The sequence below is a fragment of the Staphylococcus sp. GDX8P114P-2 genome (genome assembly GCF_017892945.1).
Classification (GTDB): domain Bacteria; phylum Bacillota; class Bacilli; order Staphylococcales; family Staphylococcaceae; genus Staphylococcus; species Staphylococcus arlettae.
On record NZ_JAESMB010000016.1, the window covers coordinates 173,015 to 377,496 of the forward strand.

Annotated in this window: 194 protein-coding genes, 1 other RNA gene and 2 riboswitches (1 of these 197 cut by a window edge); of the genes, 93 read left to right on the forward strand and 102 right to left on the reverse strand. The window is 32.7% G+C overall.

All coding sequences use genetic code 11. The annotated features are described in order from the left end of the window. From KA845_RS09425 to hfq, 16 genes are all read left to right on the forward strand, one after another. Positions 1-304, forward strand: partial view of a 2-oxoacid:ferredoxin oxidoreductase subunit beta gene (locus KA845_RS09425; protein WP_002511015.1) — the 3' portion only. 563 nt of this gene lie to the left of the window's left edge; only the last 304 of its 867 coding nucleotides appear in the window; its start codon lies beyond the left edge, outside the window; it ends in the stop codon at positions 302-304. A 228-nt stretch (positions 305-532) separates the two neighbouring features. Then, positions 533-1,153, forward strand: coding sequence for a poly-gamma-glutamate hydrolase family protein (locus tag KA845_RS09430; protein ID WP_002511016.1), 621 nt, complete (start codon positions 533-535; stop codon positions 1,151-1,153). A gap of 54 nt (positions 1,154-1,207) precedes the next feature. After that, on the forward strand, positions 1,208-1,831 hold the full coding sequence (locus KA845_RS09435) for a poly-gamma-glutamate hydrolase family protein (RefSeq protein ID WP_210128005.1): 624 nt from the start codon (positions 1,208-1,210) through the stop codon (positions 1,829-1,831). A gap of 150 nt (positions 1,832-1,981) precedes the next feature. Next, positions 1,982-2,278, forward strand: a complete 297-nt coding sequence (locus KA845_RS09440; RefSeq protein WP_002511018.1) for a thiamine-binding protein — start codon at positions 1,982-1,984, stop codon at positions 2,276-2,278. A gap of 349 nt (positions 2,279-2,627) precedes the next feature. Further along, positions 2,628-4,181 carry a tRNA (N6-isopentenyl adenosine(37)-C2)-methylthiotransferase MiaB gene (gene miaB / locus KA845_RS09445; protein ID WP_210128007.1) on the forward strand — a complete coding sequence of 518 codons (1,554 nt, stop codon included), beginning with the start codon at positions 2,628-2,630 and terminating at the stop codon, positions 4,179-4,181. Continuing rightward, positions 4,181-4,549, forward strand: a complete 369-nt coding sequence (locus tag KA845_RS09450) for a YlbF family regulator (protein WP_021458841.1) — start codon at positions 4,181-4,183, stop codon at positions 4,547-4,549. Before miaB ends, KA845_RS09450 begins: the two co-directional genes overlap by 1 nt. A gap of 30 nt (positions 4,550-4,579) precedes the next feature. Beyond that, complete coding sequence (thiW, locus tag KA845_RS09455; RefSeq protein WP_002511022.1) at positions 4,580-5,068, forward strand: energy coupling factor transporter S component ThiW; 489 nt, start codon at positions 4,580-4,582, stop codon at positions 5,066-5,068. Between the two features lie 281 nt (positions 5,069-5,349). Then, a complete protein-coding gene (gene mutS / locus KA845_RS09460; protein ID WP_210128009.1) occupies positions 5,350-7,959 on the forward strand; it encodes a DNA mismatch repair protein MutS in 2,610 nt (869 codons plus the stop codon). A gap of 10 nt (positions 7,960-7,969) precedes the next feature. Then, a complete protein-coding gene (gene mutL, locus KA845_RS09465) occupies positions 7,970-9,919 on the forward strand; it encodes a DNA mismatch repair endonuclease MutL (RefSeq protein WP_210128011.1) in 1,950 nt (649 codons plus the stop codon). A gap of 12 nt (positions 9,920-9,931) precedes the next feature. After that, positions 9,932-10,465 carry a glycerol-3-phosphate responsive antiterminator gene (locus KA845_RS09470; protein ID WP_002511025.1) on the forward strand — a complete coding sequence of 178 codons (534 nt, stop codon included), beginning with the start codon at positions 9,932-9,934 and terminating at the stop codon, positions 10,463-10,465. A 913-nt stretch (positions 10,466-11,378) separates the two neighbouring features. Continuing rightward, positions 11,379-12,197, forward strand: coding sequence for an MIP/aquaporin family protein (locus tag KA845_RS09475; protein ID WP_002511026.1), 819 nt, complete (start codon positions 11,379-11,381; stop codon positions 12,195-12,197). Between the two features lie 133 nt (positions 12,198-12,330). Further along, a complete protein-coding gene (gene glpK, locus KA845_RS09480) occupies positions 12,331-13,833 on the forward strand; it encodes a glycerol kinase GlpK (protein ID WP_021458838.1) in 1,503 nt (500 codons plus the stop codon). 143 nt (positions 13,834-13,976) lie between these two features. Then, the gene (locus KA845_RS09485; protein WP_021458837.1) at positions 13,977-15,650 is read left to right on the forward strand and encodes a glycerol-3-phosphate dehydrogenase/oxidase; all 1,674 of its coding nucleotides are present in this window, start codon (positions 13,977-13,979) and stop codon (positions 15,648-15,650) included. 280 nt (positions 15,651-15,930) lie between these two features. Continuing rightward, entirely contained in the window at positions 15,931-16,854 is a 924-nt protein-coding gene (locus tag KA845_RS09490) for an alpha/beta hydrolase (RefSeq protein ID WP_103387939.1), read from the forward strand. A gap of 24 nt (positions 16,855-16,878) precedes the next feature. Then, positions 16,879-17,826 (forward strand): tRNA (adenosine(37)-N6)-dimethylallyltransferase MiaA, encoded by a 948-nt coding sequence (gene miaA, locus KA845_RS09495; protein WP_002511029.1) that lies wholly within the window; start codon positions 16,879-16,881, stop codon positions 17,824-17,826. Position 17,827: 1 nt separating this feature from the next. Further along, positions 17,828-18,037 carry an RNA chaperone Hfq gene (hfq, locus tag KA845_RS09500; RefSeq protein ID WP_002511030.1) on the forward strand — a complete coding sequence of 70 codons (210 nt, stop codon included), beginning with the start codon at positions 17,828-17,830 and terminating at the stop codon, positions 18,035-18,037. Positions 18,038-18,134: 97 nt separating this feature from the next. Here the strand turns inward: hfq and KA845_RS09505 are convergent, their stop codons facing one another. Then, positions 18,135-18,611: a glutathione peroxidase gene (locus KA845_RS09505; RefSeq protein WP_031266487.1), complete on the reverse strand. Its 477-nt coding sequence runs from the start codon at positions 18,609-18,611 to the stop codon at positions 18,135-18,137. Positions 18,612-18,717: 106 nt separating this feature from the next. Between KA845_RS09505 and hflX the strand changes: the two genes are divergently transcribed. From hflX to KA845_RS09530, 5 genes are all read left to right on the forward strand, one after another. Beyond that, on the forward strand, positions 18,718-19,953 hold the full coding sequence (hflX, locus tag KA845_RS09510) for a GTPase HflX (RefSeq protein WP_210128013.1): 1,236 nt from the start codon (positions 18,718-18,720) through the stop codon (positions 19,951-19,953). 18 nt (positions 19,954-19,971) lie between these two features. After that, on the forward strand, positions 19,972-21,210 hold the full coding sequence (locus KA845_RS09515) for a methionine gamma-lyase family protein (protein WP_103387938.1): 1,239 nt from the start codon (positions 19,972-19,974) through the stop codon (positions 21,208-21,210). A 237-nt stretch (positions 21,211-21,447) separates the two neighbouring features. Then, complete coding sequence (locus tag KA845_RS09520) at positions 21,448-21,816, forward strand: MerR family transcriptional regulator (RefSeq protein WP_002511034.1); 369 nt, start codon at positions 21,448-21,450, stop codon at positions 21,814-21,816. Between the two features lie 19 nt (positions 21,817-21,835). Beyond that, on the forward strand, positions 21,836-23,176 hold the full coding sequence (gene glnA / locus KA845_RS09525; RefSeq protein ID WP_002511035.1) for a type I glutamate--ammonia ligase: 1,341 nt from the start codon (positions 21,836-21,838) through the stop codon (positions 23,174-23,176). 428 nt (positions 23,177-23,604) lie between these two features. Next, the gene (locus tag KA845_RS09530) at positions 23,605-23,922 is read left to right on the forward strand and encodes a hypothetical protein (protein WP_107373442.1); all 318 of its coding nucleotides are present in this window, start codon (positions 23,605-23,607) and stop codon (positions 23,920-23,922) included. A gap of 211 nt (positions 23,923-24,133) precedes the next feature. On the opposite strand, the gene KA845_RS09535 is transcribed toward KA845_RS09530, so the two are convergent. Continuing rightward, positions 24,134-24,556 (reverse strand): hypothetical protein, encoded by a 423-nt coding sequence (locus KA845_RS09535; RefSeq protein ID WP_167867909.1) that lies wholly within the window; start codon positions 24,554-24,556, stop codon positions 24,134-24,136. A 234-nt stretch (positions 24,557-24,790) separates the two neighbouring features. On the opposite strand from KA845_RS09535, the gene KA845_RS09540 reads away from it, so the two are divergent. Then, positions 24,791-25,354: a GNAT family N-acetyltransferase gene (locus tag KA845_RS09540; protein WP_103387936.1), complete on the forward strand. Its 564-nt coding sequence runs from the start codon at positions 24,791-24,793 to the stop codon at positions 25,352-25,354. A 626-nt stretch (positions 25,355-25,980) separates the two neighbouring features. Continuing rightward, complete coding sequence (locus KA845_RS09545; RefSeq protein WP_103387935.1) at positions 25,981-26,178, forward strand: hypothetical protein; 198 nt, start codon at positions 25,981-25,983, stop codon at positions 26,176-26,178. A gap of 111 nt (positions 26,179-26,289) precedes the next feature. On the opposite strand, the gene KA845_RS09550 is transcribed toward KA845_RS09545, so the two are convergent. Both KA845_RS09550 and KA845_RS09555 read right to left on the reverse strand, forming a co-directional pair. Then, a complete protein-coding gene (locus tag KA845_RS09550) occupies positions 26,290-26,451 on the reverse strand; it encodes a hypothetical protein (protein WP_021458834.1) in 162 nt (53 codons plus the stop codon). Between the two features lie 169 nt (positions 26,452-26,620). Further along, positions 26,621-26,806 carry a hypothetical protein gene (locus KA845_RS09555; protein WP_103387934.1) on the reverse strand — a complete coding sequence of 62 codons (186 nt, stop codon included), beginning with the start codon at positions 26,804-26,806 and terminating at the stop codon, positions 26,621-26,623. Between the two features lie 191 nt (positions 26,807-26,997). Between KA845_RS09555 and nucI the strand changes: the two genes are divergently transcribed. Beyond that, positions 26,998-27,528: a thermonuclease NucI gene (gene nucI, locus KA845_RS09560; RefSeq protein ID WP_107373444.1), complete on the forward strand. Its 531-nt coding sequence runs from the start codon at positions 26,998-27,000 to the stop codon at positions 27,526-27,528. A 118-nt stretch (positions 27,529-27,646) separates the two neighbouring features. On the opposite strand, the gene glcP is transcribed toward nucI, so the two are convergent. Together glcP and KA845_RS09570 are read right to left on the reverse strand one after the other, a co-directional pair. Continuing rightward, positions 27,647-28,990: a glucose transporter GlcP gene (gene glcP, locus KA845_RS09565; RefSeq protein ID WP_021458833.1), complete on the reverse strand. Its 1,344-nt coding sequence runs from the start codon at positions 28,988-28,990 to the stop codon at positions 27,647-27,649. A 251-nt stretch (positions 28,991-29,241) separates the two neighbouring features. After that, the gene (locus KA845_RS09570; RefSeq protein ID WP_103387931.1) at positions 29,242-30,108 is read right to left on the reverse strand and encodes an NERD domain-containing protein; all 867 of its coding nucleotides are present in this window, start codon (positions 30,106-30,108) and stop codon (positions 29,242-29,244) included. A gap of 271 nt (positions 30,109-30,379) precedes the next feature. Here KA845_RS09570 and KA845_RS09575 point away from each other — a divergent pair, with 271 nt between their 5' ends. Further along, positions 30,380-30,832: a sugar phosphate isomerase family gene (locus KA845_RS09575; protein ID WP_103387930.1), complete on the forward strand. Its 453-nt coding sequence runs from the start codon at positions 30,380-30,382 to the stop codon at positions 30,830-30,832. 107 nt (positions 30,833-30,939) lie between these two features. Then, entirely contained in the window at positions 30,940-31,533 is a 594-nt protein-coding gene (locus KA845_RS09580) for a hypothetical protein (RefSeq protein ID WP_002511048.1), read from the forward strand. A 63-nt stretch (positions 31,534-31,596) separates the two neighbouring features. On the opposite strand, the gene KA845_RS09585 is transcribed toward KA845_RS09580, so the two are convergent. Next, the gene (locus KA845_RS09585) at positions 31,597-32,964 is read right to left on the reverse strand and encodes an aspartate kinase (RefSeq protein WP_103387929.1); all 1,368 of its coding nucleotides are present in this window, start codon (positions 32,962-32,964) and stop codon (positions 31,597-31,599) included. A gap of 188 nt (positions 32,965-33,152) precedes the next feature. On the opposite strand from KA845_RS09585, the gene KA845_RS09590 reads away from it, so the two are divergent. From KA845_RS09590 to KA845_RS09605, 4 genes are read left to right on the forward strand one after another with little or no spacing between them, the layout of a single operon-like run. Further along, a complete protein-coding gene (locus KA845_RS09590) occupies positions 33,153-34,442 on the forward strand; it encodes a homoserine dehydrogenase (RefSeq protein WP_107373449.1) in 1,290 nt (429 codons plus the stop codon). Next, positions 34,442-35,503, forward strand: coding sequence for a threonine synthase (thrC, locus tag KA845_RS09595; protein WP_103387927.1), 1,062 nt, complete (start codon positions 34,442-34,444; stop codon positions 35,501-35,503). Before KA845_RS09590 ends, thrC begins: the two co-directional genes overlap by 1 nt. Position 35,504: 1 nt before the next feature. Further along, positions 35,505-36,422 (forward strand): homoserine kinase, encoded by a 918-nt coding sequence (gene thrB / locus KA845_RS09600; protein WP_002511052.1) that lies wholly within the window; start codon positions 35,505-35,507, stop codon positions 36,420-36,422. A 52-nt stretch (positions 36,423-36,474) separates the two neighbouring features. Continuing rightward, positions 36,475-37,278 (forward strand): Cof-type HAD-IIB family hydrolase, encoded by an 804-nt coding sequence (locus KA845_RS09605; RefSeq protein WP_021458830.1) that lies wholly within the window; start codon positions 36,475-36,477, stop codon positions 37,276-37,278. A 289-nt stretch (positions 37,279-37,567) separates the two neighbouring features. Here KA845_RS09605 and KA845_RS09610 read toward each other — a convergent pair whose 3' ends face one another. Both KA845_RS09610 and KA845_RS09615 read right to left on the reverse strand, forming a co-directional pair. Next, entirely contained in the window at positions 37,568-37,882 is a 315-nt protein-coding gene (locus KA845_RS09610) for a hypothetical protein (RefSeq protein ID WP_002511054.1), read from the reverse strand. Between the two features lie 165 nt (positions 37,883-38,047). Beyond that, complete coding sequence (locus KA845_RS09615) at positions 38,048-39,490, reverse strand: amino acid permease (protein ID WP_002511055.1); 1,443 nt, start codon at positions 39,488-39,490, stop codon at positions 38,048-38,050. A 222-nt stretch (positions 39,491-39,712) separates the two neighbouring features. On the opposite strand from KA845_RS09615, the gene KA845_RS09620 reads away from it, so the two are divergent. Beyond that, positions 39,713-41,200 carry a catalase gene (locus KA845_RS09620; RefSeq protein WP_021458829.1) on the forward strand — a complete coding sequence of 496 codons (1,488 nt, stop codon included), beginning with the start codon at positions 39,713-39,715 and terminating at the stop codon, positions 41,198-41,200. A 176-nt stretch (positions 41,201-41,376) separates the two neighbouring features. Here the strand turns inward: KA845_RS09620 and rpmG are convergent, their stop codons facing one another. After that, positions 41,377-41,526, reverse strand: a complete 150-nt coding sequence (gene rpmG, locus KA845_RS09625) for a 50S ribosomal protein L33 (protein WP_002511057.1) — start codon at positions 41,524-41,526, stop codon at positions 41,377-41,379. 321 nt (positions 41,527-41,847) lie between these two features. Between rpmG and rpsN the strand changes: the two genes are divergently transcribed. From rpsN to KA845_RS09640, 3 genes are all read left to right on the forward strand, one after another. Then, a complete protein-coding gene (rpsN, locus tag KA845_RS09630; protein ID WP_002511058.1) occupies positions 41,848-42,117 on the forward strand; it encodes a 30S ribosomal protein S14 in 270 nt (89 codons plus the stop codon). A 184-nt stretch (positions 42,118-42,301) separates the two neighbouring features. Next, on the forward strand, positions 42,302-43,279 hold the full coding sequence (gene guaC, locus KA845_RS09635; protein ID WP_002511059.1) for a GMP reductase: 978 nt from the start codon (positions 42,302-42,304) through the stop codon (positions 43,277-43,279). Between the two features lie 9 nt (positions 43,280-43,288). After that, a complete protein-coding gene (locus KA845_RS09640; protein ID WP_107373451.1) occupies positions 43,289-44,311 on the forward strand; it encodes a CAP domain-containing protein in 1,023 nt (340 codons plus the stop codon). A 234-nt stretch (positions 44,312-44,545) separates the two neighbouring features. On the opposite strand, the gene lexA is transcribed toward KA845_RS09640, so the two are convergent. Then, positions 44,546-45,169, reverse strand: coding sequence for a transcriptional repressor LexA (lexA, locus tag KA845_RS09645; protein ID WP_002511061.1), 624 nt, complete (start codon positions 45,167-45,169; stop codon positions 44,546-44,548). A 141-nt stretch (positions 45,170-45,310) separates the two neighbouring features. Between lexA and sosA the strand changes: the two genes are divergently transcribed. The 8 genes from sosA (at position 45,311) to sbcC (ending at position 54,046) form a co-directional block, all read left to right on the forward strand. Next, entirely contained in the window at positions 45,311-45,544 is a 234-nt protein-coding gene (sosA, locus tag KA845_RS09650; protein WP_002511062.1) for a DNA damage-induced cell division inhibitor SosA, read from the forward strand. Between the two features lie 85 nt (positions 45,545-45,629). Continuing rightward, entirely contained in the window at positions 45,630-45,875 is a 246-nt protein-coding gene (locus KA845_RS09655) for a DUF896 domain-containing protein (RefSeq protein ID WP_002511063.1), read from the forward strand. An 80-nt stretch (positions 45,876-45,955) separates the two neighbouring features. Then, the gene (gene tkt, locus KA845_RS09660) at positions 45,956-47,944 is read left to right on the forward strand and encodes a transketolase (protein WP_021458825.1); all 1,989 of its coding nucleotides are present in this window, start codon (positions 45,956-45,958) and stop codon (positions 47,942-47,944) included. A 336-nt stretch (positions 47,945-48,280) separates the two neighbouring features. Then, positions 48,281-48,520 (forward strand): YneF family protein, encoded by a 240-nt coding sequence (locus KA845_RS09665; RefSeq protein WP_172606416.1) that lies wholly within the window; start codon positions 48,281-48,283, stop codon positions 48,518-48,520. Between the two features lie 233 nt (positions 48,521-48,753). After that, positions 48,754-48,927 (forward strand): hypothetical protein, encoded by a 174-nt coding sequence (locus KA845_RS09670; protein ID WP_002511073.1) that lies wholly within the window; start codon positions 48,754-48,756, stop codon positions 48,925-48,927. A gap of 208 nt (positions 48,928-49,135) precedes the next feature. After that, positions 49,136-49,600, forward strand: a complete 465-nt coding sequence (locus KA845_RS09675; RefSeq protein ID WP_002511074.1) for a CcdC family protein — start codon at positions 49,136-49,138, stop codon at positions 49,598-49,600. Between the two features lie 285 nt (positions 49,601-49,885). Next, on the forward strand, positions 49,886-51,013 hold the full coding sequence (gene sbcD / locus KA845_RS09680) for an exonuclease subunit SbcD (protein WP_103387923.1): 1,128 nt from the start codon (positions 49,886-49,888) through the stop codon (positions 51,011-51,013). A 3-nt stretch (positions 51,014-51,016) separates the two neighbouring features. Beyond that, complete coding sequence (sbcC, locus tag KA845_RS09685; protein WP_107373453.1) at positions 51,017-54,046, forward strand: exonuclease subunit SbcC; 3,030 nt, start codon at positions 51,017-51,019, stop codon at positions 54,044-54,046. Positions 54,047-54,321: 275 nt separating this feature from the next. Here the strand turns inward: sbcC and mscL are convergent, their stop codons facing one another. Next, positions 54,322-54,672 (reverse strand): large conductance mechanosensitive channel protein MscL, encoded by a 351-nt coding sequence (mscL, locus tag KA845_RS09690; protein WP_103387921.1) that lies wholly within the window; start codon positions 54,670-54,672, stop codon positions 54,322-54,324. Positions 54,673-54,910: 238 nt separating this feature from the next. Between mscL and KA845_RS09695 the strand changes: the two genes are divergently transcribed. The 3 genes from KA845_RS09695 to menI all read left to right on the forward strand — a co-directional run bounded on the left by KA845_RS09695 (position 54,911) and on the right by menI (position 60,046). After that, complete coding sequence (locus KA845_RS09695) at positions 54,911-56,545, forward strand: BCCT family transporter (RefSeq protein ID WP_103387920.1); 1,635 nt, start codon at positions 54,911-54,913, stop codon at positions 56,543-56,545. 245 nt (positions 56,546-56,790) lie between these two features. Further along, positions 56,791-59,493 carry an aconitate hydratase AcnA gene (gene acnA / locus KA845_RS09700; RefSeq protein ID WP_002511080.1) on the forward strand — a complete coding sequence of 901 codons (2,703 nt, stop codon included), beginning with the start codon at positions 56,791-56,793 and terminating at the stop codon, positions 59,491-59,493. 100 nt (positions 59,494-59,593) lie between these two features. Then, positions 59,594-60,046 carry a 1,4-dihydroxy-2-naphthoyl-CoA hydrolase MenI gene (menI, locus tag KA845_RS09705; protein WP_021458823.1) on the forward strand — a complete coding sequence of 151 codons (453 nt, stop codon included), beginning with the start codon at positions 59,594-59,596 and terminating at the stop codon, positions 60,044-60,046. Positions 60,047-60,181: 135 nt separating this feature from the next. Here menI and KA845_RS09710 read toward each other — a convergent pair whose 3' ends face one another. Both KA845_RS09710 and plsY read right to left on the reverse strand, forming a co-directional pair. Beyond that, positions 60,182-60,478, reverse strand: coding sequence for a HesB/YadR/YfhF family protein (locus KA845_RS09710; protein WP_002511082.1), 297 nt, complete (start codon positions 60,476-60,478; stop codon positions 60,182-60,184). A 338-nt stretch (positions 60,479-60,816) separates the two neighbouring features. Then, positions 60,817-61,425, reverse strand: coding sequence for a glycerol-3-phosphate 1-O-acyltransferase PlsY (gene plsY, locus KA845_RS09715; RefSeq protein WP_103388015.1), 609 nt, complete (start codon positions 61,423-61,425; stop codon positions 60,817-60,819). Positions 61,426-61,627: 202 nt separating this feature from the next. On the opposite strand from plsY, the gene parE reads away from it, so the two are divergent. The 7 genes from parE to mprF all read left to right on the forward strand — a co-directional run bounded on the left by parE (position 61,628) and on the right by mprF (position 74,767). Next, positions 61,628-63,622, forward strand: coding sequence for a DNA topoisomerase IV subunit B (gene parE / locus KA845_RS09720; RefSeq protein WP_103387919.1), 1,995 nt, complete (start codon positions 61,628-61,630; stop codon positions 63,620-63,622). Beyond that, positions 63,619-66,021: a DNA topoisomerase IV subunit A gene (parC, locus tag KA845_RS09725; protein ID WP_204171476.1), complete on the forward strand. Its 2,403-nt coding sequence runs from the start codon at positions 63,619-63,621 to the stop codon at positions 66,019-66,021. The genes parE and parC overlap by 4 nt, the downstream gene beginning before the upstream one ends. A 183-nt stretch (positions 66,022-66,204) precedes the next feature. Beyond that, positions 66,205-67,665: a glutamine transporter AlsT gene (alsT, locus tag KA845_RS09730; RefSeq protein ID WP_103387918.1), complete on the forward strand. Its 1,461-nt coding sequence runs from the start codon at positions 66,205-66,207 to the stop codon at positions 67,663-67,665. A gap of 216 nt (positions 67,666-67,881) precedes the next feature. Beyond that, positions 67,882-68,727, forward strand: a complete 846-nt coding sequence (gene glcT, locus KA845_RS09735; protein ID WP_002511087.1) for a glucose PTS transporter transcription antiterminator GlcT — start codon at positions 67,882-67,884, stop codon at positions 68,725-68,727. A 245-nt stretch (positions 68,728-68,972) separates the two neighbouring features. Next, positions 68,973-70,079, forward strand: a complete 1,107-nt coding sequence (locus KA845_RS09740; RefSeq protein ID WP_103388014.1) for an acyltransferase family protein — start codon at positions 68,973-68,975, stop codon at positions 70,077-70,079. A gap of 257 nt (positions 70,080-70,336) precedes the next feature. Then, a complete protein-coding gene (locus tag KA845_RS09745) occupies positions 70,337-71,569 on the forward strand; it encodes an AI-2E family transporter (RefSeq protein WP_103387917.1) in 1,233 nt (410 codons plus the stop codon). A gap of 678 nt (positions 71,570-72,247) precedes the next feature. Further along, a complete protein-coding gene (gene mprF, locus KA845_RS09750) occupies positions 72,248-74,767 on the forward strand; it encodes a bifunctional lysylphosphatidylglycerol flippase/synthetase MprF (RefSeq protein ID WP_210128015.1) in 2,520 nt (839 codons plus the stop codon). 380 nt (positions 74,768-75,147) lie between these two features. On the opposite strand, the gene msrA (KA845_RS09755) is transcribed toward mprF, so the two are convergent. Further along, entirely contained in the window at positions 75,148-75,651 is a 504-nt protein-coding gene (msrA, locus tag KA845_RS09755; RefSeq protein ID WP_002511091.1) for a peptide-methionine (S)-S-oxide reductase MsrA, read from the reverse strand. A 140-nt stretch (positions 75,652-75,791) separates the two neighbouring features. On the opposite strand from msrA (KA845_RS09755), the gene KA845_RS09760 reads away from it, so the two are divergent. Next, complete coding sequence (locus KA845_RS09760; protein ID WP_002511092.1) at positions 75,792-76,775, forward strand: LCP family protein; 984 nt, start codon at positions 75,792-75,794, stop codon at positions 76,773-76,775. 428 nt (positions 76,776-77,203) lie between these two features. Here KA845_RS09760 and KA845_RS09765 read toward each other — a convergent pair whose 3' ends face one another. Both KA845_RS09765 and KA845_RS09770 read right to left on the reverse strand, forming a co-directional pair. Then, positions 77,204-77,389, reverse strand: a complete 186-nt coding sequence (locus tag KA845_RS09765; protein ID WP_002511093.1) for a 2-hydroxymuconate tautomerase — start codon at positions 77,387-77,389, stop codon at positions 77,204-77,206. A gap of 200 nt (positions 77,390-77,589) precedes the next feature. After that, positions 77,590-78,048, reverse strand: coding sequence for a GNAT family N-acetyltransferase (locus KA845_RS09770; RefSeq protein ID WP_002511094.1), 459 nt, complete (start codon positions 78,046-78,048; stop codon positions 77,590-77,592). A 193-nt stretch (positions 78,049-78,241) separates the two neighbouring features. Between KA845_RS09770 and KA845_RS09775 the strand changes: the two genes are divergently transcribed. Further along, complete coding sequence (locus KA845_RS09775) at positions 78,242-79,504, forward strand: Y-family DNA polymerase (RefSeq protein ID WP_002511095.1); 1,263 nt, start codon at positions 78,242-78,244, stop codon at positions 79,502-79,504. Positions 79,505-79,665: 161 nt separating this feature from the next. On the opposite strand, the gene KA845_RS09780 is transcribed toward KA845_RS09775, so the two are convergent. Next, entirely contained in the window at positions 79,666-80,757 is a 1,092-nt protein-coding gene (locus tag KA845_RS09780; RefSeq protein ID WP_107373458.1) for a prephenate dehydrogenase, read from the reverse strand. An 801-nt stretch (positions 80,758-81,558) separates the two neighbouring features. Here KA845_RS09780 and KA845_RS09785 point away from each other — a divergent pair. From KA845_RS09785 to KA845_RS09835, 11 genes are all read left to right on the forward strand, one after another. Further along, on the forward strand, positions 81,559-82,965 hold the full coding sequence (locus tag KA845_RS09785) for an anthranilate synthase component I (protein ID WP_002511097.1): 1,407 nt from the start codon (positions 81,559-81,561) through the stop codon (positions 82,963-82,965). Then, positions 82,962-83,576 carry an anthranilate synthase component II gene (locus KA845_RS09790; RefSeq protein ID WP_021458817.1) on the forward strand — a complete coding sequence of 205 codons (615 nt, stop codon included), beginning with the start codon at positions 82,962-82,964 and terminating at the stop codon, positions 83,574-83,576. The genes KA845_RS09785 and KA845_RS09790 overlap by 4 nt, the downstream gene beginning before the upstream one ends. Next, the gene (gene trpD, locus KA845_RS09795) at positions 83,527-84,540 is read left to right on the forward strand and encodes an anthranilate phosphoribosyltransferase (RefSeq protein ID WP_002511099.1); all 1,014 of its coding nucleotides are present in this window, start codon (positions 83,527-83,529) and stop codon (positions 84,538-84,540) included. Before KA845_RS09790 ends, trpD begins: the two co-directional genes overlap by 50 nt. After that, a complete protein-coding gene (trpC, locus tag KA845_RS09800) occupies positions 84,524-85,306 on the forward strand; it encodes an indole-3-glycerol phosphate synthase TrpC (RefSeq protein ID WP_002511100.1) in 783 nt (260 codons plus the stop codon). Before trpD ends, trpC begins: the two co-directional genes overlap by 17 nt. Beyond that, positions 85,303-85,935 (forward strand): phosphoribosylanthranilate isomerase, encoded by a 633-nt coding sequence (locus KA845_RS09805; RefSeq protein WP_002511101.1) that lies wholly within the window; start codon positions 85,303-85,305, stop codon positions 85,933-85,935. Before trpC ends, KA845_RS09805 begins: the two co-directional genes overlap by 4 nt. Next, a complete protein-coding gene (gene trpB / locus KA845_RS09810; RefSeq protein ID WP_021458816.1) occupies positions 85,928-87,136 on the forward strand; it encodes a tryptophan synthase subunit beta in 1,209 nt (402 codons plus the stop codon). The genes KA845_RS09805 and trpB overlap by 8 nt, the downstream gene beginning before the upstream one ends. Then, positions 87,136-87,864, forward strand: a complete 729-nt coding sequence (trpA, locus tag KA845_RS09815) for a tryptophan synthase subunit alpha (RefSeq protein ID WP_002511103.1) — start codon at positions 87,136-87,138, stop codon at positions 87,862-87,864. Before trpB ends, trpA begins: the two co-directional genes overlap by 1 nt. Positions 87,865-87,954: 90 nt before the next feature. Continuing rightward, on the forward strand, positions 87,955-88,617 hold the full coding sequence (locus KA845_RS09820; protein WP_021458815.1) for a type 1 glutamine amidotransferase domain-containing protein: 663 nt from the start codon (positions 87,955-87,957) through the stop codon (positions 88,615-88,617). A 279-nt stretch (positions 88,618-88,896) separates the two neighbouring features. Beyond that, a complete protein-coding gene (locus KA845_RS09825) occupies positions 88,897-90,165 on the forward strand; it encodes an aminoacyltransferase (RefSeq protein WP_002511105.1) in 1,269 nt (422 codons plus the stop codon). Positions 90,166-90,185: 20 nt separating this feature from the next. After that, on the forward strand, positions 90,186-91,445 hold the full coding sequence (locus tag KA845_RS09830) for an aminoacyltransferase (protein WP_002511106.1): 1,260 nt from the start codon (positions 90,186-90,188) through the stop codon (positions 91,443-91,445). 1,174 nt (positions 91,446-92,619) lie between these two features. Continuing rightward, positions 92,620-93,627: a siderophore ABC transporter substrate-binding protein gene (locus KA845_RS09835; RefSeq protein ID WP_210128017.1), complete on the forward strand. Its 1,008-nt coding sequence runs from the start codon at positions 92,620-92,622 to the stop codon at positions 93,625-93,627. 48 nt (positions 93,628-93,675) lie between these two features. Here KA845_RS09835 and KA845_RS09840 read toward each other — a convergent pair whose 3' ends face one another. Next, the gene (locus KA845_RS09840; protein WP_002511108.1) at positions 93,676-94,029 is read right to left on the reverse strand and encodes a hypothetical protein; all 354 of its coding nucleotides are present in this window, start codon (positions 94,027-94,029) and stop codon (positions 93,676-93,678) included. A gap of 186 nt (positions 94,030-94,215) precedes the next feature. Between KA845_RS09840 and pepF the strand changes: the two genes are divergently transcribed. Continuing rightward, positions 94,216-96,021 carry an oligoendopeptidase F gene (gene pepF, locus KA845_RS09845; protein WP_107387330.1) on the forward strand — a complete coding sequence of 602 codons (1,806 nt, stop codon included), beginning with the start codon at positions 94,216-94,218 and terminating at the stop codon, positions 96,019-96,021. Between the two features lie 33 nt (positions 96,022-96,054). Here pepF and phoU read toward each other — a convergent pair whose 3' ends face one another. From phoU to cvfB, 6 genes are all read right to left on the reverse strand, one after another. Continuing rightward, entirely contained in the window at positions 96,055-96,705 is a 651-nt protein-coding gene (gene phoU, locus KA845_RS09850) for a phosphate signaling complex protein PhoU (protein ID WP_002511110.1), read from the reverse strand. A gap of 6 nt (positions 96,706-96,711) precedes the next feature. Then, complete coding sequence (pstB, locus tag KA845_RS09855; RefSeq protein ID WP_107373465.1) at positions 96,712-97,596, reverse strand: phosphate ABC transporter ATP-binding protein PstB; 885 nt, start codon at positions 97,594-97,596, stop codon at positions 96,712-96,714. Between the two features lie 84 nt (positions 97,597-97,680). Then, positions 97,681-98,625 (reverse strand): phosphate ABC transporter permease PstA, encoded by a 945-nt coding sequence (gene pstA / locus KA845_RS09860; protein WP_103387910.1) that lies wholly within the window; start codon positions 98,623-98,625, stop codon positions 97,681-97,683. A 1-nt stretch (position 98,626) separates the two neighbouring features. Further along, complete coding sequence (pstC, locus tag KA845_RS09865; protein WP_002511111.1) at positions 98,627-99,556, reverse strand: phosphate ABC transporter permease subunit PstC; 930 nt, start codon at positions 99,554-99,556, stop codon at positions 98,627-98,629. Positions 99,557-99,744: 188 nt separating this feature from the next. Continuing rightward, complete coding sequence (locus tag KA845_RS09870) at positions 99,745-100,707, reverse strand: PstS family phosphate ABC transporter substrate-binding protein (protein ID WP_103387909.1); 963 nt, start codon at positions 100,705-100,707, stop codon at positions 99,745-99,747. Positions 100,708-101,336: 629 nt separating this feature from the next. Continuing rightward, positions 101,337-102,236, reverse strand: coding sequence for an RNA-binding virulence regulatory protein CvfB (gene cvfB, locus KA845_RS09875; protein WP_021458810.1), 900 nt, complete (start codon positions 102,234-102,236; stop codon positions 101,337-101,339). A 143-nt stretch (positions 102,237-102,379) separates the two neighbouring features. Between cvfB and KA845_RS09880 the strand changes: the two genes are divergently transcribed. The 10 genes from KA845_RS09880 (at position 102,380) to lysA (ending at position 113,609) form a co-directional block, all read left to right on the forward strand. Continuing rightward, positions 102,380-103,984, forward strand: a complete 1,605-nt coding sequence (locus tag KA845_RS09880) for an ABC-F family ATP-binding cassette domain-containing protein (RefSeq protein ID WP_151508038.1) — start codon at positions 102,380-102,382, stop codon at positions 103,982-103,984. A 128-nt stretch (positions 103,985-104,112) separates the two neighbouring features. Beyond that, positions 104,113-104,943 carry an aldo/keto reductase gene (locus KA845_RS09885; protein ID WP_021458809.1) on the forward strand — a complete coding sequence of 277 codons (831 nt, stop codon included), beginning with the start codon at positions 104,113-104,115 and terminating at the stop codon, positions 104,941-104,943. Positions 104,944-105,086: 143 nt separating this feature from the next. Beyond that, positions 105,087-105,265, forward strand: a riboswitch (Lysine riboswitch). Positions 105,266-105,355: 90 nt separating this feature from the next. Then, entirely contained in the window at positions 105,356-106,558 is a 1,203-nt protein-coding gene (locus tag KA845_RS09890) for an aspartate kinase (RefSeq protein WP_103387907.1), read from the forward strand. Between the two features lie 39 nt (positions 106,559-106,597). Next, the gene (locus KA845_RS09895; protein WP_103387906.1) at positions 106,598-107,587 is read left to right on the forward strand and encodes an aspartate-semialdehyde dehydrogenase; all 990 of its coding nucleotides are present in this window, start codon (positions 106,598-106,600) and stop codon (positions 107,585-107,587) included. A gap of 1 nt (position 107,588) precedes the next feature. Beyond that, the gene (gene dapA / locus KA845_RS09900) at positions 107,589-108,476 is read left to right on the forward strand and encodes a 4-hydroxy-tetrahydrodipicolinate synthase (protein ID WP_103387905.1); all 888 of its coding nucleotides are present in this window, start codon (positions 107,589-107,591) and stop codon (positions 108,474-108,476) included. Further along, positions 108,473-109,195, forward strand: a complete 723-nt coding sequence (gene dapB / locus KA845_RS09905; RefSeq protein ID WP_103387904.1) for a 4-hydroxy-tetrahydrodipicolinate reductase — start codon at positions 108,473-108,475, stop codon at positions 109,193-109,195. Before dapA ends, dapB begins: the two co-directional genes overlap by 4 nt. A 21-nt stretch (positions 109,196-109,216) precedes the next feature. Further along, positions 109,217-109,936 (forward strand): 2,3,4,5-tetrahydropyridine-2,6-dicarboxylate N-acetyltransferase, encoded by a 720-nt coding sequence (gene dapD, locus KA845_RS09910; RefSeq protein WP_103387903.1) that lies wholly within the window; start codon positions 109,217-109,219, stop codon positions 109,934-109,936. 177 nt (positions 109,937-110,113) lie between these two features. Then, positions 110,114-111,271: a M20 metallopeptidase family protein gene (locus KA845_RS09915; RefSeq protein ID WP_021458803.1), complete on the forward strand. Its 1,158-nt coding sequence runs from the start codon at positions 110,114-110,116 to the stop codon at positions 111,269-111,271. Beyond that, positions 111,268-112,341, forward strand: a complete 1,074-nt coding sequence (locus KA845_RS09920; protein WP_021458802.1) for an alanine racemase — start codon at positions 111,268-111,270, stop codon at positions 112,339-112,341. Before KA845_RS09915 ends, KA845_RS09920 begins: the two co-directional genes overlap by 4 nt. Before the next feature lie 2 nt (positions 112,342-112,343). Next, positions 112,344-113,609: a diaminopimelate decarboxylase gene (gene lysA, locus KA845_RS09925; RefSeq protein WP_021458801.1), complete on the forward strand. Its 1,266-nt coding sequence runs from the start codon at positions 112,344-112,346 to the stop codon at positions 113,607-113,609. 107 nt (positions 113,610-113,716) lie between these two features. Here the strand turns inward: lysA and cspA are convergent, their stop codons facing one another. Both cspA and msaA read right to left on the reverse strand, forming a co-directional pair. Further along, positions 113,717-113,917 (reverse strand): cold shock protein CspA, encoded by a 201-nt coding sequence (gene cspA / locus KA845_RS09930; protein WP_001831260.1) that lies wholly within the window; start codon positions 113,915-113,917, stop codon positions 113,717-113,719. A 179-nt stretch (positions 113,918-114,096) separates the two neighbouring features. Beyond that, the gene (gene msaA, locus KA845_RS09935) at positions 114,097-114,405 is read right to left on the reverse strand and encodes a regulatory protein MsaA (protein ID WP_002511118.1); all 309 of its coding nucleotides are present in this window, start codon (positions 114,403-114,405) and stop codon (positions 114,097-114,099) included. A gap of 262 nt (positions 114,406-114,667) precedes the next feature. Here msaA and KA845_RS09940 point away from each other — a divergent pair, with 262 nt between their 5' ends. From KA845_RS09940 to KA845_RS09950, 3 genes are read left to right on the forward strand one after another with little or no spacing between them, the layout of a single operon-like run. After that, the gene (locus KA845_RS09940) at positions 114,668-114,937 is read left to right on the forward strand and encodes an acylphosphatase (RefSeq protein WP_002511123.1); all 270 of its coding nucleotides are present in this window, start codon (positions 114,668-114,670) and stop codon (positions 114,935-114,937) included. Between the two features lie 18 nt (positions 114,938-114,955). Then, positions 114,956-115,576, forward strand: coding sequence for a 5-bromo-4-chloroindolyl phosphate hydrolysis family protein (locus KA845_RS09945; RefSeq protein ID WP_002511124.1), 621 nt, complete (start codon positions 114,956-114,958; stop codon positions 115,574-115,576). Between the two features lie 37 nt (positions 115,577-115,613). Continuing rightward, on the forward strand, positions 115,614-116,750 hold the full coding sequence (locus tag KA845_RS09950) for a toxic anion resistance protein (protein WP_002511125.1): 1,137 nt from the start codon (positions 115,614-115,616) through the stop codon (positions 116,748-116,750). An 89-nt stretch (positions 116,751-116,839) separates the two neighbouring features. Here the strand turns inward: KA845_RS09950 and brnQ3 are convergent, their stop codons facing one another. From brnQ3 to KA845_RS09975, 5 genes are all read right to left on the reverse strand, one after another. After that, positions 116,840-118,183 (reverse strand): branched-chain amino acid-like transporter carrier protein BrnQ3, encoded by a 1,344-nt coding sequence (brnQ3, locus tag KA845_RS09955; protein ID WP_002511126.1) that lies wholly within the window; start codon positions 118,181-118,183, stop codon positions 116,840-116,842. Positions 118,184-118,295: 112 nt separating this feature from the next. Then, entirely contained in the window at positions 118,296-120,188 is a 1,893-nt protein-coding gene (locus tag KA845_RS09960) for a vWA domain-containing protein (protein ID WP_103387902.1), read from the reverse strand. Between the two features lie 13 nt (positions 120,189-120,201). Next, complete coding sequence (locus KA845_RS09965) at positions 120,202-120,993, reverse strand: ATP-binding protein (RefSeq protein ID WP_210128019.1); 792 nt, start codon at positions 120,991-120,993, stop codon at positions 120,202-120,204. A gap of 128 nt (positions 120,994-121,121) precedes the next feature. After that, the gene (locus tag KA845_RS09970; RefSeq protein WP_021458799.1) at positions 121,122-121,325 is read right to left on the reverse strand and encodes a DUF6501 family protein; all 204 of its coding nucleotides are present in this window, start codon (positions 121,323-121,325) and stop codon (positions 121,122-121,124) included. Between the two features lie 18 nt (positions 121,326-121,343). Then, positions 121,344-122,156 (reverse strand): VOC family protein, encoded by an 813-nt coding sequence (locus KA845_RS09975; RefSeq protein ID WP_021458798.1) that lies wholly within the window; start codon positions 122,154-122,156, stop codon positions 121,344-121,346. Between the two features lie 187 nt (positions 122,157-122,343). Here KA845_RS09975 and KA845_RS09980 point away from each other — a divergent pair, with 187 nt between their 5' ends. Next, positions 122,344-122,541, forward strand: coding sequence for a hypothetical protein (locus KA845_RS09980; RefSeq protein ID WP_002511131.1), 198 nt, complete (start codon positions 122,344-122,346; stop codon positions 122,539-122,541). Between the two features lie 72 nt (positions 122,542-122,613). Here KA845_RS09980 and KA845_RS09985 read toward each other — a convergent pair whose 3' ends face one another. Then, a complete protein-coding gene (locus KA845_RS09985; protein ID WP_103387901.1) occupies positions 122,614-123,186 on the reverse strand; it encodes a dihydrofolate reductase family protein in 573 nt (190 codons plus the stop codon). A gap of 237 nt (positions 123,187-123,423) precedes the next feature. Between KA845_RS09985 and KA845_RS09990 the strand changes: the two genes are divergently transcribed. Together KA845_RS09990 and KA845_RS09995 are read left to right on the forward strand one after the other, a co-directional pair. After that, positions 123,424-123,663 (forward strand): hypothetical protein, encoded by a 240-nt coding sequence (locus KA845_RS09990; RefSeq protein ID WP_376786197.1) that lies wholly within the window; start codon positions 123,424-123,426, stop codon positions 123,661-123,663. 276 nt (positions 123,664-123,939) lie between these two features. Further along, the gene (locus tag KA845_RS09995) at positions 123,940-124,488 is read left to right on the forward strand and encodes a helix-turn-helix domain-containing protein (protein WP_002511134.1); all 549 of its coding nucleotides are present in this window, start codon (positions 123,940-123,942) and stop codon (positions 124,486-124,488) included. Between the two features lie 96 nt (positions 124,489-124,584). Here KA845_RS09995 and KA845_RS10000 read toward each other — a convergent pair whose 3' ends face one another. From KA845_RS10000 to KA845_RS10090, 19 genes are all read right to left on the reverse strand, one after another. Beyond that, positions 124,585-124,779, reverse strand: a complete 195-nt coding sequence (locus tag KA845_RS10000; protein WP_103387900.1) for a hypothetical protein — start codon at positions 124,777-124,779, stop codon at positions 124,585-124,587. Between the two features lie 405 nt (positions 124,780-125,184). Then, entirely contained in the window at positions 125,185-126,459 is a 1,275-nt protein-coding gene (gene odhB / locus KA845_RS10005) for a 2-oxoglutarate dehydrogenase complex dihydrolipoyllysine-residue succinyltransferase (protein ID WP_002511136.1), read from the reverse strand. Between the two features lie 13 nt (positions 126,460-126,472). Further along, positions 126,473-129,274: a 2-oxoglutarate dehydrogenase E1 component gene (locus tag KA845_RS10010; protein ID WP_210128021.1), complete on the reverse strand. Its 2,802-nt coding sequence runs from the start codon at positions 129,272-129,274 to the stop codon at positions 126,473-126,475. Between the two features lie 255 nt (positions 129,275-129,529). Beyond that, positions 129,530-130,885 carry a HAMP domain-containing sensor histidine kinase gene (locus tag KA845_RS10015; RefSeq protein WP_002511138.1) on the reverse strand — a complete coding sequence of 452 codons (1,356 nt, stop codon included), beginning with the start codon at positions 130,883-130,885 and terminating at the stop codon, positions 129,530-129,532. Next, positions 130,882-131,544, reverse strand: a complete 663-nt coding sequence (locus KA845_RS10020) for a response regulator transcription factor (protein ID WP_002511139.1) — start codon at positions 131,542-131,544, stop codon at positions 130,882-130,884. Before KA845_RS10020 ends, KA845_RS10015 begins: the two co-directional genes overlap by 4 nt. A 380-nt stretch (positions 131,545-131,924) precedes the next feature. Further along, positions 131,925-132,539: a phosphatase PAP2 family protein gene (locus tag KA845_RS10025; RefSeq protein ID WP_002511140.1), complete on the reverse strand. Its 615-nt coding sequence runs from the start codon at positions 132,537-132,539 to the stop codon at positions 131,925-131,927. Between the two features lie 18 nt (positions 132,540-132,557). After that, on the reverse strand, positions 132,558-133,631 hold the full coding sequence (locus KA845_RS10030; protein WP_002511141.1) for an undecaprenyldiphospho-muramoylpentapeptide beta-N-acetylglucosaminyltransferase: 1,074 nt from the start codon (positions 133,629-133,631) through the stop codon (positions 132,558-132,560). Positions 133,632-133,645: 14 nt separating this feature from the next. Continuing rightward, positions 133,646-134,155 carry a GNAT family N-acetyltransferase gene (locus tag KA845_RS10035; RefSeq protein WP_103387898.1) on the reverse strand — a complete coding sequence of 170 codons (510 nt, stop codon included), beginning with the start codon at positions 134,153-134,155 and terminating at the stop codon, positions 133,646-133,648. Positions 134,156-134,171: 16 nt separating this feature from the next. Continuing rightward, positions 134,172-135,635: a S41 family peptidase gene (locus KA845_RS10040; protein ID WP_210128023.1), complete on the reverse strand. Its 1,464-nt coding sequence runs from the start codon at positions 135,633-135,635 to the stop codon at positions 134,172-134,174. Between the two features lie 129 nt (positions 135,636-135,764). After that, the gene (locus KA845_RS10045) at positions 135,765-135,986 is read right to left on the reverse strand and encodes a YozE family protein (RefSeq protein ID WP_002511144.1); all 222 of its coding nucleotides are present in this window, start codon (positions 135,984-135,986) and stop codon (positions 135,765-135,767) included. Next, positions 135,986-136,486, reverse strand: coding sequence for a PTS sugar transporter subunit IIA (locus KA845_RS10050; RefSeq protein ID WP_002511145.1), 501 nt, complete (start codon positions 136,484-136,486; stop codon positions 135,986-135,988). The genes KA845_RS10045 and KA845_RS10050 overlap by 1 nt, the downstream gene beginning before the upstream one ends. Before the next feature lie 14 nt (positions 136,487-136,500). Beyond that, positions 136,501-136,929 carry a peptide-methionine (R)-S-oxide reductase MsrB gene (msrB, locus tag KA845_RS10055; RefSeq protein WP_002511146.1) on the reverse strand — a complete coding sequence of 143 codons (429 nt, stop codon included), beginning with the start codon at positions 136,927-136,929 and terminating at the stop codon, positions 136,501-136,503. After that, entirely contained in the window at positions 136,922-137,449 is a 528-nt protein-coding gene (gene msrA / locus KA845_RS10060) for a peptide-methionine (S)-S-oxide reductase MsrA (protein ID WP_103387897.1), read from the reverse strand. The genes msrB and msrA (KA845_RS10060) overlap by 8 nt, the downstream gene beginning before the upstream one ends. A gap of 117 nt (positions 137,450-137,566) precedes the next feature. Next, positions 137,567-138,406 carry a DegV family protein gene (locus KA845_RS10065; protein ID WP_002511148.1) on the reverse strand — a complete coding sequence of 280 codons (840 nt, stop codon included), beginning with the start codon at positions 138,404-138,406 and terminating at the stop codon, positions 137,567-137,569. Continuing rightward, on the reverse strand, positions 138,381-138,899 hold the full coding sequence (locus tag KA845_RS10070; protein ID WP_002511149.1) for a dihydrofolate reductase: 519 nt from the start codon (positions 138,897-138,899) through the stop codon (positions 138,381-138,383). Before KA845_RS10070 ends, KA845_RS10065 begins: the two co-directional genes overlap by 26 nt. 98 nt (positions 138,900-138,997) lie before the next feature. Continuing rightward, on the reverse strand, positions 138,998-139,954 hold the full coding sequence (locus KA845_RS10075; protein WP_002511150.1) for a thymidylate synthase: 957 nt from the start codon (positions 139,952-139,954) through the stop codon (positions 138,998-139,000). A 158-nt stretch (positions 139,955-140,112) separates the two neighbouring features. Next, positions 140,113-140,547, reverse strand: coding sequence for a bacilliredoxin BrxA (brxA, locus tag KA845_RS10080; RefSeq protein WP_002511151.1), 435 nt, complete (start codon positions 140,545-140,547; stop codon positions 140,113-140,115). Between the two features lie 57 nt (positions 140,548-140,604). Next, a complete protein-coding gene (locus KA845_RS10085; protein WP_103387896.1) occupies positions 140,605-141,720 on the reverse strand; it encodes a conserved virulence factor C family protein in 1,116 nt (371 codons plus the stop codon). Positions 141,721-141,731: 11 nt separating this feature from the next. After that, entirely contained in the window at positions 141,732-141,926 is a 195-nt protein-coding gene (locus KA845_RS10090; protein ID WP_021458790.1) for a zinc-finger domain-containing protein, read from the reverse strand. A 366-nt stretch (positions 141,927-142,292) separates the two neighbouring features. Here KA845_RS10090 and KA845_RS10095 point away from each other — a divergent pair, with 366 nt between their 5' ends. Further along, positions 142,293-142,997, forward strand: coding sequence for a queuosine precursor transporter (locus KA845_RS10095; RefSeq protein WP_021458789.1), 705 nt, complete (start codon positions 142,293-142,295; stop codon positions 142,995-142,997). 33 nt (positions 142,998-143,030) lie between these two features. Here KA845_RS10095 and KA845_RS10100 read toward each other — a convergent pair whose 3' ends face one another. Continuing rightward, positions 143,031-143,594 carry an RBBP9/YdeN family alpha/beta hydrolase gene (locus KA845_RS10100; protein WP_021458788.1) on the reverse strand — a complete coding sequence of 188 codons (564 nt, stop codon included), beginning with the start codon at positions 143,592-143,594 and terminating at the stop codon, positions 143,031-143,033. Between the two features lie 354 nt (positions 143,595-143,948). On the opposite strand from KA845_RS10100, the gene KA845_RS10105 reads away from it, so the two are divergent. Next, positions 143,949-144,365, forward strand: a complete 417-nt coding sequence (locus KA845_RS10105; protein WP_103387895.1) for a ribonuclease HI family protein — start codon at positions 143,949-143,951, stop codon at positions 144,363-144,365. A gap of 18 nt (positions 144,366-144,383) precedes the next feature. On the opposite strand, the gene KA845_RS10110 is transcribed toward KA845_RS10105, so the two are convergent. The 9 genes from KA845_RS10110 to KA845_RS10150 form a co-directional block, all read right to left on the reverse strand. Next, a complete protein-coding gene (locus KA845_RS10110) occupies positions 144,384-145,265 on the reverse strand; it encodes a 5'-3' exonuclease (protein ID WP_021458786.1) in 882 nt (293 codons plus the stop codon). Between the two features lie 17 nt (positions 145,266-145,282). Further along, positions 145,283-148,729: a dynamin family protein gene (locus KA845_RS10115; RefSeq protein WP_103387894.1), complete on the reverse strand. Its 3,447-nt coding sequence runs from the start codon at positions 148,727-148,729 to the stop codon at positions 145,283-145,285. 192 nt (positions 148,730-148,921) lie between these two features. Further along, positions 148,922-149,557, reverse strand: coding sequence for an NAD(P)H-binding protein (locus KA845_RS10120; protein WP_021458784.1), 636 nt, complete (start codon positions 149,555-149,557; stop codon positions 148,922-148,924). Between the two features lie 311 nt (positions 149,558-149,868). Then, a complete protein-coding gene (gene rarD, locus KA845_RS10125) occupies positions 149,869-150,774 on the reverse strand; it encodes an EamA family transporter RarD (RefSeq protein WP_210128025.1) in 906 nt (301 codons plus the stop codon). Positions 150,775-150,801: 27 nt separating this feature from the next. After that, positions 150,802-151,938, reverse strand: a complete 1,137-nt coding sequence (locus tag KA845_RS10130; RefSeq protein ID WP_021458782.1) for a THUMP domain-containing class I SAM-dependent RNA methyltransferase — start codon at positions 151,936-151,938, stop codon at positions 150,802-150,804. Positions 151,939-152,081: 143 nt separating this feature from the next. Next, an RNA gene (gene rnpB / locus KA845_RS10135) (RNase P RNA component class B) lies at positions 152,082-152,464 on the reverse strand. 114 nt (positions 152,465-152,578) lie between these two features. Beyond that, positions 152,579-152,914 (reverse strand): cell division regulator GpsB, encoded by a 336-nt coding sequence (gpsB, locus tag KA845_RS10140; RefSeq protein ID WP_002511162.1) that lies wholly within the window; start codon positions 152,912-152,914, stop codon positions 152,579-152,581. Positions 152,915-152,927: 13 nt separating this feature from the next. Beyond that, positions 152,928-153,494: an SLOG family protein gene (locus KA845_RS10145; RefSeq protein ID WP_021458781.1), complete on the reverse strand. Its 567-nt coding sequence runs from the start codon at positions 153,492-153,494 to the stop codon at positions 152,928-152,930. Further along, complete coding sequence (locus tag KA845_RS10150) at positions 153,491-153,826, reverse strand: DUF1798 family protein (RefSeq protein ID WP_002511164.1); 336 nt, start codon at positions 153,824-153,826, stop codon at positions 153,491-153,493. The genes KA845_RS10145 and KA845_RS10150 overlap by 4 nt, the downstream gene beginning before the upstream one ends. A 253-nt stretch (positions 153,827-154,079) precedes the next feature. On the opposite strand from KA845_RS10150, the gene recU reads away from it, so the two are divergent. Together recU and KA845_RS10160 are read left to right on the forward strand one after the other, a co-directional pair. Then, positions 154,080-154,706 (forward strand): Holliday junction resolvase RecU, encoded by a 627-nt coding sequence (gene recU / locus KA845_RS10155; protein WP_002511165.1) that lies wholly within the window; start codon positions 154,080-154,082, stop codon positions 154,704-154,706. Then, entirely contained in the window at positions 154,703-156,949 is a 2,247-nt protein-coding gene (locus KA845_RS10160; protein WP_103387892.1) for a transglycosylase domain-containing protein, read from the forward strand. Before recU ends, KA845_RS10160 begins: the two co-directional genes overlap by 4 nt. Positions 156,950-156,978: 29 nt before the next feature. On the opposite strand, the gene KA845_RS10165 is transcribed toward KA845_RS10160, so the two are convergent. The 25 genes from KA845_RS10165 to cmk form a co-directional block, all read right to left on the reverse strand. Next, on the reverse strand, positions 156,979-157,314 hold the full coding sequence (locus tag KA845_RS10165; protein ID WP_002511167.1) for a YpoC family protein: 336 nt from the start codon (positions 157,312-157,314) through the stop codon (positions 156,979-156,981). A 3-nt stretch (positions 157,315-157,317) separates the two neighbouring features. Continuing rightward, entirely contained in the window at positions 157,318-157,977 is a 660-nt protein-coding gene (nth, locus tag KA845_RS10170; protein WP_021458777.1) for an endonuclease III, read from the reverse strand. Next, a complete protein-coding gene (locus tag KA845_RS10175) occupies positions 157,967-158,653 on the reverse strand; it encodes a DnaD domain-containing protein (protein ID WP_021458776.1) in 687 nt (228 codons plus the stop codon). The genes nth and KA845_RS10175 overlap by 11 nt, the downstream gene beginning before the upstream one ends. 87 nt (positions 158,654-158,740) lie before the next feature. Then, on the reverse strand, positions 158,741-160,033 hold the full coding sequence (gene asnS / locus KA845_RS10180) for an asparagine--tRNA ligase (protein ID WP_103387891.1): 1,293 nt from the start codon (positions 160,031-160,033) through the stop codon (positions 158,741-158,743). Positions 160,034-160,128: 95 nt separating this feature from the next. Further along, on the reverse strand, positions 160,129-162,813 hold the full coding sequence (locus KA845_RS10185) for a helicase C-terminal domain-containing protein (protein WP_002511171.1): 2,685 nt from the start codon (positions 162,811-162,813) through the stop codon (positions 160,129-160,131). A 24-nt stretch (positions 162,814-162,837) separates the two neighbouring features. After that, positions 162,838-163,809, reverse strand: coding sequence for a biotin--[acetyl-CoA-carboxylase] ligase (locus tag KA845_RS10190; protein ID WP_021458774.1), 972 nt, complete (start codon positions 163,807-163,809; stop codon positions 162,838-162,840). Further along, a complete protein-coding gene (locus KA845_RS10195) occupies positions 163,802-164,998 on the reverse strand; it encodes a CCA tRNA nucleotidyltransferase (RefSeq protein ID WP_002511173.1) in 1,197 nt (398 codons plus the stop codon). The genes KA845_RS10190 and KA845_RS10195 overlap by 8 nt, the downstream gene beginning before the upstream one ends. Then, positions 164,991-166,121, reverse strand: a complete 1,131-nt coding sequence (gene bshA / locus KA845_RS10200) for an N-acetyl-alpha-D-glucosaminyl L-malate synthase BshA (protein WP_002511174.1) — start codon at positions 166,119-166,121, stop codon at positions 164,991-164,993. The genes KA845_RS10195 and bshA overlap by 8 nt, the downstream gene beginning before the upstream one ends. A 21-nt stretch (positions 166,122-166,142) precedes the next feature. Further along, positions 166,143-166,454 (reverse strand): nucleotide pyrophosphohydrolase, encoded by a 312-nt coding sequence (locus KA845_RS10205; RefSeq protein ID WP_002511175.1) that lies wholly within the window; start codon positions 166,452-166,454, stop codon positions 166,143-166,145. Between the two features lie 165 nt (positions 166,455-166,619). Beyond that, complete coding sequence (locus KA845_RS10210; RefSeq protein WP_002511176.1) at positions 166,620-167,315, reverse strand: zinc metallopeptidase; 696 nt, start codon at positions 167,313-167,315, stop codon at positions 166,620-166,622. Between the two features lie 38 nt (positions 167,316-167,353). Then, positions 167,354-167,950 carry a DUF1405 domain-containing protein gene (locus KA845_RS10215; RefSeq protein WP_210128027.1) on the reverse strand — a complete coding sequence of 199 codons (597 nt, stop codon included), beginning with the start codon at positions 167,948-167,950 and terminating at the stop codon, positions 167,354-167,356. Positions 167,951-167,954: 4 nt separating this feature from the next. Next, positions 167,955-168,515, reverse strand: coding sequence for a YpiB family protein (locus KA845_RS10220; protein WP_210128028.1), 561 nt, complete (start codon positions 168,513-168,515; stop codon positions 167,955-167,957). Between the two features lie 14 nt (positions 168,516-168,529). Then, positions 168,530-169,771 carry a tetratricopeptide repeat protein gene (locus tag KA845_RS10225; protein ID WP_210128030.1) on the reverse strand — a complete coding sequence of 414 codons (1,242 nt, stop codon included), beginning with the start codon at positions 169,769-169,771 and terminating at the stop codon, positions 168,530-168,532. 5 nt (positions 169,772-169,776) lie between these two features. Then, positions 169,777-171,075 (reverse strand): 3-phosphoshikimate 1-carboxyvinyltransferase, encoded by a 1,299-nt coding sequence (aroA, locus tag KA845_RS10230; protein ID WP_210128032.1) that lies wholly within the window; start codon positions 171,073-171,075, stop codon positions 169,777-169,779. A 9-nt stretch (positions 171,076-171,084) separates the two neighbouring features. Next, positions 171,085-172,152 (reverse strand): 3-dehydroquinate synthase, encoded by a 1,068-nt coding sequence (gene aroB, locus KA845_RS10235; protein WP_210128034.1) that lies wholly within the window; start codon positions 172,150-172,152, stop codon positions 171,085-171,087. Positions 172,153-172,213: 61 nt separating this feature from the next. After that, positions 172,214-173,380 carry a chorismate synthase gene (gene aroC / locus KA845_RS10240; protein ID WP_002511181.1) on the reverse strand — a complete coding sequence of 389 codons (1,167 nt, stop codon included), beginning with the start codon at positions 173,378-173,380 and terminating at the stop codon, positions 172,214-172,216. Between the two features lie 231 nt (positions 173,381-173,611). Continuing rightward, complete coding sequence (gene ndk, locus KA845_RS10245; protein WP_210128036.1) at positions 173,612-174,061, reverse strand: nucleoside-diphosphate kinase; 450 nt, start codon at positions 174,059-174,061, stop codon at positions 173,612-173,614. A 137-nt stretch (positions 174,062-174,198) separates the two neighbouring features. After that, positions 174,199-175,152 carry a polyprenyl synthetase family protein gene (locus tag KA845_RS10250; RefSeq protein ID WP_210128038.1) on the reverse strand — a complete coding sequence of 318 codons (954 nt, stop codon included), beginning with the start codon at positions 175,150-175,152 and terminating at the stop codon, positions 174,199-174,201. A gap of 25 nt (positions 175,153-175,177) precedes the next feature. Beyond that, positions 175,178-175,879 carry a demethylmenaquinone methyltransferase gene (locus KA845_RS10255; RefSeq protein ID WP_002511184.1) on the reverse strand — a complete coding sequence of 234 codons (702 nt, stop codon included), beginning with the start codon at positions 175,877-175,879 and terminating at the stop codon, positions 175,178-175,180. Then, positions 175,876-176,454, reverse strand: coding sequence for a heptaprenyl diphosphate synthase component 1 (locus KA845_RS10260; protein WP_021458769.1), 579 nt, complete (start codon positions 176,452-176,454; stop codon positions 175,876-175,878). Before KA845_RS10260 ends, KA845_RS10255 begins: the two co-directional genes overlap by 4 nt. Before the next feature lie 293 nt (positions 176,455-176,747). After that, on the reverse strand, positions 176,748-177,020 hold the full coding sequence (locus KA845_RS10265; protein ID WP_002483248.1) for an HU family DNA-binding protein: 273 nt from the start codon (positions 177,018-177,020) through the stop codon (positions 176,748-176,750). Positions 177,021-177,189: 169 nt separating this feature from the next. Beyond that, positions 177,190-178,188 carry an NAD(P)H-dependent glycerol-3-phosphate dehydrogenase gene (locus KA845_RS10270; protein ID WP_002511186.1) on the reverse strand — a complete coding sequence of 333 codons (999 nt, stop codon included), beginning with the start codon at positions 178,186-178,188 and terminating at the stop codon, positions 177,190-177,192. Between the two features lie 17 nt (positions 178,189-178,205). Beyond that, positions 178,206-179,516: a ribosome biogenesis GTPase Der gene (der, locus tag KA845_RS10275; RefSeq protein ID WP_002511187.1), complete on the reverse strand. Its 1,311-nt coding sequence runs from the start codon at positions 179,514-179,516 to the stop codon at positions 178,206-178,208. A gap of 267 nt (positions 179,517-179,783) precedes the next feature. Further along, a complete protein-coding gene (gene rpsA, locus KA845_RS10280; protein ID WP_002511188.1) occupies positions 179,784-180,965 on the reverse strand; it encodes a 30S ribosomal protein S1 in 1,182 nt (393 codons plus the stop codon). Positions 180,966-181,268: 303 nt separating this feature from the next. Further along, complete coding sequence (gene cmk / locus KA845_RS10285) at positions 181,269-181,928, reverse strand: (d)CMP kinase (protein WP_021458768.1); 660 nt, start codon at positions 181,926-181,928, stop codon at positions 181,269-181,271. 79 nt (positions 181,929-182,007) lie between these two features. On the opposite strand from cmk, the gene KA845_RS10290 reads away from it, so the two are divergent. After that, entirely contained in the window at positions 182,008-182,982 is a 975-nt protein-coding gene (locus tag KA845_RS10290; RefSeq protein WP_103387885.1) for an asparaginase, read from the forward strand. A 42-nt stretch (positions 182,983-183,024) separates the two neighbouring features. Here KA845_RS10290 and ypdA read toward each other — a convergent pair whose 3' ends face one another. The 4 genes from ypdA to KA845_RS10310 all read right to left on the reverse strand — a co-directional run bounded on the left by ypdA (position 183,025) and on the right by KA845_RS10310 (position 188,231). Continuing rightward, positions 183,025-184,011, reverse strand: coding sequence for a bacillithiol disulfide reductase YpdA (ypdA, locus tag KA845_RS10295; protein WP_167867890.1), 987 nt, complete (start codon positions 184,009-184,011; stop codon positions 183,025-183,027). 160 nt (positions 184,012-184,171) lie between these two features. Beyond that, positions 184,172-185,761, reverse strand: coding sequence for an elastin-binding protein EbpS (gene ebpS / locus KA845_RS10300; RefSeq protein WP_210128040.1), 1,590 nt, complete (start codon positions 185,759-185,761; stop codon positions 184,172-184,174). Between the two features lie 141 nt (positions 185,762-185,902). Beyond that, positions 185,903-187,282, reverse strand: coding sequence for a RecQ family ATP-dependent DNA helicase (locus KA845_RS10305; protein WP_210124488.1), 1,380 nt, complete (start codon positions 187,280-187,282; stop codon positions 185,903-185,905). Then, positions 187,272-188,231, reverse strand: coding sequence for a helix-turn-helix domain-containing protein (locus KA845_RS10310; RefSeq protein ID WP_103387883.1), 960 nt, complete (start codon positions 188,229-188,231; stop codon positions 187,272-187,274). Before KA845_RS10310 ends, KA845_RS10305 begins: the two co-directional genes overlap by 11 nt. Before the next feature lie 109 nt (positions 188,232-188,340). Between KA845_RS10310 and KA845_RS10315 the strand changes: the two genes are divergently transcribed. After that, positions 188,341-188,589, forward strand: a complete 249-nt coding sequence (locus tag KA845_RS10315) for a ferredoxin (RefSeq protein ID WP_021458763.1) — start codon at positions 188,341-188,343, stop codon at positions 188,587-188,589. Between the two features lie 391 nt (positions 188,590-188,980). Here KA845_RS10315 and KA845_RS10320 read toward each other — a convergent pair whose 3' ends face one another. From KA845_RS10320 to KA845_RS10345, 6 genes are all read right to left on the reverse strand, one after another. After that, positions 188,981-189,526: an ECF transporter S component gene (locus KA845_RS10320; protein WP_210128042.1), complete on the reverse strand. Its 546-nt coding sequence runs from the start codon at positions 189,524-189,526 to the stop codon at positions 188,981-188,983. Between the two features lie 70 nt (positions 189,527-189,596). Then, a riboswitch (FMN riboswitch) is annotated at positions 189,597-189,733 on the reverse strand. 78 nt (positions 189,734-189,811) lie between these two features. Beyond that, positions 189,812-191,560, reverse strand: a complete 1,749-nt coding sequence (locus KA845_RS10325) for an ATP-binding protein (RefSeq protein ID WP_210128044.1) — start codon at positions 191,558-191,560, stop codon at positions 189,812-189,814. Beyond that, positions 191,544-192,269, reverse strand: a complete 726-nt coding sequence (locus tag KA845_RS10330; RefSeq protein WP_021458761.1) for a response regulator — start codon at positions 192,267-192,269, stop codon at positions 191,544-191,546. The genes KA845_RS10325 and KA845_RS10330 overlap by 17 nt, the downstream gene beginning before the upstream one ends. A 139-nt stretch (positions 192,270-192,408) precedes the next feature. Then, complete coding sequence (locus KA845_RS10335) at positions 192,409-193,143, reverse strand: pseudouridine synthase (RefSeq protein WP_103387879.1); 735 nt, start codon at positions 193,141-193,143, stop codon at positions 192,409-192,411. Next, complete coding sequence (scpB, locus tag KA845_RS10340; protein WP_103387878.1) at positions 193,136-193,684, reverse strand: SMC-Scp complex subunit ScpB; 549 nt, start codon at positions 193,682-193,684, stop codon at positions 193,136-193,138. Before scpB ends, KA845_RS10335 begins: the two co-directional genes overlap by 8 nt. Continuing rightward, positions 193,668-194,402, reverse strand: coding sequence for a segregation and condensation protein A (locus KA845_RS10345; protein ID WP_002511202.1), 735 nt, complete (start codon positions 194,400-194,402; stop codon positions 193,668-193,670). The genes scpB and KA845_RS10345 overlap by 17 nt, the downstream gene beginning before the upstream one ends. A 92-nt stretch (positions 194,403-194,494) precedes the next feature. Between KA845_RS10345 and KA845_RS10350 the strand changes: the two genes are divergently transcribed. Then, positions 194,495-195,004: a DUF309 domain-containing protein gene (locus KA845_RS10350; RefSeq protein ID WP_021458758.1), complete on the forward strand. Its 510-nt coding sequence runs from the start codon at positions 194,495-194,497 to the stop codon at positions 195,002-195,004. Positions 195,005-195,047: 43 nt separating this feature from the next. Here the strand turns inward: KA845_RS10350 and xerD are convergent, their stop codons facing one another. The 3 genes from xerD to KA845_RS10365 form a co-directional block, all read right to left on the reverse strand. Further along, positions 195,048-195,935 carry a site-specific tyrosine recombinase XerD gene (xerD, locus tag KA845_RS10355; RefSeq protein ID WP_103387876.1) on the reverse strand — a complete coding sequence of 296 codons (888 nt, stop codon included), beginning with the start codon at positions 195,933-195,935 and terminating at the stop codon, positions 195,048-195,050. A gap of 31 nt (positions 195,936-195,966) precedes the next feature. After that, positions 195,967-196,413: a ferric iron uptake transcriptional regulator gene (gene fur, locus KA845_RS10360; RefSeq protein ID WP_002511205.1), complete on the reverse strand. Its 447-nt coding sequence runs from the start codon at positions 196,411-196,413 to the stop codon at positions 195,967-195,969. Positions 196,414-196,516: 103 nt separating this feature from the next. After that, positions 196,517-197,059 carry an NUDIX hydrolase gene (locus tag KA845_RS10365; RefSeq protein ID WP_002511206.1) on the reverse strand — a complete coding sequence of 181 codons (543 nt, stop codon included), beginning with the start codon at positions 197,057-197,059 and terminating at the stop codon, positions 196,517-196,519. A 182-nt stretch (positions 197,060-197,241) separates the two neighbouring features. On the opposite strand from KA845_RS10365, the gene KA845_RS10370 reads away from it, so the two are divergent. Continuing rightward, a complete protein-coding gene (locus KA845_RS10370; RefSeq protein WP_002511207.1) occupies positions 197,242-198,156 on the forward strand; it encodes an aldo/keto reductase in 915 nt (304 codons plus the stop codon). Positions 198,157-198,245: 89 nt separating this feature from the next. Here KA845_RS10370 and KA845_RS10375 read toward each other — a convergent pair whose 3' ends face one another. After that, on the reverse strand, positions 198,246-199,004 hold the full coding sequence (locus tag KA845_RS10375; protein WP_021458756.1) for an SDR family NAD(P)-dependent oxidoreductase: 759 nt from the start codon (positions 199,002-199,004) through the stop codon (positions 198,246-198,248). A gap of 138 nt (positions 199,005-199,142) precedes the next feature. Here KA845_RS10375 and proC point away from each other — a divergent pair, with 138 nt between their 5' ends. Then, positions 199,143-199,961, forward strand: coding sequence for a pyrroline-5-carboxylate reductase (proC, locus tag KA845_RS10380; RefSeq protein ID WP_002511209.1), 819 nt, complete (start codon positions 199,143-199,145; stop codon positions 199,959-199,961). A gap of 398 nt (positions 199,962-200,359) precedes the next feature. Here proC and rnz read toward each other — a convergent pair whose 3' ends face one another. Then, the gene (gene rnz, locus KA845_RS10385) at positions 200,360-201,280 is read right to left on the reverse strand and encodes a ribonuclease Z (protein ID WP_002511210.1); all 921 of its coding nucleotides are present in this window, start codon (positions 201,278-201,280) and stop codon (positions 200,360-200,362) included. A 152-nt stretch (positions 201,281-201,432) separates the two neighbouring features. On the opposite strand from rnz, the gene zwf reads away from it, so the two are divergent. Both zwf and KA845_RS10395 read left to right on the forward strand, forming a co-directional pair. Further along, entirely contained in the window at positions 201,433-202,917 is a 1,485-nt protein-coding gene (gene zwf, locus KA845_RS10390) for a glucose-6-phosphate dehydrogenase (protein WP_002511211.1), read from the forward strand. A gap of 282 nt (positions 202,918-203,199) precedes the next feature. Then, a complete protein-coding gene (locus KA845_RS10395) occupies positions 203,200-204,057 on the forward strand; it encodes an effector binding domain-containing protein (RefSeq protein WP_002511212.1) in 858 nt (285 codons plus the stop codon). The last annotated feature ends 425 nt before the right edge of the window (positions 204,058-204,482 follow it).

Below are 204,482 nucleotides of genomic sequence, written 5' to 3' on the forward strand. Positions count from 1 at the left end.
TGGATTTTCTTTTGTCAATGTGTTTTCTCCATGTGTGACATATAATAAAGTTAATACGTATGACTGGTTTAAAGAAAATTTAACGAGCATAGAAGATATCGAAGATTATGATGCTACAGATAAGCAAAATGCAATGCGTAATATTTTAGCTTACGAATCTTTAGTTAAAGGAATCGTATATCAAGATAGTGAAACACCTTCTTATGAATCGCAAATTGACGAGCTAGGTGAGACGTCACTAGCTAAAAAAGATATTCACATTGATGAAACACAATTCAATGAATTAATTGAGCAATTTGTCTAAGAATAATAATTGATGAATTTTACTATTTAAAAATGCCCAAGTAAATTTGTGTATAATATCGCTACTAAAGATAAATGAATAGTGATGACATGAATTAAAATATTACTAATATAGGAACGACCTATGAAATCAACGCGATTAAATTGATTTTGTAGTTGCGTTCCTTCTTTTTAATGTGAAATAAATTTCGTATAATCAAATAAACATTACATATAAGGAGCACAAGTTATGGTAGATAAATATACATCAATGACTGAACTATTTCAGCAAACAAGTGCTCAAGAAGATTGGGAAATTGAGACTATAAATAGAGACAGTCACGTACTTGTAGCTGCTATACACGGTGGTGCAATTGAAAGAGGAACGAGCGAAATTGCACAATTGATTGCACAACTAGGTGGTTATGATTATTATAGTTTTAATGCTATACGCCCTAATAAAAACCATGAACTACACGTGACTGCGAATCATTTTGATGATCCATTATTACTATCTATGGTGAGAGAAAAGGAGCATGCTTTATCCATTCATGGGTGTATGGGTGACAAACCAGAAATATATATTGGCGGTAAAGATAGCACTTATATTGAGCGAATTAAATCTAAATTAACGGCTCAGGGTGTGGTTGTTAAAGATGCGCCATCGCCAATAGCGGGAAAGCATGCTGATAACTTTGTTAATCAAAGTAAACGCCAGCAAGGGATCCAATTGGAATTAACTGTTGCATTTAGAAAAGCATTGTTTAAGAATCGTCAGTTTAAAGAGCAAGATAGAGTGAATAAAGATAACTGGGCACCGTTTATGTATCAAATCGCACAGGCACTAGTTGAAGTTTATCAATATGAATAAAGCAATATATCGATTGTGTTAATTCGGTCTATTATTGCTAAGGGGGTATCTTTAATGGATACATTTCGCACAATGACTGAATTAGAAAATGCAACTACTAAAAATAAGGATTGGGACATCATAACACGTGATGTGAAATCAGCGGTGTTAATTGCAGCTATTCACGGTGGCGGTATCGAACCGGGAACTACAGAAGTATGTGATTTAATTGCAGAAAAAGGACATTATAGTTTTTGTACTTTTAAAGGATTACGACGACAAAAAAATGTCGAATTACATGTCACCTCTCGCCATTACGATCAATCCACTATGCAAGTTATGGTATCGAAAGTGTATCAAGCAGTAGCAATTCATGGTTGTATAGGTGATGAATCAATTGTGTATATTGGTGGTAAAGACAAATCACTTATGGCTTCAATTGAGCAGTTGTTAACTAAAGCTAACTTTAAAGTAGCTAAAGCGCCTGACCATCTATCGGGTAAACATGATGATAATATTATTAATTACACACAGCAAAATGCTGGAGTGCAATTAGAATTAACTACAGCATTAAGACAAAGTTTTTTTAAAGATTATAAGTTTAATAGAAAACATCGTGAAAGTAGAGATAATTGGAATCACCATATGTATGCATTTGCAGATGCTATCATCAAAGCTATTGAAACCAGTAATAAATAATATTAGTGTAAAATGAAATATTTATGTCAATATAGAACTGTAAGTAAGCATAGTACGGCTTGCTAAAATAAAGGAGTTTTGCGCTATTACTCAATCTGCTTATTTGGTACACTGGAGAAGAATATTACTGTTTTGAGAGGGGTTAATGATATGGATGATACGTTAATGAGTGTTCAAATTATACCAAAAACGCCAAATGGAGAAGATGTTATCCCATATGTTGATGAAGCAATAAAAGTCATAGACGATTCAGGACTTGATTATAGAGTTGGACCACTTGATACGACAGTGCAAGGGGATATGAATGAATGCTTAATATTATTGCAAAAACTGAATGATCGTATGGTAGAATTAGAAGTTCCTAGTATTATAAGTCAAGTGAAATTTTATCATGCACCAGAGGGCATTACGATTGAGACGTTAACAGGAAAATATGATGAAGTTTAAACAGCAAGTAAAGATAAGCATTTTACTTTAGTGAGTAATAGACAAATACGCGCAGTGTACAATTAATGTATAAATGAGTAGCTGATAATTCATTTTGCATAAGTGGACGACATTTAATATAATAAAAGAATGATTAAGGGCATGTATAAAGTGTATTGAGTTTTAACGTTAATGAAGTGCGCTAATTGTAACAAATGTGGGCGTAGACTACTTTTAGGCACAAGTCAATATGTGAAATTATAATTAACTATATTATAAACGATTTAGGTGTTATAACGGTGTTATAGCACCTAGTAATATTTCACTAAACAAACTCATAAACACTTTGGCTACAGAAAGGGTTTTTTAAGTGAATGAAGAGCAAAGAAAGCAATCATCTATAAACATTTTAGATGAGCGCGATAAGAAAGCAGAGAAAGAAACGAAAGATTATAGTAAATATTTTGAACATGTTTATCAGCCACCAAGTTTAAAAGAAGCTAAAAAACGTGGTAAGCAATCAGTACAATATAACGACGATTTTAAAATTGAAGAAAAATATAGAAATATGGGGTTAGGACGTACCTTTTTAATCAAAACATATGGTTGTCAGATGAATGCACACGATACAGAAGTTATGGCTGGAATTTTAAGTGCCTTAGGTTATCAAGCAACAGATGATATCAATACAGCTGATGTTATATTAATAAATACTTGTGCGATACGTGAAAATGCGGAAAATAAAGTATTTAGTGAAATAGGTAACCTTAAACATTTAAAACGAGAACGCCCAGATGCCTTAATAGGTGTATGTGGCTGTATGTCTCAAGAGGAATCTGTAGTAAATAAAATTTTAAAATCTTATCAAAATGTTGATATGATTTTTGGCACACATAATATTCATCGTTTACCTGCCATTTTAGAAGAGGCATATTTATCAAAAGCTATGGTTGTTGAAGTGTGGTCAAAAGAAGGCGATGTAGTAGAAAACTTGCCTAAAGTACGTGCAGGTAATATTAAAGCTTGGGTTAATATTATGTATGGATGTGATAAATTCTGTACTTACTGTATTGTACCTTTTACTCGTGGTAAAGAACGCAGTAGACGACCAGAAGATATAATTGAAGAAGTGAGAGGCTTAGCTAGAGAAGGCTATCAAGAAATCACATTATTAGGTCAAAATGTTAACTCTTATGGCAAAGATATCGAAGGAATTGACTATGGTCTTGGAGATTTATTAGAAGATATTTCTAAAATTGATATACCTCGTGTCCGATTTACGACTAGTCACCCATGGGATTTTACAGATCGCATGATTGATATTATTGCTAAAGGTGGAAATATTGTTCCACATATTCATTTACCAGTACAATCTGGTAATGATGCAGTATTGAAAATAATGGGACGTAAATATACACGCGAAAGCTATCTAGAATTAGTGAATAAAATTAAAACAGCGATTCCAGATATCGCTTTAACAACAGATATTATTGTAGGTTATCCGAATGAAACTGAAGCACAATTCAAAGAAACATTGTCGTTATATGATGAAGTTGAATTTGAACATGCTTATACGTATATATACTCTCAAAGAGATGGTACTCCGGCAGCTAAAATGAAAGATAATGTACCACAAGATGTGAAAAAAGCACGTTTACAAGCATTGAATAAAAAAGTGTCATATTACTCAGAACGTGCTATGAGTAAATACGAAGGTGAAATAGTTCAAGTATTATGCGAAGGTACAAGTAAAAGAGATGATACTGTTTTATCAGGTTATACTGATAAAAACAAATTAGTTAACTTTAAAGCACCCAAATCAATGATTGGTAAAATTGTAGATGTAAAAATTGACGAAGCGAAACAATACTCATTGAATGGTACGTTTGTACAACAAACTCAAAAAACAGTGGTGATGCCATAGTGTATAATAAAGAGCAAATATTAACCGAAACGGATTTCATTGTCCAACAAATTCAAGATTTAGACACAGTTAAAGACTATCAACAGGTGGAACGCCAAATTCATCAAAATGATCAAATCGAATCAAAAATGCAAGAATTAAAGAAAAACCAAAAGCAATCAGTGAATTTGCATAACTATGGTAAAATGAATGCATTAAAACAATCTGAAGATAAAATTAGTGACATTGAATCAATTATTAATACTATGCCGATAGTTGAAGAATTTCGTTCATTGCAATATGATGCAAATGATTTATTGCAAATGATGATTAGCACGATGGAAGATGAGTTGAACCAATTAAATGATTCAACTAACAACCAAAAGTAATAAGTAACATCATGGAAAGGGTGAACACAGTTGAATACAAAAAAATTAACTATTACAGCAATGTTGATTGCCATCAATGTTGTGCTAAGTAGTGTAATAATTATCCCGTTAGGGCCAGTGAAAGCTGCACCAATACAACATTTAATTAATGTATTATGTGCTGTTTTCGTTGGACCATGGTTTGGCCTAGCTCAGGCAGTTATTTCATCTACTTTACGTATGATTTTTGGTACAGGCAGTGTGTTTGCTTTTCCAGGTAGTATGATTGGTGTCTTATTAGCTAGTGTATTTTACATTTACCGTAAACATATCTTTATGTCAGCTATTGGTGAAGTAATAGGTACAGGAATTATCGGTAGTTTAATATGTATCCCACTTGCTTGGATTGTAGGTTTACAACATTTTGCTATTAAACCCTTAATGATTGCTTTTATTGTATCAAGTATGATTGGTGCCATAATTAGTTATATCATTTTAATGATGTTGAAGAAAAAAGGAATTTTACAACGATTTTTATAGAACATGAAACTAAACGGAGTTCATATACATATATTGGAATCACACTTTAAATTTAATGTATTGAAAGTGTAATCAATGTATGTCGTGTGACCTTCGTTTTTTTCATATTTTAGTAATTTAACTTAGGTGAACACGGTTTTGTTAAAATGGGCTTGCTTGTTTATTTATGTTAAAATTTAAGAGTTAAATATTAAAAGGTGTGGCTACAATTCCACTTAACATATAAAATACGTGATAAATGTAAACATAGAAGACTGAATAAAGGATTGTGAAAAAATAACATGGCTAATGAAACTCCAATGATGCAACAATATTTGAAAATTAAAGCGCAATATCAAGATTGTCTATTATTTTTTAGACTAGGTGATTTTTATGAAATGTTTTTTGAAGATGCAAAAGAAGCATCTCGTGTATTGGAAATTACATTAACTAAACGTGACGCCAAAAAAGAAAATCCGATACCTATGTGTGGTGTGCCTTATCATTCTGCCGATAGTTATATTGAAACATTAATTAATAATGGCTATAAAGTGGCGATTTGTGAACAAATGGAAGATGCTAAATTGACCAAAGGTATGGTAAAAAGAGAAGTTGTCAGAGTAGTGACTCCAGGTACAGTAATGGAGCACGGTGGTGTGGATGACACTCAAAATAATTATATACTAAGTTTTATTGAAGATGAAACGAATTTTGCACTTAGTTATTGTGATGTTTCAACAGGTGAACTAAAAGTTACACATTTTACAGATGAAGCGACATTAATCAATGAAATTACGACAGTTAATCCTAATGAAATAGTAGTTCATAAGCCAATAAGTGATAGTTTAAAAAGACAAATTAGCTTAACTACGGAAACAATTACAGTCGTAGATACAATTACTGATATGATGTATAACGTAAATCAATTGCAACATCACACTATGTATTATACAACGCAGTTGTTACTAGACTACATCCGTCATACACAAAAAAGAGACTTATCTCATATTGAGACAGTAGTAACTTATGAAGCTATTAACTTTATGAAAATGGATTTTTACGCGAAGCGAAATTTAGAATTAACTGAAAGTATTAGATTAAAATCTAAAAAAGGTACGTTACTCTGGCTTATGGATGAAACGAAAACACCTATGGGTGCGAGACGATTAAAGCAATGGATAGATAGACCGTTAATAAATCATCAACAAATAGAACAACGTTTAAACACTGTTGAACAGTTCTTAAGTCATTTTATCGAACGAGATACACTGCGTGGCTATTTAAACCAAGTGTACGATATCGAACGTTTAGTTGGACGTGTAAGCTATGGCAATGTCAATGCGAGAGATTTGATTCAATTGAAGCATTCGATTATGGAAATTCCGAATATAAAAACGTTATTGAACTCTTTTGATAATCAAATGAGTGAACAATTTCTCAAATTAGAACCATTAGATGATTTGTTACAGTTGTTAGAACAAAGTCTATTAGATGAACCACCTATTTCAGTTAAAGATGGTGGGTTATTTAAACAAGGATTCAACTCACAATTAGATGAATATTTAGAAGCCTCTCAAAATGGTAAAACATGGTTAGCAGAGCTTCAAGCTAAAGAACGACAACGCACAGGAATTAAGTCACTGAAAATTAGTTATAATAAAGTGTTTGGCTATTACATTGAGATTACACGTGCTAATTTACAAGGCTTTGATCCTGAACAGTATGGATACAATAGAAAACAAACGCTTTCCAATGCAGAACGCTTTATCACTGATGAATTAAAAGAAAAAGAAGATATTATTTTAGGTGCGGAAGATAAAGCTGTTGACTTGGAATATGAATTATTTACGCAGATTCGTGAACATGTAAAATCTTACACTGCGCAACTGCAACAACAAGCTAAAATTATTTCAGAACTAGATTGTTTACAAAGCTTTGCAGAAATTGCACAAAAATACAATTATGTCCGTCCTACTTTTAGTGAAGATAAAACTTTGCAACTTAATGATTCTAGACATCCTGTCGTGGAACGTGTAATGGATTATAATGATTATGTACCTAATGATTGTACATTAGATCGAGATACATTTATTTATTTAATTACAGGCCCTAACATGTCAGGTAAATCTACGTATATGCGTCAAGTAGCAATAATTAGTATCATGGCTCAAATGGGAGCTTATGTGCCGTGTAGTAGTGCTGTGTTACCGATATTTGATCAAATTTTTACACGTATTGGTGCCGCAGATGATTTAGTATCCGGTAAGAGTACATTTATGGTGGAGATGTTAGAAGCACAAAAAGCGTTAGCAAATGCAACAGCAGATAGCTTAATTATTTTTGATGAAATAGGTCGAGGTACTTCCACATATGATGGTCTTGCATTAGCGCAATCTATGATAGAGTATGTGGCGCATACTTCTCATGCTAAAACATTATTTTCAACGCATTATCATGAATTAACTACATTAGATCAAACATTAAAATGTTTAAAAAATGTGCATGTAGCTGCAAATGAATATAATGGTGAATTAATCTTCTTGCACAAAGTAAAAGATGGTGCAGTTGATGATAGTTACGGCATACAAGTAGCACAATTAGCCCATTTACCTGAAGCGGTTATAGAACGTGCTCAAGTTATATTAAATGCTTTTGAACAACATGATACAGTAACAGGACCAACTATCGCTTACGATAATGCAGCAGCAACGACAACTGATGAAAATAATGTTACTGATGATAGTCATAACTCAGATCGAGATGATCAGTTTGAACAAGCTACTTTTGATTTATTTGATGTACCACAAACAGAAAGTGAAGTAGAAATAGCCATTAAACAGTTGAATTTATCTAATATGACACCTATTGATGCATTGGTTAAGTTGAATGAATTACAAAATCAATTGAAATAGAGGTGGAAAGATGGGAAAAATAAAAGAGTTACAAACCTCTTTAGCAAATAAAATTGCTGCGGGTGAGGTAGTAGAACGACCAGGTTCAGTAGTGAAAGAATTGTTAGAAAATGCGATAGATGCGCAAGCAACAGAAATAAATATTGCAGTTGAACAATCTGGCGTATCTTCTATCAGAGTGGTTGATAACGGAATGGGAATTAGTGAAGATGATTTAGCTTTAGTCTTTCATAGACACGCTACGAGTAAACTAGATGACGATGATGATTTATTTCATATTAGAACATTAGGTTTTCGTGGGGAAGCATTAGCTAGTATTTCATCCGTTGCAAAAGTGACTTTGAAAAGTTGTACAGATAATCTTGAAGGTCATGAAGTTTATGTTGAAAATGGTGCGATTTTACAACAAAAACCTGCAAAAGCAAAACAAGGTACAGATATATTGGTGGAAAGCTTATTTTATAATACGCCAGCTAGACTAAAGTACATTAAAAGTCTATATACAGAATTAGGTAAAATAACAGATATCGTTAATAGAATGGCTATGAGTCATCCTAATATTCGATTTACTTTGACTGCTGATGGCAAAGAAATTATTAAGACAAATGGCTCTGGTCGTACGAACGAAGTAATGGCTGAAATCTACGGTATGAAAGTAGCAAAAGATTTGGTACATATACAAGGAGATACTAGTGACTATCATTTAGAAGGGTTTGTCGCTAAACCAGAACATTCTCGTAGTAATAAGCATTATATTTCAATATTTATTAACGGACGTTATATACGCAATTTTGTGTTAAATAAAGCAATTTTAGAAGGCTATCATACATTATTAACTATTGGTCGTTATCCTATTTGTTATTTAAATATTGAAATGGACCCAATATTAGTAGATGTTAATGTTCATCCGACAAAATTAGAAGTTAGATTATCAAAAGAAGAACAACTGTATAAATTAATTGTCGAAAAAATAAGAGAAGCATTTCACGATAAAATCCTTATCCCACATAATGATTTGGATAAAGTAAATAAAAAAAATAAAGTGCTTGACCAATTTGAACAGCAAAAAATTGACTTTGAACAACGTCAACAGTACAACGATCATCAAGCATCTACTGAGGCAACGTCAAACTATCCGTCATCTAATGAACCATCGAGCCAAGTAAAAGATCAATCAGAATCGGGTTACACTAATCAGTCTTCCTCAACATCGATTCCAGATACAGCGCAACAAGAGGAGACTGACGCAGATTATAAGGCAAAACAACGCGAGGTACTATCTAACTTAACAGATGAGGATGATGTACCAATTGTTAACGTTGACAATGAAGTTACAGCATCTGATATTAAAGACCAACGTTCACAAACACCATCACGTCGAGTACCCTATATGGAAATTGTAGGTCAAGTGCACGGTACGTATATTATCGCTCAAAATGAAGATGGTATGTATATGATCGATCAACATGCTGCTCAAGAAAGAATTAAGTATGAATACTTTAGGGAAAAAATAGGTCATGTATCGAATGAAGTTCAAAATTTATTAATTCCTTTAACTTTTCATTTTTCTAAGGATGAATTAATGATTATAGAGCAATATAAAGAAGAATTAGCTAAAGTTGGTGTTCAACTTGAACCATTCGGTGGACATGATTATATTGTTGATAGTTATCCAGTGTGGTTTCCAAAATTAGAAGCAGAAGAAATCATTAAAGATATGATAGAATATGTGTTGGAACATAAAAAAGTAAATATTAATAAAATTAGAGAAGAAGCAGCCATTATGATGAGTTGCAAAAAATCTATTAAAGCCAATCATTTTTTAAAACATAATGAGATGGCAGATTTAGTCGACCAATTACGTGATGCAGAAGATCCTTTTACGTGTCCACATGGACGTCCCATTATCATTAACTTTTCGAATTATGAATTAGAACGATTATTTAAACGTATTATGTAGGAGGAGAGACAAATGAAGCCACATATACTACCTGCAATCCGCACAATGAAAGATTTAGAAAAACTTATTGAGACAGATTATAATGAATGTGTGTTGTTAGACACACATGTAGGACACGTAAAAAGTATTATGGACTTGTTAAATAAACATCAAATGAAAACATTTATTCATATTGATTTAATAAAAGGTATGAGTCATGATGAATTCGCATGTGAATATATTATTCAAAACTACCAACCTGCTGGAATTATCTCCACAAAAACAAAAGTAATAAAAAAAGCCAAGGCATTAAATACAACAACAGTGCTAAGAGTATTTATTATTGATAGCCATGCTTTAACGCGTAGCATAGAATTAATTAAACGTGTCGAACCAGATTTTGTTGAAGTATTGCCAGGAATAGCTAGCAAAGCAATTCGAGCTATAGATGAAGAAACTGACACAAAAGTAATTGCTGGGGGATTAATTAAAGAAGTATCTGAAGTAGAACAAGCAGTAAGTAATGGTGCGAAATATATTACAACAAGTGATCGCGATTTATGGTGATAGAAAAATTGACTACCGTTTAAATTTTAAAACAGTAGTTTCAGACTGTCGATAAAGTTTCCAACTTTGTTGGCAGTTTTTTTATGCACGCTTTCCGCGGGCCCTGCCTTAGCCTGTAGTCTTCAGCTAGCGCTATTCCCGCAGGAGTCGGCATAAATCACTGCCGATACTATTTATTTAATTCATAGTCCATTTGGTATCACAAAAATAATAGCTAAAGTGGATTACCATGCAGGCATCAGTTATATTTTTTAGATAAAACATCACATTTAGGAACTGTTCAGTAACAAACGATACACGGTGTTGTCACAATACAGATTTCTGTCACACTCCGCAGCCTGTCGACAAAGTCACAGACTTTGTGGGCAGTTTTTTTATGCACGCTTTCCGCGGGCCCTGCCTCAGCTTGTAGTCTTCGGCGAGTGCTATTCCCGCAGGAGTCGGCATAAATTACTGCCAATCTATAAAAATGACTTTAGCAGAATTAATACTTAAGATCTGTTTACTGACAAAAAACAAGATGTTATAGATAAAGTTTCCATAGATATCACGCTTATGTGTGCTGACATAAATCTTCAAAACGTAATGTGGTTAGTAAAAGGTTGTGTAATGATCTGAAAGGCTATTATTTGAAAAACTTTTTAAATAAAAATAAAAAAATCTTCAGTGACTATAGCTTGTATAATCACCAAAACTGGACTTCTTAAGATACGTATTTTATTTAGAATGATTTAATTGTGACAAATTTTTTAACGATAATATTGACAACGCTTACAAACAAAGTGTAAAATGAGGGCAAGTTAATATTAGAACAGAGATGGGAGATTTCTACGATTTATTAAACCGGTGGTTCGAAGCGTTCAACTGGCTATAATTTGTAGGAGTCTCTTTATCTTTATTAGGAGGAATCTCTATGAGTGTATATTTTGCAGAGTTTTTGGGGACTTTGATTCTTGTTCTTTTTGGTGGTGGCGTCTGTGCTAACGTCAACTTAAAAAGAACTGGTGGTTCTGGAGCAGATTGGATTGTTATTGCTGCTGGATGGGGATTAGCAGTTACATTTGGTGTTTACGCGGTTGGTAATATTTCTGGAGCACATATCAATCCTGCGGTTACAATAGCTATGGCTATGGATGGTGCAGTGACTTGGGGAGTAGTACCTGGTTATATCATCTGTCAAATTCTAGGTGGTATTGTCGGTGGTGCAATTGTATGGTTAATGTATTTACCACATTGGAAAGCAACTGAAGATCAAGGCGCAAAATTAGGTGTGTTTTCAACGGCACCAGCAATTAAAAACTATTTCGCTAACTTTTTAAGTGAAATTATTGGTACTACAGCATTGACGTTAGGTTTGTTATTTATTGGTATGAATAAAATAGCTGATGGTTTAAATCCACTTATCGTAGGTGGCTTAATCATTGCTATAGGGCTAAGTTTAGGTGGACCAACAGGTTATGCAATTAACCCTGCTCGTGATTTAGGTCCTAGAATTGCACATGCAATTTTACCTATTTTTGGTAAAGGTACTTCGAATTGGGGTTACGCAATTGTTCCCGTATTAGGACCGATTGCAGGAGGAATGTTAGGTGCAGTAATTTATAGATTGTTCTACAAAGGCGCATTTGATATCATGTCTATTGTTACAATTGTAGTGGTCATCATTACACTTGTTATTGGCGTATTATTAAATAAAGCCGATAAAACTGGAGAAGTTGAAGCAGTTAAATAACAAATAAACATAGTCATTGAACAATAGTTTATTTATAATTTTGCAGGGTACAGGATTATAATTGAAAACTAAGCATACTTGAGATGTTAATTGTTCTAAGTATAATCAACCGAGAGAAAGGGAGTTAATTAATATGGAAAAATATATTTTGTCAATAGACCAAGGAACAACAAGTTCACGTGCAATATTATTCAACAAAGATGGAGAGATTGATGGTGTTGCTCAAAGAGAATTTAAACAATTCTTTCCTAAATCAGGTTGGGTAGAGCATGATGCGAATGAAATTTGGACATCTGTATTAGCAGTTATTGCAGAAGTATTAAATGAAAAAAATGTTAGTGCTGAACAAATTGCAGGCATCGGAATTACTAACCAACGTGAAACTACAGTAGTATGGGATAAAAAATCTGGTCGTCCAGTTTACCATGCTATCGTTTGGCAATCTCGTCAAACTCAAGGAATTTGTCAAGAGTTGAAAGAACAAGGACTTGAAGAAAAATTCCGTGAAAAAACAGGACTATTGTTAGACCCATATTTTGCTGGAACAAAAGTAAAATGGATTTTAGATAACGTCGATGGGGCGAGAGAGCAAGCAGACAATGGAGATTTATTATTTGGTACTATTGATTCATGGCTAGTTTGGAAGTTATCTGGTGGACAAGCACATATTACAGATTACTCAAATGCAAGTAGAACTTTAGTATACAATATTCATGAATTACAATGGGATAAAGAATTGTTAGATATACTTAATATACCTGAAAGCATGTTGCCTGAAGTTAAAGAATCAAGTGAAGTTTATGGTAATACTATTGATTATCATTTCTTTGGTCAAGAAGTACCAATTGCAGGTATTGCAGGTGACCAACAAGCAGCGTTATTCGGTCAAGCATGCTTCAACCGTGGTGATGTTAAAAACACATATGGCACTGGTGGATTTATGTTAATGAACACTGGTGAAGAAGCAGTAAAATCTAAAAGTGGTTTGTTGACTACAATTGCATATGGACTTGATGGTAAAGTACATTATGCACTTGAAGGTTCGATTTTCGTTTCAGGATCTGCAATACAATGGTTAAGAGATGGTTTACGTATGATAAATTCAGCGCCACAATCTGAAAACTATGCTGAACGTGTAGAATCTACAGAAGGTGTTTATGTCGTACCTGCTTTTGTAGGACTAGGCACACCATACTGGGATGCTGAAGCAAGAGGAGCAATCTTTGGTTTAACACGTGGTACTGAAAAAGAACACTTTATTAGAGCTACATTGGAATCATTATGTTATCAAACACGTGATGTATTAGAAGCTATGGAAAAAGATTCTGATATTAAAGTAAATAACTTACGTGTTGACGGTGGCGCAGTTAAAAACAACTTCATTATGCAATTCCAATCAGATTTGTTACACGTTGAAGTAGAGAGACCAGAAATAAATGAAACAACAGCATTAGGTGCAGCATACTTAGCCGGTTTAGCGGTTGGTTTCTGGGAAAGTAAAGATGAAATCGCTAATCGTTGGAAATTAGAAAAATCATTTAATCCAGAAATGGAAGAAGCTGAAAGTACTAAATTGTACAAAGGTTGGAAAAAAGCTGTTGAAGCAACACAAGTTTTTAAGTTAGATGAAGAGTAAAAAATATTGGACTTAAAATAATTAACTATGCTACAATTAGGGTAAGTTAATAATACAAGTGAGAAGTAGAGACTCTGTTCGTACAAAATTATATGTATAGGATAGGTCTCTACTTTTTTAATTTTATAGGAGGCGCTCGGATTATGACTTTATCAACACTTAAAAGAGAGCAAATTAAAAAGGATTTAAAAGATAACTCATTTGACGTTGTTATCATCGGTGGTGGAATAACTGGTGCTGGTATAGCGTTAGATGCTAGTGAAAGAGGTATGAAAGTCGCATTAGTTGAAATGCAAGACTTTGCTCAAGGTACAAGTTCTCGTTCCACTAAATTAGTACATGGTGGATTACGTTATTTAAAACAACTACAAGTAGGTGTAGTAGCGGAAACAGGTCGTGAACGTGCCATTGTATACGAAAATGGTCCACATGTAACTACGCCTGAAAGAATGTTATTGCCAATGCATAAAGGTGGAAGTATGGGTAAATTCACTACTTCTATTGGATTAACTATGTATGATAGATTAGCTGGTGTTAAACGTTCAGAACGCAAAAAAATGTTGAACAAAAAAGAAACATTGGCCAAAGAACCATTAGTTAAACAAGCTGGATTAAAAGGTGGCGGTTCTTATGTTGAGTATCGTACGGATGATGCACGTTTAACAATCGAAGTAATGAAACGTGCTGAAGAAAAAGGTGCGACAATTATTAACCACAGTAAATCAATGCATTTCACATATGATAATAATGAAAAAGTGAATGGTATTAATGTAGAAGACCAAATCTCTGGTGAAACTTATACAATTGGTGCTAAAAAAGTTATCAATGCAAGTGGTCCATGGGTAGATGAAGTACGTAGTGGTGACTATGCACGTAATAATAAACAATTACGTTTAACAAAAGGTGTCCACATTGTTATCGATCAATCTAAATTCCCATTAGGTCAAGCAGTATACTTTGATACTGAAAAAGATGGTCGTATGATTTTTGCAATTCCACGTGAAGGCAAAGCGTATGTTGGTACAACAGATACGTTTTATGACAACGACAAAACATCACCTTTAGCAACACAAGAAGATAGAGATTATTTAATAGATGCAATTAATTATATGTTCCCTGATGTTCAAGTTGAAGATAGCGATATTGAATCATCATGGGCAGGTGTTAGACCACTTATTTTAGAAGAAGGTAAAGATCCTTCAGAAATTTCTCGTAAAGACGAAGTATGGGAAGGTAAATCAGGCTTATTAACTATCGCAGGTGGTAAATTAACTGGATACCGTCATATGGCATTAGAAATTGTTGATTTATTAGCAAAACGTCTAAAAGAAGAATATAAATTAAAATTCAAACCATGTGAAACAAAACATTTACCAATTTCAGGCGGTGACGTTGGTGGTAGTCAAAACTTCGACAATTATATTGAAGAAAAAGTGAAAGACGCTAAAGCTTATCAAATTGATGAACCATTAGCACGTCATATTGTATCTAAATATGGTTCAAATGCAGAAGAACTATTCAAAATTGCACAAACAGCTCAATATCAAGATACAGGTTTACCTTTAGATATATATACTGAACTTATTTATTCAATTCAAAATGAAATGGTATATCGTCCAACAGATTTCTTTATTCGTCGTACAGGTAAATTATACTTCAAAATTGATGACGTCTTAAATTACAAAGAACAAGTTATCGATGTTATGTCTGAATTACTTGGTTATAGTGATGTACAAAAAGAACTTTATAAACAAGAATTAGAAACTGCAATAAATGAAGCACAAACAGGCAATAATCAACCAGCAGTTAAAGAATAATTAAACAATGCATAAATGTTAATTAGCTATAAGCTAATTGATTAATAACAAATAAATAGCCATATATGAGGCGAGTAGATGAAATCAACTATTGATTTCACTCTCGTCTTTTTTATATTGATAAATCATAATTGTGTTTCATAACAGACTATAAATAATGATTAAATGATTAGGGTATAGATATTTAATAGCAAGTTAAAGATGTTATACTTATATATGAATACAAGCTGAACACATATTATATCAACAAACTATAAGTCACAAATGGAGGGCTAAAACCATGGGTCAAAAAGAATTAAATATCACAGTTGCAGATGGCACAATGATACCAGTAAAACTTGATAAAGCTAAAAAAACTACTATTGGTGTCATACATATATTTCACGGTATGGCTGAACATATGGATAGATATGATGCGTTGGTAATGTCGTTAAACCAACAAGGTTACGATGTAATACGTCATAATCATAGGGGACACGGACCAACATGTAATCAAGAAGATAGAGGTCATATAGATAGCTTTGAACAAGTAGCAGATGATGCGTTTGAAATAGCGCAAACATTATGTACAAACCATGAAGGATTACCTTATATTGTTATAGGCCATTCTATGGGTTCTATTATTGCACGTTTATTTGTCACGAAATATCCTGATGCTGCAAATGGTTTGATTCTAAGTGGTACAGGTTATTTTTCAAAAATTGCAGGTTACTCAATTGCAACATTGTTGAAGATAATCACGTTGATATTTGGTAAAAGCAAGAGATTGAAGTGGGTAAATAATCTAATGTATAAAACACTGAATAAAAAAATCAATAATCCTAAAACGACTAGTGATTGGATATCTTCAGATGAACAATATGTCAAAAATTTTATTGACGACGAATATACGGGCTTTCTCGTATCTAACCAATTGATCTATGAAACAGTCAGATACATTAATAAATTAAATAGACAAAAATATATACGTAAAATGCATAGGGCAATGCCGATTTTGATGATTTCCGGTAAAGATGACCCATTAGGTAACTATGGTAAAGGTATTCATCGTCTTGGTAAGATCTTCAAACAAGGTCATATAAACCATGTGACCATTCAAATATATAAAAATAAAAGACATGAAATATTATTTGAGCGTGAGCATGAAATAATTTGGCAACATATGTATGATTGGATTCAAAAACAGATTTTAACAGCAAAATGATATAGGAAAAGTGAGTGATTTGAAGTGCAACAAGATAAACCATTTATCATAGTTATAGTGGGACCAACGGGTGTAGGTAAAACAGAACTTAGTATAAAGTTAGCGAAAGAAATTAATGGGGAAGTTATTAGTGGTGATTCCATGCAAGTTTATAAAGGTATGGATATCGGCACTGCAAAAATATCAGTTCCAGAAATGGAAGGTATAACACATCATATGCTTGATATACTAATGCCTGATGAGACTTTTTCTGCATATGATTTTAAAACACGCGCACAACAATTGATATCTGAAATTACTGCTCGTGGAAACGTACCTATTATTGTAGGCGGTACAGGTCTTTATATACAATCGTTAATTTATGATTATGCTTTTCAAGATGAGACGATAACAGAAACAAAAGCAAATGAAGTTGAGCAGCGATTGACGGAGTTGGAAGCACTAAATAATCATGATTTACATGAGTATTTAAAAAGTTTTGATCCAGCATCAGCTGAAGCAATACATCCCAATAATAGAAAAAGAGTAGTGCGTGCAATTCAATATTATTTAAAAACCGAAAAACTTTTAAGTGAACGTAAGAAAGTTCAACAATTTACAGAAAATTATGATACATTATTATTAGGGATGGAAATGACGCGTGAAACATTATATGAAAGAATAAATAAAAGAGTTGATATAATGTTGCGTGATGGATTATTAGAAGAAGTTCAACAACTTGTAGACAAAGGTTATGAAGAATGTCAAAGTATGCAAGCAATTGGTTATAAAGAAATAATCCCAGTTGTTAAAGGTTCTGTATCACTTGAGGAAGGTACGGAGAAATTAAAACAGCATTCCCGCAATTACGCCAAGCGTCAAATGACATGGTTTAAGAACAAAATGAATGTGCATTGGTTAGATAAAGAGAAACAATCACTTTTTTCAATCTTTGATGAAATTTCCGTCTTAATACAGAAAAGGAGAAGGTAATATGCATGCAAAGGAAAACAACCAAGATCAATTACTAAATCAATTTAAAACTGAAAAGACAGATATTATTGTTTTTCTAGTTAATGGTTTTCAAATGAAAGGTCAAATTGAAAACTTTGATGAAAGTAGTGTGACTTTATTTTCCCAAAACAAGCAGCATCTCATTTATAAACATGCCATCAGCACGTTTACAATCGATGATGGGGAATAATATAAAACATTAAAATTATAAAAGGTTGCAATATAACTAAGACACTTTTTACGACTAAGTCGAGACGAAGGGGTTCAGTTATATTGCAACCTTATTTTTATAGTAATGTTTCGATATCTTGCTTAAATTGATTTGGTTTTTTCTGTGGAGAAAAACGATTGATTACATTTCCTTCACGATCAACTAAAAATTTAGTAAAGTTCCATTTGATTTTTTCGTTAAAAAAGCCATTTTGTGCTTCCGTTAAAAATTTATACAATGGATGTTGATTTTCCCCTTTGACATCAATTTTTTCATGAATAGGGAAAGTTACTCCGTAATTAATCTTGCAGTTTTGTGTAGCTTCTTCACCAGTTCCAGGTTCTTGCCCGCCGAATTGATTACAAGGGAAACCAAGTATTACGAAGCCTTGATCCTTATATTCTTCATATAGTGCTTGTAAATCTTCGAATTGTGGAGTGAAGCCACATTCACTTGCTGTATTAACAATTAACATAACTTGGCCTTTATATTTATCCAAAGTGTAACTGCTACCATCAGGCATTTGTACGTTTATATCATAAATGTTCATTATGCTTTCACCTCTTTATATTACTAACTTAACATACTTTACTACTGTAGTCTTTAGATATACACTATGGTAAAATAGCTTAGAAAACTTTAAAGAGAGGTGGCATGTTATGAGCCAAGCTAAAAGCTATACGACGAAGAAACAATTAGAAACGGCGGTATTAGTTGGCGTACATGCTGATGATGAACTACATTTTGATTTCACTTCTACAATGGAAGAATTAGAGTCTTTATCAACGACTTGTAAATTAGATGTGAAAAGTCAATTTACTCAAAACCGTAATCACTTTGATAATAAATATTATGTTGGAAAAGGTAAATTGGAAGAAATAAAAAATTATGTTGAGCATTTTGAAATAGATGTAGTAGTCACAAATGATGAATTAACTACGGCTCAATCTAAATCTTTAAATGGTCAACTGAACGTTAAAGTAATTGATAGAACTCAATTGATTTTAGAAATCTTTGCGTTACGTGCTCGCAGTAAAGAAGGTAAATTACAAGTTGAATTTGCGCAACTTGATTATTTACTACCAAGACTACAAGGACATGGTCGTAGTTTATCTAGATTAGGTGGAGGCATTGGTACACGTGGTCCAGGTGAAACAAAATTAGAAATGGATCGCCGTCACATTCGTACACGTATGAATGAGATCAAACATCAACTATCCACTGTAGTAGAGCATCGAGAGCGTTATCGTCAGCAAAGGGGAAAAAACAATGTATTCCAAGTCGCTTTAATTGGTTATACAAATGCAGGAAAATCATCGTGGTTTAATGCGTTAGTAAATGAAGAGACTTATGAACAAGATTTATTATTTGCTACGTTAGATCCTAAAACACGCCAGTTACAAATTAATAACGGATTTAATTTGATTATTTCTGATACTGTAGGCTTTATACAAAAACTTCCTACGACTTTAATTGCTGCCTTTAAATCAACGTTAGAAGAAGCGAAAGATGCTGATTTATTACTACATGTTGTAGACAGTAGTCATCCTGAATATAAAACGCAATATGATACCGTTAATCGTATCATTGGAGATTTAGATATGGGTCAAATTCCGCAAGCGATTCTTTTTAATAAGAAAGATTTGCATAGTGGTGAAATACCAACGTCTAGTCATCCTAATGTCTTTGTATCTAGCAAGCAACAAGACGATATTGAAAAAGTAAAATCATTGTTACAACAGCAAATTAAAAAAATATTGACGTATTACGAAGAAACAGTAAATAGTGCAGATGCAGATCATTTATATTATCTGAAACAGCATACATTGGTTACTGAATTAACATTTGATGAAACTGAAGAAGTATATAAAGTTCAAGGTTATAGAAAAGAATAGAGAAAGAAGTTATGAAAAATGGAATATATTACGCAACTGATAGAAGAAGTCGAAAGTACATTAACGCCTTATTTTAAATCAATTGATGACACTGCTTATATTAATCAAGCAAAGGTGTTAGATGCTTTTCATGCAGTGAAAGTTTCTGAAAGTGATTTACAAGGAACTACTGGATATGGATATGATGATTTTGGTCGTGACCATTTAGAAGAGATTTATGCACAAGTGTTTCAAGCAGAGGAAGCACTCGTTCGACCGCAAATAATTTCCGGTACACATGCCATCACTCTTGCATTGCAGAGTACTTTAAAGCATGGTGATGAATTGATGTATATTACAGGTGCACCATACGATACATTGCTCGAAGTTATTGGAGTGAATGGTAATGGTATCGAAAGTTTAAAGGAACATGGAGTAACCTATAATGAAGTACCATTAACAGATGGTGCAATAGATATTGAGAAAGTACTGACAGCCGTAACACCTGCAACAAAAGTAATAGCTATACAACGCTCGCGAGGTTATGACCAACGACCATCGATAAATTTAGCGCAAATCGAACAGGCTATTTCTGAAATTAAAAAGCATTATCCTGAAATTATTGTATTTGTCGATAATTGTTATGGTGAATTTGTAGAAGAGAGAGAACCTATTGAATGTGGTGCTGATATCATTGCAGGCTCGTTAATTAAAAATCCCGGTGGAGGTCTAGCTAAAATTGGCGGATATATTGCGGGTCGCTCTGATTTAATTCAACGATGCGGTTATCGTTTAACAGCGCCTGGTATCGGTAAAGAAGCTGGAGCATCATTGAATAGTTTACATGAAATGTATCAAGGATTCTTTTTAGCACCTCACGTAGTCAGTCAAAGTTTAAAAGGTGCGTTATTTACAAGTTTATTATTGGCAAAAGTTAATATGCAGACTTCGCCAGCATTCGATGAACATCGTACTGATTTAATACAGACAGTATCCTTTAAAGATAAAGCGCAAATGATTCGTTTTTGCCAAAGCATCCAACATGCCTCACCTATTAATGCTCATTTCAGTCCAGAGCCGGCTTATATGCCTGGTTACGAAGATGATGTGATTATGGCTGCTGGTACGTTTGTACAGGGATCTTCTATTGAGCTATCAGCAGATGGTCCAATACGTCCACCATATGAAGCATATATACAAGGTGGCTTGACTTATGAACATGTTAAATTAGCAGTAACACGAGCAGTAGAACAATTACAACAAGACAACTTATTGTGATATTAAGTAATAATTTAGTTTGTTTAGTTTTTTTCTTCGTTAAGAAGGAAAAATTAAACAAACTTTTTTTATAAAATTAGCTATATTTTTGAATAATCTGAAAATTTTAGTGCGTTTATAGCTCTCAAGGCTTGGTATCATAGGATTTAAATTTCATGTCAGAAAACCTAACATATTTTTGAAATACGAGTTAGTCTATGCTAAATTATTAATAAGTTCAAAAATAGAGGTGAGGGAATGAAGTCAAATGATGCATTGAGACGTAATATGGCTGTCTTCTCTATGAGTGTAGTAAGTAAGTTAAGTGAGTTGTCTCCAAGACAAATTCGCTATTACGAAACACATGAACTTATAAAACCGACTAGAACTGATGGAAATAAAAGATTATTTTCATTAAATGATCTGGAACAATTATTAGAAATTAAAAACTTAATTGAAAAAGGTTTCAACATCAAAGGAATTAAACAAATTTTTAATGATGACCAAAATCATTTATCACAGGATGAACAAGAAATTCGAAAACAAATGATTGTAGATACTACCCAGAAACCACAACGAGAAACGATTCCGATTAATCGTGGAGATTTATCACGCTTTATCAAATAAAACACTGGAGGATTTTACGATGCCAAAACGTACATTTACAAAGGAAGACATTCATAAGTTTGCAAAAGAAGAAAATGTTAGATACTTAAGATTACAATTCACAGATATTCTTGGAACAATTAAAAATGTTGAAGTACCTGTAAGTCAATTAGAAAAAGTTTTAGATAACCAAATGATGTTTGATGGTTCATCAATTGAAGGATTCGTTCGTATTGAGGAATCAGATATGTACTTACATCCTGATTTAGATACTTGGGTAATTTTCCCATGGACAGCAGGACAAGGAAAAGTTGCACGTTTAATTTGTGATATTTATAAAACAGATGGTACACCATTCGAAGGGGATCCACGTGCAAACTTGAAACGCGTATTAAACGAAATGAAAGATTTAGGCTTTACTGATTTGAATTTAGGGCCAGAACCAGAATTCTTCTTATTTAAATTAGATGAAAAAGGCGAACCAACATTAGAATTAAATGACAATGGTGGATATTTCGATTTAGCACCTACAGATTTAGGTGAAAACTGTCGTCGTGACATCGTATTAGAACTTGAAGATATGGGCTTTGATATCGAAGCAAGTCACCATGAAGTAGCGCCTGGACAACATGAAATTGATTTCAAATACGCTGATGCAGTTACTGCATGTGACAATATCCAAACATTTAAATTAGTTGTTAAAACAATTGCACGTCAACATAATTTACATGCTACATTTATGCCAAAACCTTTATTTGGTGTTAACGGTAGTGGAATGCACTTTAACGTATCATTATTTAAAGGTAAAGAAAATGCATTCTTCGATCCTGAAAGTGACATGCAATTGACTAAAGATGCATATCATTTTATTGCAGGTAACTTGAAAAATGCTCGTGGTTTTACAGCAGTATGTAACCCATTAGTGAATTCATACAAACGATTAGTTCCTGGTTATGAAGCACCATGTTACATCGCTTGGAGTGGTAAAAACCGTTCACCATTAATCCGTGTACCATCTTCACGTGGATTGTCTACACGTGTTGAGATTCGTTCAGTAGACCCTGCTGCAAATCCATATATGGCATTAGCTGCTATACTTGAAGCAGGTTTAGATGGCATTAAAAATAAATTAGAAGTTCCTGAACCAGTTAATCAAAATATTTATGAAATGAACCGTGAAGAACGTGAAGCGGTTGGTATCCAAGATCTACCATCAACTTTATATACAGCAATTAAAGCAATGCGTGAAAACCCAACAATTAAAAAAGCAATGGGTAATCATATCTATAATCAATTTATTAACTCAAAATCCATTGAATGGGATTATTACAGATCTCAAGTATCAGAATGGGAAAGAGAACAATACATGAAACAATACTAGGTGCTAATCAAGAGGGGAAACACTTGATACAAAAGCAACCCGAGTCATTCTTTAAGAATGATTTCGGGTTGTTTTTTTGCCCCAATTAATTTTTAAGAGTCATTTGGCTGCAAATTGGGTGCAAACTTTTTAAAAAATCTCTTTTTCTTGTATGAATTTTTGAAAATCAACTTTAGCTGTTATTGTTCAAATAGATATTAAATATATGAACAGTAGCACAAATTTTACTAAATGAAAGTTTATTATTATCAATTTAGCTTGCTTATTTACTGTGCATATTAAAGCAAATATATTAAGTGTATGGAAGTTTCAAATTTAATCCACTTATTAAATTTCCTATAATAAATCTATTTTTATATATTGGAGTTAAAGTAAGTAAAATAAATTTGAGATGAGCATTCAATTAACACAAGAAAGCGAAGATCTATATGCAGAATAACTTAATAAATAGCATTATAAAGTCATATATGGATGAATGTAATATAAAATTTGAACATAAGGTTAATTTTCAAATAGAAGAAGGAAACATAATATATGAAGTTTTGAATAGAAATATCTCAGGTTTTTCTAAAAAAACAGTTATAACTTTAGAAATAATAATGAATCTTTTTGGTACTGTAGGAGTTAAGTTTAGACAGCAGACAAATTATGTTTTAAATTCGGATAATATCGATAATATTTTATTGATAATCTCTACTGTAGAATTTAATAAGTTAGAGCAACATTTCAAAGAACTATTTGAGTAAATAAAAGGCTATGCACCTCAAAATAAGCTGCTGGTGCATAGCCACATCGAAATAATTTAGAATGATGTTCCTACAGAAGGTAATACACGATATGATCTTCCATTAAGTGCTTTGGCAGTGCCTGATAATTTTGCATAGCCACCTTTATTTCTTTTCATATATACGACACCACTAGTGGATGAAGCAATAGCGCCCGTTCCTATTGCGTTAACTACTCTTTTTTTACCAGAATAATATTTACTTTACCAGAAAATAAATATGGAAATGCCGTTCGTGGTCGCACCATCCAATATAAACTACGTCCATTATTACCAGCGTTTATTTTAGCAACGCCAGCAGGACCATTTACAGTAGTACGTGATTGATAAAAATTATCGGATCCTTGTGTAACTGTATTATCGGATTTAGAAATTAAATTTGCTATTTCTTCATTATTAAACGAAATAACTAACACTTCATTATCTTCATATGTAATATCCCCTATTTTTTTAGCTTCTTCCATAGTGACATTTTGGATGTCTGTTTTATTAAGTAATGAAACATTTTCATTTGAAGCATATGCTTTTGCATTCAAAATTATAGTTAGCCCTAGTAATAAAGTAAGCAAAAAATATAATTTATAAGTTTTATTCATGTTAAGTAGTACCTCCTAAATATTAAGGTTATTTGTTTACTTAGTATATCAATTAGAGAGAATAATATATGTCAGTGGTGTAATATGTCATCAAAAAGGTGATAATAGTAAAATTTAGTTTTTGAAAAATATAGCCTTAAGTTTTTTAAGTATGGAATTTATTCTGAAGTTCAATATCAAAAAGTAATTGTAATATAGTAATAGTGAGCTGCAATTAAAAATGGAGGGGATTTATTGGATTTTAAAAATTATAATTTTAGTACTGATCGTTTGAATATAAGACCATTAGATTTTTCGGATTATGATTCTTGGCTTTTAGGTTTTACTGAAAGAAAAACATCAAAATATAGACATGATAAGGGCAAAATAGATTTATCCAATAGAAATAGAAAGTGGTTTAATAATTTGGTGAGAAAGCATAAAAAATTATTTGAAAATGATGAGATTTATATTTTTTCTATTTTCGATAAAGATGGGAAACATTTGGGAATGATTGACATAGTTACTATTGAACGTGAGAATTTTCAATGGGGTGAATGTGGCTTTTATATACATAATCAGTTTTGGAACAATGGTTATGCTTATGAATCGATGTTAAAAGTTTTGGAAATTGCTAATAAAGAATTAGAGTTTCATAGGCTTGAAGCGCATGTTAATTTAGATAATAAACCGTCTTTTAAATTATTAGAAAAACTAGGATTTAAATTTGAATGTACCAGAAAAGGTTTTATATATGAGTTTGGGGAATGGACTGATAATTATATATATTATATAAATTTGCATGACGAAGACCTTTGATTTTTGAAATATTTCTACCTTGTATGATGCACAAATTTACTTTAAGAATTACTATATTTACTATAGTTGTATATACTGTTTACCTATTATAATAAATTCATTATGATGCAGTTATGGATATTTAATATCCATAGTTCCCTTTAGTTATATAGGTAAATTGTGAATTAAATAATTTTGCATAATCTCCCTTTCTCTGCAAGGGGGATTTTATATATTAGGTTAGTTAATATATTTTGATTTAAATAAAGAAGTTTTATTGCTGTTATATTGAAAAAAGGTAGTAGTGTTAGAGTTTAAAAATAGTTAAGTAAGCGTTGTGATTAGGAATAAAAAAACAGCACTAATTAGCGCTGTTTAATTAAATATGGCGTGCACAAATGGTGTTATATATAATAATAATAAAGTAAAACTAATTGCTAAATAGAACATAAATGCACGCGTTTGTTTCATCTTGAAGAAAATAATCACCTCATTTAACTCAGTGATAAGATAATTGTAATGTATAAGTACAAAGGTAGTCAATTTTAAGAGCAAAAATACTGCTTCTTTTTATTTTGCATCACTTCTTATAAAAGGGTAAAATAACAATTGTATACAATTGTTATAAAAATAGGGGTGTGTTTGTTATGCAACAAGTTAAATTAAAAACAGTAACAGCTAAAACTATTGAGCAACTAGAAGAAAAAATTAATCAAGTTTTACAAGAGCAAGCTGAATTTCAGTTACTCAATACGACAATTAGAGAGTTTGAATCACACAAATATCCTACAACAGAGGACGAATTTACTGCAATGTTAACACTGGTCACAACGGTTAACTCATAGAAGCTCAAACTTTGTAGAACAACATGAAATTACTATAAGTTTAGTATAAAAAAATTATGTAAACTAAAGTACTATAAAAACTCGCACCCAAAATTGAATAGGTGCGAGTTTTTATATTTTATGAGCATTATATTCTTCAACAATCGTTAAAATTTTAATCACCTTATCTGAGGGTGTATCAATAGGTAATCGATGTTGCAATAAAGTGCCATCTGTTGTTTTAATCGTATAAAGTATATGTTGATCTTCTTTGAGGCATTTTATTATTTGCATATATTCTCTGTCCCTTCAGTTTCATAAATAACACAATTAATATTTGAATATGATAATCTGCAAATATTAACATATTATGTTATACCCTGTATATTCACTTTAAATCTTAAGCGTGCAAAATATAAATAATAAATCATAAAGATAAAACATTACTTACAAATTAAAGTTACTAATTTTTCTTATTAAATATTGATCGGATAACAAAAATAATGAAACCAATAAATATACCCATGAATATGGCTAACATAGCTGATACTAATAAAGGTAATTGCAACTGATATTGTAAAACAAGACCTATTATAATAGCAACGACGATAGCTATAAGCGTTATCATATTTTCTTTAAATATACTCAACTGTATCAACTCCATTCAAAAAAAATTATAACATTTAAAATAGTATTTAACATGTATTCATAAAGATTGTCACAAAAATGATGTATATGTAATTAGACATTACTTATTTTATATATATTGAAGTAAATATTGACGCCTGCATGGTTATTTTATATGATAAATCGGGACAATAAAAAAAGTAGGTGCCAACTATGAAATCAACCAAAAAAGTTTCAAGTATAATTGTAGGTATAGTTGTATTAGGAGTATTGATATTTCAATTTATTAATCACACAGGACCGTTTAGCAATAACGAAACGTCTTCAAAAAATGGACCTGAAGATGCGGAACAAGTACATATAGAACGAGTTGTAGACGGTGATACCTTCGTTGCTAAGGATAAGGATAATCAAACTGTAAAAATACGGTTAATAGGTGTTGATACACCTGAAACAGTTAAACCCAATACACCTGTTCAACCTTATGGAAAAGAAGCTTCAGATTACTCAAAAGAAAAATTGACGAATCAGGATGTCTACTTAGAATACGATAAGGAAAAAGAAGATAGATATGGTAGAGTGCTGGCATATGTATGGTTAGATAAACAAACTATGTTTAATGAGCAATTAGTAAAAGAAGGTTTAGCAAGAGAAAAATATTTTGCACCTAATGGTAAATATAGAAACTTATTTGAAGAAGCTGAATCAGCAGCAAAAGCTGAACATAAAAATATATGGAGTTAAAAAGAGTGGGACAAGAACCAAGTTGATTACTTTGGTTTTTGTCCCACTTTTTTATTACTGTAAAAATTTTGAACTTCTTATTTTTAGTAGCTAATTTATAGTTTATAGCCAGCTTATTTTATTTAGATTTTGCACCTGTACGTAGACGTAAATCATATTCGATTTCTTCTAAACTACGACCTCTTGTTTCAGGTAAATATTTAATAACAAATGCTAGGGCAAATACTCCAATCATGGCAAAGATTAAGAAAACCCATTCTGTACTTAAAGCATTATTTAATATAGGGAACAGCTGCGCTACAATTAGTGTTCCTATATTTAAAACTAGTGTCGCAACACCTGTGGCAGCACCTCTAGCACGTGTAGGGAACATTTCAGGTAACATAACCCATAAAATTGGTCCCCATGTAATACCGAAAAATACAATAAATAGTGATAAGCAAATAATGATAATCCACGATGAAGATGTAATCCCTATAGTCCAAATTAATACGGCCATTATAATTAAAGATGTGACCATACCGATATTTCCTGTGACTAATAGTTTTTTACGATCAACTTTATCAACTATAAATACTGCTATAATCGTAACTAATACATTAATAGTACCAATACCCACAGTTCCTAAAATTGATGTGGCTTCTCCGAGACCTGCTTTACTAAAAATAGTCGGTGCATAGAAGATAATGGCATTAATGCCGACAATTTGTTGGAATAACGCGAATATACAGCCAATAATTAAAGTTGGGCGCAGCCATGGCGACTTAATTACTGCCCAAGTAGACTCGGAAATAGCTGAAATTTCACGCATTTCCTTAATTTCAGAATTAATTTCTTCGTTATTATCAAAAGTTATTTTCATTACATCTCTTGCAGCTTGTTCACTTCGATGTTCGAGTAACCATCTAGGACTTTCTGGCATAAAGACGATACCAATTAGTAATATTATTGAAGGCACGACTGCTAAACCTAACATCCAACGCCAACCTTCAATATCAGCGAATGCATAATTAACTATGTAAGCACTTAATATTCCGATTGTAATCATTAATTGGTTTAACGTACCTAATGAACCCCTTAATTCAGTTGGAGCCATTTCTGATAAATAAACTGGCACTGTGGCCATAGATCCGCCGACTGCTAGACCGATAATTAACCGACCAATTACTAAAATAGTAATATTTGGAGCAATAAATAACGTGATTGAACCAATAATGTATATAATAGCAATAAAAAGCACTAAGCGACGACGACCTAACTTATCTGCTAAGGGACCACTCGCACCGGAGCCAATAATGGCACCTATTAACATTGATGATACGACTAACCCCTCTGTAAAACTGTTTAGTGGAATATCATTATCTATAAATAATAATGCTCCCGAGATGACACCGTTATCATAACCGTATAATAAACCACCTAATGCACCTAAAATAAAGATCAAATACTTCGTAATTTTCATTTTTAATCAACCCCTTTTAAATTAAAAATAATTATAGTTCAAAAATGAAAAATTTACAAAGTATAATGCCACATAAATTTATAATTATCATATAAATTAACGATTATTAATATTTCTGCTATGTGTATCCAACAGTTAATAGTTTTGAATAAAATTCAACCATTAAAAAGGTAGTATGTACTAAAATTGAGTACATACTACCTTTTTGATTGTTTATATGTTTTTAGGTGATTTGTTTATAGGCTGTATAATTAATTAAATATTGCTACCAGTTTATCGAATTGCTCTTGTGATAATGCTTCTGTAGATTGTTCTACCGTTTTTGTAATGACCTCGCGTAAATTAGATTTAGACGATACAGTTTCAGCATATTGTTCGCGTTTAGTAGGACCGTCAATTAAATTAACAGAGCCATCTGCAAAGTAAACTAAGCCGATATTGCTTATAGAGTGATTCGATTTTTCTTTGATTTTATTTTCTAACAGTTGTGTGTTAGATGCAGCTTCTTTATATGGATCATGACTGTAAAAGTCATAGACAACTGAATTATTTTTAATGCGTTCTATAAAAGTATAGCTCGTAGGATGAGTAGATTGGAATTGACTATGGAACTGTTGTGCAATGTATCTACCTACAGCTTGGTCAATAGTATTTACATCATCACCATCAGTTGCCGTAATATTAGCATCCGCATTAAAGTGATAAAATGTTTTTTGTTTCCAATTTTTAACATCAATATTGAATAACCCTTTTTCAGTAATTACTATATAATCAAAAGGACGTGCATAGTCGAATAGGGGATGCCTAACTGCTAAACTACTCGTATTAATAATTTCGAAAAAGTTAATTTTTTCAGTATCGATTAAAGTATTCATAATGTCAGTTAATTCTTGTTTTGCTTTGCGAATACCGTGATGATGTTTGTCATTGTTAGCATCTATATTAAGCATTTCGTTTTTTAAATACGTATTTTCTGACGTTAACGAACTAATTTTCGTTACGAGCTGTGTCTTGGCATACGTCTCAGTATCTAGTTTGTTTTGCATAAAATGATGGTTTAAAAATAGTATGACAATTAATAATATAATTATTATTAAAAGAGTAATAGTGAGGAACATAATAATCATCCTAATCTAATTGAAATTTGTAATTAAAAGTATTAACTTGTGAAATGTGGATTGTTTCAAACCACAATTATGATTAATTTTAAATTTAATTATATAGATTATATAATAACACTCGTATCTATAATAACAATACTAGTAGCATACTAAATCGTGAAAAATTTTCTATATTGCACTAAATTTACACAGATTTACTTATAAAAAGTATTTTAGGGTACAAAAAAGTAGCGATTTTATATTTAAAATTCAAACTCGGAGGAACGTCATGCATAGTTCAAAAGCAATATTAAAGATACTACAAGAAGAAATACAAAATGATGATGTGATTGCATTTGATCATCATCCTATTGCATATAATGTCATAGACACATTAGTCAGAAATAATATAAAAATTTCTGTCATTACTTTCTCTACTGATATTATTCAATATGTCAGTAAGTATACTAATTTTAACATTATTATACCTTCTGCCACTGTTTGTTCTACATTTCATGTACTTGTAGGAGAAAGTGTACAGGATACTTTTAAACAATATAACATTAAACAATATTTTATATCAGCACCATACTATGTAGAAAATCAATTGTTTCAGACGTTTCATGCTGTTGCTCCAATTCAACAAACATTAATTAAAAATGCACAACGCATATATGTTATGAATCAACCCGAGCTAAGCTTACCTATAAATATAAATTATTATTGTTTAGGAACTTTTTAAAATTGCTTTATTCCATGCAAAATTTAATAAAATAATGATTTGAAAAATGTGCCAACAAACTATATAATGTAGGTAATGGAAACGCTTACTTTTTGGAGGTGAACTTTTTGTGTGACCAAAAATTTAAAAACGTAAGCCCTTTAATGAATGAGTTAATAGATAAAGCGAAAAATATATTTAAATTTAATGGTGAAATCGCTAAACAATTATTTTTATATGATGCATTTGATTTAAATCAGAAAGTTGATATTAGTGTAGAACGTATGTATTTTTCAGAAGTAATTAAACATGTCCCTAAAACGTTTACGATTAAACTGTTTGATGAGCATCAATCTTCTTCTGACTTTTCTGTAATTGATTTTAAAACATTGACGCATGCAAATGTGTACGATGGTGACACGATGGTTTTAACTATTATTGTCTATGATACAGAAGGCGATGATTGGATGTTTAGACTAAATAACGATATTAGGTTACCAGCAAAGCATATATATTTTCACTCAATCAAATGGGACGTAGACTATGTTAAACCTGAAATTGTGTTAATGTATGAATTGTTGGATCCCATTGATTATCATCAATTGCCAAATTATAAAAACGTTATTGAGGCACTAAGTTATTATCAATTTGTAATGCTAAGATTGGTCGTAGGCGATGATCGAATTAATCAAGCATTGATTTCTGAGAGAAAAGCAATATAAAATCCTTTAAATCTATCGAAGCATAATTTTAAAATTATACTGCTAGATTTAAAGGATTATTTTTTATGTCAATAGACACTTACCGTTATAACAATATTCATATGTTGCTTTTACCGCTTTTTCAGCATCATTGACATCGATACCAAACATCATCGATATTTCTGATGCACCTTGGTTCATCATTTTTAAGTTGATATTAGCTTCTGCTAATGCATGTGTAATTCGGCTAGCAGTACCAACAATTCTATGCATACCTTCGCCGACAACCATTAGGACAGCTAAATCATGTTCTACTCCTAGTTCGTCAACATCACAGTGCTTACGAATATCATTTAGTACTTGTTCTTCAATATTTTTAATTTCTTTGGAGCGCATAATGATACTAATACTGTCTATACCTGAAGGCATATGATCAAAGGAAATATCATAGTCTTCTAAAACACCTAATACTTTTCGAGTAAAACCAACTTGTCTATTCATTAAATATTTCTTAATGTTGATTACTGTAAATCCAGTGTCACAACTAATACCACTAACCACATTATTAGTATTTATCTCTCGATCATGTCTAATAAATGTACCCAAATCATCAGGACGATTTGTATTTTTAATCACTACTGGAATCCTATCTTTATGTAAAGGTTGTAACGCCTCATCGTGGAATACACCAAATCCAGCGTATGACAACTCTCGCATTTCACGATAAGTAATTTCATCAATGACTTGTGGTTGTTTAACAATACCAGGATGTGCACGATAAATCCCCGATACATCTGTGAAGTTCTCATAAATATTTGCTCGGACACCTCTAGCGACAATAGCTCCTGTTATATCGGAACCACCTCTTGGGAATGTCACTACAAAATTTTGGCGTGATATGCCAAAGAAACCAGGGATAATTAACTTCTCTTTATAATCTCTTAATTGATATAAATTCTCGTAAGCTTGATCTAAAATTTGAGCATTTTGTGGTAAATCACTTACTACGATACCAGCTTCACCAGGAGAAATATAACGTGTTGGAATACCTTGACTATTATTGTATGCAGCAATTAACTGAGCATTAAAGTCTTCGCCACAAGATAATAACGCATCAAGTAGACGAGATGGTTTTGACTTTAAGTTAACTATATATTGAGTCAATGTGTGATCAAATGTAGTTAACATTGCATCATCCATTTCTAACGCATATACAATATCTGCATAACGTTGAATAATTTCTTCTTGCTTAGGACGATAATCTAAACCTTCTATTACTTTTTCATATAAACGAATAAGCAAATCAGTTGTTTTTGTGTCGTCACTAGTTCTTTTTCCTGGTGCTGATACAATTACAATTTTGCGCTCTGGATCAGCATTTACAATATTTAATACTTTTTTTATTTGTTCTGCATTAGATACAGAACTGCCACCGAATTTAGTTACTTTCATAATTTTACAACCTTTCTAAAAAATCAGAAAATTTTGTTTAGTTTTACCTATAACAATGATAGGATATAAATATGTTTCAACAACTTGAGCTTTACAAATTTTGGGAATGAACTTATACTATACCATATTCTAGTATTTTTCAACTGAACAATTGTATTTTTTAGAAGAACAATCGGAGGAATGAACTTATGAAGGAATTAAATGTAGCATTACTTGGTCTAGGTACTGTAGGATCAGGTGTAGTAAAGATTATTGAAGAAAATAGACAACAAATTATTGATACGATTAATAAAGATATTAATATTAAACATATATTAGTGAAAGATAAATCACGTAAAAGACCAATTAATGTTTCTAAATATCATTTAACTGAAGATGTAAACGATATTTTAGAAGATGATTCAGTAGATATTGTAGTAGAAGTTATGGGAGGTATTGAACCAACAGTAGATTGGTTGAAAGGTGCCTTGAGTCAGAAGAAACATGTCATTACTGCAAATAAAGATCTACTAGCTGTGCATTTAAGAGTATTAGAAGATTTAGCAGAACAAAATGGTGTCGCATTGAAATATGAAGCAAGTGTTGCAGGTGGCATTCCGATAGTTAATGCAATTAATAATGGATTAAATGCAAATAACATTAGTAAATTTATGGGGATTCTCAACGGTACATCTAACTTCATCCTAAGTAAGATGACTCGCGAAGAAACATCTTTTGACGACGCTTTAGCTGAAGCACAGCGTCTAGGATTTGCTGAAGCGGACCCAACTGATGACGTCGAAGGTATCGATGCAGCTCGAAAAGTGGTTATCACTTCTTATTTATCATTTAATCAGGTCATTAATCTAACTGATGTGCAACGCACGGGTATTAGTGATGTTAGTTTAGCAGACATAAAAGTTGCTGATGAACTTGGCTATAAAATTAAATTGATTGGTAAAGGAACATATGAAAATGGGCAAGTGAATGCTTCTGTGGCACCAACATTAATAAATAAAGCGCATCAACTAGCTTCAGTAGAAGATGAATTTAATGCAATTTATGTAATCGGTGATGCAGTCGGTGAAACTATGTTCTATGGTAAAGGTGCTGGTAGTTTAGCTACTGGTAGTGCCGTAGCAAGTGATCTATTAAACGTAGCATTACATTTTGAATATGATTTACACACACTGCCGCCACATTTTGAATTGAAAACAGAAAAAACAAAAGAAATGATCGACGATGAATCTGATACGATTACATTAAAAGAGAAAGAAAACTACTATGTAGTAGTAGACAAGCAAGGTTTAACTGAAAAAGATATTGCAGAAACTATTAAAGGTGCATTACCATTACACAAAAATTTAGATGTTCAAGAAAGAAATCAAGATACTGTAAGTTTAATTGTTTATGGTGTAGACGATTCACCACAACAATCAATTGAAGCGGCAGGTTTACAAGTAAATAAAGTATATCCAGTAGAAGGGGTTCATGCATAATGAAAAGATGGCAAGGTTTAGTAGAGGAATTTAAAACATTTTTACCAGTTAATGAAAATACACCTAAAGTAACTTTAAATGAAGGGCAAACACCTTTAATTTATTGTGAAAATTTATCAGAAATGTTAGATATCGAATTATACGTAAAATATGAGGGTGCAAATCCTACTGGTTCATTTAAAGATAGAGGCATGGTTATGGCAATGACTAAAGCAAAAGAAGAAGGCAAAAAAATTGTTATATGTGCATCCACTGGTAATACATCAGCTTCTGCTGCTGCTTATGCAGCAAGAGCAGGTTTAAAAGCAATTGTTGTAATTCCAGAGGGCAAAATTGCTTTAGGTAAATTATCACAGGCAGTTATGTATGGTGCTGAAATTGTCTCAATAGAAGGAAATTTTGATGAAGCTTTAGAAATTGTTAAAGAAGTTGCAGAAAACGGCGAAATTGAGTTGGTTAACTCTGTTAATCCTTATCGTATCGAAGGACAAAAAACAGGTGCTTTTGAAGTAGTTCACCAACTTGACGGTGAGGCACCTGATATTTTAGCTATTCCAGTTGGCAATGCTGGTAATATTACAGCTTATTGGAAAGGTTTTAAAGAATATCATGATCAATTAAATACCCAATTACCACAATTGTTTGGATTCCAAGCAGAAGGAGCTTCACCTATCGTTCAAAATAAAGTAGTGAAAAATCCAGAAACAGTTGCAACTGCAATACGTATTGGTAACCCTGCAAGTTGGTCTAAAGCTACGAATGCTTTGGAGGAATCAAATGGTCAAATCGATAGTGTAAAAGATGAGGAAATTTTAGAAGCTTATAAACTGATGACAACTAAAGAAGGCGTATTTAGTGAACCAGCTAGTAATGCTTCCATTGCTGGTTTGATTAAACTTCACCGAGCAAACAAATTACCTAAAGGTAAAAAAGTAGTGGCAGTATTAACAGGCAATGGTTTAAAAGACCCAGATACTGCTATTTCATTATTAGATAACCCTATTAAACCTCTACCAAACGATAGACAAAGCATTCTAGATTATATTAAAGGGGCACTATAGTATGGTGAAAAGTTTAAATATCAAAATACCGGCATCTACAGCTAATTTAGGTGTCGGTTTTGATTCTATTGGTATGGCATTAAATAAATTTTTGTATTTACAAGTAACAATTACGAATGATGAACAATGGCATTTTCATCATATAGGTCCGAATGTAGAAGGATTACCTACAGACGAATCACATTATATTTATCAAATAGCACAACAAGTTGCCTTAAAATATGATGTAGTTTTGCCTGCATTATCCATCGAAATGCGCAGTGATATTCCCTTAGCACGTGGCTTAGGTTCATCAGCGTCAGCGTTAGTTGGTGCTTTATACATAGCAAATTATTTTGGTGATATTGAGCTCTCGCAGTATGAATTATTACAATTAGCTACTGAATTTGAGGGACATCCTGATAACGTAGCACCAACGATTTATGGTGGTCTAGTGTTAGGCTACTATAATGAAGTGGAAAATGTTACTGAAGTTTCTAGTATCGATACACCTAAAGTGGATGTAATTATCACAGTGCCGTCATATGAATTACGTACAGATGATTCAAGAAATGTGCTGCCAGACACATTTTCGTATAAAAAGGCAGTGCAAAATAGTGCAATCAGTAATACTATGATCAGTGCGTTAATTCAACATAATTATGAATTGGCAGGCAAAATGATGGAGCAAGATGGGTTTCATGAGCCTTTCCGACAACATTTAATACCGGAGTTTGCACAAGTTAAAGCAATTGCAAAATCTCATCAAGCATACGCAACTGTAATTAGTGGTGCAGGTCCTACCATATTAACGCTTATAAGCAAGGAAAAAAGTGGGAAATTAGTAAGAGCGTTAAAAAATGAATTTTCACAGTGTCGCTCAGAACTAGTGACAATTAATGAAACTGGTGTAACATCTGAACTCGTATACCATTCATAATTTTTTGTAGTATGATAGGACTATAGGGTTAATTGGAAAGGAGCACTACAACATGAGTAAATATAAGTTAATTGTCATGGACATGGATGATACATTGATGAACCATGAAAATCAAGTAGGAGAAGAAACAAAAGACTATCTTATTAAAATACAAGACGAAGGTTACAAAGTAGTATTAGCATCAGGTAGACCGACTGAAGGTATGCTACCTACAGCACGATTGTTAAATTTAGATGCACATCAAAGTCATGTTATCAGTTATAATGGTGGCAATACTGTGGATGTAGCTACGGAAAATGTAACAGTCAATAAACCAGTATCAAAAGAAAACTTTGATCAAATTGTTGATTACTGCAGAAAAAAATCATTTTTCGTTTTAACATATCATGATGGCCACATTATTTATGAAGGTGAACATGAATACATGAATATTGAAGCTGAATTAACGGGTTTACCTATGAAAAAAGTTGATGATTTAAAAGCCTATATTCAAGATGCTGTGCCGAAAGTTATGGGTGTAGATTATGTCTGTAATATTGTATTAGCTAAAAGTGATCTTGCTGGTTCCTTCAACGATGAAATAGATGTTACTACAAGTAAACCATACTTCCTTGAATTTATGGCTAAAGATGTTTCAAAGGGGAATGCGGTTAGTGCGTTGTGTGATAAACTAGGGATTAGTTTAGAAGAGGTTATTGCTTTTGGTGATAGTTCTAACGATATATCTATGCTTTCAGTAGTTGGTCATGCTGTTGCTATGGGTAATGCCAATGATGAAGTGAAATCCATTGCTGATGAAGTTACCTTATCAAATGCAGACAATGGTATACCTCATACGTTAAAACAAAAATTATAACCAATGATAGAATTAAAGAAATAAATATGGGAAACACGTTTTACAGTTAAGTCTTAAATAAACAAAACTGTGAAACGTGTTTTTATAATTTAATAAATGATTTATTAGAGCATAATAAAGAGAAAGTTATAGATTTTGTTATTACTGACAACCTAAATTTAATAGTAAAAAACTGACTTCATAAATTGTATGAAGTCAGCGTAGATTAATGGTCAACTGTAACATAGGCAACTAGAAAAAATAGAGTTTACTTTAACTCTTAGCAAAATTTATAGTATCGTGACTTAAGCTATTTAGCTGTATGTGTCCACTCATTTTTGCCTCGATGACGTTTTACGTGGGCATAAACTTGGTCTGCAGCATAATCTAAATTAGTATAAACCGTAATTGCAAATGCTGATTGATTTTCAGCAAACGGCTCTTCTAAAAACAGTGATTTTAAATGCTCATATAAGTTTTCCATTTGATCGTGTTTAAGGCTACTATATTCTCGTAGAGTTCGCTTAATTAATTGGTCGTGTAGATTTTCTAATGATTGTACAACAATAACAAAGCGTTCTTCTGGTTTGAGTACATCATCGAATAAATTTGTTTGTCCAACCATAATTTTCCACCTCAAGTACTTGATTTTCTTTAATTATACTATATTACGATACAGGTTAAAATAATTGAATACAAAATATTACCAAAGGTACAAATTTGTGAGGGCTAGTTAAGGAAACATAATAAAAGGACAAAACGGGGAAACCGTTTTGTCCTTTACTTAGAGTTATTCATATTTATTATCTAAGTTAATGTCTTCAAGTTTGATAACTTTTGTTTGGAACATAAATTTATGTGTAAGGTAAATAATGAGTAAGATGAATAGTGGTACGATATTTCTTAATAATCCAGCAATATCGCCAGCTATAATAGTACCTACTGAGTTACCAACAAATAAAAATAGTAAAGCTATAATTACCACAATTGGACCAAATGGATAAAATGGAGCTTTATATGGTAAGACTTGTTGCGCATCTTTATTTTGCTTTTTAATAGCCATGCGTAATCGTATTTGTGCTAAAATACTTGAACCCCATACAATGATAACTAAAGAGCCAATGATATTTAATAATGTAAATACGATATTAGATTGAAATTGAGCAAGGACAATAACTGCCAACACAACGATGAAAGTAGTTAATATCGCAGCGATAGGTAATTTTGTACCTTTATTTAAACGTGCCAAAAATTTAGGTGCTAATTTATCATGTCCCATCGAAAATAACATTCGACTTGAAGTATATAATCCAGAATTCGCTGCAGATAATAGTGATGTCAAAATGACAGCATTTATGACTGAAGCTGCAAAAGCGATACCGACACGATCAAAAACAATAGTGAATGGGCTTTGGCTAACAGATTCACTTTCGTTTAGCAGTAATGGATCAGTATATGGGATAATTGCAGCAATAACTGCAATAGACAATACATAGAATAATAAAATTCTCCAAAATACTTGTTTAATTGCTTTTGGCATTGAACGATGAGGATTGTCAGATTCTCCCGCAGTAACAGCTACTACTTCAGTACCCCCAACTGAGAATCCAGCGATTAATAAAACTCCCAAAAAGCCTGACAAGCCACCGACAAAAGGTGCTTCGCCGATAGAGTAGTTTGTAATACCATACGTTTTTCCACCTAAAATACCAACTATCATTAATACGCCAATAACAATAAAGATTAAGATAGTTACTACTTTAATTAACGATAACCAAAATTCAGCTTCTCCAAATGCTTTGACTGAGAAAATATTAAGTAAAAATAATATGACTAAAAAGATCATGCTCCATGTCACAGTGGAAAAGAAATGAAATACATCCCAATAACTTAATACGCTAGCTGCAATAATAATATCCACACTTGCAACAAGCGTCCAAATCACCCAATATAACCAACCCATAGTAAAACCTAATGAACTATCTACAAAACGTGTAGCATATGAGCTAAACGAGCCGGAGACAGGATAAAATGTTGCTAATTCTCCAACTGAAGACATAAGGAAATATAACATGATTCCAATAATTAAATATGCTGCTATGGCCCCACCCGGACCAGCTTGTGATACAACGCTACCTGTGGCAACGAATAGTCCAGTACCGATAGCGCCGCCAATGGCAATCATAGAAATATGACGTGAACTGAGACCTCGATTTAATTTATTTTGTTCCATAATAAGGCTCCTATTTACTTTTAAATTTTGTATACACACTATTTTAATGCTTTTGAGAACCACAAGCAAATATTTTTTATAACTTTAAAGCAATAAAGCGTAAAGAGAATTCAGAAAAATGCGATTTTTAATAGTGGTTTTATTGATTTGAACATAGGGTATACATTAAAATATGTAGTAGATAATAATTATTATTATCTGAACAAATAGGGGGTTATTCGTATGAGCGAACGTAAAAAATTGACAGGTCTTTTTGGTACACCAGTATCTGACAGAGAAAATAGTATGACAGCAGGACCAAGAGGCCCTTTACTTATGCAAGACTGGTATTTTTTAGAACAAATGGCACATTTTGATAGAGAAGTTATACCTGAACGACGTATGCATGCTAAAGGTTCAGGTGCATTTGGCACATTCACAGTAACAAATGACATTACTAAATACACGTGTGCAAGCATATTTTCTGAAGTAGGTAAACAAACTGAAATGTTCGCACGTTTTTCAACGGTTGCAGGTGAACGTGGTGCAGCTGATGCAGAACGTGATATTCGTGGCTTTGCATTGAAATTTTACACAGATGAAGGGAACTGGGATTTAGTAGGTAATAATACGCCAGTATTCTTCTTTAGAGATCCTAAATTATTTGCAAGTTTAAACCACGCAGTAAAACGTGATCCTAGAACAAATATGAGAAGTTCTCAAAATAATTGGGACTTTTGGACATCATTACCAGAAGCACTTCATCAAGTGACAATTTTAATGACTGATCGTGGTATTCCTAAAGGATTTAGAAATATGCATGGCTTTGGTTCTCATACGTATTCAATGTATAATGATAAAGGTGAACGTGTATGGGTGAAATTCCACCATAGAACACAACAAGGTATTGAAAATTTACAACCAGAAGAAGCAGCTCAAACTATTGCTTATGATAGAGAATCTTCACAACGCGATTTATTTGAAGCGATAGAAAATAAAGATTATCCAAAATGGAAAATGTATATTCAAGTAATGACAGAAGAACAAGCTAAAAAGCATAAAGATAATCCATTTGATTTAACAAAAGTTTGGTACAAAGGAGATTATCCATTAATTGAAGTTGGTGAATTTGAATTAAATCGTAATCCGGATAACTATTTCCAAGATGTAGAACAAGCTGCATTTGCACCAACTAATATCGTTCCCGGATTAGATTTTTCACCAGATAAAATGTTACAAGGGCGTTTATTCTCTTATGGAGACGCACAGCGTTATAGATTAGGCGCAAACCATTGGCAAATCCCAGTAAATCAACCTAAAGGTGTTGGAGTTGAAAATATTTGCCCATTCAGTAGAGATGGTCAAATGCGCATTTTAGATAATAACCAAGGCGGTAGACCACATTACTATCCAAATAGCGAAGGTGCATTTGAAGATCAACCGCAATATAAAAAACCACCATTAGAAGTAGAAGGTACTGCTTATGAACATAACTTCAGAGAAGACGATGACAACTACTTCGAACAACCAGGAAAATTATTTAGACTACAATCTCCTGAGCAACAAGAGCGTATGTTTGTAAATACAGCTAATGAAATGGAAGGAACAACTCTAGAAGTTCAACACCGTCATATTCGTCATTGCTATAAAGCAGATGAAAATTATGGTAAAGGTGTTGCAGCAGCGTTAGGCATAGATATTGCAGACGTTGATCTTGAAGCGAAAGATTAAGTAGTAAAGTTGTAAATTACATTTAACATTAGAACTTTATAGATTAGATATATTTTATAGCAAGTGTGTAATCAAAAATGACATAATTTGATTACACACTTGTTTTTTTATAATAAAAAAATCATCACCGAAGTGATGATTGGTAATGCTTGTCGTATTCAAAAGATAAGAATTACTTATTTTGTTTCACGATGTAATGTATATTTATTTAATCTTGGGCAATATTTTTTCATTTCGATACGCTCAGGATTTGTACGTTTGTTTTTAGTACTAATATAATTACGATCGCCACATTCTGTACAAGCTAATGTAATATTTACGCGCAAAGTTAACACCCTTTCTACAATTAGGAATACTTACGATTTAAAATTTTAGCATATGTCACATTGTTGCGCAAGGGAAAAACGTGCTATTAGGTCACAAAGATATTGAAGATAATGATTTAATGATACACCAACAATTAATTGGACGATGTTAGTATCATTTAAGTTAAGACAGACAAAGATCATAAATCTACTATTATAAATAACAAGTAAATGTCTGCTTGGTTTTGGATTGTAATTATAGATAAAAACTTTCACTTGATATTTAAGAATGATGTGATATTATTAAAACGTAATTATTACGATTTGTAGGAGGAAAGTTATATGGCAAAAAAATCTAAAGTAGTAAAAGAACAAAAAAGAGAAGCATTAGTTAATAAATATTATGACTTACGTAAAGAATTAAAAGCAAAAGGTGACTATGAAGCTTTACGAAAATTACCAAGAGATTCATCACCAACACGTTTAACAAGACGCTGTAAGGTTAGTGGCAGACCTAGAGGTGTGTTGAGAAAATTTGAAATGTCTAGAATTGCATTTCGTGAACATGCACATAAAGGTCAAATTCCTGGTGTGAAAAAATCTAGTTGGTAATTTAAGACGTAAGTCCGTTTACATTTAAAGTAAAACATTGTATATTATCTAATGGTAATACAGTAATATTGTTCGTGAAAAAACGTTTTCATTATCGAAAGATGAGTGAATGAGATGTTATATACTGTAAAAACTTACCATTAGTTTTATGTTTTATTATAAATGTTAGGAGTTTTATATTATTATGAAAATTTTTGATTATGAAGATGTGCAATTGATACCAAATAAATGTATTGTGAGTAGCCGTTCTGAATGTAATACAGAAATTAAATTTGGACCGCGAACTTTTAAGTTGCCTGTAGTACCAGCAAATATGCAAACAGTTATGAATGAAGAGTTAGCGGAATGGTTTGCGGAGCAAGACTATTTTTATATAATGCATCGTTTTGACGAAGCGGCACGTATTCCATTTGTTAAAAAAATGCAGAATAAAGGTCTATTTGCTTCAATTTCTGTCGGAGTAAAGGCACCAGAATTTGATTTTGTAAAACAGTTAGCAGCTGAAGCGTTAGTGCCTGAATACATTACAATTGATATTGCACATGGTCATAACGATTCGGTCATTAATATGATAAAACATATTAAAACGCATTTACCTGAGACATTTGTCATTGCAGGAAATGTTGGAACACCTGAAGGCGTTCGTGAATTGGAAAATGCTGGTGCAGATGCTACAAAAGTAGGTATTGGACCTGGACGCGTATGTATCACTAAAATTAAAACAGGTTTTGGTACAGGTGGTTGGCAATTAGCTGCTTTAAACCATTGTAGTAAAGCAGCGCGTAAACCGATGATTGCTGATGGTGGTATTAGAACGCATGGTGATATAGCGAAATCTATGCGTTTTGGAGCATCTATGGTTATGATTGGTTCTCTTTTTGCAGCACATGAAGAATCTCCAGGAGAAACAGTAGAACTTGAAGGTAAGTTATACAAAGAATATTTTGGTAGTGCTTCGGAATATCAAAAAGGTGAACATAAAAATGTTGAAGGTAAAAAAATGTTTGTTGAACACAAAGGTTCACTACAAGATACTCTAATTGAAATGCAACAAGATTTACAGAGTTCAATTTCTTATGCAGGCGGTAAAGATTTGAATTCGTTACGAAAAGTAGATTATGTGATTGTGCGTAATTCTATCTTTAACGGTGATAGAGATTAAAATACGTAGGTGATGAAGATTAGAAAAATATTATTATATAGTTTAATTTTTTTATGCATAGTATTGATTGTGCCAATAAAAGAGTCACCCTTTATGTTAGACGTTCAACAAGAGGTCAAAACAAAAATTAATGCTTGGCAAACTAATCAGTCATCATCTACTAAGTCACTCAAAGTGCCAAGTGAACAACAATTTGCTTTAAGTAATATTCAAATGAATATGGATAAAGCAGACGTTGAAAATAAATTTGGAGAAGCTAAGAGTGTAACTTCCAATGAATATGGTACGAGTTGGCATACTTATTATACTGGTGATTATAGTAACTTTGTGATGGTCAGTTATTTAGACGACAAAGTCAATGCACTTTATACGAATCAAAATTCAATTACATCACAGTCAAAAATCAAGTATGGTACACCTAAAGATGTCGTAAGAGACAGATTAGGAGAACCAATTACTGAAAAGAAAAAAGGAAATGTTAGATACCAAATTGAGAATGATGAATATGACACATTTCATGAAAATCAAATCTATACAACGGCATTCTATGATAAACATCAAGATAATGGTTTAACAGCAATACTATTGGTAAGTGATCAGCTTGAACAACGATTGCAAGGACAATATGGTGCACCATCTGAAGCATTAAAAGAAGGTTTTGAACGCCAAAACTTTGAAATTGTAAATGCTGAAAGAAAACAACATCAATTATCTACATTGAATTATGATAGTGATGTTTCAGATACAGCAAGAAAACATAGTAAAGATATGGCGGAGAATGATTATTTTGATCATACCAACTTAGATGATGAATCCCCATTTGATCGTTTGAAAGCTGATGATATTAAATTTAATGCTGCAGGCGAAAATTTAGCTTATGGTCAAATGAATAGTATTTATGCACACGAAGGCTTAATGAATTCATTAGGACATAGAAAAAATATCTTACGTTCTAGTTATAATGAGTTAGGAGTAGGCGTCGCTTTTAATAATGAGCGTCAACCTTATTGGACGGAAAACTATACTAACTAATGTTTGGTGATGAAATGTTAGGGTATCTTATAAAGGTAAGGATGAGATGCTAATGACAATACATGAAAAACATAAATCGGAAGATATATTAGAACGAGTAAAAGAAGTTCTAGACAAAAAAGAAGATAAAGATACAAAATAGAGGCTATGCCGTGACGGCATAGCCTCTTAGTTTGTATGTGTAATTACAAGTTATTATGTTAAATAGTGCTGAATGAGAGTGCTTGGAGACTATTACATTTCACGGAATAATCCGACCACTTTACCAAGTACAGAAACTTGATTTAAATAGATTGGGTTCATTGAGCTATTTTCTGGTTGTAATCTATAGCGCGTTTTTTCTTTATAAAATCGTTTAACAGTTGCTTCATTGTCTTCTGTCATAGCTACAATAATATCTCCGTTTTCTGCAATTGTTTGACTACGCACAATCACTTTGTCGCCATCTAAAATACCAGCTTCGATCATACTGTCTCCAACAACATTTAAAATGAAAATATCGCTGTTATGTGTAGAAGTAAAATGTTCTGGTAAAGGGAAGTATTCTTCTACATTTTCCACTGCAGTAATCGGTATGCCGGCAGTGACTTTACCAATAACTGGTACGTGAATTGTATCTTCGTTATTTATTGGTTCTCCAAGTTGGTCGCTGACAATTTCTATTGCACGTGGTTTTGTAGGATCACGTTTGATATAGCCTTTTTCTTCTAATCTAGATAAATGACCATGAACAGTTGAACTAGAAGCTAAACCGACAGCTTCTCCAATTTCACGAACACTTGGTGGATAACCTTTGGATTGCACGATTTGCTTTATATAATCGAAAATTTCATTTTGTCGTTTTGTTAATTCTCTCATAATAGGCACTCCCTAATTTAATTTAATCCAATTATAGCATGAATTGAAATTTGTTACAAACGTTTGTTCGTTTTGTATTGACTAAGAACACGTGTTCTGTTAAAGTGTTTGTACAAACAAATGTTCTAGGAGAGATACTATATGAATTCTATCTATATGTCACAAATCAAAACATATTTATTAATACTTGTTACTACGATGCTGTTATGTACTATATTTGTACTAACGGCAGATATAAATAATAATAGAGAACAAACGTACGAAATGACTGATCATAAAATAACTACAGAGCACAAAGAACAAAATAATAATCAATTACAACAAGATTTAAATAGCGAACAAGCATCGAACCAAACGATGGCAGTAATTAAATAATTAGAATGATAAAAAAGAGCGAATGCATTTAGTTCCGCTCTTTTTTTTGTTAAAATTTATATGATATAAATCTATGGAGGTTATTATGACTGAATCAAATGGTGTAGATATTAATAGAATTAATGAATTAGCTAGAAAGAAAAAAGCACAAGGGCTAACTGAAAAAGAAGCGAAGGAACAATCTAAATTACGTAAAGCTTATTTAGAATCGTTTAGAAAAGGCTTTAAGCAGCAATTAGAAAGCACAAGGGTCATTGATCCAGAAGGAAACGATGTGACGCCAGATAAAATCAAAAAAGTATTGGATGAAAAAGACCAAGATAAAAGATAATCTAATTTTTTGTTAATTATAAGTTAAATAAGTTATAATAATATATGAATCATGCTATTTAAGAAAGGAAGTCATATTAGATGTTTAATGAAAAAGACCAACTAGCGATTGATACAATAAGAGCCTTAAGTATTGATGCTATTGAAAAAGCAAATTCAGGCCACCCAGGTTTACCAATGGGCGCAGCTCCAATGGCATACACTTTATGGACACGCCATTTGAATTTTAATCCTCAATCAAAAGATTTCTTTAACAGAGACAGATTCGTATTGTCTGCAGGACATGGTTCTGCATTACTTTACAGTTTATTACATGTTTCAGGTAGTTTAGAATTAGAAGAATTAAAACAATTTAGACAGTGGGGTTCTAAAACTCCTGGTCATCCAGAGTTCAAACATACGGATGGTGTCGAAGTTACTACAGGTCCACTAGGACAAGGTTTTGCTATGTCAGTAGGTATGGCTTTAGCAGAAAAACATTTAGCAGGTAAATTTAATAAAGAAGATGCTAACGTTGTAGATCATTACACTTACGTTCTTGCATCAGATGGTGACTTAATGGAAGGTATTTCTCATGAAGCAGCATCATTTGCAGGCCATAATCAATTAGACAAATTAATTGTTTTATATGATTCCAATGATATTTCATTGGACGGAGAGTTAAATAAAGCATTCTCTGAAAATGTAAAAGAACGTTTCGAAGCTTATGGTTGGGAACATATCTTTGTTAAAGATGGTAACGATTTAGAAACAATTGACAAAGCAATTGAAGATGCTAAATCTAGTAATAAACCAACAATCATTGAAGTGAAAACAATTATCGGCTATGGTGCGCCTAATAAACAAGATACAAATGGCGTTCATGGTGCACCACTAGGTGAAGACGAAAGAAAATTAGCATTTGAAAATTACGGATTAGATCCAGAAAAACGTTTCTTCGTACCAGAAGAAGTATATGAAATTTTCCAAACTCAAATGTTAAAACGTGCAAACGAAAATGAAGAAGCTTGGAACAACTTAGTAGAAGAATATAGTTCAAAATACCCAGAATTAGCTAAAGAATTTAAATTAGCTATTAGTGGTAAATTACCAACAAATTATAAAGACGTGTTACCTAAATATGAAGCAGGTCATAGTGGTGCTTCTCGTGCTGATTCAGGTGATGTAATTCAAGCAATCAGTCAAAGCGTACCATCATTCTTCGGTGGCTCAGCTGACTTAGCTGGTTCAAACAAGTCAAATGTTAAAGAAGCAGTTGACTTTACTCCGGAAACACCTGAAGGTAAAAATATTTGGTTTGGTGTACGTGAATTCGCAATGGGTGCTGCAGTGAATGGTATGGCTGCTCACGGTGGTTTACATCCATATGGTGCAACATTCTTCGTATTCAGTGACTACTTAAAACCAGCACTAAGACTATCAGCAATTATGGGCTTAAATTCAACATTTATCTTCACACACGATTCAATTGCTGTAGGTGAAGATGGTCCAACACATGAACCAGTAGAGCAATTAGCAGGTTTAAGAGCGATTCCTAACATGAATGTGATTCGTCCAGCTGATGGAAATGAAACACGTGTCGCTTGGGAAGTTGCATTAGAGTCAGAAAACACACCAACTTCACTTGTATTAACTCGTCAAAACTTAACTGCTTTAGACTTACCAGAAGCAGTTGTTGAAGAAGGCGTACGTAAAGGTGCGTATGTAGTTTATGAATCAGAAAAAGATGCTGAATTCTTATTATTAGCGACTGGTTCAGAAGTAAACTTAGCAGTTGATGCAGCTAAAGATTTAGATGCACAAGGTAAAGGTGTACGAGTAGTTTCTATGCCTAACTGGCACGCATTTGATCAACAATCAGCTGAGTATAAAGAATCAGTAATCCCATCATCAATTACAAAACGTATTGCAATTGAAATGGCATCTTCTCTAGGCTGGCATAAATATGTTGGTACTGAAGGTAAAGTTATCGGTATTGATACATTTGGTGCTAGTGCTCCTGGTGACTTAGTCGTAGAAAAATACGGTTTCACTAAAGAGAATGTGTTAAATCAAATTCAAACATTTTAATAATTTGTAGTTATGTAAAGGCTGGGACATTAAGGTGTCCTAGCCTTTAATTTTATCATTACAAAATGTTGATGGATAAACATGCTTCAAGTCATGTTGTTTTTATCATGACTCAAAAAATTTTAAGTGTACAGTAAATTAACATGTCATTTTCTATTGAAAGTTACATAAATTAAAGCTAAATTAGTGGTTGAACTTATGTTCTTGTAAGTGTATTTACAAAGTGAATTTAATATTGATATAATACATAAGGTTACAGGAGTTTGAAGCTAAACTTCCTTGAAATTAAACATTTAATTTAGTAAAATGCATTAGGATAGGAAAGTGGGTGAAACAATGGCAGTTTGGTTAGCAGTTTTATTAATCGTAATAGCACTAATCGTTGGATTAGTAGGTGGTTTCTTCTTAGCAAGAAAATATATGATGGATTATTTCAAAAAGAACCCACCAATTAATGAAGAAATGCTTCGTATGATGATGATGCAAATGGGTCAAAAACCATCGCAAAAGAAAGTAAATCAAATGATGACAATGATGAACAAAAATATGGACTCAAACATGAAGAAGTCTAAATAATAGACCATTAAAGAGCGGATAACTACTGTCGAACGTAAGTTATCCGCTCTTTATTTATGTTGCCAAACCTAATGTGTTTTGGTTATGGAACATATAAAATATAAAACCAATATAAAGAAATATTTATTGTAGAATGATGGTATTATTATTGTAATATTCGCACAATTCCGACAAACTATTTGCACATAATTTACAATTATTATATAATATCAAACATAGAAGGGGGAAAATTAATGAAAGATGCATATGATATGGAAGACAAAGAAGTCTTGGATAGATTAGCTTGTGCACATATTAATTTTTGCAATAATGACGAATTTTTACAATATAACAAAGCAATCCAAACACAAGACATGACTTATTTGAGACATTTGTTAAACAATTTAAACTCATCAGTTCCAATGTAATTGTCAGGATTGATTTGGGAATAAGCCTTGAAAAAGGCTTATTTTTTTGTCTTAAATGAGCAAATATAGCTGGTAATTGAATTTATGTAATTTTTGTGGCGATTATTGTTTGGCAGCGCTATAATTTAAGACAAAATGATGAATAACTATAGAGGGAATGTTATAATATCGTTTGTGATATTTGTAAAATATAAAAGAAGGTGTCGTCGTGTTATATTTAGTTTTCTCCATTGTCGTTGCTTTTTTAATGGGCATAGGTGTAATAGTTATAAGAATGAAAGCGCAACAATTTCCTGTTAACGAAAAGAAAATCATTTTACCTCCGTTTTTCATGGCAACTGGTGCGTTAATGTATGTGATACCTTACTTTAGATTGTCAGGACTTGAAATTATTGAATGTATTATTTTAGGTTTATTGTTTTCGACCGTTCTAATATGGACGTCACGCTTTGAAACAGATGGCCATCAAATTTATATGAAACGATCTAAAGCCTTTCCCATTATTTTAATTACTTTATTACTGATTCGAACAATAATTAAAGTATTTGTTAGTAGTCAAATTGATCCAGGTGAAATTGCAGGTATGTTTTTCTTACTTGCCTTTTGTATGATTGTGCCATGGAGACTAGCAATGCTATATAAATTTAAAAAAGTAAAACGTAACCTTGTATAAATAGCTATGAAACTTTAGCGGTAAACAAGTATTTGTAAGTTAATAAAAAGAGGCTAGGACAAAATGGATTTGTCCTAGCCTCTTTTCTTATTGTCAGATGATAATTGAACTAAAAAATCCGTTTCAATTATGCTTTTCAATTCTGCTTAGCGATGTTGGAGTGGGACGAGGAAATCTTGTTAATAAAACTTAGATTTCTTACCACTCCCTTTTTCTTTTTATAAACGGTATGATAAACTATTAACAAACAATAGAACGTGCGTTCTGTAAAAAAGGATGACTAAAATGAAAATTATACATACTGCTGATTGGCATTTAGGACGAATTTTAAATGGCAAGTCATTATTAGAAGACCAAGCTTATATATTAGATGAATTTGTAGCAGCAATGCAAAAAGAGAAGCCTGATGTAATAGTTATTGCTGGAGACGTATATGATACGAGTTATCCAAGTAAAGCAGCGATTATGTTATTTGAAGAAACAATTAACCAATTAAACTTACATATGCAAATACCTATGATTGTGACAAACGGTAACCATGATGGCAAAGAGCGACTTAATTATGGTGCTAAATGGTTCGAAAAGTCACAAATGTATATTAGAACAGAGTTAGCTACTATGGCTACACCTATCAATATAGGAAATGTAAATTTTTATTGTTTACCATTTGCAACCATAAGTGAAGTACAAGCTTTCTTTGATGATAAAACTATTACGACGCATCAAGCTGCTACACAAAGTTGCATCACTTATATGGCTGAAAATTTAGATACATCACAATTTAATGTATTAATAGGACATATGACGGTTCAAGGTGGCACACGTTCAGACTCTGAAAGACCAATTTCTATTGGCACAGTTGAGTCGGTAGAACAGGATGTTTTTGCACCATTTAATTATGTTATGTTAGGTCATTTACATCATCCGTTTAGTATCGATTCAGAGTTTATCCATTATAGTGGTTCGTTATTACAATATTCATTTTCAGAAGTTAATCAGCCTAAAGGCTATCGAATGTTATTGATTGATGAAATGGAACAACAGCAATTATTTATACCGTTAGAGCCTAAACGGCAATTGGAAGTTGTAGAAGGTGATTACGAAGCAGCAATACAAGAAATTATTCCTCTGAAAAATAAAGAAAATTATATTCATTTTAAGTTGAAAAATATGACGCATGTGACTGATCCGATGATGCATCTCAAACAAATATATCCTAATACATTATCACTCACAAATGTGTCGTTTAACTTTGAAACGGCAAGTGTTGAAAATAATACTGAACTTCGTGAACTCAATGATTCAGAGATTATTAATAACTTTTATCAAAGCATGACTGATTCGACACTATCAGAGCTACAACATAAAAAAATAGTGCAATTACTCAATGACTTGTTGGAAGGAGAAGAATAAAAGATGAGACCAATTTCAATAACTTTAACCAATTTTGGTCCGTTTTTAAATGAATATATAGATTTTAGAAACGTACATGAAAACCAATTATTTTTAATAAGTGGTAAAACAGGTTCGGGTAAGACGATGATTTTCGATGCTATTGTCTATGCTTTGTTTGGAGAAGCCTCTACTAAGGGGCGCAAAGAGTTAGATTTAAGAAGTCATTTTGCAGATGGTAAATCGCCAATGACTGTCGTATTTGAATTTAAATTAGGTGACTCTTATTTTAAGGTGGAACGACAAGGTGCATTTTATAAAGAAGGCAATGTGAGCAAGACAAATGGCCAATTAGATATATTTCAATACATTGAAGATGGTTATGAATTAAGAGAAAGTAAAATTACTGCAGGTAATCAAATGCTCAAAGATTTATTAGGGGTAGATGCAGAGCAATTTAGACAATTGTTTATTTTGCCACAAGGTGAATTTAAAAGATTTCTATTATCAAAGAGCATAGAGAAGCAGGAAATTTTGAGAACTTTATTTGATAGTCAACGTTTTGAAATGATTCAAAAGCAACTTACTGATGATGTTAAAGAGAGTCGTGATCAAATAGAACGAAATTTCGACCAACTTGAGAATTATTGGCATGATATTGAAACATTTAACGATGCTTCTTTACAAGAACATAAAGCAACTCCTGTGAGACAAACGGAACAATTATTGAAAGTTATACCTGAATTTGAGCGCACTGGAAACCAACTATTGGAGCAGTTAACAAAACAACAACAATCGCAGCAACAACAATTAGAATCAATACAACAGCAACTCGAGCATAATAAACAACTGCAAGATAATTTCCACAAACTTCAGCAAAATCAAGCCGAGTTAGCAAAGTTAAATGAACGAGAACCTGAAATTGAAGATTTAAAGCAAACATTAACAAAATTAAATGAAGTCAAACCATTAGCCAATTTAATTGAAAATAAAAAAACACTGGATGAAAAACGGCTAGCAACAGAACAACAATTATATCAAGTTGAAAAAACTATAGGACAGTTGGTACAAGAGCAAACGGAGTTACAACAACACTATGATAGACAACAAAATCACAGTGAAACAATAGAACAACAACGCCAATTTTTATCTAATACTAAAATGTTTTATCAGCACATCGAGAAATATAAAACAGCATATAATCAAATTACAGACATTCAACAAGTATATAATGAACAGAGTCAACAATTGACGGAAGTTAAAGAGCGGATTGAGCAGTTACACAATGAACTAAAAGATGAGCAACCGGACTATGAGGCTATTGAAAAAATTGACCAACAAATATACGAGTTAACTAATCAAATTAAGGAATATCAACGTAACGAAACGGCAAAACAACAATATATTAAAAATCAAGAAGAAATTGAGCAGCAACAAGCTAAATTGAAAGCTCAAGAGCGACAATTAGCGCAGTTGACGGCAAGTTATAACGACATTGATCAAGTCAATTTACAATTTAGTAATAAACAAGAAGCGATCGCACAAATTCAAACTATTTTAAATATAGGTGATACATGTCCAGTATGTGGTAATGAAGTACATGACCTAGCGCAACACATAGATTTTGAAAATTTAAGCAAACGTCAACAGGAATTAAGTAAGCTAGAACATAGTATGCAACAATGTAAGGAGCAAATTATTCAACATACAACAACATTAGAGCATTTGACAACACAACAAACAGCTAACCCTGTAAATATGGATGAAACGTATGATATTGCTGAATTAGAGCAACAACTTACTCAAATTCAAGATCAACGCACTGCGGCAAAACAACGTAATACTTATATTCAAAATCAACGAACACAATTACAACAATTAGAACAACAAGCACATACTTTAGAGTTAGATTTGAAAAAATCTGAAGCGCAATATCAACAAAACGAAACTTTAATCAATGACTTTGAAAGAGTAACGCAGTGTGCCAATACGACTGATTTTGTTAAAACATTTGATGCGCAAAATGAAGATGTTACAAATTTTGATAATACCGTTGAGCAATTAAATAACGACTTACAGAAGTGTCAAAATCAATTAAATATTGAACGTAATAGTAAAAAATATGTAGAAGCACAATTACAAGATATTAAAGATGAACTGCAAACTACAGACGAGAAAGTACAACAAGAAATGCACCGTATTGGGTTCACTACTATGGCCCAAGTCCAAACAGCAATAGAACAACTCAACAATAAATCGGCAATTGAAACAGAAATCAATACTTTTGAAAAAGAAAAACAAACTATATCAATTGTAGTTTCGCAATTAGAAGAAGCGACACGAAACCAAACAGTTGCCAACATTGATGACTTAGAACAACAAGTGAGTGTACAACAAACAGAATTAACGCAAATAACTACACAATTAAATCAACATGAATATAAAGTTGACTTTAATAAAACGAAATTTACTGCAATAAAAAATTTAATTGCTGAGTTAAATGATTATTTGCATACACAACAAGAAATTTTTCAGTTATCAGAAATACTAGCAGGGAAAAATGAGCACAAATTAACACTAGAAAACTATGTACTAATCCATTATTTAGAACGCATTTTAGGTCAAGCGAATCAACGTCTAGCATTGATGACAAATCAGCGCTACCAATTAAAGCGTCGACAACAAGTGTCTCAAGGTTATAGTGGGTTAGAAATAGATGTTTTTGATGCGTATTCAAATCAAACACGTCATATTTCGTCATTATCGGGTGGAGAATCCTTTCAAGCCTCTTTAGCGTTAGCACTTGGGTTGAGTGAAATTGTACAGCAAGAAGCGGGTGGAATAGTGCTTTCTTCCATGTTTGTTGATGAAGGTTTTGGTACATTAGATCAAGAAACATTGGAAACAGCGTTAGATACATTATTAAGATTGAAGTCGACTGGCCGAATGGTTGGTATTATTTCACATGTGAGTGAGCTAAAACAGCGTATTCCACTCATTTTAGAGGTAACGACAGAAGGTTATCAAAGTGTGACGCAATTTAAGCAACAGTGACATCACATGAAATTAAGCACGGCTTAAAGTTTTAGAACGTAGTTAAACCCTTCGCATTAATTTGCGAAGGGTTTGTTTATTTTCTATATCATAAAAATGACGTGTTTAGTTTTTTACTAAAAGTCTTAAAATATTGCTTTTTTTACCAAATGATTTTTGTAATATTGTCAGTGATTTATGCCGATTCTGCGGAAAAGTGCATAAAAAAACTGCCCACATAGCCAGAGACTTTGTTGACAGTCTGAAACTTGGAATTATTTGTTCCAGTTTTTTTATTAATTTTTTTCTTTTAAGATATCTCTAATTTCAGTTAATAATACTGTATTTTCTTCAAGCTCTTCGTCTTCTTGCTTAATAAGTGTATTAGCAATTTTAACAAAGATAAATAGAGCAAATGCAATAATGATGAAATCGATTATTGATTGTACGAACATACCGTATTTGATGCCCATAAATGACCAGCTTTCTGCAAAATCAACAGTACCAAAAATTAAACCAATTAAAGGCATAATGATATATGTAACTAGGGCAGTAACAATTTTATTGAAAGCTGCACCCATAACTACCGCAACGGCTAAGTCTAGTACATTACCTTTCAATGCAAACTCTTTAAATTCTTTTAGCATCTTTAATTTCCCTCCCTTTCCTATTATTTTGAATTTGATTATACTATATAAATAAATTTATGAAAATACTTTTTTAAAGTACATTTGACCTGAAAATTATATTGTATAATAAAATAAATTAATTAAAGACGATTTGATTAATTTTGTTAGTTTTGCTATTCTAAAACGTGGCTATAATATTAAATAATATTATAAGATTTAGCCTTATAATAAAATTTATGAAAGGGAGTTAATTTTTATGAAATCATCCGAAACGACTAATCGTAATAACAAACGCTCTCCCGTTTTCATTTATAGTGCAATTGTAGTGGCAATAGTTGTACTAATTGGTGCAATTTGGCCAGATCAATTTGGAGACGTAACGAATGAGATCAAACTATGGATTACTGATAAATTAGGTTGGTACTACCTAATTCTAACAACGATTATTGTATTTTTCTGTGTGTTCTTAATGTTCAGTCCGATTGGTAAACTTAAATTAGGTAAACCAAATGACAAGCCTGAATTCAATACAATATCTTGGTTTGCAATGCTATTCAGTGCAGGTATGGGTATTGGTTTAGTATTCTATGGTGCAGCGGAACCTATGGCAGACTTTGCTGCGCCACCAACAGCTGAACCTCAAACTAAAGCTGCCTATACTGAAGCTTTACGCTCTACATTTTTCCATTGGGGGTTCCATGCATGGGCAATTTACGGAGTAGTTGCACTTGCGTTAGCGTACGCTCAATTTAGAAAAGGTGAGCCAGGTTTAATTTCTAGAACTTTAAGACCAATGTTAGGGAATAAAGTTGAAGGACCTATAGGGACAATTATTGATGTACTTGCAGTATTCGCTACAGTAGTTGGTGTGGCGGTATCACTTGGTATGGGTGCATTACAAATTAATGGTGGTTTAAATTATTTATTTGGTGTTCCAAATAATGTTTGGGTACAGGCAATCATCATTGTAGTTGTAACAATTTTATTCATCATGAGTGCTTGGTCAGGTTTAAGTAAAGGTATTCAATATTTAAGTAATTTAAACATTAGTTTAGGTTTATTACTAATGATTATTGTGTTAATTATTGGTCCTACAGTACTAATTTTAAACATGATGACAAGCTCAACTGGTAGTTTACTAAATTCATTTTTGGCGAACTCTTTTGATACAGCGGCACAAAATCCTCAAAAACGTGAATGGATGTCTAGTTGGACACTTTACTATTGGGGTTGGTGGTTAAGCTGGAGCCCATTCGTCGGTATCTTTATTGCACGTGTATCTAAAGGACGTTCAATTCGTGAGTTTATTGGTGGCGTACTTTTAGTACCAGCAATTGTAAGTTTCATCTGGTTTAGTGTCTTTGGTGTGCTTGGTATTGAAGCAGGGAAAAAAGACCCTAAATTATTTGAAATGTCAGCTGAAACGCAACTCTTTGGTGTATTTAATGACTTGCCGTTCGGTATAGTATTATCGTTAATTGCACTTGTATTAATTGGATCATTCTTTATTACATCTGCAGACTCTGCGACATTTGTATTAGGTATGCAAACATCATTTGGTTCATTAGAACCTACAAACTTTGTTAAAGTGACTTGGGGTATCGCACAATCACTTATTGCCTTTGTATTATTATTTGCAGGTGGAGGGGACGGTGCCGAAGCATTAAACGCCATACAAAGTGCGGCGATTATTAGTGCCTTGCCATTCTCCTTTGTAGTAATAATGATGATGATTTCATTCTACAAAGATGCAAACCAAGAGCGTAAGTTCTTAGGTTTAACATTGACACCTAATAAACACCGAATGAAAGATTATGTAGAATTACAAAAAGATGAATACGAAGACGACATTATTGAACGTCGTAAAGATTTCAGAAATACAGAACAGTAATATTTTACTAAAGCCGAGGATCATATTGATTCTCGGTTTTTTATTTAGCATTCAATGATAATGATTCTCAATTGATAATGTTTACTTATTGCACTTTAATGGTATGATAAGGTACGCTTATGTTAACTGATTGGAAAATCAAATCTAATTTTGCCGGGAAACTAGCGTTATGTAGTTGTTTTCAGCAAAAGATAATAATACAATTTAGTTAACGGCACAATTAATAAATATCAGGGGGGATATATATGGCTTCTAATATTAAAGCGCAAGCGAAAAAATCGTTTGACCTAAATGGAAAATCATATACTTATTACGATTTGAACACTTTAGAAGAGCAAGGTTTAACTGAAATTTCTAAGTTACCATATTCAATTCGAGTGTTATTAGAATCAGTTTTACGTCAAGAAGATGGTTTCGTTATTACTGACGATCATATTAAAACATTATCAAAATTCGTGGATGGGGCAGAAGGAGAAGTTCCGTTCAAACCTTCACGTGTTATTTTACAAGACTTTACAGGTGTGCCAGCTGTCGTTGACTTAGCATCACTACGTAAAGCTATGGATGACGTAGGCGGAGATTTAAATAAAATCAATCCAGAGGTGCCTGTAGATTTAGTTATCGACCACTCAGTACAAGTTGATAGCTATGCGAACCCAGACGCTTTAGAACGAAATATGAAATTAGAATTTGAGCGTAACTATGAACGTTACCAATTCCTTAATTGGGCAACTAAAGCATTTGATAACTATAGTGCAGTACCACCAGCAACTGGTATCGTGCACCAAGTTAACTTAGAGTATTTAGCAAATGTTGTTCATGTGCGTGACGTAGATGGAGAAGAAGTAGCATTCCCAGATACATTAGTAGGTACAGATTCACATACTACAATGATTAACGGTATTGGAGTACTAGGCTGGGGTGTTGGTGGTATCGAAGCTGAAGCAGGTATGTTAGGACAACCTTCTTACTTCCCAATTCCAGAAGTAATTGGTGTACGCTTAACTAACGCTTTACCTCAAGGCTCTACAGCTACTGATTTGGCTCTACGTGTAACACAAGAATTACGTAAAAAAGGTGTTGTAGGCAAGTTCGTTGAATTCTTCGGACCAGGGGTACAACATTTACCATTGGCTGACCGTGCAACAATTGCTAATATGGCGCCTGAATATGGTGCAACATGTGGTTTCTTCCCTGTAGATGAAGAATCACTGAAATATATGAGATTAACTGGTCGTTCAGAAGATCATATTGAATTAGTGAAAAAATATTTACAAGAAAACAACATGTTCTTTGATGTTGACAAAGAAGACCCAGAATATACAGACGTTGTAGACTTAGATTTATCTACAGTTGAAGCATCATTATCTGGACCAAAACGTCCTCAAGACTTAATTTTCTTGAGCGATATGAAGGAAGAATTTGAAAAATCTGTAACGGCACCAGCGGGTAACCAAGGTCACGGATTTGATGAAAGTGAATTCGACAAAACTGCAACAATCGAATTTAATGATGGTACATCAACAACTATGAAAACTGGTGATTTAGCTATTGCAGCTATCACATCATGTACAAATACATCTAACCCATATGTAATGCTAGGGGCTGGCTTAGTTGCTAAAAAGGCAATTGAAAAAGGCTTAGAAGTTCCTGAATTTGTTAAAACTTCTTTAGCTCCAGGTTCAAAAGTTGTTACAGGTTATTTAAGAGATTCTGGCCTACAACAATATTTAGATGATCTTGGATTTAATTTAGTTGGTTATGGTTGTACTACATGTATCGGTAACTCAGGTCCTTTACGTGAAGAAATTGAAAAAGCGATTGCTTCAGAAGACTTACTTGTTACTTCAGTATTATCTGGTAACCGTAACTTCGAAGGTCGTATTCATCCATTAGTAAAAGCCAATTACTTAGCATCACCACAATTAGTAGTTGCATACGCATTAGCAGGTACTGTTGATATTGATTTACAAAATGAACCGCTTGGTAAAGGTAAAGACGGCGAAGATGTATTCTTAAAAGATATTTGGCCTTCAATCAAAGAAGTATCAGATACTGTTGATAGTGTTGTTACACCTGAATTATTCAAAGAAGAATATGAGTCAGTTTATAATAATAACGAAATGTGGAATGAGATTGATGTTACGGACCAACCATTATATGACTTTGATCCGGAATCAACTTATATTCAAAACCCTTCATTCTTCCAAGGCCTTTCTAAAGAGCCAGGTAAGATTGAACCATTAAATGATTTACGTGTAATGGGTAAATTTGGTGACTCAGTAACAACAGACCATATTTCACCAGCAGGTGCGATTGGTAAAGATACGCCAGCAGGTAAATATTTATTAGATCATGACGTACCAATTCGTCAATTTAATTCATATGGTTCACGTCGTGGTAACCATGAAGTTATGGTACGCGGAACGTTCGCGAATATTAGAATTAAAAACCAATTAGCTCCAGGTACAGAAGGTGGATTCACAACTTATTGGCCAACAGGCGAACAAATGGCAATTTATGATGCTGCTATGAAATATAAAGAAGATGGCACAGGTTTAGTTGTGTTAGCTGGAAATGATTATGGTATGGGCTCTTCACGTGACTGGGCTGCCAAAGGTACTAACTTATTAGGTGTTAAAACTGTCATTGCGCAAAGTTATGAACGTATCCATCGTTCAAACTTAGTTATGATGGGTGTATTACCATTACAATTTAAAGATGGTGAATCAGCTGATAGTTTAGGTATTGATGGTACTGAAATTATTTCTGTTAACGTTGATGAAAACGTGAAACCACATGATTTAGTTAAAGTACAAGCGAAAAAAGACAATGGCAAAGTAATCGAATTTGAAGCAGTAGCTCGTTTCGATTCTAACGTTGAATTAGACTACTATCGTCATGGTGGTATCTTACAACTTGTATTAAGAAATAAATTAGCAGAATAATTTTAAACATCTAACGGCTATGTGAGCTTTTGAGCTTTCATAGCCGTTTTTCTATGTTAGTATTTAAACAGTAATGTATTAATTGAAATGAGGAAAGAGAATGATTTATACACTCACTGAAATAGAAGCAAGATATCAAGAAACAGATCAAATGGGCGTTATCTATCATGGGAATTATCCAACATGGTTTGAAGTGGCGAGAACGGACTATATAACTAAATTAGGTTTTAGTTACAAAGCTATGGAAGATAGTGGTGTTATTTCACCTGTAACGGAAATTAATGTTAAATATATTAAACCAATTACATATCCTGAAAAAGTAACAATTAAAACTTGGGTAGAGCGCTATTCTCGTTTACGTTCACTTTATTGTTATGAAATATACAATGAGGCAGGAGAATTAGCTACAACAGGCTCTACAACGCTCACATGCATACGAAAAGCAGACGGGAAACCAATAAGATTAGATCGTACCTTCCCAGAGTGGCATGCAGTATATAAAGATGTCGATGAACGTAATAAAGCAGGAGAAAATTTAGAAGTTAAAAAATAATAATGCGCAAATAATGTAATTTTGGCAAACTTTGCACTATACTTTAAGTGCAATTACGAAGTGAGAACAATCCATATAATATTAAAAACAAAAGCGCCTAAGCCATTTGTAATGGTTTAGGCGCTTTTATATGAATTAATTAGCAATGTAAGTAATTTCATCTTCATTGTCAGTTACATCTATAAATAAATTATCATCTTCAAAATACCATAAATCTTTTTCTGCAATAACAACGTCTAAACCGTTATAATTCGTTTCATAACCGATTTCGACATCGTCTTTTTTGTCAACACTAAACGCTGGACTGAATCCTTGTTTTAATTGGAATTCTCCACCATAACGTACGAAGAATTGTAAGACTTTGTTATCCTCAGGCAAATCAAGTTCTTCCTTAAACCAAGATACCGCATTTTCCGAAAGTTTTAATTGCATATTAAAGTCTCCCTTCTGCATAAGCACTTGTCTTACTACAGTATTTTTAACATATTGCCAATACTCTAACATTACCCCTTTTGGATAATGATAATTGCAGTATAGCACATTTTTCTTCAAAATTTTTAGATTTAAGAATATTCTCAAAAAATTTACATAAAATTCATACTTATGACTTACAAATTTAAATATAAAAGGAAGTAGTATAAAATTCAAATTTTTGAACTCTATACTACTTCCTCGTGTGTATCAAGGTGCTGTAGTAACATGACCTTGACGTAAATAGCTAATGTTGATTTCGAGATTAGTGTGATATGAATCTTAGCAAAATAAAAAAGTTACATCCATTTTATTTTAGGTTCTTCACCTTTAAAAATCCTAACGATATTTGTTCTATGTCTAATAATCAATAATATACCAATACACATGCTGACAACTAATAATATATAGTCTCTAATTAATAGTGCACCAATAACACAGCAAATAGATGCTATAATACTTGATAGAGATACATATTTTGTTAAATAAAGTATTGCGAAGAAAATGGCTGCTAAAATTATTAATAATACAGGATTCACACCAAATACAACGCCAGCGCTAGTTGCAACTGCTTTTCCGCCTTTAAATCCTAAGTATACCGGGTACACATGTCCGAGTATTGCAAATGCACCAACAATTAAACCATTTGTAAACAAGGTAGAAATTGGGCCATCTGCTTGTACTGGTAACCATAGTGGGAAGAATACTACAATAAATCCTTTGAAAATATCTAAAAATGTAACGATAAACCCAGCAGGTTTACCTAAAACTCTAAAACTATTCGTTGCACCAGTATTTCCGCTTCCAAATTGTCTAATATCTTTTTTGAAAAATAATTTCCCTATAACATAGCCACTTGGAAATGCACCAATGAGGTAACTCAGTATCAACATAATTACTATCATCATATACATTTACACATCCTTTAATGACATTAATTTTATTTTACCATATGATACTATTATAAAACGACTAAAAATTAAAGTTAGTAAATGATTTGTTAATGAAATGTTACTTTGACGCTTGCAATTTAGCTAAATTTATATAAGAATAACTATTGTATAGTTTTAAAAACGAACGTACGTTTGTAGGAGGGCGAAACGATTGGCAATGAATAAGCAAAATAATTATTCGGATGATTCCATTCAGGTTTTAGAAGGGTTAGAAGCTGTTAGAAAAAGACCTGGTATGTATATTGGTTCAACCGATAAGCGTGGTTTACATCACTTAGTATATGAAGTTGTCGATAATTCCGTCGATGAAGTTTTGAATGGCCATGGTAATGAAATTTTGGTAACAATCAATAAAGATGAAAGTATTACTATAGAAGATAATGGACGTGGTATGCCTACAGGAATTCACGCGTCTGGGAAACCTACTGTTGAAGTTATTTTTACTGTTTTGCACGCTGGCGGTAAATTTGGCCAAGGTGGTTATAAAACATCAGGTGGTTTACATGGTGTTGGTGCTTCTGTTGTGAATGCTTTGAGTGCTTGGTTAGAAGTAGAAATTTATCGAGATGGAACAATTTATCAACAAAATTTTAAAGATGGTGGGAAACCTGCGACTGGCTTAGTGAAAAAAGGCAAAACGAAAAAAACAGGTACTAAGGTAACATTTAAACCTGATCCTGAAATCTTTAAAAATGCTTCAGCGTTTAACTTTGATGTACTTAGTGAACGCTTGCAAGAATCAGCGTTTTTACTTAAAAGTTTAAAAATAACATTAGCCGACAAACGACAAGGTAAAGAACGTGAAGAGGTTTATCACTATGAAGAAGGCATAAAAGAATTTGTTAGTTATGTTAACGAAGGCAAAGAAGTATTACATGATGTAACTACTTTTTACGGCCAAGCAAATGATATAGAGGTCGAAGTTGCATTTCAATATAACGATCAATATTCAGAAAGCATTTTAAGCTTCGTTAATAACGTCCGCACTAAAGATGGGGGAACGCACGAAGTTGGCTTTAAAACAGCTATGACGCGTGTGTTTAATGATTATGCACGTCGTATTAACGAATTAAAAACCAAAGATAAAAATTTAGACGGCAATGATATAAGAGAAGGTTTGACTGCTATTATCTCTATACGTATTCCTGAAGAGTTGTTGCAGTTTGAAGGTCAAACAAAATCAAAATTAGGAACACCGGAAGCACGTAGTGCAGTTGATTCAGTAGTTTCCGACAAATTACCCTATTATTTAGAAGAAAAAGGACAATTGTCTAAATCACTAGTGAAAAAAGCAGTAAAAGCACAACAAGCGCGTGAAGCCGCAAGAAAAGCACGTGAGGACGCTCGTTCTGGTAAAAAGAATAAACGCAAAGATACACTTTTATCAGGTAAATTGACTCCAGCCCAAAGTAAAAATACAGAGAAAAAAGAATTGTATTTAGTCGAAGGTGATTCTGCTGGTGGTTCGGCAAAATTAGGCAGAGACCGTAAATATCAAGCAATTTTACCGCTTCGAGGTAAAGTTATTAATACTGAAAAAGCCAAGTTAGATGATATTTTCAAAAATGAAGAAATAAATACTATCATTCACACTATTGGTGCGGGTGTCGGTAATGAATTTAAAATAGAAGATAGTAACTATAATCGCGTTATTATTATGACTGATGCCGATACTGATGGGGCTCATATTCAAGTATTACTGCTAACATTTTTCTTTAAATACATGAAGCCATTAGTGTTGGCAGGACGTGTATTCATCGCTTTACCACCACTTTACAAGTTGGAAAAAGGTAAAGGAAAAACCAAGAAAGTAGAATATGCTTGGACAGATGAAGAGTTAGAAAAGTTACAACAACAATTTGGTAAAGGCGTTACTTTACAACGCTATAAAGGTCTTGGTGAAATGAATCCTGATCAATTATGGGAAACAACAATGAATCCTGAAACAAGAACTTTAATTAGAGTTCAAGTTGATGATGAATTAAGATCTTCTAAGCGTGTTACGACATTGATGGGTGATAAGGTTGCACCACGAAGAGAATGGATTGAAAGTCATGTTGAATTCGGTTTACAAGAAGATTTAAGTATTTTAGATAATAGTGAAATTCAAATACTAGAACAAGATCATCAGAATGAGGAGGATGTAGATTGAGTGAGGTAATTCAAGACCTATCACTTGAAGATGTAATAGGCGATCGATTTGGTAGATATAGTAAATATATCATTCAAGAACGTGCATTACCCGATGTACGTGATGGTTTAAAACCTGTTCAACGTCGTATTTTGTACGCCATGTATGATAGCGGCAATACGTATGATAAAAATTTCCGTAAAAGTGCTAAAACAGTCGGCGATGTTATTGGACAGTATCATCCACACGGTGATATATCCGTTTACGATGCGATGGTTCGGTTAAGTCAGGATTGGAAATTACGTCATGTGTTAATTGAAATGCACGGTAATAACGGTAGTATTGATAATGACCCTGCAGCAGCTATGCGTTATACAGAAGCTAAACTGAGTCAAATTTCGGAAGAGCTAGTCAGAGACATTAATAAAGATACTGTACCGTTTATGCCTAACTATGACGATACGACAAAAGAGCCTATGGTATTACCAGCGCGTTTACCAAACTTATTAATCAATGGTAGTACAGGAATTTCAGCAGGTTATGCGACAGATATTCCACCTCATAATTTAGCTGAAGTGATTCAAGCTACACTTAAATATATAGACAATCCAGATATTACTGTGAGTCAATTAATGCGTTATGTTAAAGGACCAGATTTTCCAACTGGTGCTATTATTCAAGGTGTAGATGGCATTAAAAAAGCATATGAAACTGGGAAAGGTAAAATTGTAGTCCGTTCAACTGTTGACGTGGAAACTTTAAGAAATGGACGTAAAGAATTAGTTGTTACTGAAATCCCTTATGAAGTTAATAAAAGTTCATTAGTCAAAAAAATTGATGAACTGCGTGCTGATAAAAAAGTAGATGGCATTTTGGAAGTACGAGATGAAACGGACCGTACTGGATTACGTATTGCTATAGAGTTGAAAAAAGATGTTAATCATGAAGCTGTAGCGAATTATTTATATAAAAATACAGATTTACAAGTATCATATAGTTTTAATATGGTCGCTATCAGCGATGGACGTCCAAAATTAATGGGTATTCGTGAAATTATCGACAGTTATTTAAATCATCAAGTAGATGTTGTAACTAAACGAACACAATATGACTTGAATCAAGCAGAAAGTAGAATGCATATTGTTGAAGGTCTAATGAAGGCGCTGTCGATTTTAGACGAAGTGATTCAACTCATTCGTAATTCCAAAAATAAAAAGGATGCTAAAGAAAACTTAATCGAGAAGTATGAATTTACAGAAGCACAAGCAGAAGCAATCGTAATGTTACAACTTTATCGCTTAACGAATACAGATATCGTACAATTACAAAACGAACATGATGAACTAAAAGCAATTATCGACAAATTACGTCATATTTTAGATAATCATGATGCCTTGTTGGCTGTTATTAAAGAAGAATTGACTGAAATTCGCAAGAAATTTAAAACAGAACGACGCTCTGTAATTGAAGCGGAAATTTCAGAAATTAAAATCGATAAAGAAGTTATGGTACCGAGCGAAAATGTAATACTAAGTGTCACTCGCCACGGTTACATTAAACGTACTTCACTGCGTAGTTTCAATGCTAGTGGTGTGGAAGAAATCGGTGTTAAAGATGGAGATAGTTTATTAAAATATATCGACACTAACACATTAGATACTGCCTTAGTGTTTACGAATAAAGGGCGCTATTTGTTTATTCCAGTTCACAAATTAGCTGATATCAAGTGGAAAGATTTAGGTCAGCATGTATCACAAATTGTACCGTTGGAAGATGATGAATTTGTGATAGATGCGTATTGTGAAAATGATTTTAAACCAGATGCATATTATATTATCGCTACTCGAAATGGAATGATTAAGAAAAGTAATGTATCCATGTTTAAAACGACTAGATATAATAAACCTTTAGTTGCTATGAAAGTAAAAGAAAATGATGCAGTTATTGATATTATGCGCATTTCTGATGAACAAACACTAACAGTACTAACGCATAAAGGCATGTCACTGACATATCCATCTGAAGAATTATCGGATACTGGCTTACGAGCAGCAGGAGTGAAGTCAATTAATCTTAAAGCTGAAGATTATGTGGTACTAACGCAAATTGTCGCGCCTGAGAATACAATTTTAATGGCGACACATCGTGGTGCATTGAAACGTATCGATTATCGTGTCTTACAACTTGCTAAACGCGCACAACGCGGCATAACATTATTGAAAGAATTAAAAGGTAATCCACATCGTATTGTTGCAGCATGTGTTATTCAACCTGATGATACTTCATATACTATATTTTCAACTAATCAACAAGAAAGTGGTTTAATTAAAGATATTCACTTAACTGAACAATATACTAATGGTTCATTTGTAGTTGATGTTGATGAATTCGGTGAGATCAATAATTTGGTTGTTGAATAGTCTATAAAAAAAGAATAGTAACCTCTTTCATTTAATGATAAAATATTTTATGTAATAAAGAGGTCTATAACATAAAATAAATCAAGAGATTTATTATGGGTTGATAGTCGCACAAATTACGCTCATATATAAATCTCTTGCTCTTTATTTACATAAAAATTAAATTCATAAAGGGGGATTAATGTGAATAATTTTGACAGTTTAATTCCAGAATGGTTTAAAGTAATGGTTCAAACTGGGCATGATTTGATCTGGTCTCAGTATTTAATTGGTTTATTAATAACAGCAGGTTTATATTTCACTATTAGTTCAAAATTCGTGCAATTGAGATGGATTCCAGAGATGTTTCGCGCAATTGGTGAAAAACCTGAAACATTAGATAGTGGTAAAAAAGGTATTTCTCCGTTTCAAGCGTTTGCGATTAGTGCCGGCTCTCGTGTTGGTACAGGTAATATTGCTGGTGTTGCAACGGCAATCGTTTTAGGTGGTCCAGGTGCTGTGTTTTGGATGTGGGTTATAGCTTTTATTGGTGCAGCAAGTGCTTTTATTGAAGCAACATTAGCTCAAATCTACAAAGTACCCGATAAAGATGGTGGTTTTCGTGGTGGACCGGCTTATTACATAACTAAAGGTTTAAATCAACGTTGGTTAGGTGTAGTGTTTGCCGTATTAATTACAATTACTTTTGCTTTTGTTTTTAACACTGTGCAATCAAACACTATAGCTGAATCTTTAAATACACAGTACAATGTGAGTCCAGTGATTACTGGTATTGTCTTAGCTTTCTTTACTGCAGTCATTATTTTTGGTGGTGTACGTAGTATTGCTAATATTTCATCTATTATTGTACCTGTGATGGCAATAATTTATATTGGTTTAGTATTAGTTATCTTACTTATGAATTACGATCAAATTATACCTATGATTTCAACTATAATTAAAAGTGCATTTGGCTTCGAACAAGTAACAGGAGGCGCAGTAGGTGCAGCTATTTTACAAGGTGTAAAACGTGGTCTGTTCTCTAACGAAGCTGGTATGGGTTCTGCACCCAATGCAGCGGCTACTGCTGCGGCACCACACCCAGTAAAACAAGGACTAATACAGTCTTTAGGTGTGTTTTTTGATACTATGCTAGTTTGTACAGCGACAGCTATAATGATTTTACTATATAGCGGCTTAGAATTTGGTGAAAACCAACCCGTTGGTGTTGCAGTAACACAATCAGCACTAAATGAGCATCTAGGAAGTGCCGGTGGTATTTTCTTAACTGTAGCGATTACGTTATTTGCTTATTCTTCTGTTATTGGTAACTATTACTATGGTCAATCAAACATAGAATTTTTATCTAAAAACAAAGTATTACTCTTTATTTTTAGATGTTTAGTTGTTGTTCTAGTATTTGTAGGAGCAGTAGTAAAAACAGAAACAGTGTGGAGCACTGCTGATTTATTTATGGGCTTAATGGCAATTGTTAACTTAATAGCCATTATTGGTCTTTCTAATATCGCTTTTGCTGTTATGCGTGATTATCAACGTCAACGTAAAGAAGGCAAGAAACCAGTATTTAAACCAGAAGAATTGGAAATTAATCTTTTTGGTATTGAAAGCTGGGGCGCAAATAAAAAAGAAAAATCATTATATTAATAAATCAATGTTTACAGATTGGTTATTATCGTTGAGAAACACTTTAGTGATTTAATCTTGTAGGGCGAGCATATGAAATCAAACAGTTATCTGTTGATTTTTAGCTCGTCCTATTTTTTGTTATTTTACGTTAATTCTTAAGTAATCTAATCTTTTACTGTTCATTTTAAATGATTCAATATATAATTTTAATGATATAAAAGAAAGGTGATTCGTATGAGCCAGTATCACATTACCAAAATCTTAAACAATAATGTAATTATCTGTACGATTGATCGACAAGAAGTTATTTTACTTGGAAAAGGTATAGGTTTTAATAAAAAACCTGGTATGAAAGTGCAACGTGGTGATTCAATAGAAAAGGTTTATAAGTTGGATCAACAACATCAATTAGATCATTATAAACTTTTAGTTGCTCAAACAGATGAGAGTATTATTCATGCTATCATTGAAGCAGTGGATTTAATTACGAGTGAGGAAACTGTTATTGATGATAAGAAACTTGTTATAAGCTTAACTGATCATATTATTTTTGCATATAAACGATTGCAGCAACAACAAAAAATTACGAATCCTTTTATCGCAGAAACCCAGCAACTATACAGTGAGTCATATGACTTGGCACAACGTGTCATAGTGCAATTAAATGCTAAATTAGATGTAGACTTTCCAGAAGATGAAATTGGTTTTATAGCGTTACACATAGCATCAAATACGAATGCAATTTCTATTCATGAAGTTAATGCGATGTACAACATGGTGAGTAAAGCAACTAAAATCATTGAACATGATCTACAACAAACAATTGATAAGCACTCGATAAAGTATCAACGTTTCATTAGGCATGTGCAATTTTTAATTAGACGTATTCAACAAGATGAGCGTGCAGCTGCTTCTCAAGTATTTGAAGATATGGTTAAAGCGCATTATGCACTTTGTTACAATGTCGCATTAAAAATTATGAGATTAATCCAACGAGAGTTAAATGTTACAATTCATGAATCGGAAATTGTCTATCTTGCAATTCATATCCACCACTTCACAATATCTGACCAGCCTTAAATAATCTGAAGCTTTATACATATAACTTTAATATAGCACTATAAGAGACAATCATTAAAAAATAGTTTAATGATTGTCTTTTTTACATTAAATTAACAAAGTTAATATTAAAATTACTATAAGAAAATAATTTTAATATTAACTTATGTATAATTGTTTTTGTATATAAATACTATTTACTTTTGCAAATATTATAGTTATTATAGAGTTGTTTGATTAGTTGAGGGGAGCGTTTGGCATACAATATGAAATATTATGATGAAATTCCTGTCATAAGAGCAGTAGCAGCTATGCTAGTAGTAGCCATTCACACTGTGAATAGTATAGCTTATTCAGCAAGTACAGGTGGCTTTACTTCTGAACCGTTAGGGTATATAAATCAATTAGCACGACTAGGCACGCCAGTTTTTGCTGTGATTAGTGGGTTTTTACTGACTATTTCGGTAGTGAATCGAGGTTTTAGTATGTCACACTTTGCTAAATCACGTTTTACTAAAATACTTATCCCTTATATTATATGGAGTATATTTTACTTATTATACAGAGCATTTTATTTACATAATTTAGAACCTGATGGTGAATTAGTGAATTATTTTGTTTATGGTAAAGCTAATTTCCATTTATATTTTATTTTAACGGTTATTCAGTTTTATGTATTATTCCCATTCATTCATAGATTTAAAAAGGGTTGGCCGTTGATAGTTGCATTTTTAATACTTACGGTTATCAATGTGCTTTGGATTAAGGTACAGCCTGTGTCACTCGGTATAGAAAGTTTAGACCGTTTTGTTAATGATAAAATGTTTATTCTTAATTGGATATCATTTTTCATGTTTGGCATTGTTTATGCTAAATTTTATGATGAAATTAAAGCGTTGATATTTAAATATCAAAAAGTATTATGGGTAATAATTTTCATTTTATTTGTTGATCTATTTGTCAGTATAGATTTAGAAAACTTACATAGTTCGGCACATATTTCTAACTTAATTTATATTCCGTTCTTTATTGTCTTTTTAAATTATCTATATGTCTGGATTAAGCAAGATAAGATATTGCTGAAAACATTTACGCTAATTGGTAACTATTCAATGGGTATTTACTTGGTACATTATGTTGGCATTCAATTTATGAAACGATTACCAGTTATTAATGAGATTGCACCACAAAGTAAATTTGTATTCATCTTTATTGGTGCTGTTGCGTTATCAGTTGGTATGGTGTGGGTTATTGGTAAATTACCATATGGTAATTATATTGTACCTATTCCGAAGAAAAAGGTTACACAACCAACACAAGAGGTACCGAAGAAAAGTCGTATCGATCCACAATTTTCAAATATGAATTCTTAAAGTAAACTACCGTGTATTGAGTTTGACTTAATACACGGTAGTTATGTATATATTATATATGCATGAAATTACTATAAAACGGGTAGAATGCTATGTTATAACGTAATTTATATAACTGGAGTACGATATGAAGTTTTTAAATTGACATCGTGTGTTAGTATGGAGAATAATTAACAACACAGTTGGTTATAATAAATCATGTTTTCATATACAATGAGATGTATAAATAAGTTTGTTTATAAGGTACGGTGAAGATTATGTCGAGCGAAGAAAATGTTAAGCGGCAAGAAAAGAGTAAAAAGAAATTAAATTTAAATTTTCCTGAAACGCGATTTATGCGCTTTTTAGGTGGTAAAGATTTAATTTTTGGTTTATTTATGTTGATTTTGATTGGTATAGTAATTTTTATATTTGATCAAGTTTCTTACATATTCAAACCATTTATTATTGTTTTTAACACTATAGTAGCACCTATTATAGTGTCATTAATTCTTTATTATTTATTTAACCCAATAGTTAACTTAATGGAACGTTATAATATTTCAAGACTTTGGGGAGTAATTATTTTATTTTTAGTAATTATTGGTGTTATATCGTTAGCTATTAATTTATTAATACCAGTGATTAGTAGTCAAATTAAAACATTCGGTACGAATTTCCCGCATTACATTACTAAAGTTAATCAATTTATAGATAATATTACAAAATACACTGTAGCTTCGAATTTTTATAGTCAAATTCAAGACTATTTAAACTCGCTAGCTAAAAAAATTCCATCTATGATTTCAGATTACTTTAATGGTTTTGGTTCGAAAGTGAAAAACATCGCGGAAACAGTTGTTAATGTTGGGGTAGTCATCGTAACAACACCATTTGTTTTATTCTTCATGTTAAAAGATGGCCATCGTTTTAAAGATTTTTCAACAAAAATTGTGCCACCTAAATTCAGAAAAGACTACCATGATTTATTAGATAAAATGAGTGTTCAAGTAGGTTCATACATTCAAGGACAAATTATTGTGTCTCTCTGTATTGGTGTCTTATTATTTATTGGTTATTCTATTATCGGTTTAGATTATGGCTTGATTTTAGCTTGTATCGCTGCTGTAACGAGTGTAGTGCCATATATTGGACCTACGATAGCTATATCACCGGCTATTATTATTGCGTTAATTACGTCACCAATTATGCTGTTGAAATTAATCGTAGTTTGGACGGCAGTACAATTTATTGAAGGGCATTTTATATCACCGAATATTATGGGTAAAACTTTACAAATTCATCCACTGACAATTATTTTTATATTGTTAAGTGCTGGAAACTTATTAGGAGTTGTAGGTGTGATATTAGGTATTCCTGCTTATGCAATTCTTAAAGTATTAGTTTCTCATTTATATTTCTTATATAAACGTAGATACAATAAATACTATGGTGATGATGCTGGAGAGTATGAATTTAAAAATGATGAACAAGAATATATTAGAGATTGATTTAGTTTTCGACTGTCGACAAAGTTTCTGTCTTTGTTGGCAGTTTTTTTGTGCACGCTTTCCGCGGGCACTGCCTCAGCCTGTAGTCTTCGGAGAGTGCCATTTCCGCAGGAGTCGGCCCAAATAACTGCCAATCTTAAAAGATTTAAATTAAATAATGGTGTGTTTATTATGTTGAATAAATCAAAGGATAAAGAGATAATTTGAAATGATTGCTATTTCTAAATAAAGCTCCTAATCATCGTCTATTACATAAAGTCGATACAATATTGATTTTAGATTTTGTTTCAGACTGTCGACAAAGTTTCTGTCTTTGTTGGCAGTTTTTTTGTGCACGCTTTCCGCGGATACTGCCTTAGCCTGTAGTCTTCGGCGAGTGCCATTTCCGCAGGAGTCGGCCAAATAACAGCCAATCTTAAAAGATTTAAATTAAATAATGGTGGTGTTTATTATGTTGAATAAATCAAAGGATAAAAGAGATCAATAGAAATGCTTACTATCTCTGAATTTTTATTATCGGCAGACAGCATCATTTCATAGGCTGTATATTTAGTTGATCAACTTTGTCGTGAGAAATATTAACATTTAAAGCTATTTAATTTTATTTTTATTCCATAGTCAACGGTTTTATGCTATATTTTTATAAAATATAAAAATTTTAGAAGTTGATGTGGTGTTATGACAAGAAAATTTAAAAAGAAAATATTACTAACATTAAAAGTAACCTTTGCAGTAGCGCTATTGGGGATTGTAGTGTTTAATTTAGCAAGAGAGTTAGCACATGTGAATGTCAAACAGACTTTAATTATGTTTGGCCAACTTAATCGTTGGTGGCTTATTATGCTTTTTGTTAGTGGTGGTGCTTCACTTATCATTCTTTCACTTTATGATGTCGTGTTAGCAAAGGCGATGCATATGCGCATAACGTTATGGAAAGCTATGCGCTTAGGCTATATTATTAACGCTGTAAATGCAGTAGCAGGATTTGGCGGCTTTATAGGTGCAACCGTTCGTTACATGGCATATAAAAATGAAACTACAAATAAAAAAGCCTTGGTAAAGGCAATTTCAGTCGTCTTAATATCGATGTTAACGGGATTAAGTTTATTATCAATATTAGTTGTTGCACATGTTTTTGATGTATCACATTTGTTTAGTGCTTATCCATGGGTGCGATGGCTATTATATATTGTTGCACTGTTTTTACCATTATTTGTTATTGGCAGTATTATACGTCCAGTCAATGAGCAGAATAAATATTTAGGTGTTTATTGTACTATTGTTTCTGGTTTTGAATGGTTTGCAGCAGCATTAGTTTTGTATTTTGCACTTTTTATAGTTGGTGTACAATTATCATTCCTAGTATTTATGGGTGTATTTATAGTGGCTGCACTATCAGGTTTAATAAGTTTTATTCCTGGAGGCTTTGGGGCTTTTGATTTGATTTTGCTATTAGGTTTACAAGCATTGAATGTACCTGAAGAAAAAATTGTCCTTGCTCTGTTATTGTACCGATTCGCTTATTATTTTTTCCCAGTACTAATTGCCTTAATCCTTTCTATCTTTGAATTTAAAGATGCTGCCAAACGCTATTTCGGTGAGTCTAAAGTGTTTATACCTGTTATAGATATGACGTCACTTTTTAAGTCGTATCAAAAAGATATCATTGCCAAAATACCAGTATTTTCTATGTCTATTTTATTATTTTTTACGAGTGTATTGTTTTTCTTGAATAATTTAACGATAATTATTGATGGCTTATATAATGCTAATCATTATTTAGATTATATTATTGTCTCTGTGCATACCTGTGCCTGTTTATTATTAATGCTCAATGTTGTAGGTGTTTACAAACTATCTAAACGCGCGATTATGGTTTCTGCAGTAGCGTTATTACTTATCATGTTTGTTACACTGTTTACATATTTTTCACTAATATTAATAGGCTGGCTCACAATTATGCTCATATTATTGCTCGTCTTTTATAGACGTGCCAGAGTGTTGAAGCGACCATTTAGATTAGCGTCATTTTGCTGGATGCTTGTCGTTAGTAGTTTTGTACTATATTTAAATCATGTGTACATTTACGAGTCACTTTATACATTAGATGTGTATCAGATTCAAGTTGATACGTCTATTTTACGTTATTATTTCTGGTTTACAGTGTTGTTTGTAGTACTTATCGTTGGGACGATTGTGTGGTATTTTGAACGGAAAGTACAACTACATCATAGTGGAGAAGATATCAAAATATGTGAGAATATTATTCAAGAATATGGTGGTAGTTATTTGAGTCATCTGATTTACACAGATGATAAGCAATGCTTTATTGATGGAAGTCAACGTGCCTTTTTAATGTATCGTTTGAAAAAGGGTGCTTATATTGTTTTAGGAGATCCGGTAGGAGATGAAAATTATTTTAACGCTTTATTAGTTGAATTTTATAGTCATGCGCATGATATCGGTTATGATATTATCTTTTATCAGGTTACAGATAAACATTTAGCATTGTATCATAACTTTGGTAATCAATTTTTTAAATTAGGTGAAGAGGCAGTCATTGATTTAGACACATTTACTGTTGCCGGTAAAAAACGACGAGGATTACGTGCTACACTTAATAAATTATCAGAACAGGGGATGTCGTTTGAGGTTGTAAAGCCACCGTATACACAGTCGTTAATGGTTGCTCTACAGCAAATAAGTGATGATTGGTTAGCTGGTCGAAAAGAAATGCAATTTTCTGTAGGTGCTTTTTATGAATATTATTTAGCACAAGCACCTATTGCAGTTATTAAAAATGAACAACAACAAATTATTGCCTTTTGCAACTTTATGCCCACTTATTATCGAGACACTATATCTGTAGACTTGATTAGGTGGGATCCGCAAGAGGAAATGCCATTAATGGATGCATTATACTTACACATGTTGTTGTGGGCGAAAGAAGCAGGTTACAAACGTTTTAACATGGGAATGGCTACGCTATCTAATGTGGGGCAACTACCTTTTTCATACACAGGAGAGCGATTAGCAGGGCGTGTGTTTGAACACTTCAATAGAATTTATCATTTTCAAGGTTTAAGGCGTTACAAAGAAAAGTTTAAACCACAGTGGGAATCTAGATTTTTAGTCTATCGCAAGAAAAGTTCTTTATGGTTAAGTCTATTAAAAGTATTAAATGTGATTAGACGTTAATGCAAATAATAAAAGCCACCGTTATGGACACGGTGGCTTTTATGCTAAGGAGTTTAAATGTTTAATCAATTTTATAGTTAATAAATTTAGAGAAGTAAGTAATATGATTAACTATAATAAACTAACGCGTAATATTGTGTAGATATTACTTTTGAATCTAACTATACTCGATATCTCGAATACCCCTTTGTTCAACCAAGGCATATGTTTACTATAACAGTTTTAGTAAGCGTTTTCAATGGCGTACAAGATAGATAAAAGTAACATTTTATCATTAAAGGGTCAAAAAACTTATAAAATGAAAAGAATAATAAGCACGTAAAATAAAAAAACGTTACATAGTAGCATGATGGCTATACTATGTAACGTCGGATGATTTGTTATTGCTGATAACGTTGGCGCTCTTGCTGTTCCGCAGCATAGCGTTCAGGATTTTTTTTGTAAAAATCTTGATGGTATTCTTCAGCTTGATAAAAAGTTGAAGCGGGTAAAATTTTAGTAGCAATTGCTTTATCGTGTTCAAATGTATCTTTTAGTTGTTCGATATAATTTTCAGCAACTTGTTTTTGATCGTCATTGGTATAAAAAATTGCAGTTTTATATTGTGCACCTCTATCTTGAAATTGGCCACCTTCATCTGTTGGGTCAATGACAGAGAAAAAGATTTCTAATAATTTATTATAGGAAAATAAGGCCACATCATATTCTATTTCAATTGTTTCGTAGTGACCTGTAGTACCAGTTTTTACTTGTTCATACGTTGGATTATCAACATGACCTCCCATGTAACCTGAAGTTACTTTTTCGATACCTTCAAAAGTGTCAAACGGCTTAACCATGCACCAAAAGCAACCTCCAGCGAAATACGCCTTGTTAATATTCATGCTTAACATCCTTTCTGAATAGCCCTTTAGTCCGATTTATTTAGAAATTACTTGATTTTTACATTAAATTTATATAACTTTAATATGTATTAATTATAGTACATAGATTTGTAATTTTGAAGATATAAGGTTGATATTATATGAGCGAAGATAAGCAAAAGAGAGAATTTAATGAAGGTGATACGCCGCACAAGACTCCACCAAGGCGATCACGAAAGAAAAAAAGAGTAAGAAAACTACCTTTTATAATTTTATTTATCATTATTATTTTAGGTATAGTAATTGGTTATGCTATTCATGGGTATAATTCTGGTATTGATTACGCTAAAGAACATGGTAAAACCATAAAAAAAGAAAAATTTAATGGTGCCGCTAAAAATGATGGAAAAATTACGGTTATGGTTCTTGGCGCTGATAAAGAAGCTGATGGTATGTCCCGTACAGACTCTATTATGATTGCACAGTATGATTACGTGCATAAAAAAATGAAAATGATGTCTGTAATGAGAGACATATATGCAGATATACCTGGACATGGTCAGCATAAAATTAATTCTGCCTATACGATGGGTGGACCTGAATTACTACGTAAGACACTGAAAAAGAATTTAGGTATTGATCCAGAATACTATGCGATTTTAGATTTTACTGGCTTTGAAAAAATGATAGATGAGCTAGAGCCCGATGGTGTCCCAATTGATGTTGAAAAAGATATGTCTAAAAATATAGGTGTATCATTGAAAAAAGGTAATCATCGTTTAGATGGTAAAGAATTACTTGGTTATGCAAGATTCAGACATGACGCAGAAGGTGATTTTGGTCGTGTGCGTCGCCAACAACAAGTAATGCAATCATTGAAAAAAGAACTCGTGAGCCTTGATACTTTACCGAAATTACCAAAAGTAGCAGGTATTTTACGTGGTTATTTAAACACTAATATGCCGGATTCTGCATTGATTCAATCAGGATTAAACTTTGGTATTAGAGGCGATAAAAACGTGGATTCTATAACATTACCAGTAGAGGGATCGTACCAAGATATTCAATCACCAATGGATGGTAGTGCTTTAGAAATTGACAAAGCAACAAATAAAAAAGAAGTGGAAAAATTCCTCAATGAATAAAAAGGCACTTATTTGCTGCCTTCAAACTGTCAACAAAGTCTCTGATTTTGTTGGCAGTTTTTTTATGCACGCTTTCCGCAGGCACTGCCTTAGCCTGTGGTCTTCGGCGAGTGCTGTTCCTGCTGGAGTCGGCATAAGCCACTGCTAGTACTATGGAAAAGTCTTTAGGAGAAGTAATACCTAAAGTTATATACTGACGATACGACATGAGGTTTTCGACAAAGTCTCTGATTTTGTTGGCAGTTTTTTTGTGCACGTTTTACGTGGACACTACTTTAGGTTATTTATCTTCGGTTAGTACGAGTCGGTTCAAATCACTTCCAATATTATAATAAATATAAATAAACAAACCTTAGGAGAACAACTGTCACCTAAGGTTTGTCTGTATTTTTATTATGTAAATAGCATTAACTGTGTACATATTTTTATTACTGATCTACTTTTCTGACTCCTGCCACACCGTAATGTTCTGGTTTCATTTCTTCTACGATGACATGTATAGCCTCTCTATTTGCACCAGTTGACTTTTCTACAGCGTTTGTAACCTCAGAAACTAAATCTTTAAGTTGTTCGTCAGAGCGTCCTTCTAATAATTTTACGTTAATAATTGGCATATGACTTCCTCCTCATAGTAAGTTGTAGTTTATTATAGCATGAATATTCAAACTATTTCAGTGAAGACTATAGATATAGCATTTATATACTAATGTTGTAGCTTTAGAACACTTAACCATTACGTGGAAAATTGAAAGGTCAAATAATGAATAATATTTATTACTAAGCTTGTTATATATGCGAAAGATAAAAATTGTTGCTATGTATGTAAGTATAATTTTAAGCGTGAACCGATGGCTGTAAAGTTTTGGTTTTCGTAAAAATGTAAAGTACGAGGCCAACGTGTTATGTTCGGTGTTCCCACTTCTATATGTTGCCAGTTCACTGTTTTACCATATGTCACTGCTTGATGAATTAGTTGTGATCCGACGCCACGATTTCTATAACTAGGCTCTACATAAAGTTCTTGAATAATACCTAAATCACCATTGGCATAAAGTGCTGTTGATTGATAGAGGGATAGAAAGCCTATTGCTACTGATTCATCATAAATTAAAAAACCTGTCCATTGTGGATTGTGTTGAATGAGCTGTTGACTGGTAACTAAGTAATTGCTTGAGGACACTGTAGTGCCACGTAATTCAGATAATAGTTTCGCAGTAAAAACTGCTACTTGCCGATAATCACTTTTTGTAACTTCTATAATATTATACGTCATAAATTTAGTCCTTTCACTGTAGTAATCATTGTTGTAAGTAGTTTTCTTGTAGCGCTTAGTTTTATTAAAACATAAGTATTTTGAAATTATAATGCTTTGTAAAAATAAATTTAGCCTTTGAAATAATTTAGAAAATGGTATACACTATAACCGAACACTTGTTCTGTTTTTGTGGGAGGTTATGACTATGGAAATGTATGATTATAATTTATTAGAAGAACGAGATGTATTGTGTATTGACCAAAAGAGTTTTTTTGCGAGTGTTTCTTGTCTCCAGAAAGGATTAAACCCATTAACGACTAAGTTAGCAGTAGTGGCAGATACTAAACGCCAAGGGTCTGTTGTCTTAGCTGCCACACCAGCACTTAAAGCATTAGGTATTAAAACAGGATCAAGGTTATTTGAAATACCGCATAGAACAGACATTTTTATTATTAATCCAAGTATGCGTAAATATTTAGAAGTATCGATAGCTATTTCTAAAATTGCGTTACGTTATGTACCACCGGAGGATTTACATCAATACAGTATTGATGAATTCTTTATAGATGTGACCGATAGTTATCATAGATTTAGTACAACATTGCATTCCTTTTGTGAAAGGTTAAGAAGTGAAATTAAGGACGAGACAGGCATTGACTGTACCATTGGTATTGGCTCTAATATGCTATTAAGTAAGGTAGCGATGGATATTGAAGCAAAGCACAATACTAATAGAATTGCGGAATGGCGTTATCATGATATTCCAGAAAAACTTTGGCCTATTAAACCATTAAGTGAGTTTTGGGGTATTAATCGGAAAACTGAAGCGAAATTGCAAAAGAGAGGAATTTTTTCGGTAGGGGATTTAGCTAAGTACCCTTATCAGTTTTTAAAAAGAGATTTTGGTATTATCGGTATTGATTTACATTTACATGCTAACGGCATTGATCAAAGTAAAGTAAGAGAAAAATATAAGGTAACCAATCCGTCAATTTGTAAAAGTCAGATTTTGATGCGTGATTATCGTTATGAAGAAGCTAAAGTAGTGATGCAAGAGTTAGTAGAAGATGTGGCGAGTAGAGCGCGAGCGAGAAATCAACTTGCACGGACAATACATTTTAGTTTCGGTTATAGTGATGAAGGAGGCGTGAGCAAACAATATACGTTAGATGATCCAACTAATTTAGAAAGTGATATGCTGAAAGTAATAGATAACTTTGCTGATCAGTTATGTGATCGTTCAGCACTATATCGTACATTAAGTGTGTCTTTAACACAATTTATAAATGAAGAAGATAGGCAACTCAACTTATTTATCGATGAATATGAACGAAAAAGAAATGAAAACTTAGCTAAAACAATTGATGCATTACATCAAAAGTATGGTAAAGGTATCGTATCTAAGGCAGCATCCTATACTGAAGCGGGCACAAAACATGGACGTTTAGGGTTAATGGCTGGACATAAAATGTAACTGCGCTAGAAGTGACGTGACTTCATAGTTACAGTTGTAATTACTTGAGAAGGGTGATTAGTACTGGAAAAGCTTGATTTAAAGCGCAATTGCAGTTCAGGCAGCTGCTCTAATAATATAAAATTAGGCTGGGACGAAGCTATTATGTCCCAGCCGTTTTATTATGGTATATAAGTATCGAAGTCGCTTAGCGCCTCTGCACCTCTTTTGCGATCTTCTGGGTTTTTAAAACTAATGCGTAATGCTCCGTAAATATCTTCACGGACTTCTAGAATTCTTATGTTGCTTATAGAAATATTATGTAAACTCAGGGTATTTGTTACTTGGCTAATCATCCCCGGTTTATCTGGAATATCGACATAAAGATCATGCTCTATAGACAATGCGCCTTGTGACTTAACTGGTAGTTGATCACGATAAATTTTAGCATCATTGAAAAAGTCGAATAAGGCATCAGGTTTTTGGTGTTCAATGAGTTCAATGATGTGACCCATTTGTGTATGCCACTCTCGCATGATGCGTAGAATAGTATTTTTGTTTTCTAATGTGATATCTCGCCACATGAAAGGGTTACTGCTAGCAATACGCGTAATGTCTCTAAACCCTCCAGCAGCCAAATCTTTAACAAGGTCAGATTCAGCCACATGATTGGAATTTAAATGTACCAAAGCTGAGGCGATAATATGTGGTACGTGGCTAACTAAACCAGTAACGAAATCATGTTCTTCAGCAGTAGTAGAAATAAATTTAGCGTCGGTTGTTGCCAATAAATTTTGTATCGTGTTATAAGCTTGCTGATTTTGTGCTTCATCATGTACTAAAATGTAAAAAGCATTTTCAAATAAATGTTTTTTCGCATTTAATACACCAGATTTATGGCTACCTGCCATTGGGTGACCACCAATTAAATGGATATGATGTTCTAATAAAAATGTTTCAAATTGCTGAATAGTCGACTTGGTGCTACCAGTATCTGTAACAATGACACCATCTTTAGGTTGGAGTTTAGGTAAATCACGTAAATATTTAATTGTTTGTTGTACCGGTGTAGCATAAATTATAATATCAGCTTGTTTAATGCTTTGTTCGTAATTAGTTGATTGATAATCAATAATACCAATGGATAAAGCTTTGTCTAATTGTGATTGATCTGCATCATATGCAGTAATTTCAATATCATTATGGTAATAACGCAAATTGCTAGCTAAACTCCCACCAATCAGACCTAAACCAACGAATAATATTTGTTTCATAGTAGTGGACACCTCGATCGAAATTTTCAGAATAATAACAGTGTATAGTAGCAGAATAAGATATGCAATATGTAGCAAGCTATATCTAACATCAAACTGGCTTTAAAAAAGGACATATGAGCATAAATTAGTGGTTTATAAATCGATGGGTCTTGATAGTCTGAAAAATAATAAATGATACTATTGTCATATACGAATTAAATAAGCAATTAAAGTAATATAACGATTAGCAACGAATACAGGATAAGAGGAGAAGATGACTAAGTAAAATTTTTTCATTAACTATAATTATTCGAATTAAAAGTAAAAAGATGTTTGACAAATAGAAATGAAAGTTGTAACATGCTAAGTAATTACTTGTTGAAAGCAATTATAAAATTTAAAGGATATAAGTAACACATGAGATTTGTAGTAAGCAGAAAGCTAATGGGTGATGTAAATTAGCACAACTGATGTGGTGAAATGGGCTTTTAAATACAATACTATAGCAGTAAAGTGAACATAAATATGTTAACTAAGGTGGCACCACGGTAACGCGTCCTTACAGATTTGCGTTATTGTGGTGCTTTTTATATGTAAAATAGCAAACAAAATGAAGTAGTACATGGCTAGGTAGTAACAGAAAGTTAGTGGTTGATGGAAACTAACACCACCATGTAACGAAATTGGGTTTTGTTGAAGGTCAATTAAATAAAAATGAAGTGAGCTGTAGTTTGAATACGGCTAAATTAGGTGGTACCGCGCGTCAGCGTCCTTATAGCAATATAAGGATGCTGATTTTTTTGTTAGGAGGGAAAGTAAATGAAAGTTAAATATAAAAAAATAAATGCTGAAGTAACACCAGAAGCATTTGCCAGATTAAGAAATAACAAAATAATTTTAGAAAGTGCAGACCAATCACAACTTAAAGGTCGTTACTCTATCGTTATCTTTGATACGTATGGGGAACTTATACTAGATGATAAACAGTTACAAATTACGACTCCAGAAGGAACAAAGACAGAAACAACTGAACCATATGAGCAGATGAAATCATATATTGATCACTATAAAGCACTTATTGAAGAAGAAGAATTATCAGCATTACCATTTATTTCTGGTTTTGTCGGCTCATGTAGTTTTGACCTAGTACGACACGAATTTCCAGTATTACAAAATATAGCCCTAGATGATCATCAACAACATGATGCTAAATTTTATATGGTCGAAGATGCGTATATTTTTGACCATTACAATGAGTATTTGTATATAGTTGCAACTGATTTATTTTCACAGCGAAGTGAACAAGCATTAGAAGACAACATTAACCGACGTTTAGAAGAGTTAACTAAGGTAGAAATTTTTTCTGAACCATTACCATATGAACAACAAGAAAAAGTAATTACTTCAAATGTAACGAAACAACAATTTATGGATACTGTGTCTTACATGAAGTCATTAATACAGCAAGGTGATATGTTTCAAGTTGTACCATCTATTATTTATAGTTATCCTCATTACTTTAAAGAAAATGTAAAAACATTTGCATATCAATTATATCAAAACTTAAAACGACAAAATCCAAGTCCTTATATGTATTACATCGATATGGATAAACCTATTATTGTAGGGAGTTCGCCAGAAAGTTTTGTTAAAGTGCAAGCACAACAAGTTGTAACTAATCCAATAGCTGGCACAATTAAACGAGGTAAAACTGAAGAAGAAGATTATCATAACGAACAGCAATTAAAAACAGACGAAAAAGAATTAAGTGAGCATCGTATGTTGGTTGATCTAGGACGTAATGATATTCATAGAGTGAGTATAGCGGGTTCTTCCAAAATTAAAAAATTAATGCTAATTGAACGCTATGAACATGTAATGCATATCGTCAGTGAAGTCACTGGAACTTTAAAAGATAATTATTCACCGATGACAGTTGTGGCAAGCTTATTACCTACTGGAACTGTTTCAGGAGCACCTAAACTAAGAGCTATTCAGCGCATATATGAACAACGACCTAAAAAACGAGGCGTCTACAGTGGGGGCATTGGTTATATTAATTGTAATCACGATTTAGATTTTGCTTTAGCTATCCGCACGATGATGGTAGATGACACGCATATTAATGTCGAAGCAGGGTGTGGGGTCGTATATGATTCTATTCCTGAAAAAGAATTTGCTGAAACACAATTGAAAGCGAAAAGTTTATTGGAGGTGTCACCATGATATTAATTGTCGATAATTATGATTCATTTACGTATAATCTCGTTGATATTATTGCAAAAACACAAGATGTAGTAGTAAAGTACCCGGATGATCCCGAAATTTTACAACTAGATGTTGATGGCGTAGTGATTTCGCCAGGACCAGGACATCCTTTAGATACTCAATACTTAATGAATATCATCGATCATTACCAAACTAAACCAATCTTAGGTGTCTGTTTAGGTTCTCAAGCATTAACTTGTTACTACGGTGGCAAAGTAATACAAGGAGAAACTGTTAAACATGGTAAAGTCGATACAATGCGTATCGTTAAAGCAACACAGTTGTACAAAGAAGTATCAGAAAATTCAGAAATAATGAGGTATCATTCATTAGTCAGTGACCCTAATCAGTTTCCATCAGTATTAAATATCACGGGCGAAACGACAGATTGTATTCAGTCATTTGAACATGAAACTAGACCACATTACGGAATTCAATTCCATCCAGAATCATTTGCATCAGAATTTGGAGAACAAATTATTAATAATTTTATCAATATTACTAAGGAGGGCACACAAAATGACATTACTCAAACAATTACAGCAACAACAACCACTCAATCAAAATGAAATGACTGAATTTATCGACTTATTAATCGCTACAGATTATGACTTAGAGGATAAAGTAGCATTATTGCAAAATTTTACTGCTAAACCATTAACACAACAAGAGTTAACATTTATTTCACGTAGCTTAATTCAATCCATGTACACAGAACAACCTGTATACCCTGGAAGTATGTGTGTCTGTGGCACAGGAGGAGATAAGTCAAATAGCTTTAATATTTCAACAACAGTTTCGTTTGTCGTAGCTAGTGCAGGTGTACCTGTCATTAAACATGGTAATAAAAGTGTGACTTCTGCTTCTGGTAGTACAGATTTACTACAAGCTATGCAAGTTGCTACTAGCAGCATAGAGGAAACGCCACAATATTTAAAAGATACAGGGTTAGTGTTTTTAAGTGCTACCGAAACATATCCAATAATGAAACACATTCAACCGGTAAGAAAAATGTTAGATGTACCAACTATTTTCAATATAACAGGTCCACTCATTAACCCCTTTAAACTTGACTACCAAGTGATGGGTGTATATGAACCCGAACAACTAGATAAAATTGCACATACTTTAGCCGACTTAGGACGAAAACGTGCGATTGTACTGCATGGTGCAAATGGTATGGATGAAGCAACATTATCCGGAGATAATTTATTATATGAAATTAGAGATGGAAAAATTTACAATTACACTATCAACGCAGAAGATGTGGGTTTAACACCTGCAAAGAATACAGAGCTTGTAGGTGGAACAGCACAAGACAATTTAGAAATAACACTAAATATATTAACGAATAAAGATCAATCGGCGAAAAAAGATGTCGTGTTATTAAACGCAGGCATTGCACTATATGTAGCAGAAAAGGTTTCTTCAATAAAAGAAGGTGTTGAAACAGCACGCAACTTAATTGCTACAGGTGCGGCGTTAGAACAATATAAACAAACAGGAGGTTACTTATATGACTATTCTAGATGAAATTGTAGAGTATAAAAAAGAATTATTAGCTGAAGGGTATTATCAAAAGAAATTAGAAACACTACCAGTGGTAGATATTTCCCATAAACAGCCATTTAAAGAGAGCTTAACAACAAAAGAGCAACTTGCAGTAATTGCAGAAATTAAATCTAAAAGTCCGTCATTACCAGAATTACCAGGTAAGGATTTAGTACAACAAGTTAAAGATTATGAAGCTTATGGAGCCAATGCGGTATCTATATTAACAGATGAACAGTATTTTGGTGGGAGTTACGAACGTTTACAATCACTAACAGTAGAAACCAACTTACCTGTGTTATGCAAAGACTTCGTAATTGATCCAATTCAAATTGATGTGGCCAAAAAAGCTGGAGCTTCTATCATTTTATTAATTGTTAATGTCTTAACAGATCAACAACTTAAAGAATTATACACGTATGCAACTAAACAAAATTTAGAAGTGCTAGTCGAAGTTCATGACAAAGAAGAACTAGCCAGAGCATATCAGTTAGATCCCGAAATAATAGGTGTTAACAATAGAGATTTAAAACGTTTTGTCACAGATGTTAAACATACAAACGAAATACTAAGTGGACGACAAGCAGGCTATCATTATATTTCAGAAAGTGGTATCCACACTAAAGACGATGTTGAGTCTATTGTGAATTCAGGTATTGATGGCTTACTTATTGGGGAATCATTAATGAAAAGTGATGATTTGAGTGAATTTTTACCGAGCTTAAAACTGGATAAAGTCAAAGTATGAAACTAAAATTTTGTGGTTTTCGTACAGCAACAGATGTAAAGCAAGCACGGCATTTAGACATTGATGCCATCGGTTTTATTCATTACCCCAAAAGTAAAAGATTTGTAGATACAGCAACTATTAAGTCATTAATCCAACTTGTACCAAACGATAAACAGACTGTAGTTATTGTAGTGAATCCAACAATGGATAAAATAACAGAATTGGTCCAAGTAACAGGCTTGTCTACGATTCAATTACATGGAGATGAATCAGTGGAGTTTGTAGCGCAAGTTAAACAACATTTTCCACAGCTAAATATTATTAAAGCCTTACCTGCAAACGAAAAATTAAATGCTAATTTAGTAGCGTATCAACCTTATGTCAATTTATTTATTATAGATACGCCTTCGAAAGCATATGGAGGTACAGGTCAACATTTCAATTGGCAAATATTGCAACAAATTAGAGATATACCTTATTTAATTGCAGGTGGTATAAACTATGACAGTATTCAACAAATAGAACAGTTAAATTTAGCGCATAGTGGTTATGATATAGCGAGTGGAATAGAAATTAACCAGTATAAAGATAAAGATAAAATGAACGATATTATTAAATTGGTCAAAGGAGTATCGACACATGAATAAAAAAATACAAACAGAAGCGGATGAATTTGGCTTTTTCGGTGACTATGGTGGTCAATATGTCCCTGAAACATTAATGCCAGCTATTATTGAATTAAAACAAGCATATCAAAAGGCAAAAAAGGATCCTTCTTTTTATGAAGAATTACAGTATTATTTAAAAGATTATGTGGGGCGAGAAACTCCTTTAACATTTGCTGAAAGCTATACAAAGCAATTAGGTGGCGCGCAAATATATTTAAAACGCGAAGATTTAAATCATACTGGAGCGCACAAAATCAACAATGCTTTAGGACAAGCCTTATTAGCTAAAAGAATGGGCAAAAACAAACTTGTAGCTGAAACTGGTGCGGGTCAACACGGTGTGGCAAGTGCAACAGTCGCAGCCTTATTTGATATGGAACTTGTTGTTTTTATGGGTGAAGAAGATATTAAACGACAATCTCTAAATGTCTTTCGTATGGAATTATTAGGAGCAAAAGTAGAATCTGTGAGTAATGGCCAAGGAACATTGTCAGATGCAGTTAACAGCGCTTTACAATATTGGGTAAGTCATGTTGATGATACGCATTACTTATTAGGTTCGGCTTTAGGACCAGATCCATTTCCAACGATGGTCAGAGATTTCCAAAGCGTAATTGGGACAGAAATTAAGTCGCAAATTACGGACAAAGTAGGGCGCTTACCGGATGCAGTAGTTGCATGTATCGGTGGGGGATCAAACGCTATAGGTACATTTTATCCATTTATTGAAGATGACGTTAAACTATACGGCGTTGAAGCAGCAGGTAAAGGAAAGAATACGGACCAACATGCCTTAGCAATTAGTCAAGGGAAGCCAGGTGTGCTACATGGTTCGAAAATGTATTTGATTCAAGATGATCATGGCCAAATTCAACTTGCACATTCTATTTCAGCAGGTTTGGATTATCCAGGAGTCGGTCCCGAACATTCTTATTATCAAGATATCGGTAGAGTTAACTATGTAACTGCTAGCGATGATGAAGCGATGAATGCGCTAGTACGATTTACTAAAGCTGAAGGTATCATTCCAGCAATCGAAAGTGCCCACGCGTTAAGTTATGTAGAACAATTGGCACCTGAAATGAGTAAAGATGAAGTATTGGTAGTTACGGTGTCCGGACGTGGCGATAAAGATATGGATACGATTAGAAATTACATGAAAGCAAGAGGTGAAATTTAATGTCGAAATTGTTTATACCGTATATTATGGGCAATAGTTCATTTATTCAAAATTTAAAAATGTTGAGTGAGGCAGGTGCAGACATTGTTGAAATTGGTGTGCCATTTTCAGACCCTGTAGCTGATGGACCTGTTATTATGGATGCAGGTAAAAAGGCAATTGAGGAAGGTATTAGTGTGAACTATATTTTAGAACAACTCACACAACATAAAGCCGACATTAATAGTAATTACGTATTAATGACTTATTATAATATTATTCATCATTATGGTGAAGAAGCATTCTTCGCTGCTTGTGAAGATGCAGGTGTTTATGGTCTGATTATACCTGATTTGCCGTTTGAGCTCATTGAACAAATGAAGTTGAGACATCCTGAACGTAAAGTGAAAATTATTTCATTAGTTGCTATGACAACTGCTAAAGAACGTATCGAACAAATTGCGCAACATGCTGAAGGTTTTATTTATACAGTTACCATGAATGCAACTACTGGTGAAAATGGTAAATTTCATCCAGAGTTAAAACAACGTATTAATTATATCAAGTCAATTTCACAAGTTCCTGTTGTAGCAGGTTTTGGCATACGTACTACAGACCATGTAGCTGACATTATTGAAGCAGCTGATGGTGTAGTGATAGGCAGTGAGATTGTAAGACGTTTAGACGAAGATGATAATGCTACATCACGTCAATATTTTAGTGGAATTCGTCACGTATTAGATGCTTAAGCAAATTAGTTTTTATCCATTTTAAAAAACTGTAAAATACAAATACATAGTTAAACTATGTATTCAAGTCTAATTTAGAGGTGACTGAAATTGAGTAAAAAGGTATTATTTGTTTTAACTAGTAGAAATCAATATGATGATGGTTCACAAACAGGTTTATGGCTAGAAGAAGCAAGTGAGCCATATCGTATTTTAGCAGAAGCTAATATTACAGTAGACCTTGTATCTATTGATGGTGGTGCAGTACCGATTGATGCAAATTCTACACAAAACGGTGAATTAGAGCAATACAGTGATTTTGTGGATAAAATTAATGATGTACCTAGCATTAAAACGGTAAACGTTGATAATTACGATGCGATTTATTTACCAGGTGGACACGGTACAGTATTTGACTTTGGACACAATCAAGAGCTAGCGACAGTACTTGCAGAATTTAAAGAACAAAATAAATTTATTTCATCTGTTTGTCATGGTCCAAGTGCTTTTGTTGGCGCTAAAGATAAAAATGGTAACTTTATCGTTAAAGATGTAACTTTAACAGCATTTACAGATGAAGAAGAGCGTGCTATGGGCTTAGAAAACAAAGTACCATTTTTAACACAAAGCGAATTAGAAAACCAAGGCGCAAAATTTGTCACTAAAGATAATTTTGTATCACATGTTGAGCAAGATGGTTTGTTTATTACAGGACAAAACCCTCAATCTAGCATTGCCATCGGTGAAACGTTAAGAGATGCATTAACACAATAACGATTAACTGATTCATAAAGTACAAGGTATATGATATATAATAAATTTAAAGAGAGCAGTATAGAAATTAAAAAAATTTAATTTCTATACCGTTCTCTTTTTGTTTGTTAACCTATAATAAATGGTATAATAATATGTAGCATAATGATTTTAAACTATCATGAAAATTGATTTATTGACTGAACAATAAGGGTATTAATTTTGTTTTAATGATGAATATTGTATAATAGTTAAGATTGAAGAATAAAAAGATTAATAGATGAACTAGGAGTATATAAAATGAAATTTACGAATTTAACGGCGACAGAGTTTGGCACATTTGCTGATAAGATGGAGAATAGTCACTTTACGCAAATGGTAGGAAACTATGAACTTAAAATTGCAGAAGGTACAGAAACACATTTAGTAGGTGTTAAGAACAATAATAATGAAGTTATTGCAGCATGTTTGCTAACGGCAGTACCAGTAATGAAATTTTTTAAATATTTCTATTCAAACCGTGGTCCAGTAATAGATTTCGACAACAAAGAGTTAGTACACTATTTCTTTAATGAATTAAATAAGTATTTAAAAAAACATAATGCGTTATATTTCCGTGTAGATCCATATTTACCTTATCAGTATCGTAATCACGATGGTGACATTTTAAACAATGCTGGTAATGATTGGTTCTTTGATAAAATGAAAGCATTAGGTTATAAACATCAAGGGTTTGTAACTGGCTTTGATCCAATTATTCAAATTAGATTCCATTCAGTTTTAGATTTACAAGATAAAACAGCTAAAGATGTCTTAAATAATATGGATAGTTTACGTAAACGTAATACGAAAAAAGTTCAAAAAAATGGCGTGAAGGTACGCTTCTTAACAGAAGAAGAATTACCAATTTTCCGCTCATTTATGGAAGATACATCAGAATCTAAAGACTTTCATGATCGAGATGATAGTTTCTATATCAATCGTTTTAAATACTATAAAGACCGTGTACTCGTACCATTAGCTTACATAGATTTCGTGGAATATATAGACGAGTTGAAAGCCGAAGGGGAAGTGCTGACAAAAGATATCAACAAAGCTATTAAAGATATTGAAAAACGTCCAGATAATAAAAAATCCCACAATAAAAAAGAAAATTTAGAAAAACAATTACAAACAAATGAACAGAAAATTGCAGAAGCTGAAGCATTAAAAGCAAAACATGGTAATGAATTACCAATTTCAGCGGCATTCTTCATTATAAACCCATTTGAAGTTGTATATTATGCAGGTGGAACAGCAAATGAATTTAGACATTTTGCAGGTAGTTATGCGATTCAATGGCAAATGATTAACTATGCACTTGACCATAATATTAATCGTTATAATTTCTATGGTATTAGTGGTGACTTTTCTGAAGATGCAGAAGATGCAGGTGTTATTAAGTTTAAAAAAGGCTTTAACGCCGATGTAGTAGAGTATGTTGGAGACTTTATTAAACCAATTAATAAGCCAATGTATAACGTCTATAAAGCCTTGAAAAAGGTCAAAGATAAAGTGAGTAAACATTAATAGAAGGGAACTAAGCTAGAATGAAATTTACAGAGTTAACTGTCAAAGAATATGACAATTTTGTACAAAATCCAGCGTTAGAAAGTCATTATTTTCAAGTTAAAGAAAATATAGCGACTAGGGAAGAGGATGGATTTCAAGTTGTTTTATTAGGATTAAAAGATGACAACAATCAAGTCGTTGCAGCTAGTCTGTTCTCTAAAATACCAACAATGGGGAGTTATGTCTATTATTCAAATCGTGGGCCAGTAATGGACTACAGTGATTTAGGATTAGTAGATTATTATTTGAGAGAATTAGATAAATATTTACATCAACATAACTGTTTATACGTCAAACTAGATCCGTATTGGATTTATCACATATATGATAAGGATGTTAATCCATATAGTAATAGATATCAAAATGATGCACTCGTTAATTTATTCAAAGCTTACGGTTATGAACATCATGGTTTTACGACATCATATGATACATCAAGCCAAGTAAGATGGATGGGTGTATTAAATTTAGCAGGTGAAACACCTGCATCATTAAAAAAACAATTTGATAGTCAACGAAAAAGAAATATTAATAAGGCCATTAATAATAATGTGCGCGTACGTTTCTTGGGTAGAGATGAATTTGATATTTTCTTAAATTTATATAGAGAAACGGAAGAAAGAGCTGGTTTTGTATCTAAAACGGATGACTATTTCTATAATTTTATTGATAATTATGGTGATAAAGCCTTAATTCCACTTGCTTATGTCAATTTAGATGAGCGTATTGAAACGATTCAAAACAATATCAACGATAAAGAAGCGCGTCGTGATCAAATGATGCAAAATGAAAATAAGACAGAGAAACATTTGAAAAAAATTAGCGAATTAGATAAGCAAATTGAACACGACAAATCAGAATTACTACAAGCGAGTGAATTACGTCAAACAGATGGTACTATTTTAAACTTAGCTTCAGGCGTATTTTTCGCCAATGCTTATGAAGTAAACTATTTTTCAGGAGGTTCTTCAGAAAAATATAACCACTTTATGGGACCATATATGATGCACTGGCATATGATAAATTATTGCTTTGAACATGGTTATGAGCGTTACAATTTCTATGGCTTATCAGGAGACTTTACTGAAAATAGTGAAGACTATGGTGTATATCGATTCAAACGTGGCTTTAATGTACAAATCGAAGAGTTAATTGGAGATTTCTACAAACCAATTAAAAAAGCAAAATATAAATTATTTAATTCTTTAAATAATATCCGTAAGAAAATTAAAAAATAACTGTTTTAAACCGCCGTATTAAGAATATGGCGGGATTTTTATGTCAAAATAAGTAACTATATTTATGTTATGTAAACTTATAAAGTGATATTAGCAAATTATTGTCTTTAACAGGCAACTTCTAACATGACGATAAATTAAGAGATCAGAAACCATTACATTATAGTACTAAATGAATATAATGTATAAAAAGTATAAGTAATATAAGAAGTAAGTAAATTTTAATTATGTAAAATTATCTGAGTCGAATATTGATATTGGTAAGTAAGTGTGATGTTCCTAATGGCAAATTAAGCAGTTATTTATAACTGAAAATGCTAAATATGCGAAAAAATATAATAACTTACGCTGCAACATAAATAACCATATTTATGTTATGTAAACCATAATGTATTTTAGCAAATAATTTAAACCCTGTAACTAAGGATTGCTACTTAGATAGATTTTATAGATTAATCAAGTGTTAATGTGTGTATTATGAGTTAATCTTGCTGATTTAAGCACTTAATGAATATCAGCTATAACTATAAGTACATTAATAATTATATTGTAATTTAAAGATGCTGAGATTTTGATTTCTGAGCAATTTTATTTAATTAAGTGAACAAACGTATAAGTAATGACAAATGAGTCAGTGATATTTACTAGACTATAGATAAATTAATCAATCAAGACAAATGAAGTGATATATGTAATTTATATATGAGCATTATTAATGGATGGTAATATATGATCTTAAATATTGATATTATATATGTTAATTGACGACTAACTTTTAGAAAACATTTTAGTTTACATAATATATATTATAGGAAGTTATATATGGAACGCTTTTTCTGCTGAATATCCACTTATTAATAATGATTAGCATAGTTTTTGTAGTTTGTTATTTTTAGTTAAGTAATATTTATAGCTTATTTAGTACTTCGATTCATTATTATTATTTTAATATGAGTTAGCAATATATCATCGTAACTTTATTTGGTTATGTTATATATTTTGCCAATTGCTGTTGCAATTATGATATTTGCTCATTCTTACTCGACTTAGAAAAAGCTATGTGTAATTTGCAAACATATAATTATAATGTACATATTACAGTAATATATTAATTAAAAAATAATTGATAACGATTATCAATTACAGTATACTTCTGTTATAGGAGGCATACTACATGAAAAACATAATTATTCTTTTTAGTATCATTGTTGTAATGATAATGGTTACTGCATGTGATACTAAAAAACAATCAACATCACACCAAAAGACGAAAACTGTCAGTATCGACAATACATATGAATTTAAAGAGCAAACTAAGGATCATAATCGTGGGACTATGAAATCTAAAACTGTTAAAGTACCTATCAATCCTAAAAGAGTGGCTGTAATGGATTATGGTGCATTAGATACTATGCAATCTTTGCATTTAGAAAATCGCATAGTAGCCATATCTAAAGGTCAAAATGCCTCTTTTTTACCAGAACGTTTAAAAGCGTTTAAAGACGATAAATATGCTAATTTAGGGAATCCTGGGCGCCCTAATTATGAAACTTTAGCAAAAGCTAAGCCAGAAGTTATTTTTGCCTCTTTTAGACAAGCGCATTCTAAGACATTAGAGGAAATGCAAAAAGCTGCACCACAAGCAAAAATTATTTTTGTAAGCCCCCACTTCGATAATTATATCCAATCCGTAAAAGATAATGCTATGATTATTGGTAAAATATTTAAACGAGAAAAAACTATACACAATATGAGCGATAAATTAGATCAGAAACTGTTAGAAACTAAAACAGTCATTAACAAAGATAAGGTATTATTTTTAAACGTGGATGACAAAGATATGAAGGCGTATGGCTCTACAGGAAGATTTGGTGGATTTATTAATGAAACTTTAGGTATAAGACATGCTGATACAAATATGAAGGCTAGTTCAAGTGGCGCGGTCATTTCGTATGAGTATTTAGCACATACAAACCCTGACAAGTTGTTTGTAATAGATAGATCGAAGGATGGTAAGACGAATGGAGTGCCGGAAGCATTAAAAAACCCAGTCATAAATAATGTTAAAGCTGTGAAAAATAATGAGATTACCCTATTTGAGGCTAATGATTGGTTTTTTAACGAAGGTGGTCTGCAAGCAACAATGGATCAATTAAATGATGTTGAGAATGCATTTAAATAAAAATAAAAAGCGCTACAGGCGATTAAATCTTCCTGTAACGCTTTTTTATTATTGTTTGTGGCGTGTATATTCTTCAACTTCTTGTCGAGGAATACCGCCTCGTTTTCTAATTTCTTTATTAAGTTTTTTTTCTTTGCGTTTTCGTCTCCAATTTCGAGTAAAATACCATAATAAAAATGTAATAATAATACAAAAGATTGCTAAAAATGCAGCATAACCCAACAATGGTTCATATGAAATGTTGTAAAAGTTAGGTATTAAAAATGCTGCAATTGCTAAAACAATAAAAGTGGTAATTGCAGGGAAAAACCATTTGTTTAATACTAAATTACAAAATACAGTCAATAATATTGCTGCTACAAAAGTAATCCACAAATAGTTCGGCATATCAAATATACTCATATTAATTGCTCCTCACAAAACTTATAAAATTGACATAAAGTCTTTGTTAACTACATTTTATCTGAAAATACTTTATATGTATAGCGACTATAGTTGTATCTCACGTAATAATTGTCCTTAGTATATCTTTAGTAAGTGATTAATGTATAATGCAAAGTGAATACATAATGAAAAGGAGTGAAATCAATGATGGTTTCCTTACCATTTAGAAATGAAGTCCCTAGTGAAGAACAATGGGATATTACTGATTTATTTATATCTGATGAAGCTTTTTATACACAATTAACCGAGACTACTAAACAAGCTCAACAATTTCGTGCAAATTTTGATACTCAAATAACTGTAGATAAGATTGAATCAATGTTACAGCAATATTCACAAATATTAATAGAAGTAGATCGTATGGCAAACTATGTTGAATTAAGGTTAAGTGTTGATACTACAAACGAAGCAGCACAAAATTTAAGTTCTAAATTTAGTACGACATATGGCAAAATAGCAAGTAATCTCGCCTTCGTTGAATCTACAATATTAGCTTTAAGCGATGAAGAGTTAGCACGTGTTATTGATCATTCTCAATACAAACACTTTTTAACTAAATTAAAAGCGCGCAAACCATATCAACTGGCACCTAATGTAGAGGAAGCTTTAGCGAGTTTCTCCCCTATTTTTGAAAAGCCTTATGAACTATACGGCAATACTAAGATGTTAGATATTGCTTTTGATTCATTTAAGCATAATGACGCTGTTTATCCTATGGATTACGCTACATTTGAAAATGATTATGAAGATAATGCTGATCCAGAATTTAGACAGAAAAGCTTTGCGACTTTTAGTGATGCTTTAAAAAAATATCAACATACTACTGCAACGACATATAATATGCAAGTACAACAAGAAAAGATAGAAGCAGATTTAAGAGGATATGACTCTGTTATAGATTATTTATTACAAGACCAAGAAGTAACACGTGAAATGTTTGATCGACAAATTGATGTAATCATGAGCGAACTTGCCCCTATTATGCAAAAATATGCTAAGTTGTTGAAGCGTGTACATAATTTAGAAGTAATGCGCTTTGAAGATCTGAAGATTTCGATTGACCCTCTGTATGAACCTGAAATTTCAATTGAAGAATCTAAATCATATATCTATGGCGCACTGAATGTCTTGGGTGATGATTATTTGAATATGGTTGAAACTGCATATAGAGATCGTTGGATCGACTTTGCTCAAAATAAAGGCAAAGAAACTGGTGCATATTGTGCAAGTCCGTATGCTTCACATTCTTACGTATTTATTTCATGGACAGGAAAAATGGCTGAAGCATTTGTTTTAGCGCATGAACTTGGACATGCAGGTCATTTCAACTTAGCGCAACACCATCAAAATTATTTAGAATCAGAGGCATCTATGTATTTTGTAGAAGCGCCTTCTACAATGAATGAAATGTTAATGGCAACATACCTATTTCAACGCAGTGAAGATCCACAATTTAAGCGTTGGGTTATTGGATCAATAATTTCAAGAACGTATTATCATAATATGGTAACGCATTTGTTAGAAGCTGCATTTCAACGTGAAGTTTATACAAAAGTAGATGCGGGCGAATCGTTAACTGCGCCCCAATTAAATCAAATAATGAGAGATGTATATAGTCAATTTTTCGGAGATAGTGTTAAGTTAAGTGATGGTGCTGAATTAACATGGATGCGCCAACCTCATTATTATATGGGATTATATTCCTATACTTACTCTGCGGGACTAACTATTGGAACGGTTATGGCAGAACGGATAAAAAATGAAGGCCAAAGTGCAGTAAATGATTGGCTAAATACATTGAAACTTGGAGGAAGCAAATCACCTATAGAATTAGCACAAGTTGCAGGTATTGATATTACAACAGATCAACCATTGCGTGCGACGATTAATTATATTGGTGAGCTCGTGAATGAGTTAGAAGATTTAACAAATACTATTGAAAATAAATAAACAAAGGCTACCAAGCATATGGCTTGGTAGCTTTTAATTATCGTATGATTCGAAACGTTCACCTGTAATAAAGTAATAATAATTCTCTGCAATATTACAAATATGATCGCCTATTCTTTCCAAGTGTCTTGCAGCTAGATGTGCTTGTCCTGAAACGAAAGGATCGTTATCAATCAGATAAGTCGTATTGACAATGTTTCGATATAAATCGTCAATATCACGATCTCTAGCGATAATTTCTTTTATTAATGTCAGGTCATTGTTATTTGCTGCTGTATTTAAATCAACGAGCATTAACAGAGCTAATTTACCCATTGTTTTTAACCGTGTTAATACATAATTATCGCTAAATTGTGCACGTAATCGTATTTTGGCAATACTTGCAGCATTATCACCCATACGTTCAAAATCAGAAGCTATTTTTAATGAAGCCATCATAAGTCGTAAATCAGTTGCTATAGGTTGTTGGCGTGTAATTAGCATAATTACCTTTTCATTAATTTCTGATTCAAGTGCATTAATTTCCTTATCTAGTGCTATTACTTGGCGTGCATAATCACGATCATTAACACTCAGCGATTCTAAAGCATAGTCAATGTTACGATATACTCGAAGGCCAAGCCGGCGTAAATCTTTATTGAGTTCGCCGATTTGGCCTTCGTAATTATGTCTAATAATAGCCATAGTTTATTAACCGAAGCGTCCAGAAATATAATCTTCTGTTTGCTTGTCTGCTGGATTAGAGAAGATTTTTTCAGTATCATCGTATTCATTGACATAACCGTTAAGGAAGAACGCTGTTTTATCAGATACACGTGCTGCTTGTTGCATGTTATGCGTTACAATAATAATCGAATATTTTTCTTTTAATTCTTGAACTAATTCTTCTACTTTTAATGTTGAGATTGGATCTAATGCTGATGTTGGTTCGTCCATCAAGATAACGTCAGGTTCGATAGCTAACGTTCTAGCGATACATACACGTTGTTGTTGACCACCAGATAAGCTATAAGCATTAGTGTCCAATCTATCTTTCAATTCATCCCAAATTGCCGCGCCACGTAAAGATTTTTCTACTATTTCATCTAATACTTTTTTATTTTTTATACCGTGAATTTTCGGTCCATAAGTGATATTATCATAAATTGATTTAGGGAATGGATTTGGTTGCTGGAAGACCATTCCTACATTAGTACGTAATTTTTCAACAGAATATTTATCGTCAAAAATATTTTGATCTCTGTACATGATTTTTCCAGCTGTTTTTACAGAAGGTACTAATTCAACCATACGATTTAATGCTTTAATATAAGTTGATTTACCACAACCTGAAGGACCGATAATTGCTGTTACATTGTTTTCTAAAATATCTAAGTTAATATTTTTTAATGCGTGGTTATCGCCATACCATAAATCAAGATTTTTCGTAGAGTAGACAATACTTTTGCTTTTATCTGAACTCTCTATTTTGTTGTTTGAATTAGTGTCTAATGGCGTAGTCGGTGCTTGATTTTGTGCTGTATGTTTTTCTAATTCGACTTTTTCATCTTTATTTGCAGTTAAATTGTTTACCATAATTAAAACTCCTTTATAGATGCTCATTAAGGTTAAAATATAGGTTACTTAATGAGGTGTTTGTTTTATGCTAGAATATTGTGCCTAAAACTTTTTGCTGTATTTGTTACGCAAGAATATTGCGATTGCATTCATTAATAATAAAATAACAAGTAATACGATAATACCTGCAGATGCTACGTTTTGGAATTCTGCTTGAGGTAGTTTTGCCCAGTTGTAAATTGCCATTGGTAATGCTTGGAATTGATCAAAAATACTTGATGGTAATGCCATAAGTACTGTTGGAATACCAATTAAGATTAACGGTGCAGTTTCCCCTAATGCACGCGATAATGCAAGAATAAAACCAGTTAAAATTCCAGGAATAGCGGCCGGCAGAACGACTCTTCTAATTGTTTGCCATTTATTGCCTCCAAGTCCGTAAGAAGCTTCTCTCACTGTATTAGGAACAGCACGGATTGCTTCTTGGCTTGCTACAATGATTACTGGCAAAATCAATAAAGACATAGTCAAAGCAGCTGCTAGAATAGAGTTACTTAATGCTAGTGCTTCGATTCCCATACCACGTACGAAAATAGTCAGGCCTAATAGACCGAATACGACTGAAGGTACACCAGCTAAATTAGAAATACTTACTTTAATAAATTGAGTAAATGCATTGTCTTTAGCATATTCCTCTAAATATATTGCTGTGCCTACCCCTAATATAATCGTGATTGGGATAATAGTAATCATCAACCAAACTGTACCGATTAATGCGCCTTTAATACCTGCCATCGATGGTGTTGAAGATGAGAAACTTGTAAAGAAAGATGGCGTTAAATGTCCAGCACCTTTAATTATAGTATCAATTAATAATACCGCTAATACAACAAGTCCAACCATTGTGCAGGCGAAGAACGCCCATTTGTTAAATTTATTTGTTTTCAAGCGTCCATTTAATTTATTTTCTACTGATTTTTGATCTACTAACACTTTGTTGTTATTTGATGGTGCTTGAGAGATTGTTTGATCATTTGCTTGTGTCATATTAATACTCCTCTCTAAAGCGTTTCGTAATCCATTGAGAGATTAAATTCATTGCTAGTGTAAATAGGAATAACGTGAATCCTACTGCATAAATACTATAATAAATGTCTGAACCGAAAGTAGCGTCACCAGTTGCGACTTGAACAATGAAACCAGTCATCGTTTGGATTGAACCAGTTAAGTCTAATGAGGCAGTTGGTGTACTACCTGCAGCGAGTGAGACAATCATTGTTTCACCAATTGCACGTGAAATGGCTAAAACAATTGACGCCATGATACCTGATGTAGCTGCTGGTAATACTACTTTAGTCGCTACTTCGAATTTTGTAGCACCTAAGCCTAAAGCACCTTCGCGCATTTTATTAGGAACTGAGGACATAGCATCTTCACTCATACTTGAAATAAGAGGAATGATCATGATACCTACTACAATCCCAGGACTAATAGAGTTAAAGCTTCCTAATGATGGGAAAATGTCTCTTAATAATGGTGTTACAAATGTTAAAGCAAAGAAACCAAATACAATAGTTGGAATACCTGAAAGGATTTCCAAAATTGGTTTGATAATTGCACGTGCACGTTGTGATGCATATTCACTTAAATAAATAGCTGCACCTAAGCCGATTGGCACCGCTACAATAGTTGCTATAACTGTAATTTTCAAAGTACCTAGAATTAATGCCCAAATACCATATTTAGGTGTGGATGAGAATGGATTCCAATCCATCGTAAATAAAAATTCTGTAATTGGTACGCGTGTAAAGAATGTTATTGTTTCCGTTAATAAAGTTACTAAAATACCTACTGTCGTTAATATGGAAATAACTGCAATAGTTCCTAAGATGACAGGCACAATTTTGTCGCTTGTACCTTTCTTTTTGGCGTTGTTTTGAGCAATCATTTCACTAACAGAGAAATTGTTATCCGCCATAAAAATACCTTCCTTCTATATAATAAGCTCCCAAAATTTAAAAAGATTGGGGACTGTTGTCACCTACTTACAAAAACGGTGTTTCGTAAGTGTTATAAAGGTGAACAGTTATGGAAAATGGTTAACGAAGTGGTGTTTACTTCGTCTGCCATTTTCCTTATCCCAATCTTAAAGAATTGATGTTATAATTATTTTTCTTCTTCCTTACTACTTTTTTCTTTGCTATCTCCACCTGTAATGTCCTTCAGGTTATCTTGTTGTTCTTTGTAAGTTTTTTCAGGAAGTGCAACATATCCAGCATCTTCTGCTGCTTTACCTTTATCGTCTAAGATGAAGCCGATGAATTCTTGGAAAGCTTTATTGTCTTTAAGTTTTTTCTCATTTGCGTAGACATATAAGTCTCTACTTAAAGCGTATGAACCATTTTGAATAGATTTCTTAGTTGGTTCTTTTGCTTCGCTATCACCTTTGATTTTAACTGCTTTTAATTTGTCTTTATTTTGTTCGTAGAAGTTATAACCGAAATAACCAATACCTTGTTTATTATCTTGTACTGAAGAAACGATTACGTTTGTATCAGCATTTTTCTCTGCTTTGATATCACCGTCATCCATAACTTCTTCTGTGAAGAAATCATAAGTACCGTGTGATTGGTCAGGAGAGAAAGCTTTAATTTCTTTATCTGGCCATTCTGGGTTAACATCTTTCCAAGACTTAGCTTCACCAGAATAAATTTGTTTCAATTGATCTTTATCAAGTTCATCAACAAAGTCATTTTCTTTGTTAACTGCAATAGTTACACCGTCTTTTGCAACTTTGAACTCTTCATATTTAATACCTTTATCTTCTAATTTTTTCTTTTCTTCATCTTTGATTGGTCTAGAAGCATTTGCAAAATCAGTGCTTCCAGAAATGAATTTTTCAAATCCTCCACCAGTACCAGAAGTACCAGAAGAAACTGTTATATTTGGAAAATCTTGAGCAAATTTTTCATTTAATTTTTCAATGATTGGACCTACTGTTGAAGAACCGTCACCCTTAACTTCGCCTTCAACATCTTTGCCTTCACCAGAACCTCCGCTACCGCCACAAGCTCCTAGTAAAAACGAAGCACCAACAACTGTAGTACCAATTAACTGCCATCTTTTCATTGAAACATCCTCCTAAATAGAATCAATAACTCGAAAACAAGTTATATGTATTTATTACAACTCTTATGATACAGACGAATTATTAATCTCAAATATGCTAATTGTAAATGTTTCGTTAAGAATAGAATCATTGTGTTTACAAAATTAAAAATTGAAAGCATAGCTTGTGGAAGTCAATCATATCAAGGGTTTAAAGAGTTATAAATGTTACGTTAACATTACGTGATACTAAAATTAGCAAAATAATTATTTAGTTTTTGTGTTGAAAATTTTATTTTGGGTTTGTTTACTTATAATTAAATGTATTTTGAGGAAGTTTTAGTTGATTATTAAGAAAGTATTAAGTGAATAAAATGGAACTTGTACATTAATTGTGCTTTAGTGAGATTGTCGATGTAGTTTCTGACTTTGTGGCATGTTTATGCACGCTTTCCGCGGGGACTGCCTCAGCCTGTAGTCTTCGGCGAGAGCTATTCCCGCAGGAGTCGGCATAAATACAGCCGATATTATAATATATATAAATAAACACCCCTTCACATTTATTTGTGAAGGGGTGTTTATTTATTATGATCTAGATTTTTTAAAAGCTCATTTCTATTATTGAACATCACCTATAATAATAGAAGAAACTAGTTTTCTAATCTAGACCATCCTTTTTTAGTTAGTTCAATTTTGCCAGTTTCGATATTAATGATTTTTTGTTTGTAAAGGTGACCAATAGCTCTTTTAAAAGCACCTTTACTCATATTGAATACTTCTTTAATTGCTTCTGGGCTTGATTTATCCCAAAAAGGCAATTCACCATCATACTCAACAAGTAAATCAAAAACGATTTGGCCATCTTCATCTAAACGTTCATGGGCTAATGGTAAAAATGATCCATTTAACTCCCCTTTGTCGTTGTGGCCAATAATTCGTACATTGACTAGTTCACCGAATCTTGGTTCTGCTTTACGTTCTGATTCATGAACAAATATTTTATAACCATCTTTTGATAGTAAAAAACTACCAATTCTAAGTAAACGATATGGTCTTGCTTCAATTACTTCGTTTTGTTTTGAATCGTCATGGACAGGCGTGAACATTGATTCAACTATTGTTTCTGTTGCTAATCTAGCAAACATTTGGTTTTCACTATCTATTCTTAAAGTGACTAATAATTCATCACCATGTTCTGGCCATAAAGTTTTTACTTTAGGTAAATCTTCCCATGGGATAAGGACCTCTCTTGGTAATCCAACATCTACATGGGCACCATCTCGGTCTGTTTTTAATACTTTTACAAAATCGTACTTATCTACAGTGATGTCTGGCATATTTTGGGTTGCAAATAGTTCTCCTGAACGATTAGGATAGATAAAAAAGCTGTACTCTTCCCCTACTGCTAACTCGTCTTCTTCATTAACTTCTGATTGGTTTAATTTAACTGTTTCGTTATTTGGGCCTTGTAACATATAAGTTGATCCTTGCAAACCAACAACTTTTAAGAATTCAATCGTTCCTACAATTCCTTTTTCTTCTCGTGCCATATTTGTCTCCTTCGCACATATTTATTCTGTACCATTATAACACGCCAAGCGTTAACAAGCATTAATCCTTTTTAGAAAGCTCGAAACAAAGATATAAGTATGTTATAATTTGTCCGTTAGAATAACGATAAAGGAGTAAGTGCATGTTACAAGTTACTGATGTGAGTTTACGATTTGGTGATCGTAAATTATTCGAAGACGTAAATATTAAATTTACAGAAGGCAATTGCTATGGGTTAATCGGTGCAAATGGCGCTGGGAAGTCTACATTTTTAAAAATATTATCTGGTGAGTTAGATGCTCAAACGGGCAACGTGTCTATGGGCAAAAATGAACGACTAGCTATTTTAAAACAAGATCACTTTGCTTATGAAGAAGAACGAGTTATTGATGTAGTGATTAAAGGTCATGAACGTTTATACGAAGTGATGAAAGAAAAAGATGCTATCTATATGAAACCTGATTTCAGTGATGAAGATGGTATTAGAGCTGCTGAGCTTGAAGGTGAATTTGCTGAAATGGACGGTTGGAACGCAGAAGCCGACGCTGGTTCATTACTTTCAGGTTTAGGTATTAAAGCAGATTTACAAGATAAATTAATGTCAGAATTAGAAAACAACCAAAAGGTTAAAGTTTTACTAGCGCAAAGTTTATTTGGGCAACCTGATGTGCTATTACTCGATGAGCCGACAAACGGTTTGGATATTCCAGCAATAAGTTGGTTAGAAGATTTCTTAATTAATTTTGAAAATACTGTTATTGTCGTTTCACACGATAGACATTTCTTAAATAATGTATGTACACACATTGCTGACCTAGATTATGGCAAAATCAAATTATATGTTGGGAATTATGATTTTTGGTATCAATCTAGTCAATTAGCAATGAAAATGGCTCAAGATCAAAACAAGAAAAAAGAAGAAAAAATTAAAGAATTACAAGACTTCGTGGCACGATTCTCAGCAAATGCTTCGAAATCTAAACAAGCAACTAGTAGAAAAAAACAACTTGAGAAAATCGAGTTAGATGATATTCAACCATCATCACGTCGTTATCCATATGTTAAGTTCACTCCAGAACGTGAAATTGGTAATGACTTATTATTTGTTGAAAATGTATCTAAAACAATTGATGGTCAAAAAGTATTAGATAACATTTCATTTACGATGGATCCAAATGATAAAGCTGTACTGATTGGCGATAGTGAAATTGCTAAAACGACTTTATTGAAAATTTTAGCAGGTGAAATAAAACCTGACGAAGGTAGCGTAAAATGGGGAGTGACAACTTCTCAAAGTTATTTCCCTAAAGATAACTCAGAATATTTTGATGGTGTTGACACTAATCTTGTTGATTGGTTGCGTCAATATGCTCCGGAAGATGAGCAAACTGAAACATTTTTACGTGGCTTCTTAGGACGTATGCTCTTTAGTGGCGATGAAGTTAAGAAAAAAGCAAGTGTCTTATCAGGTGGAGAAAAAGTACGTTGTATGTTAAGTAAAATGATGCTTTCAAGTGCTAACGTCTTATTACTTGATGAACCAACTAACCACTTAGACTTAGAAAGTATTACTGCTGTCAATGATGGTTTAGAGTCCTTTAAAGGTTCTATAATTTTCACTTCATATGACTTTGAATTTATCAATACAATTGCAAACCGCGTGATCGATTTAAATCAACCAGGCAGTCTATCTAAAGAAATTTCATACGAAGCTTATTTACAAGAAATTGGTGTATTAAATAAATAATGACTTATAACAATTAGCCTTAACGTGATTTCTACTCACACGTTAAGGCTAATTTTATGCAAAATAGTGTTTTTTAATGGTATGGATATATATAATGAAACTAAATTGACTTAAGGAGGATATAACTTATGGAAAAGTTAAACTTAAACGATGGTCACATTATACCCGTTGTTGGCTTTGGTACATATAAATTAAATGGGACACAAGGTGTACATGCAATTGTGAATGCCTTGAACAATGGTTATCGTGTACTGGATACTGCTTATAATTATGAAAATGAAGGTACTGTTGGTAAGGCAATATCACAAAGTCACGTAGCTAGAGATCAAGTTATCGTAACATCTAAATTGCCAGGTCGTTATCATGACTATGATAGCGCAATGATAGCCATACAAGAGTCTATTTATAGACTTAATGTTGACTATATTGACTTATACCTTATACATTGGCCTAATCCAAAACAAGGGAAATTTGTAGAGGCTTGGACGGCGCTTATCGATGCTCAAAAAGCTGGGTTATTAAAATCAATTGGTGTATGTAATTTCCTACCTGAACATATAGATACGCTTGAGCAAGAAACAGGAGTCCTTCCTGCCATCAATCAAATAGAATTACACCCCTACTTTAACCAACAAGATGTTATAGACTATCATCGAGAAAAAGGTATTGTAATTCAAGCATGGAGCCCTATCGGTAGAGCTTCTAACGTAATTAATGATGAAACAATTGCTACGATAGCTGAAAAATATAATAAATCAATACCTCAAGTAATTTTAAAATGGCACGTGCAAAATGGTATTGTCCCAATTCCTAAAGCAACGTCTAACCAAAGACAATTGGAAAATATTAATATTTTTGATTTTTCATTAGATGATGAAGAAATGGTTAAGATAAATAACTTAACGCGTGAAGATGGTCGTCGCAAAGATCAAAATCCAGCGATATATGAAGAGTTTTAATACATTTTAAAGTGTAAAATAACATTAATATTAACTTTGAACATATAAAATGAATAAGTTTTCAGTAAATTCAAATAAAATGAATTTAAAGGTTTACAGTCATATGCCCTATATGTATAATATGAATCATAACCAATTTAATAAGAATTAGATGAGGCGCATCAATCATTAGTAAATTTTAGAACAAACTATCTGCTAGTAGCTAAAATTGAAAGGGTGAGATGCCGAAACGACAATAATAGCAGCTTATTGTTTTGTTGGACTTTGTGGTTAAGAGCTTAAGGTCTGTCATTATTTAAAATAATGGAGTGCATCACTTGTATATAGATTTAGAGCAGGTTCGCACTTAGAGCTTGTTCTTTTTTTTATATGATTTGTGATTCTCCCCTAATACTTTGAGGAGGATATGTAAGTGAATAGAAGTGTTTTAAAGTTTGGAGGTTCGTCTGTTAGTGATTTTTCGAAAATTAGGAATATTTCGGAAATGCTAAAACGACGAGTTGAACAAGGTGAACAATTAATTGTAGTAGTTAGTGCGATGGGAAAAACTACAGATCAACTTATGGAAAATGTAAATATGTTGACTGAAACACCTAAAGACGATGCACTTGCCCTACTGTTAACAACTGGTGAGCAGCAAACTGTATCATATTTAGCAATGACATTGAATGATATTGGTATAAGTGCAAAAGCAATGACTGGTTACCAAGCTGGTATTAAAACAGTTGGCCATCATTTGAAAAGTAGAATAGCTGAAATCAATCCAGATACATTTCACAAAGCATTTGAACAACATGATGTGCTAGTAATTGCAGGATTTCAAGGTATTAATGATGACTTTGAATTAACCACATTAGGACGTGGTGGCTCAGATACAACGGCAGTCGCTTTAGCTGCTAGCAACAATACCCCATGCGAAATTTATACTGATGTAGATGGTGTTTATGCAACAGACCCTAGGGTATATGCTAAAGCGAATCGTTTGTCAGCTGTCTCTTACGAAGAAATGATGGAAATGAGTGCTTTAGGAGCAGGTGTATTAGAAACTAGAAGTGTTGAATTAGCGAATAATTATAACATCCCACTCTACTTAGGTAGAACTTTATCAAATGTGAAAGGAACATGGATAATGGAACAAACAGATTTATTAGAGAAAAAAGCGGTGACTGGTGTCGCCTTAGATACGCATATGATGCATGTGACAATTAGTTACCCATTACCAGATAATAAATTATTAACAAGATTGTTTACACAACTCGATCGAGGATCAGTCAACGTGGATATGATTTCACAAATTGTAAATATTGAAGGTTTACAGTTATCATTTACAATTAAAGATACTGATGTAGTTCAAATTTCAAAACTATTGGAAGAGTTGTCAGAAGATTACAACGCTTTAGATTTCAAAATAAATGAATCATATGCCAAAATTTCTTTAATTGGTTCAGGAATGAGAGATATCTCTGGCGTGGCTTCAAAAGCATTTATCACTTTAATCAACAACGACATTGCATTTTATCAAACAACGACTTCTGAAATAAGCATTTCATATGTTATTGATGCAGACAATGGTGAACGTGCTGTTGCGGCATTATATGAAACCTTTGAAATGTAAGCAAATAATTTAAAAAATAGAAAATGGAGTGTATCAATTATGACAAAATTAGCAGTTGCAGGAGCAACAGGTTTAGTAGGAAGAAATATGTTAGATACAATAGATAGAAAAGGTATACAATTTGATGAATTAGTACTTTTTTCATCAGCGAGATCAGCTGGTACAGAAGTATCTTTTCAAGGTAAAACATATACTGTCAGAGAGTTAACAGAAGAAGCTGCAAATGAACAATATGATTTTGTATTAATGAGTGCAGGCGGTAGTACAAGTGAGCACTTCTCCCCTATTTTCGAACAAGCTGGTGCCGTGGTCATCGATAATTCAAGTCAATGGCGTATGGTCGAAGGCATTGACTTAATTGTCCCTGAAGTAAACGAACCAGAATTAACTAGAAAAATTATTGCTAACCCAAATTGTTCAACGATTCAATCAGTTGTCCCGTTAAAAATAATGCAAGAAGCTTATGGTTTAAAACGTGTGGCGTATACTACGTATCAAGCTGTTTCAGGTTCAGGTGTGAAAGGTAAACAAGAATTAGCAGAAGGTGCAAACGGTAAAGCACCTGAAACATATCCACATGCTATTTATAATAATGTGCTCCCACATATAGATGTCTTTTTAGAAGATGGCTATACAAAAGAAGAGCAAAAAATGATTGATGAAACTCGTAAAATATTAAAAGATGATGCTTTAAAAGTAACAGCGACATGTGTACGTGTTCCTGTTCAAGATAGTCATAGTGTTCATATGAGCGTCACTGTTAATAAAGATACTACAGTTGCAGATATTCAGCAGTTATTTGACAATGACTCACGTGTTGTCTTAGAAGATAATCCAGCAAATAATGAATATCCTTTAGCAATTAATTCTACTGGCAAAGATGAAATCTTTGTTGGACGCATTAGACGTGATGATTCTTTAGACAACACATTCCATGTGTGGTGCACTTCTGATAATTTATTGAAAGGTGCAGCTTTAAACGCTGTTCAAATACTGGAACAAGTTATGAATTTGAAAGGAGTTAAATAATATGACACACATTTTTGAGGGTGTTGGTGTAGCTTTAACTACGCCTTTCACCCATAATGAAGTAAATTATACTGCACTTAGAAAACATGTGAATTATTTAATCGACAAGCGTGCTCAGTCTATCATTGTAAACGGTACGACAGCAGAGAATCCTACACTATCTGACGAAGAAAAAGATCAAATTTTAGAAGAAGTGATTAACACTGTAGATGGACGTATACCTGTCATTGCTGGTACAGGTACAAATAGTACTCAAAAATCTATTCAAGCTTCTGTGAGAGCAAGAGAACTGGGTGCAGATGCTATTATGTTGATTACACCGTATTATAATAAAACGAACCAACGCGGATTAATCGAACATTTTACGACTATCGCCGATGCTGCTCAACTACCAGTAGTGTTATATAATGTGCCTTCTCGCACTAATATGACAATCGAGGCAGCTACAGTAGAAACATTAAGTCAAAATGAATATATTGTTGCCTTAAAAGATGCAACTAATGATTTTGACTACTTACATGATTTACAACAGCGTCTAGATACAGATCAATTTGCACTTTATAGTGGTAATGATGATAATATCGTACAATATTTTAAAGATGGCGGACATGGTGTAATATCAGTTGTAGCCAATGTTATTGCTGATGATTTACAACAATTGTTTGAAGCACAACAAAATGGTGAAGATATAACTGCAAGCTTTGCACCGATTGAAACGTTGTTAAATACTTTAGCGGTAGATGTAAACCCTATCCCAATCAAAGTATTGACTACGGTGGAAGGCTTTGGTAATTATGAAGTACGTTTACCACTTGTACCATTAGAAACAGCAGACGAAAATGTCTTAAAAGAAGCATATGCATATTATAAAGCGGGTGAACATCGATGAAAATATTACTTATTGGCTACGGTGCAATGAATGAACGTGTTGCACGACTAGCGGAAGAAAAAGGTCATGAAATTGTAGGGGTAATCGTTAGGGATAGCAATAATACATATCCCTACCCTACTGTTGAACATATTGCTGATGCACAAGATGCAGATGTAGCGATTGATTTTTCTAATCCTGAACTCTTATTACCATTATTAGAAGAATCTTTTAAACTACCATTAGTAATTGCAACAACTGGTGAAAAAGAACAGATTATTCAACGCTTAGAAGCATTAAGTACACAAATGCCAGTCTTTTTCAGTGCAAATATGAGTTATGGTGTTCATGCACTTACTAAAATATTAGAAGCAGCTGTACCACTGTTACGTGATTATGACATTGAATTAACGGAAGCACATCATAATAAAAAAGTAGATGCACCTAGTGGTACATTAGTAAAACTGTATGATGTAATAGAATCATTGCGCGATAAAACAACACCAGTTTATGATCGACATGAAGTTAATGAAAAACGTACTGATGACGAAATTGGTATACATGCCAAGCGTGGAGGTACAATCGTTGGTGAACATGAGGTTTTATTCGCAGGTATTGATGAAACAATCGAAATTACACATCGTGCACAATCAAAAGACATATTTGCAAATGGCGCTATAAGTGCAGCCGAAAAACTTGTGAAACAAACTCAAGGATATTATACTTTTGATAATTTATAAATTAAAGGAGCTAATTAAATTATGACACAACATTTATCAGCAGAAGAAATTATTCAATATATTAGTGATGCAAAAAAATCTACACCACTGAAGGTTTATGTTAATGGAGATTTCTCCAACGTGACTTTCCCTGAAACTTTTAAAGTATTTGGATCTGAAGGTTCAAAAGTCATCTTTTGTGAAGCGGCAGAGTGGCAACCATTCTATAGTGCCAATGAAGCAAGTTTTACAGATGTTGAAATCGAACAAGATCGTCGTAATTCAGCAATCCCATTAAAAGACTTGACGAATACTAATGCTCGTATCGAACCAGGTGCATTTATTAGAGAACAAGCCACTATTGAAGATGGTGCAGTAATAATGATGGGTGCAACGATTAACATCGGTGCTGTTGTTGGTGAAGGTACGATGGTTGATATGAATGCGACATTAGGAGGTCGTGCTACAACTGGTAAAAACGTACATGTAGGTGCCGGTTCTGTATTAGCAGGTGTCATTGAACCCCCTAGTGCTTCTCCAGTTGTCATTGAGGATGATGTGTTAATCGGTGCTAATGCCGTAATCTTAGAAGGTGTACGTGTAGGTCAAGGAGCAATTGTGGCAGCAGGAGCAATTGTTACTCAAGATGTTCCAGCAGGCGCAGTTGTAGCCGGTACTCCAGCTAAAGTGATAAAACAAACATCAGATGTTGAAGATTCAAAACGTGAAATTGTATCAGCTTTAAGAAACTTAAATAACTAATAAGTTATACTTAAATCATCAATAAAATTTTTTAGGAGGATTGAGTTATATCATTGTGTGCCATGTTTAGTAGTACTTTAGAGCATAACACTAACAATGATATTTCTCTCCCTCCTATTTTTATAATACATAATGATTGAACAAATATAACTCATGAACTAAAAGGACTGATCTAATATGAATGAACTTGAATTTGTTACGAAACATAGACGGCACTTACATCAATATCCTGAGCTAAGTTTACATGAATATGAAACGACGCAATATATTGCGAGCTTTCTAGATAGTTTAGGTGTTCACTATGAACGACCACTAGACACAGGATTAGTAGCGTATATACCTGGAAATGGTCAAAAAACAATTGCTTATCGTGCTGATATTGATGCATTACCGATATTTGAAGAAAATGATGTTGATTATAAAAGTCTCAATGATAATGTTATGCATGCATGTGGTCATGATGGTCATACTACTGCATTAATGTTATTTTTACAGCGTTGTAAATCACGTGCAGATGCTGGTACGTTACCACAAAATATAGTGTTTATTTTTCAACCCGCTGAAGAATCAGGTGGCGGTGCCAATCGTTTAATAAAAGCTGGTGCTTTTGAAGCGTACCCTATCGAAGCTGTTTTCGGAGTACATGTAATGCCCTTTGTCGAAGAAGGAAAAGTTGCAATTCGCGATGAAGAAATTACAGCAAGTGCCACTGAGTATCGTTTCTTTTTGAAAGGACTATCTAGTCATGTTGCTGATAAGGAACAAGGTCATTCTTGTGGTGAAGCATTACAACATGTATTGGCGCAAGTGGGTTCAATTCAACAATACCATTTAAATGGACTTAAAAGAAATATCGTTCATATGGGCAGATTTGAAGCTGGTGAAGCAATTAATACTGTGCCAAGTCAAGGATATCTTGAAGGGACAATTCGCACATATGATACTCAAGATTTGGCAGTTGTGAAGCAACAAATGTTAAAAATTGCAGAAAGTGTTGATTTATTATTCGGTGTTGAGTGTGAAGTTAAATTTGCAGAAGGTTACCCACCAACGTACAATGACCCTTCACTGAGAAAACATGTAGTAACAGGTCTAGAAAATGCTGGATTACAAGTTGTAGATAAAACGACACCTTACCTTTTTGGCGAAGATTTTAGTTTTTATAGCCAATTAGCACCTAGCTATTTTGTGTTTGTTGGTACTAAAGATGAGCAACGTGGATTTGTTACGGGATTACATACTGCACATTTAAATTTCAATGAAGCTATGCTAATTAGAATCGCAGATTATTATGATCAAATTTTAAATCATTACGGAGAGGTGCAAGCACAATGACAGCCACTTGGTCAGTAGATATACAAACTTTTTACAATAATGTAAAGCACGTACAACACAATAATTCTATTATGGCTGTAGTAAAAAACAATGCTTATCACTACGGTTTAGAATTTGCTGTACAACAGTTTTTAAAAGCTGGTATTACTACTTTTAGCACAACTTCACTAAAAGAAGCGATTAGAGTTCGTAAACTTGCACCCCAAGCGACGGTATTTTTAATGAATGCTGTCTATGACTTTGATACAGTACGTAAATATAATATCGAAATGACGCTCCCTTCATTAGAGTTTTATTATCAATACTATGAATCGTTGGCAGGTATCAATATACATTTAGAATATGAAAATCTGTTACATCGTTCAGGTTTGAAAACATTAGCTGAATTACGCGAAGTATTACAACATCATCAACAAAACCACCAAGCAGAAAAAATGCACATTCGTGGTTTGTGGACACACTTTGGCTATGCAGATGAATTTGATGTTGAAGAGTATGAGATAGAAAAAGCAAATTGGTTAAATATTGTTAATACATTATTAGATGAAGGTCAACAATTTGATATGATACATGCTCAAAACAGTGCAAGTTATTATCGTGAGTCTGGCATTTTACCCAATCATACACATGCACGTATCGGTATTGCACTTTACGGCTCGAGACCTTATAGCACCCTCTCAACATTGGATATTGTGCAAGCATTAACGGTGAAAGGTAATGTTATTCAAGTGAGAACTGTCAATGCTGGAGATTATTGTGGTTATAGTTTTGCTTTTGAGGCACAACGTAATCAGACGAAACTAGCCGTAGTTGATATTGGTTATGGTGATGGTATTTTAAAAACGAGAGCACAACACGAAGTGATTATTAACGGTCGTCGTTACCCTATTCGTGCATTAATGATGAGTCATATGTTTGTTGAAGTAGACGATGAAGTACATGCACAAGATGAAGTGATACTATATAATAATGATATACGTATAGATGAACATACGTTTAAAGGTGTGGGAGCAAATTCAGAACAATTAAGTGCAATGAATCATGATTCATTGATAAAGGAGTATAGATAATAATGACTGTAGAATATAATAATAATGGCGAGCTTACAATGGGTGGTACAAGCTTAAAAACTATAGCGCAAAGCTTTGGTACCCCTACTATCGTCTATGATGAATCACAAATTAGAATACAAATGCAACGATATCATAATGCCATGAAACAAAGCGGCTTGAAATATAATATTTCTTATGCCTCAAAGGCCTTTACATGTATTCAAATGGTTAAATTAGTTGCGGAAGAAGGTTTACAATTAGATGTGGTGTCTGAGGGTGAACTTTATACTGCATTAGAAGCTGGTTTCGATCCTAGTCAAATTCACTTCCACGGTAATAATAAGACTAAAAGAGAGATACAATATGCTTTAGAAAATAAAGTTGGTTACATCGTTATTGATGATTTAGAAGAGATAGAGTTAATTAATCGTTATGCTTCTGATGTTGTTGATGTAGTACTACGCTTGAATCCTGGAGTTGAAGCACATACACATGAGTTTATTCAAACAGGTCAAGAAGACAGTAAATTTGGCTTATCCATTAAGCATGGTTTAGCAAAACAAGGAATTGAAGCGGTGCAAAATGCCACAAAATTAAACTTAAAAGGTGTTCACTTCCATGTAGGTTCTCAAATAGAAGGTACAGAGGCTATGATTGAAACATCTAAACTAGTTATTCAATGGTTGAAAGCTGAAGGCGTTTTTGTAGATTTGATTAATTTAGGCGGAGGTTTCAGCATTAAATATGTTGACGGTGATGTGAGCTTCCCTATTGAAGAAGGTATTGCAGAAATCACTACAGCGATCAAAGATGTTGCTACAGCAGAAGACTATCCAATGCCTGAAATTGGAATTGAACCTGGACGCTCAATTGTAGGTGAAGCAGGTATTACACTTTATGAAGTGGGAACGATTAAAACAATTCCAAATGTAAATAAATATGTTTCTATTGATGGTGGTATGAGTGATCATATTCGTACAGCATTATATGATGCTGAATACGAAGCTAAACTCGTTAATAGAAATGATGTAGCAGATGAAACAGTGACTATAGCTGGGAAACTGTGTGAATCTGGTGATATTATTATCAAGAATGCAAAGTTACCATCTACAGTACGTCGCGGTGATTATCTCGCTATTCAATCGACAGGAGCTTATCATTACTCTATGGCATCTAACTATAATCAAATGCAAAAGCCATCTGTCTTTTTCTTGAAAGACGGTAAAGCCCGTGAAGTGATAAAAAGGCAGTCATTGCGTCAATTAATTATTAATGATACAAAATAAGAAAAAGCCCCTTGTATGTCGAACATACAAGGGGCTTTAAATCATTATGGACATATAAAAAGAACCTTTTTTAAGGTTCTTTTATAAGTCAATTTATAATCTATAAATTATAGTTTAACAACGTTAGCAGCTTGAGGACCGCGATCGCCTTCAACTACTTCGAATTCAACTGATTGACCTTCTTCTAATGATTTGTAACCTTCTTGGTTAATAGCTGAGAAGTGTACGAATACGTCGTTTTCTCCTTCAACTTCGATAAAACCAAATCCTTTTTCAGCATTAAACCATTTAACTGTACCTTGTTTCATATTGTGAAACCTCCAAGACTAAAATTCATTCAATATGCTTTATTCGCATATTACAAAAAATACGATGTTACAGAAATCTGTTATTACAATATTCTTTGCAATATGGAATAAAACAATTGCTTACTTACAAGTATACGGGATTGCATATTAAAATGCAATACATAATTGAAAAATTCAAATTAGTTAAATTTTGGAAGATCATAATAAACTTTATCATTATTTAAAACAATATAACTATAAAATATTTGTAAATCCTCATCACAATCTTCACAGAATCCTAATTCACAATTGTTATAAAACGCGTGGATATTATGTTTCCCTACTAAAAAATTATCAAATTTATCTTTACTATTATTTATTATAGATCGGTATGCTTCTAACATTTCATCGTAAGTTGAAAACGATTGTTGTTCTATAATATGGTCTGTCCAGTCACTAAATAGCCACCAGCCTTCGTAATCAGCTCTAATTTTTGCAACTGTCCACATGGTTAAAGCTCCCCTTTTTCAAAAATTCATTTTCATATGTATTTTCATTTAATTTTGACATTTGTATTGTTGGCAATAGTTTAATGTAATGTAAATGTGTTAATAAATATGAAATTAACTCTATGTGTAATATTTTAACTTTAATATTGACAAAATCAAGTTTTCTGACTCATACTTTTGGCCGATAAAGGACAGGTAGAAAAACTTAAATATTAGTTTTGTAGAAAAAAATTTCGTATAATAGACCTAAGAGGTGATTTGTATGCTACGTAAACACATTAAAGTATTTGGGATGGTACAAGGTGTTGGTTTTCGTTTTTATACAGAAAGACTGGCGCTTAAATATAATATTGCAGGTACTGTACAAAATGTAGAAGACTATGTAGAAGTTTTTGCGCAAGGTGAACCAGAAGCGCTTAATCATTTTGTTGAAGCAGTTATAGCCGGTGCATCACCTGCGTCACATGTTGAGAACTTTACTGTCGAAGAATTAGACATAGACAAGACACTGACAAAATTTAAAACTATTTAAAATAAAGGAAGATGTAATTTGAGATACAATATTTCTCGTATTTTGGGGATGATAGTCGCGATACCGTTTGCGATTGTAGTATGGTTTATTTCAGTGTTTGCATTTGATATTCAGGCAATTTTTGATGTATTAATTTCAGTTGCTGCGTTTTTGGGTTCTTACTTCCCTACGCAACGCTTATCATCGAGAAAGTATCTTAAAGAAATTGGGTTATCACGGAGAGAGCATCGCTATGTACAACATCAATTAAGCCATGCACAAGACAAGATTAGACGCATATTAAAAGTATTTATTAATGTGAGATCAATTAAAGATTTCAGACAAGTGAATGAAATATATCGTATTGCACGTGCTATTTACTACGCTGTAAAACAGCAACCAGCTAAGTTTTTCTTAGTAGAAAGTTTCTTTTATTCACACATTGATAATGCTTTGAATTTAATTGAAGCATATACTCGACTCTCAAAATCACCCAAAAAATCTAAAGAAGATAAGCAACGTCTAGAACAAACACGTATTACTTTAGATGAAGTTAACCGTACTTTAGTAGCAGACTTAAAACGAATTAACGAAGAAGATTATGAAAAACTAGATATCGAAATAGAGCTAAATAAAATTGAACAAAAACGTCAGAAATGAAGTGAAATATCGACGAAAGAATGGAGCGAGATAGGTTATGACAAGAGAGCAAGATTCAATTAATGCACACCCTCTTGATTCTTTTATTGACGAGCAAGCTGCGAATGAAGGACAAATCATCCAACAAACGAAGCAATTTTCACCAGAAGAGCAAAAAAAGATTGAGGAATTAAGTTCGTCTATTACACCGATGGATCATGATGGGTTATTAAATTTCGGTACCGAAGCACAATCTAATATGTCTCAATTTTCACACCGTATATTAAACGATGTGAAAACATCGGATATCGGCCCGGTTGGAGATTCACTTAATGGTTTAATGGCTAAATTAAAATCAGTTAATCCAGATGAATTAAACCCTGAGAATCAATCAAAATTAAAACGATTCTTCAAACGTACTAAAGCATCTGTGAATGAAATTTTTTCTAAAATGCAATCAATAGGTTCTCAGATTGATCGTATTTCTATTGAATTAGACAAACATAAAACGAATTTGAAAAAAGATGTTGAGTTATTGGATCAGTTATATGACCAAAATAAGGACTATTTTGACGATTTAACATTATATATTGAGGCAGCAAAACGTAAAAAACAATTGATTGAAAGTACAGAATTACCAAAATTACAAAAAGAAGCACAAAATTCTAATAATCAAATGGTAGTGCAAGATGCCGCTGATTTGAGTCAATTTGTAGAACGTTTAGATAAACGAATATATGATTTACAACTGTCAAGACAAATTGCCATCCAAACAGCACCGCAAATTCGAATGATACAAAATGTTAACCAAGCGTTAGCGGAAAAAATTCAAAGCTCTATTTTAACTAGTATACCTTTATGGAAAAATCAAATGACAATTGCCTTAACTTTAATGAGACAACGTCATGCAGTATCCGCACAAAAAGCAGTTACTGATACAACGAATGATTTACTGTTGAAAAATTCTGCACTATTAAAACAAAATGCTATAGAAACTGCCACAGAAAACGAGCGTGGTGTAGTAGACATAGAAACATTGAAAACGACTCAAAGTGATATTATAGAGACGATAGAACAAACACTTCAAATTCAAAAACAAGGTAGAGATAAACGTAAACAGGCTGAAGGTGAACTCAGCGAGCTAGAGGGAGAACTAAAACAACATTTATTGGATATGAAAAATAAACCACAATAATTATGGTTAACATCGTGTAACTTCCCTATTACATTGATTAATAAAACAAGCACTTCCCTTTTTGGGAAGTGCTTGTTTATTAGTGTTAATTATTCTTTTTCATAGACAATCGGTTGTTCATTTTTGACTAAAGTAGCCACAATATAACCTATAATTGTAAATAATACGGCAATTGGGAACCACTCTAATGAATATTCTTTTAACGGTAAAACATCAATGAAGCTTAATTTAATCCAACCTTGAGTGTGGACAATACTTAAAATTGCAATGATAGTTACCGCTGTAACTGGAATTCTTTGTGCGATTGGTTTTGTTGGTACAATACGTGCAATTAAAATGAGTAATACTGATGTGATAGCGATTGGGTATACAACACTTAAAACCGGTACTGACATTTTAATTACTGAGTTCAATCCTTGGTTTGCTAGGATAAAACTGATAATTGTAAAAATAACTGCAAATACTTTGTACGATACTTTAGGTACAATTTTATGGAAGTATTCGGATACAGATACAATTAAACCACACGCAGTTGTTAAACAAGCAAGCGCTACAATAATACCTAACACATACTTACCAAGTGAACCAAAACCAGTTGTAGCAATGGTCGTCAATAGATATGTACCAATATTTTGATCTTTAGCAGTTAGACTGGCAATTTTATCTGGCGATATATTCATATGATTTCCAATAAAGCCTAAAGAAATATAAATAAACAATAATGCTACTGCTGCAATAACACCTGCTAATAATGTTTGTTTAAATATTTGATTTGCATGAGTGAGTCCTGTAGATTTCACAGCATTAACTACAATCATTGAAAATGCAATTGCTGCAATCGCATCCATAGTCAAATAACCGTTTGTAAATCCTTGTGAAAAACCTGCTAAATTAGATGTAAATAGCTCTGATTCCTTACTTGCTGAATTACTTCCAAAATCAATAAAACCTTTAATAATCATAGCTAAAATAGTAATTAACAATAATGGTGTTAATAAAGATCCGATACGATCTACCATTTTAGTTGGATTAATACATAAATATAAAACAATTAAGAAATAGATAACTGTAAAAATAAATAAAGCAAGACTACTATTTGTATGTGCAATTGGCGTTACAGTCATTTCGAATGATGTTGAAGCTGTACGCGGAATCGCAAACAATGGTCCAATCGTTAAGTAAATAACAATTAGAAAAACAATAGAAAACTTAGGTGATATTTTATTTAATGAACCGATATATCCCTCTTTATCTAATGCGCCTACCACTACTCCCAATAATGGTAAACCGATCCCTGTAAGTGAAAATGCTAAAATAGACGGCCAAAAGTACTGTCCACTATCTAGGCCTAAACTCGGTGGGAAAATTAGGTTACCTGCTCCAAAAAAGATAGCGAAAAGCATGAAACCTATAATCCATGTATTTTTATTCATATTTTATACTCCTTCAATCTTTCCAAAAATATAATATTCATTATTCTACCACGATTAACGACAATAAGTCTATATAACTTTTCAGAATATTTTAAACTATTGCTAAAATCGGTTAAAAAGATTTTAACAATAGTTTTTTGAGTAATGGTGAAAGCTGAATTGGTAAGTTTTCAACACCTTCTACGAACAACGCAAATTGTCCGTAAATATTGTGTATCGTTTGTTCGATATCTTCGGTAATAGGTTCTTGACTTAAAAATACATTAAAAACTTCAATCCCCATTTTACGTGCAGTTTCTACGGATTCATAAGTATCTAAAATACCATCCTGACTGTAGTTATATGCAGAAGGCTCGCCATCTGAAAAGACAATTAAAAATCGTTGATTATGAGAACGTCTGAGTAGTCTTTCACTTGCAATACGTATAGCAACGCCATCTCTGTTATCATCTTGGGGTTCTAACGCGATAATACGTGGTCCTTCATTTGAATAGATAGATTTATCATAATGAATGATTTCATCTATAATGTTTGGTTGCGTATTTTCGTCAGCTTCAAAGGCATCTTCATTAAAAGCTAAAATTTCATGTTTTACATTTAATGATTTTAACGTTTCATGGAATAAGACTACACCTTTTATGGTTTCGTCCATTTTATCTTGCATACTGGCTGAGGCATCTATTAATAAAGTGAAAGTTGCATCAAATGACTGACTTAAATCTTGTTTTTTATAAAATAATTTATATTGGTCATCAATAAACCAATTTAATAAGTTTTTTTGTAGTCGTCCTTTGGTTAAATTATGGCGTTCATCATCATGTTCACGATCAATTGTTTTTTTAATGATTTTGATTAAATCTTTAGTTTCAAAAGCTACATCTTGTTCTACTTCTCTATAAGCTTGCTGAAAATCAGGTTTTATTTCTGGAACGCGCCAATCAATATCAACATTTTCATTAATACCAGTCAGAGCAAATAGATTATTACTTCCTAGTGAGCCGCCCTCTTCGTTGTCTATAGTTTGGTTAGAACCTTTTCCTTTTTTAAGTTGCATATCGGTCATATCATCACTAGGATCGCCTTCACGAGCAGTATCATTGTCACTTGCAACGTCACTATTAGTGCCTTCATGAAGTTCCATTTCTAAATATGCACCACCTGAAGATTGACTGTCAGCACTTTTAGTTTCCGCTTTTTCGCTCTCGATATCTTCAGAATTCTCTTGTTCATTAGTACCATCAGTGTTACTAGCATCTGTACGACGCAAGTCTTCAAAAGACTGCGTTTCCATAGCACTATAAACTTGTTTAGGTAGATGATAATACTCATTAAGCATATCTTCTTTTAATATATCGTCTATTTGATACATGATTCGATCAGCTAAAAATTTGTTGTCTTCAGAGTTTTCATTGTAGAAAAAATTAGGTAAATACTGGTACATATTAACTAAAATATCATCAATTCGTGGATGAATATGAGGAATGTCATAAAAGTTTTCAGTTAAAAATGAGTGCGCCAAGTGCAATAATAATAAATCAGTAAATGTTGTTTTGGTTTTATAGACATTTATCTGTGTCTCTATAAATTGCTGTCTTACTTTATTTCTTAGAATAATTGCTTTTTGCGTACTAGGTCGTTCTTGTATAATGATATTTAAAATTCTTTTATCTTCGAGCAATTTAAATAACTGTTGATAAAACTTCGTGTGAGTAAATGATTCTACATTATTAATCACATCATTAACGACTGTTGAATCCATTAACTGGTATCCGTATGCTGCAAGCATGACATCTGTTTTTAAACCTGCAGTTTCAATATGTGTTGGTCGATGTGACCAAAAAGAGCTTGTTATCAACACATTATTGATTGGATCGAAATAAGGGAATTTTTGAATTTTGACATGTGTTTCTTTGTTTTTTAGTAATAATCTTGACAAGTCTTGTAACATCATTACTTGTTTGGCATCTAGTTGTTCGTCGTTAAATTTTATAAAACGATCACTCATAACTTATCCCTCACTAAAAGTTTAATTCAACCGCATTGATGATAGCTTGTTGTTCTCTCTCGTTTTCTAATTTATCTATAATTGTCCGCTGTATTGCCCTTTCAATTGGCATAATTGTTGCTAAATCACTTAAGTCAATTAATGCACGAATACTAGCAGCCTCTTCAGAAATTTGTCCTTGTTTTGTCATTGTACGTAAATCTTCATTGAATTTAATAATACGTGAAATTAAATTGTCGTCATCTAGTTGGCTTTGCTCTTTAATAACATTACCTAACGTATCACCATCTATATAATCCACTTGTATAACGACAAAACGGTTTTTCAAAGCTTCGTTCATTGGCAAGGTACCAATATAACCTTCGTTGATTGCTGCTATTACATTGAACCCAGGTTCAGCTTTAACAACTTCACCAGTAAATGGATTTGTTAGTTTTCTACGATAATCAAGTACACCATTTAAAATTGGCAATGTTTCTGGTTTAGCCATGTTGATCTCATCAATATATAAAATATGTCCTTCTTTCATTGCTTTAATAACAGGGCCGTCGATAAAAACAATTTCTTGTTGGCCTTCACTATTGGTTTGAATTGTTTTAAAGCCTAACAAACTTTCAGCATCTAAATCAACAGAACAATTGACTTGATACATCGGTGTTTCTATTGTTTCGCTTAATGTTTCAGCTAACTTAGTTTTACCTGAACCGGTTGGTCCTTTGAGTAATATATTTTTATTTAATCGTAATAATGCCGAAGCATCATTGAATATAGTTTCATCAGAATTGATATATTGTGTTTTTACCATGAAAAATAGCTCCTTATAATCAGTAAATGTGTTGTCATTAAAAAAGAGACTGGAGTAAAAAATCACCCTAGTCTACTATTCTAATCATGTATTACTCATGTTTAATATTAATGTCTTTTAGTTAGATGTTAAACTTCTTTAAAATAAGTTTTATAATAACCACCAACTAAACCAGCATTATCAATAATTTGATAATAATCTTCGGTTTCATTGATGACGTCATATTGTTTGCCTACTGTCAACATATCAGATACTTTAAACTTTTGTGCATTTGTATGCACAACTTCTACTTTCTTAAGTGGTTCATGTGTTTTCCATGTTTCGTGTAGCATTTTTATAAAATCCTTTCATTACTTTGTTTTTTCTAATGTTAAAATAAATGTAATTCCGCTATTTTCTGAAATTCTTAATGATTGGGCGTCACCTTGATCAAGTGTTTGGTATGGAATGCCAATAACTTCTAATTGTTGTAAAGCATGTTGATATTCCTCTGTTGATTCAGTTGCGAATTCTATTTGTTCTACAATCCCATGTGCAGGCATGTTAATTTCTTCGGCAGCAGGATATAAATGCAATTCGCCCCCTAATCCACCATCACCAATTTTGAAAACTTGAACTTTGAAATCATCGTTGTCCGATGCAACATATTCTGCGTAATGAGTAAGATTAAACACTTTAGACAAAATAGATTGTGTTAGTAATGGTTCATTCACTTTTATAATAACCGGTGCAAGTCCTTGAATTTGATGCAATGGATTCACTGAACTATCAAAAGATGGCATACCTAAAGGTGTCCCACTATTATGCTCATTGGAGTAAATGGCAAATTGTTGCCCATCATGATCTTTAAAGTGAAAGTATTGATGATCGTTTAAAGTTGTAATAGCGCTATAGTCTATACCAACATCTTTCAAAATAGCTTGATACTCTAATAAAGCTTCATCTGTGGGTACACGTAAGCCAATGCTGTTAATTTGGTTGTTCGCAATATTATAGTTAGGAATTTCTACTACATGTACACGAGTACCAGACGCTAAGTCTGCATCGCCAAAACGTAAAGCATGCTTTTTTTGTCCAACAGTCATACCTAGCACATCAGTTAATAGTGCTTGAGATTTGTTTAAATCGCTCGTTCCAATCGTAACACTTCTAAGACCATTCATTCATAGACACCTCAATACATTCTTTTGGTTTATTATAACGTATTTTCTAATTAATTTATAGAATGAACTTTGAATATGTTGAATTAACAAGAAACAAAGTTGATAAAATGATATTTTGTATTAAAATAAAGATATAAACAACTAATATTATCTTATTAACAATAATATTAAATAAGGAGGTTTTTGAATGATTAACTTCTTATTATTATTTGGCATCACAGTATTAATTGCAGTGTATTCAGGCATTACATTCTTTACGAATTTGAAAAATAAAAACAACCAAAAGTCGTCCAAAGATAAAGCGCCAAATAATAAAATTTTCGGTATAGTATTTGTTGTATTTTTAATTATTGCCATTATCGAAGTCATTGTCTACTCAATTTAAGCAACTTTAATGGCATACAAACTAGTAAACAACAAGTGTTAATCGAATCCTAAGTCAGATGCAGTGTTAAGTTTAACTGTTTTCTGACTTATTTTTTGTACTTTGACGATAAATTAATTGTACTACTCCACTTTTGTAAGTATTTACTGTAGAGAGTTCTAACTGTTTTTGGTTGTTAATAGCTACAAAAAGTGGCTTACCAGCACCTAAAATAATAGGATGCACAGCTAACTGCAATTCATCGACTAAATTTTGATTTAAAAATGTTGTGATAATACTAGAGCCACCGTAAAGCCAAATATCTTTGCCGGGTTGAGCTTTTAATTGATTTACAGTGTTGGCAATATGATTATTAATATAAGTAGTTGTAGGATTAGAGTATTGTAGTGTACGACTAAAAACATATTTGTGGGTGTTTTGCATTAATTCCCACATATGATATTCACTTTGCGGAGTATTGCTATTAGGTTGATATTCGGTCCATAAATCATAACTTTTGCGTCCAAACAGAATCGTATCAATTTGTTCTAAAAATTTATCGAATTGCATATCATCTTCCATAATGCACCAATCAATTTCACCGTTTGGCCCTTCTATAAAACCATCTAAAGTTACTGCAAGATTTAAGATTACTTTTCTAGTCATAAAACCCCTCCTTAAATTTTTAATTATGAAAATATGCTTTATCAAAAAGTTAGTTATACACTAGCTTATTTTAAACTATGAAACAGACATATTACAGTAGAAAGTTAATGTTTGATCATTAATTTGTTGTATATAACAATTGAAATTTATTATTAAAAAGTTCAAACATACTTTTGTTTTAGCTCATTTCACTAGTACAATGTGATATGTAGCATTTAAATCACTAACAATTTGGAGATGGTAATTTTGAAAATAGCCCGATTTATTTCTGTACTCTGTACAGTGTTATTAATCATTGTATTAATTTATGGACTAATAATGATGATTGGTGACTTTATGGGAGTGACGACATTTAATAATCAATTCCTCATTATTGGTATTGCTATAGTTTTATTAAGTAATTTATTTCAACAATCAAAACCCCGAGTGTCTATAGCATTATTAATTATCGGTATCATTCTTATTTTTATCGGTTAATATTATAGTGAATGAAGTTTACAATTTGGATTTTATAATAAAATCTTTAAAGCAATGTCTATCAACAGACGTTGCTTTTTTAATTTATAGTTGTGCTGACAGTGTATTTACTAGTTAACACAAAAGTTCTTGTTGCGGTTCAAATAGGCATTGAGACGGTAAATAAAGACCTCCCCCACCTCTATAATTTATATAAAGCACAAATAGTTAACTTTAACGATTGTTCTTTGTTTTGTTCTTTTTGTACGTTATAATGACCTTTGAGGTGTATAAATTATGAAAGAAATTAATGAAATTATATCTGACAATATAAAGTTATTTAGAAAACAACATGGTTATTCACTAGACCATTTATCAGAACTTACAGGAGTTAGTAAAACAATGTTAGGTCAAATAGAACGTAAAACATCAACACCATCTATTACTACGTTATGGAAAATTGCTAGTGGATTAAAAGTATCTTTCACAGAATTAACGCAAGAAAGTGATGCTATCATTAACAAAATAACGTTAGATCAGACACAAGCACTATCTTCAGAGCACAACAAATATCAAATATTTTCTATATTTAAATTTGATATTGAAAGAAAAATTGAAAGTTTTATGGCTGTCATTGAACCAAGTGGAAAAATTAGTGTATCTCCTCATGGTGCTGGCTCTATGAAGTATATAACGGTATATGATGGGACAGTAACAATTACATTAGATGGAGAAAAGTTCATTTTACAGCAGCATGAATCTATTAAATTTAATGGCAATATGTTTCATCAATATAACAATGAACATAATGAAACTGCACGGTTACATATCGTTATACATTATTAATTTACGTAATGACGGTAATGAAATAAAAATACAACGACGCTGTGCGCCGTTGTATTAAGATTAATTAACTATTTCATATTAAAGCTTTAATATTAGCTATTGTTCTTTATTTTTCTGAAGAATTTTTTGTATTTTCTCAAGGTTTGCCTTAAAATCTTTTTTAGATTGCTCACTATCATAATATTCAGGGTCGCTCTTTCTAATTAATTCTCCGTCTATTCTCCACTTGTCATGCAGTGTAAGTGGTTTGCGCTTTCTATTTCTACTTGTATTGTGTTCATTTTCAGTCATGTTCAACACCTCACAAATTTATCGTTTGCAAGTATAATAACACCTTACGCATATATTCGTACAATGTCTCTAATTTGAATTTTAAGCCCGTTTTTAGCGCATAGCGCAGTTAGATAATTCACGTGTTTAAGGATGAGATTCATAGCATAAGTAACGTATATACGAGGCTGTACGCCAAATTTATATCATGTATCCATATAAAAGATAAAGGCTACTCAATTAAGAGCAGCCCAATAACGTGAAAAGTTGATGTTTAGATTAACAGTCGCCATGTTAATCTTACAAATACTTAAGCTAATAAAGGAGAAGTTTTATGGGAATTTCCCACAAATGAATAAATACATAAAAATACAACGACGCTGTGCGCCGTTGTATTGAGGTTAATAAACTATTTTATGTTGTGTATTAAGATTCTAATAGTAAATCTTCTGGGTTTTCAATTAAATCTTTTATTGTTTTCAAGAAGCCTACTGCCTCTTTACCATCAATGATACGGTGGTCATAGCTTAATGCAATGTACATCATTGGACGGTTTTCAATAGTTTCTGCATCAATAGCAATTGGACGTGTGATGATAGAGTGCATGCCTAGGATTGCTGCTTGACTACCATTAATGATTGGCGTTGACATCATTGAACCAAAAATACCGCCATTTGTAATAGTAAACGATCCGTTGACCATATCATCTAAACCTAATTTTTTATCACGTGCTTTAACTGCTAAATTAGCAATTTCAGCTTCAATTTCCGCAAAGTTCTTCTTATCACAATCTCTAACGAATGGTACAAGTAAACCATCATCTGTAGAAACAGCAACACCAATGTCGTAGTATTCTTTAGTAATCATGTCATCGCCATCGATTTCAGCGTTAACTTCCGGATACTTTTTCAATGCTGCAACAGCTGCTTTTGTGAAGAATGACATGAAACCAAGTTTAGTGCCATCATGATCTTTAATGAATTGTTCTTTTTTACGTTTACGTAAGTTCATAACGTTTGTCATATCAATTTCATTGAAAGTTGTAAGCATTGCTGTATTGTTTGATACTTCTAGTAATTTTTTAGAAGCAGTTTTCTTACGTCTCGACATTTTTTCACGTTTAACTGGTTTTGAAGGTTTTTGAGCTGCTGGAGCTGGTGTTTCTTGTTTTTTACTACTTTCAGCCGGTTTATTGTTTGAAGCAGCTGCTCCATTTTGTTGTTGATCAACATCTTCTTTACGTACAACATCGTTTGATTTTGCTGCCACGTCGTTTAAATTAACGCCTTTTTCACGAGCATATTTACGTGCTGATGGTGTTGCATTAACGCGTTGTGTTGAATCTGTAGAGTCATTTTGTTCTGCTTTTGGTGCTTCATCTGAAGTGGACGCTGCCTCTCCAGTTGAAGATGCTTCAGTTGATTGTTGTGATGAAGTATCTTCATTGCTGTTACTTGCATTGCCTGAACCTTCTCCTACAACTGCAACAGCTTGACCAACTTCAACAGTATCACCTTCGTTGGCTAAAGTTTCTTGTAATACACCTGCTTCTTCTGAAACTACTTCAACATTGACTTTATCTGTTTCTAATTCGAGAATAGCTTCACCTTTATCGACGCTATCTCCTACTTGTTTTAACCATTCTGCAATGGTACCTTCTGTGATTGATTCTGCTAATTCTGGAACTTTTACTTCTGGCATGCCTAACTTCCCCCTAGTTATTATTTGTGCTTTGTTCAATTATCATATTTTGTACGAGTTTGTGAATTTCGCCATCACCTTCAGCTGGTGCTGCACGTTGGATACGTCCGTGATAGCTTAAATCATATTTGTCTACAGTTAACTCTTTTAAGTATGGATAAACAAATGACCATGCGCCTTGGTTTTTAGGTTCTTCTTGTACCCAAGCGACAGTTTCTAAGTTTGGTAAATCATTTAAAATAGCTTCTATTTCTGATGCTGGGAATGGATATAATCTTTCAACAGCAATTAATAAAATAGAATTGTTTGGATTTTTAGCCAAATGCTCTTTTAAATCGATAAACATTTTACCTGACGCTAAAACCACTTTTTTAACAGCTTCTTTATCATGTTCTTCAGTTAAAATTGGTTCAAATTTGCCTGAAGTAAATTTAGAAATTGGATCTGAAACTGTTTTATTACGCAATAAACTTTTTGGAGACATAATTACTAATGGTCTCATTGATTGAGTACCTAAATTAGCAGCTTGCGCTCTAAGTAAATGGAAATAGTTACTTGAGCTTGAAAGATTTGCAACAGTCATATTATTTTCGCCCGCAAGTTGTAAAAATCTTTCAAGTCTTGCAGAAGAATGTTCTGGTCCTTGACCTTCAAATGAATGAGGTAATAATAATGTTAAACCTGAACGTTCTCCCCATTTAGCTCGTGCACTAAATAAGAAATTATCAAAAATCATTTGCGACATATTTGAAAAGTCTCCGTATTGTGCTTCCCAAATAGTCATACAATCTTTATTTTGTACATTATAGCCGTATTCAAAACCAACTACAGCTGCTTCTGATAATGGTGAATTATAAACTGTGAAAGTAGCTTTTTGATTTGGAACATGATTTAACGGTATAAATGTATTGCCATTTTCTGAATCATGTAATACTGCATGACGATGACTAAATGTACCGCGTTCGCTATCTTGCCCAGTCAAACGAACTGGTTTGCCATCTTGTGTAATAGTCGCAAAGGCCAATTGTTCAGCTTGAGCCCAGTCTACTAATCCATCTTCAGAGTTAAATGGTTCTTTACGTTTTTCTAATACTTTGTTTAGTTTTTTCAACACAGTAAAATCAGACGGATAAGATAGCATAGCGTCATTTATTTCTTGTAATTGTTCAAAAGTAAATTGACGATCATCACCTTGTAAAGGTTGTTGTAAACTCTCAGGTTTTTGCATATCTGGATTATCCATTTTGTCATTTTTATCGATTTTATCATGTGCAGCACGTAATGTTTTTTGAACTTCATCAAAAATATTATTCATTTGATCCTTCGAAATAATACCTTCTTCAACTAATTGATTACCATATAAAATATCGACTGGATCATGATCACGTATTTGTTGATATGGAACTGGATTAGTGATTGATGGTTCATCCATTTCATTGTGTCCATAACGGCGATAACCAACTAAGTCAATAACCACGTCTTTATCGAATTCTTTTCTGAATGCCATTGCAATTTCAATAGCTTCGATAGTGGCTTCTACATTATCTGCATTAACATGCATAATTGGCACATCATAGCCTTTTGCAACATCAGATGAATACGTTGTAGAACGTCCGTCTTCAGGTTCTGTTGTGAAACCAATTCTATTATTTGTAATAATATGTAGCGTACCACCTGTATAATACCCATCTAAATTGCCAAGGTTCATTGTTTCAAAATTGATACCTTGTCCAGGATAAGCTGCGTCACCATGAATTAAAATTGGCATAGATTTATTAAATTCAGTTGTTGTCGAGCCTGCTTTTTTAGTGTCATCTTGTGTTGCTCTTGTTTTACCAATAACAACTGGTGCAACAATTTCTAAGTGACTTGGGTTATTAGCAAGTGAAATACGTTGTTCAATACCATAAGAAGATGTTGTTTTCACGCCACCTAAATGGTATTTTACATCGCCTGTCCAGCCTGAAGTCAGGTATAAACTACCGTCTTCTGGTGAGAATTTCATTGGATCAGTGTGCATAAATTCAGATAACATCATTTCATATGGTTTTTCTAGCACGTGTGTTAAGACGTTAAGACGTCCTCTATGTGCCATACCAATTTGAATGTTTTGTATACCTTCATTACCTGCTAATTTCAATGTTTGTTGTAACATTGGTACTAGTGTATCGACGCCTTCAATTGAGAATCGCTTTGCGCCTACAAAGTTTTTATGCAAATACTTTTCAAAACCTTCGACATGTGCAAGGTTTTGAAATAATTCAATTTTTTGATTGTCATTTAGTGTGGCTTTATAAGGTGTCTCTATACGACGTTTTAACCATACACGCTCTCTATTATTATTAATGTGTGTATATTCAAAGGCAATAGGACCTTTGTAACGTTTTTCCATACGAACAATAGCCTCGTATGCGTTGTCGTAAATATCTTTAAAATGTTCAGATACAATACCAGCCGAAATACTTTCCAAAGTCTCTTTATCAAGATTAAAATCTTCAATATTTAACTTTGGTACATGTTTTCTTTCAGGACGATTAACTGGATAAATATCTGCCAATAAATGCCCGTATTGACGTATATTATCGATTAATCTCATAACACGTTTGATCGTGCTATCTGCTTTGGTATTAGCGCTTTGAACGCCTGATTTGGTTTCGATGTTAGCTTCACCGTTTTTAATTGTACTAAAAAGGACTTGCAAATCTTCAGGGACTGCAGTCGGATCTTCTAAATAGTTGTCATACAAATCAAGAATATATCCTAGATTTGTCCCGAAATTTACAGGTGCCTCAGTTACCTGTCTTTCGTTGCTCATTTTACACCCTCCACAAAATAGTTGAAACGCTTACAAATCAATAATAGCATTAAATCAATTGAAATTAAAGTAGCAAAAGCTTGTATAACGCAAAAATCAATCAACAAAATAAAATTGCTATTGTATCTATATTTTGATGCTTTCTTTATTGATTAAAAAGTTGCTGTAATTAAAAAAATAACTACAATCAGTTGTACTTTGCCCTTCTTTTCGACAAACTAATCATAGTTATTTTTGTATTATTATATTTAATTGTTAAAATGTAATTTTAAATGTAGTATAACTTCCTAATTCACTATCAACTTGAATTGTTCCACCATAGTATTCGATTATTTTTTTCGCAATAGACAGTCCTAAGCCGTTGCCACCTAAGTTACGTGCACGAGATTTATCTACTCTATAGAAACGGTCAAAGATAAATTCAATATCTTCTTGCGGAATACCTAAGCCATGGTCAGTAATTTCTATTGAAATTTGTTTGTTTTTAAGACCGGTTTGAATTGTTATTTGTTTGTTTTTCTGGTCATATTTCATGGAGTTATCAATAAATATAATCAACACCTGCTCGAATTGATAGCGATTGATTTTAATATTTAAAGGTTTAGGATATGGTATAAATTCAAAGGTATAATCTTGGTGCAAATGTTCAACAGATTTAATGCGTGACTTAATTTCTTTATTAATATCTACTATTTCTATTTCACGCTCGTTTACATTGTTATTGTCTTTAGTTAATAGTAAAAGTTCTTCGATTAATTTAGTAATTCTAGTCATTTCTTCTAGTGAAATATTTAATGATTCTTCTAAGATTGCAGGATCTTTTTTACCCCACCGTTGTATAAGATTTAAATGACCTTGAATAATTTGTAATGGTGTACGCAATTCATGCGATGCATCTTCTACAAATTGTCGTTGCTGATTAAATGATTCTTCTAATTGAGCCATCATTTCGTTGAATGTATCAATTAAATTATCTGTTTCTTCATAATTTGTAGGCAATTGTAATTGTTCTTGGAAACCATCCCTTCTAATTTGTTGCATTTTATTAGACATTGTAATGAGTGGTTTAGTAATTTGTGATGACACAAAATAACTGATAATAGCTGTTAAAATAGTAGCAATTATTCCAAAAGCAAAAGCGAAAAAGTAAAGCGAGTTTACTAATGTATTATAATTATCTAATGAATGAACAATCATACTGTAACCATCAAAATTATCATTGTGCACGCTATTTGTAACGATTAGGTAATCTTTGTTGCCAGTACTTTCGATTTCAATCTGATGAAATTTAGATGGCTTTAAAGTTGGAGAATACTTAATGGAATTGTCATTTGATGTTTCGATAATTTGTTGGCCGTGATCATCAAACAAAATAACTTTTTGAAAATTACCTAATGATGCATTTAAATCTAGTGGCGTAATATCTTTAATATGTTGCGATTGAAATAAGTTGTTAATATCGTTTGAACTACGTTCTGCCTCGCTAACTTCATTGTGCCTCAAAGCACTACTTAAATAGAATATAATAATCAAACTAAAAATTAATATAGTAGAAAATGTGATTGTAGTAGTGATAAGCATCCATTGAGTTTTTAATTTACGTTGTTTCATCTTCGTATCACGTATCCTACGCCTCTAACAGTTTCTATGTAGCTATCTTTATCAAAAGGTTTCAACTTATTACGTAAGTAACGAATATAAACATCAACTACATTAGTTTCTACTTCTGAATCATAGCCCCATACATATTCTATTATTTGTTCTCGCTGCATAACATGATTAATATTTTCAGCAAGTAATAATAATAAGTCATACTCAGTTTTAGTGAGTCCAACATGTTCACCATTAACAGATACTTTAAATGCACCTTTATCAATTACTAAACCATTAATGTTAATCTCATTTTTTTGTGGTTGTCGTCTTAACATAGCACGAATTCGTGCCAGTAATTCTTCTATATCAAATGGTTTTACAATGTAATCATCTGCACCATAATCTAAACCAACAACTTTATCATAGGTGTCACTTTTCGCAGTTATCATGATAATAGGTGTATTTTGAACTTGACGTATTTGACGACATATCTCCAAACCGTTGATATTTGGTAACATCAAATCAAGTAAAATCAAATCAAACTCATATTCCAATGCTCTGTCTAAGCCGGTTTGTCCATCATTTTCAATTTCAACTTCATACGCTTCGTGTTTTAGTTCTAATTCGATAAAGCGAGCAAGGTTTTGCTCATCTTCAACAATTAATATTTTTGTCATACATCGCACCTCATATGCATCTTAGTAATTAAATAATCTTATTATAATCATATTATTTTAGCAAGCTATTCGAATGAACAATAGCATAGCTCATTACATTAAATAATGTGTTAACTTAACTCATAAAACGAAAAATTTAAAAAAATTCTAAGGATTTAATTGACAATGATTCTCAATGTTGTATAATGTAATTGAAAATGATTATCAATACTAAATAAGACATTCCCCCCACACATTACGTTCTTATTAGCATTGATCATTTTCAGAAATATCCCCTTTTATATGCCCGTAAAAGACTAACGTTGCGAGTCAACGTATTATAAAAGCTGACTTTACTTTAGTAAAGTCAGCTTTATATTTTATCTAAATGACCTAATAATTTAGATATTCAATTTTTTACGTAACATTAGCGTCGCTAAAACAATGCAAAATACGCCACCTATAATTCCCGCGATAATATCTGTAGGATAATGTACACCTAAGTAAACGCGAGAAGAAGAAATCATTATGATAAATAATGCACATAAGCCAATCATAAATCCTTTTGATTTCCCTTTCATTACTCGATTCGAGATATAAATCGCACTGCCGAAAAAGGCTGTCGAACCCATAGCGTGTCCACTAGGGAAACTGAAACCTGAAATATCGATTAATCTGAGTAAAGTAGGTCGTTCTCTGTCAAAAATATTTTTTAATAGAGGGTTTAATGTACTAGATAAACTCATAACTATAGCAAAAAATAATGCTTCAATGTTTAAGCGTTTTAGCATTAAGAATGCCACTAATAACAATGATAAGCATACCATTGCCCAAACTTCGCCCACTTTTGTTACACCTAAAAAGATTGAAGTTGTAATAAAGCTTTCTGATGAGTATATAAATTCATATACTTCATTATCAATCCATTTTCCTAATCTTGATTCATGGAAAAATGCAATGACACCAAATATTAAGGTGAAGATGATTAATAATGAAATTCTTTTCCAGTGTGACATTGCACCACGCCCCCCTTATTAAGCTTCTGCGTCTGTAACGATTTTATCGAATAAATCTTCTTTAGTATAACTTTCTTTATAAGTTTTCATTTTATCAATAATGTCTGATCTATTATGTTCTATATCAGCTAATTGTTCAGCTAGTTGGTTTTCAGAAAGTTCATCTTCTAAAATATATCTACCGAAATCTTTTGATGCAAAATTTTTAGCGTTGTCAATTTGGTCTCCTCTAGACTGTTCCAAACCTAATGGAATGAGTAACATAGGAATGCGTAACGTTAAAAACTCATAAATCGCATTAGAACCAGATCTACTAACAACAGTATCGGTAATAGCTAATAAATCAGTTAAGTCATCTTTCACAAATTCAAACTGAATATAACCTGGGCGATTAATATATTTTTCGTCTAATAGTCCTTTACCAGTTAGGTGAATGATTTGATATGTTTTGAGTAATGCATCTAAATTACCTCTTATAGTATCATTTAATTTTTTGCTTCCGAGGCTACCTCCCATCACTAGTAAGACCTTTTTGTCGCTGCTAAACTGCGTTAATTGATAACCACGCGATTTATTACCACTTTTCAAATCTTCTCGGACAGTTGCACCTACAAAGTCAGCCTTATCTTTAGGTAAGTAGTTTAACGTATCTTCAAATGTTGTGTATATTTTTTTAGCAAACTTTAATGCTATCTTATTTGCTAATCCTGGAGTTAAATCAGATTCATGAATGATAGTTGGTATTTTTAATGACCGAGCAGCTATAACTACAGGTACAGACACAAATCCTCCTTTAGAAAATAACAAATCAGGTTTTTCTTTCTTTAATACGCGACGCGCATCGATGATTCCTTTAAGGACTTTAAAGATATCTTTGAAATTGTCAAAAGACAGGTAACGACGTAATTTCCCACTGGAAATTACATGATATTTGATTTCTGGTAGCTGTGATTCAATCATCTCTCTTTCAATCCCTTTTTGAGATCCTATATAAAAAGCTTCATGTCCTTTTGCTAATGCTGTAGGAATTAAACTTAAATTAACAGAAACATGACCAACAGTACCGCCACCGGTAAATGCTATTTTCGACATAAAACAACCTCGCTCTATTTTTTTAATTTGGTGTAATAAGCATAAAAAGGTTTCCCTTTATCAAATGGAAAATAATCCATTGTGGCTTCGCCTACTTTAGTAAAGCCAAATTTAGTGAATAATTGTTGTGCACGATAATTTAATGCAAACGTGTCAGTAAGTACATAATCAACTTCGTGGCTTTTGGCTAAATTTAAAGCAAAAGCAAAAAGTTTTGTAGCGCCTCCCTTATAATTAGGGGAATTTGCTAATCGATGTATTACAAATGCCTGATTTTTATTTATAGGCCACTTTAAGCTATCATACCATTCTGCTTGAGATTGGTCGACCGCAACAAAACCATAAACCGTATTATTTTCATCTAACACATAAAGTGATTTGTTTTCAATATCACCCACGAAGTGTTGTTGTAATGGGTAGTTGTCATCCCATTGTGGATTATTATCTTGTTGCATAATTGCTTTTGCTTGATTTACGATAACCATTATTGAATCAAGATCTTTCATTGTTGCATTACGAATCATTGACTGACACCTCGTATTATTTAAGTTTATCAAGTAATTCATCAAGTACTGTATCTTTTTCGTTTGCTTTGTTGACTAACATTTCAGTGAATTTATTGTTCGTCTCTTTATCAAAATTACCATTTACAGTTAATTTTTGATCTTTTTGGAATTTTTTAATTGCTTCAGTTAATTCATTATCATAAGTTTTAGACTCGTTATTTATGGAATAACCCAATGCTTTAAGTCCAATTTTTATTGTTTTGACATGGCTAGTTTCGTCACCTTCTACATAAGTTTTGTTATTTGGAATAACGTTTAATGATTGATATTCAGGTGTGTCAATTTTAACATCAGGTTTTATCCCTTTACCATGAATATATTTATCATCTGGTGTTAACCATTTCATGTCAGTGTATTTTAAGATAGAACCATCGTCTAATTCATGAGTAGTTTGTACGATCCCTTTACCAAATGTTTTACTACCATATATTTTAGCTTTATCATGAGCTTTCATGGCTCCTGCAAAGACTTCTGAAGCACTTGCTGAACCGCCATTAACTAAGATAGCAACATTCATATCTTTAGCTTCTTTTAGTGAGTCGTTCGGTGTTTTTACCTGTTCTTTATGTTCCCCTTTTTCTAATTGCACAACAGTTTTATTTTTGTCGATAAAGATATTTGCCATTTTAACTGCTTCATTCAATAAACCACCAGGATTATTTCGTAAGTCTAGTACAATATTATCAATTCCTTGTTTGCGTGCTTTAATAATTGCAGATTTTAATTCGCCTGCTGTACTATCTTGGAATTTATTGATTTTAAACACACCACTATTTCCATGTTTTTCGTATTCAACACTTTTCACATGTATAGTATTACGTTTAATAGAAATGTCTTGTTCCTCACCATTTCTTTTTATCGTAAGTGTAACCTCACTACCTTTTTTACCTCTCACTTGTTTTACAATAGCATCTAAAGGTTTACCTTTAACAGATTTACCATTAACTTTAGTAACAATGTCTTTTGGTTGTATTCCTGCCTTTTCAGCTGGTGAGTCTTTCATAGGACTTGTTATTTGAATTTGGTCATTTTTTTTCTGCATTTCAGCGCCAATGCCGACAAAATCACCGGAGACATCTTCATTAAATGCTTTAGTTTGTTGTTTCGTCATATACTCTGAATAAGGGTCATCAAGTTGTTTGACCATACCGTTTATAGCAGCATCTGATAATTCTTTAGACTTTACGTCTTTATAGTATTCGTTATCAATTGTTTTATAGGCTTGTTCTATTTTGGCTACATCCTTACGTTGTTCACTAGTAAGTCCAGACATAAAATTACTGATGGAAATTGTAGCAAAAACCGTAATCAAAGCTGTTAATATAATAGTAGCTAAAACAAGCCAAATAAATTTTCGCCGTTTGAATTGTAAGTATTTTGTAGCTGGTTGAGACTTCTCTGTGCTGTCTTCAGTATGTGTATCTTGTGGTTCTGTCATAAATTCACTTCCTAATCATCTAACTAAACAGTAAAATAGCTGGGTTTGAACTCATACGTTTCACCCAGCTATTTACTCTATTTTTATATTTTAATATATCTAAAATGTGAAACTCAAATATATTGATATTTAAAATTTAAGCCACTCTTGGTATTCTTCATATAAATCATCGAATACTGCCATAGATACTGTAAAATTGCCGTGAGTTTCAACATAATCCGATAATTGGTTGAAATCCTTTTCTTGTTTTGGAAAAGATAAGTCATCAAAAATTTCTTCGGCAAGCTCACCTTTTGCATCTTTTCGACCTCTCACGGTTAATATAAATTGATAAAATGAGTGGTTTTTCATTATTTCATTGTCACATCAGCGATTTTAGTTTCACCTTTTATTAAATCAGTAGCTTCAGCGAAGTTTATATCACTCGTTTGATCTGAATTAGTAATGATGATTGGAGAATTTGTTGATTTAGCATTTTTTTGAATATAGTCAATATCAAAACGTAAAATTGGATCACCCACATTGACAGTATCTCCACTGTCTACTAATACTTCAAAGCCCTCACCATCAAGTTGTACAGTATCTAAACCGATGTGTACAAGTAACTCTAAACCATTTTCAGCTTTTAAACCAATAGCATGTTTGGTAGGAAATACATTATCTACTTTGCCTTCTATAGGTGAAACTACTTCACCTTCACTAGGATTAACTCCAAAGCCTTCTCCCATCATTTTTTGGGCAAAAACTGGATCAGGAATATCTTCGATTTGAATATATTGTCCAGTTATTGGTGCAAAAACTTCCGTATTTTTGTTAACTTCTTTACCTTTTCCAAATAATTTTTTAAACATATCGTATTCGCTCCTTATTTATTAAAATGGGTTAGTAAATCACCATACCCTAGTTCTTCTAATTTATCATACGGTATAAATTGTACTGCTGCAGAATTAATGCAATAACGTAAACCACCAGATTCTTGTGGCCCGTCATTAAACACATGACCTAAATGACTATTTGAGTCTTCAGATCTTACTTCTGTACGAACCATACCAAAAGATTTATCCACTAATTCGACAATTTCATCATCCGTTAATGCTTTAGAGAAACTAGGCCAACCACAATCAGATTCAAACTTTTCTTCTGATGTGAACAGTGGTTTGCCTGATAATTTATCTACGTAAATCCCTTTTTCAAAATGATTCCAATATTCATTTTGAAATGGTGGTTCAGTACCATCTTCTTGTGTTACTAAATATTCCATTTCAGATAGCTCTGATTTACTTTTCTTAATCATTCTGTTCCCCCCAATGCTTTTCAATAAACGCTTTTCTACCAGAACCTTTTTGATATTGCTGATAATGTAAAGGATTCTTTTTATAATAATCTTGATGATAAGATTCAGCTGGATAAAAATTTGTATATGGTTTTATTGGTGTAATGACTGGTTTATTAAAGATTTGTTGTTCATTTAATTGTTGAATTTTATACTCGGCAGCCTTTTTTTGGTGTTCATCATGATAAAATATTGCTGGCTCATAATGTGGACCTCTATCGAAAAACTGACCCGAATTATCTGTTGGATCAAATGTTTTGAAAAATATATCTAAAATATTTTCAAAAGAAGTGATATCGGAGTCAAATGAAATTTGTACTGCCTCAACATGACCGGTTTGCCCTGTACTTACTTGCTCGTAAGTCGGGTTCTCTACATGGCCACCAGCATAACCTGATATTATGCTTTCGATACCTGGATAAGAAGTAAATGGTTTAATGAGGCACCAGAAACAACCACCTGCTAATGTTGCATAAGCCATAAAATACCTCCCTCTAATACTAGTGTGTCATAAAATATAAAATATATTAAGGATTTTGCAATTATTAACAGCAGAAATAATAAGATATTTGAATTGCTATAGTTAATTGTATTAGCTTTATGAACGAACTACTACTAATCCAATCGCGCCTTGACCTGTATGTGTAGTAATTACAGGCGTTGTCGTATTGACATCAAAGGTATGATGATCAAATTCTTCAGCAAATTGCTTTTTAATTTTATCTACGAATTGGATTATATTGGCATGAGCAATACCGATAGATTTAACATTATGATTTTTGATAAACTTAGAAACTTCTTTCTTTAAAAACTGTATACTCGCATTTTGAGTTCGTGAATTATGCATTAATTCAATTTTCCCATCGACTAATGTGCCGATAGGTTTAATTTTCATCATATTACCGATTAGCCCTTTAGTTTTACTAATGCGTCCACCTTTAATCAATTGATTTAATTGACCAATGACGACAAACAGTTTGATGTTTTTTTGTAATTCTTCAAGTTTTAGTAAGATATCGTCTGTGGAATGTCCTTCATTACACCAAGTAACTAAATGTTGTATTTGATAGCCTAAACCGTACGAAATCGATTTTGAATCTATTACAGTAACATTGCTATCAGTCATTTGACTCGCTTGCAATGCAGTTTGATAAGTACCACTTAAACCGGAAGTCATGTGAATACTTATAATTTCATCCCCATTGTCACCTAAAGTATTATATAATTCTATAAATTTGCCTATAGACGGTTGACTTGTTTTAACATCTGCACCTTCCTCAATGCGTTGTATATAGTCTTCTGAATTGATATCAATTTGGTCTACATATGACACTCCGTCAATTGACAAATTTAATGGTACAACATGTATGTTGTTGTCATTCAAGTAATCTTGTGATAGATCAGATGTAGAGTCAGTTACTATTATCCTGTTTTTCATTTGCTATCCCCCTATTATTCTTTCTAACTAAATGTAAAAACGTATGTGGGATGGTGTTTTTATCATCTAACTCACCAGGTACTGAGGAAACAACATCCCATTCTTCAAAAGTATAAGGTGGGAAAAACGTGTCGCCATTAAATTTGTCTTCGATTACCGTTATATACATGTCATCGACTTTATCAATCATTGCTTCAAATAATGTTTGCCCGCCAAATATAAAAACATGACCTGGCAAATTATTAATTTCATCTAAAGAGTGTATCACCTCTACACCTTCAGGATGAAAAGAACGATTTCGCGTAAGTACTACATTTTTTCTATTAGGTAAAGGTTTACCGATAGATTCATAAGTTGCTCTCCCCATAACTAATGTATTACCAGTACTTAATTGTTTTACATGTTTTAAATCATTTGGTAAATGCCAAGGTAAGTCATTGTTTGCGCCAATGACACGTTGGCGGTCATGCGCAACTAATATTGAAAGCGTCATGAAGTTCCTCCTTTAAAAAACTTAGTTCTTCTTAATTATTAATTTAACTTGGTGTCTATTATATAACAAATTTAACTGTTTTATAACTTTAGAGACTTTTATACTGCAATTGGTGCTTTAATCGCTGGATGCGATTGATAATTTATTAATTCAATATCTTCATAATTAATATCAAAAATTGACTTGTCACTATTTATTTTAACTGTAGCAGGTGCGTAACTATCTCTAGATAATTGCGTTTCAATAGCATTGATATGATTAGAATAAATATGTGCATCACCAAATGTATGAACGAATTCTCCCACTTCTAAGTTACATTCTTTGGCGATGAGATGTGTTAATAAACTATAACTGGCAATGTTAAAAGGTACACCTAAGAAAATATCGGCACTACGTTGATATAGTTGACAGCTTAATTTGCCATCTTGAACATAAAATTGGAACATTGTATGGCAAGGTGGCAATGCCATCGTATCAATTTCAGTTGGATTCCATGCAGATACAATATGTCGTCTGGAATTTGGATTTTGTTTTATCTGTTCAATGACAGTTGCCAATTGATCGAAATGGTTACCATCTTTATCTTCCCAATCACGCCATTGTTTGCCATAGACGTTACCTAAATCACCATACTTTGCCGCAAAAGTTTCATCATTTAATATTTTAGCTTTGAAATTTTTCATTTCAGTTTGGTATAAAGCTTTGAAATCTTCATCTTGATTCGCTCTATGACCAAAATCAGTCATATCTGGTCCGTGATAATCTGGAGAATTAATATAATTTTCGAATGCCCATTCATTCCAAATATTATTATTATATTCTAATAAATATTTAATATTAGTGTCGCCTTTAATAAACCATAATAACTCTGTAGCAACTAATTTAAATGAAACTTTTTTAGTCGTTAATAACGGAAATCCCTTTGACAAATCAAAGCGAAGTTGATGGCCAAATTTTGAAATTGTTCCAGTTTTTGTTCTATCATCTTTTGTACTACCAATGTTTAGTACTTCGTTACATAGATCATGATAAGCTTGATCAAAAGCATTTAACATAATCACCACACTCCTTCCACATTGAATCGTTATATTAATAATATTTCATAAAGACATTTTTTTAAAGCGTAATCATTATTCTTGAAAAATAAAGCGATTGACACGTGTGTCAATCGCTAATAAATCAACAGTTATCTTGCTTGTTAAGTTTTCAAATATTAACAATGATCGTCAAATGCATCTTTAATATCCATGCAGATATCTTGAATGTCGCGACCCTCAATATGCTCTCTTGGGATAAAGTGTTTTAACTCTGTCCCTTTAAATAGCGCGTATGATGGGCTAGATGGTACTTGTTGAATATAATTACGCATTTCTGCAGTGGCTTCTTTATCTTGGCCAGCAAATACCGTCACTTTATGATTAGGTACTTTGTCGTTTTGTTCAGCAACAGTAACTGCTGCTGGTCGTGCAAGGCCTGCAGCACAACCACATGTTGAATTGATTACTACAAAAGTAGTATCTTCAGCATTAACTTGTTGCATATAATTCGTAACTGCGTCCGCAGATTCTAAGCTATTAAAACCATGTGTAGTAAGTTCTTCGCGCATTTGTTTAGATAATTCATTCATATAAGCTTCGTAAGCATTCATTGTTACACTCTCCTAATTTAATTTCACTATTTACGATGTATCTTTAACATGTATGAGTTACTTATTTCGATTTGCAATTTGTTTCCATACAGAACCTAAAGCTTCATCACCATTTTCAATACGTGATATTGCCATTTCGATTTGCAGTTTGACTTCATAAGCAGAATCTTCAACGTGAGCTTTTAATGTATCAAGTTGTTCTGGACCACCTTCATCGAATAGGAACATAGCTGCACGCCAACGGACAATTTTTTGTGGATCAGCTAAAGCTTTTTCCATTGCTGGTAATGCTGCTTTAAAGCCTAAATCACTTAAACAATCTCCTGCGGTTCTTCTAACTGCTGGACTTTTATCGTTAAGTCCTTTATACAAATAAGGTAAAACACGTTCATCTTCAATCATCCCAAGTAATACAACCGCTTCTCTGCGTAACGGTACTTTCGCTGCTTCTGAAATCACATAATCTAATAATGTAATATCATCTAATGTTGGCGTTGGGAAATGTTTCAACATACGTAATTGTGCTTTCCAATCATCTGTCGTCTTAAAGTCATCTAAAGTTACATGTTGATAATGTTTTTCCGGGATAACAATATCTGTTTGTAAAGCATTATTTACAAGCGTCGACAATTGTGATTCTGGGTATAAAGCATAGATTTCTTCAGTGATTTCTGACATAACTTCATCAAAATCACCGTAACGTGCACCAAAGTTTTCCCATTTTCTTAAAAATACGACGTTATCATTTTCTTTTTGCGCTGCTAGCATACTGTCTACATATATTTCTGGTAATTGTTTACGTTTTTCTTCGTCAGATGAAGTAAGTTTAATTTGATATGGTATTCCTTTAAACATTAATACTTCAGCTTTTATTTCACCAAAGTGTTCATCTGGTGCTGTGGCAGTCTCTTCTTCACTTTCATCATTTAAAGTTGCAGTAACTTGAGGTAATACATCTTCCCAATCAAATTTAGGTTGTTTATCAACCGCTAAAAAGTCCATGACATGGAAAATTGATTTTACACCCTCTAGCGCTAATAAATCATTGATAAACTTAGGTTGCTCTTCTTTTACTGTAGTATAGGTGTTTGATTTATTATCTTCCCTCTTTTCACTTAATACAATTTTCATTGTATTTGGACTAGGTGTTGGTTCAACTCTAACAATTTCCATCCTATGACCTCCTATTGTAATTCATTTCCTAATTGTTTAATTTGTTTACCGACAGAACATTCATTTATACAAAAATGATGTGCCTGTGTTTTTCCTTGTGTATGTTTAATATGAGATTTTAGTAAACATTGATGACAATATGTGTTCATCAATTTATCAATAGCCGCAATAGCTTCTTTCTCCGTATACGTAAGGATAGTTTTCACACTCCTAATTCATGTAACTTGTTAGCACTAAGAGACGACCGAACATAATAGTATATTTTACTATCATTCAAGCGTTAATTTTATTTTAACATCAATTAGCAATGTCGCCCACTAGTGTGTATAAATCAGTTGTAAATATTATAATTTGTAGTATATCAAATATTAGCGATAGATACGTATTGTGTCTATTATTATAGCAAATAACAGCTATTATTTATAAATTTGAAAACCGATGTTATAAAATTTAAGTTTAATATGACAAATTAACTTAGCCTATTGCTTTTCAATAGTTATTTTATTAGAATGAATAGGTTGAATTTTGCGGTTTCTAAACACCCGCATTATCAAAATTTAGGAGGAAAGAAAATGTATAACGAAATATTTGGTGTTTTAACTTTTTTAGTTACTTTCATATTGTTAGTAGCTATGTATCGATTTTTTGGCAAACATGGACTCATAACTTGGGTAGCTATAGGTACGATTATTGCTAATATTCAAGTGATTAAAACAGTAGATTTATTTACTATATCGGCTACATTAGGTAATGTGATGTTCGCTTCTATTTATTTAGCGACAGATATTTTAAATGATATCTATGGCAGAAAAATAGCCAAAAGAGCTGTATGGTTAGGATTTAGTTCGACGTTAGTAATGATTATAGTGATGCAAATGTCATTACATTTCATCCCTTCTTCAGTTGATAGTTCTCAAGATGCACTTGTGACAATTTTTAATGTTGTTCCACGTATTGCATTAGGTTCAATTATTGCGTATATTATCGGCCAACATTTAGATGTAATGATTTTTAATCTAATTAAAAAAGTATTTAGTTCGGATAAAACATTTATAGTGAGAGCTTACGGCAGTACTATTATTAGTAATATTATAGATACAGCATTATTTGTGTCTATCGCATTTCTTGGCACAATGCCTAATAGTGCGGTGTTTGAAATCTTTATCACTACGTATTTATTAAAATTAATTTCTACAATTTTCAATGTTCCATTTGGTTATTGGGCTAAATCTATGTATAGAAAAGGTAAAATTAAGAACCTAGACGAAGGTTATTAAAAAGTAAGACTGAGGTTGAATGTTTATTCGACCTCAGTCTTTTTTGTTATTTAATATATGCTGTAGTTGAGTCCACAGAAATTCAAAAGAAGTATAACCTTCTTCAGCTAAAAAGTGACCGTCATGTTCAATGTTTATAGTATTAATATTTAATAGTTGGGAGAGACGATTAGAAGCGGCGTTATCGACAATAGGATCATTTGTAGCTGCAAGCGCCAAAATATGTTGAGCGTTGATGTTACTTACGATGGTTTGTGAGATAAAAGCATCCAATTCGGGTAAATTGCGTAATTTTTCGTGAAAGCCTGAAATTAAAATTAATGCTTTAATATTTGGTGCTTTTGACAAACGCGCAAGGTAATTAAGCGTTGTAATAACACCTAAACTATGAGCAATTATAATCGTTTGATCATTTAATTCATGATCCATATGATGTTTTAAAGTATCATACCAAGCATGATATTCAGGTTTATGAGGATTTGGTAATTCAATAATATCGGTAGTATAGCCATAGTGTTGTATTTTTTGTGCGATCCAGTTAAACCAATGACTATTAGGATTGGCTTGATAGCCATGTATTATAAATAACTGTTTCATGATTTACCTCCTTAGGTGGATAATCCTACTAAGCATTATACTCCATTTTCCGACGTTATATAGACTATAGTGCCTAATTATAATTTATAACAGTTAGTTCTCATTAAGGAGCATTGGTTAAATTGTAATAAATAAAGTTTTATGATTTCACAAATATTTGATCTACTTATGAGAAATGCCTTGATTAATAAAACTTACAGTCTGTTATTATACACATCAAACTAGTCTAAGTTGTAACGCTTGGAACTATAGTTAAGTGTAATTATTATTCAATACTCAGTTTGTATTTAGCTTTTGAAAAACTTTATGCTAGTCTAGTAATAGATAGATTATAACAGTAAGGTGGCAAGACATTTGGCTAAAATTTATTTTGATGCTGCAACAGCTGGTAATCCAGGTGAAAGTGTTGGAGCAGTAATTATAGTGACTGACGATGAGCGTTTAGTATTTGAACAATATTTGGGTGAATTAGATAATCATAGTGCAGAATGGGCAACCTTTGATTTTGCACTATCGTGTGCGCTAGAACATAACGTGTCTAATGCTCTAGTATTTACGGATTCAAAATTAATCGAAGATAGTATGAATCAAGAAGCTGTTAAAAATGAAAAGTTTAAACATTACTATTCACAAATAATGACTAAAGCACCTATGTTTGAGTTAATGTTTGTGAAATGGGTACCAAGAGCGCAAAATAAAGAGGCTAATCATTATGCGCAACAAGCGCTATATAAAATGGTTACGCAAAGCAAAAGAAGGAAGTCAAAATAACTGACTTCCTTCTTTTTATTATTTGAAATGTGTTGCTAAATATTTTTGTGACACATGTAATTCATGTTGCTGACAAATATTTAAAGCATTTGTCAGAGTTGTACCAAATTGCATATCAGTTAACAACTGCTGTAAGTTAAGTGGTACTTCTGTATGAATTGCAGCTAATGATTTGGAAATTTTAAGGTTATCCATATCGTTTTCAATTTTATTACGTTGGCCAACTGTCAATTGGTCTATTGCATTGATAACATTTTCCACTGAGCCATGTTGTTGAATTAACTTAATAGCAGTTTTTTCACCAATGCCTTTTACTCCCGGATATCCATCTGCAGTATCACCCATAAATGCTTTAACATCAATTAATTGTTTAGGTTGAAGTCCATATTCATCTGTAAAACGATCTAACGTATAGCGATTATAAATATTGAACCCTTTTTTAGTTAACCATATTTCAACATTTTGGTTAATACATTGTAAGATATCACGATCACCTGTAATGACAAATACTTCATCTGTTTCAGAATAATGTTGAGCTAACGTACCGATGACATCATCGGCTTCATAATTTGTTACTCCCACATTAACGAAGCCGAACTGATCAGAAATCTCTTTAACAAAATCAAACTGTGGTATTAACTCTTCTGGAGGTGCAGGACGGTTTTGTTTATATCCTGTAAACATATCGTTTCTAAAAGTTTGTTGTCCCATGTCCCAACACACGGCCACGTGCGTTGGCTCAATGTCCTTAAGTGCAGTGAATACATGTCTAACAAAACCTTGAACGCCATTCGTTGGTATACCTGCTGAATTACGCATGAATTGTTTGTGTATACTCGTTGCATAGAAATGACGAAATAATAACGCCATACCGTCAACGAGTAATATTCTATTTGCCATATAAGTGCCTTCTTTCTTTATTGTGCTAACAATGTTTGTAATTTCTTATTGGTGATTTCTAATTGCTTAATTAAGGAATCATCAATATCGAATGATAGTAGTTCGTTAATTTGAGCTTGAATTTCTAATTCTAATTGTTTTAAATTTGTTTCAGCTATTTCAGCCATTGTCGTCACTGAATCATTTAATGCTTCTCTAAAGTCAGCAATATCGGATGTTAATAAGTTTATTGTTGCAACAGTTATGTCTTCTTGCAACGTTTGTTGCGTATTGGCTTCTAATAGTTTTCTTTTAGTTAAAGATTTCGGTAACGCAGCTAACATATCTTGTAACTCTATTCTTAAATATGGATGGTCAGTTTTTATATGAGTCAAATCGATTTCTGGTGAAATGAAAACATGTAACTGTTCTAATGATTGCTGTATAGGTGCAACTTCTTGATTAAACTGCTCTATAAAGTGTTTTTTGATACGTTCAAATAATAGTGTTTGTTCCAAATAGAAACGTTGATGTATTTGATTTAAATAAATTTTTGTCGCATGTGTTTTTGCTTCATTAAAGTTTTTATTTTTAGTCATTTGACTATTGTAAACTGATTTCACTTCATCTTTAAGTTGTAATTTTAACCGTTCATTTAAATGGTAAATTTGGTCTTCTACTTCATTATCTGTACGTTGTTCTGTATTTTGAATGATGTTGTGTGGTAAGACCGCTGTATCTTTTAATTGCGTTAATTTTTGTGTTCGTTGTTCAATTTGAGCTTTGTTGTTTTTAAATTCTTCTATAAGTTCAGTGTATGCTTGTGAGACATGAGTTAATCGTTGTAACATCTGTTGTTGTAAAATATGCTTAGATTCGACTAAGGCAAAGTGTGAAATATCATCGCGTAATTTTTGCATTGATGTGTCATCATCTTGTAATGCCTGCCTGCTAGACACTGGATAGATTTTTGATGCCAAATTAACTTGTGCTAAAGCATGATCTACGTATTCGAACACTGCTGATAAATCTTCGTCTGATTCAGCCAAATCAGTAGCATTAATAATCATTTTAAATGCTTGATTTGAGTTAAGTTGATTCATTTCTTTCATATGCTCGATGAATTTTTTATCATTATCTGTGAATGCATGATTAAAGTAACTTACATACAAAATTAAATCTGAAGATGTTAATACTTTCTCAGTTTCATTGGTATGTCTTTGGTTATTAGAATGTAAACCTAAAGAATCTACAATAATTTTATTTTTTAACCATTCTAACGGCAATTTTAAATGTACTGTATTAACGAAGGCTGCATATTCATCAACGGCGCTCCACTTACGAATTTCATCACTTTCTATTTGATGAACTAAACCAGAAGCGGTTTTAGCTTTATAAGCATCGTAATGATTTTCTAGTGCGTGGACAAATGCGAGTTGGTTTTTCTCTAATTGATGTTTTAATTTTTCGATATCAGTATTAAAAAATTCAGAGAATGATTGAAATGACGTTGCATTAATTTCAAACATATTATTAAGTTCTTCTAATAACTGCTCTTCCGATTTAAGTGTTATCGCACTGTCATGTCCATAAGATATTTCTGTCATTGCAGCAGTTGTTGGATTAGGTGAACTAATCAAGTACTGCTTACCTAGTAGTGCATTAATTAAACTACTTTTGCCGGCACTAAAAGTACCGAAGACCCCTATTTTAACTATTTTTTGCTCCATGCGTTCAACAGTTGATTGGATATCTTGTTTCGTTTGATCAAACATTGGTACATCACTGATTAACTTTAAGCCTTCTAATATTTTATCGCTTTGATCATCGGTTTCAACTTGAGACATTGAAGCATCATGCTGTGCATTGTTTGATAAATTTTGTTCTTGTTGTGGTGTAAATGTAATTTTTGTTCGATCGATTAATTTATCTAAAGAATCATCAATGTGAATATAATAATGACGGTAGTTTTTAGTTTCTAATGATTCCCTTAAATTTCTAAGCTCCATAAATTTTTCATAATCATTGTAATCATCTACTTCATCCGAACCAATATCTTGTGCTTTGGATAATTTGATCGCTTTGTCGAAAAGCGGTTCGGTTTCTTTTTTAATATGTTGCTGTATCGTTTGTATAATTTCATCACAAAATGTAAGTACATACTGATTACTAATATTAATTTGTGGTTTATATAAATCACTAATCATACTCGCAGTTATATCATAGTGCTGATTAAGTATTGCCTCATTTACCGAGGTTGAATTAATAAATCTTGTTAAGAAAGACATATCTTCTCTTAATGGTTGGCGAATTTGTTGATTGACTTTATCTTGTAAATTAGAAATCACTACGGATAATCTTTTATCTTGCTCTTCTTCAGTTTTTTTACGTTTATTAAATAGTCCACCAACTTTAAAATTCTTAGTTCGACTTTCAAGATAGTTACGAATTAATTCACGCATATCATGTGTCATAATATATGCATTATCTAAAATATCTTTACGTTTGTGCGCTAAAAAGTCATAAAGTTTCTCTGGATTATTTAATAATTGAGCTTCCTCGCTTACTTGTTGATGTTGTTGGAAGTTTAAATATGCTTGATCAAAATCCTCTTCGTCAATCGCTAGTTGTTCTAAAGTATCATGTATTTCATGTTGGATATATGATAACTGTTCATCAGTAATAAACTTAACTATTCGATCTACATAAGTATCTAATGCTTCACGGTTATTGTCTTGTTCAACGAGAAAATCAGATAATTGTGAGATTTCATTATGTGGATTGTCGAATTTAGAAACGTAAAAGATTTTTTCTATATCAAGTTGCCAGTCCGCAAGCGATTTATTTATTCTATCTTGGAATGTTTCGAAGGCTAATTCTTCATCGTTATGTTTATCTACTTGGTTGATTACAAAGACAACAGGAATACCAGCTTGATTCAGTTGTTTCATAAATTGAAAATTCAGTGCCGATTGAACATGATTATAATCTACCGTATAAAAAATAATGTTACTAGTATACATAAATTGTTCTGTACTCGTTTGGTGTGTAGAAACATTAGAATCAACGCCAGGCGTATCTTGCAAAGTAAACCCTTTGTTAAATTTCGTTGATGGAAACTTAATTTCTACAGATTCTACATCAATATTGGCTTTGTTCATAGCTTTTACTTCGTCGTAAGTAGTCAGCTCTGTGTACTGTTGATTACTTAAATTAGCAATGATACCTTCACGCTCATCGACAGAAACAATGGCTGTATTACTTGTTGTAGGTACGGGTGAACTTGGCAAAATTTGCTGTTCAAGCAATAAGTTAATTAATGTTGATTTACCTGCAGAAAAGTGCCCAACAAATGTTGTTGTAAATTGATTAAGATACACTTTTTTAATCACTTGATTAATAATATGTGTTAAACGTTCATTTTTAGATTTTGCTACTTCCTTTTTTAATTTATATAAAATGTCGAGTTGCTGTGTGTTTGACATTATTTGCAATCCCCTTTTTAACCTGTTTAATTATCTTCATTGTATAACAAATTACTGTTTGTCAAAAGACAGTGATAACATTATTTTTAATAAACTGTATAAATTTAGTACATACGTTTTATGTATAAGAAAACCTATAATAACTATCCTGTTAAATTGATAGTATTATAGGTTTCATACTTTATATTGTGTTTATGCCCAAGCTGGTTTATCGCCATCCGTATTAGGTTTATTAATACCAATACTTTGTCGTAAATATAAGTTCGGATCTTTTGCGATATTTACTGCTACTTCTGCTACACTTTTGCGTGATACTTCAGTCCCTTTAAATTTTTCTGCTTTGTCTGTAATTTCATAGTCAACTTCGTTTTTCTCAGTTAACCATGCAGGGCGTAATAATGTGTAGTCTAAAGAAGAAGTTTCTATCGTATGAGCAGCTTGTTTATAAATGGACAGTTTATCACCAATTTTTGCTGCACTCCATTCCCCAAAATTGCCTGGGACTTCGTCGTGTATCCCTAGTGCAGTTACAAATATAAGTCTTTTAACTGTGCTAACTTCCATTGCTTGAACGATAGTTTGAGCTTCTTTGTCTAATTCACCTGATAAGCTAGCAAAAACAATATCAACATCTTCCATCGCATGTGTAACATCATCTATATTAGTAGCGTCGCCTTCTCTGACCCTTATACGATCTGACGCATAATCAGGTAAGCGGTTGGCATCTCGTAAAAATAATCGTAAAGTATAATTTGTGTTTTCTAAAAAAGAGTTTATAGCTGCCTTGGATACTGCACCATTGGCACCTATAATTAATACTCTGCTCATATAATCACTCCAATTGTTTTAAATTTTTGTTTATCAATAGCAATGTTTCAGTACTTAAAAGTTAGCAAATATTTATTTATAACAATGATTGTTTGTTAAGACTTATTCGAGTTTTGTTACTTTATCTCTACCATAATACAGTTAACCGCTTAAGGCTAGTAATAAACGCATAAAAATTACACTTATTGTACGTTTATAATTTGATAGTCAGAGGATAACAAAATAAAAAGTTACTTAACTATCGACTACACAAGTAGTAAATGTTAAATAACTTTTTAATCAATGTTATTAATAATAATACAAGTCAGCTGTTAATTAACAACTGGGTTTTTTGATTTCTTGATTTTTAAATATTGTGAAATGCTATAGACAATAATACCTAACCAGATAAATACAAATGTGATTAGTTGGTCGACATCAAATGCTTCTTTAAATACAAAAATACCTAAAATAAACATAAGTGTAGGACCGACGTATTGTATAAAACCTGTAAGAGATAATGGTATACGTCTTGCTCCAGCTGAAAAGAGAATAAGTGGCACTGCAGTTACAGCTCCTGAAAAAATAAGCCATAACGATGAACTATTTATTCCAAATGACATTTGCTGTTGTTGCCATATATACCATAAATAAATAAACCCAACTGGTGCTGTTACAATACATTCTATAGTAATACTACTGATGGCATCAATGGGTACTAATTTTTTGATTAGACTATAAATTCCAAATGAAAAAGCTAGCAATAAAGAAACAAATGGAAATTCACCGATTTTAATAGTCATATACAAAACACCAATAAAAGCTAAAATTATTGCTAACCATTCAAATTTATTAAAACGTTCTTTTAAAAAGATGAGCGCAAGTAATATGCTAACTATTGGATTGATATAATAACCTAAACTGGATTGTAGTACATGACCATTAGTTACAGCCCAGATGAATGTTCCCCAGTTTATGGTAATAACATACCCTGCGACTATAATGGCTATGAGTTTGATTGGGCTACCTATTAAGCTTTTTAAATCACGTACAAAGGCCTGCCTATTCTTACCAATAAGTACTATAAAGACCATGAAAATCATTGAAAATATAATTCTAAATGCAAGGATTTCAAAGGCACCAAAGCCTTGAATAAGTTCCCAATATAAAGGTAAAATCCCCCATAAAATATATGCACCGAAGGCAAAAATTATTCCGCGTTTAAATTCGTTATTCATCTCTATCTACCCCCGGTATGTTTTGTGTTAAGACTTCTTTGGAGTTTTCTCTCCCCAATATTGATAATAGGTACATTCGATATAGCCATTAAAGAGCTTACGTCGTTTTGTTGCTTTTTTATCTACTAAGTACTCGAATTCTTTGTTACTTGTTAAAATATATGTGGATAATTGTGCATGTTGTTTCATTAATGTGCCAATATATTTATACATTTCTTCTACTTCTTCACGATCCCCTATACGTTCTCCATAAGGTGGATTACCAATGAGCGCAATTGCTCTATTCGCTTCAACGGTTAATGTATTTACATCTTTAACGCTAAACTTAATAATATCGCCTAAACCTACTTCGTCAGCGTTACGTTTAGCAATTTCAACCATGTCAGGATCAATGTCGGATGCAAGTACTTCTACTTCACGATCATAATCAGCAGCTTGATCTGCTTCGTCACGCATTTGATTGTATAAATCGTTTGGCATAATGTCCCATGATTCCGAAACGAAGTCTCTATTAAATCCTGGTGCGATATTTTGTGCTATTAAACACGCTTCAATTGCGATAGTACCTGACCCGCAAAATGGATCGATAAGTGGTGTGTCTCCGGTCCAGTTCGCTAATTTAATTAAACTTGCCGCTAAAGTTTCTTTTATCGGTGCTTCACCTTGAGCTAAACGATAGCCTCGTTTGTTTAATCCAGAACCAGAAGTATCAATTGTCAGTAATGCTTTATCTTTTAATATAGACACTTCGATAGGATACTTAGCTCCTGTTTCACTTAACCAACCTCGTGTTTGATATGCAACTTTCAAACGCTCAACAATTGCCTTTTTGACAATTGCTTGGCAATCAGGAACGCTATAAAGTACAGATTTCACACTTTTACCTTGAACAGGAAAATTACCATCTTCTGCTATGATTGCTTCCCACGGTAATGCTTTTGTTTGTTCGAATAAATTATCGAATGTTGTTGCAGTAAACTCTCCTACTACAATCTTTACTCGGTCTGCAGTTCGTAACCATAGATTACATTTCACAATAGCTGTTTCATCGCCCTCGAAAAATATCTTACCGTTTTCAACTGTTGTTTCGTAACCTAACTCTTGTACTTCTTTAGCTACAATGGATTCTAATCCCATAGGACATACAGCTAGTATTTTATACATGTTTTTGCTCCTTCACTCAAATATATAGTTATATCGTATCAAAAGTTTATTTAAATAGATATAAGTTGATATGTATCTTTAAATTTAATAAAAACAAGAAAAAGCTCTCCGTGTTAGGAGAGCTTTGGAACTAGGGATGATGCTTTTATAAGCCATGTTCTGTACCGTTGTACTCATAACGTGTACTAGTTACACTGGTACGTCGGTGGTAACCATCTGTCTACACATCTTTTTCTCGCAAAAGTATGTCTCGTTTATACGTTGAATTCCGCTAAACAAGTGCTCCCACCAAATTTGGATTGCTCACTCGAGGGGTTTACCGCGTTCCACCTTTTATATTTCTATAAAAGCTACGTCACTGTGGCACTTTCAAACTAATTTAACCATATTTTATAAACTTAGGTTATTTCGTTGCCGTCAACTTAATGCCTTGACTTATTGTTTCATCAAGCACGAACACTACAATCATCTCAGATTGTGTGAGCATGGACTTTCCTCTATATCACTATAGCGATTACCCAAAACACCATCTGAATGATTATATCATTTTATAGAAATATAAACAAATAAAAAAAGTAAGTTTTGAGAAAATCAAAACTTACTTATTATGTACAAAAAAACAGGCACGTATTAGTAACGGTTATTTACCAAATACAGCTTTTTCTAAATTAGATATACGTTTCAAAATATCAACATTGTTGTTATTGTTGCTACTATTTGAAGAAAAGTTTTTATTTTCTTGTGGTCTTGATGTGGCAACACGTAATCTTAATTCTTCTAGTTCTTTTTTTAATTTGCTATTTTCTTCTGATAACTTCACGACTTCACTATCAAGGTCTGCCATTTTTTGATAATCTGCAATAATATCATCTAAAAAGGCATCTACTTCTTCCCTTCTATAACCACGTGTCATTGTTTTTTCGAAGTCTTTTTCGTAAATATCTTTTGCTGATAATTTTAATGAAACATCTGCCATATTATTCTCCACCTCATTCGAAACTTTGTTCTTGAGACCATTGTATGTCATTAATGAATTCAGTTAATTCATCGAATGTTACTATGTCACAAGTATAGTTTGTTTTTTCCATAAATTCAACTAACATTAGCTTGAAATATTTTGGGCTACCTTCTTGTTCTTCATCATAAATTAGTAAGCTTTGGTCACTATGGTCTAACATAAATTGATCTGTTTGTTTAAATTGATAAGGACCCTGATACGTCGTATGGAATACGCTATCGACAAAATCGGCATGTTGCTCAATGTAACGGTATTTGTTTTGATTAAGCTCATTCCATTTATCTGTATGGCCATAGAATGGTGTTATTATACCCAATTTTAAGTCGGGATAATCTTCTTTTAATGAAATTACTACTTCTGCAGCCCATAATTCAATACCAAGTTGCCCTTGTATTAATACCCATTCTAAGCCTTCGTCAATCAATTGAGTTAATTTATGAGAGATAAACTTTTTCAAATAGCTTACTTCCGGTGCGTCATCTTTAAAAATATTGAGTTCAAATGATTTATAACCTGTAACATATATTGTTTTAATCATAAATTAACACCATTGTCTTGAATATAACTCAAATCGTAATGTACAGCTTTTAATTTTTCTGTAAAAAGTTTGCGACTAGTTCTTTTGAAATGACATTCAACCGAAAGCTCTTCAATGTTAGACACTAAGATATCAAATTTCATTTTATTCATATATGGTAATGCTAAAATATGAGGCTCATAACTCTTCAGCACAGCAATATGTTGATCGACCAAATCAGTGAATGGTTTAACAATTTCATAAAAATCGAATAGTTCTCCTGCTTTAGCTTTTTTGTATTGCTCTTCCATATGTTGTACATCATGGATTAGTTGTTGTATAAATTGCGGCATGAGAATACCTCCTACTCAATAAACTTACCATAAAATGATTTTATAGTCATTGATAATGTTGTGTATAAAAATAACCTTTACAACCAGTTAAATTGGTTACATTTATTGTTTAATTCAAGAAAGAGCGTTAAAATGTATTTGGTGTATTTATGATATAATAAATACACTATTTTGTTTTCGCAATTTGGATTTATTACACTTCATCATGTATAATGAATGAAGTTTTGAAATTAAAACTAAAGTGGTGAAAACAATGAATTATCCAAATGGAAAACCATTTAAAGTAAATAAGGCTCAAGTCGGAAGAACTGGGACACTGAAATCTAGTAAAATTGATTATGGTGGCCGAGGGATGTCACTTGAAAATGATATTGAACATTCAAACAGTTATTATTTAAAACATGGGATGGCTGTCATACATAAAAAGCCTACCCCTGTGCAAATTGTTAATGTTCATTATCCTCAACGAAGTAAAGCTGTAATTAATGAAGCTTATTTTCGTACGCCTTCAACAACTGATTATAATGGACTTTATCAAGGGCATTATATCGACTTTGAAGCAAAAGAAACTAAAAACAAAACATCTTTTCCATTAAGTAACATTCACGAACATCAAGTTACACATATGGATGCATGTTATCAACATCAAGGTATTGTTTTTTTGTTAATTCGTTTTAAATCTTTAGATGAGGTGTATCTTTTACCTTATGCTAAATTCCAAAAATTTTGGAAAAGATTTAAAAATGACGGTAAAAAGTCGATAACGGTTGAAGAATTGAGAAAAAATGGTTACTATATTCCTTATCAGTATCAACCACGATTGAATTATCTCAAAGCAGTTGATAAGTTGATATTAGATGAAAGTGAGGACCGCGTATGACGGAAAAGAAAAGGACTACCGAAGAAAAGAATGGTCAGTCCGAAGGAAAACAGAATAGGAATATTAAGCGAACGATTATTAAAATCATCGGGTTTATAATTATCGCCTTTATCGTATTAGCATTGGTTGGAATTTTATTATTTGCTTACTATGCTTGGAAAGCACCAGCATTTAATGAAGCCAAACTACAGGATCCAATGCCTGCTAAAATTTACGATAAAGATGGTGAATTAGTTAAAACTTTGGATAATGGTCAACGTCGTGCACATGTCGACTTAGAAGATGTGCCAGAAAATATGAAAAATGCAGTATTGGCAACTGAAGATAGTCGATTTTATGATCACGGTGCATTAGATTATAAACGTTTGTTTGGTGCAGTACTTAAAAACTTTACAGGTGGTTTTGGTTCTCAAGGTGCCTCAACATTAACACAACAAGTTGTTAAACGATCATTCTTGACCGACCAAAAGTCAATTGCTCGTAAAGCGCAAGAAGCATACTTATCGTATCGTTTAGAGCAAGAGTATAGTAAGGATGAAATTTTCCAAATATACTTAAATAAGATTTATTACTCTGACGGTGTATATGGTGTTAAGGCTGCTGCTAAGTATTATTTCGATAAGGACTTGAAAGATCTTAACCTAGCGGAATCAGCTTATTTAGCAGGTTTACCACAAGTACCAAATACTTATAATGTTTACGACCATCCAAAACAAGCTGAATCAAGAAAAGATACTGTGTTGTATTTAATGGAACATCATAATAAGATTTCTAAGGAAGAAAAAGAAGAAGCACAGAAAACATCATTACAAGATAACTTAGTACAACGTTCAGCTGAAGATAGAGAAGTAAGTGATGAAAACAAGAACCCGGAATATGATTCTTACATCAACTTTGTTAAATCAGAACTAATGAACAACCCAGAATATAAAGACAAAGACTTAGCTGAAGTATTAAATAGTGGTATTAAAATTTATACGAATATGGATAAAGATGTCCAATCAACTTTACAAGAGCGTATAAATAATGGAGGTTACTATAAAAACCAAGATCAACAAGTAGGTTCTTCAATCGTTGATAGTGAAAATGGTAGTTTAGTTGCAATTTCTGGTGGACGTGACTATAAAGATATCGTTGATAGAAACCAAGCAACTGATGCACACCCTACTGGTTCATCATTAAAACCATTCTTGGCTTATGGTCCAGCCATAGAAAATATGAATTGGGCAACAAACCATGCAATCCAAGATGAGGAATCTTATCAGGTAGACGGTGTCACATTTAAAAACTATGATACTGAAAGTCACGGTGAAGTTAAGTTATATGATGCTTTAAGACAAAGTTTTAATATTCCAGCATTAAAAGCTTGGCAATCTACAAAAGAAAATGCCGGTAATGATGCACCGAAGAAATTCGCTGAAAAAGTCGGTCTAGACTATGAAGCTGATTTAGGACCTTCTGAAGTACTTGGTGGTTCAGCATCTGAATTCTCACCTACGCAACTTGCTTCTGCATTTGCTGCTATTGCAAATGGTGGTGAATATAACAACGCACATTCAATTAAAAAAGTTGTTAAAGAAGACGGTGAAACAATAGAATTTGACCATTCAAGTAATAAAGCGATGAAAGATTCTACTGCTTATATGCTTGCAGAAACACTAAAAGGTACTTTCGAACCTTATGGTTCTGCTTATGGACATAAAGTAGATGGAGTGAATATGGGAGCAAAAACTGGTACTGGAACGTATGGTGCACAAACTTATCAACAATACAACTTACCTGACGATGCAGCGAAAGATGTATGGATAAATGGCTTTACACCTAAGTACAGTATGTCAGTGTGGATGGGCTTCAGTGAAGTTAAACAAGGTGGTACAAACTCCTTCGTTGGACATGAAGAACAAGAATATCCACAATACTTGCTAGAAGATGTAATGAATAATATTGCACCTAGAGATGGCAAAGACTTCTCTAAACCTGATTCAGTTAATGGCAGCGAGCCAGACGACTTATCAGTTGACGGTCATAAGGATGACAATACGACAGATAAAGATCCTAAAGGCCAAGGTAGCAGTAGTAGCAGTGATGATGATGACTCATCATCAAGTAATAGTTCAAGCAGTAGCTCAAACAGTAGTAGCACTTCAAACAACTCTGGTACAAGCAATAATGCAACTACGACAAATAGAAGTGGTACCACTACTCAACAAAATCAACAAAGTCAACAAGCAGTTGCTAACTAAGCAACATTAATAAAAAACTCCAATCTCAACTATTTGAGATTGGAGTTTTTTTGTCTTATTTGATAAGCAGCGTTCATTTTAATTAACTCTGTTTTTAAAGTTTTCATTTGTCTATAGCCCATAAAATGATGCTTACGAGCAAGAATATATTCATAGCGCTCTTGGAAGTTCATAGGTACAACATTTAAACTATCTAATGTATTAAAATCAATTTCTTCAATTTCGTTGATTTGTTTAAAGTAATCAACAATTAATTGTAAATATTGATCGAGATACTCTTGTGCTTCGGTAGTTTTTAGTTGTTTTTGTTGTGCATAGACATCGATTTTTTGTTCTAATTCTATAAATGTTTCTTTCGTAATCATTAATCACCCTTCTTTCAAGGCTGCTTTATAACGCTTTTGCCCTTCTCGACAATCAGAAAATAACGGACAGACATCACATTTAGGACTGCGCGCTAAACAATGATAGCGTCCAAAAAATATAAGCTGGTGATGTGTTTTATTCCATCTTTCTCTAGGAACAATACTACATAATTTGTCTTCTACTTGTCTGACGTTATCTTTCCAACGACAAATGCCTAAGCGTTTAGAAATTCTTTCTACATGTGTGTCTACTGCTAATGATGGCTCACCAAAAGCAACACTCATAACGACATTAGCTGTTTTTCTTCCTACTCCTGCTAAACTTTCTAATTCTTTGTGCGTTTGTGGGATTTCACCGTTAAACTTTTCTAATAAAGATTGACATAATTTTTGGATATTTTTAGCCTTATTACGATAAAGGCCAATAGTTCTAATGTCATTTTCTAACTCTGTTAGTTCTACTGATAAGTAATCTTCTGGTGTCTTATATTTTTTGAATAGTGAGCGTGTAATTTTATTTACTGATATGTCAGTAGTCTGTGCAGATAATAAGACGGCGATAGTAAGTTCAAATGGATTATCATGGATTAATTCACATTCAGCATTAGGAAACATATCAGCAATTGTGTCGACCATTGCTAATGCTTTTTTATTACTTATCATTGGGTGTACCTCCATTTAGCCAATCAAATTTGGGAATATCTTTGACCGTTTGTTTCATTTTTGGTTGGTTATATTGTCTGCTAATTTGTTTAGAATCTTCTATAGTTTTAACATTGTGTTTTTTCCAATTTAATAAAATTCTATCTAAATATTTAAAGTTTAATTTATCTTGGCTCATTGCCTCATCAAGGGCAGCTTGAATAACTGTTAAATCATGTTGATCAACGTCAATCCATTGATTTAAAGTTTCCATTTCATAAGGTGAAAGTGGTCTACCAAATGCTTGTTCAATTTGTTGGAATAATGTATTAAAAGCAAGTTCATCTGTATCATTCTGGATAGCGATCGTCTCTTGTTCTAGAATTTGACTGAGTTTTTCATAAAATTGCTCTAAATCCATATACTCTGTGAATTTGCCTTCTTCATTTTTGTGTACTTCAAGTGATAGTAAATCACGTTGAATTAAATTTTGAATCACCGCAGTAATTTGTCGTGCTTCTAATGAAGTCCCCTGTTGTAATGATTCTATAGGGGGTTGTTTATTTGAAGTTTCAGCAGCGTATAATAATTTTATTAAAATGACTAATTCAGTTTCATTGATACCTAATTCATTATAATGATCCAGTAATTCTTTTCTAATTACGACAGGTCGTTGTTGCAATTGTCTTTTATTCATTTAGTTACACGCCTCCTTTTATAACATAAACAACTATGAAAAAAGTCCAGTCGTTTACAACATGACTGGACAATGTGTTGTGAAGTTTTATGGGTATAAACGATTTAATAGACGTGGGAATGGAGAAGTTTCTCTAACGTGTTCCACACCAGAAATCCATGCTACTGTACGTTCGAGACCTAAACCAAAACCACTATGAGGAACACTACCATAACGACGTAAGTCTAAATAGTAACTATAACTTTCAGCATCTAGACCGTGTTCTGTAATACGTTGTTCCATTAACTCTAAGTCATTAATACGCTCTGACCCACCAATTATTTCACCGTAACCTTCAGGTGCGATTAAATCTGCACATAATACAGTATTTTCATTCTCAGGGTTAGGCTGCATATAAAACGGTTTGATTTTAGTTGGGTAGTTGATGATAAACACTGGTAAATCATAATGATTTGCGATAGCTGTTTCATGAGGTGCACCAAAATCATCACCCCATTCAATATCATCGAAACCTTGTTCTTTTAAGAATGTCACAGCATCATCGTAAGTAATGCGTGGGAATGGTGCTCTCACTTTTTCTAATTTAGATGTATCTCTATCTAATGCTTTTAATTCAATTTTACAATTTTTGAGTACAGATTGAACAACATGAGACACGTATTGCTCTTGAACTTCTAAACTATCTGCATGATTGTAAAACGCCATTTCTGGTTCAATCATCCAAAATTCAATTAAATGGCGACGTGTTTTTGATTTTTCTGCTCTAAATGTTGGACCAAAAGAGAAAACTTTACCGTGAGCCATTGCTGCAGCTTCCATATAAAGCTGTCCACTTTGTGATAAGAAAGCATCCTCATCGAAGTACTTCGTATGGAACAATTCACTTGTACCTTCAGGTGCACTTGCAGTTAAAATAGGTGGGTCTATTTTGGTAAAATTATTTTCATTGAAAAATTCATATGTTGCACGAATAATTTCATTTCTGATTTTCATTACAGCATGTTGTTTTTTAGAACGTAGCCATAAATGACGGTGATCCATTAAAAATTCTGGGCCGTGATTTTTAGGTGTAATTGGATAGTCATGTGCTTCATCAATTAGTTCAATAGATTGCACTTGCATTTCATAACCTAAATCCGAACGTGTATCTTCTGTGATAGTACCAGTCACATATAAAGATGATTCTTGTGTAATATCTTTAGCAAGTTGGAATGTCTCTTCACTCACTTCTGCCTTGACGACCACACCTTGCATAAAACCTGTGCCATCACGCAATTGTAAAAAGGCAATTTTACCACTTGAGCGTTTATTATGTAACCAACCGCCAATCGTTACTTCTTGGTTAAGGTATTTTTTTGCTTCGTTAATTGTTGTTTTCATAACCAGTCTCCTAATTTGTATTTCATTTATCCTTATATATTTTAACAAAATCGATAGTTAACTTCTAGTTACTAACTTAGGAATTATACAAACTTTTAACGTTTTAGGTGTTTTAAGACATTACGAAATTGTTTAATATCACCTTTGCGTTGTTGATAGTTTTCTAATGATTGTTCAAAGAATTGTTTATAGCTGCTATTTATTAAGCGATCATCAAACGAAACCAAAATACCTTTATCATGTTCATTACGTATTAAACGTCCAATACCTTGTCTAAATCTAGTTACAGCATCTGGTAAAATATAGTCTTTGAAAGTTGATGAGAATTCAGATTCCATTAGCCAAAATTTGGTATTATTTTGATTCATAAATGGAAGCTTAGCAATCATGACACATTTGATGCCGTCAGATTGGAAATCAAAACCTTCAAAAAACGTTCCAGTACCTAATAGTATAGCTTTATTAAAGTTATTAAATTGTTGTACAATTTTGTAATTTTGATTTTGCTGTTGCGTTAAAATGACATAATCGTCAAATTCAGGTAGTTCGTTTAGTAATTCTTGAACCATGTGCATCATTTTATAACTCGTAAATAGTATCAAACATTTAGACCCTACTATAGAGACATATTCAGCAACATAGCTAATAATAGAAGCCACGTAATCATCTATATTTTTATAATTATAAGATACGACATCATTTGGCATAAACACAGTTGTCTTGTTGGCAGAATAGACTTGATTATCTATTTCGTAAGTATTAAAGTCAACATCCTCATTAAACCAATTTTTGAAGTGGTTAAACGAATGATTAAAAGTCAAAGTTCCTGAAATAAACGTTAACGAGTTGAATTTTTGTAATACTTGTTTTGTAAGAACATCTTTAACGTTATAGTCTTTAACATTAAGTTTAATAGTTGATTTTTGATTAATATTTTTAATTGATAAATAACTTGTGTGTCCATGTTTTAAACTGTTTTCAATAGCTCGAAATTGATCATTAATATACAACAATTGCTTGCGTACAGATTTAATAACTTTGTGACTCATACCATTAAAATATTCTAATGTCATATTTAATTTATGCGTTATGGCATGTAATGCACGTAAAATTGGTTCATGGTCAAAATGATAAACAAAATGTAGTTTATGCATTTCGTCATCGTAGATATCTGAAGCTTTAATAATGTCAAAAATAGTAGTGAACAACTGCTCGTTCAACTCATGTATTTCGTTTATTGATGTTTTTAAACCAAAGACATCTATAGGTGGGATATCTAATTTTTCTAAAATACGTTGTTGTTCTAAGTGGTCTATTGATTTTAGTAATTTATCATTTTCAGTTTTACCAATCAGACCTAGTTGATATTTAATATCAGCGTAATTTAGCTCATTGGTTACTTGATTTAACGCATAATCAGGCAAGCGATGTGCTTCATCGATAATACAATCATCAAAAAGTTGATAAATTGAATTATCTTGTGCTGAATGTATAAGATGTGCGTGATTGGTAATACCAATTTGAATATTGTGTGCATTACGTTTTATAAAGTTGTAATAATGCACATCTCCTCGTACTGGAACATAAGTTTCTAACTTTTGTTCAAAGTACATCTTTTGTCCGCCTTTTAAGTTCAACTCTTGTATATCACCTGTATTTGTAGTTGTCACCCAGATAAGTAATTGCATCTTCAAGATGTTGACTTCATAATTATTAGACTCGTCTTTTAAAATTTGACTAATTAGACCTAGTGAAATATAGTCGCGTTTACTTTTAATTAATGTAGCATTGATTTTATAATTTAAAGCACGCTTTAACATAGGTATATCTTTTTCTAATAATTGGTTTTGTAACAGTTTGGTGTTAGTGGAAATCATAACGTGTTTTCCTGTTTCAATATTGTACATTAGTGCAGCGAGTAAGTATGCTATAGATTTACCACTACCTAAAGGTGCTTCAATCATTGCCTTTTCACTTTGCATTAATTGTTCCAAAATTATTTCAGCTAAATAAAGTTGTTGCGGTCTATAAGTTAAGTTTAATTTAGCAGTAATGTCAGAATACAACGTTTTTAATGTGCCAGAATAATTCAACGATGGTGCTTTAAAGTCTTTTTGCTTTTTATAAATGATTTGTTCAAAACGTTCAAAGTCTTTAGGAATTTCTGTTTGATTATGTAGTCTGACCATTTCAAATAAGATATCAAATAAATCGTACTTTAGATTTTTACTTAAGTAATATAATTGCTTTAAAGTATCTAATGGTAATTGCTCAAACTTTTTAAATGCTACAATCATTAATTTAGCTGTTGTTGTAGCGTCTTCATCTGCGCGATGCGCATTATTTAAAGGTATATTATGTGCTTCTGCAAGTTCACTTAGCTGGTAGCTTTTATCTGTCGGAAAAGCTACTTTAAATAACTCTAGTGTATCCATAACTTTACGAGGTTTGAATTTTATACCACATGATTTGAATGATTTTTTGATAAAGTTTAAATCAAACGCAACATTATGTGCTACAAAAATACAATCTTTTAATTGGTTGTATATATCATGTGCGATTTGATGAAAATAAGGTGCCTGACTTAGCATATCTTCTTCAATAGAAGTAAGTGCCTGAATGAATGGAGGAATATCTAAATCTGTTTTTATCATAGAGTGATACGTACCAATTATTTTATTTTCACGAACAAAAGTAATACCTATTTGTATAATTTCATCAAAATCTAATTGGTTACCTGTTGTTTCTAAATCCACAACTGCATAACATGGTTGAGTCATAGTGTTATCCTCCTTTCTTAGATATTAAAAGTCAATGTCTGCGCTCATTAATTTTCTCGTTTGATTGTTTTCATCTGTTACTAGTAAAAAGCCATTATTATCAATATCTATTACTTCACCATAAAACTGTTCTTTATTTTCTGTAAAACGTAAACGTTTATGCCAAATATTCGATGCAGCAATATACTCATCACGAATAGTGTCAAAAGAATTATTAATAAATTGATTGTAGCGATATTCTATATTTTTAATTAGTGATTGTAAAAAGTAATAGCGATTAAGTTGTTCATTTGTGTGCATACCGATACTGGTAGCTTTGTCTGCTAACTCACCAGTGAAATCGTTGTGGTCATGGTGCATGTTGATGCCAATACCACAAATAACCGCTTCAATACCATCACTATTCGCTACCATTTCGGTCAAAAAGCCACATACTTTTTTGTCTTTAATATAAATATCATTGGGCCACTTCACTGATACCTTTTCATTGCTAAATTGTTGAATCGCATCACGTATGCCTAAAGCGATAAACAAATTAAATGTAGTTATCATACTAAACGGGACATTTGGTCTCAAAACGACAGACATCCATAAACCTTTATGTTTTGCAGAATTCCATGGCCGATTAAACCTACCTGTCCCTTGTGTTTGCTCATCACTGAGTATTAAAAAGGTATCTTTATTCCCTACTAATTGTTGTTTCGCTTCTAATTGTGTTGAAGGTAAGGAATCATAAACCGCTACATGATCAAATAGTTGCTGTGCTTCGATAATTGGTAATACAAGTCCACTATACCATTTGTCTGGTAGATTTATTAAGCGATGACCTTTATGGTTTACAGATTCAATTTCACAACCTTCAGTTTTCAATTGATCCATTATTTTTTTCACTGAAGTACGTGAAATTTTTAATTGTTCGGCAATGTATTGACCTGAAACATAATCTAAGTGATGTTGATATAAAATTTGTATCACATCTTTGCTATATTTAGACATTATTATCCACCCATTCTAAAATTTCAGTTTTGCAATTACTCACTTCACCTTGTATCACAGCGAGTTCTATCTTTCTTAATATATCTTTCATCCATGGACCACTAGGTTGTTGTAAATGTGCTAATAGATCTTTGCCAGTAACTGCAAGTGCTTTACGTGTATCAATTGGCAATTGTTTAGCAGTTTCAGCTAATGTGGCTTTATTAAATATAAGTGGCGAAGGTAACTTAATTTGATTCGCTTCAAGTAGTGTTCTATGTGTTACTAATTCTAATAATAATTTCATGTCATAATCATAGACGATACGTTTTAATGTAGCTTTACTTTGTAATTCACCTATTTCTGACATTAACTGGCTAAGAGCGTGAATCGTATGTTTTTCTTGATTACTAATTTTTAATTGTGCTAACGACAGTTCTGTAGATTGTTTAACTTGGATTATCGCGATAAATAAGTTAAAAGATATAGGCTCTGTTATTGTAATAGAGTCCATATTTGATTGTTGGAAAAATGGAATATACGTAAAAGCCTTTAGTTGTTTCATATTTTCAAAGCTTACTGAAACGTGTTGACCTTGCACAAGTTTTTTTAATTCTACTACAATACGTTCAATAGATAAAAAGGAAATGTGACTCATTTGCTGTTGCATCGCTCGATATGTGTTTGTTTCAATATGAAATGCTAACTGTGCTTGAAAACGTAATCCTCTAATAATACGTAAAGCATCTTCTTCAAAACGCTCGCTCGCTTCACCTACCGTTGTAATAATACGCTCTGCAATATCTTGCTGCCCATGAAAATAATCAATAACATGATAATTTTCATCCATAGCTATTGCATTCATAGTAAAGTCTCTACGTTTAACATCTTCATATAAATCACGAACAAAGGCAACATCATTAGGACGACGATGATCATCATAGTCACCTTCAGTACGAAACGTCGTTATTTCATAGGCTTCATCCTGATACAATACATTAATTGTGCCATGTGCTTTACCTATAGGAATAGTTTTACTAAAAATAGATTCGATCTCATCAGGCGTCGCACTTGTAGTAATATCTATATCATGGATATCTTTGTTCATTAAATAATCACGCACGGATCCACCTACAAAATAAGCTTCGTAGCCTTGAGATTTAATATGTTGAAGAATGGGTTTGGCTTGTTCAAATAATAAGTTACTCATGATTTCCCTCTAACATTTTTTTGTAGTAGCTTTCATATTGATCTGTAATTAAATTGGATGCAAAACGAGCGTCAATATCTGCTAACATGGCAGTTTGCATCTTATTGTATAAGTTTTGATCTGTTAGTAATTGCAAGGCGTATTCACTTGCTGTATCACTATCTCCAACATCTACAATAAAACCAGTTTCATCATGTTTTATGACTTCTTTTATACCACCAGCATTGGAGCCAATTGGTACAACTCCGGATTTCATTGCTTCTAATAGTGTTAAACCGAAACTTTCTTTCTCACTGAGCAATAATACTAAATCCGACATTTGGTAAAATTCACTGACCCAATCTTGTTTTCCTAAGAAGAGCACATGATCTTCAACGCCTAAACTTTTTGCTTTTTGCTTCATATCCATTAATTCAGGCCCATCGCCTAATAAAAGTAATTTTGATGGTAGTTGAGCATGAATTTTGGTAAACGTTTCTATAATAGTATCTATCCGTTTGACTGCTCTGAAATTTGACACATGAATAATAACTTTTTCATGATCTGCAATACCATAAGCGGATTTCAGTTGATTATCTCTTTTTGTAGGAAACTCCTGTTCACGTACAAAGTTATAGATTGGCACAATGGGTTTATTAGTATTAATAATATCTTGAGTTTGTTTGGCTAAAGATTGACTCACACTCGTTACTAGGTCACTACCTTCTATACCAAACTTGATTGCATTTTTTAACGTATGATCATAGCCAAGTACCGTAATATCAGTACCGTGCAGTGTAGTCATTATTTTAATATCTTTACCTGACATTTGTTTTGCTAAGATACCACATACAGCATGCGGTACTGCATAATGCATATGTAAAATGTCTAAATCATATTCATTAATGACTTCTGCTATTTTCGTACTTAAAGTAATATCATAGGGTGCATATTGAAAAACGGCATATTGATTAACTTCTACTTGATGAAATGTAATGTTTGGTAATGGTTTACGTATTCGAAATGGTATATTTGAAGTAATAAAATGGATATCGTGACCACGTTCAGCTAACATAATACCAAGTTCTGTAGCAATGATGCCTGAGCCTCCCATTGATGGATAACATGTAATTCCAATTTTCATTAGGATGATTCACCCTTTCTATTATTCAAATCTATTTTTATCTCGACCATTATATTTATCTAATGTTTCATTAAAACTTTCAGTCATATCTATATCTAATGAATTAGCAATACATAGCAATACGAATAGGTTGTCACCTAATTCTGCTTTAATTGTATTATCTGCTTCACTATCTTTCTTTTTCTTTTCTCCGTATAGATGATTAATTTCACGAGATAATTCTCCTACTTCTTCAGTTAAACGAGCTAAATTGGCTAATGGAGAAAAATATCCTGTTTTAAATTGACTTATATAGGTATCGACTTCTTGTTGCATCGTGTTCATAGTTTTCATATTAATCGCTCCTTTTAAATCATTTCTTATATAGTATAGACTAAAATATACAGCCATGCATTAATGTTGCAATGTTCTTTATTGTAATTAGTAACTATATAGTAAGAAAGAAAATTGGACATAAGAAAACACCTTTTCTTGACGAAAAGGTGTTTAATATTATTATTAGTCGCTTGAACGTGCAATTAAAATAAATCTAGCAAGTTCTGCTAATGCAACAGCAGTAGATGCTACGTAAGTCATAGCAGCAGCTGTTAATACTTTTTTGGCATGCTTATATTCTTTTTCATTTACAACATCTAATTGTTGAATTTGCTGCATAGCTCGTTTACTAGCGTTAAACTCAACTGGTAACGTAATAATAGAAAAGAGAACTGCGAATGACATTAATGCAATACCTATCCATAATGCTGTTGAACCTAAGGTACTTTGCAGACTTGTCAAAATAATACCTGCAAAAACAGCTAAATACCCTATAGAACTCCCAATATTAGCAAGTGGCACTAAAGCAGTTCTAAATCTTAAGAAGAAATAGCCTTGCGCGTGCTGGATTGCATGTCCAATTTCATGGGCTGCAATTGCAGTTCCTGCAACTGAAGGTCTGCTGAAGTTAGCTGGTGAAAGCACGACGACTTTTTTACGTGGATCATAATGATCAGTTAAAAAGCCTTGTCCTTCTACTACATCAACATCGTAAATACCGTTCGCATGTAATATTTCTAATGCAACTTCCTGACCAGTTTTACCACTTGTAGATCTTACTTGTGAATATTTTTCATAATTTGATTTTACTTTATGCTGTGCCCAAAGTGGTAACACCATCAAAATAACAAAATATATTATCATATAAATAAAAGACAAGAAAATTCACTCCTTTGTTTATCATTTTACTGTGAACGTTAAGAATGGTCAAATGTTTTACATTGCTTCAATCGTATCAAATAGAATAGTAATGGAATTACCGATAACCAAAAAGCAAGATAGGCTACACTTGCTAAATGAGACTCAATAAAATCATAATATGGATACTGCATAAAGACATAGTCAATAATATCATTGTGAAACGCCCAAATCATAGCAACAATAAAACCGACTAGTGTAATTTTAAAACGGCGATAAAATAAGAAAGCTTCTAATGCCATAATACCATGAGACATTATTAACATACATCCGACTATAGTTATATTATCGTATTGAATAAACATAATGATATTCATTATAACAGCCCAAATACCATATTTGATAAGTGTGACAAAGGCTAATGCTTCAATAATAGGTAGATTTTTATCAAATAAATAAGCAATCAATACTATACAAAGAAAAAGTGAAGCGGTAGGACTATCAGGAACAAATATTTTATATTGCCAATCAGTTACACTTAGTTGTCCCCCGTACCATATATATCCATACAAAGTACCTAATATGTTACATAGCAATATTAACCATAGCATTTTTTTATTGTAAGTAATTAAATTTAATAGTGAATTAATTGGCATCTTATCAATCCCTCATTGTTGAATTATGATTTCTATGTTTGAAAATATTTAAAATTTGAGTTAGTTGGTAAAAAAGATCTTTATCATTCATTTGCAAACTTAAATCAATATTTTCTTGCAAATTGGCTATAATCGTATTTTCTTTATGCTTTGATAAAGGAATTGTATATATATCATTGAAATAGGTAATGTAGTATGGAGATTGTAATAATTGCGCTACCAGTAATTCATCTAAACGACGTTCTCTACGTAATTGCGTACCAAAATCTATTTTAATATCAATTGCAAACGAAGAATTAGCAATGAAATTAAAAATTTCATTGCTATTTTTGTACAATTGGGTATTCGTTTGTAATGTAATGGCGTTTGAATTAGATTGAATGGTAGCTAGTGTTAATGTAACGTGGTTGTTTACGATTGAATCTACAAAATAAATACGTTCTGCTTGTTGTAAAGAGCTTTTAAGATAATTTAAAGTCCAGACACTGATTCTTGATTTAAACTCATATTGAAATAGTAAATATTCAATAAAGTCTATTTTCAATTGATTTAAATTGTCTGTCATTTTAATCACCTCATTTATTGAATTCTGTCTAATTCATCCTGCCACGTATCATTACTTGGCTCTAATTCAACTAACTGTAATAGTAATTGTTTCGCAGTAGTTATATCGCCGATTTCAATTAAATAAAAATAATAGTCACTTAAAAAGTCTACTTGTGTTTTTAAAGTTGGATATGCTAATGCAAAGAAATGTTGAGCTTCTTTATCTCGTTCTTCTTTACCTAACGCATGTGCAAGATGCCACATAAATACTGGGCCCATATCTTCCTCATCGACGTATTGTATCAACCCAATAAGGGATTCGTAATCTTCTTCGTTGCGATATAAGTCGCTTAAAATTAACAATGGTTCTTGGTAGGCATTATCTACATCTAATGCTTGTAGTAATAATTCAACGCCTTCATTTGCATCTCCGTGTTCAAGCGCAATTGTACCTGTTGAAACCATCAGTTCTTTATAAAATTGACTTAATCGTAACCCTTCTTTACCAATTTCAATGGCATCTGGATAATTTTTTTCTTGTTCATATAATTGTTGTAAGTAAAAGTAGCCTTGTAAATAATCAGGGTCTTTAGAAAGTAATGATTGTACCAATTTTATAGCTTCTTGAGTTAAATCATTTTTTTCATAAGCAATCGCTTTTTTAAAGAAGTCTTCAGAATTCATTTCGTCTTCATTCATTTCATCAAACATTTTGATGGCGTCGCTGTAGTTTCCACTTTGTAAACTACAGTCAGCTAAGCGTGAAAATAAATTAACACCATTAATTTCGTATTCACCAGTTTCAAGAACTGTTTCATATTCTGCTGTAGCACGTAAGTATTGGCCATCAAAATAAAGAAGTTCTGCTAAAGCAAAATGGATAATAGGATCATTAGGCTCTAAATCAATCGCTTCTGTTAGTTTATCTATCGCAACCTCTAACATGTTTAGTTGTTGATATAAATCCGCTTCTAACATTAAGCGTTCAGTAGATACACCTACTTCACTTAAATATTCAAGCGCTTCGTCAGTTTGGTTTTCTGCGATTAAACAATCAATTAAATAAATTAGTAATTCACTTTCATCAGGGTATTTATGATACAAAGTACGAAAGACTTCAACGGCTTGTGGTGTTAAACCAAAATTGAATAAAGTTTCGCCTAAGATGAATAATGCATCGTCATTTGGTGAACTTAGTGCATCATTCACACGTGTTTCTAAATTGTCTAATTTTTGTAAGTTGATATCATCAATAAGCTTATAGATATCTTGCATCTTAATTATCCCTCGTTTTCTAATTGTTTTAACTTCGGCAAGAATCCTGGGAAAGAAACATTAACTGCATCAAATTGATTTATTGGCAATGTTTCAGTTGTAAGTAATGACGCAATAGCCAACATCATACCTATTCGGTGATCGGTAAAACTATCGACTGTTGTTGTTTGTTCTAACTGAGATGGATGTATAATCATACCATCATTTGTAGGTTGTAACATGAAACCTAACAAGTTTAACATATTTGCTGTTGTGTCGATACGATTGGTTTCTTTGACTTTTAACTCTTCGGCATCTTTAATCACACTTGAACTGTTAGCTTGTGTACATAATAAAGCAATGATTGGCATTTCATCAATAGCTTTAGGTACTAAATCACCTTCGATATGCACACCTTTCAAGTTAGGTGTATATTGTACTCGAATTGATGCAGTTGGTTCTGCCCCATCAGTTTTGTTAAACAAAGTAATGTTGCCTTCCATTTTTTGTACGATATCAATGATACCTGAACGAGTATCGTTTATGCCAACATTATGAATTGTAATATCACTGCCTGGGGTAATTAATCCTGCAACTATAAAGTAAGCTGCTGAAGAAATATCTCCTGGTACATGGAAATCTGCAGGCTGTATATGATCAATAGCATGAGGTTTGATATTGATTGTAGTCCCTTGTGAGTCAATAGGAATTCCAAAATGGTGGAACATTGTTTCGGTATGGTTACGTGAAATATCGATTTCATTTATCGTTGTTTCACTGTCTGCAAACAAACTTGCAAATAAAATAGCACTTTTTACTTGAGCACTTGCTACTTCCATTTGGAAATCAATACCAGTTATTGTTGCAGGCTTGATAATTAAAGGCGTGTAATTATCGTTAATACCTGAAATATTTGCTCCCATCATTTTTAATGGTTTCATGATACGATCCATTGGTCTCTTACCTATAGATGTGTCACCTGAAATTACAGTTTCTATACCTAATCCACACAACAAACCTGCCACCAATCTTGTCGTTGTTCCAGAATTACCTGTATATAAGACTTGGTGTGGTGTGACAAAATGTTTATAACCTGGAGAATTTATCGTTATGACTTCTGCACTAACAGTAATATCAACACCTAAGCGACGGAATATTTCAACTGTTCGTAAGCAGTCTTCACCCAATAAAGGTTTATAGATGCGTGAAGTTCCACTTGCTAGAGAACCTAAGATGATACCGCGATGTGTCATGGATTTGTCACCTGGCACTTCAATTTCGCCTATTAAAGGGCCATTGACATCAATTATTTCTTTATTACTCAAATGGGTCACCTACTTTTTAAAATATGTTTGTAATTCGTGAAATGCTTGTTTGAGAACGGTTTTGTCTACGTGTTGAACAATTGGTTGTCCATAGTTTTGTAATAAAACCATTTGTACTCCGGCATCGTCATTTTTTTTATCACTTAACATCAATTGATATAGTGAGTCAAAATCAAAGTCATTTATTAATGTTAAAGGATAATCTAAAATATGAAGATAATTAATAAACCGTTGAATATCAAAAGTTGTATTCAAATTAATATTAGATACTATAAATTGATATATTAAGCCAATCATAATAGCGTGACCGTGTGGAATTTTGAATTTATATTCTACTGCATGACCAAAAGTATGACCTAAATTTAAATGTTTACGGACATTATTTTCTTTCTCATCTTGAATAATGATATTTAATTTTGTATTAATTCCATTGTAAATATAAGTTTCGATATCTACTAAGTCACTTAAACGTTGTCTTGAGTTGTACTGCTGTTCTATAGTTTGGACAGCATGACTATCATTTAAAAGCGCATGTTTATAAACTTCAGCATAACCACTAATAATTTCACTATACGGTAATGTTGATAAAAAGTTTAAGTCATAGATAACAGCTTTAGGTCTGTAGAAAGCACCTATTAAATTTTTACCATGTTTAGAATTAATTCCTACTTTTCCACCGACACTTGAATCATGCGCTAGAATTGTAGTTGGGATTTGTATGAAATCCACGCCACGCAATAATGTAGCAGCTAGAAAACCTGTGAAATCACCTGTTGCACCACCACCTACTGCAAGTAAACAAGTATTACGTGTTAGATTTTTACTTAGTAATTCCTCTATTATTTCATTATAATATGCTAATGTTTTCGTAGCTTCCCCTGAAGGTATAACAAGTTTATGCGCGTCATATTCAGAGGTAATGAAATCCAAAGTCTCGCCCCATTGTTCTTCTACTTTAGCATCAACTACGAGCACAATATCTTTGTAGGATTGCACAAATGGATGTAATTGCTGTATAGCATTATGCTCAACAATTATTGGATAATTATTGGATTGATATGTTGTTTCTAATTTCATAGTCTCACCTATCTTATAAATCGATATTTGAAAATTAAATTGCGTGTTAAATATTTGGTGATTAATATTCGATATTTAAAGCGCGACGTTCTTCAACTTGTGCTTGTAATTGCTCAATGTGATTAGATTGGAATTCCTCTAATAGTGCTTTTGCAACTTCAAAAGCAACAACATTTTCAACCACTACACTTGCTGCTGGTACAGCTGAACTGTCTGAACGTTCGATAGAAGCTTTGAAAGACTCTTTAGTATTAATATCTACTGAGTTTAAAGGTTTGTATAACGTAGGAATAGGTTTCATTACACCGTTAACGATAATAGGCATTCCGTTAGACATGCCCCCTTCTAATCCACCTAAATGATTAGAGCCTCTGTGGTATCCATTTGTTTCATCATATAATATCTCATCTTGAATTTGACTGCCTGGTTTTTCAGCAGCATCAAAACCTTCGCCAAAACTTACACCTTTAAATGCATTGATACTCACGACGCCTTGGGCAATTTTGCCATCTAATTTACGATCATAGTGTACATAGCTTCCAATACCAACAGGTAATCCATCTACAATAACTTGTACTACACCACCTAAGGTATCCCCTGCTTTTTTCGCTTCATCAATTTTATCTCTCATAGACTGAGCAATACTTTCATCGATTACACGTACATCATTTTTATCAACGTTAGATTTAATTGTTTCTAAGTCATAAAGACCTTGGTCTTTAACGCCACCAATTTCAACTACACGACTATAGAAATCAATATTTAATTGTTTTAAAAGAATTTTAGAAACTGCACCTACAGCTACTCGTGCTGCAGTTTCTCGTGCAGAAGAACGTTCTAACACATTACGTAAATCGCGGTGGTTATACTTCATACCTCCTACTAAATCAGCGTGCCCCGGACGAGGTTTAGTGATAACACGTTTCATATTTTCTTGCTGTTCTTCGCTTATTGGATCTGCACCCATGATATTTTTCCAATGTGTAAAATCGTCGTTTTTGACGATTAGAGTGATAGGGCTCCCTAATGTATAACCATTACGAACACCAGAAACGATTTCAACCGTATCTTTTTCAATTTGCATTCTACGTCCTCTACCATAACCACCTTGGCGTTTAAACATTTGTTCGTTTATATCTTCAACATTAATTGTTAAATTAGCAGGTACTCCTTCAATAATCACCGTTAATTGTGGGCCATGTGATTCGCCTGATGTTAAATATCTCATATATGCACACTCCGTTCTTTAATACTTTAAATTAATGATATGTTTTCTATCTTACCATATTCAGATAATCATATTAACAGAAAATTTAATAAATAATTAGCTCGATATGATTATTTTAGTTCCAGTGTAACATTGAAAGCTATAAAACGGATATGATATTACTGTTTTAGGCATAAAAAATAAAGGCGAGAATACTGAATTGTATTCCTGCCTTTATACTAATTATTTATATTATTCATAAATCCACGGTTCACGTGTTTGTTGATAATCTGTCAACTCGTCTTCATTGAACCATAAACTAATTTCTCTTTTAGCAGACTCAACTGAGTCAGAACCATGGATAATATTTCTACCTACTGTTAAGCCTAAATCTCCTCTAATTGTTCCAAGTGCCGCTTCAGTTGGGTTTGTAGTACCAATGATATGTCGTGATACACTTACAACATCTTCACCTTCAACAACCATCGCAAATACTGGCGCAGATGTAATAAACGATACTAAACTCCCATAAAATGGTTTATCAACATGTTCAGAGTAATGTGTTTCGGCTAAAGATTTTGGTACTGACATTAACTTAGCCCCTACTAATTTAAGTCCTTTATTTTCAAGGCGAGTAATAATCTCACCAATTAAATTACGTTGTACCGCGTCCGGTTTAATCATTAAGAATGTTCTTTCCATTGTGCGTAAATCCCCCTGTGTTATGTATCACGCTGAATAATTGTTAAATTAACCGCATGAATTATGTTATACGATATATAATCAGCATAACACTATAATAACAGGATGTAAAAGCGCTTTCAATGTTTTTACATAACTTACATACTTCTTTTACTCATTTTTTGTATCAATTTTTTAAATAAACTTTTAGCTTCTTTATTTTGTAAGGACTCAATAAGTGTTAGTGCTTTATTTAAGTATTGATCACTAATGTTTTGAGCCACTTTAATACTGTCAGAGTGTCTTATAATTGAGACACATTCGTCAAAAGCTATTCTTGGACTATCACTATGTAACGCTTCAATTTTTGCTTTAAACATTGGGTTACTGCGCATCTCAAGTAAAACTGGTAATGTGAGATGGCCATTCATCAAATCACTACCTACTGGTTTTCCTAATTGTTTTTCTGTACTAGTAAAATCTAATATGTCGTCTACAATTTGGAAACTCATACCAATATAATGACCAATCATCTTTAATTTACGCACAGTTTCTTCGTCTGCTCCAGAAGAAATGGCACCGACTTCAGTTGATAATTGAATCAAAAGAGCTGTTTTTCTATTGATACGGCGTAAATAGTTAGTTATGGATTGTTTCGCATTAAATTGATCTCGAAATTGAAAGAGTTCCCCTTTACAAACATCTATAATCGCATTAGAGATAACAGCGTGTACATGATTATCAGGAATATACGAAATATAATCCAAAGCAAGTGCTAACAAAAAATTCCCGGTTAAAATTGCTGTGTTTTGGTCCCATTTTTTAGAAATTGTAGGTCTGCCGCGTCGTTTATCACTTTTATCAATTACATCATCATGGACTAGTGTTGCCATGTGAATAAGTTCCAACGCTACTGCAACTCTGTAGGTGTACTCAGTTCTATCTTCACCAAACTGGCTACTTAAGATAACAAATGCAGGTCTAACACGTTTACCCCCAGAAGACAATAAATGGAAAGCAGCATTTTCGAGTACTTTGTCTTTACTAGTGATTGCTAGTTGTAATCGTTGTTCAATTTTCTTTATTTCACTGTTCATATTTAACTTTGCCACGCTAATCACCTTTGGTTGTTTCGTATTATTTATAGCCAAGGTGCATTGCAGCAACGCCACCTGTATAGCTACGTACTTTCATATTGCTGAAACCAGCTTGATTAAATAAACGACGTAATTTCTCTTTGTCTGGGAAATTAAATGTAGATTGTTGTAACCATTCGTATTCATCTTTAGATTTTGCAAAAATTTTACCAAAAATTGGCATTACAAATTTGAAATACATTTTATAAAATTGTTTGAACACAGGTAACGTCGGCTGACTTGTTTCTAAACAAACCACCATACCTCCAGGTTTTAGTACTCGATTCAATTCTTTTAATGTAGCCAAATAATCTGGAACGTTTCTTAAGCCAAAGCCAATAGTTACGTAATCAAATGAATTTGTATCAAACGGTAAGTCCATAGCATCTCCATGAATAAGTGTGATGTTATCTATATCTTTTGTTTTTTCTTCGCCCACTGCGAGCATATTTTCACTAAAATCGACGCCATAAACTTCACCAGTAGTGCCGACTGCTTTGCTTAAAGCAATTGTCCAATCAGCTGTGCCACAGCAAACATCTAATGCTTTTGCTCCTTTAGTTACAGCCATTTCTTTCATCGTATGTTTACGCCATAAAACATGTTGCTCAAAACTTATGATATTGTTTAAACGATCATACTTATTTGATATATTTTGGAATACTGTATGTACTTGTTCTTTTTTAGCATTGTTTTCAGTCATTTTAAATTACCTCTTTTATGAATATAATTTTGTTTTATATTCTTGAAAAATGTATTTTGTTCCTCTTTCGAATATTGTCTTAAATAGAATGATAAATGTGCATCATCATGATTGAACATTTTTGCTTGAATATCAATCGTATTAACATCAGCAATATAATGTTGAATGGTCACAATAGGAAACAGACATTCAATGGTCAATATAGTTTTTTCTATTTGCTGTTTATCTATTTGGTTATGGTGAATAGAAGATTTCAATTCATTTACTTCAACGATTGCTTGGCTAATTTTTGCTTGATAACTAGGGTTGTTTAGTTCAGCTAAAATCGTGTAAAAATGTGCGCTCAACAAATCACCAATTAATATGGATTGTTTAGAAAGATGATCACCTGGAACGGCATCTAAATGACACATTGCTGTGTCAATAGTGAGGCAAGCTAGTTTCGCTTTTTCAGGTATGTCATATGAATCAAGTACGTCACTTAATGCGCGATTAATATGTATAGGTTGATGTAAAGGTACATCAGCAAGTCTTTGTGTAATTTGTTTTTTTAATATAGTATATGTTGATTCCATGTTCACACCTCACGTTATAATCAATATACATAGTAACATTATATGATAGAAATTAAAATCAAGGATGACTAAAATATTTAAGAAAACTTTTTATTCTATATGGTCAGCCTAACTATTATAACATTAAACAAAAAGTTGGTTGCCCAATATGCACTTTCTAACTTATCAATGTTAACAACTTATATATATTTAGACAAAAATAACGTTTTATTTATTGATTTTATATTATATGTATTAATTTATGTAAAAAGAAAAAGCCCCTTTATTAAAGGGCTTTGATGTAAAGTAAAGAATTATTTTACTGCGTCTTTTAAAGCTTTACCAGCTTTGAATGCTGGAACTTTGCTTGCAGGGATATCAATTTCTTTACCAGTTTGAGGGTTACGTCCTTTACGTGCAGCACGTTCACGTACCTCAAAGTTACCGAATCCAATTAATTGTACTTTTTCACCTTTAGAAAGTGATGATTGAATTGATTCGAATACTGCATCCACAGCTAAACCTGCTTCTTTTTTAGTTAAATCAGCTTGTTCTGCAACAGCGTTGATTAAATCAGTTTTGTTCATTACGAATTCACCTCCCCTAGGGTTAATAATGATATCTTAATATCATTATGCTATGACTTTAACACAACAAATATTGCTACTGCAATGATTTATATACGAAAAAGCTTGAATTAAAGGGATTTTTATTTAAAAAAGTAATCTATTGTCTTAATAGTGTAAAATTACTTCGTTATTCGGCTTTTTTTCCACGCTCCATTAAGTACTTAACACTTTCTTCAACAGGTGTATTTTCAAACAACACATTGTATAAAGCTTCGGTAATAGGCATGTCGACATTATACTTTTTAGATAATTGATAAACAGATTTTGTTGTATAGACACCTTCTACTACCATATTCATTTCATCAAGTGCTGTATCTAAAGATTTACCTTCGCCTAGTTTATAACCTAAAGTATAGTTTCTTGAATGGGTAGATGTACATGTAACTATTAAATCACCAATGCCACCTAAACCTAAAAAAGTCATTGGGTCTGCACCTAATGTTTCGCCTAATCGACTAATTTCTGCGAGACCACGAGTCATAAGAGCTGCTTTGGCATTGTCACCAAAGCCCATACCTGCTATTACGCCACTGGCAACAGCAATGACATTTTTTAAGGCGCCACCGAGTTCTACACCGATTAAATCACTATTTGTATACACACGTAAATAATCATTCATAAATAAATCTTGAATTAATTTACTAATAGTTTCACTATTGGAAGAAGCTGCTACTGTAGTTGGTTGTTTGATGACAACTTCTTCGGCATGGCTAGGTCCAGATAAAACGCCAATGCCATCATTATGTTCTGACGAAATTGTATCTTCTATCATTTCTGAAACACGTTTAAAGGTATTGTTTTCAATCCCTTTAGCAACATGGATAAAAATCTTCTTATTAGTGATTAACGCATCGATTTGTCCTAAAACCTCTCTAATTGCTTTAGTAGGTAGGGCAATTAAATATACGTCTGCAAATGTAACTGCTTGCGTTAGATCGTTAGTTGCTTTTATTTGGTGGTTTAATTCTGCATTTTTTAAATATTTGGTATTTACATGTTGCGAATTTATTTGTTCAATTGTTTCATTATTTTTTCCCCACATTAAGACATCATGTCCATTTTCAGCTAAAACGTTAGCTAATGCAGTACCAAAACTTCCAGTTCCATATACGGTAACTTGTACCATAAGTAAATCCCCCCGATTTAATTTCTTTTTCTAGGTAAGATGTGCACTGGTGTGCCCTCAAAACCAAATGCATCACGAATTTGATTTTCTAAATAACGTTTATACGAAAAATGCATTAATTCTACATCGTTAACAAAAATAATAAAAGTTGGCGGCTCTATAGCTACTTGAGTAGCATAAAATACATTTAATCTACGTCCTTTATCGGTTGGAGTAGGATTCATAGAAATTGCATCTGTAACCACTTCATTAAGTGTTGAACTTTTGACACGTTTTTTATGATTTTCACTTGCTTCTTTGATATATGGGAATAACGTTTTTAATCGTTGGCGTTCTTTTGCAGAGACGAACGCGATTTCGGCATAATCTAAGAATTGAAACTCTTTTCGCACTTCATCTTTAAATTTTTTCATTGTATTCGTTTCTTTATCAACAGTGTCCCACTTATTGACAACGATGACAATGGCTTTTCCTTCTTCGTGCGCATAACCTGCGACACGTTTATCTTGTTCTATAATACCTTGCTCAGCATCTATGACTACGAGTACAACATTTGAGCGTTCTATTGCTTTTAAAGCACGTAAGACAGAATATTTTTCTGTGGATTCATAGACTTTTCCTTTTTTACGCATACCAGCAGTATCTATAAGGACAAAATTTTGATCATCATATGAATATTCTGTATCAACCGCATCACGTGTTGTACCAGCAACATTCGACACAATAACACGATCTTCACCTAAAATTGCATTAACTAAACTAGATTTACCGACATTCGGTCTACCAATTATAGAAAGACGAATTGTATCCTCATCATAAGGATCTTCCACATCTTCTTTAAAATGTGTAACAACAGCATCTAATAAATCACCTAATCCTAAGCCATGTGAACCAGAAATTGGATAAGGTTCACCAAAACCTAATGCATAAAAGTCATAAATTTCGTTGCGCATTTCCGGATTATCAACTTTGTTGACTGCTAATACTACTGGTTTTTTGGATTTATATAATAATTGTGCGACTATTTCATCACTTTGTGTTAAACCTTCGCGAATATTCACCATGAAAATAATCACATCTGCTTCATCAATCGCAATTTCTGCTTGTGCTCTAATTTGAGTTTGGAATGGAGCATCTCCAATTTCAATACCACCTGTATCAATGATATTGAAGTCATGAGTTAACCATTCTCCTGTAGAATAAATTCTATCACGAGTAACACCTGGAGTATCTTCGACAATAGATACACGTTCACCCACTACTCTATTAAAAATTGTAGATTTACCGACATTCGGTCTACCGACAATTGCTACTATAGGTTTAGTCATTACCTAACTTCCTCTCTATATTAAATCTCTATAATTCTATCATATGGCATCACTAAAGAAAAAGAAATTTTGAAACAACTTTCCTGAAATTAATTCGGCAGTTTTTTATAAATACCCTTTAACGACGTATATGCTTACATTACTAATATTAATTGTTTTATCAACAAAGTTAATAAATTCTGAAATTATTATAATTTTGAACATAAAATAAATCTTGCCCTTCTGTCAATCAGGACAAGATTTAAGTTTAATATTTAATTGAAAACTTTAAAATTTGAAGTCTTTTAATTTATCTCCAAATACATCTCCTAATGTAGGATTGTCTTCTTCATCGTCACTTGTATCTAAATATGATTTCGTCGTTTCATCATCACTTTCGACAACATCTTCATTTGGTAATGTTGCTTTGATTGATAAAGAGATACGTTCATTTTCGACATCGACACCAAGGACTTTGACACTCACTATGTCACCAGCTTCTAATACTTCGCCTGGAGTACCGATATGTTTGTGACTTATTTCTGAAATGTGAACTAAGCCTTGCACACCAGCTTTAATTTCCACAAAAGCACCAAAACTAGTTAAGCGTACGACTTTACCTTCAATGATATCACCTTCATTGAATTCGCCACGGATAGATTCAAACGGGCTAGGTAAAGTGTCTTTAATAGATAAGGAAATACGTTCACTATCTTTATCTATAGATTTAATTTTAACTTTAACGTCGTCGCCAATAGCAACTACATCTTCAGGTGTTTTAACATGTTCATGTGCTAATTCAGATACGTGAACTAAACCGTCAACACCGCCAATATCAATAAAGGCGCCAAAGTTAGTTAATCGTGCGACTTTACCTTCAATGACATCACCTTCAGTTAGTGATTGGAGAAGTTGATCTTTCTTTTTAGCATTTTCAACTTCTTGTACAGCTTTACGACTAAGAATGACACGATTATTTTCTGGATCTAATTCTTCGACTTTTAATTCTAGAACTTGTCCATCAAAATGAGAGAAATCCTCAATGAAATCAGTTGATATTAATGAAGCAGGAATAAACCCACGTTGTCCAACATCTACTACTAAACCGCCTTTAACTACTTCGGTAACTTTAGCTTCAATAGTTTCATTACTATCTAGTTTTTCTTGTAAATAGTCATAAGATTTCTCTGTTTCTAGTTGTCTTTTAGATAAAATGTAAGCACCTGTTTCGTTTTCGTCGTCTAATTCGACTTTCGTAACATATGCTTCAATTTCATCACCTACGTTTACCGCATCACTTGGATTATCGATATGATGTGTTGATAATTGACTAATTGGGATAATTCCGTTAAATTTACCGCCATTGACATGGACAATCACTTGTTTGTCTTCTAGTGATTGAACTTCACCAGTAATTTTATCTCCCTCTTTAATGTCATTAATCATTGATTCATTAAATTCTTCAGTCATCTTGTCTGCCTCCTTATTACACTACATAATTATAACATCTTACAAAGTAACCAAATTGTCAAGAAATACCACAGCAACCCATGTTTTGTATAAAAACTATGTAAAAGTGAAGCTAGAACTCCACAATTTATCAATTATTTTAGTAGTATATAACAAAACGAATTAAACTATTCTTGCAATTTTTGAAACATATAGTTTCTAAGTACCCTATTTTAATTAAATTATAAACGTAGAATAAGAAAATTTTGAAAAAAAAGACGAAATTCTATAAATCAACTATGAAAATTAATTTAATTGACTTAATTATTTAATATTATTGACCATTTCTAAAATTTCGTTAGTTACTGTTTCAATAGATTTACCTGTAGTATCTAAAGTCAGTGCATCGTCTGCTTTTTTTAATGGTGAAATTTCACGATTCATATCATAATGATCTCGCGCTTCAATTTCTGCTTTTAGTTGTTCGATATTTGATTCGATGCCTCTTAGTTCATTATCTTTTTGTCTACGTTCTGCGCGTTCCTCTACAGAAGCAATCATATAAACTTTTAAATCAGCATTTGGTAAAACGACAGTACCGATATCTCGCCCATCCATGACAATACCTTTGTTATTCGCAAGTTCTTGTTGTTTTTTTACGGCAAAAGTTCTTACAGGCTCTTTTGAAGCAACATATGATACATGATTTGTAACATCATTTTCTCGTAAGAAATCAGTTACATCATTGTCATCAAGTATAATGCGTTGGCCTTTGTCTTCATCATACGTTAAAGACAATGTTGTTGATGCAATAAGCTTGTCAAAATCTTCTGGCTTATTTTGTTGTAAATATTTATATGTTATAGCGCGATACATAGCACCTGTATCTACATAAATCATTGCTAACTTAGCTGCTACTAATTTAGCAATTGTACTTTTACCAGCTGCTGCTGGTCCATCTAATGCAATATTAATTAAATTCATTGTACGAAACCCTTCCTTGTTGTATTATGAATTATATTTTATCATAAATACGTAGTTTATAAATAGGAGGAATGCAGTCATGAAAAAACTTCTTGTCATCCATACAGGCGGTACTATTAGTATGTCGCAAGATGAGTCAAATCAAGTTGTTACCAATGCTAATAATCCAATATCAAATCACGCAGAGGTAATTGAAAAGTATGCAGATGTAACCGAAATAACCCCAATGAATGTACCATCACCACATATACAAATTCATCATATCCAACAATTGAAACAAATAATTGAAGAAGCACACAGTATACATGAATATGATGGTTATGTAATTACTCACGGCACTGATACATTAGAAGAGACTGCCTATTTGCTAGATTTGTCAATGGATATAACACAACCAGTTGTGATTACTGGAGCAATGCGCTCATCAAATGAAATTGGTTCAGACGGTTTATATAATTTTATTTCCGCTATTCGAGTAGCATCTACAGATGAAGCAGCAAATAATGGTGTTATGGTTGTCTTTAATGATGAGATTCATACTGCAAGAAACGTGACAAAGACACACACATCTAATACTAATACGTTCCAAAGTCCTAACCACGGTCCATTAGGTGTTATTACTAAAAATAGTGTTCAGTTTCATCATCGCCCATATGACCATATGATCTTAAATAATATTAATGCTGAACTCAATATTCCTCTAATCAAAGCTTATATGGGAATGAAAAGTGATGTGTTATCATTTTATAGTAATGAGAATGTTGATGGAATTATCATTGAGGCATTAGGACAAGGTAATTTACCTCCTACATGTTTAGAAGGTTTGCAACAATGTTTAGCTAAAAACATTCCAATTGTATTAGTTTCTCGTTCCTTTAATGGTATAGTCGGCCCCATTTATGCATATGAAGGTGGCGGAGCAACATTAGAACAAAAAGGTGTTATTTTCTCAAATGGTCTAAACGGTCCTAAAGCTAGGTTAAAATTATTAGTTGGCTTAAGTAATAATTTGTCTTATGAACAATTAAAGAAATATTTTGAATCACAATTATAATAAAAAAGCTAGTGTCTATATATTATAAGACACTAGCTTTTTTTAAGATTCTAAAGGTGTTTGCTTTTTAGTTAAAATACTTTGAGTAATTATACCGCCGTGGTATTTACCATTTTCAATAAATATTGTATTTGCATCATTTCCTGCTGCAATCACACCGGCGATAAAACAATTGACTACATTTGTTTCAAATGTTTCTTTGTTATATACGGGAGCAGTACCAAACTCATTAGTATTAATATCGATACCAATAGATTGTAAGAAAGTATAATCGGGATGATATCCAATCATTGCAAAGACGTAATCATTTGGAATTTCATATGTGTGACCATCGTTTTCATATTGAACAGATGTTTCTGTAATTTTGGTTACTTGAGCATTAAATACCATATTGATTTTTTCGTTTCTCACTAATGATTCAAAGTTTGGTAATATCCAAGGTTTAATAGCATTAGGATAATCTTGACCTCGATATAAAACGGTAACGTGTGCGCCCGCTTTTTCTAATTCTAAAGCCGCATCAACCGCAGAATTTTTCCCACCAATAATAACCACGTTTTGTCCAAAGTAAGGATGAGCTTCTTTAAAGTAGTGTTTTACTTTAGGCAGTTCTGCACCTTCAACTTCTAACTGGTTATGTTGGCCATAGTAACCTGTTGCGACAGTTAAAAAGCGACACTGATATACATCCTTAGTTGTTGTAATAGTAAAACGATTATTGATTTTTTTAACAGTTAATACTTCTTCAAAAGGATTAATATTAAGTTGATGATGTTTTACTACTTCTCTATAATAAACCAATGCTTGGTTTCTACGTGGTTTACTTTCTTCTACAATAAAAGGAATATCACCAATGCTTAATTTATCACTGGATGAGAAAAATGTTTGATGTGTAGGATAATTATAAATAGCTTCTACAACATTACCTTTCTCTATTACTAATGTTTCGATTCCTTTTTTCTTTTGTTCGATTGCGGCACTTAAACCACATGGGCCACCACCGATAATTATGCTTTCTACAGTTTGCATTATTGTCTGCCTCCTTTAACCACTAATATATTATACCAATAGTATAGAAAAATCCAAATAATCGAAATGAAATTGTGTTGCAAGTCGCTGAATTTTTATAAAACTTATATTAAAATTGCACAAAAAAACCGAGCAATTACTGCTCGGTCTTTCATTTTCATTATTGAGGTATTACTAGACGTTGACCATTATGAATGTCATTGCCTGAGATACCATTAGCTTCTCTAATTTTTTCAACATTTTCTGGTGAGCCTTCACCGTAATATTGAATAGCAATACGATATAAGTTTTGACCATTTACAACATGTGTACGTTGACCTTGTGAATCATTGTTTGTGGCTTGACTACTATCGTCTGTAGAATCGGACGTATTACTGTTTGCTTGATCTGATTGTTGATTATCAGAGCTTTGCTGACTTTGTTGTGATTGACTTTGACTATTTTGATCAGATGAGCTTCCAGCATCACTAGCATTTTCGCCACTAGTGTTAGCAGTACTTTGACCATCTTGGTCTGATGATTGTGAGTTGCTTGAGTCACTTGAATTGCTTGAGTTGTTAGCTGAATCATTAGCATTAGAATCATCAGATGTTGCGTTATCACCATTATTGTTTTCGTCTGATGATTGTTCGTTGTTTGAATCATTGTCATTTTCACTATCTGAAGCTTTGTCTTTATCTTTGCTATTGTCTTTGTCATCAGCATTTTTATCTTTATCGTCTGATTTATTTGCAACTTTATTGTCGTTATCGCTATTACCATCATCATTGTTACCAGTTAAAGCCATTCCTGCAAAAATAGCAATAGCTGCTAAAATTAATATCGCGGCAAGTATAGGCAATAATTTACCAAGTAGTCCTTTTTTCTTCTTGCCGTCGTTATCATGTTGATTATTATCACCGGCTCCGTTGCCACCATTGCCACCGGAGCCATTGCCTCCATTACCACCAGAATGTGAAGCTTTGGAAGCGGCAGTAGCACCACCCGCAGCACCAGCACCTGCAGCGGCTGCACCGGCTTTCTTATCTTTTCCATCTTTTGATTCATTTTTGTTTGATTCTTGTTGTTTGCTGTTATCTTTATCATGTGATTTCGCACCAGCTACACCAGCAGCGCCCGCACCTGCACCTGCAGCGGCTGCAGCACCAGCTTTCTTACCTTTATGATTTTTAGAATCATTATTGGTGTCATTGTCATCATTTTGCTGCTGATCATCTACCTGCTTGTTCTCTTGATCTTGCTGTTTATCACTATCATCATGTGATTGAGCATCATCGTGTTGTCCTTCTTGATTGTTGTCATGATGTTTTTTGGCAGCGTATGCACCTCCGCCAACAGCAGCAGCACTACCTGCAACAGCGGCCCCTTTTTTCTTGTTGTTACTTGATTCATCTTGTGAATCAGGCTCATTGTTTGAGTCCTGTTGCGCATCACGGTCAGTATCATGTTCATCATGTTGACGTTCTACATCTGAATCGTTGTTGTCTGTTGTAGGATGTTGTTCATCATGATCTTCTTGATTCACAGTGTCTTGTTCTGAATTTGGTTGATTTGTAGCAGTACTACGACTACGTTGTCTACGCTGTGAATTTCTTGGTGGAAATTGCTCGTCAGCCTTATCTGTGACTTTTTCCGTTTCATTGTCTACAGAACCTTTCGCTTTATCAGTATCTAGATGTTCTTTCGGGTCAATAGATTGACGATTTTTTTCGAAATCATCTTTAAAATTATTATTAGACAAACCGCTCATCCTTCCTTTTGCTTTTTTTGCATACAAAGCTATACCCTATACAATGGTAGATATGTATAACAATTTAATGAAAATAAAATTATACTTGTTATATGCTTTATTATAGCTTGATTAAAAAAGTGAAGTAAAGCAATTACTCATTTATTTGAACAAACTTTGTAATTTTTCTAAATAATCCATTTTTCGTTTTACTTTTTTTCTATTTAATTGTTTTAGGTCTAATTCTTCACTGTCTATATCGCAACAATAAGTGGGCTTGTTAATAAATGACTCACCAAAAAATTCTAGTAAGTATTTTCTTCGACATTGATCAAGATTTATATAACCAAGCATTCTATAATAGCTTAACTGTTTTCGTCGAAATACTGTGTTAAAGATACGTTTAAGCGTTTGGATTGTATATATTTCATTTAACACTGTTAATATTTCATGCTTATTCATATCAATTAATTCACCAAGTTCAAATGATTGAATATCATTTTCTGATATGGCGTCAGTAAACAACAAGGTTTCTAATAAGAAACTATCGTCTGGTTGATATAAACTAATCGCTTGGCTTAAAGTACCATCTCTACCAGCTCTTCCTATTTCTTGTAAATAGTTTGAGGGGCTCGTTGGTAAATGATAATGAATAATAGTTCTTATGTCTTTTTTATTAATTCCCATACCAAAAGCGCTCGTAGCTACAATAACCGGAATTTCATTGTTAATAAATTGATGTTGAACAGTATGCCTTTCTTGGTAAGACATATCTCCATGATATATTCCAGTTAAAAAGCCATGTTCATATATAGCATGTGCAAGAGTGGCACACATTTTTTTAGAAGATACATAAATAATTGTGGGCCCAGAATTTTCTATAAACGGTAATAGCCATGTTAATTTTTCGTCATCGTTACTAAAATTTTTATGAGACAACATAATATTATTTCGATTCATAGTTGTTTTAATTTGATGGAACTTTGTTTCCAACATATCATTTAAATCATCGATTAAAAAAGGTTGAGCTGTAGCAGTTAACGCTAACAATGTAGCTTGAGGAAAGTATTTTGTTACCTTTCTAATTAATGCATAATGAGGTCGGAAATCATAGCCCCATTCAGATAGACAATGTGCTTCATCTAAGACAATCATGCCGAGATTTATATTCTTTATGAGCTTAATATTAGTACCTTGTAATAAGAATTCGGGACTTAAAAAGATAAAGCGACTAGATGATAACTTGTCGATGTTTTGACGTTTTTCTTCAGCGTCCATCCCAGAATGTACACAACTGACAGATGATTCTCCTTGTGCTTTCATTTGACTCACTTGGTCATCCATTAAGGATATTAAGGGTGAAACGATAAGTGTTGGTTGTCTTTTGATATAAGTTGGCAATTGATAACATAAACTTTTGCCACTTCCTGTTGGTAAAATACCTAATGTAGGTTGATTTTTTAAAACGCTTGTAATGATCTCTTCTTGTCCTTCATTAAAATGATCAAAACCAAACCAAGTTTTTAGTGCCTTATGTAGCATTTAGTTCACCTCTTTGATAACCGACAATCAGTAGTTTAAGTTGGAAATAACTTAAATCAGAAAATCTTGCTTTCATATCTCTCAATCGTTCATTTGAATGCTCAGGATAGTAGTGACTAAAGTCCCCCATCATTTGAGTAGTTACATATGTTTCATAATCAGATAAATAACCTTTGATAAATAATTCAATGAGGTGATCTTCAATTGTATTTATTTTGACGTTTTGCTCTCGTAAAATATCATTTAAAGATTGCTGCGCCAGTATACTGTGCAAAGTTTGTTCAGTTTTATTTAATAAAGGTGGACGCAAAACGAGTTGATGAAGTAATGGATATTTTGAATTATTCTCTAATTGGGTAACCATCTCAACTAAATCATTGTATTCTAACTCCATTAACAGATGTTGTGGGATATTCTCTATTAAACTAACTTGTTGTCGCGTATACATACTTTCATTATAGCCTTGTAAATAATAATGTATGTAAGTTTTACCGTTTGTATCATGAATGGCAGTCAACAATTGTTGTAGTTCGGCTAGAAAATTATCTGTTTCTTGTTGCTTTTTAATAGTATTAAATAGTTTTTTTACCTGTTTTTGAACTTGTAGTTGTTGAGATACTGGTGTGAATTGATAAAATTTGTGTATATCACACGAAATAGTTTGGATAAGTAATTGTAAGGCATTAAAAGTGTTACGCATACTGTCATAGGTATGCTTATTGTTGCACTTTAATGTTAAATTAGTATGATTATCATTAGTTTCCGTTAAAATTCGCTCGAATGAATGATATTTTAAGTTGGGTAAACTATGATAAAATGAAAGTAGATGTTGGCTAGAAGCATCAAAAAAGGTTTGATGAGACTTTTTGCCTGTGATAATATTAAATATGCTTTTTTGAGTTTTGTAATCATGTGCTTGCGAATGCACAAAATTTAATATATTATACATGTTTTACTCCTCTTATTTATTAAACAAAAACATTTGAAAAAATAAATGGGATGATTACAATATTAGGTATGATATTATTGTAGCATTTTTGTCAAAGGAGGCGAAAGAAATGGCTAAATATACGATAGTAGATATGGATACATGTATAGCATGTGGTGCATGTGGCGCCGCTGCCCCTGATATATATGACTACGATGACGAAGGTATAGCATATGTTATACTTGATGACAACCAAGGCACAGCGCAAGTGCCTGAAGAATTATATGAAGATATGGAAGATGCATTGGAAGGTTGTCCAACAGATTCTATTAAAATTGAAGAGGAACCATTTGATGGGGATGCTTTAAAATTTGAATAAGTGCTTGTTGATGACGATTGACAATCACGGTAAGAATTGAGAATGGGACGTAAATCCTTATTCTCAAAATAAGAGGAGGCTGGGACAACATTGATTCGTTCCAGTCTCCTCTTATATTTAAAACCTACGATTTTGACCGTGCATGCTTGCCTAGGGTATGGTTCGAGCCTGTAGTCTCTCACTTATACTATTCCTCCGGGCGTCAGCACATTTCAAAATCACTACCATAAAGTAAAATTTGGTGTTCCTAAATGGTAATATATATACGAAAGAAAATAGTACAGCGAGCTAGAAAATTTCATAAAACTAAAATAAACGTCAATTTCTATATCTTCTTAATAGAAATTGACGTTTATTTTTTAGTCAGAAATATTTATATCCCGTGCACTTTTTATGATTCTATCACTTTACTAAGACGACGATATAATAAGATAAAGATAATTGAAATTACAATACCTTTAATAATATTGAATGGTATAACACCAGAAACAATAATAATTTTCAAATTATGCATAATGTCTGTTAAATTCATTATCATGCCATATAGTGGCAACAATACAAAGTAATTGAGTATACTTAAGACTATCGTCATAGCAATTGTGCCACTGATTAATCCAATAATTAAGGATTTAGTATTATGTTTATTTTTAGCTACAAGATAAGCAACCACTAAAAATGATGTTGCTGCAAAAAAGTTTGCCATAGGACCAATTGGATCCCCAATATTAAATAAGAAATTAAGTAAATTTTTAACAAACTCTACAATGATACCTGCTACAGGTCCAAGTGTGAAAGTTGCTAATAGTGCAGGTACATCACTTATATCTAATGTTAAATACGGTGGCAGAAATGGTATAGGAACTTTTAAAAAAGTTAAAATAAACGCTACCGCACTTAACATACTTATAGTGATAAGCTTTTTTTGATTATTACGCATTATTTAGTTTTCTCCTTCCATTCATCTTACTTCGAATAGGAGGAAAAATGCTAAATAAAATGCCTAAATCCTCCATCTTCTCCCATCCAGACTTTACTGTCGGCTCTAGATTTTCACTAGATCAGCCATATTGTCTAAAAACAACAATATGGGTCGCAGGCTTTGATTACTGCCGGTTGGGATTTGCACCCTACCCCGAAGATGAATATACAAATTTTATAGATATATCATAGCTTATTACTCGGTTAAAAACAATACTATTGCTCAAGATAGATTAATAATTAATTATGCTTTAGGTAATTTAATGATAAACGTTGTTCCAACGCCTAGTTCGCTTTTTACTGATATGTTACCACCATGTTCTTCGATAATCATTTTACAAATAAATAAGCCTAAACCAGTACCTTGTTTACCACGCTTTCTAGATGTATCAACTTTATAAAATCGATCGAATACTTGGTCTAAATGTTCAGGTGCGATACCTGTACCTGAATCATTGATATATAAGATATCTTCAGTGTCAGTTTCGCCATAATTAATAGTAATAACATCACCTGGTTCAGTGTAACGAGTAGCATTGTCAATTAAGTTTGTCAGTACTTGTTCAATTCGATCTAAATCAAATAACCAATATTGACCACCAGTGTTAGCATTTAAATACATTTCTAATTGTAAATCAATTGCTTGTTGTTTATATTTTTGTTGCATTTTTTCTAATAACTCATCTATAGAATGTAGCTCTTTTTCGACTGTTAAACCTTCTGCATCCATACGTGCAACATTTAACAACTCATTGACTAATCTGTTTAAACGATTAGTTTCATCCAATACAATAGATAATGATTCTTTAATTTCTTCAGGTTCAGTTACGATACCGTCGACTATGGACTCAGTATAACCTTGAAGCAGTGAGATTGGTGTTCGTAATTCGTGCGATACATTAGCGATAAAATCTTTTTTCATTTGATCTAAATTATGCTCATTAGTCATATCACGAATAATAGCAACGATACCACTGCGACCATCAGGTTGAATTTGTTCAATATAACTCATTATTATAACAAAATAACGGGTGTTAATTTCATATTCTTCAAATTGTGTCGTTTTATTTCTTAATGTTCGCTCATTTTGTTGATCTAGTTTTTCTGAGCTGTATTCATCCATAGAGTGAATAATATCTCGAGCCATTTCATTAGACAGAATAACTTCTCGTTTATCATTAAAACCTAAAACACCCTCAACCATAGAGTTAATGAGACTATCTCTAATATTTTTGGAAGATGATAAAGCCTCGATATGTTGTCGAATTTCAGAGCTCATTGTGTTAAATGCGCGTGATAGCTCGCCTATTTCATCTTTGGAATTTACTGGAGGCGTTTGGGTATACTCGCCTTGTGATACTTTAAGTGCTTGTGTTTGTAACTGTCTTAATGGCTCAGTGATTCTTGAAGATAAAAAGAACGCAAAGACAGTAGTAATAGCAAGAAAAATAACAGCAATAATAAGAATAATGACAGTAATAGCATTATTTGTTTCTTCTATACTTTTTAAGTCTTGATAGATGAATACACCGCTATATTTACTGTCCGACTGGCCATTAATATGCTGAGTTGGATAGCCAATAAGCACATAAGTACGTTGTTTTCCATTAACGGTAATATTAATATGTTCAGATTTTTGTTTACCGTTATCAAATACTTGTTGATAGTCCTTGTCTGTTTGTATAATTTCATACATTTGTTTTTTGATTTGATTTTTATTGGATTGTGCTTTGTCTTTATCAGGCATAATGATTAAGCCCACTGGTCCTTCAATTAACTTGCGACTATGTTCAATAGCAATGTCTTTATTATCGGAATCTGCGACAAGTTGGCTAATTTGTTTAGCGTCCTCAAGCAAAGAGTTTTCAGTTTCTTGTGTGAAGTATGATTGAATAAAAGTGATGAGAGCGGCACTTAATAAAATTAAAACTGTCGTTACTATAAAGATAATAGTTAACCACAGTTTTATGACAACATTATTCAGTCGATTCATTGTCTGTTTGTACCTCAAATTTATAGCCTACACCCCACACAGTTTGAATCATATGAGCCGCATCGTTAGAGACACGATTCAATTTCTCTCTAAGACGTTTGACATGTGTATCTACAGTTCGTAAATCTCCATAAAATTCATAATGCCAAACTTCTTTTAATAGTTGTTCACGATCAAAAACTTTATTTGGAGTTTTTGCGAGAAAGATTAATAATTCATACTCTTTAGGTGTTAAATTCACTTCTTTGTCATCAGCTAAAACACGATGTGCATCATTATCTATCACCAGATGATCAAATTCAATCAAATCCTTAGCATGTGGTTCACTTTGTTCTGTGTGTGCTACTTGAGTACGTCTCAGCAATGCTTTGACACGTAATACAACTTCGCGAGGTGAAAATGGTTTAACAATGTAATCATCTGCACCAGATTCAAAGCCTTCAACACGATTCGTTTCTTCGCCTTTAGCAGTGAGCATTATAATAGGTGTTTCCTTATATTCTCTTAGTCGAGAAGCGACAGTTATACCATCCATTTCTGGCAACATTAAATCTAATAGGATACAAGCATAGTCATGGTGAATAGCCATTTCCAATGCTTCTTTACCATCTTTCGCTTCATGAATTTCAAAAGACTCTCTTTCTAAGTATAATTTTAATAATCTTCTGATTCTATCCTCATCATCTACGACGAGTATTTCGTTTGGCATGTTTAATACCTCCCACACATGATTACTTTATAATTTAATTGTATTATATCACAGTAATTAACGAAAAACTTCACAAACAGAACAAGTTTGTGAAGTTTTTCTCAAAGATTTAGCTAATGTCATAGATTAGTCACATTAATTAGCCGTTTTCTGCCATGTGACGTATAGTTTTAACTTCATGAGGTGTCATGACACGACCTTCACCTGCATTTAAGCCTTTCAAATTGAGCGGTCCAAATTCAATTCTTTGTAGTTTGCTTATTGTATGACCAAAGTGTTCAAACATACGTCTTACTTGACGATTTCTACCTTCTGCAATAGTAATTTCTACTAATGTTGTATTCTTTTCTTTGTCTTGATTTTTAACTTTAACGATTGCCGGTTGAGTTAAACCATCTTCAAGCATAATACCTTTTTCTAATGCTTTTACTTCTTCACGCATTAAGTAGCCTTTAAGTTTAGCAACATATTTTTTTTGAATTTTGTATCTAGGATGCGTCATCAAATTGGTAAATTCACCATCATTTGTCAGTAATAATAGCCCTGAAGTATCATAGTCTAATCGGCCTACTGGATAAATACGCGTATCAAGTTCTTTGAAATAATCAGTAACAACTGTACGGCCTTTATCATCAGAGACGCTTGTTATGACTTGTGATGGTTTATAAAATAAAATATAAAGCTTGTCTTCTTGCTCTAATTTAATACCTTCTACTTCTATGACGTCAGATGGTTTTACTTTTGTTCCTAACTCATCAGTTACTGTTCCATTAACTTTAACTTTGCCTTCAACTATTAATGTTTCTGCTTTACGGCGTGATGTATAACCACTATTTGCAATACGTTTTTGTAATCTTTCTAACTCTTTACTCATTATATTCTCCTTTTTGGTTAACTAAATTACTGAAAAATTCTTCTATTTCTTCGTCTTCTTCATCTGTTGTAGGTAAAGCTTCTAAACTTTCTAAACCAAAGACATTTAAAAATAAATCTGTAGTATAGAGTTGTTGGCTACGTGAATTATCTTCGTCTTTTGCCTCGATGATTCCTCTTGCAATGAGTGTTTTAACTGCACCATCAGAGTTAATACCTCTAATCATTTCAATGTCTCCACGTGTAAGGGGTTGGTTGTAAGCTATAATAGACAACACTTCCATAGCAGCTTGTGATAATTTCATATTTGATTTTTGTTCGATTAGTTTTTCGATATAATGCGCAGCAGCTTTTTGTGTTGTTAAGACATATGTCGTCCCAAATTTTTGAATCATCAGACCTTCTGACTCATAATTATTGATTAACGTTGTTAATTGATCTTCTGTAATTTCCAAAATTTCAATTAGTTGTTTAGTCTCGAGGCCTTCATCACCAGCTGTATATAACAGGGCTTCTAAGATGCCTTTATCCGTTAATGCCATAGTTTACTCCCCTTATAATGTGAATATCTTCAAAACTTTTTGTTTGTTCTATATTTATAATTCCCGATTTTGACATTTCCAATATTGCTAAAAAGTGTGTAACGACCATTTCTACGGGTTCGGTAAAATTAAATAAGCTAAAAAAATTGAATGACTGTTCTTGTTGCAATCTTGATTGTACTTGCGTTGTTGCTTGTTGAATTGTGAAAGTTTCTTTATGTATGTCTACAGTCTTAGGTGTTTGAAAAGCGATTCTATTTTTTACTTTTTGATATGCAATAATAAGTTCTGTTAAATCAATAGTTTGATTGCTATCCCACGTTTCATTGCGCTCTAAATGAGATAAATCAGTTGGATGTTTTGAAAAATAGCAAGTACGTTCTGCCTTTTTAGAGTTTAACAGTTCTGTATACTCTTTATAATTTTGGTATTCAATCAAACGTCCAACTAAATCTTCACGGGGATCATCTTCTAATTCAATTTCTGTTTCAGTTTGTGGTAATAATAATTTACTTTTAATCATTAATAATTCGGAGGCCATAACGAGATATTCACTTGCAACATTGATTTCTAATTGGTTCATTGCATGAATATATTGCATATATTGCTCTGTTAAAGACTTCATAGGAATATCATAAATATCTATTTCAAATTTTTGGATAAGATGTAATAACAAATCTAAAGGTCCGTTAAAAGCATCTAATTTCACTTCATACATTTTTATCTACCTCATATTGCAAGTTATGTGCGTAATTCACTAAAATATTATACCATGTTTACGAAGAACATTAAATTTTGGAGCGATATAAAATGAAAGAAGCATTGAAATTATTTTATTTTCAATTTCATACTGAACAACATTATTTTTTATGTCATGATATTTTAGAAGAAGCGTGGAAAGAAAATCCCCATTTTAATAAAAATGATGCAATTGTTAGTTTAATATTATTTTCTACAGGTTGTTATCATTATCGTAGAGGCAATTTAATAGGAGCAAAACGATCATTTATAAAGGCATTGTCCGTAATAAATGCAGTTAACATTAAACCAGATTTAGGCTTAGATATAACTACCTATAAATCATTAGTTCAAAATATGATAGATAACGTGGGTCAAGAGCAGCCTTTTGCGCCTGTCCATTTACCCCTTAACACTGCGTTTGAGCAACAGATAATCCAACAATTTCCCAATTATATAGTGACACCGTATGTAATTGATGACGACTATATTGTTCATCATCATATAAAACGTGATCGTTCAGAAGTAATTGCTGCTAGAAAGCAAGCTTTGCAACAACGAAAATTACACGGTTTCAATTAAAAATCCACAAGCGCTGTTTTCAGTGCTTGTGGATTTTTAATTGTTATGCTCTTGGATGAAATTCATTATACATTTTACGAATTTGTGATTTTGACACGTGCGTATATAATTGTGTGGTTGATATATCCGAGTGCCCTAACATTTCTTGTACGGCACGTAAATCAGCACCATTTTCTAAAAGATGCGTTGCAAATGAATGGCGCATCGTATGAGGAGTTAAAGTTTTATTAATATTAGCTTTGATGCCGTTTTGTTTTATCATTTTCCATATACCTTGGCGTGACAAAGGCTTGCCATGTAAATTCAGAAACAAAGCGTTAGTTACAGTTGTTTTTAACAATTGTGGTCTAACTGTTTCAAGATATGTAGATAAGTAGCCAATTACTGTATCTCCTAAAGGGACAATACGTTCTTTGCCTCCTTTGCCAAACACTTTGACAAATCCCATAATTAAATTAACATTTTCAACCTCTAAATCAATTAATTCTGTAACTCGCATACCAGTAGCATACAATAATTCCAATATCGTTCGATCTCGATAACCATTATTTTTACTTAAATCAGGAGCATCTAACAATCTTAAAATTTCATCTACTGCAAGTACGTCAGGTAATTTTCGATCATACTTAGGCGTTTCAATAAGAACAGTAGGGTCTTTTGCGGCATATTTCTCTCTTAAAGCAAATTGATGAAAGCTACGTACGGTTGAAATAAATCTTGCTAATGATTTTGTTGATGCACCTTCATCATGCAAAAAACCTAAACATTGTTGTAAAGTTTGACGATCTACAAAGTCTATATGTGTAATTTTATGATCTTGTAGATATGTAATGTATTTATTTAGGTCCCTACGGTAAGCGCCTATAGTATTACTACTTAAGCCCTTCTCTAACTGTATGAATTTCAAGTATTCATCTTTGATTGTTTCCATATTCACACCTCAACATTTAAGTGGTTGTGATTTACTTTTCTTTTGATTGGCAAGTTTCACACACACCGTGAAAAGTTAATCGGTGATCTAAAATTTTAAAGTTAAAATCGTGTTCTACTTTTTCTTCTACTTGTGGCAACAAATCTTCTTCAATTTCTTCAACTTTTCCACATTCCATACAAACTAAATGATGATGAAAATGTTTAGCCCCTTCTTTACGTAAATCAAAACGAGCAACGCCATCGCCAAAATTAATTTTATCTACTACTTTTAATTCGGCTAATAATTCTAATGTTCTATAAACCGTTGCTAAACCTATTTCAGGTGCTTTATCTTTTACTTTTAAATAGACATCTTCAGCACTTAAGTGATCTTTTTCATTTTCAATTAAAACTCTTAAAGTTGCTTCACGTTGTGGAGTTAATTTGTATGATGACTGTTGTAATTGTTGCTTCACGCGATTTAATCGTTCTTCCACGGAAGCCTCACTCCTCTACTAATAATTATAATCATTTTAATTTACATAATGATTCATATATAAAATACCAATAATTGATAAAATGTGCAAGTTTAAATACTTTTTATTTAGAATGATTATAATTAAGTAATAGGTATTGAATGGCTATAATGGTTTTGGCATCTGTAATTTCGCCGTTTTGTAATTTTGTGGTTGCTTCCTCAATTGATAATTCATGTAATTCTACAAACTCATCATCATCTAAATTCATTTCACCAATTCTCAAGTTATCAGCAAAATAAATTGATATTTTCTCATTTGTAAACCCTGGAGAACCATACATTTCTGTGATTAACTGTAAATCGTCAGCAATATAACCAGTTTCTTCTTCTAATTCGCGTTGTGCTGCCGATGTTCTGTCTTCATTTAGTTCTAGTTTACCTGCTGGTATTTCTAATAAAGTATTTTCTATAGGTTTTCTAAATTGCTTCACTAATATGATTTTATTATTAGGTGTTATAGCACATACTGCAACAGCGCCATTGTGTTTAACAAGCTCACGTTTTGACGTTTGTCCGTTGGGTAAAGCTATATCGTGGACTTCTAAATCTATAATCTTGCCATTATATATCGTAGTTTTGGCAATTGTTTTTTCGTTTAGTTCCATCGTAATCACTGTCCTTTTAATTAGTATAAGTTATTGTTAAGATTAATTTATTGATAATTGAGGTGTAGTATAAACACATGGGCATATTTACATTATGTCATATGTTAATTATTCAGTGTTTTGCAACGACTAAATGGCACCTCTTTATCTTATTTAATTAGTGTATCGAAAGGAGTATTAACATGCAAAAGAACATATTAAAAAGTGGCATAGAATTATCAGAAATTGGTTTAGGTTGTATGAGTCTTGGTACAGCATATGATCATGCTGAAAGTATCATTGAACGTGCAATTGAACATGGTATCACTTATTTTGATACAGCTGATATTTATGATAAAGGTGTGAATGAAGAAATCGTAGGTAAAGCACTTAAAAAATACCAAAATAGAGATGATATTGTTGTAGGTACTAAAGTAGGTAATCATTTACAACAAGATGGTTCGACATTTTGGGATCCATCAAAAAAACACATAAAATCTTCTGTAAAAAAGTCGTTACACAGATTAGGATTAGACGAACTACAACTTTATCAATTGCACGGAGGCACAATTGATGATCCGTTAGATGAAACGATAAGTGCATTTGAGGAGTTAAAGCAAGAAGGTATAGTTCAAGCTTATGGTATTTCTTCTATTCGACCAAATGTTATTCGTTATTATTTAGAGCATAGTGACATTGAAACACTCATGTCTCAATTTAATTTAATTGATAACAGACCCGAAGCGCTTGTAGATGAAATACATGCACATAATGTTAAAATTTTAGCACGTGGTCCTGTTTTTAAAGGATTATTAACAGCAAACAGCAATCAAGCGTTGGATAACAAATTTGCTGACGGTATTTTTGACTATAGTTATCAAGAACTTGGAGAAACAATCGCTTCTGTTAAAGAAGTAGAAAATAACCTGACAGCACTAACTTTTAACTATTTACAATCACAAAATGCGTTAGGTTCCATTATTGTAGGTGCAAGTAGCGTTGAGCAATTAGATGAAAATATTGAAAATTATAAAGCTGCTAAAGCCATTGGTGTCGATCAATTAAAAGCAGCACGTGAACGCGTAAAAGATTTAAATTACACACAACACCTACAGTAAAAAGTCATATTTTGAATATCAATCCATTAATATAAAAATATTATTATGGTCACATCGTAAACTATCATTTGTTTAGATGTGACCATTTTTTATTGTTTGTTTTTGAATAATTTAGGTAACAATCGCTCGAACGTACGAGGTGCTAAATTATAAAATTTAAGTAATACATTCATCCAATAAGGTTTATTGATTTCTGTCTTTTTCCAAATGATACCATTAATAATATCTTTTGCTAATGTATCCGCATCAAGCATTATTGATTGATATTTTTGGGCGTATGTTAATGAAGGATCAGCTTTTTGATGAAATGCAGTATCAATCGGACCGGTATTCACAACCATGACATGGTAATTAGGATGCTCGAGACGTAATGCATTGAGTAATTGATTAAAAGCAGCTTTGCTGGCACCATAATGAGCAGCATATGCCTGTGTAATATGACTAGCTTGACTCCCTATACCGACAATTGTAGCTTTTGTAGCTAAATAAGGTTGCAAAACTTTAAATAATAAGTTGAAATGGACTACATTCAAATTATATGTGTCAGTGATTTCTTGGGCACTATGGTCAGATATAGATTTAAAGTAACCCATTCCTGCACTATAAATTAAGCCAGTAATCGTGGTGTTTTGAAAATATTGTTGCAACCCATTAATATCATCCATATTAAGTAAATCACATTCTATAATTTGCAATAAATTGTCTTCGTCTTTATTTTTTAATGCTGTTAATTTTTGTGGTGACCGTACTAAAACAGTTACTCTAACTTTTTGTTGTAGCAGTAACTTTAATAAGGATAACCCTACACCACTCGTAGCACCGGTCAAAACAAAGTGTTGACTACTCATTATAACGCTCCTTTATTTGTAATGATTTAATTATAGGATAAACGACATTGATATGTAAGTATCGACAGAAAATATTAGGAATATTCATTATCTATGTTAGTATAGAAACATCAAAAGATAAGGAAGTGTTGAAACTACATGAAACTAGTATTTTATGGGGCAGGCAATATGGCACATGCTATATTCACCGGCATAGTAAACTCAAATGTTATTGAGTCGAACGACATTTATCTAACGAACAGATCAAATGAAGGTGCACTAAAAGCATATGCAGAAGAATTAGGTGTGAACTATAGTTATGATGACCACGCCCTACTTGCTGATGCCGATTACGTTTTTTTAGGTACAAAACCATATGATTTTGAAAATTTAGCTGAACGCATAAAACCACATATTGCTCAACAAAATAAATTCATCTCAATTATGGCTGGCTTACCGATAAGCTATATCCAAGAATTACTAGATACAAAAAATCCAGTAGCACGAATAATGCCAAATACAAATGCACATGTTGGACATTCGGTGACTGGTATAAGTTTTTCAAACAACTTCGGCCCTTCTTCAAAAGAAGAAGTAGATGAACTAATTAATGCATTTGGCTCTGTTATTGAAGTATCAGAAGATAATTTACACCAAGTAACAGCAATTACAGGAAGCGGCCCAGCATTTTTATATCATGTATTCGAACAATACGTAACTGCAGGTACGCGTTTAGGTTTAGAAAAAGACCAAGTAGAAGAATCAATTAGAAATTTAATTATTGGGACAAGTAAAATGATTGAACGTTCTGAATTGAGCATGGAACAACTGAGAAAAAATATTACTTCTAAAGGCGGTACTACGCAAGCAGGTTTAAATGCCTTATCGGAATATGATATTGAAGGTATTTTTGAAGATTGTCTACGTTCTGCAGTTAATAGAAGTGTAGAATTATCAAATCAAGATGACGAAGTTTAAGGGAGTGGGACAGAAATCTGATTTTGAAAAAATGATTTCGTCGTCCCACCCCGGCAAGGGTGACTAGCGTTGAAATAAGCTTGGTTTAAAGCGCATTTTCAATGCAGTCAGCTACTGCCAATACGAAAAAAGACTAGGACAATCAATATTGTCCCAGCCTCTTCAAACTGTCGATAAAGTTTACAACTTTGTTGGCAGTTTTTTTTGTACACATTCTGTGATCACTGCCTTAGTCTGTAGTCTTCGGCAAGTGCCTTTTCCGCAGGAGTTAGCCAAAGCACTGCTAATTATTAAATTAATAATAATTAGCTATTATTTATTACTTATAGTCGATGTAATGTTAAATTTAGACATTGTGTATGAACTGAGATGAAGTAGCCTTGGACTACTTCATCTATTTATATTTGGTAAGAGTCAAAATCATTAACAAATTGAAAACTTGGTAATGTATCACCTTGCAATAAGTCATTATAAATTGCTTCTACCTCTTCAAGTGTGTATCGATTGCTAATATGTGTTACTAGACTATGTTTAACATTAGCTTTCTGCATTAAAGCAAATACATCTTCAATGTGACTGTGGTGATAATTATTCGCTAAAGTTTTGTCACCTTCTATGTATGTACTTTCATGCACCATAACATCCGCATTCAATGCAATTTGATATTCATTTGCGCAAGGTTTAGTATCTCCAAATATAGCAACTATGGGTCCCGGTGTCGGTGCCCCTTTAAAATCACAAGAATTGTAAATAACGTCTTCAAACTCAAACGTTTCGTGTTCTTTTACTTCTTGGTACTTAGGTCCCGGTTCTAGCCCTATTGATTTTAAAGCTTGGACATCTATCTTACCAGAGGTTTGTGGTGCTTCAATACGGTAACCGAATGAAGTTATACCATGATTTAAAATATCTGCTGTAACTGTAAAACCATTATGCTGATACGCAAAATGATTGTCGAGTTCAATAAATGTCAATGTGTAATTCAATCTTGATTCAGATAAAGCTAATGTTGTTTCGACAAATGATTTTATCCCTTTAGGACCTATAATAGTCAATGGTTTGCCTTCCCCACCTTGGAACGAACGACTTGTTAATAAGCCTGGTAGTCCAAAAATATGATCACCATGCATATGTGTTATGAAAATATGGTCTATTTTGCCTAACTTTATGGAATGGTGTAAGATTTGATGTTGTGTAGCCTCACCAACATCAAATAACCATATATTATTAGAATAAGGTTCTAAATTAAGTGCGATAGATTGTGTATTACGTTCTTTCGTAGGTAAGCCAGCACTTGTGCCGAAAAATGTGATTTCCATGAACGTGCCCCCTCTTCTTGAATACATTTTAGCATATAAAATTAAGAATGTTATAGTAAAGAAAAAATTGATTATAAGCAAAATGGTATGAACTATACGATTAATTAGTCTATAATTAAAGAAGATTTTAAAAAAGAATTGAGGTTTTTATCTTGAGTACTAGAAATAAGAATATACCATGTTTAATAACAATATTCGGAGCAACAGGTGATTTAAGCCACAGAAAACTATTCCCATCGTTATTTCATTTATACCAACAAGAAAATTTAAATGAGCATATTGCGATTATCGGTATAGGTAGAAGAGAGTTAACTAACGATGATTTCCGTAGTCAAGTGAAATCATCAATTCAAGAACACGTTAAAAACACCAAGCATTTAGATAAATTTATGGAACATGTTTTTTATCACAAACATGATGTGAGTGATGAAGCAAGTTATGAATCTCTACTAGAGTACAGTAATAAATTAGATAAAGAATTTAAATTAGAAGGCAATCGTCTATTTTATTTAGCGATGGCTCCAAAATTCTTTGGTGTGATTTCTGATTACTTAAAATCTTCTGGATTAACAAATACAGATGGTTTTAAACGTTTAGTGATTGAAAAACCATTTGGCACAGATTTGGCTTCAGCTGAACAATTAAATGAACAACTTCGACGTTCATTTAAAGAAGAAGAAATATATAGAATTGACCACTATCTTGGTAAAGATATGGTACAAAACATTGAAGTTTTACGTTTCGCAAATGCGATGTTCGAACCATTATGGAATAATAAATACATTTCAAATATACAAGTCACTTCTTCTGAAGTATTAGGCGTCGAAGATCGTGGCGGGTACTATGAATCAAGTGGTGCACTAAAAGATATGGTACAAAATCATATGTTACAAATGGTCGCATTATTAGCTATGGAGGCCCCTATTAGTTTAAACAGTGAAGACATTCGTGCTGAAAAAGTAAAAGCATTAAAATCTTTACGTAAATTAGAACCGGAAGAAGTAAGCCAAAACTTTGTACGTGGTCAATATGATAACGGTGTTATTGATGGACAAGAAGTAAGAAAATATCGTGATGAAGATCGTGTTGCTGAAGATTCAACGACCCCTACTTTTGTCGCTGGTAAATTGACAATTGATAACTTTAGATGGGCTGGTGTACCATTCTATATTCGTACAGGTAAACGTATGAAGAGTAAAACGATTCAAGTAGTTGTTGAATTTAAAGAAGTACCTATGAATTTATACTATGAAACAGATAAAAAATTAGATTCTAATTTATTAGTAATCAATATTCAACCAAATGAAGGCGTATCATTGCATTTAAATGCTAAGAAAAATGTTCAAGGCATTGAGACAGAACCTGTACAATTATCTTATGCTATGAGTGCACAAGATAAAATGAATACAGTTGATGCTTATGAAAACTTATTATTTGATTGTTTAAATGGTGACGCTACTAACTTTACTCATTGGGAAGAATTAAAATCAACTTGGAGATTTGTCGATGCTATTCAAAATGAATGGGATCAAACAGCACCTGAATTCCCTAACTATACTGCTGGTTCTAATGGACCATTGGAAAGTGATTTACTATTAAGTAGAGATGGTTTCCATTGGTGGGATGATATTCATTAATAATTAAAAGCACAAAAAAGCGATAACACAGTGTCTTTTTACACTGATGTTGTCGCTTTTTTCTTTGTTCCTTTTTGTGTTATTATTTTAGTTATTGGAAACACCAACGCTACAAATTTTATAGGGCAAAATGTTACACACCAATATAGGTGTTATTAAGCTTCAAATAAGGTAAACTATACATAAGTAATAATAAGATTTTTTATAAAACGAAAGCAACTTTTGTAACATAGTTTCTGTTGCTTTATGATTTCGGCTTTGTAAGTTTTAGGAGTGAAAGTTTTGGACGTTATCAAGCAAATTCAGCAAGCAATCGTTTATATTGAAGACCATTTGCTAGAACAATTTCATTTGCAAACATTGAGTGATTACGTAGGTCTTTCACCTTATCACTTAGATCAATCATTCAAAATGATTGTTGGTTTATCACCGAGTGAGTATGCACAAGCACGAAAAATGACTGTTGCTGCACAAGAACTTCTTGATGGATCAGGTCGTTTAGTTGATATAGCAAAAAAATATCATTATGCAAATACGAATGATTTTGCATATGATTTTAGTGATTTTCATGGTATTTCACCATTACAAGCAAATGCTAAAAAAGAACGATTAAAAGTACAAAATAGGCAATATTTGAAAGTAACTACCACTGAAAAAGCACCTTATACATTTAGATTGGAAATAACTGCTGGTCTGAATTTGGTAGGTTATGCAAAATTCATTAACTCTGTAGATATTGAAAATCCTTTTAAAGTACCTGACTTTTTAGAAGATTTAGTGATAGAAGGTAAAATAACTGAGTTGCAGCGCTATAATAATATGAGTCCACATGAATTATATGTTATTAGCTGCCCTTTAGAATATGGCGTAGAAATATTTGTAGGTGTGCCGAGTGATCGATACCCTGAGCATTTAGAAAGTCGTTATTTACCAGAACGACAATACGCTAAGTTTAATTTACAAGGTGAAATTGATTATGTAACAAATGAGGCATGGCACTATATCGAAACAAGTTTACAATTATCATTACCTTATGAACATAACAGTTTATATGTAGAAGTGTATCCTTTCGATATTTCCTTTGAGGATAGCTTTACAAAAATACAATTATGGTTACCTGTAAATCAACAAGATATTTGATTAGAGGCTGGGACAATATTGATTCGTCCTAGTTTCTTTTTATATTGACAGTTTTTATGCACGCTTTCAGTGGGCACTGCCTCAGCCTGTAGTCTTCGGCTAGTGCTTTACCCACTGTAGTTGGCATAATCATTGCCAATAGGATATAGATTATATGTATCAGATAATTCGCTAGGTCGACATTATCTCCTACTAAGTAAATATACGAAAAAGCACTACTAATTTGACAAAGCTATATAAATAGAAAATAGACAAATCCTTCGCAAATTAATGCAAAGGATTTGTCTACGTTATGAAGGTTAGGACATCATTGATTTGTTCCAACCTCTTTTTATGTTGGAAGTTAGATGACTGCATTGAAAATGCGCTTCAACCCAAGTTTGTTTCAATACTAGTCATCCTTGCCGGGGTGGGAAGACGAAATC

Excerpts from the sequence above, each read along its gene's own strand:
- KA845_RS09430 (WP_002511016.1), top strand. The coding sequence starts at position 533 with ATGGTAGATAAATATACATCAATGACTGAACTATTTCAGCAAACAAGT.
- KA845_RS09435 (WP_210128005.1), top strand. The coding sequence starts at position 1,208 with ATGGATACATTTCGCACAATGACTGAATTAGAAAATGCAACTACTAAA.
- KA845_RS09440 (WP_002511018.1), top strand. The coding sequence starts at position 1,982 with ATGGATGATACGTTAATGAGTGTTCAAATTATACCAAAAACGCCAAAT.
- mutS (WP_210128009.1), top strand. The coding sequence starts at position 5,350 with ATGGCTAATGAAACTCCAATGATGCAACAATATTTGAAAATTAAAGCG.
- mutL (WP_210128011.1), top strand. The coding sequence starts at position 7,970 with ATGGGAAAAATAAAAGAGTTACAAACCTCTTTAGCAAATAAAATTGCT.
- KA845_RS09470 (WP_002511025.1), top strand. The coding sequence starts at position 9,932 with ATGAAGCCACATATACTACCTGCAATCCGCACAATGAAAGATTTAGAA.
- KA845_RS09475 (WP_002511026.1), top strand. The coding sequence starts at position 11,379 with ATGAGTGTATATTTTGCAGAGTTTTTGGGGACTTTGATTCTTGTTCTT.
- glpK (WP_021458838.1), top strand. The coding sequence starts at position 12,331 with ATGGAAAAATATATTTTGTCAATAGACCAAGGAACAACAAGTTCACGT.
- KA845_RS09485 (WP_021458837.1), top strand. The coding sequence starts at position 13,977 with ATGACTTTATCAACACTTAAAAGAGAGCAAATTAAAAAGGATTTAAAA.
- KA845_RS09490 (WP_103387939.1), top strand. The coding sequence starts at position 15,931 with ATGGGTCAAAAAGAATTAAATATCACAGTTGCAGATGGCACAATGATA.
- hfq (WP_002511030.1), top strand. The coding sequence starts at position 17,828 with ATGCATGCAAAGGAAAACAACCAAGATCAATTACTAAATCAATTTAAA.
- hflX (WP_210128013.1), top strand. The coding sequence starts at position 18,718 with ATGAGCCAAGCTAAAAGCTATACGACGAAGAAACAATTAGAAACGGCG.
- KA845_RS09515 (WP_103387938.1), top strand. The coding sequence starts at position 19,972 with ATGGAATATATTACGCAACTGATAGAAGAAGTCGAAAGTACATTAACG.
- KA845_RS09520 (WP_002511034.1), top strand. The coding sequence starts at position 21,448 with ATGAAGTCAAATGATGCATTGAGACGTAATATGGCTGTCTTCTCTATG.
- glnA (WP_002511035.1), top strand. The coding sequence starts at position 21,836 with ATGCCAAAACGTACATTTACAAAGGAAGACATTCATAAGTTTGCAAAA.
- KA845_RS09530 (WP_107373442.1), top strand. The coding sequence starts at position 23,605 with ATGCAGAATAACTTAATAAATAGCATTATAAAGTCATATATGGATGAA.
- KA845_RS09535 (WP_167867909.1), bottom strand. The coding sequence starts at position 24,556 with ATGAATAAAACTTATAAATTATATTTTTTGCTTACTTTATTACTAGGG.
- KA845_RS09545 (WP_103387935.1), top strand. The coding sequence starts at position 25,981 with ATGCAACAAGTTAAATTAAAAACAGTAACAGCTAAAACTATTGAGCAA.
- KA845_RS09550 (WP_021458834.1), bottom strand. The coding sequence starts at position 26,451 with ATGCAAATAATAAAATGCCTCAAAGAAGATCAACATATACTTTATACG.
- nucI (WP_107373444.1), top strand. The coding sequence starts at position 26,998 with ATGAAATCAACCAAAAAAGTTTCAAGTATAATTGTAGGTATAGTTGTA.
- glcP (WP_021458833.1), bottom strand. The coding sequence starts at position 28,990 with ATGAAAATTACGAAGTATTTGATCTTTATTTTAGGTGCATTAGGTGGT.
- KA845_RS09570 (WP_103387931.1), bottom strand. The coding sequence starts at position 30,108 with ATGTTCCTCACTATTACTCTTTTAATAATAATTATATTATTAATTGTC.
- KA845_RS09575 (WP_103387930.1), top strand. The coding sequence starts at position 30,380 with ATGCATAGTTCAAAAGCAATATTAAAGATACTACAAGAAGAAATACAA.
- KA845_RS09585 (WP_103387929.1), bottom strand. The coding sequence starts at position 32,964 with ATGAAAGTAACTAAATTCGGTGGCAGTTCTGTATCTAATGCAGAACAA.
- KA845_RS09590 (WP_107373449.1), top strand. The coding sequence starts at position 33,153 with ATGAAGGAATTAAATGTAGCATTACTTGGTCTAGGTACTGTAGGATCA.
- thrC (WP_103387927.1), top strand. The coding sequence starts at position 34,442 with ATGAAAAGATGGCAAGGTTTAGTAGAGGAATTTAAAACATTTTTACCA.
- thrB (WP_002511052.1), top strand. The coding sequence starts at position 35,505 with ATGGTGAAAAGTTTAAATATCAAAATACCGGCATCTACAGCTAATTTA.
- KA845_RS09605 (WP_021458830.1), top strand. The coding sequence starts at position 36,475 with ATGAGTAAATATAAGTTAATTGTCATGGACATGGATGATACATTGATG.
- KA845_RS09610 (WP_002511054.1), bottom strand. The coding sequence starts at position 37,882 with ATGGTTGGACAAACAAATTTATTCGATGATGTACTCAAACCAGAAGAA.
- KA845_RS09615 (WP_002511055.1), bottom strand. The coding sequence starts at position 39,490 with ATGGAACAAAATAAATTAAATCGAGGTCTCAGTTCACGTCATATTTCT.
- KA845_RS09620 (WP_021458829.1), top strand. The coding sequence starts at position 39,713 with ATGAGCGAACGTAAAAAATTGACAGGTCTTTTTGGTACACCAGTATCT.
- rpsN (WP_002511058.1), top strand. The coding sequence starts at position 41,848 with ATGGCAAAAAAATCTAAAGTAGTAAAAGAACAAAAAAGAGAAGCATTA.
- guaC (WP_002511059.1), top strand. The coding sequence starts at position 42,302 with ATGAAAATTTTTGATTATGAAGATGTGCAATTGATACCAAATAAATGT.
- lexA (WP_002511061.1), bottom strand. The coding sequence starts at position 45,169 with ATGAGAGAATTAACAAAACGACAAAATGAAATTTTCGATTATATAAAG.
- sosA (WP_002511062.1), top strand. The coding sequence starts at position 45,311 with ATGAATTCTATCTATATGTCACAAATCAAAACATATTTATTAATACTT.
- KA845_RS09655 (WP_002511063.1), top strand. The coding sequence starts at position 45,630 with ATGACTGAATCAAATGGTGTAGATATTAATAGAATTAATGAATTAGCT.
- tkt (WP_021458825.1), top strand. The coding sequence starts at position 45,956 with ATGTTTAATGAAAAAGACCAACTAGCGATTGATACAATAAGAGCCTTA.
- KA845_RS09665 (WP_172606416.1), top strand. The coding sequence starts at position 48,281 with ATGGCAGTTTGGTTAGCAGTTTTATTAATCGTAATAGCACTAATCGTT.
- KA845_RS09670 (WP_002511073.1), top strand. The coding sequence starts at position 48,754 with ATGAAAGATGCATATGATATGGAAGACAAAGAAGTCTTGGATAGATTA.
- sbcD (WP_103387923.1), top strand. The coding sequence starts at position 49,886 with ATGAAAATTATACATACTGCTGATTGGCATTTAGGACGAATTTTAAAT.
- sbcC (WP_107373453.1), top strand. The coding sequence starts at position 51,017 with ATGAGACCAATTTCAATAACTTTAACCAATTTTGGTCCGTTTTTAAAT.
- mscL (WP_103387921.1), bottom strand. The coding sequence starts at position 54,672 with ATGCTAAAAGAATTTAAAGAGTTTGCATTGAAAGGTAATGTACTAGAC.
- KA845_RS09695 (WP_103387920.1), top strand. The coding sequence starts at position 54,911 with ATGAAATCATCCGAAACGACTAATCGTAATAACAAACGCTCTCCCGTT.
- acnA (WP_002511080.1), top strand. The coding sequence starts at position 56,791 with ATGGCTTCTAATATTAAAGCGCAAGCGAAAAAATCGTTTGACCTAAAT.
- menI (WP_021458823.1), top strand. The coding sequence starts at position 59,594 with ATGATTTATACACTCACTGAAATAGAAGCAAGATATCAAGAAACAGAT.
- KA845_RS09710 (WP_002511082.1), bottom strand. The coding sequence starts at position 60,478 with ATGCAATTAAAACTTTCGGAAAATGCGGTATCTTGGTTTAAGGAAGAA.
- plsY (WP_103388015.1), bottom strand. The coding sequence starts at position 61,425 with ATGATGATAGTAATTATGTTGATACTGAGTTACCTCATTGGTGCATTT.
- parE (WP_103387919.1), top strand. The coding sequence starts at position 61,628 with ATGAATAAGCAAAATAATTATTCGGATGATTCCATTCAGGTTTTAGAA.
- glcT (WP_002511087.1), top strand. The coding sequence starts at position 67,882 with ATGAGCCAGTATCACATTACCAAAATCTTAAACAATAATGTAATTATC.
- KA845_RS09740 (WP_103388014.1), top strand. The coding sequence starts at position 68,973 with ATGAAATATTATGATGAAATTCCTGTCATAAGAGCAGTAGCAGCTATG.
- KA845_RS09745 (WP_103387917.1), top strand. The coding sequence starts at position 70,337 with ATGTCGAGCGAAGAAAATGTTAAGCGGCAAGAAAAGAGTAAAAAGAAA.
- mprF (WP_210128015.1), top strand. The coding sequence starts at position 72,248 with ATGACAAGAAAATTTAAAAAGAAAATATTACTAACATTAAAAGTAACC.
- msrA (WP_002511091.1), bottom strand. The coding sequence starts at position 75,651 with ATGAATATTAACAAGGCGTATTTCGCTGGAGGTTGCTTTTGGTGCATG.
- KA845_RS09760 (WP_002511092.1), top strand. The coding sequence starts at position 75,792 with ATGAGCGAAGATAAGCAAAAGAGAGAATTTAATGAAGGTGATACGCCG.
- KA845_RS09765 (WP_002511093.1), bottom strand. The coding sequence starts at position 77,389 with ATGCCAATTATTAACGTAAAATTATTAGAAGGACGCTCTGACGAACAA.
- KA845_RS09770 (WP_002511094.1), bottom strand. The coding sequence starts at position 78,048 with ATGACGTATAATATTATAGAAGTTACAAAAAGTGATTATCGGCAAGTA.
- KA845_RS09775 (WP_002511095.1), top strand. The coding sequence starts at position 78,242 with ATGTATGATTATAATTTATTAGAAGAACGAGATGTATTGTGTATTGAC.
- KA845_RS09780 (WP_107373458.1), bottom strand. The coding sequence starts at position 80,757 with ATGAAACAAATATTATTCGTTGGTTTAGGTCTGATTGGTGGGAGTTTA.
- KA845_RS09785 (WP_002511097.1), top strand. The coding sequence starts at position 81,559 with ATGAAAGTTAAATATAAAAAAATAAATGCTGAAGTAACACCAGAAGCA.
- KA845_RS09790 (WP_021458817.1), top strand. The coding sequence starts at position 82,962 with ATGATATTAATTGTCGATAATTATGATTCATTTACGTATAATCTCGTT.
- trpD (WP_002511099.1), top strand. The coding sequence starts at position 83,527 with ATGACATTACTCAAACAATTACAGCAACAACAACCACTCAATCAAAAT.
- trpC (WP_002511100.1), top strand. The coding sequence starts at position 84,524 with ATGACTATTCTAGATGAAATTGTAGAGTATAAAAAAGAATTATTAGCT.
- KA845_RS09805 (WP_002511101.1), top strand. The coding sequence starts at position 85,303 with ATGAAACTAAAATTTTGTGGTTTTCGTACAGCAACAGATGTAAAGCAA.
- trpB (WP_021458816.1), top strand. The coding sequence starts at position 85,928 with ATGAATAAAAAAATACAAACAGAAGCGGATGAATTTGGCTTTTTCGGT.
- trpA (WP_002511103.1), top strand. The coding sequence starts at position 87,136 with ATGTCGAAATTGTTTATACCGTATATTATGGGCAATAGTTCATTTATT.
- KA845_RS09825 (WP_002511105.1), top strand. The coding sequence starts at position 88,897 with ATGAAATTTACGAATTTAACGGCGACAGAGTTTGGCACATTTGCTGAT.
- KA845_RS09830 (WP_002511106.1), top strand. The coding sequence starts at position 90,186 with ATGAAATTTACAGAGTTAACTGTCAAAGAATATGACAATTTTGTACAA.
- KA845_RS09835 (WP_210128017.1), top strand. The coding sequence starts at position 92,620 with ATGAAAAACATAATTATTCTTTTTAGTATCATTGTTGTAATGATAATG.
- KA845_RS09840 (WP_002511108.1), bottom strand. The coding sequence starts at position 94,029 with ATGAGTATATTTGATATGCCGAACTATTTGTGGATTACTTTTGTAGCA.
- pepF (WP_107387330.1), top strand. The coding sequence starts at position 94,216 with ATGATGGTTTCCTTACCATTTAGAAATGAAGTCCCTAGTGAAGAACAA.
- phoU (WP_002511110.1), bottom strand. The coding sequence starts at position 96,705 with ATGGCTATTATTAGACATAATTACGAAGGCCAAATCGGCGAACTCAAT.
- pstB (WP_107373465.1), bottom strand. The coding sequence starts at position 97,596 with ATGGTAAACAATTTAACTGCAAATAAAGATGAAAAAGTCGAATTAGAA.
- pstA (WP_103387910.1), bottom strand. The coding sequence starts at position 98,625 with ATGACACAAGCAAATGATCAAACAATCTCTCAAGCACCATCAAATAAC.
- pstC (WP_002511111.1), bottom strand. The coding sequence starts at position 99,556 with ATGGCGGATAACAATTTCTCTGTTAGTGAAATGATTGCTCAAAACAAC.
- KA845_RS09870 (WP_103387909.1), bottom strand. The coding sequence starts at position 100,707 with ATGAAAAGATGGCAGTTAATTGGTACTACAGTTGTTGGTGCTTCGTTT.
- cvfB (WP_021458810.1), bottom strand. The coding sequence starts at position 102,236 with ATGGCACGAGAAGAAAAAGGAATTGTAGGAACGATTGAATTCTTAAAA.
- KA845_RS09880 (WP_151508038.1), top strand. The coding sequence starts at position 102,380 with ATGTTACAAGTTACTGATGTGAGTTTACGATTTGGTGATCGTAAATTA.
- KA845_RS09885 (WP_021458809.1), top strand. The coding sequence starts at position 104,113 with ATGGAAAAGTTAAACTTAAACGATGGTCACATTATACCCGTTGTTGGC.
- KA845_RS09895 (WP_103387906.1), top strand. The coding sequence starts at position 106,598 with ATGACAAAATTAGCAGTTGCAGGAGCAACAGGTTTAGTAGGAAGAAAT.
- dapA (WP_103387905.1), top strand. The coding sequence starts at position 107,589 with ATGACACACATTTTTGAGGGTGTTGGTGTAGCTTTAACTACGCCTTTC.
- dapB (WP_103387904.1), top strand. The coding sequence starts at position 108,473 with ATGAAAATATTACTTATTGGCTACGGTGCAATGAATGAACGTGTTGCA.
- dapD (WP_103387903.1), top strand. The coding sequence starts at position 109,217 with ATGACACAACATTTATCAGCAGAAGAAATTATTCAATATATTAGTGAT.
- KA845_RS09915 (WP_021458803.1), top strand. The coding sequence starts at position 110,114 with ATGAATGAACTTGAATTTGTTACGAAACATAGACGGCACTTACATCAA.
- KA845_RS09920 (WP_021458802.1), top strand. The coding sequence starts at position 111,268 with ATGACAGCCACTTGGTCAGTAGATATACAAACTTTTTACAATAATGTA.
- lysA (WP_021458801.1), top strand. The coding sequence starts at position 112,344 with ATGACTGTAGAATATAATAATAATGGCGAGCTTACAATGGGTGGTACA.
- cspA (WP_001831260.1), bottom strand. The coding sequence starts at position 113,917 with ATGAAACAAGGTACAGTTAAATGGTTTAATGCTGAAAAAGGATTTGGT.
- msaA (WP_002511118.1), bottom strand. The coding sequence starts at position 114,405 with ATGTGGACAGTTGCAAAAATTAGAGCTGATTACGAAGGCTGGTGGCTA.
- KA845_RS09940 (WP_002511123.1), top strand. The coding sequence starts at position 114,668 with ATGCTACGTAAACACATTAAAGTATTTGGGATGGTACAAGGTGTTGGT.
- KA845_RS09950 (WP_002511125.1), top strand. The coding sequence starts at position 115,614 with ATGACAAGAGAGCAAGATTCAATTAATGCACACCCTCTTGATTCTTTT.
- brnQ3 (WP_002511126.1), bottom strand. The coding sequence starts at position 118,183 with ATGAATAAAAATACATGGATTATAGGTTTCATGCTTTTCGCTATCTTT.
- KA845_RS09960 (WP_103387902.1), bottom strand. The coding sequence starts at position 120,188 with ATGAGTGATCGTTTTATAAAATTTAACGACGAACAACTAGATGCCAAA.
- KA845_RS09965 (WP_210128019.1), bottom strand. The coding sequence starts at position 120,993 with ATGGTAAAAACACAATATATCAATTCTGATGAAACTATATTCAATGAT.
- KA845_RS09970 (WP_021458799.1), bottom strand. The coding sequence starts at position 121,325 with ATGCTACACGAAACATGGAAAACACATGAACCACTTAAGAAAGTAGAA.
- KA845_RS09975 (WP_021458798.1), bottom strand. The coding sequence starts at position 122,156 with ATGAATGGTCTTAGAAGTGTTACGATTGGAACGAGCGATTTAAACAAA.
- KA845_RS09980 (WP_002511131.1), top strand. The coding sequence starts at position 122,344 with ATGATTAACTTCTTATTATTATTTGGCATCACAGTATTAATTGCAGTG.
- KA845_RS09985 (WP_103387901.1), bottom strand. The coding sequence starts at position 123,186 with ATGACTAGAAAAGTAATCTTAAATCTTGCAGTAACTTTAGATGGTTTT.
- KA845_RS09990 (WP_376786197.1), top strand. The coding sequence starts at position 123,424 with ATGGTAATTTTGAAAATAGCCCGATTTATTTCTGTACTCTGTACAGTG.
- KA845_RS09995 (WP_002511134.1), top strand. The coding sequence starts at position 123,940 with ATGAAAGAAATTAATGAAATTATATCTGACAATATAAAGTTATTTAGA.
- KA845_RS10000 (WP_103387900.1), bottom strand. The coding sequence starts at position 124,779 with ATGACTGAAAATGAACACAATACAAGTAGAAATAGAAAGCGCAAACCA.
- odhB (WP_002511136.1), bottom strand. The coding sequence starts at position 126,459 with ATGCCAGAAGTAAAAGTTCCAGAATTAGCAGAATCAATCACAGAAGGT.
- KA845_RS10010 (WP_210128021.1), bottom strand. The coding sequence starts at position 129,274 with ATGAGCAACGAAAGACAGGTAACTGAGGCACCTGTAAATTTCGGGACA.
- KA845_RS10015 (WP_002511138.1), bottom strand. The coding sequence starts at position 130,885 with ATGAAACAACGTAAATTAAAAACTCAATGGATGCTTATCACTACTACA.
- KA845_RS10020 (WP_002511139.1), bottom strand. The coding sequence starts at position 131,544 with ATGACAAAAATATTAATTGTTGAAGATGAGCAAAACCTTGCTCGCTTT.
- KA845_RS10025 (WP_002511140.1), bottom strand. The coding sequence starts at position 132,539 with ATGTCACACTGGAAAAGAATTTCATTATTAATCATCTTCACCTTAATA.
- KA845_RS10030 (WP_002511141.1), bottom strand. The coding sequence starts at position 133,631 with ATGTCGAAAATAGCATTTACCGGTGGCGGTACTGTTGGTCATGTTTCT.
- KA845_RS10035 (WP_103387898.1), bottom strand. The coding sequence starts at position 134,155 with ATGATTCGTAATGCAACAATGAAAGATCTTGATTCAATAATGGTTATC.
- KA845_RS10040 (WP_210128023.1), bottom strand. The coding sequence starts at position 135,635 with ATGACAGAACCACAAGATACACATACTGAAGACAGCACAGAGAAGTCT.
- KA845_RS10045 (WP_002511144.1), bottom strand. The coding sequence starts at position 135,986 with ATGAAAAACCACTCATTTTATCAATTTATATTAACCGTGAGAGGTCGA.
- KA845_RS10050 (WP_002511145.1), bottom strand. The coding sequence starts at position 136,486 with ATGTTTAAAAAATTATTTGGAAAAGGTAAAGAAGTTAACAAAAATACG.
- msrB (WP_002511146.1), bottom strand. The coding sequence starts at position 136,929 with ATGATTAAGAAAAGTAAATCAGAGCTATCTGAAATGGAATATTTAGTA.
- msrA (WP_103387897.1), bottom strand. The coding sequence starts at position 137,449 with ATGGCTTATGCAACATTAGCAGGTGGTTGTTTCTGGTGCCTCATTAAA.
- KA845_RS10065 (WP_002511148.1), bottom strand. The coding sequence starts at position 138,406 with ATGAAAAACAGGATAATAGTAACTGACTCTACATCTGATCTATCACAA.
- KA845_RS10070 (WP_002511149.1), bottom strand. The coding sequence starts at position 138,899 with ATGACGCTTTCAATATTAGTTGCGCATGACCGCCAACGTGTCATTGGC.
- KA845_RS10075 (WP_002511150.1), bottom strand. The coding sequence starts at position 139,954 with ATGTTAAATGCTTTTGATCAAGCTTATCATGATCTATGTAACGAAGTA.
- brxA (WP_002511151.1), bottom strand. The coding sequence starts at position 140,547 with ATGAATGCTTACGAAGCTTATATGAATGAATTATCTAAACAAATGCGC.
- KA845_RS10085 (WP_103387896.1), bottom strand. The coding sequence starts at position 141,720 with ATGGAAATTGTTAGAGTTGAACCAACACCTAGTCCAAATACAATGAAA.
- KA845_RS10095 (WP_021458789.1), top strand. The coding sequence starts at position 142,293 with ATGTATAACGAAATATTTGGTGTTTTAACTTTTTTAGTTACTTTCATA.
- KA845_RS10100 (WP_021458788.1), bottom strand. The coding sequence starts at position 143,594 with ATGAAACAGTTATTTATAATACATGGCTATCAAGCCAATCCTAATAGT.
- KA845_RS10110 (WP_021458786.1), bottom strand. The coding sequence starts at position 145,265 with ATGGCAAATAGAATATTACTCGTTGACGGTATGGCGTTATTATTTCGT.
- KA845_RS10115 (WP_103387894.1), bottom strand. The coding sequence starts at position 148,729 with ATGTCAAACACACAGCAACTCGACATTTTATATAAATTAAAAAAGGAA.
- KA845_RS10120 (WP_021458784.1), bottom strand. The coding sequence starts at position 149,557 with ATGAGCAGAGTATTAATTATAGGTGCCAATGGTGCAGTATCCAAGGCA.
- rarD (WP_210128025.1), bottom strand. The coding sequence starts at position 150,774 with ATGAATAACGAATTTAAACGCGGAATAATTTTTGCCTTCGGTGCATAT.
- KA845_RS10130 (WP_021458782.1), bottom strand. The coding sequence starts at position 151,938 with ATGTATAAAATACTAGCTGTATGTCCTATGGGATTAGAATCCATTGTA.
- gpsB (WP_002511162.1), bottom strand. The coding sequence starts at position 152,914 with ATGGCAGATGTTTCATTAAAATTATCAGCAAAAGATATTTACGAAAAA.
- KA845_RS10145 (WP_021458781.1), bottom strand. The coding sequence starts at position 153,494 with ATGATTAAAACAATATATGTTACAGGTTATAAATCATTTGAACTCAAT.
- KA845_RS10150 (WP_002511164.1), bottom strand. The coding sequence starts at position 153,826 with ATGCCGCAATTTATACAACAACTAATCCATGATGTACAACATATGGAA.
- recU (WP_002511165.1), top strand. The coding sequence starts at position 154,080 with ATGAATTATCCAAATGGAAAACCATTTAAAGTAAATAAGGCTCAAGTC.
- KA845_RS10160 (WP_103387892.1), top strand. The coding sequence starts at position 154,703 with ATGACGGAAAAGAAAAGGACTACCGAAGAAAAGAATGGTCAGTCCGAA.
- KA845_RS10165 (WP_002511167.1), bottom strand. The coding sequence starts at position 157,314 with ATGATTACGAAAGAAACATTTATAGAATTAGAACAAAAAATCGATGTC.
- nth (WP_021458777.1), bottom strand. The coding sequence starts at position 157,977 with ATGATAAGTAATAAAAAAGCATTAGCAATGGTCGACACAATTGCTGAT.
- KA845_RS10175 (WP_021458776.1), bottom strand. The coding sequence starts at position 158,653 with ATGAATAAAAGACAATTGCAACAACGACCTGTCGTAATTAGAAAAGAA.
- asnS (WP_103387891.1), bottom strand. The coding sequence starts at position 160,033 with ATGAAAACAACAATTAACGAAGCAAAAAAATACCTTAACCAAGAAGTA.
- KA845_RS10185 (WP_002511171.1), bottom strand. The coding sequence starts at position 162,813 with ATGACTCAACCATGTTATGCAGTTGTGGATTTAGAAACAACAGGTAAC.
- KA845_RS10190 (WP_021458774.1), bottom strand. The coding sequence starts at position 163,809 with ATGTCTAAATATAGCAAAGATGTGATACAAATTTTATATCAACATCAC.
- KA845_RS10195 (WP_002511173.1), bottom strand. The coding sequence starts at position 164,998 with ATGAGTAACTTATTATTTGAACAAGCCAAACCCATTCTTCAACATATT.
- bshA (WP_002511174.1), bottom strand. The coding sequence starts at position 166,121 with ATGAAAATTGGAATTACATGTTATCCATCAATGGGAGGCTCAGGCATC.
- KA845_RS10205 (WP_002511175.1), bottom strand. The coding sequence starts at position 166,454 with ATGAAAACTATGAACACGATGCAACAAGAAGTCGATACCTATATAAGT.
- KA845_RS10215 (WP_210128027.1), bottom strand. The coding sequence starts at position 167,950 with ATGCCAATTAATTCACTATTAAATTTAATTACTTACAATAAAAAAATG.
- KA845_RS10220 (WP_210128028.1), bottom strand. The coding sequence starts at position 168,515 with ATGACAGACAATTTAAATCAATTGAAAATAGACTTTATTGAATATTTA.
- KA845_RS10225 (WP_210128030.1), bottom strand. The coding sequence starts at position 169,771 with ATGCAAGATATCTATAAGCTTATTGATGATATCAACTTACAAAAATTA.
- aroB (WP_210128034.1), bottom strand. The coding sequence starts at position 172,152 with ATGAAATTAGAAACAACATATCAATCCAATAATTATCCAATAATTGTT.
- aroC (WP_002511181.1), bottom strand. The coding sequence starts at position 173,380 with ATGAGATATTTAACATCAGGCGAATCACATGGCCCACAATTAACGGTG.
- ndk (WP_210128036.1), bottom strand. The coding sequence starts at position 174,061 with ATGGAAAGAACATTCTTAATGATTAAACCGGACGCGGTACAACGTAAT.
- KA845_RS10255 (WP_002511184.1), bottom strand. The coding sequence starts at position 175,879 with ATGACTGAAAACAATGCTAAAAAAGAACAAGTACATACAGTATTCCAA.
- KA845_RS10260 (WP_021458769.1), bottom strand. The coding sequence starts at position 176,454 with ATGGAATCAACATATACTATATTAAAAAAACAAATTACACAAAGACTT.
- KA845_RS10265 (WP_002483248.1), bottom strand. The coding sequence starts at position 177,020 with ATGAACAAAACTGATTTAATCAACGCTGTTGCAGAACAAGCTGATTTA.
- KA845_RS10270 (WP_002511186.1), bottom strand. The coding sequence starts at position 178,188 with ATGGTACAAGTTACCGTATATGGAACTGGAAGTTTTGGTACTGCATTA.
- der (WP_002511187.1), bottom strand. The coding sequence starts at position 179,516 with ATGACTAAACCTATAGTAGCAATTGTCGGTAGACCGAATGTCGGTAAA.
- rpsA (WP_002511188.1), bottom strand. The coding sequence starts at position 180,965 with ATGACTGAAGAATTTAATGAATCAATGATTAATGACATTAAAGAGGGA.
- cmk (WP_021458768.1), bottom strand. The coding sequence starts at position 181,928 with ATGAATTTAATTAATATTGCATTAGATGGACCAGCAGCAGCTGGTAAA.
- KA845_RS10290 (WP_103387885.1), top strand. The coding sequence starts at position 182,008 with ATGAAAAAACTTCTTGTCATCCATACAGGCGGTACTATTAGTATGTCG.
- ypdA (WP_167867890.1), bottom strand. The coding sequence starts at position 184,011 with ATGCAAACTGTAGAAAGCATAATTATCGGTGGTGGCCCATGTGGTTTA.
- ebpS (WP_210128040.1), bottom strand. The coding sequence starts at position 185,761 with ATGAGCGGTTTGTCTAATAATAATTTTAAAGATGATTTCGAAAAAAAT.
- KA845_RS10305 (WP_210124488.1), bottom strand. The coding sequence starts at position 187,282 with ATGCTACATAAGGCACTAAAAACTTGGTTTGGTTTTGATCATTTTAAT.
- KA845_RS10310 (WP_103387883.1), bottom strand. The coding sequence starts at position 188,231 with ATGTATAATATATTAAATTTTGTGCATTCGCAAGCACATGATTACAAA.
- KA845_RS10315 (WP_021458763.1), top strand. The coding sequence starts at position 188,341 with ATGGCTAAATATACGATAGTAGATATGGATACATGTATAGCATGTGGT.
- KA845_RS10320 (WP_210128042.1), bottom strand. The coding sequence starts at position 189,526 with ATGCGTAATAATCAAAAAAAGCTTATCACTATAAGTATGTTAAGTGCG.
- KA845_RS10325 (WP_210128044.1), bottom strand. The coding sequence starts at position 191,560 with ATGAATCGACTGAATAATGTTGTCATAAAACTGTGGTTAACTATTATC.
- KA845_RS10330 (WP_021458761.1), bottom strand. The coding sequence starts at position 192,269 with ATGCCAAACGAAATACTCGTCGTAGATGATGAGGATAGAATCAGAAGA.
- KA845_RS10335 (WP_103387879.1), bottom strand. The coding sequence starts at position 193,143 with ATGAGTAAAGAGTTAGAAAGATTACAAAAACGTATTGCAAATAGTGGT.
- scpB (WP_103387878.1), bottom strand. The coding sequence starts at position 193,684 with ATGGCATTAACGGATAAAGGCATCTTAGAAGCCCTGTTATATACAGCT.
- KA845_RS10345 (WP_002511202.1), bottom strand. The coding sequence starts at position 194,402 with ATGTATGAAGTGAAATTAGATGCTTTTAACGGACCTTTAGATTTGTTA.
- KA845_RS10350 (WP_021458758.1), top strand. The coding sequence starts at position 194,495 with ATGAAAGAAGCATTGAAATTATTTTATTTTCAATTTCATACTGAACAA.
- xerD (WP_103387876.1), bottom strand. The coding sequence starts at position 195,935 with ATGGAAACAATCAAAGATGAATACTTGAAATTCATACAGTTAGAGAAG.
- KA845_RS10365 (WP_002511206.1), bottom strand. The coding sequence starts at position 197,059 with ATGGAACTAAACGAAAAAACAATTGCCAAAACTACGATATATAATGGC.
- KA845_RS10370 (WP_002511207.1), top strand. The coding sequence starts at position 197,242 with ATGCAAAAGAACATATTAAAAAGTGGCATAGAATTATCAGAAATTGGT.
- KA845_RS10375 (WP_021458756.1), bottom strand. The coding sequence starts at position 199,004 with ATGAGTAGTCAACACTTTGTTTTGACCGGTGCTACGAGTGGTGTAGGG.
- proC (WP_002511209.1), top strand. The coding sequence starts at position 199,143 with ATGAAACTAGTATTTTATGGGGCAGGCAATATGGCACATGCTATATTC.
- rnz (WP_002511210.1), bottom strand. The coding sequence starts at position 201,280 with ATGGAAATCACATTTTTCGGCACAAGTGCTGGCTTACCTACGAAAGAA.